The sequence below is a fragment of the Streptomyces sp. NPDC002520 genome (genome assembly GCF_053595235.1).
This window is the reverse complement of sequence record NZ_JBSFXG010000006.1, coordinates 57672-288357: the sequence shown is the minus strand read 5'-3', so window position 1 is coordinate 288357 and position 230686 is coordinate 57672. Positions and strand designations below refer to the sequence as shown.

The window sequence follows — 230686 nt, the reverse complement described above, 5'->3', positions numbered from 1 at the left end:
GGTGGTCCACAGTGGTTCGAGGCCGGCGTCCTTGGCCCACTGTTCGGCGGCCTCGAGGTCTCGGCGCCGGGCGCGCACGGTCAGGTGGGCGCGGTGGCCGGGACGGGCGAGGAGCAGAGTGTCGGTGCGGCCGGCTGGTGGGCGCACCCGCAGGCCGGCGACGCCGGCGATGCCCTCTTGGGTGCGTACCGGCAGGATGCGGGCCAGGAGTTGCGGAATGCGGTCGCGGTCGGGCCACAGGACGAGCCGGTCCACGTCCGGGGAGACCCCGCGCAGCCCGAAGTGCGCAGCGGTCTCGGTCTGTTCGGGCAGACGGGGGCGGGCGAGGCCGAGCATCACGGCGGCTTCGAGGAGTTGCTGCTGGGGGTCGGTGGCGTCGGGCACGAGTCCGAAGTACAGGCCCCTGGCCTGGTAGAAGGCGTGGGCGGCCTGGCGCGGCTCGCCTGTGTACTGCTGGCGCAGCAGGACGTTCTGTCCGTCCCTGGACATAAGGGGAATCCGTTCCGCGGCACGACTGCCCGGACCGGCGCGCCGACAGACGCAAGGTGGAAGTCTCACAACTGACGTGGCGCCTCGCCTCTTCCCGCCGCTGCTGCATCGGTGGGTCCGGGCCACGGGATGCGGACGGGGGCAGCAGTTCCTGCCCTGGGGACACCATAGCGGTTGCTTCCACAGCGCGAAGGGCGCCTTGGGCCACACAGCAATGTGTCGCCCGGGCCCGCCCGTCAGCGTCCCGAGCACCGGCTCGTCGCGCAAATGTCGGTGGCGTTGGCGCTTCTCACCTCGGCCGCGGGCCGTTCAGCGAGCGATCACAGCACCAGGGCGCTGCTCCCCACCCGTACGCCGACACAACACCCACGCAACGCGTATAACTTGACCTTTGGGTGGGTGTGGGGGCAGACTCGCTTGCGTTGCCGATGCCCTTGGGAGATTCCTTGCCCTGCCCGCTGCCCATCCCTTTCCCCCCGGTTTCACCGGCCTCTGTGAGGCGGAACCGGGTATGACGCCGGTCACGGGAGACCGCCGGAAGACCTCCGCGGCGCCGTCAGTGGAGAGCGCCGAGGCCTTCGACTACCTCACCGGCTCCGCGCTGGCGAGGCTCAACGACGGCGAGAAGGTGCGCCAGTGGATCGGGCGGGTGCTGGCCCACCAGTACGGCATCCACCCGGCCGACATGGAGAGCGATTTCGCGATCTCCGTGGTGGACGAGGCGACCGGCCGCACCTCCCGCCGTCGCGCGAGCATCGCGGTCTTCGAGGAGGGCAAGCCCCACGAGGCGGGCAACATCCGCCGGCTCGTTGTCACCAAGCCCCGCCCCAAGGCCGCCCGCGCCTCCTCCAGGAGCCGTACCGGCGCCGAGTCCAAGGACCAGGTCGAAGAGGTCGCCGCGCTGATGCGCGGGGCCGGCCCGCAGTGCACGTACGGGCTGTGGGCGGACGGCCAGGACATCCACTTCATCCACCGCGTCATGTCCTCGTCCCAGGTGACGTACGTGCCGATGCCGTCCTGGCCCCGCAGCGACGCCCCCGGAGCCGTTTCCTCACCGGACATCGCGCGGCCGAGCGAGGCGACCATGCTCGGGTTCGCCTTCCGCCGCTGCTTCGGCTACCTCCACGCCAACGAGGGTCTGTCCAGGGACGCCGCTTTCTGGCAGTTCCTGTACGTCCTGTTCGCCAAGGCCCATGACGAGCGCCTGGTGAGGGATCAGAGGCGAGCGGCCCGTTTCTCCCTCGGAGCCAACGGCCCCGCCGCAGAAGAGCCGGGTCGTTCCGGCGTCGCCGCCCGGATCGGCGAACTCTTCGAGGAGGCGAAGGCGTTCCACGCCGATCAGGGGCTGTTCGGGGATCAGGACCGGCTCACTCTCGGTGAGGGTGCTCTGGCCTTCATCGTCGGCGAGCTGGCAGCGTGCAGCATCCTCGGCTCGTCACCGGACGCGCTCGGCGCCGCCTACCAGGAACTGGCGGGCGATTGTCTGCGAGGTGACCACGGCCAGTTCTTCACGCCGTCCAGTGCCGTGCGGCTCATGGTCGAGATCCTCGACCCGGCGGAGAACGAGACCGTTCTCGACCCGTCTTGCGGCACGGGCGGGTTCCTGAGCGAGAGCCTGCTGTACGCGCTGCACAAGTGGGAGGCGTCCGAGGACACCGAGGTCCTCACCGCTCGGGAGCAGACCCGGCTCGAGATCTCCCGCCGGCTCCGGCTTCGCGAGTACGCACGCGACCGGGTCTTCGGAGCGGACATCGATCCCGCCCTGGCCCGCGCAGCGGCGTTCGGCGTGATGATGCTCAGCGACGTGGCGGGCAACACCTTCCAGATGGACTCCCTCGGCTTCCCCTGGGAGGGCAGCCTGCCTGGTGTGGAGCGGGCCCGGCAGCATCTCCGCCGCATCGGACCCGGCACGGTCGACGTGCTGTTGACCAACCCTCCCTACGGTGCCGACATTCCGGTGACGGGACCGGTCCTGGACCTGTTCCGCGAAGACCCTGCGGAGCTCACCAGGGAGAAGCCGAGCGTCGCCTACACCTGGACCCGCTCGAAGGACGGCAGGCTCCGGCGCGGGATGCCGGCGTCCTCGGTCGCCCCGGAGCGGCTGTTTGTGCAGAAGGCCATCGAGTGGGTGCGGCCCGGCGGCCGCATCGGCATGGTGCTGCCCAATGGCATGCTGTCCAACCCGGGCCCGGACGACGAGGCCGTACGCCAGTACATCCTCAGCGAGTGCTGGCTGATGGCCAGTATCGAACTCCCCGTAGAGGCCTTCGTCGTGGGAGCCGGCGTCAACGTCCTCACCACAATGCTCTTTCTGCGGAAGAAGACCGATGCGGAGAAGGCCGAGGACCTGGCGAACGGCCCGGTCGACTATCCGCTGTTCATGGCCGTCGCCGAGAAGGTCGGCCACGACCGGCGCGGCAACCCGCTGTTCGTACGGGACGCCCGAGGGGACGTCGTCGTGCGGGAGTACGAAGAGGCGGAGGACATCGTCGTCAGCAACGTCACGGTTCGGCGCGCCCGCACACTGCGCACCCGGATCCTGGACGACGACCTGATGTCCTTGCGGGAACGGCCCGGAGGCCACGACCGGCCGAGTGTCATCACCGAGTACCTCAAGTTCGTTCACCTGCACGCCGGTGAGCTGCCCTGGAACACGCCGCCGAGGCAGTGAAGGGCACAGGGCGGCGACCGGACCTGGGACCTCGTCCGGCGTTCCGTGACCGACCGCGTTCCAGCTCCTCATCACCGTCCTGCGGAACATGCCGCAGCTGGAACTGGCGTGGTCCGCAGGGACCCTGGCCGCCAGCATGCCGCGGCAGCGAGCGCCGCCGAGGATGCTCTGTCCGCTGATCCCCTCGCGCAGGACCGGCAACGCTCTCGCCCGCGGGTGCTCGCGTCACGACGTTCGGCTGCATGAGTGCGGGCCGGCCACGGGTGAGCGCGCATCGGCATCGGTGCCGGGCTGCGGCCGAAGCACCGCCGACTGACAGCAGCAGCGCGGCCGGCACGGCTCCCGGCGCCATCACGAGTGAGTTTGCGGTCGTGTGCCGCAGGTCTGAGCTGCGACAGAAGGCTTCGGCCGGACATGTGCAAGCGACCCTGCTCGGCGCGGTCTTGAGGCCCGAGAGGCGGGGTTCTGGCGGCTCTGGTGAGGCCTGGGCCGCCCACCCAACAATTTTTTTCTCTATTTCTTGACGTCATGCAGTTTTGTGTGCGATCATATTTCTTGACGGCGTTAAGTGTTAGGGGAGAACATGGCGAACAAGAAAGACCTGGAGAAGCTGCGCGAGCGGATCGCGAAGAGCGGCTACCGCGTCAAGCGGACAAAGAAGAACCACTGGATGGTGTTCCGGCCCGTCGAGAACGAGGAGGCCCCCAAGCCCGGCAAGGAGGCCGACGAGGAGACCGTCAAGTGGGTGTTCGTCACGACGCTGCCGAGCACGCCCAGCGAGTACCGGGGCCTGAAGAACGCCAAGGCTGATCTGAAGCGAGCCGGGTTCACTGACTTCTGAGCGGCCGGGTGGCGCCGGGGGTGACCCCGGCGCCCGGGCCGGTCGCAGCGCCGTCACCGCAGAAGGAGAGAAGAGGACCAATGACTCAGTTCAGCGTGTACGTGGAGTTCACCGACTCCGGCACCACGCCCGAGGCCTTCGTCGACATCGCCGAAGACCTGACCGCGTACGGAGGGACCGCCGGCACCGCGCCCAACGGCAACCTGTCCATCCGCCTGTTCGTCGAGAGCGACAGCGCCGTCGACGCCGGCAACCGGGGCGTGGAGTACGCCCAGGGCGCCGCGATGAAGCAGGGTATCCATCCCGCCGTCGTCGGGATCGAGGTGATGACCGAGGCGGAGTTCGACCGCCGGCTCGCCGAGCCGCTCGTCCCCGAACTCGCCGGCGTCGCCGAGGCCGCAGACATCATCCAGGTGTCGCGGACCCGGGTGAGCCAGCTGCTGGACGCCGGCGACCTCAAGCCGCATCACCTCCAGACCCTGGCCTCCGGCCCGGTTTTCAGCGCCGACGGCCTGCGCCGCTACGCCGTCACTGAGCACAACCGCACCCGCGGCGTACGCCTGACTCCCCTCGCGCTCTCCCCCGCGGAGCGGGCTCTGCTGGAGGTCCTGGCCGCGTCCGCGGCCAAGACGACCGTGCCGGCGACCACCGAGGAGCACCAGCTCGCCGCGGCCGCCATCGAGAGCGTGGCCGACGCGGGCCAGGTCCGCCTGCACTGGCAGCCGGCCAGCTCCGACCTCGCCGGCGCCCTCGACGTGCTGGCTGGCCACAAGCTGATCCGCACACGCGGCGTGTTCCGCAAGGAAGCGGATGCCGGCCACGAGGACGACCTGGTCGTCACGGTGCTCAACAAGGGCCACCGCCACGCCGGCACCGCCGCCCAGGCCGCCGACGCCGAGCAGGACGAGGTCCGCTGACCGCGGCCGCAGACGGCCTCGACACCCTCGGAAGGGGGAGCAGCATGCGCACGTACCGGTACGAGATCCATGTGCCCGGCCAGGACGGCACGGCCGTGGTCGAGCACGGCAAGCAGCAGCACGGCGACGCCCACAGCCTGGGCCGGCTCGTCCTTGCGATCTGGAAGGAGCACAACTCGCCACAGGATCCCGCCGGCAAGGCCCTGGTCAGGGTGTGGGGCGAGCAGGGCGTGTTCGTCGAGCTCGACGACACGGCTCAGCCGGCACCGATGACGGCCATCCTCGAGTACTACCTCGAGGAGAAGATGATCGCCGACTTCAAGCTGCGCCGGCAGATGCGTGTCGTCCACGGCGACGGACTCCTGGACACCGGGGAGATCGTCCACCGCACGCGCCACGCGCTGCAGGCCCATGACGTCGAGGCCGTCCTCGACCCGGCAGCGGCGCCGGATTCCTGGCCGTGGGCCACCGTGCCCTCACCCGCCGACACGGAGGTGACCGCATGACCACCGCTGCGTCAGAGCTGCACCTGGCCGTCCTCGACCATCGCAAGGTGGCCTTCTTCGAACAGGCCCACGCCCAGCACCTCGTCGACCAGTGGAACAAGGCCCACGCCGGTGTGATCGCCCGGGACCGCGCCGAGGGCCTGCACGACGCCGCCGACCGGTTCACCGGGAAGGTGGAGACCTGCGAGCGGGCCCACTGGGAGCGGTTCGGGCCCGGAGGGTTGTCCGCGGTGTGGGACCGGGTGCCGCAGCAGCAGCGCATCTACTCCCGCAGCGCGACGTTCGTCGGGTTCGCCTCCCGCCGCCAACTGAACGAGTTCGGGCCCGGCTGGATGCCCGTATGGGAGTTCATGAGCACCTTCACCGACCGGCCGGCAGTGACCCAGATCGACATGCGCGCCCGCGGCACGGTGACCCTCAGCGTGCACGGACTCGAGCAGCAGGCGGTCAACACAGCGTTCACGGCCGCGGTCGCCGGCATCCAGTCCAACCCGAACCGGGACGACCACCTGGACGCCGGCATGGTCCTTCTGGTGTTGCGCGGCATCGCCGAGGATGCGCCCTGGCGGTACATCACGTCCGAGCTGCACTTCCACACCGACGTACGGGCCGCGATCGCCTGCGGACTTGTGCAGGAGGAGGGCATCCGGCTCAGCCTGACCGACGCCGGCCGCGCCTTGCTCGACCGGGCACTGGCGAGGTTCCCGGACCCCTGGACCACGCAGGGAGACGTGCCGCCCGCCCTTGCGGACCTTGCGGCCGAGCTCACCGCCCGGTACCCGCTCGCTGCTGACGCAGCCACATGAGGACGACAGCCGATCCCGCGCGTCGATGCCAGGGCGCGCCGCCCGGGCATCCTGACAGGCAACTCGAACTCCGAAAGGAAGCGACGTGAGCGCAATCGCCGGCCCGCTCAGTGAGGTGGTCCTGCTGGCGGGAGCTCTGCTCGTACTGAACGGCATGATGCTCCGCAAGCCGGCGCAGCTGGTCTCCGGGACCGTGTGCGCCCTGATGGGCTTCGACGGCAGCCTCCTGCTGGGACCCGGCGGCGGCTGGTTCCCCGCGGTGACGGAGTGGACGTTCATGCTCTGGGTCATCGCCGCGGACGCCGTCGTCGCGATCATCATCGCAAGGAGCCGGGCGGGCCAGGCAGCGCGCGACGCCGGGACGAGCACGCGACGTCTGCCGGAGGGGGACTCCAAGCGTCCGCCCCGCTGACCAAGTACACCGCCAACGCCGACCGCAACCACCCGGCACTGCCTGGAATTTCACCCAGCAGCCTCGCATCCACCTGGTCCACTGGGTCGGCTCGCTTCTCTACGCCACATCCGTACCGGCCTGGCTCTTCGCGCTGCCCCTCAGGTCGCGCCGAAGCCGACGTGGCAGCCGGCCGTGCCCATCTCCGGCCTGTCGACCTGCCTGCGGCTGAGTGAACCCGCCGCCGTACGCCCCCTCAAGCAACCGATTCGATCTGAAGGGACCCCATGTCCAGCTCCGTCCTCGATCCGCACCTCACCTGGCGGTTCTCCGAGCCGCCCTCGGCCACGGTGAACCACCCCGAGAAGGAGACGCACGGCTGGGACTGCCAGGCCCCCGGCTGCCAGGCCGGACAGAGCCGGTACCACGATGCCCGCGATGCAGCGGAAGACGCCGACATCCATGAGCGCACCGAGGCCATGGCACTCTTCGAGCCGGGCGCCCTGGTGGTCTTCGTCGGGCCCGGAGCTGCAGGAAAGTCCCGCTTCGCCAGTGCCTTCCCCGCCGACTGGGTGGTCAGCCTGGACGAACTGCGCAGGCGCCTGACCGGCGACGCCGGCAACCAGACGGTGACACCGCAGGCTGTCCAGATCCAGGACCTGCTGGTGGAGACCCGGCTGAAGTACGCCGAGACCACCGTCCTGGACTCCACCAACGTGGAGGCCGCCGTCCGTGCCCGGCTGGTCGAGCGTGCCCGGCGATGGGGCAGGCCAGTGGTCGCTGTCGTGTTCGTCACCGCCTTTGATGTCTGCCTGCTGCGCAACTCCAAGCGGCCGGCCAACCGGCGGGTGCCGGACGAGGAGCTGAAGCGGCAGTTCGAGCTGACGACGTTGTCTCTGCCGCTTCTGGCCGGCGAGGGGTTCACCGACGTCCGTACGATCGGCGCCGGCTGGCGTACCGGCCTGGCTCTGGCCTGAGAGGAATTCGACCGTGCCGCCAGTAGCCAAGAACGAGTAGCGAACGGCTCCCCGCTGAGCATGGCCGTCGGCCGCGGCAGGCCCCTGTGCCGGACGCAGTGCACCGGGACTCCTCATGCGCCGCCCCGTATGACCCGCTGGGCGGACATGAGCGCCACACACCACCCCACAGTAACGCGTATAGCTTGACCATGCCCGGCTGTGCGGGTAAATTAGTGAAGACAAAGAGATGTGATGAGACATCCCGCGACAGTGAGGAGCTCCACAAGTGAGTGACGGTATGCAGCCGGCCGAGGCTCTGGTCGTCGTCGACCCGGACCTGGATGCGGATCTGGCACGGCTCATCCGCACGACCGCACCCGAGCACTTGCCCAGCCCTGCGCCTGAGTCGCTGGCCGCGCCGTGGACCGGAGCAATGGACGCCTTCGGCGAACCGATGGCGATGACCGGCACGATGCTGATCCCCTTTGGACTGTTGGCGGGGGGCGTATGGGTCGCGGTGGCGCCCCTCGCGACCGTGGCGGTGGTCGGCGCGGTCGCCGTGCCCAAGATCCGCAAGCTCGCTCAGCAGCGCACCGACGTGGAGCGCTTGGGAGCCGTTCGCCAGCGGTACATCCTGACGTCGGAACTGATCGACGAGGCCGCTCAGTTGCTCGTGCGCGCGGTCCGCGCCTCCGAGCAGATCATGGACTCTGCGGTGCATCTGCTCGACTTGGTCGACTCGGCGCGCAACGCGACCGGGCTGCCTGTCGAACAGTGGGAGATCGCTGTGACCCTGCGCTCCTACAGCCGTCTGTCTGCGAACGAACCGGCATACCCGGCCGGGAACGACGCCCGCGAAGTTCTCAGTGCACGGCGTCAGGCCATGGCCATCAGCCTCACCAGCATCCAGCAGCGCGTCGAGGCGCTGGAGGCCTACGCCGCCCGGACCCGGGAGGCCGATCGGCGGCTTCGCGAGCTGCAGCAGATCGAGCACCTGGCGCAGGACAACGAGGCTGTGCTCGACCTGGTCGCCCGGACGGCGCGGGACGAACACGCCATCGCCGACCTGCAGTCCAGGCAGGGCCTCCAGCACGTCGACGAGCACCTCGATACGGCACTGTCCGCCGCACGCGAGGCCGCGGTGATCGCCCTGCCGCCGTCGGCCGTCGGTGCGGACTGCGACCGCCATGCCCCGGACGTCACGGTGCACGGCGAGGTCGTCTGATGGAGCAGCCGCTGACGCGGGCCGACGTGCCCGGAATGCTGGTCGTCGCCCTGGAGCTGGCTACGGCCGGTTCAGGGCGGCTGGCCCCGGCGCACCTGCGCACCAGCGACGTCCAGATCGTCTCCGACTACATCGGGGCCGCCGACGTCGAGCGGCAGCCGTACGGCAGCGCCTGGAAGTGGAAGTGCCCGGCCTGCGACGCCTGGGAATTCGGGCCGACCATGCCGATCGAGGAGGCCGTGCAGACCTGGCTGCACGGCGGCCGGCTGCCACCCGGCGCTCTGCTTGCCGGAGCGTGCCTGGCCTGCGAGCACACCACGGATCCGACCGGCCTGGACATCGTCGACCCCAATGACGTCGCCGACTACCTCAAGACCAAGGGGAGCTGGCCCATGTACCCACTCCCCCACACGACCACGCCCTGACAGGGACCGAAGGGACCACGCCCGTGGATCTGTTGAAGGACAACGACATCAGCGACCTGCAGGGGTGCATGGTCGACGGCTACACGCCCGAGGACATCAACCGGGTGTTCGGGCGCCTTGAGGACACGTTCGGCGTTCGGCTCGTGTGCGTGTGGGACTACTTCGACGCCTTCGGCTACGGCGGCAACTCACAGTTCTACGTGGTCGGCGACGACGGCCGTCTCCACGAGTCGGCCGGCGACCTGTACACGTGGCTCAACTTCGATCCGGCGGCCGACGAGGCGCCGAGTTCTCCTGGGACTCCCGACAGCTGGCGTGGTGCACCGGCTGATCTGGCGGAGCCGGAGGGGGACGACGGTTTCTACAACATCGCGTTGGAGAACCGGGACTGACCACTTGGGTCGCTCGCGGTCGGCGGGATACTGAGAGCGGGGCGGAGCCACCACCATTGGCTCCGCCCCGCTCTTTCGCCCCGGGGAGCTCGGGGCAAGAGGTCAGGTCAGCTTCCAGTCGGCGTACTGGCGTCGCGCAGGCTCCGGGGAGTCGTAGATCTCTGAGGTCTCGTGGTAGTCGCCTTCACCGTTGGACATGCCGCCTTCGTCGCCCCAGACCTCCCACAGGGACTTCACGCCGCCCGGTGTGGTGAAGTCGTGCCGTCGCAGCGCCTTGGACGAACCCCACTGATATCCGCGGTGACTTGCCTGGTCGATTTCGTGCAGGTGGTGCTCCGTGGCGTCCAGCAGCGCCGACCACGCGGCGCGGGGAACGTCCGTGCGGCTGCCGGTGACCAGGTCCAGGGCGGCCACCGCACCAGCTGGCAGGGACTGGGGACGGTGCGCCGTCTTCCGCTCTGCTCCCCGGCTCGGATAGATGGCCATCCACGTACCCACGAGCAGGGCGCCGTCGTCCCACAGTGACCAGCTGTCCGTGACGTGCACGGGCTGGACGCCGGATACCACTTTCACCCCGCCCGGCTTCCACCGGGCGGGGAAGAGTGCCAGCCATGCCCGGGCGATCTCGGGGTCGGACGTCACGTCGGCGGTGTAGGGCCAGTGCGGCCGTTCGGCCTCAACGAAGATGCGGCCGGCGTCGTCGGGGATGTGCGGCGGCTGCGCCTGCACGATTTCCTCGATGTCCGTGAACCCGGCCGCGCGCCGCTGGTGGGCTGCGCTGTAGCTCAGGCCGGCGTCGGCAAGCCGCGCCGCGTCCGCCGGAGCAAACCCCGGCACGGCGTACTGCTGCCAGGCCTCCCACCCTGCGGCCTCCCACTCCTGCCACGGGCGGGCCGTCAGCACGGTGGCGTCCTCGGCAGTGCGAAGCGAGAAACCGCCGAGCTTGCTCTTGGCGTCGTCCACGCTCCAGCCGGCCTGGATCAGCACTCGGGCGGCGTCCTCGCCGAAGCCTTCGCTGGCCCAGGTCGGCGTCTCGAATTCGGCACGCAGCTCGGTCACGAGGGCAGCGCGTTCGTCAGTGAGCGGGTAGCGGACGGCGATGTAGGACCCGGCGTTGCTCGCCTCCCAGTTGTCGCCGTCCGCTCCGTTGTAGATCAGGAGCCAGGCTTCGTCCCGCGCCTCGTTGATACGGATCTCGTCGTCGGGCCAGAAGTGGTCGATCCCGCGCTGCAGTTCTGCTCCGTAGGGGATCTTCACCGTGTCCTGCAGCCGCACCTCGTCGGCAGGGGGGACGACTCCGTCGGGCAGGGGTGCGCGTGTACCGAAGAGGGCACGGCGGCGCCGGTGCAGTTCGGTGCGGCGGGCCTCTACGTCCTCCTGCGCCAGGATGTCCGCGGCTTCCTCAGCGGTGGCGGGCCTGACGTGGATCACGAAGAGCCAGCCGTCCTCACCGATGAGTTCGGTGGGCTGGTCTCCGTCCTCGTCGCGGCAGTAGACGGGCGGGTCCTCGGACGTCGTGGTGACGATCGCGGAGATCTGATGCTCGTCGATCCGGCGGTAGCCGGGCGTGTCTGTGGGGAATGGGCGTTGCTCGTCCTCCCACAGCTCTGCGCGCAATACGGTGCCCGGCGGTGCCCACTGTTTCGGTCGTGGCCTGACCGGGCTAACTTCGGCCCGCGTGATCGTCCAGCCCTGAGAATCCATGGAACGTCCTTTCCGGTGGCGGCTGTCATGATGGCGTCCCCCTCTGACAGCGCCCCGTGACCAGCAGGGCGGCGTCGTTCACAGACTCCGCCGCTTGGTGACAGGTGGGCGCTGTCGCAATGCCGGCATCGATGGGCGCCTCCTCAGGCTCACCGGGGTCCGGACGGCGCCGTGCACACCCCGGCCCCTGGAGTCGGCCTTGATCTGCGATGCTGCTCCGTTAGGTCTGGTGGTCTGGAGCGGTTGGTGACGGCCGTGGTTGAGGATCTGAATCGCTGAGGGGGGAGCCATGGACGCCAACGGTGGGGAGTTTCCGCCGGGGTTCGACCGGGAGTTCGTTACCCAGGGGGGACATCGCGGCTACTTCGGCAGGAATGTGCTGAGGGGGCTCGTGGACGGCATGGAAGCCTTCTTGGAGGAAAAGCGCCGTACTCCGGGATTCCGCAGCATGGGGCCGGCGGCGTTGTGCGGCTTCCTGTGGCTCGATGACCCCGAACTGGCCGACTGTCTCGCGCGGTTCTCCAGCGTGTGCGTCGTCGTCTCCAAACAAGGTCGCAGCGAACGGGACGTGGCGAAGCTGGCCAAGCTGAAGCCCCTCGCGGATGGCGACAACGGGATGCTGGCCCGCGCCTTCGCTGAGCTCACCGGCCTGGACTGGCGCGAGGAGGGCCACGCCAAGGTGGTGGGGCCGGGAGCTCCGATGCCCGACCTGGTGATCCCGCCGGTGCGGACGATCGGCTTCCGCCGCAAGGGCCCGATGGTGCCCATTCTCCATACGAAAATCGTGCTGCTCGGCGAGATGTGGTGGCACGACGAGGACGGTTTGGGTGGGGTCGCCGATGTCGTCGGCTTCCGGCCGGAGCGGCTGTGGGTGGGCAGCGCCAACGGTACGCACAGGTCCAGGAGCAGCCTGGAGTTCGGGATGTGGCTCGACGACCCGCAGGCTCTCCAGGCTGCAGAGGCATTCCTGGTCCAGCTGATGGCGCACTCCGAAGCACTTGATCCGGATAGTGACGTGTTCGAGCCCGAACTACTGCCCGTGGATTTCGACGACGAGGCGTTCGCCGCCTACGCGGCGGAGTTCTCGCCTGAGGGGGACGAATCCGACGCATGAACAGGCACGACGTGGTGTGACTCGGCGGTGTACGTAGCGCGGCGCACATCTCTGACGCGATGCGGTCGACCCGCGCCGGTGCCACCGGGCGGGTCGACCGGCCTCGGTTACCAGCCGAGGGGCGTCTTGCCTGCTGCCACACGCAAGACCGGCGCTGCCCCGGCACCACCGGGCGGCAGCTGGACGCCGCCCGCCCTTGGCAGTGAGCGGTCGGCGCTGCCGGCTCTATGTCGTGAGCCGACTGTGCCGAAATCGTATCTGTGTGCGAGGCCGGGCGGGGTTACTGCGGCCCGCGGTTCGTGCGGCGCGGTAGGCCTGGGCGGCGTCGGCGGAGGGGCCGGGGACGGGCTGCCATGTGCCGTACGGCGCGCGGTAGGGGTACCAGCGTGCGTCGGGCCCGTACCGGAGCTGGATGCCGGCGGCGGCGTCGGTGAGCCAGTTGTCCTCGCACTCGATGCTGGCCGTGGCGGCGGGGCGCAGGGGCTGGATCTGGGCCTGGGCGTGGGCGAGGACGTCGTGGTCGACGGCGAACCGCTCGAGGTAGGCGGCGGCGCCGCCCGGGCCGCCGTGGGTGCAGGCGAGTTGGAGGTGGCCCATGCCGACGATGTCCAGGTCGAGATGCTCCATGGCGACTTGCCGGAACGCTGCGCCGTGCGGCAGGGAGATGAACCGGGCGAGGTCGCTGCCGATGTCGGGGCAGAGGACCGCCTCGTGCCCGTCGAGGAGGGTCCCGGCACGATGTGCGGCGTCCGCGGCCAGCGCTTTCAGGGCACCGGCGTCGGGCAGCGGCGCGGGAGGCGCGGGGAGTTGCCGGTTCAGTACGGGGAGCGCGCTGGTGAGGTCGAGGTCGACCGGGTCGGGGATCGGTGCTGTCGGCAGGGCGGGCGGGGCCGGCTGGGGGGACGCAACGTGGGCGGCCACGGGGCCGGGCGTCGGCGCGGTGGCCGGCCGGGGCTCCGATCCGGCCTTCTTCGTACGCAGTCGTTTCTTCAGGTGCTGGTGGGGGCGGCCGCGGAGCGTGAACAGCGGGGCGGGCGCGGTGCGGAGCCGGTCGGCGAGGAGGAGTCCGAGCGCGACGGAGTGCGCGCATGCGGAGGTGGCGGCCTCGGGGGTGCAGGTGCAGGTGTGCGCGATGTCGTGCGGCGCGGGGACGAGCGGGATGCCGCCGGTGTGGGCGGGGTCGGCGAGCTGATCGCTGATGGCGGAGGTGGCGGCGACGTCGACGGCGTCCGGGCGCGCGGTAATCGTCTCCTCGATGCGGTCCCATTCCTGGGCCGAGAGGGTGGTGACGTTCAGGCGAGGCCGGGCGACGCGTCCGTCTCGCTGCGGGAACTTGGTGGTGGCGAAGCCCTGGTTGACGTTGAGCGGGCCGGCGCTGCCGGTGGCGATCAGACGCCGTGCGGCGTTCACGAGGGTGGTGTCGCCGGCGGCCTCGGTGAGGGCTGCGGTCAGGGCGTCGGACCATCCGGCGGTGGTGTGCTGGACGCTCATCGGCCCTCTCCCAGGCGTACGAGGTCGGCGAGTTCGCGGTCGGTGAGCTGGGTCAGGGCCTCATCGCCGCTGGTCAGGACGGCGGAGGCCAGGTCCCGTTTGCGGGTGAGGAGTTCGTCGATGCGGTCCTCGACCGTGTGCTCGGTCATCAGGCGGTGCACCGTGACGGTCTTGTGCTGGCCGATGCGATGAGCGCGGTCGGTGGCCTGGTCCTCGATGGCGGCATTCCAGCTGCGGTCGAAATGGATGACGTGGGCGGCGCGGGTGAGGGTCAGGCCGGTCCCGGCTGCCTTGAGGGACAGGATCATCACGGGGTGCTGGCCTGCCTGGAAGGCGTCGACCATGCGTTGCCGCTCGGGCAGGGAGGTGCCGCCGTGGAGGAAGAGCGGGTCGTGGCCGAGGTGGCCGAGGTGGGCGGTCAGCAGGCGGCCCATGGCGACGTAGCTGGTGAAGATGAGCGCGGCCTCCTCGCGCAGACGGATGGCCGCCAGCAGCTCGGTCAGGGCTGTGGTCTTGGCCGAGCGGGCGGTGAAGGCCGCCGCCTCGCCGTTACTGGGCGGCTGTTCGCGCAGGTAGTGGGCCGGGTGGTTGGTGATTTTCTTCAGCGCGGTCAGCAGCTTGAAGACCAGGCCGTTGCGCTCGATGCCGCGGGTGGTGGCGATCTGCTGGAGGGTTTCGCGTACGAGGGCTTCGTAGAGGCTGGCCTGTTCGGTCGTCAGCTGCACCAAGCGCGGTTGGTCGATCTTCGCGGGGAGTTCCGGGGCGATGCCGGGATCCGTCTTGCGGCGCCGGAGCAGGAACGGGGCGATGATCCGGCCGAGTTCGGCGGCTTCGGCGGATGCCGGGTCTTTCTCGGCGGCGTTCGCCCAGCGCGACCGGAAGGACTTCAGCGTCCCGAACAGGGAGGGGTTGGCCCAGTCCAGCAGCGCCCACAGCTCGGAGAGGTTGTTCTCCACGGGGGTGCCGGTCAGCGCCAGGCGGGTGGTGGAGGGCAGGGCGCGCAGCTGCCGGGCGGTGGCGGAGGTGTGGTTCTTCGCGTGCTGGGCTTCGTCGGCGATGACCAGCGCCCAGTGGCGGGAGGCGAGGCGGGCCTGGTCGCGGCGCAGCACGCCGTAGGTGGTGACGACGAGCGTGGTGTCGGTGACGGCGTCGAGGGTGCGGCCGGAGCCGTGGTAGGGGATGACGGGCAGGCCGGGGGTGAAGCGGGCGGCCTCGCGGCACCAGGTGGTGACCAGGGACGCCGGGCAGATCACCAGGGTCGGGCCGGGAGTGTGCTGCTGGTGGTGCAGGGTGAACGCGAGCGCGGTGAGGGTCTTGCCCAGGCCCATGTCGTCGGCGAGGACCGCGCCGAACCCGAGGCGTGTGGTGTGGGCGAGCCAGGTGAGTGCCCGCTGCTGGTAGCCGCGCAGCCTGGCGCGCAGCCCGGCGGGGGCGGGCACCGGGTCGTGGTGGTGCTCGCCCTGGCGCAGCACACCGATCATGTCGGCGAGCGCTCCAGCCGGCTGGCAGGGCACGACGTCGTCGGCGATGGTGAGGGTGCCGGACAAGGCGGCGGTCAGCGCTTGCGTTCCGGGCAGCTGTCCCAGCAGACGGTGGCGGGCCCGGCGGCGCAGGACCGGGTCGGCCAGCACCCACTGCCCGCGGATGCGGACAAGGGGCCGGGCGGCTTCGGCGAGGGCGTCCATCTCCTCTTCGGTGAGCGCCGCCCCGTCCAGAGCGAGTTGCCATCGGAAGTCGAGCAGCGCCGTCACGCTGAACCGCGGCCGCTCCCCCGCTCCCGTTGTCCGGCTGGTGCGCTGTTCGTCGTCCCCGGGTTCGGTTCCGATGATGGCGGCCGACGACAGGGCGGTGCGCAGCCGCTCGGGCCACACCACCCGTACGCCGGCTGGGGCGAGCTCGTCCTCCTGCTCGAGCAGGACTTCGACGGCGCCGGCGTACAGGGTGCAGCGCTGCGGGTTCTCCTCGGCGGCCAGCGCGGCCAGGACCGGGCACCGCCGGGCGGCGCGGCGCAGTGCCCTTTGAACGCGCGGCCGCAGTTCGGCGGCGTCCGCGCCGTCCAGTCGGGCGGCTCCCGACCACACCGTGGCTGCGGCCACCTCGTCGTCGGCGCCGGGAGCCGAGCCCGCGGGGGCAAGGTGCAGGTCGGCGGTGAGCCGTCCGGCGGCGGCCTGGTCGTCGCCGGGCGGCTGAACGCGCAGGACCAGCAGCGGGGCCGGGCCGCCGTCGACGATGTCCTCTACCCGGTCCAGCCATCCGCGGACCGAGCGCTGGGCCTCGGCGTCCACCGGCTCCGGGGCGGGTGCCGTCCACGGGCCGGCGCCGACCGCGGCGGCGGCCGGGGTGCGCATCAGCGCGTCGGCCAGGGCGTCGCACGCCGCGGCGAGGACCTGGCGGGGCGGCATGGCGGAGGGCCCGGCCCCGGGTGGCGCGGCGGCGGCAAGAGCTGTCAGCGCGTCCTCGGCGACCTGCGGGAGCGGGCCCGCCCGCCATACCGGACGGTCCTCGGTGTCGAGGGCGGGATAGATGAGCCGAGCGCGGACGAGCTGCAGGGCGATGTGCACGGCCCGCTGCCAGAACACCGCCGACGCACTCGCCTCGGACCGGGCCCGGTGCAAGGCGGGCAGGCCTGCCGCGAGCGGCACCCACCAGCCCGCGGCGCCTCCCTGGTGTCCGGCGGTCAGCGGGGCGGGCAGGTCGGCCATCGGCAGAGCATGCAGGCCGCTGTCCTGCACCCACCACGCCGCCCTCTCGCCTGCGCCGGGGGGCACGAACTGCACCGGACAGCCGGAGGTGACGGCTTTGGTCAGCAGGGTCTGCGCGGTGCGGTCCCCTACGTCCAGCGACGGGCGGGCCGCGGCGGGCGCTTGGGCCGGCGCGGGCACCACCGCGGCGGGCGCGGGTGCCGGGCCCGCAGCGCGCGGAGGGTTCCCGGCGGGCCGGGTCGCGGCGCCGGTGGGGGTGGTGTCGATGGCGCTGAGCTTGCGCAGGAGCTTCAGCGCCGCGGCGCGGCGTGCGGTGATCTTGTCCGGGCCGACCGCCGTGGCCTTGACCTCGGCGCCGGTCGCCTGGTGACGGCAGGAGTAGGTGCACTCCACGCGCGAACCCATCGTGCGCAGGCGCGCTTCGGGTTTGGTGATGGCATCCCGCTGGTGGTGTTTGTTGAGGTACTTGACCGGGTCCTGGCCCTGCGCGGGGATCGTGATCCGGATGGTGTCGGCCGGCTTGTCCTCGACCTGGACGGCGGGCTCCGGCAGACCGGCCAGCTCGGCGAGCAGGGCGCACGCGGCGAAGTGCCGGGCCATCTTGCGTGAGTTGGCGGATCGGACCGGGCCGGTCCGTGTCCCTGCCGTCTGCAGCTGCGCTCGCACCTGGTGGCGGCCGGCCGCGTCGACGGGCTCCTCCTCGAAGGACAGGCCGCCGTCCTCGCCGTGGTGTTCGGCGTACCAGTGCAGCAGCCGGGCCGGTGCCGGGGGCATCGCCGCCGCGCGCTGAAGTGCCGCTGTCCGTACGGACCTCCAGGCCTGTCCTCGGGCGACGAGGATCAGCAGATACATGTCGCGGTGGCGTAGGCGTCCCTCCCGCGCGCGGCGCATGGCCTCTTCTGTCAGCTCCTCGCTGGGCTCCTGTCCCGTCTCCAGGACCCGGAGCAGGTGCTGCTCGAAGACCTCCGACAGCATGCCCGGCAGGACCGGGCGCGGCGGGTCGCCGTCGTGGTCCGGCTCCTCGCCGGGCACCGCGACGCCGGCGAGGCGCGCGAGCAGGGCGAGTGCGGCACGGTCCCTGGCCTCGCGGCTGGTGCGAGCCCGTTGGGCGGGGCCGGTGACCTGAGCGCCGGCAGGGCCGATCACGGCGGCGACACAGACGTGCGCGCCCGTGCCGGCTCCGCCCGGTGCCTGCTCCGGCTCTGCGAAGTGCGGGGGCGGCCACACCTCGATCTGGGTGTGCATGATCAGCAGCTGCCGGGCCTGTTCCGGGTTGCCGGCGAGGACGTCGATCACGGCGCGCCGTGCCGGAGCCCAGCCGGCGGCATTCGACGTCGCCAGCAGCACGAGCCGCATGTCGCGAAGGGTGAGCAGGCCGGCGTGGCAGCGCCGTTCTGCCTCCTGTGCCATCGCGTCGTCGCACGCCGGTGATCCGGCGAGTTTCGTCAGCGCCTCGTGCCACTGGTCGGCGTCGAGCGCCGCTGGGTCCGGGCTCGTGTGCGTCGCCTCGGTTTCCAGACCGGCTGTAGCCGTAGAACCCACTCCCGCTCCCCTATGTGCCGGCCCTGCGCGGCTGCGCCGACCGGTCGTCACTGCCAGCGATGTCTCCGCCACAGTAAGGGAGGTCACCGACACAGCCCCGGTCCGTCGCGCTGTGCGCCGGCTGCTGTGGCGGGGGTCATGGGGTGGGTGCGGGGGCCGGGATCCATCCGGGTTCCGGGTCGGTGGGGTGGGTCAGGACGGTGGTGAGGTGGTCGGCGGTGGTGTAGGGGATGCGGGGGTCGGCGAGGAACGCGGCCGGCTCGATGGTGCGGGTGACCATCAACGGCAGCACCCGCCAGGGGCGTTCGGCATCGACCCCGCAGGCGGCCGCCGCGTGGGCCGCGTACTGGGTGACGGTGGCGGCCTTGGCGAGCAGTTTGTCCCGGTAGCGGGTGGTGAACTTCTTGATGTGCTGCTGCAGGGCGTGGACCGCGACGGCCCGGGTGGGGTTCTTCGCCTCGATCACCCAGAGGCGGCCGGTATCGGGGTCGGCGACCAGGAGGTCGATCTCGCCGGTCAGGCCGGGGACGCCGAGCTGAGCGGCGGTCTTCTCCAGGAGGCGGAAGCGGTGCGGCAGGCCTGCGGCGCGGGCGGCTTCGCGTACGTCGGACTCCAGGCGCTGGTCGAGTTGCTGGCGGTGGCGGGTGAGGGCTTTGTCGACGGGGTCGGGAAGTTCGGGGTGCGGGAGGCGTCCGTCGTCGAGACAGGCCGCGTAGGCCTCGCGGGCGGCGTGGGCGAGCCAGGGCAGGACGAGGAGGTCCTCGCCGTGGGCGATGAGGGGGTGGGTCAGGGGGCGGGTGCGGCGTTCGACCTCGGTGTAGGCGTGCTCGGTGGTGCTGGCCGCGTTGCCGGGGTGCAGGCGCAGTCGGTCGACGGCGGCGCGGAGGTGGTCGGCGGGCAGGCCGGCCCAGGCGGCGGCTTCGGCGACCAGCGCCTCGGTGGTGACGGTGGCGGTGCCGTCGGGACCGGCGAGCCAGTCGGAGGCGGTCAGGAGGATGGCGCCGAGCGCGTCCAGGCCGCATCCCCAGTGCTGGCGTAGGAGCCGGTCAGCCTGGGCGAGTTGGCTGCGGGCCGGGAGTTCGGGTGGAGTGAAGGGGATTTCGGTGCGTGCCGGTGAAGGGTTCAGGACGGCGGCCGCATCGAGGAGTTCCGGCTCGGCGGCCATGGCTGCCGTGATCATGCGCTGCTGGCGGGCGCGGTGGTAGGCGTCGGCGTCGAACCCGAGGTGCGCACCGCCCGGGGCCGCGTCCGTGTGCGCGGTGGTGAGGGTGAAGATGCCGGTGGAGTGGATCTCCAGGCTCACGTCGTACAGGCGGCGGGCGGCGGCGACCGCGGTGAAGCCGCTGTCGAGGACGAGTTCGGCGAGCGCGACGAGCTCGGCGACGGCGAGGACGTCGACGGGCCGGTGGCCGGCGGGTGCGGTAATGAGGGCCTGCTGCAGAAGCAACTGCAGGGCGGGGGTGGCGGAGTGGGCGTGCCGGCGCCGGGCCTCGGCGGTCCAGTTCGCGGCCCACGGGGCGGCGAGGTTGACCGCGGCCTCGGTGAGCGAGCGGGTGCGGTGCGACCAGGCGGCATTCAGCTGCCGGGCGAGTTCGCCGAGCAGAGCGGGCTGGTGGGTGCTGATCTGATCGGCGAGTTCACGCTCCAGCGCGTGCAGGAGCCGCTCGGCGGGCCCGCCGGGGCGGCAGGCGTCGGCACCGCTCCATCTGCCGGCCGGAACGTGGGCGCGGCGCAGGGCTGCGGCTGCGGTGCGCAGGGCGCGGACGTGCAGGTGAGGGGTGCGCGGCAGGGTATAGGCGGGGGCAGTGGCGGGCCAGGAGCTCGTGGCGCCCATGCGCAGGACGGGATGGGCGGTGTTCCAGGCGTTGGCGAAGGTGTCCGCGTCGGTGCCGGGCTGGGCGCCTCGGCCGGTACGGACCTGGGTGATGAGGTCGTGGACGAGCATGCCAAGGATGTCGTGTCCCCGCTCTCCGTCGCCGGTGAACGCGGCGAGCAGGTGCGGGTCGATGACAATGCCGATCCGCGCGGCGCTGGGGTCTGCTCCGGCGCGCACCAGTAGCCGCTCCCCCGCTTCTTCGTCGTCTGCCGAGGTCTTTGCGGTGGCGGGTGGCTGGTGGGGCTGGTCGGTGACGGTCACCTCGATGACGAGGGGCGTGCCGTCGGGGAGCGTGGCGTGCGCGGTGACGGGCGCGAGGGTGGTCAGGGTGATGCGCAGGGAGTCGGCGAAGGCGCCCATGCCGCTGCCATCGAGCAGGGCGCCGGGGTGGTGGGAGGGGACAGCGACGATCGCCACCGGGGGGACGGTGGAGGTGCGGATCAGCAGCGTGCCGCCGTCACCGTGGTGCTCGAGGTCGGTGTGCGTGCCGCTGGCTCCGGCCTCCGGCGGGGTGCGCCGGGCGTGCCTGAACTCCCGTACGCCGGGCAGGCCGGCGGCGGTCAGGACGCGGTCGGTGGCCGCGTGATCGGCGGCGCGCTCCCAGACCTCGTCGTGCGGGGCGGCGGGGATGTAGACGACGTCGTCGCTGTCGGGGCCGGGCAGCAGCAGGGTGGCGTGGTGGTGCCAGGCGGTCCAGGCGTCGAGGGCGTCGTCGTAGGCCACGCCGTGCACGCCGGGGTGCTCGGTGAGCTCCAGGAGGAACAGCGCCGCGAGCGTGGGATCGCCGTCGGCAGCGTGCAGGATCTCGGCGAGTTCCTCGACGTGGAGGAGGACGGTGTCGCGGATCAGCTCGCGTCCCAGGAAGCGGGGCCCGCCGTAGACAACGAGGCGGCCGCGGCCGGGCGGGGTGTCGGCGAGGGCGGCGCGGCCTTCCTCGACGCGGGCACCGAGCTGGCCGTCGGCCAGCGCGCTGACGACGGCGATGTCGTAACGGTGGGTGGGCGAGGTCAGCCGGCACACGGGGCCGGGGCGGGCGGGGATGTGGTCCAGGCCGAGGAGCTGGGCGAGCCGGGAGACGGTCAGCTCCTGCAACCTGGTCTCGGCCGCGGGCAGTTGGTCCGGCGGCAGGAGGCCGAGCAGGCGTCCGGCGGCCGGGGCGAGGGCGTCGGTGGCCGCGCCGGCGGGGACGGGCAGGCGGCGGCCGTGCGCGGTGAGGGCCAGGACCGGGCCGAGCAGGGGGGCGTCGGGGTGGTAGCGCAGCGGCAGGTCTTTGACCTTCCGGGTCAGCCACGCGAGGGCGCGGGCGGCGCGCTCGGGGTGCTGGCAGGCGGGGACCAGGTCGTTCGGGTCGGCCGTGGCGATCGCGGTGGCGGCCTCGACCTCGGCCGGGGTGAGGTGGCAGGCGACCTGCTCCTCGGTGTCCCCGGTGACGGGTTCGGGCCACACGGGGCTGAGGGCGCTCAGGGCCCGGTCGGTCAGACGCAGGGCCAGCTCGAGGACGTCGCCGATCCCGAACCCGGTGGCTGTGCCCAGGGGTTCGTCGATGGCCAGGGCCGTCAGCTGCAGGCTGCGCAGCACGAGGAGGGGGTGGGCGAGCTGGCCGGGGTGGACGAGCAGATGCTCGCCGGCGAGGTGATGGCGTACTCCTGGGCGCAGGTCGCTGGGGTGGCGGTCGGTGACGACGCCGCGGCCGGGTGCGGCACGCACGACGGCTTCGACCAGGTGGGGCAGGTCCTCGGCGCCGGCGGATGTACCGGTGCGGGGCGGGGTGCGCAGGACGCGGGTGAGCATCAGCAGCAGGTGGTCGGCGAGGCGTTGGCAGTCCGGCGAGGTGAGCGCGGCCTGGAGCAGCACGATCAGGGAGTAGGTGTCGTAGGAGGCCAGGGCGCGGTCGAGCACCTTCCACTCCACGCGGCGGTGGGCGGCTGAGGTGGCGGGCGTCTTCGAGGGCATGGTGCGCTTCCTGGTCTCATACCGGGCTGGTTTGACGGCACAGCTTCGCAGGCGGGCAAGGGACGTTGGGACGGGTTTGACCGATCGCCGTCCGCCGTGCTGGGTGAACGGGCGATGGTGGTGGCGCGTCAGGCACATGGGGCTGGGGCTCGGTCCGGTGGCGGTGGGGGCAGGGGAACGGCTCCGGGTTCCAGGAAGGCGGGGCGGTAGGGGTCGGTCAGGTCCCAGCCACGCCAGCGCTCGTCGAGGAGTTCGCCGGTGAGCGGGTCGACGACGCCTTCAGGGACGAGGACGGGCCGAGGCCGCACGCCGGGTTGGTGTCGGGTGCGTTCGGCCAGGTAGCGCTGGTAGGTGGCGCGTTCGCGGGCGTGGCGCTGGCGGCGCCGGTCTCCCAGGCCTTTGGTGCCGGCCTGTTCGGCGGCGTGGTCGAGGAGCTGGTCGTCGGGTTGCAGGCGTACGGGGCCGGACAGACGCGGGTGGAGGTAGTACAGGCCTTCGCGTTCGAGGGCGAGGCCGTCGTCGACGAGCTTGGCCAGGCGGCGGCCGACGGTGGTGCGGTGCAGGCCGGTGGCGTCCTTGAGCTGGGCGGGGCTGGTGCCGTCCGTGGGGTCGAGGCAGGCCAGCAGGCGGGCGCCGCTGGTGCCGTGGGCGTAGTGGTGGAAGGCGTCGTGTCCCATCACCTCCGCCAGCGCGCTGGTGTCGGTGGCGGTGTGCGCGTCCGGGACAGTTGCCAGCTCCGGTGGTGTGGGGGGCGGTGAGTGTCCCGGCGCTGCACACGCCAGGAGCTGGCGGACGGCCTCGGGGATCTGCAGGCGCCAGCGGGTGCCGTGGTTCTTGCCGGTGCCGGCTTCTTCCCGGATGAGCCAGCCCTTGGTGATCAGGCGCTGGTCGCTCGCCTCGGCGGTGGACTTCGCGCAGCCCATGAGCTCGGCGAGCGGCCGTACGGCGATGGTGTGGTCCAGGCCGCCCGCACGGTCGCACAGCCGCAGCCGGGCGGCGAGGTTCTTGTGGTCGACCGCTCCCCCGCCCCGCGTCGGCCAGCTCAAGGCCTCCACCGCCCGGCGGACCTCGGCGACGCGTTCCAGGGCGTCCGGCCGGCCGGTGACGGTACCGGCGCCGGCGACGAACGCGCGGGCCTTGTCCAGCATCGCGGTGAGCTTGTCCTCCGCGTACTGGCTGCCCTTGCGCTCGCGCAGCATCCGTGCCCACCAGCCGCCGCGCGAGGGGGTGTAGATCAGCGCCTGGTGGAAGTCGGCGGGCGCCCACTGCCGACCCGGCTGGGAACACGCCACCGCCAACGCCATGGTGAGCCGGTAGCCGGCATCCGAGGCGGTGTGCCCGGCGTAGCGGCCCTCGACGTCGCCCTCGACCAGGAGGCGGCGGGCCCGGGCGCTGAGCGGGCGCCGCTCCCACACCGGCCCCACAGCACGGGAGCGCCGTGACGAGGTTCGGACCGCGCTCACCGCATCCCCCCAGGTCGCGGCGGGGACACCACTGCGCGCACGCGCGGTGACGGCATCCGCGTTCGACACATCACGGCGTACCGAACGGCTTGTGCCACCGCGGTGGTGGGCCGGGGCCGGTTCACGCGGCGCTCACCGCCTCGACGGCAGCTGCCGGGCGGACGGTGTCCTCGGGCAGCGGCTGGCCGGCCAGCCGCGCGCGGGGGCCCCAGCCGGCCGGCACCGTCTCCTGAGCGCGGGCGGAGGCCAACTGGCGGCCCCGCTCGGCGAAGAGGAACTCCACCGCACGCAGCAGCGCCTCGTCCGCGGCCCGCTCGGCGGCCCGGCGGGCCTCTGCTTGGTTGGCAAGCCGGTGCCGCAAGCGCAGCTCGGCGTCGAAGGCCTTGTCCGCCTCCGCCTCCGCCTCGGGCGACCGCATCAGCCGGCCGCGCAGGCTCTCGCGCCGCTGGTCACGGATCTTCCCGGCGATCTTGGGTGCGTCCAGCATCAGGCCCAGTTCGTCGGCCCCCTCGGCACGCAGCCGCTCCAGGGTGTTCTCCAGCAGACGCCGGGTGTCGGCCGCGCAGCGGGCGGTGGCCTCGGCGACCGCGGACGGATCCGTCAGGTCGGCGCGCGCCATCACGGCGAGATCGACGGCCTCGGCCAACGTCCGCTCGGTGGACCGACGGTGAGTGCACGCCATGCACAGGCCGGCGGCCTCCGGGATGCCGCAGTCGGCACACGGCGCCGCCCGGCGGGCCTCCTCGGCCGCGGCGAACTCGGCCTTGCGCCGCGCGATGACCTGCTCGCGGGCCTCCCGCTCGGCGAGCGCCCGCTCATGCCGGGCGGCCCGCGCGGCCGCCTCGTGTGCCACCGCCGCCTGCAGCCGCTTCTCGGTCACGGCCCTCAGCTCCTGGAGCCCAAGGCCGGGCAACTCACGCGCGGTCTCGGCGGCAATGCGGCCGCGCAGACCGCGCCGGTCACCGATCACGACCTGGCAGCTGGGGCACGGCCCGCCGGTGTCCATCCGCGAGCCCTCGTCGCACAGCTGCGACCAGCACCACTGCCGCTGCACCAGCCCACGCCCGAGCAGCCAGGCCACCGGGTCCTTCACCGGCACGCCCCGCAACTCATCGAGGCGCCGCTCCAGCCGCTCGGCCAGCACCTGCTCGGCATCCTCGCCACCGACCACCCCGCACAGCGCACCGAGCTCGAGGCGGACCCGGGCAACAACGTGCGCACGAGCAGCGATCCGAGTGATGCGCTCCCACACGGTCCGTACCGGCGCAAGCACACCCTCCAGCCCCGCCGGCAACGGCGCCGGCCGGAACGCCACCACCGTGTCCCCACCGCATGCGCCACCCGACGGCTTCGACCCTTCGGCCAACCCACCCTGCCTGTTCGGGACTTGCGCCTGCTGTTCCCCGCGAAGCGGGCCACCGCAGCCCTGGCTGGGCGCGGCCGCGGTCCCGGCATCCGGGACCCGCCGGTCCTCGCGTGCGCCCGCGCGCTCCGGCAGATCACCCACGCCCCGATCGGCTTCGCCGGAAAACCCAGACGAGACAGCAAGAGAACCAACTACATCAACCACCGGAGCGTGGGGGGCGTGGTGCAGTGCACCATCAACCACCCCACCGTCTTCTCCAACCATTCCGGCCGGGTCCTGTTCTCCCTGGTCAGACGGCAGATCAGCGCCGTCGCCGGACGCCGGGAGTGCCGTCTGACCCCTGAGTGCACCAACCGCACCGGAAGAAAAGGCGTCATCGACGACGTCGAAGCCCTCCTGGACCCACCCGTCGCCCTCCAGCACCAACGCGTCGACACCGGGCGCCGAAACCTCCGCGCAGCCACACACCGCGCAGCCGAGCTCACCGTCGCGCACGTCCCCGCTGCCGCCGCCCTCGTCGTCGACCAGGGACAACTCCGAGTCCGCCGACCGCCCGTACGCGGCCGCGACCGCAGGAATGAACAGCCGCTCGCCAGCACCCGAACCCTGCGCGGCCTCGTGAACCTCGACCACGTCCTCGGCCAGCAGATCGTCCAGCACCTGCTCGCCGTCCTCGATCGAGCAGCGCAGCACATGTGCCACCGTGGCCGCCGAACGCCGGTGCCCCTTCTTGACGGCACCGCCCACCAGCCGAACCCGACCATCGGAACGGGCCCGCAGCACCAGCTGCAGCAACGCCAGACGAGCGGTCGCCGCTCCCCTCCCCCGCCGTTCAGCCAGCAGCCCGGCCGGCGTCTCCGGCTTGTCCACCGGCGCCCACCCCGGACCGAACAGCCGCTCGCACAGCCGCAACAGTGTCGACGCCTCCGGCTTGCCCAGCACCAAAGCACTCCCCCGGCCGGCGAGCGCCGCCGTCAGCGGCAGCAACTCCCACTCCAGGCCGTTGACGTACCCCTCGGAGTTCTGCGTCACGGCGGTGCCCACCGAGCCGGACTCACGCAGCCCCGGCAGCACCCGGTGGTCGACGTACGACTCCGAGAACCCCAGCCACCGAGCCATCTCACCGGCCCGCAGCATCAACTTCGACGACCCCACCGGGACCTTCGCCAGCAGCACGACACCCGTCAGCCGCTCGGCATCCGGCCGGCCACGCACCGCACGGTCACCCAGAAGGACATCCAGTGCGGCCTGCAACTTCGTGCGCATCCCAGGGCGCAGCACCAGCGGATCAACAGGCCCCGAATCCGGGACCGAACCTGCCTGCTCAATCACCTGCAGCGGCCGCCCAAGGCGACCGGGAGGTGTACCAGAACGCTTCGATCGAGCCGTCGCATCAGCCGTTTTCGGCACGACTGAGCCAGCCCTCGTACGGGTAGCGATGACTTGCTCCATAATCGAGGAGGGATGGGGGGACCCACACCGCGGCCCGATCCGGCAGGGCAAGCCACAGACTCGGACGCGGTTGGAACCGGCATTCAGTTAGGGATCTGGCTGAACGTCACCCCCTCCACGCAGCGCGAACGGCCCGGGATCGGTAGTCCCGGGCTCTTCGCTTTCTGGCCCACCCTGCGAGGTGGAAGCTGTGGACAGAGACCGGCGAGTGGTGGGCGTTACCCCGCTGAGCGCGCATTGACGAGGGCAGTGCCACCCGCAGAGCCAGGCCGAGGTTGCTGTGCCGACCCAACTGCTTGAGCAGATGGATGGACGAGCATGCCGTGAAGGTGCGGAGACTGGTTCGATGGGCCAGGTCTTCGGGTGGGGCGGACGCGCCGTTCGCGAGCAATAGAAGACCAGCCCCTTGGCTGGCAGCTATGATCTGCTCCTGTCGAGGGGAGATGGGTAACGACCATCGCCGTCTGGCGCGCTTGAAGTTGCGGCCAGACACGACCTATTCGGTTGGGGTAGGCATCGCCTCCCTCCGATTTGGATGGCGACTGCGTTGAGTAGGTGTCAGGCCAGCGTCGATGGTGCGGACACAGGAGTGCCGGGACGTTGGCTACAGGGCCGCAGCACCGAGTAGAGGCCCGAGGCCCTCACCGTTCTCGACTGGAGTAGCGGCTCGCTTGCCAGCAGTTGCAACAAGGCGAGGCAAGAGCTGGACGGTCCGCAGATAGATCAGACAGGTCATGGAAACGCCTGCCCGAGGAAGAGCTCTGGGGCCGTTCCTCGCCGGCGCGCTACACCTGGAAATGGACATGGGTTACCAGTTTCGATGGACATGACAAGGGAGACACGTCTAGCCGAGGCTCCTGTCTGTGGAGACGACTCGGCTAGAGGCTGGTAACCTCGAAGGTGGCGAGAGAGGCTACGTAGCCTTTCAGTTCGGCACCCACTCTGTTTGCGGCAGATCTGTGGGTGCCGTTCTCTTTTATGCGGCGTCCTTGGCGGCTCCTTCGTCGAACTCGTTGGTCAGCCGCTGCTGCAGCTTGGCGTGCCAGGCTCCGATAGGGAGCACGTGGTACGGGAGATCCCGCTCGAGGGCCTCTTCGCTCAGCTGGAGCAGCTGGTAGTCCTGGTGGGCGAGGGCGACGGATTCTGGGAAGGCCACGAGCCTCGTTCGGGGGTGGATCCTGTCCTCGCCCCCGGGTTCGGACGCCGCGACGAGCAGCTCCATCACTATCCGGACAGCATCCCAGTCACGTTGGAACGCTGCCGTGGTGCGCTCCCCCTGCTGGGTATCCCTGTTCGTTGATCGTGTGGCCCCGAGCGCTGCCGCGACTTGAGCCAGGACAACGTCGTGTGGCCGCAGCTGGTCGGCCTCAGGCAGGAGCCCGATCCGAGCCAGATTCTTGAGAGTTCCGGCCCCCACACCCGACCACTCGGACACGGTGCGCTGGGACACCGTTCCGTTTCGTCGCACGGCTGACCTGCGTGGCGGCACTGCGGAACTCCCTTCGGATAGAGCGGTGGTGAGCACGAGGCTATCGTGCCGTGCTGCGAATCATACGACCCTCGCGCATTTTTGATGCAAACCCTTAACGCTCCGCGTGTCGTGCAAGCGACGAAGCGCCCCTTGGGGCAGGAGGAGTGTCCACCCCCAGGCTATGCAACAGCGCAGGTAGACAGGCCTTTTGGGTGCGGAGAGGCGACGCTCAAGACGAGCGACCGCAGGCTTCTGGATTCACGTTCGGCGGGAAGGAGTGCACGACGGTCGTGCAGTTTGGCGGCTGACGTCAGACCTGACGACGTGTGAATCCTGCCCGTGCGGAGGCTCGCTTGGCTGGGCCGGCACCCCTCCTTCATCCGAGGTTGCCCCGTGTCCCTGTGTCCCGCGCCGTGTCCTGCTGCGTGTCCCCGTTTGTGTTTATGTGAACAGCGATCAGCAAAATGGGGGCGAGCCCGAACTGTTTCGGGCTCGCCCCCATCGCAGACTCAGTCAGTTGAGGTAGGAGCCTCAGCCTGCAGCTGTGCGAGGAATGACTGCACGATGACATTGATCATGTGACCGTGGAGACCCGTGGTCTTGGCCAACAGGAGCTCGTCCATCATGTCGTCGAGCCACTCATCGTTCGTCTTGCTGATGGTGTAGTGGTTCGCCGAGGCCGAACCGCCCTCCTCTCCCAGGTGCTGGTCACGGAAGTGGTCGGCGGCCGTGATGAGGTCGTTGACGGGTACCTCTCTCGCCAAGGTGAGCGCAGCGTCGACGTAGTGGCTCGGCTTGAGATTTCTGAGCTTGAGCATCTTCTTGTCGCTGACCATCTGACGATTCACCGCTGTGGCGACGTCATCATGGAGTCGCATGTTGCGCTTCGGATTCTTGTTGCCAGTTCGTGTGGCCTGCGCCTGACGGTAGCTCTTGGCCAACTCGTAGTAGGCCACCGGAAGCCCCTGAACCCGCTGCTCAAGCTGAGGCGGAAGGGCGTCGAGCATCCTGCTCTCTGCGTAGCCACTGGAGGCGGGGAAGGCAGGCCCAGTCGCACGGCGAACCGTCAGCTCCCCGGTGGGCGCTGAAGAGCCCTGCGCAGAGTCAGCGAGGCCTCGAGTCGGCGTGTTCGGCGCCTCAACGGGGGTGCCCATCGCGTGAGCCTCAGCTCGATGCACAGCAGCATCGGGGCCCTGCGGGGGGATAGGCACTGCCTCCGGTGCGAGCCTGCCGCCCGCTTCGTAGTGCTCGGCATTCGAGCTGAGGGCCGAAGCATCGGGCACGGCGTTGACCGGAGAGGCCAAGCGCGTGGCCGCCTCCGCAACGGGCTCGGGCGCGGCGGCCGGCTGCTCAGCACGCTGGGACGCAGAGGAAGCGGCCGGCTCGGCAGTGGCCGCGGGCGCCGACTCATGAACAGCCTCTGCCGTGATCTCAGCCGCAGACGTCTCGTCGTGCTTCTGAGCACCGTCGGAGTCCGGAGCAGCGGACGATGCCGCCGGTTGCGCGCCATCGCTGTTGATCTTTGAGAGTGCGCCTGACTGCGACAGCTGGTTGAGCCTTCCGAAGGCAGCGCTGGCCTTAGGAGACTTTCTGCGTGGGGCCGCGGCCGCCTTCTTACCCCTGGATTCGGCCATTACTGGGCCTCCACCGCGTCCTGGAGCCACGCTGCTTCACGCTCCGCGATGACGCCTGCAGGAACACCGAGGACCTCCGCCAGCACAGAGCCGAAGTAGCCGAAGTCGTCCGGAATGGACCCCCAAGTGTCCGCGATCCCCTCGAGGAGAGGGACGGTCCCCTCCAGAAGGTCAACCGAGGGTAGGCCATCCGGGTGATCGGCGCTTTCACCATCGATCAAGCCTTGGATGTACTCGCGGGCGTTGGTGTAGCTGCTGCGCTTGGGGAAGGACTTCGCGAGCATGACCGATAGGTCAATGCGCTCTCCCATTTCCTCCAGGAGATCGAACGTCGTGGTCAGCTGAACCACGTCGCCGACGTGCTGTTGCGTGGGAACGATCCCCCGCTTGGTCAGCATCCAGGCCGTCTTGAGCACGCCCTTGTCGGTGGGACCGACGTCGATGATGAGGTGCTTGAAGCCCCTCGCCATAAGGTCCGTTACCTGCTTGGCCATGGCCGGGCCCGTGTAGCCAACGACAGTCACGAGGGGCGGCCAGTCGTCGCCAGCAGCCGCTTGCCACTTGAGGCACGTCTTGTTGGTGTCATCGGCGTCGACGAGGAGAACTGGTTCTCCGGTGAGGGCCAGGATCAGCGCGATGTAGACCGACAGCGTCGTCTTCATCACGCCGCCCTTCGCATTGCCCATGGTGATCTTCACGCCGTCAGGCGTGTTAAGGGCAGCGAGGACAGCGGTCTTCAGAGGCTCTGGGAGCTCGTTGATCAGTTCCCTCACGTCCTCGCTGATGTGCGAGGGAATCGTGAGAGCTGGCGGAGTCGACGGCCTGGATTGGAAGGTGGCGGGGACGGAAGCCGCTTCGGTTGAAGGGGAGGGGACTAGCCCCTGTGACAGCTCTGGAGCGAGTTCGCGAGGCATGTGAATCGTGTACCTGCTTGCTTCTGGGCGAGATGCTACTTGGCCACCAAGCATCCGCTTGAGCTAGCGCCGAAGCGACCCTCAGATTGCGGTGAGTGCCGAGGGGAGCGACGGAGGGGGAGGGCTACTTGCCCCTCATCCCATGTCGCCGGACGGCTGGTCGTTTCGGTGCCGAACTTCCAAGGCGGCTGCTCGGCCGCCACCCAATCCGTTGGATGGCGAGGCCACGCTAGCAGAGACGTGGTGTCCCCCCGGGTTGGGCGCACGGAAGTGAGTGGAAGCGAGTCGTCTCCTCCCACTGGAGAGGGGTTGATGCGTTGCTGGGAGGCGAGGTTAAAGGAGCTGTAGGGGGCGCTCCGGTGGGGCGCTTGAGTGCCTACAGCTCAGGGTGCCAGCGCCGGTCATTGGACGCTTCGAGAGGGCGCGCGTGCCCCTGTGTCCCTGTGTTCCTTCGTGTGTCCCCCCTTGTGTCCTCGGTAGTGAGTTTGTGAATCCCCAGGTCAGGGGCGGTTTTTACTTTCTCATTACGCTTTGGATTGATGCCTTCAAGGGCTCAGGCTTGCTCCTGCGGCACCGCTGCGCGAGGGTCTGCAAGGGGCAAAACCGAGCATGTTGGGCAACCTAACTATTCATATAGGTAAGTTACTTAAACCCCTTTCTGCTCGCCGGTGGTGGTACCGAGTCGACGAGTCGTCAGGGCTGCAACGACGCTCTCTTCGGGGTTGCCGATCGGCGACCTGAGTGCCTGGATCGCTGTCAGCTACCGCAGGGGCAACCGAGGCCCGTGACTTGAGGGTGGAGGTGTAGCGCCCACAGTCGCGACCCCATCCCCAGCGAGCCTTGGACTCTGTCCACAGGCCGAAAGGCCAACGCTGCTCAGACGCCAAGAGCCGAAGGAGTGGGCAGCGTGGAGCGGGACGCATCGAGCATCCAACTAACCCGTACGCAGCGCGCGCTCGTGCTGGGAGTGGTTGCGGGGGCCGTGGTCATCGCCGCGATTGGATTCGTTGGCTCGTATGCTGCGGTACGTGACTTGGCCATCCGCAAGGGTTTCGGACAGTTCGCGAAGGTACTCCCGATCGGTGTGGATGCGGGCATTGCAGTCCTCTTGTCGCTGGATCTGCTGCTGACATGGATGCGGATGCCATTCCCGATGCTGCGCCAGTCGGCCTGGTTGCTGACCGTCGCCACCATCGCCTTCAACGCGGCAACGGCTTGGCCGGACCCAATCGGCGTCGGCATGCACGCGGTGATTCCTGTTCTGTTCGTCGTCACCGTGGAGGCTGCTCGGCATGCGATCGGCCGGCTCGCTGCGATCACAGCGGACCGGTACATCGAAGGCGTACGTGTCTGGCGCTGGCTACTTGCGCCGGTGCCCACGTTCCTGTTGTGGCGACGGATGCAGTTGTGGGAGCTGCGCTCGTACAGCCAAGTCATCAAGCTCGAGCAGGAGCGTCTGATCTATCAGGCGCGACTGCGAAGCCGTTTCGGGCGCCGGTGGAGACGGAAGGCGCCCGTTGAGGAGATATTGCCTCTGCGGTTCGCCCGGTATGGGGTGTCGCTGGAGGAAGCAACGCGTTCGCTTGGACTGGCGGCCCGGCCCGGTGTCGCCGAGGTTGAGCCCTCTCCCGCAACGTCGGGGTTTTCAGACGAAACAGCGACTGGTCCTGCTCCTGAAACACTGCGCGATGAGTCGAAGCGCATTGAGCTCCCTGGGACTGTGTACGCGCCGACGCCTCCCTCCGACGCGGCCGCGACGGGGGCAGACGAAGCGGAGGTCGTCACTGGGACGGGTGATGCCGTACCTCAGGCTGGCGAGATCGCCCCGCGCGGTTCCCATCAGCAGAAGGGAATGGAACTCAGCAGGCAGGAAGTGACCGGGTCTGCCCACGGTGATGCGCTCGACTCCTCACCAGCCCCCAGGTCTGCCCCGCAACCAGCCGCACGCAACGAAGCGCCAGCCCGGGACACCCCGGGTAGGCCGGCACCGTCGGAGGCGGGCCGGGCTGGACAGCAACAGAGGCAAGAGACCGACGACGAGGAGCAAGACGACGACAAGGGTCCGGTAGTCGAGCCCGATCCTGAGCACACAAAGGCGATCGCGGACATGAGGACCAACGCGGAAGCAGTGCGCTATGCAATGAAAATCCTCGGGTCGAACAGCACCCCCCAGGTCGTCGACTGGCTGCAGGTGCATGGGCGTACCGTCAACCGTGGCCAGGCCCACAAGATCATCCAGGCGGGTCAGCCCGGACAGCGGCAGCGACTCGAGGTAGTCAAGAAGATCTCGTGACGGGGCAACGTGCTACCGACACAGGGGGCGTCGCCGCAGTACAGAATGTAGGCCGCCGCGAACTGGAAGCGGCCCTGCGCGCCTGAGCCGCTGTCACCTCGCGGGATACCCCGCCCGAGTCCAACAGCCCAATCTTGGTGATCGAAAGCAATCCTGACCGTAGGAGCGCCTCGGGGGCTGGGCTCATGACCGGAGAAGCCGCTCATGATTGCCCTGATGGTGACGTGGGCGGTGCCCTCCTCATCGAGCCAACGGGCCGACTGTCGCGATGCATTCGGGCAGCCGTTGGCCATTCCAGTCGCTGGCGCGCCGCCCCGTCCTCCGGGCGGGCCCTCCTGCCTGAAGTCGTCCTCCATGGTTCTCACGGCACCTCGTCGGCCCAACCGCCCACACGGACCGCTGCTGCCGGCACAGCCGGAAAGCTCCCCGCCGCGTTTTGTGGCCTCTGTCCACAGGCCGATCTTCCTACCGTCCGCTTAACCGTCCTCCCGCGCGCGCGGAGGGGAGCTGAGGACAGAGGAATGTAGAAGGGGGCAGGGGCCGTGGCGCAGACGCAGTTCGACCGCCAGCTCGAAGAAGGCCTGGAGCAGGCGGCCATGGTCTTCGGCCGGTACGTCAGCGGGGCACCGATGAACGGAGAGCCCCGTCCGCCGGGAAGTGTGCCGCGGTGGGGAGTCGCCCTGATCAGGATCCTGCTTCTCGCATGGGCTGGCTGGGCGGCGTGGATGTGGTGGTGGGTGAAGGACCATGACCGTGTAATCCGTATCTCGGTGATCGCGGCCGGCGTGGCCGTGCCGGCCGCGATCGTGGCTGCGATCCGTGGCCGCGGGCGCCGGCACCACATGCGCAGCCTCGTGATCCCGATGTCAATGGCCCTGAAGGATCTCCTGCCCGGGTGGGACGACCACGAGCGGTTGCGCGCCGTGTCCATCCCGGTCGACCGGACTTTCGTCTCTATCCGCCTGCCGGACGGCTGGCACGACAACGGCGGATTGAAGGACCGGATGCGGGAGCTGGTCCAGGACAGGATGGGCGGGCTCTGGTCGGGGGAGTGGAACCTCAAAGACCATCCCTTCAACGTGACATTCACGCCGCAGAAGCCGAAGCCGAAGCTGGAGCCTCCGGAGCGGGTCGACTTCTTCAGCAAGGAGATCCAGGCGGCGATCGCCGCCTGCAAGCCGGGCCAGATCGTTATGGGCGTGGACGAGCGCCAACAGCCGGTGGTCAAGGAAATGACCGGCGAGACCGCCATGTGGGCCTTGTCCGTGGGTTCCGGTGGCGGTAAGTCCTCGTTCCTCCAGCAGGTGATCACTCAACTCGTGCGGCAGCGGGCGACCGTCATCGGCATCGACGTGAAGATGGCGTCCATCAACTGCTTCGAGGGCGTCGAAGGCATCCACCTGTACACCGACCCCGGGAACGTCGGGGACATGCGGTCGGCGATCTCGTGGGCCGCGAGCGAGGTTCAGGCCCGTAACTACGTCAAGAAGAACGACCCCAAGAAGGAGTTCGACCGGCTCACCCTGATCCTCGAGGAGGGCAACGAGTTCGGCGACGCCTCGAAGGAGTGGTGGAACGAGAACAAGGAGAAGGGCGACCCTGCCAGCGACCCGATCTGGGGCGACATCGCGTCCATCATGCGCATGGGCCGGCACGTGAACGTGACGATCATCGGTGTCTTCCAGGACCTGCGGGAGGCAGCCGTCGGCTCCCGCGGCCTGCGCAACATGTTCCGGATGATCTTGATGGGTAACTTCAACGCGAACCAGTGGAAGATGATCGTCAACACGACCCCGGTGCCGGAGTCCGTCGACCGCGCCGGCCGCATGATGATCATCGAGGGCAACCGGCGGGTGTGGATCCAGGTCCCGTACGCCGACCCGGAGGACTTCCGCACCCACAGCATGGAGTTGCGCGAGAAGTTCGGCTACAGCACCGACGACCTGTACGGCTCCCCGCCGGCCCGCAGCCCGCAGCGGCTGCCGTCGCTCCTGCAGGAGTCCACGCCCCTGTTCACCAAGGACCCGGCCCCTGATGGGCGTTCCCTCACCGCCGACGTCGACGAGCGGCCGGCCGTCAGCATGACCAAGGACGAGCCTGCCGAGCTGGAAGCCGCGGCCGAGGAAGAGCCCGACGACGAGGTCGAGCTGCTGCCGCTCGCGGAGATCTCCCGGCGCCTGGCCGCCGAAGGCCTCGAGGTGAGCGCGGACTTGATGCGCCAGCACAAGCGGCGCCGCAAGGACTTCCCGGCCGGCACACAGGTCAACGGGAAGGAACTGTTCGCCCTGGAGGACCTCGCCCGCTACTACCGGCCCGAGGAGCCTGCAGCCGAGGACGAAGCCGACGACCAGGAGCTGTCGGACGCACAGGACGACGCCGGCCTGAGCGACTGACCGGCCTTCCGAGCGGCACCGAGAGGGGGCCACGGGAATTCCCGTGGCCCCCTCTCTTTGTGTTCGCGCTCCCGTCCGGTGACTGCCGCCGATTTCGCCGGAACTTATCCACAGGGCAACGGTCCTAGGTTTCCAACGTGAGCTTTCCGCAAGGAGCGTGAGGCCGCATGACAGCAGGTCAGTCATGCCCTCGTGCGCGGAGGTCGGTTATCAGGAATTTGTGCCGAGGAGATCGGGATGAGTGCGCTGCGGAAGATGCTGAATCTTCCCCCCAAAGAAATACAGGGCGGTGAGGAAACAAGCACCGCATCGAAGGACTCGGCCTTTCCGACGCCGACGGACGCCGGGGCGGGGGAGGGGCCCCCGGCCAGGACGCAGCCTGCTCTGGGCTGGGCCGAGGAAGAGGAGTCCGCTGGACGCTCGGCGGCACGCAAGGCCGGTCGGGTGGTGATCTGGCTGGTCATCGGCCTGGCTGCGTTCACCGGCGTGAGGACGTGGATCTTCCCCGCCAAGCAGCCGGCGCCCGTCCAGCAGACCGATCCGCAGGCCGAGGCGCGCAAGGACGCTGTGCCCGAGGCCGAGGCGCAGCAGGTCGCAGCGCGGTTCGCCCGCTCCTACATGAACTGGAACTCCCAGGCCCCCGACCAGCGGGCGAGCGAGCTCGAGGCGGACCTGGCCAAGGGGCTGGATCCCAAGATGGGCTGGGACGGCTCCGGCGTGCAGCTCGTCGCGCAGACCATTCCCGGCACGGTCACCCAGGCCGGCGGCAAGCGGGCCCGGGTCCTCGTCGACGTGCGCGTCAGCACCGTCACCGGCAGCGGCAAGAACCAGCGCACCGTCTCCAGCTGGCGCGGCCTGGAGGTTCCCGTCGCGCAGGGCGACGGGCGGGTCGTGGTCACGGGCGAGCCGGCCATCGTGGGCATGCCGACGGCCGCCAAGTACAAGGCGCCTGACGGGCCTGAGGCCGACGCGCAGATGTCCGCGCAGACCCGGGACAGCGTGAAGGACTTCCTGTCGTCCTGGGCGTCGGGCACGGAGGACCAGGCGGCCGCCCCCGGAGCGGACATCGCGCCGCTCGGCGGCGGCGTGCAGTTCGACGCCCTGGACTCCTGGGCCGTCGACGCGGGCAGCGGCGACAAGCGCACCGGTACCGCGACCGTGCGCTGGAAGCTCGGCGGCGCCCAGCTGCAGCAGACCTACCAGATCACTCTCACCAAGGTTTCGGCCAGCAGCGCGAGCCGCTGGCAGGTCCAGGCGGTCACCGCGAAGACCGCGTAGCCGGCGCCGCCCATCCCACCCCGGCCGTCGCCGAGGGCCCGGCCCGAGCCGGCCCCGCACAACACCTTCCCCACCACAACCCAAGGAGTGGATACCCCATGGGCGGAAACGGTCTCGTCTCTTGGATTTTGGCCGTCGTCGGCTCCCTCTTCGTCGCTGTGCTCGCCGTCCGAGGCTTCGGGCACTGGATGAAAAAGGAGTGGGGCGCGCTGATCACGCACCTGGTCGGCGGCGCTGTCGTCGCGGTCATGATCTTCACGCCGAACCAGGCCGTCACGATCCTGAAGTTCGTCGGCGCCAAGATCGCCACCGTCTTCACCGGCTGAGGCGCGAACGACGATGCGAATCTCCCGAACCTATACGCAGCACTGGGACTTGGAGACGCGGCAGCACGAGCTCCTCGGCCTGGACCTCGGCGAAGGCCTGCCGCGCACGACCCTGAAATACGGCGCCGTCATCTTCCCCCTGTGGTGGGGGCTGTGGCTGCTGCTGCTCGGCTTCCCGCCCAAGCCCCTCGTCCCGCTGTTCCTCCTGCCACCGCTGGGCCTGACCTACTACGGGGCGAAACGATCCACCGCCTACTGGCGGCGCACCAACTTGCTCCTGTGGGGCGTGCGGCTGAACTTCCTCAACCACGGCGTGCGCCCGGTCATCGGACGCGGCCGCATTCCCCCGTCGAAGGCCGGCCTGCGCCTGCGCACCCAGCGCCTGGCCGAACGCTTCCCGCAGCTCGCCGAGATGCCGGCCTTCTCCTCCCTGTTCACCACCGACGACCACATCCCCGATGCCGCCGAGAGCAGCGGCAAGCCCGCGCACCTGCGGCCGCGGCTGCGGATGTACGGACCCGACGCCGTGGCCAAGGCCCGCTCCAAGACCAGCAGACGGCAGCGGCGCACCGGCAGGCAGACACCGAAGGGCACCTGACGATGACCACCCAGACCTCCATGCCGATCCAGGCCCTGCGCAACTCCGTCCGCCTGTCCGACCCGCACACCCTGGCCGCCCTGGGCGCGGCGGGCACCCCGCTGCTCGGCCTCGCCGACGGCGACCGGCCGATCACGCTGCCCGCCACGGCCGAGCATGCCCTGGTCGCCACCGGCGCCGGCGGCGGCACCACCACCCTGCTGCGCACGCTGACCGCGCAGGCCCTGGCCCTGGGCGCGAGCGTCGACCTCATCGACCCGGGCGGCACCGGCCACCACTGGGCCCGCGACCTGCCCGGCGTGCGCTACCTCTCCCGCATCGCCGCCATCCACGACCACCTGCTCGTCAGCGTCGCCTCCCTGCAGGACGGCACCAGCAGCTGGGACGGCGGCTGGCCCGGGCGCCGGGTCATGGTCATCGAGCACCTCGGCACCGTCGCGTACGGACTGCGCGAGTACTGGTCCCAGACCCGCCCGGAGACGCAGTTGGACGAGGCGCCCGGGGTGGAGGCCCTCGGCGTCCTGCTCGCCAGCGGACCGGCCTTCGGGATCCAGGTCTTCGCCGGCAACCCGCGCGTCGGCCTGCCCGGCCTGGGCGCCGTGCCGGTCGCCCAGGTGTTCCCCACCCGCATCCTGGCCCTGGGCGGCGCCGCCCTGTGGCAGCGCGTCGCCCCGGAGGCCTGGGCCGTCCCGCCCTCCTCCCTCGTCCCGGGCCGGATGCACCTGGTCGCCAGCCAGCAGGTCACCGCCTTCCAGGCCCTCTACCTCAGCGACGCCGAGGCCCGCGCCTTCGCCCGCGGAGTGATCGAGCCGGGAGCACCCCAGTGAGCGCCGCCCGACTGCCCCGCGCCCGTGTGCAGTTGACTCGGGGCCGGGGACGCCGAGCCGCCGCCCGCAGCCCCCACCCCCTGATCGGCCTGGCCGCCGGCGATCAGCCCGTCTACCTCACCCCGGCCGACGGACACCTCCTGGTCGCCGCCCCTGGCGGCATGGGCCACACCACCGTGCTGCGCGCCCTCGGCGCCCAGGCCCTGGCCGCCGGCGCGCACGTCGACATCATCGACGTCCACACCAGCGAGCACCCGTGGGCCGAGGGACTGGAGGACGTCACCTACGTCCATGAACCCGACGCCGTCCACCGCCACCTGATGGACCTGGCCCACCAGGCCCGCAGCCGTGCCGAGCTCGGCGCCCCCGGTCCTGCGCGGCTGCTGCTGGTCGAGAACCACGGCACCACCGACGTCCTGTGCAACCACTTCGCGGATCCCCGGCCCAACGGCGTGCCGCTGGACGCGCTGACGGCCGTCCTCGCGCACGGCCGGCTCGCCGGGATCCAGGTCGTCCTGGCCTGCTGCGAGCCGCCGCGCGCTCTCGGACACGTCGTCCGCAACCTGTTCACCACCCGCCTGCTGGCCGAACCGACCGACCGCACGTGGCGCATCGCCGGCGTCCGCGGCCAAGACCAGCCTCCGTCAGCCCCCTGGCGCCCGGGGCTGTGGCACCACCTCGACCGGACCGGCACGCGCCTGGTCCAGGCCGCCCACCTCAGCGACGAGGACGCCACCGCCCTCGCCCGCCCCGCACCCCCACGCCGCCGATCCGCCCCCCGCACCGTGAAGGAGTCCACCCGATGAGCAGCACCACCAAGGCGGCGAAGAAGTCCGCGTCCAAGTTCGGCCGCCTGCTGGGTCTGGGCGCCGAACGGCTCATGAAGGAACCGCAGTTGGTTGCCGTCGCCGACGGCCTGGTCGTCACGGACGTCGCCGCGGAGGCCTGGTACACCCTCTACTCCGCCAACACGGACCTGATGCCCGAGGACCGCCAGGACATCGAGCAGGACGCCGCCGCCCTCGCCCTGGCCAAGGTCCTGCCCGGCTACGACTGCCACCTCAAAATCATCTGGGCGCGGCTGGACGGCGAGATCTACCGCGAGGAGGCCCACCAGATCTTCAGCGCCGGGGACATCGAGATGGTCGCCGACATGTGGGCCCGCCGGCTGGACACCCTCGACCTGCCCCAGCGGCACATCCTGCTCGGCATCCGCATCGCCGAGCGGGACTCCGCCGCCAACGCAACCGTCAAGAACGGCGTCGCGAGCGCGCTCGGCGTCGGGCACACCGGCCTCGACGACACCGAACTCGCCCACCTCGACGGCCTGGCCCGCCGCCTGGAGCGCCGCCTGGAGGCCACCCCCTGGCGGGCCCGCATCGCCCCCGCCGAGCTGCTGGCCTGGGCGATCTCCAGGGAGTCCTACCGGCCGCAGCCCGCCCCGCCGAACCTGCCCACCGTCAGCGGCGCCGCCCTGGTGCGCCTGACCCAGTCCAAGGCCATCCCGCACAGCGACCACGTCCGCATGATCGACGCCCGCGGCGAGACCGCCGCCTGGGTCAGCGTGCTCGCCATGCCCGTCTTCCCGCAGGAACTGATCACGCCGGGGGAGCAGGAGTGGCTGCGCTGCCTCAGCGAGATCACCTACTCCCACCCAGACACCGGCGAGGAGGCCCTGGTGTGCCCGGAGGCGTCGGTCCGCTTCTCGGTGTGGCGCAAGGGAACCGCGATCAAGAACGTCGACAAGCAGCGCCAGTCCGCCAAGGAGCAGCGCAAGAGCGCGGCCGAAGGCAGTGCCGGAGAGACGTTCGCGGAGACGGAGGAGACCGAAGCGGTCATGGAGGACCTGCGCCGGCAGATGTCCCGCGACGGCATGACCCTCCTGGAGGACCACCCCCGCATCGTGGTCTCCAGCACCGAAAGCCTCGAGGACCTGCGTGCCCGCTGCGACGCGGTCGTCGCCCACTACGCCGGCCTGAGCATCGACGTCGTCGTCGCGTCCGAGGAGCAGCGGGAGCTGTGGCTGGAGACGCAGATCGGCGACATGCTCCGCGTCCTGGACCTTGGGCACATCCGCACCACGGACGCGCTCGCCGCCAGCATGTTCTGGGGCGGCTCCGAGGCCGGGGACGACGAAGGCCCGATCGCCGGCCTGCTCACCGGCACCACCCCAGGCGTGTGCCGCATCGACATCACCGCCGGCTCGGCCCGGGGAGATGCGACGACAACGGCCTTCGTCGGCCGGTCGGGCCGCGGCAAGACGACCTCGATGATGCTGGCGACGCTGATCGCCGGTCTCAAGGGTGCGTTCTCCCTGATGCTGGGCTTCAAGGGGGATGAGGGCGGCCTGGTAAAGGCCGGCGAGTACCTGGGCCTGGACTCCCACCACGTCACCTGCGGCGTGGACACGCCCGCGGTCGCCGACGTGTTCCGCATGCTGCCCAAGGGCGATGCCGCCCTGCAGGTCGTCAGCCAGCTGCTGATCATCCTGCCGGAGCGGATGCGGGACTCGGTGGAGACCCACCTGCTGCGCGCCGCCAACGCCGTCGCGCAGCACGAGGACCCGGCAACGTGGCGGGTCATTGAGATGCTCCAGGCCGACAGCGACCCGATCGCCGTCGGGGCCGGCAACGCCCTCGCCGAGCTCTCCCGTACCCAGCTCGGTGCGCCCCTGCTCGGCAAGCCCCGTTCCGGGGCCTCCCCGCTGCGGCCCGAGCCGGGTCTGTGGCTGGTGCAGGTCCCGGGGCTGACGATGCCGCAGGCCGGGACCAAGCCGTCCGACATGACGATGACCGAGCGCGTCAGCCTGGCCCTGATGCGCGGCCTGATCGCCTACGCCCTCAACACCTCCGCCCGCGCCGACCTGCGGGACCTCCCCAAGGTCGTGGCGATCCCGGAGGTGCACGTCCTCACCGGCACCGACGACGGCCGCCGCTTCATCGACTACATCGCCCGCACCGGGCGGGCGTTGGACACGTCGCTGGCGATCGACACCCAGGACCCCAAGTCGTTGCTGGGCATGGACGGTGTCCTCGAAGCGATCACCACGGTCTGCGCGTTCGAGCAGAGCACCCGCTCCCAGCAGGACGCGATGGCCGAACTGCTGCGCCTGCCGGTCTCCGACAGCACCCGCGCCCTCATCCACGGCGTCGGCAAGGACGCCCACGGCAACATCCGCCACGGCCACTGCATCATCCGGGACCGCCGCGACCGGGTGGCCACCATGCAGTGGGACGCCCCCAGTTACGAGCTGCTGCGCGCGCTGTCCACCAACCCCAAGGACCAGGCCGCGGACCACGCCGAAGCCGAGGAGGCGGCGCTGTACGAGGAGCCGGCCGGCGCGCAGGACGCGGACTCTGTCCACAGCCCGGCGGCGGAAGGGTCGGAAGCCGCATGACCCCCATCCGCAGCGGGCCGGCCGACGCCGCCTGCGTACCCGGGAGGCAGACCGCCGTGACTCGACGACAGCGCACCCTGACCGCCTCGGTCGCGATCGTCCAGGACGTCCCCGCCGCCGGCACCCGCCCGGCCGGCAAGGGAGTGCTGGCCACGGTCCGCACGGCCGGCGCCGAGGCCGACGCATCCCGCTACGCGCACACGGACCCGGTGGCCGATGTACTGGAGCGCACCGCATGAAGCAACTGCTGGAACGACTGCGCGGCGCGGCCTTGCGGATATGGATCGCCATGCCGCGCCTGCGCGCCCTGTTGACCCCGACCGCCGCCATCCTGGCCACCCTCGGCGTCTTCGCGCCGTCCGCCGCCGCCGACGGCACCGACGACTACAAGCCGGGCGGCATCGGCGACATGATGCCGTCCCCCTTCAAACCCCCGGGCCAGGGAACCCTGTTCGAGTCTTTCGACCCCGAGGTCTACCAGCTCGACAAGCAGCTGAGCGACGACCTCACGGGCGGGGACCTGGTCGACGGCTGGCTGCACGGTTTCGGCAACATGCTGATGCAGGTCCTGACGATCCTCGGCCGCGCCGCGGTCGTGGTGGTCGGCTGGTGCTTCAACGTCGTGAGCCTGCCCGAGATCGAGGAGCCGATCTCCCGGGCCATCGGCGCGGCAGCCGAACCGATGATGACGATGTTCCTGCCCACCGCGGTCGCGGTCGGCGGGTTCATCGCCTGGGCCAAGCGCTCGGAGTCCTCGCCACTGGGCCAGATCGCCTGGGTCGCGGCCAGCGCGGCGATCGCCACCACCTTCCTCGTCGCCCCCTCCACCTGGGTCAAGGGCGTCGACAACGGCCGGCAGTTGGGGGCCTCGGTCGCGATGACGACCATCGGGTCGGGACTGTCCGGCAGTGACGACGCCGCCATGCCCTTCAAGACCCCCGAACCGCAGTGGAGCGACAACGACAAGGACAACACCGTCCGCCGGGCCGCCGACGCCGTCTGGCGCACCTACGTGGCAACCCCCTGGTGCATAGCGGATCTTGGTTCGATCAAGGCCTGCCAGCGGTGGGGCTACGACGTCGTCAAGCGCGGCACCGACATGGACGACCGCGAAGACTTCCTCGCCTCCACCCTCAATACCGACACCGTGGGCAAGGAGGCGGTGCAGTGGCGCCAGGGCCACACCCCTGGCGGCCGGATCGGCGTGCTCATCGCCGGCATCATCAGCTGCGCGATCTTCTCCGCCCTGGTGATCATGCTGGCGTTCACCACCCTGGCCAGCCTTCTCGGCGCCTTGATGCTGCTGGTGTGCGGCGTCGCCTTCGCCACACTGTGGTGCATACCGGGCAAACCCCGCCAATGGGGCGTTCAGTGGTTCGAGATGCTGGTCGGGCTGGTCATGGTCAGCTTCACGGCCACCATGCTCCTCGGCTCGGTGATGATCGTCTCGGTGGCGACCATGGGTCTGCTGCAGACGTACGGCTGGCTCATGGTCAGCGCCCTCAACGTCGGCGCCACCGCCGTGGCGTTCCAGGTCCGCGGCCGGCTGGACGGCATCGTCTCCGCCGGCGGCGCCCAGATGGCCGGACGCGGCGTGTTCAACACGCTCGGCCGGATGGTCTCCGCGCGCCGTCTGCGCAGCGCCGTCCGCGGCCGGCGCGGCGGCCTCGGGGACATGGACCGCTACCCCAGCCCCAGGCGCAGTGATCCCGGGCCCAGCGGCGGCGGGCAGCCGCCGTCCTCCGGGACCAACGTGCCCAGCCGCCCCACGCGGAACATTCCGCCGCCGCCGAGCTACCCGCCCACGGTCCACCTGCCCCGGCGCGGACCTGGCTCCGGTCTTCCCGGCGGCACCGGCCCGGGCGGCCCGGGATCCGGCCGGCCCGGCGGACCCGGCGGTCCGACCGGTCCCGGGGGCACCCGGCCCGGCGGACACCGCAGGCCCGGCACCGGCCCCCGTCCGGGACCGCGACGCCCCGGAGCGCCCGGGCGCGGGGGATCAGGCGGAACCACCGCCGGCCCGTACGGAGTCCGGCCCGGTGCGCCGCCGCGTCACGGCCCCCCGCCGCCGTCGCCCGGAGGCAGCGGACGGGTCGTCACCGGCACCGTCATCAACCGGCCCGCCAACCCGACCGGAGCGCGCTTCCGCACCTACCCGGCGCCCGCGGCTCCGCCCCGGCCGTCGCGCCCGCCGCGGCCGGCCGGCGGTGGCGCCCTGCCGGCCAGCGGTACCCGCAACGGGCCGCCGCGCCCGCGACCGGGTTCCTGAGCCCGGCTGAGCCGGACTCTCCCCGCCCCGCCATCCCCGTCAAGTCCCCCGGCGGTCCGGCCGCATGAGCGGCCGGACCGCCCCGGGGCCATCCCGCCATGCCCGCATCCGCCTTCGCGCGCCGTCGTACGGAGCCCGCAGTGACGCACGAGCACGACACCGACCCGACCGACACCGCACCTCAGTCCGCCTCCTCCCGTCCCACCTCCCGTCGCCGGCAGGTCCCGCAGAGCGCCGCCGAGTGGCGCGAGGCCCTGCGCGCCGAGGAACTCCCGCCCGAACTGGCCCAATTGCCGCGCCGCAAGCGCCGCAAGGCCAGGCGCCGGTGGCGCGAGGCACGCCGCGACGACCTCGCCGACTGGATCCGCGAGGAGCGCCGGCGGACCCCCACCCCGGTGGTGATCCCGATCGTCGCGCTGGTCGTGTCCGCGGTCGTGGCCGCAGCGGCCTGGCTGTGGCCCGACCGCGGCGACAGCCACCAGGCCGCGCCCAAGGCGACCCCCACCGTGGAAGCCCCCCAGGCCCCGGACCCCACCACCCCCGCGCCGACCGCCAGCGCCCCGACCGTTGCCGACTCGCCGACCGCTGTGGCCAGGGCCTTCATCACCGCCTACACCGAGCGCCGCCCGGTCGAGGACGGCAGCCACAAGGCGTCCGTCGAGCGGGCTGCCCCGTACGCCTCCACCCCGCTCGTCGAGAACCTGGAAAAGCACGACGACGCCGACTTCAACCAACTCGTCGCGGCACAGGCCACCGAGGCCAAGCCCACGCACGTCGCCATCGGACAGCCCAGTGCCAAGCAGCGCCCCGCCCCGGACACCTCGATCCGGGTGTACCTGCAGGCCGACGTCACGCTCGCGGTGAAGGGCACCGACTCCTACACCTACACCCGGCACCTGACGCTCGAAGTGGCGCGCGCCGACCTGGCGTCCCCCTGGATGGTCACCCGCGTCCTCGGGCTGAAGGAGTAGCCGTGGACCAGCGGGATGTGATGCGCGGCGCCCTCAAGGCCACCGGCGCCGTCAAGAAGGGCGCCCAGCTGAAATTCGGCGCCATCGCCATGGTCGTCTTCCTGATCGGACTGATCGTCCTCGGCATGTTCTTCCCCGCAGGCAAGGCCGGCGCCTCCGCATGCGAGGACACCGGGCCCGGCACCTCCGACGCCTCCGCGGTGACGGACACCTCCACGGTGCAGGCCTCCGGAACGCTGCACCAGCAGCAGATCACCTACGCCAAAGCGATCGACGCCGCAGCGAAGAAGGCCGGTCTGCCCGGCCGGGCCACCCTCATCGCCCTCATGACCGCCATGCAGGAATCGACCCTGCAAAACCTCACCCATGGCGATGCCGACAGCGTCGGCCTCTTCCAGCAGCGGCCCAGCATGGGCTGGGGCACCAAGGCGCAGATCACCGACCCCAAGACCGGCCCGACGTTCGCCGCCACCTCCTTCTTCCTGGGGCGCGGCGGCAACAGCGGCCTGGTCGACATCAAGGGCTGGGAGAAACTGCCGCTCGGCGACGCTGCCCAGAAGGTCCAAAAGAGCGCGCACCCGGAGCTGTACGCCGGCCATGAGAGCTCCATGCGCAAGCTCGCCCAGGAAGCCGGCATCAACGTCGAACGCGGCGGCTCAACCACCGGCAACACCAGCAGCAGTGGCGGCGCTGGCAGCAGCGAGACGGTCACCAGCGAGAACTCGTGCGGCGTGGCCCAGCCGACCACACCGGGAGGCAGCGCCGGCGGGAAGTTCACCGACGGCAAGCAGACCTGGAAGCTGAACAATCCGCGCTCGGTTGCCGAGGCGATCGCCTGGGCCAAGGCCCACTCCGGAGCCGGCTCGTCGAGCGGCTGGTACCAGCGCTGCCTGGCCTTCACCGCGAACGTCTACGGCTGGAGCTTCTCCGGCGTCAACTACGCCATCGACCACTACAAAGTCGTCCCCGCATCCATGCGCCATGACGGGGACCGGCACCCGCCCGCCGGGGCGCTGATGTATTGGGACACGGGCCACAGAGCCGGCCACATCGCCGTCTACCTCGGCGGCGGCAAGGTGGCCAGCAACGACATCCTCAGGCCGGGCTACATCGACGTCGTCGACGCCGGGCTCTTCGAGACCAAGTGGAACGCCAAGTACATCGGCTGGACCCCGCCGGTCTTCCCCCGCGCCGGATAGGCGGCCGACGGCGTGACGAGGATGCGTAGTCGGCACCGACGAGGGCCAGTTGGCACCGCGATCAGGGGATTCGGTGCCCCTCCAGGCCAGAGTGCCGCACCCCGCGCGGGCGAGCACCCGCCTGTACTGACGTGCCAACAAGCCTGCGGAGTTGGCCGGGCACCACACGCCCGGCACAGCCCGCAGCGGTGCCCACCACGCCTGTTCGCCACAGCCGCCGGCCCGGCATCTCCCCTTTCTCCCACGCAGCGACGCGAACCGCCCGGCGTACGACACCCAAGGACTGCCCGCACATGACCACCAGCCCTCTCCTGCACCGGCCCCCGCTGCGCCCGGCGCCCCGGTACCGCGACGTCCTGGCCGTCCCGTTCGTCACCCGCCTGCTGGCCGGCGTGATCATCGGCCATCTCCCCGTCGCCATGGCCCCACTGGCCATCCTGATCGCCGTACGCGCCGACGGCGGCACCCTGGCACTGGCCGGTGCGCTCGCCGCCGTGTACGGACTGGCGGCCGCCCTCGGCCAGCCGGGATGGGGCAGGCTGCTCGACCGGCGCGGCCACGTCGTCGCCGTCGGCGTCACCGCCGCGGCCGCCACCGCGGCCTTCGCCGGACTGGCGCTGATCAGACCGGCCGACCACCCGCTGCCAGCCACCCTCCTCGCCACGGCCGCGGGAGCATGCACTCCGCCGCTCGAGGCCGCGGCACGTGTCGCATGGCCCCGCCTGGTGACCGACCCGCGCGAGCGTCGCGCCGTGCTCGCCCTCGACGCCTGCGCGCAGGAAGTGGTCTTCATCGCCGGCCCCCTCCTCGTCCTGGGCCTCGATGCGGCCGCCGGCACCGCCCTCGTGCTCGCCGCCACCGCGGCCGTCGGGGCAGCCGGAGCGGTCCTCTTCCTCTCCGCACCTCCCATACGCGTCTGGCTGCCGGTCACCACCCGCGCTCACTGGCTCGGACCGCTTCGCGTTCCCGGCCTGCGTGCCCTGGTCGCGGCCCTGTTCGGGATCGGCATCACCCTCGGCGCGCTCAACGTGGCGGGCGTCGCAGCAGGAGAACGTCACGACGCCGGATATCTCGCGACGACCATCCCCGCCGCCCTCGCCGCGGGCAGCCTGCTGGGCGGCCTGTACTACGGCCGACGCTCCTGGCCGGGTACCGTGGCCCGCCAACTCCTGGTCATCGGCGCCGGGTTCCTCCTCGGCACGGTGGCGATGCTGACCGACCCCGCTCCCCACCTCGCCGTCGGATCCGCTGCCCTGACCGGGCTCTTTCTCGCTCCGCTGCTGGTGACGAGCTTCCACGCGCTCGATGTCCTCGTCCCGTCCCGCACCCTCGCCGAGGCCTCCGCCTGGCTGGTCGCGTGCCTGGGGCTGGGACAGGCCGCCGGGACGGCTCTCGCCGGACTCGTCCCGGCGACCGTGCCGGCCGGCGCAGCCGCCGTAGCGGCTGGCGGTGCCGCAGCGGGCTGCCTCCTGCTGCTCGTCACCCGCCGTCGCCTCGCCGTGCACCTCCACAGCAGCGGCCCGGAACCAGCCGAACTGATGCCCGCGGCCCGATGAACCGAATATGTGCCCCTGTGCGGGCACCTGGTCGACTACGGTGGCCGAAGAGCCCGGCGTACATCCCCCCGTGTGTGCGCCGGGTCTCGTCATACCCGGCCGCAGCCGTCGGTGCTGGCAGGCCAGCAGGGCAGGCTCACGGCGCCCGCCGCTTGTCCAGCCACTCCGGATCAAGCCGAGGCGCGGCAAGGGGCGGTTCCACGCGCCAGGAACGGACGTTGCGCCGGCTGCGCCGGGGATGCCCGACAAACAGTGCCACCACCGCAACGGCCAGCACGGGCTGAGCCAGCCACCACGCTGCCGATCCGCGCTCCTGGCGCTGCGCCCAGGACACCGCTCGGCCAACGGGACTCCACCACCTGAGCAGGTATCCCAGTGCGATCCCCGCACCGAACAGCAGCGTCTGGGTCATCACCCCATGGTGGCAGCCGACTTGACCTCCACCGGCACACGAGATGCCCGACCGCCCGCGGCGGGAGCTCGGGCGTGGGATCAGCACCGGAACCAGTGCTTCCGGGTGAGCGTCGCTGAGGGCCGGGCGCGCTGGAAATCGGCGGACTCTATCCACAGGCCCGCGCTTCCAAGATCAGTTCACCAGCAGGTACTCCGCCTCGGCGCAGCACGCGTCGACCGGCCGGGCCTGCCGTGCACCTGTGGAGGCTGATCTCACTCATGCGTATGACCCGCTCGCGCGTGCTGCGGCGTGTCGTGACGACCGCCGCGCTCGTCGCCGCGTCGGGCGCGCTGGCCGCGCCGGCCGCGCTCGCCGCTACCGAATCCCCGGCGCCCCAGACGTCCGCGTCGGCTGCCGACGGGGCGTCGCTGGATCTGAAGGTGGAGGTCTCGGCGGACGCCTCGACGCCCAGCCCGGACCCCACGGGGGAGCCGGGCACGGACCCGACGACCGATCCGACCGATCCCGGTGAGCCGGGCACGGACCCCCCCGTCCCGCCCACCGATCCGGGCACCGACCCGACGGACCCGCCGTCGACCGACCCGACGGACCCGCCCACCACGGACCCGACCGACCCGCCGACGACCGATCCCACGGATCCGCCGACCACGGACCCGACGGATCCGCCCACCACGGACCCGACCGACCCGCCGACGACCGATCCGACGGACCCGCCGACCACCGATCCCACGGACCCGCCCACCACGGACCCGACGGACCCGGGCACGGACCCGGGTACCGATCCGACCTCGGAACCGTCGCCGAGCGCGACCTCGGACGGCACGTCGGACGGCACGAAGGCCTCGCCCAAGGGCGGCACCGCTCAGCAGATCAGCGCCGCTGACACCATCACGCCCGCCGGGAGCCTCGCGCACACCGGCTCCGACGGGAACACGGCGCTGGCCCTGACCGCCGCGGGACTGCTCGCCGCCGGTGTGACGTCGGTGGGCGTCGTCGGCTACGGCCGGCGTCGTGCCGGCCGCCGTGCGACGGACCAGTCCTGACGGCCCAAGGCCCTGCTGTCGGGGCTCCGCGTTGAGCCCCGGCTGCGCAGCCCGCTCCCGCCTACGCGTGGTGAGCGGGTGGCGCCGCACCCCCTATCAACCTGTCCTGAAGGGACACAGATCGCTGTGACTGCCATAAGCCGACGACTGGCCACCGTGGCCCTGTCCGTCTCTCTCCTCGGCGGAACCGCCGCGGCCCTGGCGCCTGCCGCCTCCGCCGCGGACTCGTCCGCCTGCACCTACAACATCGCCGACCACAACGCCATCGTGGGCTACAACGGCGTCAACTACCGCACGGGGCCCGGGACCAGCTACAGCAGCAAGGGATTCCTCTACAACGGCGATGACCTGCGGGTCTACTGCGGCAAGAGCGACTGGTACTACACGAAGCTGATCTACCGGTCGAAGTCCGGCCTGCCTGCGGGCACCTACGGGTGGATCCGCAAGGACATGCTCCTGCAGCTCGCCGGCTGACGGCAGAGCGTCCCCGGCCCGGCGCTTTCCCGACTGCCGTGCCGGAATCCCGCTTCCGATGACGGAGCGGTGTCGGATCCGACACCGCTCCCCGGAAAGCGCCCATCCCTGCTCCTCGTCAGGAATTCCCGCGCCGGACTGCCAGTTCTCCGCCGTCACACCGCCGCGGAGTTCTCCGCATCCCCGGTGCAGTACGTGCTCCATCTGCTTCGGCGTCGGTTCCTCGTCCCTCTTTGCGTAGGCCGGCAACGAACCGGCCGAGGACGGGCAGACGCGGCGGCACCCGACGTACGCCGCCGGCCACCAGGCGCGGAACCGCGGCCGCGGGCCGCCTTCCACTCACACCTATCTACCCCCCTCACCCCCGCCCGTGAAAGGCGCCCCGTCATGACCCCACGCACGCCTGCCGCAGAAGCACTGACTGCGCTGCTCAACCGCCGCCGACGCGCCGCACTCGGCGCATTCCTGCCTGCGGGCTTCCCCAACTGGACCGCCGGGATCGAGGCCTTGCGCGCTTTCGTCCGGCACGGCGCTGACTTCCTCGAAGTCGGCGTCCCGCACCGCACGCCGGCCTTCGACGGCCCCGACATTTCCGCGGCCTACACTCGGGCCCTCGCGCAGGGCACCCGCATGGCGCACGTCTTTTCCACGATCCGCCTTGTCACGTCCAGCACCGACGTCCCGGTGGTCGCCATGGCCTACTGGACATCGGTCTGCGACTTCGGGATCGAGCGGTTCGCCCAGGATCTCGCTCAGGCGGGCGCCGCCGGCGCGATGATCCCCGACTTGCCCCTCACAGAGGCCGGCCCGTGGCTCGACGCCGCGCGCGAAGCCGGCATCCACGCGCCGCAGTTCGCCCCGCGCAGCGCCGACGACAGCCAGCTGCGCGCTATCACCAAGGCCGCCTCGGGCTGGGTCTATGTCCCCGCCGCAGCAGCGCCCACCGGCTACCAGGGGCCGCTGGACCTGCCCGCCCTCCACGACTACACGACGCGGCTGCGGGCCACCACCTCCTACCCGCTGGTCGCCGGGATCGGCATCTCCACGCCTGAACGGGCCGCCGACGTGGCCCCGTTCGTCGACGCCGTGGTGATCGGCTCCCCGCTGGTCCGGCCTCTGCTGCACACCGCCGGACCGCGCGGCCTCGAGGGCGCCCTGGAGCAGGTCAGAGCGTTCGCGTACGCGCTGCGTACGCCTGCAGCTCCAGCCACGCTCCCGGCGTGATCATCAAATGGCGCCGCGGCCGCAGCAGCGTCCTCCAGCTCGTGCCGGACCGGCCGCCGCCCACCGGCACGAGCACGGCGTTGAAGGCCTGAGCGAGCAGTAGAACAAGGAGAAGAAGAGGACGTGCACCCTCAGCGTCGTATCCCGTCCGGCCGGAACGCCGACAGCGTGCGCCGGCCCCGGCCCGCGCCCCTGTCGCCACCGCCAGAATGGCGAGCCCACCTGCTGTTCGTGGAACCGCGCTACAGCAGCGCGGACCTCGGCGACGACGTCACACAGCAGGACCTGGACCTCCCCGAGCCCCAGGTTCCGCGCTCCCGACGACGCGCCTACCGGCCCTGACCGTCATCCCAACTCCCCGCCCGCGGGGCCATGCCGGCCCCCGCTCCTGGAGTCTGCCCGCGCCGCACTGACCGGGAGTCGCATGTCCAGCACCGCCACACCCCCCAGCCCCATCCCGTCCGCACCCCGCACCCCGCTCGCCGTGGCGCCGGAGCCGGTCGCCGACGCGGAAGGCCGCCGGCCGCCCCAGTCCGCAGGACGCGGCTTCCGCGTCCTGCGCGCGCTGCTACGCCTGGGCGCCCACGACGAACACCAGCTCGCGGACATCGCCCGTGAAGCCGACGTGCAGCCCTCCCACGCCTCCAAGCTCCTCAAGGCGGCCCACCTGGAGCAGCTCGTCGAATACGGAACCCGCCGCGGCACCTACCGGCTCACCCGCAACTTCGCGCAGTTCGCCTCACCCCGCGTCGGCCCGGACCCGGTCACCGGGCCCGTACGGCGCATCGTCGAGGACCTCCACCACGAGACCGGACGTGCCGTTGCCTGGCACGAGCCGCACTACCGGATCGGCATCGGACTTCGCCTCACGCTCGTCGACCTCCTGTGCCCCGACCCGCAGTTCAGTGTCGCGGCCTCCCAGCAGGGCCACGACCCGAGAGCGACTGCCGCGGGACGGGTGGCTCTGGCCTACCTCCCCGACGACCTCGCCGCCGACGCCGACGACCGGCCCCTGGCGCTGCCCCAGACCCTCCAGCGCTCCATCCGCTCCACCCGCATCGCCCTGTGCCGCCACCCCGGCGGGTGCACCCTCGCCACGCCGGTCCTTCGCGGACGGCATCTGGTCGGCGTACTCAGCCTCACCGCAGCAGACCACCACGTCCACGACCCCCTCGCGCTGCAGGAGTACGCCGTCCTGCTGCGCCGAGCAGCGAGCCGTGCCCTCAACCCCCCGGCTCGCACCGCACTGCCTCGCCGGACCGCCTGACCACCGCCCTGAAGGACACGCTGACCATGCCTCCCCGTCTTCTCGCGAACGGCGCCAGCACCGACCACCCCGCGCCCTCCCTGCCCTTCGTCGATGACGCCCACCTCGCCGCGGACCTCACCCGGTGCCCGGAGGCCGCCCGGCGCACCCTCATCCCGGATCCCGAACGCGAGGACCTGATATGGGTCGTCCACGACCACCCGCAGCTGGGCCGGTCGATCCTGCTCTACGCGGTCGACGAGCCGGGAGCTGCTCCGGCCGGGCAATGGCAGGCCGATGCGCCGCTCGTGACCCGGGCCGGCGGTTACTGGTGGGACGGCGCTGGCTGGTACCGGCCGCCTCAGCTGTGGGACGCGACCGCAGGCGCCTTCGAGCAGCACCCGGTACCCGCGGCCGCGACCGTCACCGCCGCTGACCTGCTCGGCGACCCGGCCGCCGATGCCTCCCGCGGACGGCTGCTCCGCGTGGCCGACCTTGCCGATCAGCTGGAGTGCGGCGACTGGCTGGACGACCTCGCGCTGTGGGCCAACCGCCGGTCACCTGCAGAACAACGCCCGCCGTTGGAGCACTGCGTGGTCACCTTCACCGCGCCGGAGCTCGCCGGCGACAACCTCATCGGCACCAGGGCGCTGGCGGCCCTGGCCTCCATCACCGCCTCCACCCTGCGCGCCTACATGAACCGGAACCAAGGCGCCGTGCCGCAGCCCCAAGTGATGATCGGACGCCGCGCGATGTGGTCGCGCCCCGTTGCCCAGGACTGGGTCGAGCAGCGCCGCCGCCCGACACCGGATCGGTGGGCGTCCCCGAACGGCGACGGCGCACTTCCGCCAGGCGCCGAGCAGATACGCAGCCGCCTCGACCCACTGTTCTACGCCGCGCTGTACGAGGACCCGGCCCGGCGCACACGGTGGGCGCTTCGGTTCCGCGGCCCTGATGCCGTCCGTGACGTCGCCGGCGAACTCGCCCGCCTCGCCGCCGCCGAACTGCACAGCCATCTGCCCGGCCAGGACCTCGCCCAGGTCCTCGTCCACGCCGCGTTCGCCGACGCTGGCGCCGGCGAGCGCCCCAAGGCGCTCGAGACAGTCCTGCGTTGGCTCGCGCTGCACGACTCCCAGGCAGCGGAGAGTGCCGTCACGGCCATCGCCGCGGGGGCCGGCACCCACCTCGGCGACGGCCAAGACTTCCTGCACCGGCTGCGCACGGCAGTCGGCACAGGATGCGACCACCACGGCGGCCGCCCGGCAGCGACGTGAACAACGCGCCGCGGCACAGGACAGTGCACCGGGGAAAAGATCCGTGCTTCAACTATGTCCGGGGTGAACCGACGCGGCCTCCGGCACCTGCAGGCCCGCCGTACGTTCGGCCCAGCCCCGTCTCCTCGGGGCGTTGGCACCAGTGAAGCAGGAGTGCGCCATGCGTCCCTTCCGCAAGAGCTCTGTCCGATCCGTACGCCGTCCGCGCCCCTAAGGCGCGAACACCCCCGAGTCGAAGGCGGCCGCACCCTCCGGGACGGCCGCCTTCGGCTTGCCCCCATCCGACACGACTGCAGGCCCGCGCCTGCCGGGAGACGCTGCATGGCCACACACGCCCCCGCCACCATCACCACCGCGCCCGCCGCGCGGACCACCCAGTCCATCGTGTGGATCCTGATCGCCAGCTCGCTCGCGGTGAAGGCCGGCGGCTTCGCCTGGGACTTCCTCAGCTACTACGTAGCCGACGGAACCGGACGCGGAACGACCGCGGTCGGCGCCGTACTGACCGTCTTCGGAATCGGCTGGTGCCTGGGCCAGGCCGGCGCCGGCGCCCTCACCGACAGGGTCGGCCAGCGCACCGCCCTCACCACACTCATGATCCTTTCCGCGCTGGCCTGCTTCGCGCTCGCTCTCGTCCAGTCCCTTCCCGCGCTGTTCGCGGTCTCCCTGTGCCTGGGCATGACCATGGAGGCCCACCGGCCGGCCGTCTCCGCCGCCATCAACGACGCCATCCCCACCCAAGCCGGCCGCACCCGCGCCCAGGCCTGGCTCTACTGGTCAGCCAACGTCGGCATTGCGATCTGCGGCGGTGCCGGGGGCTACCTAGCCCACCACCACGGCTACCGCACTCTGTTCCTCATCAACGGCCTCGTCTGCCTCGCCTTCGCCTACGTGGCCCGCCGCACCCTGTCCGCCCGCCCGCCGGCCGCCGCCCAGCAGGACCTCACCTACCGGCAGGTCCTCGCCGACCCGGCCCTGCGCTGGATGGCCCTCGCCGCCGTGTTCGCCATGGTCTGTGCCTGGGGCCTGGTCTCCGTCCTGCCGCTGCTGATGACCGCCGACCAGCTGCCACCGACCGCGTACGGAACAGCGATGATCGCCAACACGGTCGTCGTCCTGCTGCTCACTCCGCCCATGACGCGGCTCCTCGTCGGCCGCGGCGAACAGTTGAAGTACCCGCTCGTCCCGATCCTCGCCGCCGGCTCGGCAATCCTCGGTCTGGGCATCACGGTGGCCGCCGTGCAGCACACCACGCTTGGGTACTCGATCGCCGCGGCGATCCTGGTGCCGGGGGAGATCTGCTACAGCGTTGCTGTCGGGGCGTTCATCTCCACCGCCGCGCCCGCTGGCGCTGCGGGCCGCTACCAGGCGGTCCTCAGCGCGGCCCAGGCCGTCGCTTCCCTGTCGCCGCTCGGAATTGCCCTGGCGCTCGATGCCGGGGGCCGCATGCTGGTCGCTGTGCTGCTCAGCGTGTGTGCGCTCATCTCCGTCCTCGCCTGCCGACCCCTCGCCGGCGTGCTGCGCTCCGCCCACCACGCGTCGCAGGCCACGACCTCTGCCCAGAGCTCAATGGAGGCGTCGTGACGTCGGAGTCCGCCAACCCGCCACGGGCCGGACAGCCGTGGTCAGCGCGGCACGGTCGCCGGCAGGACGTCGCTGTAAGAACCGCCGGATGAGCAAATGCCGATGGGCCGGCTCCGCTCGCAGCGGGGCCGGCCCATCGGCCGTGATGACCTTCACCGGTCGGCGCACACGTTCCTGGTGCCGCGGCGACTGCCCAGGCGGGCGCCGATCATGCGTGGGCCAGCAGGTCGGCGACAGGGTCGGCGCTGTGGGCGTACTGATCGCCGTCCGCCTCGACCTTCTGCGCTATCCGCCAGGCGCCGCCCTCCTTGACCAGGCGCAGGGCGTAGCGGAAGGGTTCCCCGCCGGCCCGCTTGCAGGTGGCCAGGGCGCCCTTGCCGGCGGGCCGGCTGCTGGACGCCGGCACGTCCTGGACGTGGTCGACGGCGATCGTCAGCGCTGACTGGTCCGGCTTCTGGTCGCTGAAGTACGCGGTGTAGGTGGTGACGCAGCCGCCGAGGGAGCCGCCGTCCTTGGAGTAGTTCGGACGGGCCGCCTTTGTCTCGAGCTCGCACATCTGCTTGGGCTGGGACGGGCGCTGCAGCCACGCCGTCATGTACGCCTTGGCAGCGTTCGCGACTTGCTTCGTCTCCTGCTTCGCCGCGTCGTTCCCGGACTGCTTGCCGTCGTCGGAGCTGCCGCATGCGCTCAAGGCGAGCAGAGCGGCTGCAGATGCGGCGGCGGTCAGTACCTGTCGTGCGGTCACGGCGGACTTCCTCCTTGACGGTTGGGCGGCCCAGCTGGCCGGCCACGGAACGAGATCACGAGGTCTTCGACTGTTTCACGTGCACACTGAGGTGCGTGGTTCTCCTGGGACACCGGCTGGCCGGATCTGTCTCCTGCAGGTCCGCGAGCCGACACGGTGGCGCTGAGCTGGCGCCCCTAGGCCAGCGGTGAGCCCGGCCCGTCACCCACGGGCCGGGCTCATCAGGTAAGCGAGCGGCGGGACTTCACCTGCACGGCAGGCGGACGTCCATCGCGAAGAGGCGCGTGATCGAGGTGGCGCTCTCGTCGTCGTCAGTGACCATCAGCACCCGAAGCCGCTTGCCGTGCGCCTCGGTGATGGCCATGCCCTCGATGTTCCCGATCAGGGGATTGCGCTGGTGGGGGACCTTGGACACCGCGTCCCCGGCGGGGCAGTCGCTCAGGTCGGCGAGCAGTGTCCGGCCCATGAACCGCACATCCTGCTGCGCGCTGGTCAGCGAGTTGACCGAGGTCACGTCGCTCGCGCCCTCGGGGTCCGCGAGGTACAGCTTGGCCGTCCACCCGACGTCCGCAGCGAACGACCTCTCCATCACGAGGTAGCGGCCGTCATGGGTGGCGGCGATCTCGGAGATGCCGTATCCCTTCTCGGCCACGTACGCGTACTGGGGGCCGAGGGCGAACTCCCCGTCGCCCTGCCGCTGCCAGGTCTGGAAGCGGCGGGTGTCGATGCCGTCGCTGCGCAGCCACCCCTCCATGGACGCCGTCAGTGTCCGCCCGGCCCGGTCCATCGTCAGGCCTTCGAAGGTGCGGTTGCGGATGCCGCCGCCCGCTGCCTCGACGCCGAGGTTCGCCGGCACGGGAAGCCGCGCAAGCAGTGTGCCGTCGGCGGAGTAGCGGCGTACCGACGGCTCCGTTTCGGACGACACCAGCCGCGTACCGTCGCGGTCGATGACGATGCCCTCCGAGTCCAGCGGCTGGCCGGCCTCGTCGGCCAGGGACACCACGGACGCCGGCGTGAGCGAGCGGTCCAGGCCGAACAGCAGCGAGCGGTCCGACAGGGCCGAGATGCGGCCGTGGCCGTCCACGGCCAGCGCGGACAGGTTGCCAACGAAGGCACCCTGGAAGGACGTCTTGTCGAGGGCGTCGGAGTAACCGCGGATGCTGACGTGCTGTGAACAGGCGCCCTCATCGTCGGCGGCCGCGGCATGTCCTGCCGCGGCCGTGAGTGTGCTGGCTGTCACCGCTGCGGTGAGCGCGCCGATCAGCGCGGATCGTATGTGCATGGCCGCAACGTACGGCAGGCCTCCGACCCGCGGGGCGACGCAACACGCCGCTGCAGGCGATCACCTTCCCACCGGCCGGCAAGCGCGGCCGCCCTGGGAACTGCCCCATACCGAACGGGAACTGCCTGGGCCGATCGGGCCCTGCAGCGCGTCCGCGGCGTTGCACCTGCGCCGTGCCGCGCGGGCACGCTCAGAGGCCGCCACCCGCTGCGCAGCAGCACGGCCGGCGTGGGCCGCCCCAGCGGCGGCCCACCACGGTCGGTTCCACCAGACGTGCGTCAAGCAGCCGGAAGCTGGGGCACGTTGGTCACGCCGGAGGGACGGATGATCGGAATGACCTTCGCTCCGCGTCCGGGACGGCGGAACCGGCTCAGCGGGCGGATCGGCGACCACCGGGTACCGATGAGCCCGGTCACCTCGGTCCATCTGCGTTCGAACGAGTCCCGGTGCTTGTCGTCCGCGCCGGACGGCGCCGCCACGAGATAGGCAGCCGCCGTCGGGTAGCCCTCGCCCGGCTCCAGGTAGTGGACCCGCTTGATGTGGGAGGACTCGCCGGCACGAAGACGCACCCCGGCTTCCCTGGCCCGCAGCAGCAGCATGAGCTCTGCATCCCAGCGGGAGCCCTCCCACACGGTCCGCACCGACCTCCAGGCCTGGCCCTTGGCCTGCTCGCCGCGGCAGCCGGGATCCACGCCCGCGCACTGCGGCGGCAGTTCCGTCCGCTCGCCGTCGTCACCGATCGCGTATGCCGGATGCCGGCGGCGGCACGCCGCGGTCCGCTTCGTCCGGCACCACCACCTCGGGCGTGCGCAGCGGTCGCCGTGGTGGTTACGGCAGTCCTTCGTACGGCCGGGCAGATACACGCGGCGCACTTCGTACAGCGAGAACGGCAGGGCATCGAGCCGGGTTTCGAAAGCGGTCAGGACCTCGTCGTTGCGCGCGTCCTCGGTGAGCTGCTGGTAGAGCGAGCGCGTCCCGTACAGCGACATCGGCTCGTTCAGCGCCATCGACGCGTACTCCATGACCAGGGCGTCCGCGGCCAACTCCGGGTGCTCCCGGAGCCTCTCCTCGTGCCGGTCACGCGACGCACAAACCCCACTGAAGGGGCAAAACGTGCAATAGCTCTTTTTGATGGGCTCGCCGAGCCGGTCTCTCACGAACGCCTCGACGGCAGCGCGGTCCATCCCGGCGTCCACCAGCGGGTAGTACGGCACGCAGATCACCCGCCCGGCCTTCTCGTTGAGCCGGTCCTGGATCGTGGTGTCCTTCTCCATCCGGGAGCGCTCACCGGCGTGGTAGCCGATGACCCGGCGGAAGACGCTCTGGCCGAACTCCGCGGCCGCCCAGTGGTCAAGGCACCAGCCCTTGAACTTGATCGAGCAGGTCCTGCGTCCGGAGGCCATCTGGGGCACGGTCCCGCCCGTGATCAGCCAGTCCGACAGGCGCCAGGGCCCGGCCTGGTGGATCCTGCGCGGGTTGCGCGAGTCGTCGAGGACCAGGACCCCGTCGGCGTCGTGGCGGCCCATGCGGGCGATCTGGACCACGCGCACGCGACGCTCGGCGAGGAGCGGGAGCACGAGCCGGTCGACGTACGACAGGCTGTCGGCCCATTCGTTGCCCGTGACGGCATGCACGACGACCAGGTCGGACAGGTCCGCCTCCAGGCCATAGCGCAGGGGGTCCTCGAGGAACATCAGCAAGATCGCGGTCGAGTCGGCGCCCAGACCGTAGGAGAGCATGGTCATGGGCTTGCCGGGCTTCGTGCGGGCCGGTGCGCGCGAGTCGGGCAGGGTGAACAGGGCGGGCACAGCGGTGGACATGGACGGTTCCTTGACTTCTCGGGCGACGTGGGGAGAGGGAGGGCACCGCGGGGCGGCGGGCGGCTACAGGCCCAGCTCGTGCAGGGCCGTCAGCGCGTCAGCAGGTGCGGTGCCGGTGACCGGGTCAGCCGGTCGGCGAGGTTCTCGGCCCAGGCGGTGAACGCCTCCGGCGGCCGGTAGCCGGCGGCCTCCATCAGCGGCCACAGCCCGTGGGTAGCCACCAGCACGCGCGGGTGTGCGAAGCCCACGGTGAGCGGCGGCCGGAAACCGATCGCCGGGCCCAGGTCACGGACGAACCACAAGACCTCGCCGTCCTGGACGCGCACACGAAGGTGCGCGCAGCGGTAGCGGACGGTCCGGGTCCGCCGGCAGCGACCACCTGACGGAGCGCGGGGCGCGGGAGGGCGGGTCGGGGCGGCGGTCACTGGTACTCGAACTCGCCGGTGCGCAGCTGCACGACGATGCTGTCGGTGCCATCAGGGCGCAGGGCGCTGGACAGGTCGGCGAGCACGCCGCAGACGTCCTCGAAGTCCAGGTCGACGGTGCTCAGCGAGCCGTCCAGGTGGCGAGCCTCGACGCTGTACTCGTCCCAGAACACCCCGTTGTCGTAGGCGCCGGTCCCGAAAGTGAGGGTGACCACGGGCCAGCGGGAGGCGGTCTCGCCCTCGGCCACCACCTCACGGGCCCGGCGGCGCAGCGCCGTCAGCAGCTGCGTCTCGTACTTCGCGACCTGCCGCTGCATGCACATCGTCTCGACCGCGTACAGCTGCGCGACGTCGAGCGAGTCGAGGAACCGGGCGAGTTCGGCGTCGAACTCGGGCGCGTCGACGAGCGGCGGGAGTGCTGCGGGAGTGGACGGCGCAGTCGACGTCACGAGGGCGAGGGACAAGTGAGGAACCTTCCGGTCGGGGACGAGGAGCTTGCCGCGTTCGTGCGGCCGGGTCAGGTGCGCCCGGTGCGGGCGGCCCGGCGCCGGGCCATGCGTTCCCGGATCTGCTGCTGGGTGGGCGGGGTCCACTGGTGCCAGCCGGCGGCGGTGGTCCACCGCTGTGCGTGCTCGCGGTGGCCGATGCCGCAGTGCCGGCAGCTGGTCGGGGCGGGGGTCGGCATCGTGCTCTCCGTGGGTGGGCTGCTCTCATGCCGCCAGGGCGAGGCGGTGGAGGTAGGTGAAGGCGGCGTCCTCGCCGAGGTGGTGGCGGATCGCGTCGCCCCGCCGCCAGGTGATCGGGCCCTCCTCGCGCTCGAGGCGGGCGGCTTCCTCGACGACCTCGGCGATGCCGAACTGGTTCTTGAAGCGGTGACCGATCTTCGACTCCAGGCCGACGTACGTCTTCGGGGTCGGCAGCCCGAGCACCCAGCACAGCCGGACGGCGCGCACGAGAACGTCGAAGCTCGCCAACACACAGAAGATGCAGCTGAGGCGGGGAATGAGGGCGTCATACACCGGGTGGTAGTCGAGTCCCTCGTCCGCGATCTCCTGCCAGATGTCTGACTCGGACAGATGGAACACGGGATGCCACGTCAGTACGAGGCGGCGGCCGTTGCTGGCACGGTGGTCGATCGCCAGTTCGTCCTTGCGTCGTCGCGAAGCGGACTCGTCGGCGCGGATGCCCAGGCAGTTGATGATGAGCGCCTGCCCGGGCAGGCCGAGCTCGGTGACGATCTGCGTGAACAGCTTGGCGGCCTCGTCGCGCTTGAGGGTCGAGGTGCACAGGCGGTTCTGCGCATCGGGCCACAGGCCGCGCCGCTCGACCATCCCCAGGAAGCCGATGTCGGACTTCACCACGACGAACTTCAGCCCGTAGCGCTCGGCCTGCTGCTGGGCGAGGTTGCGGACCCCCGGCCACTCGGCGTCCTGGCCGATATCCGCATGGACGACCACGACCTTGTCCAGGCAGCCGGCCGCCTTCGCCCACTGCACGACTCGGTGCAATGCCACCACCGAGTCTTTCCCGGCACTGGACTGGACCAGGATGGCGTGCGCCGCCTGGATCAACTCCACCGGAGTGGCAGCCAGTTCACGCAGCAGGTCGGCTGCCAGCCTGGCGCGGCCGCCCTTCGGCCGGGGAGCATCAGCGCCGTGGCGGCCCGCCAGCCGGGCGACCTGGCGGCCGAGGGTCGCGTTGGCCCGCCGTGCGTGGTCGTAGGAGCGCTGCCACTTCGCCCGTGCCGCCGTCCGCCGCTCGGCGCACCGCGTGAACGATTCCTCGGCCTCCTGCAGCGCAAGGCGCGCCTGCTCCTGCTCGGCCTCGGGGGCGGCGGCCAACGCCGCCCGGCGGGCGCGGAGTTCGGCCAGGGCGGTCTGCCTCGTGGCAGAGGCCTTGGCCACCGCGCGTCCGGCCGTGCGGTAGCCGGAGTCGGCGGCGGTAGCGACGCGGATCAGGTCGAGGAGGTGCAGGCGGGTGCTGAGCTGCATGAAGGCAGGTCCTTGCAGGGATTGGGGCCGGGCGGCCGACGCTGGGGCGGGTCAGTCCTGGAAGGCGCTGTCGTCGCGGCTGTCGAGCCAGGCAGCGAAGGCGGCGGCCATGCGGGCGCTCTCCTCCTTCAGGCCGAGGCCGTTGGGGAGGCTCTTCTCCAGGTAGTGGCCGCCCTGGTTGATGACTCCCGTCCAGGGCTTGTCGTGCATCCAGGCGGGATGCGTGGCGCTGTGGTTGTAGTGGCCCGGGTTCCAGATGGTCCGGTAGAACAGCGCCTCGACGTTCTTGCGCCGGTAAGCGACCTGGGTGTTTCCGTATTCAGCGCGCTCGGCCCGGACGTGGGTCGTGATGCCGTGCTCGGCGAGCGCGGCGATCAGGTACTCGCTGGCGGGGGTCTCGTCGACCTCGGGCAGACCGATCAGGCGGCGGCCGAGGTTGGTGATGTACGGGTGCTGCTCCTGGTCCGGATCCTGCTCGCCGCGCCGGGTGAGCATCGTGACGAGACCTTCGCGTACGAGCGAGGCCAGCGTCCGCTCCTGCACGGCGGTCTCGATCCTGCCCGGCTCCTGGGAGACCAGCACACTCATCAAGGCGTTGGCCTTCGGGATGCTCAGCAGAGCGAAGGAGCCGTGGTCGGTGAGCCGGTGACGCAGGCCCGAGTTCTCGTCGGCGGCCGGCGCGGTGGTGATCCACTTACGCTCGCGCATGAGGTCCAGGGAGCGGGGAGCGATTCCCTCCGGGAGGAGCCGGTCCTCATCACGCAGCGCGGCGAGCAGCCACGTGCGCTGCTGGCGGGTCGGCGCCGGGGTGGCGGGATTGGCCGCCATGAAGGTGGGCACGGTCAGTCTCTCCAAGTGGTCAGCGGTACAGGGCGACGCGCAGCTCCTCGCCGAAGTCCCACGCCTGGCCGAGGTCGTCCAGGGCCATGCCGACGTCACTGTCGAAGTCGTGGGTCTCCGTGCGTCCGCCGAAGTGGAGGGTGGCGCCGTAACTGCGCCACTCCTTCTCGAAGTTCAGCTCGAACGTCACCGCGTCGGGCAACTCGGTGCCGGTGCGCGCGAAGTACGCCTTGAGCTCGGCGCGCAGGTTCTCGAAGTCGTCGGGGTGTGCGGAGACGGGGATGTCGTCGTCGACGCGATGTCCGTTGCGCTGACGTCCGCACTTCTCGCAAAGGCGCTGTGAGGCGGAGTTGTCGAAGAGACAGTCACGGCCCTTGCACTGCCAGAGGAAGCCGGCGGCGCGGAAGACTTCCCGCACGGTCTCCTCCTGCTGCTCGTTCGCCGCCTGGAGTGCCTTCTGGATCACAGAGTGAATGGGGTGTCCTCCCTGGGGTCACGTACGAGCTGCAGGAGGAGCCGTAACCCCTCCAGCGCGTATAAGTTTACCCGTGTCGACATCAAGAGGCAAGTTATACGCGTTGAATTCGGAATCGGGTGGGCGGACGAGATCAGGCGGCGGCGGTGTTGGCGTTGGGCTCCCAGGTCGCGCCCGGGCCATCGTGCCGGGCGCTGAAGGCCGCCGGATCAACGGAGGCCCGGTCGTCGTCGAACGACCGGGCCTCCGTGATGCGAGCCGCGGCGTCGGCTCAGGCCAGATGCCGGGAGTGCGGGCGGCGAATGTGAAGTTGCGCGCTGGTGCCCGTCGACCAAGAGGCCTACGGGAGCAGGTCAGGGACTACTCGCCAGCCTCTGCCCCGGCTTCCTTCCCGGTGCCGGCGTCGCCCTGCTGGGCGTAGTAGCTGTCCTGGGGTAGTAGCCGGTACGGCTGGCCCTCTGGGGTGTAGCCGTCCGGCTCCGGGCCGGCCTTGGCCCGCCGCTTGCGGTCCTCGATCTCCGTGAGGTGAGCCTCGAGGGTCTCCACCCACCAGAACGGGCGCTGGATCTCGTCGTATCCGTCGGCCGGCGGCACGCGCTTCTTGGCCAGGGACTGGTCGAAGACCGCTTTGGAGCTGTAGCCGAGCTTCTCGGCTGCGTGGACCGCGTAGTAGCGGTAGCGGCCGCGAGTCAGGGGGTCCAGCTGCAGGCGCTTGCCACCTTGTTCCTCTTCGGCTTCCGGTACCGGGCGGGGGTCAACCGTCGGCCGGACCGGCGACCAGCGTCCCGGCCCCTTGTTCTGGATCTCCTTGACTAGCCGGCCTCGGTCGTCCATGTAGCCGATGGCTTTGAGGAACGCGACCACGACCCTGCGCGGGTAGACGGCCTCCTCGAACTGCGGGACGGCGACCCCCATCGCGTCGGCGACGGACTTCATCGGGTAGGGCGTGTTTTTCTCGTACCCGCGCGCAGCCTTCCCGGTGGGTGAGCGGTGCCACTTCTGCGGGGTGGCCCCGTGCACGCCGGCTAGCTTGGCGATGAGGCCCAGGCTCAGCGGCATGGCCGCGTCGAGGCTTTCCGCGGACCAGTAGGGCCCCTTGTCGTCCTCGCCCTCGGGTGCGTGCAGCTCACCTCGCTTCACGGCCTGGTCGACCTCTCTCGCCGACTGGTAGCCGAGGAGCGCTCGGACTTGCTGCATGTAATACCGGTCGTCCGACATGCCGCCTTCTCTGTTGCCGATAACTGACTTCACGGACGAGGGTACGGCAAGTTATGCGCGTTGCGTAACCGGTCGTGTCCCGTGTGTCTGCGAGTCGGCCCGCTCCTGGCCGGATGACCCGGGTGCGCCGCGGCCCGGCGCCTGGGCGACGTAGGAATGCCCGCCCGGTCCCGTGACGGTCAGCCCCTGCGCCTTCAGGGCCCGCAGCGCGGACTGCGCGCAGCTCAGCGAGAACCCGTGCTGTTCGGCGACCTGCGGGGCGGACGGCATCCTGGAGCCGGGCGGATACGACTCGTCCCTGATCAAGGCCTGCAGGATCTCGGTCAGTTGCTGGTGCCGGGGCTTCGCGCGGTGCGTGGCCGGTGAGACCTCTTCCACTGTCACGGACACCGGGATGAGGTCGAGGCCCGGCAACGGCAGTGGCTCGACCAGCGGTACGGCAGACACGCGGACGCCTCCGTCGCTGCGGACCAGCAGCCCCTCCCTGACGAGCAGGTCCAGCGCCTCCTTCACCGTCCGCCAGCCCACGCGGTACTGCTCGACCAGCTCACGCCGCTGTGGCAGGAGCTCCCCGGGTCTGAGATGGCCGGCGCGGATCTGCGTGCGGAGCAGCTCGGCGAGGCCGGCATGCACCTTCAGGTCGAATGCCGACGGCGCGGCGGGCGACCGGCCCCCCTCGCTGCGCCAGGCATACCCGTGGTGCAGGACGACGGCGTACGGGCCGCGTCCGGGTCCACGCAGGGCCTGCTCGGCGAAGGCCGCGTTGTAGGAGCCGGCGGTGACCAGGGCGGCGTCGCGGTTGGTCTGCTCGAGGATCTCGTCTCCGGGGACGAGCCAGACCGCCCACGGCTGATCGGGATGGCCAGGACGGATGCGGTTGGGGCCGAAGAGGTTCACGTGGCGTTCCAGGGCGGCGAGCGGGCGGGCGGGGAAGAAGCGCAAGAGGCCGCGGCCGGCGAACCCGGGCGAGTCGGGCGGCCGCGGTGTCGGGTCAGGAGCGCAGGCGCGCGCCGCGCCGCCGGGTGCTCGCACCAGCACCGGCGAGCGCCCGCGGCAGGGCCGCGCACGTGGAGGACGGTGCAGGCCGGACAGGACAGAGCGCTGGGGTCGCTTTGAGCACGGGGCATCCGATCGTCGGGGGCCGGCAGGCCGGGGAGCTGTTGCCCGGCAGACTGCGGCGGATCTGTTGTGGACAGAGGCCGCCCACCTGCTGCCGCCGCCGCGACCAGCCGGAAGCCGCCGCTGCTCGCGCTACGCCCTCGTCGGGGTCGGCGCGGACGCCGACGGGGCAAAGCGTTCGCGTGTCCGCTCCGTTGACCGCGGGCTGCCCTCGGGCGCGGAGGCGTACAGGCCGGCGAAGAACGCCAAGTGGTCGCCGATGCCCCGGGCCCGGGACAGCGGGTGCGCAAGGTCCGGCCACACCTGACGTGCCAGTGCGGCGTAGGTCTTGCCCGCGAACACCGTCACCTCGGCCGCCCTGAGCGCCAGGTGGTGGGCCTGGCGCTCCATGACGGAGCCCGACACCGTGCCGCGCTGCCCGGCGCGCAGGTCGTAGCGCAGGATGTGGTCCTCGAGACGGAGAATCCCGAACTTCGCCGACAGGATCACCAGGCGGTCGCCGGGGCCGAGCTGGCTCAGCGCGGCTCGGCGGGCCGCGCGGTGGTAGCTCCCCACGTACATCTCACCGGCCGGAGCGATCGGGGCGGAGGACTTGGCGCTGGAACAGGGCACCACGTAGACGCGGGGGAGCGGCTCGCTCACGATCCTGCCCCTGCCGGCGCCGGTGATACGGAACCGCGCAGCCCGGCTCAGCATGCCCGCCGGCTGGGAGCGGGACGCCAGCGGGCTGGCCAGGCCGAGAGCGGCCAGGGCCCGCAGCTCGCTGTCGCCGAGCGACGCCGGCAGATGCCCCTCAGGGTGGACCGCGGCCGTGTGCAGCCCCGCCCGCTGCAGCGGGGTGAGTTCGCCGCCGGTCCGGCGGCCGGGCTGCCCCGTCATGCCAGCCCGCCGTCGTACGACAGGGTGATGGGCAGCTGCAGACCGTGGTGCTGTGCGAGAGCGTCGACGGCCCTCTGCCGGTCCTCGTAGCCGCGTCCGATCTCGTGGCCGGCGGCGTCGGTGACGATCAGGTCGGAGGTCGGTGACGGGCCGTGAGAGGCCAGGCGTACGTATCCGCCGGCCGCCGGATGGCCCTCGAACGTCACGGAGCGCCGGAAGTCCTCGATCGGACCGACGCGGCGGAGCCGGGCCGTCGTGCCGGGCCGGGCGGGCACGGGGCTGTCCGCCGAGCACCCGGCCGGGTGCGGAGCGTGCGGATCGACTGCGGGGGACGTGGTCCTTCGACGGGACAGGGGGTGCCTCCAGTTCGGGTTCGGCTCACCACGTCGGCTGGCTGCGGGAGCTCGGGCTTCAGGTGCGGGACGAGGGGAGATCGTCGGGGTTGATCACCCGGGTGAAGTCCCGGACGGTGACCTCGACGACCGGGAACACGAAGCGCTCGTCCGTCGGCAGCTCGGCCAGGAATTCACGGACGGCGTCGGCATCCGGCAGGACGAGGGTGACGGGGTCCAGGCCCACGACCTCGTAGTGCCGGGCGCAGGCCTGCGTGTCCCGCGGCGGCGCACCCGCGGGGACGGTGGCTCCGGAGGGAATCTCCCCGTGCTCCAGGGCGCGCCGGGTGACCTCGCGGACGTGCTCGGTCAGCGTGATGCGCGAGACCCAGGGCCGTGCCGACTCGAGCGCGTACTCCTCGCAGACGCGTGCCGCGGTGCTGAGCCGGTGGGTGGTGTACTCGTGTGCGTCCCCGGTGCCGCTCGCGCGGTAGACCGAGAGGGACCAGGTCGTCGAGATGTCGCCGACCGGCGTGCTCCAGCTCCGGGCGGCGGGACGGGGGGTGAGGAGGCCGGCCGTCACCGGGCGCCTACCAGGGCGGGCGGGGCCGGATCCAAGGAGGCCGCCGCGGCGTGATCGCGCACGGAGGTGTGCGACGGCGTGGGGGTGCACCAGGAGCAGACCGTTGCGGTGGGACCGGTGCTGGCCTGCTCGGGAAGGCGGATCAGCCGGGTGCACAGGCGGCAGCTGGCCCACCCCAGAGCATTCCAGCCGGACTCGGTGATCGTGTAGCGGCCGGTCGCGCTCGTCTTGGCGGCGTAGCCGCGCTCGATCAGGGAGTCGAGGACCTGCATGGTGCGGGCGACGGACTCGATCTCCCAGCCGCAGCCGGGCGTCCATGTACCGCTGTTGAGACGCGCGAGCGAGCCGAGGGCCGTGCGCTGGAGGCGGCCGAGCGGGCGAGCCAACAGACCTCCTGAACTTGACCGACTGACTGACCCGCCCCACTTTACGCGTAAAACTTGACGTCATCAATCCCAATGGTAAAGTTATACGCGTCAATCGGGGTTGTTCCAGGACTGGACCTGGCCGCCCGGCCTGTGGCCTCTGTCCACAGGCCGCGGGGCGGACAGTCGTACCGCCCGCCCCGCCGTGTCCCGAGAAGAGAGAGCCACCCCACGATGACCAGCAGCAACCGCCGGATTGCGATCGCCACGTCCACCACGGCCATGGCCCTCGCGCTCGCGGCGTGCGGCTTCGGCGGCACGGCGCCGCTTGAGCACGGCACCGTCAAGAAGAAGTCCTCCACGGCGGCGTACAGCACGCCGATCTACCGGGACGTCTACCGCAAGACCAACTGCCGCACCGTCACCACGAACGCGCTCACCCTCACGGGCATCAGCCGTCCCTCGACGGTTGGTGGCTCTCGCGGCCGGTCGACCACGGGCGGAGGCGGCATCACGAAGGTGAAGCCGGTGCAGCCCGGCAAGAACAAGCCCAACAAGCTGGGCAAGGACAACAACCCCGGCGGCAGCAAGGGCTCGCGCGGAAGCCGCAGGATCTGCGACCGCGAGTTCGTCCGCCGCGACTTCGTCCGCACGGACTATCACCTGGCCGTCTGGAAGGTCAAGATCACCGACGGCGACCGCTCCGCCTGGAAGCGCGTCTCCGAGGCGAAGTGGCGCAAGATCAAGGTCGGCGACAGGATCTGACAGCCCGGCTCCCGGCTCCCCGGTGCGGTACGGGCCGGTCGGCCTCTGTCCACAGGCGGTTCCGCAGATCGTGATGGTGTCCTGGCCGGTGCCAGGACACCGACGGGGCCGGTCCTCCTCCCCGGCGGTCCATCGTCCCGAAAGGCACCCGGGCCCCATGCAGTTGACCGAGGCGGTCCTCGCGTTCACCGCCACCCTGATGACGCTGTTCTGCGCTGTGCGCGCCTTCAAGGCGTTCGCCGTCCACGACATACCGGCGGCGTGCGTGGCCGCGGGCGGCGGTCTGCTGGTCTCGCCGGTCGCGCTACGCCCCGCCCTGTTTGTCGAGTTGACGGACCGGCTCCAGGAGAAGTTGTGGGACGAGGTCGCCTCCACTGCATCCCGGCCGGCGCGCGGGACTCCCCGCCCGGGCGCCGACGGCGAGACCATCACCCTGCCGTGGGCCACAATCGGGCACGCTCTGTGCATCCTCGTCGGCGCGGCCGTGCTTCTGCTGGCCTGGACGGCCCTCACCGCGCAAGCCCGCCGCCGCCGTGCACGCCAGCTCCGCCGCAAAGCCCTGGAACGGCGGCACGACACGGTCCTGGACGCCTACGGCGACTTCCAGGTGAACCTGCTCGACAACCTCGGCCGGCTCGCTCTCGCCGACGTCGCCGTCCCGCACACCGCCCGCCTGGTCGACGCCCTGGACGCGGCACGCGACGCCCGTATCCCCACCGGCCCCGAATCACTCGAGGCCTACCGCAAGGCGGTGACCGCGCTCGAGACGGCCTGGACGGCAGCCGACCATTACGCGCGTGTCCAGGGTGCCGACTACCTGCCCCACGACGACCGCCGCCGCATCAAGCAGGCCCAGGCCGCGCTGTCCGTCGCCGCGGACGAACACGGCTACCTGCCCCAGCGCCAGCTCGCCCTGCGCCGAGCACTGCAGCTGGTCGAGACCGTCCTGCCCGTGCCCCGGACAGCAGTCGCCTCCCTGGAGGCCACCACCCGCCTCTCGCTGGACAAGGCATGAACAACATCACCAGCCGGCCCTGTCAGACACGCCTGGTAAGAACTCCGAGACGCCCCGACGCGTCCGCCCCCACCCCCGACGGCAGACCCGCACCGACCAGCGCCACCGCCCCCGCACGGCCAGGAGCGCCGCAGAGCCCACCGGCGCACAGCACCGCCAAGGAGGTCACCACCGTGCCAGCACCGCAACAGCCGGCTCGACCGACCCGCACCAGCGATGTGGCCCGGGCCCAGCGCTCCGTCGCCAACCTGTCCATGACGGAGCCGGACTGGAACCAGGTCCAGCAGGCTCTGAGCGGATTCTCCTGGCGCAGCGTCCTCCTTCGGGCGGCCCTGCGTACGGCGACCGCCGGCGCCGAGCTCCACGCGGCTGTTCAGGGCCGGGGATGCACGGCGCGGGACCGCTGCGCCGCCCACTACCGGCAGTACTTCCGCACGGAGAGTCGTCTGCTGCACCTGCTCAAGGCCGCCGCACTCCTCGGCCGCCCGCGCGGCGTGCACGGGGAACACCGCACGCGCCGCCAACTCCTCCAGCAGGCAGGCGCCATTGAGGCCGCCCTGGACGCGCAGGGCTTCTACAAAGAGACCACCGACGAGGAAGCGGCCCGCGGATGCGTCCGCATCGGCCTTGGCCTCGTTCACCACCTCGCCAGCGGCGCCTCGCTGCCCGCCGCCTGCTCAGCCGGTCACGACTGGTGAAGTTCCCCCTCCCCGGCCCTGTCCAGCCCTCATGCCCCACTGACCGACGAGAGGTCTCGATGAGCTCCATCCGCTTCCAGGACCTGCACGGCTCCGCCATCCTTCCCGGCCACGAACGCCCCTATCTGTTCGGCCTGGTGCACGAGCAGGCCCGGCGAGTCCTGACCGAACCAGCAGGAGCCGAGATACGCGCACACACCCTGTACGACCTTCTCCCTGACAACCATGAGCTGCGTGACGCGCCGCTTGGCCGCGGGGTGAGCCCGACCCGCTGGCTCGCGGCGTACGCCCGCGCCCTCCAGGACATCTTCGACGACCCGATCGTCAACTACCGCGGCCACACCCTGCGCCCCCTCACCCTCGCCCTGAACACGGCGATGGAGACCGGCCCGGACCCGATACGGCTCGCGGCCCGTCTGATGGGACAGTGCGAGATCAACTGCTGGGTGGACGGCCCCCACCGCAGCTGGCTGGCCGACGTGGTCGGCAACGGCCTGGACGCCGGCGACTTCCAGGAAGCGTGTGGCTGGGAGGATCTGCAGCGCTTCCTGCGCGACCGGGACGACCACCCCGTCGTCGTCTCCTACAGCGAGGACTTCCCGAACTACTGGACCGTCCCGCTCACAGCACCCGACGGCGAACTCCTCGACCCCGACGACGCCGAGCCGGCCTGGGAGGCGATGAGCCCGGCCGAACAATGGGAGCACGCCCTTCGGGCCTTGCACGGCCGTACGACGGAGGGCCTTGAGATCACACCGGACTGGGCCGACTACCGGTTCGGCCCCACCGTGTCTCTCGGCGACCTGCTGGCCCAGGACCGCGTGCGCCGCCTGGACCAGGCCTTCCAGCTCACGAAGTGAACCACCCGCCGAGCCTGCAGCCTTCGGCAGGGGCCGGCCCTGGACAGGCCTGCGAAAGAGGAAACAGGCAACATCCGCCAAGGCCTGCCCTCCGCGCCCGGCAGCAGGCACGCTTTCGACCATGGCCACCACACCAGACGACCTCAGCACCCTCTACTTCTACGGACACGTCCAGAGCGTCATCACCTCCTACGGCAATGGCCACTGCGACGCCCCGCGGGGCTCAGCGATCCGCATCGACGCCACAGTCCTCCGCAACCCGCCCGCGGACCCCGCGGTCCGCGACCAGATGCTGCACTCCACGGGGCTGGACCCGGCGGTCCGCAGCTACGTCATGGCCACCCCCGGAGCAGCCGACTTAGTCAGGCCCCACGCGGAACGGGTGCGCGCTTTGCTTCACCACGAGCAGCTCCTGCACCGGCGGACCGGAGGCCAACGGCATCGCGTCGACGTCCACGTGGCCTGCGGTGGCGGCCGCCATCGCTCGGTGGCAATAGCGGAGGAGCTTGCCGTCCACCTCCGGTCCGTCGGCATCGGGTGCGAGGTCGAGCACCTTCACATCAACCGGCCGATTCTGCAGCAGTGACACGGCGGGGCGGCGCCTCTACGCGTCGGCCGACCAACGAGCGCGAACCGGCCCGGCCGTTTCCCGCGGTTCATCGGCCGCGCGCCAAACGAGAGGGCCCGACCAGTGGTGAAGCTGGTCGGGCCTCGTCATAGGGGTACGCCGAGTTCTCCGGCTACTTGATGCTCCTGGCCGGAACGAGCGCCTGCTGCAGTTTCTGCGCGAGTTGCTGGGCGAGAATCGCCGCCTCGCCCAGCAACTCGTCCGTCTTCTTGTTCTCGTCGCTCTCGGGGCGGCGGGAGGTCTCCCGGTAGGCCGCCGCTGATTGCAGCAGCGCCGTCGCCGTGTGGCCAGCCATCTTCTGGATGAACTCCACCGACTCCGTCACCTGACGCGGGTCCTCGTACGCCGCCTTCCCGTCGGTGACCTCCTTCTGGAGATCGCGCATGCCCTCGAAGGCGTAGCGGGCGCGGTAGGTCGGCACGGCTGGGGCCACGGCAGATGGTCCTTTCCTCGGATGAGCACCAGTGTCGGGCCTGCCCGCGGCAGCGCGGAGCGAATCCGGCCATGCAAAAACGCCGAAGGGGGCTGTTCTCCCAGATGCTCGGGAGAACAGCCCCCTTCGGGCTCCGGCTACGGCCGGTGCCGGCCGTACCACCGGCTGAACAGCGTCAGCAGGCGAAGGACCGATATGTGGAGCACGATGGCTGCGATCGTGCCGATCAGTCCGAGGCCCTGGTAGAGGAAGTACGCGTACAGCGCCAGGGGAACCAGGACCAAGGCCAGGGCACCGAGGACCGCCAGCGGCATCAGGACAACCAGCTGGAACAGCGACCAGAGGACGATCCATACGTCGCGGATCCGGCTGCTCTCTGCCTCCGTGTCCGGGAGGTCGTCATCGGACATGAGCCACGACCTCCTGACGCAGTGCCCCGCCAGCCTTCGCGGGCCGGCCGGCGCCTGATGCCCCGTTGCGGCGTCGTGCACCACGTTCGGGCAAGTCCCTGCAGCAGGCCGAGGCCCCTCCGGTGAGCACCTGCTTCTCCTTCCTGTCGGTAGTGCCTGGCCGCCCGCACGCGCGGGCAGCCAGGCAGTTCACGGGAGTTCCTTGATCGCGCGCTCTACGGCGTCGCGCTTGTAGACGGTGATCTTCCGCTGGGGATCGGACACGTCGCCGACCCGTTCGGTCGTGAGGGCGATGCCGTGCTCCTTGAGCCGGCGTGCGATCTCCTTGCCCTGCTCCCGGCGACGGGCGGTGTCATCCATGTGGTCCCAGCGAGACCATGCCTTCTCGTCCTCCTCGCGCAGCCGGGCCACCACTTCGTCCACCGGGACGTAGCCGAGGAAGGCGGAGTCGGATGCCTCCATCGCGTACTGGATCGAGGCCAGGATCGACGGGAGGGGCCGCTCGTCGGGGTCGGAGTTGCACAGGGCGAGCAGCGCGTCGAGGTCGAGCCCCGCCTCGGCGCAGTCGGCCGCGATGCTGGGCAGTCCGGCGGCCGCCCGCTCCTCGCCGAGCTGCGCGGCCTGGTCGACGGTGACCTCGCGGAACTTGTAGCGCACCGGACGGTCCGGCATCCCCGGCAGGCCCTTGGCGTAGATGACGCCGGCGTCGCGCAGGTCGGTCGGGGAGACCGCGGGGGTGAGCCGGTCGGCCCGGTATCCCTCGGCCAGAGCGCCGGCGCCCAGCAGCGCGGTGACGTCGTCGCCGCGGCAGGAGCCGAGCAGGCGCGCCGCCACCTTCGGGCCGATCGGCGCGCCGAGGTAGTCGGCGGTTCCGAACTGGCTACCACCGAAGACCCACACGGCCTCCTTGCGGCCGACCAGGAGGAGCTCGATCAGGAGTTCCTTGGCCTCGTCGGAGAGCTTGGGCCACTCGTCGACGAACAGGCACACGGCCGGGTGCTCGCGGCTGGGCTTCCAGGTGTTGCCCATCCGGTACTTGTGCCGCATCCGGGCGCGGGCCTTGGCGAGGTTCAGGAAGAACCGGAGCACGGCGATGATCTGCTCGTCGCTGTGGGCGCTCGCGGTGATCGCACCGCCGAGGTCGGCGATGCCCGATCCGTAGGGGTCGATATTGAAGGTCACCGCGTCGTAGCAGGCGGTGGTGACCTCCCCGAGTGACAGCATCACCCCGGACTTGCCGGCCCCGGAGTCGGCGACCATGAGCAGCATCAGCCCCGCCAACGAGAACGCGAGCGGGGAGGTGTCCATCACCAGGCCGAAGTCGGCGGCGTCGTTGATGGACCGCGACAGCGGCGGACGGTAGGGGAGTTCCCCCATGGTCGCGAACGGGTTGCGCTGCACCAGTCGGACGGTGCACGTGTCGCCCGGGTCTTCCCACGGCTCGACCTGGACACCGCTGCCACGCGGCAGCCGGAGCCGGGTGATCAGGCCCTTGTGGGTGCCGTTGGCGCTGATGTCGTCCGGGGAGCCGGACTTGACGCGCACGGTCAGCTGCCAGCCCCACGGGAACCGCTCGCCGTCGCCGACCCATCCGACGTCGACGCTCTCCGCCCGCAGCGCGCGCCACAGGCAGTCGGCTGCCTCCTGGGGCGTGGTGGCCTGAGCGATCGGGTACGGAGCCGCACCGGCCGGCGGCGCGATCCCCTCAGGGGGCCGCCCGCCAAAAACAGCAAGATCCGCAGGCGCATCCCCGCCGCCCGCCGACGCCGTCTCACTGCCGGCCGCTGCCGCGGCTGCCTCCGCACGGACCAAGCCGCCCTCCGCGACAGCCGGCACCGCGGCGCTGCCCGGGGCGGCCGGCGGCTCGCCACCGGAATCCCCGTCGTCCGGTGACGCGGGGTCCCACCCCCGTGCGACCAGAAGCTCGCTCTCCTCGCCTGCGGCTTCCTCTTCGTCCGCCTCGACCTCGGCTGCGGCCTCCAAGGCCTCCGTGACCTCGTCAGTCGGCTCGAAAGACAGCGCGGGGGTCCTCGACGTCCACGTCCAGGGCCAGCGCCCCATCGCCCACACCCAGGCCGTGCCCGCCAGCGTGACGAACACTGCGACACCCGCAGCTGCCGCCGGCTCCTGCCACGCCAGCACGCCCGCAATGCCTGCGGTGACAGCGAGGCTGGTACGGCGAGACCGGGCGTGTTCACGGCGGCCGGAGGCAACGCGGTGCGGCGAGGGAACGTTGGGGACGAACTCCTCGTTCTCGAGGTCCTCCAGCGTCTTGTAGAGCCTGTCCACGTTCCTCCAGGTCTGCGCCTGGCTTGCCTGCTGCGCCTGGTGCGCCTGCTGCTCGGCGGCACGGGCCGCCTTCAGCTGCTCGGTGACAGCCTCCTTGCGGTTCTTGATCCGCTCGTTGAACTGGGTGTGCTGCTTGTTGAGAAGGAGCGCCATGAGCCGCTCGTCGCTGAGATCCTCCGCGTTCCACCAACGGCCGATCTGGTGATGGGCGACGTGCGTGAAGCCGTCGCGCCATGCCTGCAGGGCGCCGGCCGTCTCCTCTTCGAAGTCCTCGGTGGCGTCCTCGTCTGCGCCGTCCTCGACAACCGTGTCAGCCGGCTCCGCGGGCCCGTCCGGGGTGGTTTCGGGAGCAGTCTCGGGCGGGCCGGCGTCGCCGCCGGAATCGGGGTGCTTGGTGAGATCAACAGCCACGGTGCGGCCTTTCGCAGAGCGGGAAGCGGGGGAGGCGAAGTGATGCGTCCGATCACGTTTTCGCAGGTCACAGATATGGCGGGGGATCCGCCGGTGATCCGCCGGGGATGATCGGCCGGGCCCTGGAAGACGGGTCACGGCCGATCAGAGGCGGATCACCGGCGGATCGGATCCGGATCACCGCAGGGGCTATCCGGCGAGGCCTCCCAGGACCTGGCCGACGCTGCTTCCGGTGGTGGAGATGGCGCCCGAGAGCGTGCCGAAGATGCCGCCGGCAGCGCCGAGGCAGACGCCGACCAGGGCCCCGAGGAAGAACCAGTTCTTGCCGTCCTTCTTGTCGGAGGCCCAGGCCGCGGCGTTCCACGCGACGATCACAGCGCCGGCGAGGAAGGACCCGACGCTGCTCTTCTCGCCCCCGCTGGCCTTCGGAGCCACGGGCGCGCCGCCACCGGGAACACCGCCGCCCGTTCCGGAGAGGATGCCGCCGCCGGTGCTGGCCGCCCAGCCGGCGGTCGCGCCGATGGTGCCGAGGATTCCACCCCCGAGACCAAGGAGAATTCCGGCGCAAATGCCCCAAAGGAACGAGCCGCGGCCGGACGTCTTGCCGCCCTTCCACAGACGGATCACATAGACCAGGATCAGGAGGCCGACCAGGGTTGCTCCGGCACCGAATCCGGCGGCCCCGGCCCCTGCAGCAAGGGTGTTCACGCGATATGTCCATTCATCAGGTAGAGGGCGTACGCGCCGACAGGCCCGTACATGACGGAGCCGCAGACCATCGCCGACGTGGCGACGCGCAGCGTGAATCCCGGCTTGCGCCGGGCCTTGAGATGGGCTGCGAAGCGCACCACCACCAAGCTCGTGGGGACGACGGCAGCGGCCGCCGCCCAGCCCAGTGACCAGCCCGAATCCGCCTGCAGCGACTGCGGGATCGACGCATACGTGCTGGCCAGGGAGTAGCCGCCGAGCGCCGGCCCGATACCCGGCAACATGGGCGGAATCGGGCAGAGCGCGACCCCCAGGGGGATGCCGTAGCGGCGGATCCGCATCCGGCGCAGCCGCTTGCCGTTCTCGACCGGGTCGTCGCTGGGCTCGTAGGGCCGCTCGAAGCGTCCGCGCAGGTCCCGCAGTTCGGCCACGACGGGCGCGAAGGCCTCCCGCATCTGCTGGGTGATCTGCCCGCGACCGTCGGCCTGGTCGTCTTCCTTCACGACCGGATCGGGATTCACCGGCAGCTCGACGTCCGCTTCACGCCGGTGTTCACGCGCCGGCTCCGTCTCCAAGGGTGCCGCTTCATGGTCCTGACCTGCGTCTTCGTCCTCGTCGGGAGGAGCGAGAGACGCAGGGGCGGGCCACGGGTTGCTCGGGTCCCTGCGCTGCGTCCACCAGTCGTCGCCACGCCCTTCACGCCTCGGACGACGCGACTCGGCGCTCGCGGCTGCCAGATCAGGCTGTGCGGGGATCGTCGGTGCCTGTGTGGGGAGAGGCGGCGCCCACTCGGGGATGCCGTTGTCGACCGGCACTTCGGGGGGCAGCGGGACGTGGAACGGGTCGGATGTCTCGTCAGCGGTGGTCACGTTTCCTCCCTCCTCGGAGGCTCCGGTGATCCGCTCACCCGCCAGGGCGAGCCGGATCAGCAGGCGGATGAATTCCTCGTTGTCATCGGTGTTTTCGCAGCTCAGGGCGCTTTTCGGATCGCTGTCAGCCAGGGACTCGGCGACGGGGCGGCGCGCAGAGGGCAGGTAGGTGACGGTGTGGGGGGTGTCTTCACCGGACCGGTCAGTCATCGCCGGCCTCCTGCGCTGCCGGAGTTCCGTCGTCGGCGGCCGCGGCCTCGCGGGCTTCGTCGAGTGCCTTGCTCAGCCAGCCCTCGGACTTGCCGAGGTCTTGTGCGAAGGCCTTCTGCGTCAGGGCCGGGTTCGCCTCCTTGGCGGCGAACCACTTGGCTGCGGCTTTGGCCCGCTCCGCCTTGAACTTGTTGGGTCCGCCGACGGCAGCGTGAACCGAGCGGGGCTTCTTCTCCCTCGCCGGGTGAGCGCGACGGCTGCGGCGTGAATTCACGGCACTGCCGTTCACACCCTTCTCACCGTGGTTCACGGTGTCCTCTTCACGCTCATCGGGGTGCTCGTTCACGCTCGCGTCCGGAACCGGATTCACGGTCCCGGACGGCCCGTTCACGCCCCCCGGTTCACGCCCGGTCGAGCCGTTCACGCGGAGCGCCACCGGCCGGTTCACGCTCCAGCTGACGGGATTCACGGCTCTGTCTTCACGCGTGAATTCACGGGGCTTCACGATCGGCGTGAACCGGTTCACGGATGCCGTGGCCAGCGGATTCACGCCGTTCACGCCGTTCACGCTGGCCCCGTTCACGGTGGGCGTGAACGCCAGCAGGCGTGAACCGGCAGCCTCGGCAGGACCGTTCACGGACGACCGTGAACCGCTCTTCCATGAACCGTTCACGGGGTCGGCCGCAAGAGCGTGAACCAGCGGATTCACGCCCGGGTTCACGATTGCCGGTTCACGCTCGACCGAGCCGTTCACGGTTTCCGGTGCCGGCCCCGGCTTGTCCTCGCCGCCGGCGTTCACGCCCGGCGCGGCGCCGGAATTCACGGGCGCCGAGGGAACGTTCATGCCCGCGCCGGCAGGAAGATCCAGCAGAGTTTCCGCGTCCGTGGAGGTGATCGCGAGCGCCTCAGCGACATGGGACTCCAGCGCGGTCCCCGCGGGCGCCTCCGGCCCGGCCGGCGCCGCGTGTTCACGTCCGGCGCTGAGCGGCACACCGTAGCGGACGAGCCGCAACGGCAGCTTCGCCTCGACCGGAGCCTTGCGCCGCCACGCCCAGCCGAACCGGGTACGCAGCCGTGCCTTGTAGACCAGCCGCTCCTGCTCGAGCTTGATGACTTGGTCGTACGAGCGCAGCTCCCACAACTTCATCCGCCGCCACAGCTTGAACGTGGGGACAGGCGACAGCAGCCACCGGATCAGGCGGACCGGTTCCATGTGACGGCCGGCGGTGATGCTCGCCAGCTGCCCGACCGTGTTCCGGGCGGCCTCGACCGCCACGACGAACAGAAGCGGAATCACGCCGTGCATGCTCACGCCCAGCGGATCGGGCCAGGCCACCGCTCCGTTGAACGCGATCGTCGCGCCCGTCAGCAGCCAGGCCGTGTGCCGGAGCAGCGGGAACGGCATCCGCAGCCAGGTCACCAGCAGATCCAGCGCAAGCAGAACGACGATGCCCGCGTCGACGCCGATCGGGAAGACATGGGCGAACGTCCCGAATCCCTTGCGGACGGCCAGGTCCCGCACGGCGGCGTACGAGCCGGCGAAGCCGATGCCCGCGATCACGACCACGCCGCTGACGACGACGCCGACGATGATGCGCTGCGGTCTGTTCAGTGACGGCCGTCCGGCCCCGGGAGCAGAGGACGACGAGTCTGTCGTCTCGGGAGGGCTAGGGGTGGTGGTCACTGGATCTCCTGTACGGGGCGGCTCCGGGGCCGGAGGCGCGGGGCCGAGCTGAGCTGCGCTCGGCCCCGCGCGGGGCGTCGTGTTGTGGTTCACCGAGTCGCACGATCTGCTGTGCTGGCCTCGGTGGGGGCAGGGCACTGATCGGCGGCCGGTGCGGAGGGGGTCTGCCTCTGGTGGGGCGTGGTCTTCCTGGGCTGCTGGTGGCTCATCGCGCACTCCCAGCAGTGAGGGCGGTGATGTGGACGGTGGAGGTGCCGCAGTGCCCGAGGGCCTCCACGTAGCCGCCGGCCGCGTGCGCCCCGGTGGCGTTGATGCCCTGGAGGAGCGCCTCCAGGAGCGGGTCGGGCAGGACGCGGCCGAGGTGGACGTCCACCTCGGCGCGGAGGGGAGCGGCATCACTGATCAGGTCGAAGACGTGGGCGACGAGGTCCTCGTCGCCCAGCTCGGCGGAGGGCGGGTTCTCGGCGGGGGTCGACACGCTGAGCAGCAGAGCCAGGGCCTGGCGCAACTCCATGATGGCCAGGACGAGTTCGTCCGGGCTCATGTGCTTCAGGTCGAGCGCGAGGTTGTACTGGAGCGTGTCCCGGCCGGCGACGGCCGCCTGGACGCGACGCTGGGCCGGGCTCAGGTTCCCGAGCCGGTCGCGGGCCATCGCGAGGTAGTCGACGAGGCTCGTGGGGACGGGCTGTGCGGGCTGATCGGCCATCACCGCACCGGTCCGATGGCGGAGATGGCGCTCGTCAGCTTGTCGAGGTAGGCGCCGGCGGCCTCGGAGGCGCTGGCGCGGGCCTGCGCGTCGACGCAGGCCGCGATGGTCGCGGAGTACGTGGTGGTGGAGCGGTCGGCCCGCGGCGCTACGCGCGAAGGCCGCTCATTACTGTGGGACACAGTTCGGACTCCTCGGCATGTGAGGTGTTCGGATCAGGCCCCAGGGGGAGTGGCGACTCCGCCCTCGGGCCGGGGCGGCCCTGGCCGGAGACAACTCCTGGTCAGGGCCGCTGTGTTGGCCAGACGGCCAAGGCCACGGCACACAGCTGGAGCCGTGCGCCGGGCCTTGGTTGCCTGGACTTCTCTCAATCGCACCCGGGCCGACGGCTGTTCAGCTGGCGTGATGCCGCCGAGCCGCGCCCGGGCGCGCAGTCCTCTGTCCGCTGTGGAGTTCTCAATGAACCGCGCCTGGTGGCGTTTTCTGGCGTTTTGATGCCATTCGCGCCGCCGTATCGCCTGCGGACGCGGGCGATACGGAGAGGCGAACGATGGATCTCAACTTCACTAGCCTCACTAGCTTCACAAGTGAAGTCGGGTGTGACCGTAAACCGGAACCTGTCGTGCCGTCAACCAGGCTTGTAATCAGGCGGGTTGAATCGGCATCGCGCGAAGGAGCCGCAGGTCAGTGAAGAGCCGTGTCAGGCCGCGTGTCGCGATTGCGACATGCTCACTTGCCTCACTAGATAAGTTGGCTACCCTGACGCCATGACAAGCCGACCCAGAGCGCAGAGGCGTTGGAGCGCCCAGCAGATCGCCGAAGACCTACGGCGCCGCATCCAAGAGGGCGAGTTCAATGAGAGTGGTCAGCTGCCGCCGACCCGCGAGCTGGTCGAGACGTACAGCACGTCCGGCGAGACCATGCGCCAGGCCGTCCTGAAGCTCAAGAGCTGGGGACTGGTGACCTCACAGCAGGGCAAAGGGGTCTATGTCCGCGTAATAGACCCCATTGAGTGGCACGTTCATTCGTTCGAGCGCGGAGAGCGCCGCGATGACCCTGCGCGCGGGGTCGACGACTGGAAGGCATCCATCGAGGAGCTCGGCCGTGTGCCGAGCCAGGACACCCCGAAGGTCACGGTCGAGCGGGCCCCGGACGACGTCGCCCAGTGGCTCGGGCTCAAGCCGGGCGACTTCGCCGTTGCACGCCGCCGGCTGCGTCGCGTCGACGGCGTTCCCTTCCAACTGGCCGACTCCTGGTTCCCCATGAACGTGGCGATGGACACCCCCCTCATGAAAGAGGAGGACGTCACCATGGCCGGCGGCATTCTCGCGAACATCGGACACCCTCAGGTGCGCCGGCGTCACATCCTGCGCTCCTGGCTGCCCACCGACGAGGAGACCGAGCGGCTGGAGCTCGACCCGGACGCCACCAACCCGATCACCCGGCACGTCGTCGTGGGCTACGGCGCCGACGGCAAACCCGTTCGCTGCATGGTCACGATCGCCCCCGGCGATCGCAACGTGCTGATCTACGACTTCGAGGAATGAGCGCCGTGCACCACAGGATCCGACCCGCCACCCAGGACGACGCCACGGCGCTGATGAAGCTGCGGCTGGAAGCCGAGGAGTGGCTCGAGGCCGAGGGGATCGACCAGTGGCGCAGCCCTGGCTTCCGCGACCGAGCGCTCGAGAAGTGGAAGACCGACATCTCGGCCGGACGGACCTACGTCGTCGAGGACGGGGACAAGGACGTCGTCGGAACGGTGACCTTGGCCCGACCGGACACGGACTTCTGGACCCCAGCGGACGACCTCGACTCCGCGGTGTACGTGGCCAAGCTCATCAGCGCACGCCATGCGGGAAGGAGCCGGCTCGGCGGGCGCATCATCGACTGGGCCGGCTCCATAGCCCGGCGGCAGGGCCGTCCCTGGGTGCGGCTGGACTGTGATCGCGCGAACACCCGCCTGCAGGACTACTACCTCCGCGAGGGCTTCACCCACGTACGCACAGAGAGCCCGGCGCACCGGCTGTCGGGATGGATGGCGCAGCGCCCTGCCGAGATCGTGAGGCACCCGGACCTGCCGATCACCGAAGGTTCAGCGGACTGAGCGTGCGCGTGACGCCCTCAACTGCCCAGCGCATCTGTTTCATTGACGCGCGGGATCAAGCCCACTGTGGACATCGGGCGGCGGCCGCCGGGCGGGGCGTCACATGAACCGAGAGACCGTCGGGACCGGTGAGCTGAGCCCCGGTCCGCGTCGGCTTCCGAGGCAGGCCTGAGTGGCCTGCTGCTCGGCGTGTGCAGGCGGCCCCCAAGATCGATGCGACAACGTGATCGGCTCGAATTGGCCGTTCGCCGGCAACATGAAGCCTGGGCATTGCGGACATACGCGACCTTCTGGCTTCGTGTCCGCGAGTGGACCGCACGGCCGTGAGGCTGTGGCGGCCCGGCATGAATCTCCGCGCTGAGGGGCGAGACCGCCACAGGCCGGCGCCTGAGAACGCGGAGCCACTTGGGTATACGGCGGCGAGCGAGCCCGGCGTCCGTGCACGGCAGCTCGGGTGCCGGCAGACAGATCTTCACTGAGAAGTCGATGCGCAGGACCCGGGCGGCGCGGATCCCTGCGTTCGAACTCGGCGGTGACGCCGGCGGCTGCGCAGGCCGCAGCCTGTGGACCGCCAGGGCTACGGTCGCGCCACAGCATGGGCCATCCGGACTGGGCGGCGCTCCGCGGGACCTCCGTCGACGCAAAGGCCCTGGGTGTGGGGAGGCCCCCACCACGGCGTGGTGAGGGCCGAACTACTCGGACGGATCTGGGGCCGGCTCTGCAGGGGGAGTCGACTCACTGAGTCTCGGCTTCTCCCCGGCCGCTGCGCATAGCCGTAGGTACTCATCCCACGGCAGCAGCATCGCCCGCGCCTCTCCGCCTCGCGTATCCACGCGGGTCGCGGAGCCTGCATGCCGGGCAGCGCCCAGCCGGTCACTGAGCTTGGCGCGTAGCGCGCTCGCGGTCATTCGCTCGTCGGCCATGCGCGAAGCGTACATCTGAGCCGTCATGACCAGTAACGCTAGACGTACATCACGTACAACTAGACATGATGTACGTGATCCTCTAAGGTCTTACCTGTCGGGCAGTTGATCGAACGCCTGCAACTTGCGGCGCTACGTCGGGAGTTGGCGGCATCGGTCGACGGCGCGAGTGCATGTGATCTCGAAAACCGAACCTGGGGCACGCCGAAAACCCGTAAGCCCGGACCCCGCGCCACAGCGAGGAGTGGGTGACGTCAGCCCAGAGCTGTCGGAGGCGAAGAACGGCGCCCAGAAAAGCCCACCCATCGGGACGCAACACCGGTTAGTGGGCGAAAACGACAAAGCCCCGCCTGGTGCGCAACCACCAAGGCGGGGCGCCGGGGACCCCTGACAACACCAGGAGATCGGCTATGCCGAAGATTACCCGCGATTGGGTGCGCCGCATCCAGCGATCAGAGGACGCCCGCGCCGGCGCGCAGGCTGCCAAGGAGACGGCGGACCGCACCCGCCTGCAGCGCACAGGCGGTGACCACTGATGGCCTGGACCAGCGAGCAGCAGCAGGGACAGAAGGCCCTCAACCAGCGCCTCAGCAACGCCCGCCAGGCCCCCGTACAGGGCAAGCCCGTTCCCGAGAAGGCAAAGCGCAACGGCCAGATGGACGGCTGACCGGCCGGTCCGTAGTCGCCTCGGTGCCGGCACCGGCACTGACACCGCACCACGCGGAAGCGCACCGACACCGGCACCGGAGCGGCCACGGCCGACCGGCCGGCCCGCCACCGGCGGGCAGTCCCATCACGGAACGGAACAAATCCACGTGAACAAGCGTCTTGCCGCCGCCCTCGCGGCAGCCACCGCCACGGCGGCCCTCGTCACGGTCGGTACCGCGACGAGCGCCTCCGCCAACACCAGCACCTATGCCGATGAGTACTTCGGCACCCCCAAGTCCGGGACGGGCGGCCTGATCCTCCGCACCGTCAACGGCGCCCCCACCAACAGCGGCATCAGCGAGGGAACGCGCTTCAAGTTCCTCGGCCGGTGCGTACGTACGGGCGGTGTCGACCTGATCAAGGTTCACCAGACCGAGCCCGGCGGTTGGGGCCCCTCCTACACCGGCTACGTCCGGCGCGCCTTCGCGAACGTCCCGCCGAACATGCCGTGCTGACCGGCTGACAGACCGGCGCGCAGAGCCCGACGAAGACGGTGCGGTCACAGACGAGACATCGCTGCCGACCGCTGATCCGTCCGCTTGCCGAGACCCCCGCCTGACCGGCGGGGGTCTCGTCGTCTGATCGTCCTCCGACTGGACACCGGCTCGTACGCGACGTGTGCTGCTGATTCAGACGTGCCGATGAGCTCGGAAGAGACGGACGGAGACGGGGTTGCCGTCATCGGGCGCGTCGAGCACATCGACTGCGTCGACGAGGAGGCCGTTGTCGACGAGAAGGTCCTCCCACAAGGTCGGTGACAGCACCCACATGTGGACCATCAGCGGATCGCCGCCGGCGAGCGGGAGGAGTTCGGGGCGGGGTGCGACGCTCGGTGAGGGACCGCGGCCGTCGGAGTTGGTGTGCAGGACGGAGAAGCACAGGAGCCCGCCGGCCTTCAGAGCGCAACGCAGGGTCGGGAGCAGAAGGTGCGGGTCGATGTAGCCGAAGCCGTGGATCGAGTAGATGACGTCGTACGGCTGAGCCTGTTGCAGATGCTCCACGGCGTCGGCGTGCAGCAGGTTGAGTCCCGGCACGGTGGCGTACCGGGCGAGGGCGCGTTCGTGCTGGGTGGGGGAGGCCTCGACGGCGTCGACCACGGCGCCGTACTCCCGCACCAGATGGGCGGCGTACTTGCCCAGCCCGGAACCGAGGTCGAGGACCCGCTTGCCGGACAGGTCGCCCAGGACCTCGGCACCGGGGCCGCTCGGCCAGAAACCCCAGGCGATTCGGTCGACTTCGGCAACGTCGGTGGCCCGTTCAATGTGATGCCGGCCGTACGCGGTCCAGGCCGCCAGATTGGCGTGATCGCTGCTCAATGGGGTCCTCTCCGATCGAGGGTGGAATGTCACGGGCGCAGGGCGAAGCACGCCAGCAGGTCGAGGTCGGCGGCGGTCACGCCGGACCAGCGGGCGGTGAGGAGTTCGACGTCGGGCGCGGTGATGCCCAGGCTCTTGAGGGGATCGTCGTCGGAGCGCCGGTCGGCGAGCTCGGTGACCACCCAGAAGGTCCCGCTGGGGACGAGGAGTTGACGGACGCGTTCCAGGAAGCCTGCCTTGTCGGTGATGAACCGGAAGACGAGTCGGCAGGCGATGACCGCGTACGCCTTGTCGGGCAGCTCGCCCAGGTCGTCGGCGGCGAAGTCCATGACCCGGAACTGAGGGTGATCGCCGGTGCCCGCTGCGCCATCCTTGGCGAGGGCGATGGCGCTGGGTGCACAGTCGATGCCGGTGGACCGGTAGCCGAGCTGGTGGTGCAGATGGCGGACAAGGGAACCGTCGCCGCACCCCACATCGAGCGCTGGCCGCCCGTGGCCGGGGCCGAGGTGTTCGGCCATGAGCTGGGCCTCGGTGCCGGTGATCTGCCGGTAGCGGCGGCCGGCGGCCCACCGAGGCTCCCAGTAGTCGGCAGCAGAGGCGCTCACGCGTTGTTCCCTTCGGTGCGGTAGGCGGCTCGGTCCTGCTGCAGGAGCCACAGTTCCTGCATGAGTCCGGGCTGACTGATCAGTTCGTGGAAGGTGCCTTCCTGCACCACGCGGCCTTTGTCCATGACGACGATGCGGTCGGCGACGGAGGTATTTGCGAGGTTGTGGGTCACCAGGACGACGGCCCGGTCACCGGCCATGTCGCGCAGCCCGGTGAAAATCCGGTGCTCGGCCCGCGGGTCGAGGTCCGAGGTGGGCTCGTCCATGACGAGCAGTCCAGCGTCCCGGTGCGCGGGTCGGGCCACCGCGATGCGCTGCCACTGTCCGGGAGACAGCGCCACACCGCCCCACCACTCCCGGGCTAGCAACGTGCCCAACCCGGAGCGGAGGGTCTTGATCACGTCGTCGGCTCCGCTGGACCGCGCGGCGCGATGGACGGCCGCGTCGCCGTCGGCGTGCGGCTGGCCCAGGGTGATGTTCTCGCGCGCGGTCATGGGCCAGCGGGCGAAGTCCTGCGGGACCACGGACGTTTGCTGCCACATCGCGTGCGGGTCGAGGTCGCAGACACTGACGCCGTCCCAGGTGACGACGCCCCTGGTTGGCAGGTTCAGCCCGGACAGCAGTTTCATCAGGGTCGACTTGCCCGAACCGTTCTCCCCGACAACGGCCACGATCTCGCCCTGGCGGACGTCGAAGTCGACGTCATGGAGGGTGTCTTCGTCCGCCCCCGGATACCGGAAGGAGACGTTCCGCAGGGCGATGTGGCGCGGCCGTGCCGGTGTGCGGGTGCCGCGGTCCAGACGCTGGCCGGCGGCCTCCGTGACGAACCGCTCCCAGTCGTCGAGGTAGAGGCCGGTGCGCAGCAGGTCGCGGCCGTAGCCGACGAGTCCCTGCAGACCGGTGGCAGCGGTGCGCAATGCGAAAACGGCGGTGCCGGCCGATGCGGCCGAGATCCGGCCGGTTGCGAGCAGCCCGAACACCGCACCCCACACCGCCGAGGAGGCCAGCCCGGAGGCGGCGGCACCGATGGCGGCGATCTTGGCTCGGTCCCAGGCGGCGGCGTCGCTGGTGGCTTCCACTCGCTCGGCGCTGGCCCTGTACTTGGCGAGCAGGTAGGGGGCCAGCGTGTCGGTGCGGACCTGGTCGGACTGGTCTTTGGCGATCAGGTGCCAGCGCAGCATGGTCTTCACCCGCCGGTCCTTGTGGGTGGCGACCACCGCGAGGTAGGTGATCCGTTCCCCGCGGATGCCGGCGATCGCCTGCGGCACGGCCGCCAGGAGCAGGAGAGGCAACAACAGCGGGTAGAGGCTGGCGAGGACGACCCCGGCCGCGATCAGCGTGGTGAGCGAGGAGATGTAGTTCTGGGACTGGCCGATCATGTCGCGGCTGACGTCGACGCCCCGCTCGGCGGCGTCGTAGCGGTCGTTGAAGCCGGGGTGGTCGTAGGCGGCCTGTTCGGCGTTGGTGGCCGCCTCCAGCATCTTGTACTCCGCCTCCCGGGAGATGCGGGGCGAGAGCCGGTTGGACAGCGCCTGGATGGCGATGCCGAGCAGCGCGCGCAAGCCGGCCGTCCCGGCGAGGACGGCCACGGCCGGGATCGCGGCGGGCAGTCGGCTGGGATCGTCGGCCGTCTCGATGAGCACGGAGAGCGCCGCGGTGGTGGCGAACAGACCGAGCGCCCCCGAGATCCCGGAGATGACCTGGCAGACCAGCAGGGCGACGACGGTGGTGCGGTCGACCTCCCAGGCCAGGGCGAAGGTCCTGCGGATCAGTGAGGGAAGCCGGCGGGCCATGGTCCGTCCGGTGAGCAGGTCGGCCAGCTCCAGGCTGTCCCCGCCGGGGTGGTTGAACGCCAGCTCCTCCTCGGCGGCAGGCGGCGCATTTACGTCGTCGGCCTCGCCGCTCTCGCCGTGCAGGCGGTCAGCGGTCTCCGTCATCGCCGGTTTCCTTCCTGCTGGTGAAGGCGTGGGTCGGCAGCGGCCGGGACCTCCGCCGCTGAAGGGGCATCACCACCGGGATCGGCGGCCGTCATCGGCAGGGCACGCAGCGAGCGCAGCGGGGAGGAGGCCAAGACGACGAGGGGGACGAGCAGCAGAACGGTGCCGGCGACCAGGGCGCTGCGTACCCCGTGCAGGGTGCCGATGGCTCCGGCGAGGGGTGCGGCGAAGGGGCGTGAGCCGCCTGTGAGCCAGGTGCTGACCGCCTGCATGCGTCCCTGCAGGCGGGGCGTGGTGATCATCTGCCTGATGGAGCGCTGGGTGGTGCCGACCGCCGCCGCGCACATCAGCTGGACGGTGAGCGCGGCGCCGATCGCAATCTGCCAGGAGCGCCCCGGCGACGCGATCAGCAGGGGAAGCTGGGTGATCGGGGTCAGGATGAGCCCGGTGAGCATCATCGGACCGGGTCCGATCAACTGGGTCAGGCGCGGGGCGGACAGCGCTCCGGCGCAGCTGCCGAGGGCAGCAGCACCCATCACGAGGCCGAACGCCGTCGCGGTGAAGCGGAGTTCGCGCAGTAGGTACAGCGCCCACACGGTGTTGAGCACGCCCAGGGCGAAGCTCATGGTCGAGTTGGTGAGGGTGAGGGTGCGCAGGGTCGTGTCGGCGAAGACGTAGCGCACGCCCTCGGCGATCTCCGAACGCAGCCTTTCTCTCCCGGTCTGAGGCGGCGGCGGGGGCTCGGGAATGCGGATGCGGGTCGTGCACCAGGCGCTGACGGCGTACGAGAGAGCATCCGCGAGGAGGGCGCGGGCCGCCCCCAGGAGGGAGACCAGGGCCGCGCCGAGGCTGTTGCCGGCCGTCGCGGAGAGGGAGAACAGGCCACCGATCCGGCTGTTGCCGCGCTGCAGCAAGGAGCGGTCCAGCAGGGTGGGCAGGTAGGCGATGGCGGCGGCGTCGTGGACGACCGCCGCCGTGGCCTGGAGGAAGGCCACCGCCATCAGCTGCTCCAAGGTGAGCCGGCCGAACGCGGCAGCGAGCGGCAGGGTTAGCAGCAGGACCAGGCAGGCCAGGTCCCCGCCGATCATGAGGGGCCGTTTGGGATGCCGGTCGGCCAGGGCCCCGGCGTGCAGGGCGAACAGCAGGCTGGGCAGCTGGGTCAGGAACGCGAGCAGGGACACCTCGAGCGTGGACGCGTTCAGCTCGACCACGGCCAGGTAGGGCACGGCCACGCTGCTCACCGACGATCCGGCGACGCTGGTCGCCTCGCCCGCCACGTAGAGCACGTACGAGCGGTGACGCCACAGAACCTGAGGGCCCACCCGTGGCGGTGCGGAGCCGAGAGCCGGGCGCGGGGCGGGCTCAGGAGAGGCCGTCATGCCCCACCCCCGCTGGCTGGGACGGTGATGTTTCCATAGAGCCGCCCGGCCATGAAGTTCGCCAGGACCTGCCGTGTGTAGGGGTGGCAGTCGGCCGGCGGATTTCCGGGATCGATCCACAAGATCGACTTGTGCTTGAGCGGCTCGGCGTTGCGCGGTTCGCCCTGCCACCGCTGCGCGGTGAACACCACACCGATCACACGCAGCCCGTCGGGACCCCGATAGTGCACCGTCTGGCAGAACTCCAAGTCGTCATGGGCGACTCGGACACCGGTCTCCTCGTGCAGTTCGCGGAGCGCGCCCTCGTCGAGGAACTCGTCTCTCTCCAACTTCCCGCCGATCACAGTGACCTGGTTCGGAGAGGTCTCGGACGTGCTGCTGTGCCGTACCGCCAGAATCCGCCCGTCGCCACGCTGGACCAGCACCATGACGTTCGCCGGGCTCAAGTGCCCCTTCTTCATGCGGCCTGCACCTCCAGCCGGGCCAGGGTGGCCCGCCCGCGTTCGACGATCTCCAGGTCGTGGTTGGGCACACCCCAGGCGATGGCGCTCACCGCATCCAGCACGCACAGGCAGCGCAATGCCCATCGCTCCTCGGCGGTGAGCGCGCGGCCGAAGCCATCCAAGAACGCTCGCTGAAGGTCGGGACGGCCGACCCAGGATCCGCAGGCGAGGGGGACGAGGTCAGCGACCGCAGCGTGCGGACGGGCACGTTCCAGGTCCACCGCGCCGAACACGGAGGCCGCGGGGCCGCGGTCGAGCAGCCAGTTGCGCTCCTGGAAGTCGCCGTGGATGTAGCCGGCGGCCAGCGGCCCGAGCCGGCCAAGCGCGGCCGCGTACCAGCGGACGGTCCGCCGGTCTCGCGGGCTGATCAGGTCCCCGGCCCGGTCCAGATGCCTCTCGCACCCGTCAGCGGTACGGGCGACTTCGGCGGCGGCGTCCGCGTGGTCCTGGGCCGACAGGTCTCCAAGACCGCCGTGAAAGCGCCGCAGCCAGACGCCGGCCCACCGGTGCAGCATGCGCTGCTCGGCGGGGCGGAGGCGGAGCGACGTCACCATGCGGCCGGGTACTACCGACAGCAGCAGGGCCAGCTGCTGCGGGTCGGCAGCCAGCAGCAGGGGTGCGGTGCCCGGCTCCATGCCTGGCGCCACTTCCCGCAGGGCGCGGGTGTCGCGGCCGAAGGACGTCGGATTCGGTGCCAGCTTCACGAAAACGATCGAGGTGGCACAGGTCAGCATCCACACACGGGAGTTGGCGCGGTCGCGGGAGACATCGCGCACCAGGTGCACCGGGCCGACGACAGTCTGGGCCCACTGCAGGAGGGCGGGTGGAATCGGCTTTGTGACGCTCATGCCCCCCACCTCGGTTCCGGGCGTGACGGATCCGCGGCGAAGGCACGGCCGGCGGCCACGGCGGGCGCGAGGTGGACCCGCTGTTCGAAGGCAGGAGGGACGGGGGTGTGGGCGGGGACGGGATTCATGACTACCTCCTGGGAAGAGCGGGTGGCATGTGCGACACAACAACTCGGCTGCTGGGAAGGCCGTTACGGGCAAGCGGAGGCGAAGTGTCGGTCAAAAGTTCGAGCATGTTGGGCGACCTATGCGGGGACTGGGTGATGAGGCCGTGACGTGCTGTTCGACCACTCGCACAGGGGGTCGTCACCTGATTGAGCGATTGCGGCAGGCGACCAAGCTCGCCTCCGGCACGCGCGCCGGATGGATCACGGGTGCGCGGCGTCGGCCGTGCCTGAGCCGCTGGCCCGGTCTGTCGGGCGGGGAGCGGCGGCGCTCGGCACGCTCTGCAGGCGCAGTGGCGGCCGTCCGGAGCACGGGGAGACAGCGGACGCTGCTCCGCTCTGCTGGCTGTCAACGCGCTCCTCCGGATCTGCGGTGTCGTGGCAGCGCCGCCACAACCGTGGCAGGCGACATCGAGCCCTGGATGTGGAGTGCGGGAGGAACCCTCGGGCACGGCACTGACAATCAGCGGGGCCCCAGGCTGCGATCCGGACAATCCGAGCGACCGTTCGACGACGGGCCGACTGCCGCGGCCCGGCCCGATGACCTGCGCAAACGAACGAAGAAAGGATTCATGAACCAGGCCGCCGAACCGCGAAGTTGAGCGGCTGCCAAGATGGCTGGATCTGCCCGAACCGTGGCGCCGGCCGGCGTCCTGACCGGGATGGCCGACCCCTGACACGGCAGGTCGGCGGCTAGCATCAGCACCTCGCAATCCACCGCTGGAGCCCGTGCTCTAGACGCGGTGCGTGCTCACGGAGGCGACGCGCCGACAGGTTCGGCGCTGCGGTCCGAAGCGCCTTCGCACTCCGCGCTACCAGGGCCGCGAGCAGGCCGCGATTTCCAAGGAGTTGACGAGCAGCATGGGCATTCCCGCGGCGCACATTCACGACGTCGTGACCGGCTACCTGCGCCGGTACCCCGACGAGCAGGCGCTGCTGCAGCCGCTGCTCGACCGCGTCGCCGCCGGCAATGACGTCACCCGGCGCACCAACTACGCGGGGCACGTGACCACGTCGGGCGTCGTGGTCGACGAGGCGGACGAAGTCCTGCTGATCCACCACCGCGCCTCGGGTCGGCGAATCCAGCCCGGCGGACACTGTGAGCCGAGCGACCGCACGGTGCTGGACGCCGTGCGGCGTGAGATCGGCGAGGAGACAGGCGTCACCGCACTAGAGCCGTACAGCGGCGGCGAACCGATCCACATCGACGTCCACACGATTGACGCCCGCCCCGACAAAGGGGAACCCGCGCACACGCACTTCGACATCCGCTACCTCTTCCGGACCCGGGGAATGGCGGAGGTGACCTTGCAGGCCGAAGAGGTGGCGGGCGCTGAATGGTGCGGTCCCTCGCAGCTGGGCGACCCGGTGCTGCGGGCCCGCGTCCTCGCCTCCCTGGGCCGGCCGCAGCCAGACCGGCCCGCCGAGGAGGACCCGTACGGCACCCTCGTGGTCATCACGAACCAGGCCGGCAAGGTGCTCATGCATCTACGCGACGACATCGAAGGAATCTGGGCGCCCGGCACCTGGACACCCATGGGCGGCGGAGCCGAGCCGCAAGACACCAAACCGCACGCCACCGGCGTCCGCGAGCTGCACGAGGAAGTCGGCCTCCGCGGCGTCGAGTTGACTCCCATGTTCACCGTCGACTCCGACGGCTATCCCGTCCACGTCTTCCACGGCCGGTGGGACGGTGACCCGGACACGCTGGTGCTGACCGAAGGCACCGCGCTCGCCTTCATCGGGCCGGAGGACTTCGACAGGCTCCCGATGAACGCCTCCGTGAAGGCCGACACCCGGCGCGTGCTGGACCTCATCACTCCCAAGCCGGCTCCGTACGGCTACGGAACCCTCGCACTGATCAGCAACACGGCCGGACACCTGCTCATGCACCTGCGGGACAACAGACCACAGACCTGCTGGCCCCGCACCTGGTCACCCAACGGCGGCAAGCCGGAAGCCGAAGACGTCGGACCCTTCGGCACGATTCGCCGAGAAATCCGTGAAGAGATCGGTCTGGACGTGCCGCTCGAGCACCTCCTGACCCACACCGCCGCCGACGGGCACCTCACCTACGTCTTCCGTGGCCGGTGGGACGGTGACCCGGAGACGCTGGTGCTGACCGAGGGCACCGCGCTCGCCTTCATCGACCCCAAAGACATGCGCGGACTGCCGATGAGCCCACTTGCCCGGTACGCGGCCCTCAGCGGACTAACCACCGACCTTGAAGCCCAGGCCCGCGCGGACGGAATCCGCGACCTGGGCGCCGCAGGCGTCATCGTCCACGACGGGCGATTCCTCATCGTGGGGCGTAACCCGAGCAACGACCCCGGAGGCGTGTGGGAGATCCCCAGCGGGCTGCGCGAGAGGAACGAGTCCATCCTGGACTGCCTCATCCGTAAGGTCGCCGAGGACACCGGCCTGGCCGTCCAGACTGTCGACCGGTACCTGGGCTACTTCGACTACACCAACGGCCGCGGCCGCATCAGCCGGAAGTTCCTGTTCACGGTCACCGTCGACAAGCCCGGGCCGATCGCCCTGAGCGAGCACAAGCGCCATCAGTGGGTTGGTGACACCAGCGAGCTACCGTCCACCAACCCCGAGCTAAAAGCCTTCCTGGACTCGCACGATCCGCTGTCATGAGGCACACGGCACCACCCCGCACGCGCGAGGACCGAAACCCCCCTGCCGGCCGCCACGACCCGTGCGGCCCTGACCGCGGTCCAACGACAACACGAGCACGCTGGTCGGGCGATGTCTCTCGCCGAAGACTGGGACCACCGTGGCATGGCGGGGCGTGCTCAGCCACAGCCGTGCCAGGGGTTGTCGGGGCGCTGCAGGAGCCGTGCGCGGGCGTGCTGAGTTTCGAACTCCGGGGCCCGGGCGTGGCGTTGCTTCCACAGCACGGCCAGCCAGCGCAGAGCGCAGGTGCGCTGGGCGGCGAGGAAAAGGTGCCGGTTGGCGGGCGTGATGCCGAGGTCGGGCACGAGCGCCATCCAGGTGGCGTCGGGGATATCACGGGCGCTGATGTGCTCGATCAGGTCGGCGGCGTCGAAGAAGGCCGTGCTGTACCCGCTGTACTCGAAATCGACGCAGGGACTCGTGGCGCCGTCGCGTAGCCAGTTGAGGAGGTTGGAGTCGCCGCGGGAGAACACGGGCGGGGCCGTGCACTTGTTCAGGAGTTCGGCGTCGCCGGCGTCGTGCCAGGCCGTGAGCAGGGCGCGCATCGCGGCGGTCAGGGGGTCGTCTTCGTGACCTGCGAGGAGCTGCGGCCAGCTGCCCGTGAGCCGCTTCATGTAGTGGGCGCCGGAGTCGATGCGCTCGAGCTCGGCGAGCAGACCAGTCAGGGGCACCCTCTGCAGACGGTGCGTGGTGTGAGCCAGGCCCGTGAGCGCGGCTTCGCGGTCGGCACTCTCCAGAAGCGGTGTGCCCTTCAGCAGTGTCATGCCGATGGCGGGGACGCTGTCGTTGGTGTCGAGCCACAGTGGGCGGGGGACGTCGGTGACGTCGTGCTTGGCGAGCAGGGTCAGGGCTGCCCACTCGCGGTCAACGCGGCGGCGGTGGTTGCCCTTGGCGTAGAGCTTGAGGCAGATCTGCCCGTGACGCGGGTCGTCCCAGGCGTAGACGTGGTTTTGGAAGCCGCCAGTCAGTGGGCGCAGGCCGTGGTGCTCCAGTGCTTCCCTGAGGCGGTCTTCGCTGCCGGTGCGGGCGTCGCGCAGCTCGGCGAGTAGAGCGATGGGCGGGGCGGGGCACGTGGTGTGCATGCGGGGTACTCCGTGAACCTGATGGTCGGCGTAGCTGGCTGGGGGCGCGGCAGGCTCGGTGACTGCCGCGCAGTTCTCGAAGTCACAGGGCCTTGCGCAGCGCACGGTTGATCTTCGGGTTGCGGCCGGCTCGGTACGGAGAGATCGTCACGTATCCGTGCGCTTCATACAGTGCGAGGGCCGCCCGATTGAGAGCGCCCGTCTCGAGCTGCATGTGGTCAAGGCCGTGGGCGCGTGCGTCGTCCTCCAGGGAGCGGAGGATCTGTCGGCCGAGAGCGCGGCCGCGGGCCTCCGGCTGGACGTACATCCGCTTGATCTCGCCGACGCCTGGGCCTAGGAGATGCCATCCTCCGCAGCCCAGCGGTCGACCAGGGGGATCACAGGCCAGGAGAAACAGTCCGCGGGGCGGCACGAATTCGTCAGGCGGCGTATCGGACGGGTCGTCGGCGTACCCGTAGAGGGCGACCTGTGATGCCCGGAAGTCCCTGAGCATTCGCTGCACGGCCGGGGAGCCATAGGACGACGGAGTGATGGACCACGGGAAGGGCGGCCGGGGAGGAGCTGTGGGCGCTGTCATGCCGCGAGGACCTGGAACTCCGTCTCACCGAACCCGCGGCCGTTGACCTGGAGCTTGAGGGTATAGCTGCCAGGCATGAGCGGCACGGTGGCCGTGGAGCGCAGGGAGTGCTGTTTGCTGAGAGTGGTGGTCTGCCCGGTCTCGACGGCCGTCGTCTTCAGCACGTAGACCTTCTCCCTGCGCTTGTTCGTCTTAGTGGGTGAGGAGATCACGTAGTTCACCCGGAGCTTCGCCGACGCCACTGCCGTCAGGTCTGCGGAGAACACCAGGCTGTCACCGATGGCCACTTGGGTGCGCTCAAGACGGATGGGGGAGACCTCCACCGGTGGGTTGCTCGGGTAGCCGAGGAACTCGCAGGCGGCGTCATCACCCGCCTTCAACCGGGTACGCAGCGCCTCACGCGCAACGAAGTCGAACTCCCTGTCCTGGAGGCGGCCGGCCGTCTTCCAGCGGCCGAGTGTGTCGAGGACCAGGCCGAGGTCCTCCTCGGCGATGTCGTGAAGGTGATTGGCCACCGACTGCCGCACGAACCGGCTGGTGTCATCGCAGAGCCGGTCGAGCAGCGGGAGGCCGGCGTCGACGGCGAGAGGGACCTTGATGGACCACGGCAGCCGCGGACGGGTGCATTCGCTCGCCAGGCGGCGCACCCGGTGGTCGGGATCCTCCGTCCACGACTCGATGACCTTGAGCGTCGCGTCGGGGAAATCACGGAGGAAGTACCGCATGGCGTCTTCGGCCGAAAAGTACGCGGTCATGCGCCTCAGCGCGTCGAGCGCGGGCTCAAGGTCTTCGCGCGTCCGGCAGTGACGGGCGACGTAGTCGGAGTGCGGCGCGTAGATGTAGAGGCCGAAGTCTGAGTCCGCTCCGGCTTCCTCCGGGCTGGCGGGCAGCGACCGCAGCAGGATCTCGACCGCCTGCAGGCCGGTGGCGGGAAGGTGGGTTTCCAGAGCCTGGCTCGTGCGGGCGATCCGTTCCTTGAGCTTGAGGCGGGGCAGGTCGGCCAGGACCTCGCTGGCGAAGGCCTCGGCGTCGAAGCTGGGGCAGACCGCGCGTACCTCCCTGCCGATCCGTCGGATTCGGGTCTCGCTGAGCGCATGCTCCCTCTCGGCCATGTCCGCACCATAGCGAGCGAGGCGAGGCGGTCCGGCAACTCGCCGCTGGGACCTCGTCTCAGCCAGTCGTGCGAGGACGACACACCGGGCGCTGTCCCTGGAAGGGCGGCTGCCGTCATGCGATGGGCGGCTGGGGGCGCACGAAGGTATCCGGTGTGCGCCTTTGTGCTTCAAAATGGGGCCGGTCTCTGGTTTGTGAAGCGGAAATGCATTTAGCGATCAATTGCTGACTGAAAATGGCGGAACTTCACCGGCGACAAAGGTAATTCGTCTCGCTATTCTTAGGGTCATGACGCGCCCACAGATATCCGAAGAGGCGGCAAGTCACCCACTCCAGAGCCATGCACTGGACGTACCGAACGTGCGCAACTTCCGGGACGCTGCAATACTCCCGCTCCGAACCGGACAGCTCTACCGGTCAGGATCTCTGAACCGGCTCACCGAAGAGGGTGCAGAGCGCATCAACCAGCTCGGCATTCGTACAGTCATCGACCTGCGCGGTAATACGGAGACGGCCGTGTGGCCGGTCAAGGGGCATAACGCGGGCGTTGAATGGGTCTCCCTTCCTGCGCTCCCCGACCGGGCGGGTCTGGTGGAGCTTGGCTTCACGGACTTCTCTGGTTTCGACGGCAAGGCCTGGCCGGTCGATCCCGCACAGCTGTACCCCTTCATGGCGGTGTACGCCGGGCCGGCGATCGGGCACCTGGTGCACCGGCTGATCCGGCCGGGTACCCTGCCCGCGATCATCCAGTGCGCCGTCGGCAAGGACAGGACGGGCCTCGCGGTCGCCGTGATCCAGTCCCTCCTCGGGGCCCCGTGGCCAGACATCGTCGACCACTTCGTCCAGTCGAACATCGAGCTGATGCTGACGGCTGGTCCCACCTCCTTCGTCGACGAAGAAGGGGTCACGCGCTACTCGCACCCCGTGACCGAAGAACTCCTCGGGTCGGCCATGGAAGCGATCAACCGCACACACGGCAGCCTGACCTCCTACATGGAGGATCACGGAGTCACCGCGGCGGACCTGGCTGCGCTTCGCTCGCTCCTGGTGCCCTGACCTGGTTCCTGCTGGCGTGCCCTCGGCGTAATCGCCGGGGGCACCTGTGTTGCGCCAGTTAGGACGGGGGCGAATCTGAGCCATCCTCCGCCGAGGCGTGCCGACGGAGGCAATGCGGGCGACCAGGAGACTCCTGCTTCATTCGCCCTGGACAGGCCAAGCGACGGTTCGATCCGGCGTCGTCATCTGCGGTCCGGGGATAGTCTGATTCGATCTTGAATGCGGCGCAGTTTCATCACTCTGCACTCACTTCTGCGATCCTTTCGTCGCCGCGGGCTCCGGCTCCGCTAGCATCGCTCGGGTTGCTGGACGGGCTCTCGTGCTCCGACGTAAAGGAGTGCTGTGTGGTGCCCGCGTGGGCTTTGATGATCAATGTGCAGGAGTGGCAGCCATGAGTGATGCGTTGGCCGGTGCCGTTGCCCTCGAAGGCGGTCGAATGGCGGCGGGCGTGGTACGAGTCGACGACACCGTGCGAAAGCCTGCTACGGAGTCATCAGACTTTATGGCTCGCCTCCTGAAATTGTTCGAGCAGCAGAGTTTCGATAATGCTCCGAGGTATCTCGGGCAGGTTGACGGGAATGACCTTCTCGGCTTTATCGAGGGGGAAGTTCCCGCACGCTTCCAGCCGTGGTCCGACGCCCAGGTGCGAGCCGCCGCGGTTTTGCTGCGGCAGGCGCATGACGCCACGCGCGGAAGTGAGCTCGCTGGCCGGTTCGATGTCGTGTGTCATCACGACCCCGGCCCGAACAACTTCGTTTTCCAGGACGAGGTGCCTGCGGCAATCATCGACTGGTCCGAAGCCGCGCCGGGCAGTCGGCTGGAGGACCTCGGCTACCTTTCCTGGACATGGTCCATTTCGTCGAAGCAGCGCATGCCGCTGGAGCGCCAGGCGGAACAGGTCCGGCTCATCGCCGACGCCTATGGCCTGAGTGAGGCCGAGCGGCATGCGCTGGTCGACTGCATCCTCGAGCGCCAGGTGCGCAACGTCCGGTTCTGGTCCGAGTTCCTGGCTCAGCCGGAGACGGCCCCTGCCGCTCCCGACGTGCTGAGCGACCGGATCGAGTGGAGTCGGCGGGAGCACGCCTTCACCTACGCCCACCGGGACGTGTTCGACGCGGCGCTCGTGTGAGGGCGAGCAGCCTGGTCAGTGGGGCGAGGCGGCCGCAGCGGGATTGCTGGGTGCCGTCGGCAGCCCGAACATGGCTCCCTTGGTGCGGGCGAGTTCGCTGATGTCCCTGGGAGTGTTCTCCCGGGCTACGTAGGGCGCCACGGGCTGATCCAGGGGCGGGTTCGCCAGGAACAGCACGGTCATGCGCTGGGGGAGCTGGTGGTTGCGGACCCGGTGGTAGAGCGGGGGAATGTCGTCCCCGGTCATGGCCGTGAGCAGACTGCCCGGCATCACGAGCAGCCGGTTGTCGTAGACCGGTACGGGCTCCATGGCGCCGCCGACCTCGATCTCCAGGCCGGGCCCGTCGGCGATCGCGAGGGTGAGCAGGTGGCCGTCCTCGTGCCGGTCCTGGAGCAGATCGCGGTCACTGGGGTGGTACCAGTTGACCTCCAGGTAGGAGTAGTCGCCGAACGGCAGGGCGTGCTGCGGGTGCCCGTAGTGGCCGGCCAGGTCGGCGAGGACGGTGGACGTGATTTCGGCAGCGACGGCCCAGTAGTCCCGCAGCGCGTTCAGGAACGGTGCGATGGTCTCGGCGTCGTGGTGCGGGATGGTGGCGGGGTTGTCCGCCCAGTAGGTGAAGCTCTCGTTCATGTCGGGCCGGTCGGGGCTGACGGAGTACTGGCGGCCGTAGGGGCGGAAGCCGTAGTTGAAGTCGGCGCTGCCGTGGGCGCGCTTGGCAGCCTCGTCCAGGGTGAAGAAGCGTGCGGCCTCGGCGCGCAGCGCGGTGAGCGCGGCGGCCGCGTCCGGGGCGAGGTCGACTGTCGCGCGGGCGTCGGCGAGGAGACTGGCAGCGAGGGTGGTGTGAGGCACGGTGCGCTCCTGTCGGATCAGGTGGGTCAGAGGAAGTAGAGGCGGCTGAGCGGGGTGGCATCGGCGGGCGGCGAGCTCAGCGGGGTGCCGTCGAGGCTGACGCGGCCGGTGGACGCCTCGACCCGGACGTCTGCGGTGCGGTCGTTGCGGAGCATGGTGGGCAGGCCGATGCTGCGTGTGTTCCGGACGGCCACGCGGCGCCGGCGGGTGGGCAGCTGATCGGTGGCGCTGTCGTGTGCTGCCTGGCTGACGAACGCGACGGAGAGGTCGGCGGCGGTCTCGCCGAAGGACCCGAACTGCGGTCCAAGGACGAGAGGCTGGCAACTCTCGGTGGAGGCGTTGGGGTCGCCGGTCACGCCGTACGCGGGGTAGCCGGCCTTGAGGACGAGGTGGGGCTTGGCGCCGAAGTAGGCGGGGTCCCACAGGACGATGTCGGCGAGGCGGCCGGTGGTCAGGGCGCCGATCTCGTGGGCCATGCCGTGGGCGAGGGCGGGGTTGATCGTGAGTTTGGCGAGGTAGCGCAGGATGCGCTCGTTGTCGTCCGGGGCCGGTTCGGGATCGAGCGCTTTCATCTTGGCGGCCACGGCGAAGGTGCGGCGTACGGTCTCGCCGATGCGGCCCATGGCCTGGGAGTCGGAGGAAGTGATGGGGATGACGCCGAGATCGTGCAGGACGTCTTCGGCGCCCAGGGTGCCGGGGCGGATGCGGTCGGCGGCCAGGCGAAGTGCCTCGGGGTTTGCGGGGTCGAGCCGGTGGACGGTGGCGATCATGTGGAGGTGCTCGTCGGCGGTGTCGCGGGTGTAGGGGAGGCCGGGGTTGGTGGAGGAGCCGATGATGTTGGCGACGCCGGCCAGCTGGAGCACGTTGGGGGCGTGGCCGCCGCCGCAGCCTTCGACGTGGAAGGCGTGCAGGGTGCGGCCCGCGATGACGGCGAGGGTGTCGTCGACGTAGAGGGCTTCGTTGAGGGTGTCGCTGTGGAGGGCGACCTGGACGTCGTGGTCGTCGGCGACGGTGAGGGCGGTGTCCAGTGCGCGGGCGTGGGCGCCCATGTCCTCGTGGACCTTGAAGCCGGAGGCTCCGCCTTCGGTGAGGGCCTGGAGGAGGGGGCCGGGGTGGGAGCTGGAGCCGCGGGCGAGCAGGGCGATGTTGACGGGCCAGGCGTCGAAGGCGCGCAGCGCGTGGTGGAGTTCGGTACGCGTGGTGACGCCACAGCCCCAGGTCGGGCCGAAGTTCTGGGAGACGACCGTGGTCACGCCGGCGGCCAGGGCGGCGTTGAGGACGCGCGGGGAGACGAGGTGGACGTGGGTGTCGACGATGCCGGGGGTGGCGATCAGTCCTTCGGCGGCGATGACGGTGGTGCCGGTGCCCACGACGACGTCGACCGCGTCGAGGGTGTCGGGGTTGCCAGCGCGCCCGATGGCGTGGATGCGGCCGTCCTTGATGCCGATCGAGGCCTTGCGCACGCCGAGGACGGGGTCGACCAGGACTGCATTGGAGACGACGAGGTCGCAGGTGGCGTCGGTGGGTTCGGCCTTCATGTGCATGCCGTCGCGGGCGGTGTTGGCGTAGCCGGTGATGAACTCGTCGCCGGGGCGCTGGGAGTCGGCCTCGATGCGCAGGAGCAGGCCGGTGTCGGCCAGCTGGAGGCGGTCGCCGGTGGTGGGGCCGTGCAGGCGGCTGCTCATGGGGTGCCTTCCTGGGCGGTCGTGGATCCGGTGTCGAGGTAGCCGGCGACGGTGAGGGCGGTGTCCAGTGCGCGGGCGTGGGCGCCCATGTCCTCGTGGACCTTGAAGCCGGAGGCTCCGCCTTCGGTGAGGGCCTGGAGGAGGGGGCCGGGGTGGGAGCTGGAGCCGCGGGCGAGCAGGGCGATGTTGACGGGCCAGGCGTCGAAGGCGCGCAGCGCGTGGTGGAGTTCGGTACGCGTGGTGACGCCACAGCCCCAGGTCGGGCCGAAGTTCTGGGAGACGACCGTGGTCACGCCGGCGGCCAGGGCGGCGTTGAGGACGCGCGGGGAGACGAGGTGGACGTGGGTGTCGACGATGCCGGGGGTGGCGATCAGTCCTTCGGCGGCGATGACGGTGGTGCCGGTGCCCACGACGACGTCGACCGCGTCGAGGGTGTCGGGGTTGCCAGCGCGCCCGATGGCGTGGATGCGGCCGTCCTTGATGCCGATCGAGGCCTTGCGCACGCCGAGGACGGGGTCGACCAGGACTGCATTGGAGACGACGAGGTCGCAGGTGGCGTCGGTGGGTTCGGCCTTCATGTGCATGCCGTCGCGGGCGGTGTTGGCGTAGCCGGTGATGAACTCGTCGCCGGGGCGCTGGGAGTCGGCCTCGATGCGCAGGAGCAGGCCGGTGTCGGCCAGCTGGAGGCGGTCGCCGGTGGTGGGGCCGTGCAGGCGGCTGCTCATGGGGTGCCTTCCTGGGCGGTCGTGGATCCGGTGTCGAGGTAGCCGGCGACGTGCGCGCGCTGGAGCGCGGCTTGGAGCTGGCCGGGGGCGTCCAGTGGGCCGTCGACCAGGCCGGCGAAGCCGATGACGATGCGGTCGCCGCCGATCGGGGTCAGGGTCACGGTGCGGGCGGACTGCGGGGGGAAGACAGCGACCTCACCGACCGCCAGGGCGAGGCGGCGTCCGTAGGCAGCGCTGCGGTCGAAGGCGAGAGCCCGGTTGGCCTCGAAGAAGTGGAAGTGGCTGGTGACGGTGATCGCCACCGGGCCGGTGTTGGTGACCTCGACCTGGATGAGATCGGGAAGGGTGACTGCTGCCGACTCGCCGGGCAAGACCGCTCCTGGGATGGCCTGTACGGCCGCCGCCGGGTCGGGGTCGGGGATTGGGTCGGTGATGACGATGAGCTTGGTGCCGTCGTCGAAGACGGCCTCGACCTGGATCTCCGTCAGGATCTGGGGTACGCCGGGCAGGACGTCGTCGGCAGTGAGGACCCGGCGGGCCGCTGCCACGGCGTCGGCGAGGCGGGCGCCGTCCCGTGCTGCCTCGCAGGCGGCATGGGCGATGAGCGCGGTCGCCTCCGGGACGTTGAGGCGCACGCCGCGGGCCCGGCGCTCCCGGGCGAGGAGGGTCGCCAGATACAGCTGCAGCCGGTCGTGTTCTGCCGGGGTCAGACGCATACCTGCTCCTTGAGGACAGCCGGGGTTATTCGCCGATGACGACGCCGCACGCCTTGGCGTGCTGGCGGATGGCCGTGCGGGCCTGGGCAAGTTCGTCGAAGTCCAGGTCGGGCATGAGGGCGCGGGCGTAGTCGCGCATGGCGTCCTCGGGCGGCACGATCGCCTGTCCGCTCCAGCGCTGGGCGACCTCATGGAGGACCGGGTCGTCGGCGATGGGCAGGCCCAGGTGTGCGGCTGCGGCTCGGGCTGCTTGGGGAGTGGTGAGGTAGGTGAAGTCGCGAGCGCCCGGCTGGGGGGAGAGGACCTCGACGTCGACGGCGGAGAAGACGCCGGTCGTGGCGCCCTCGCTGATCAGAGCCAGGATGCGTTCCACGTTCTCGTCGAGGAGTCGGCGGGTCATGCCGATGTGACCGACGACGAAGCCGGCACGGATGAGCAGCCCGTGCTCGCTGGCGACCGTGATGGCGGTGGAGTTGAGCTGGTATAGGGTCTCGGCTTCGGCGAGGACGTCGCGGCGGCGGCCGCCCAGGGGCTTGTTCATGGCGGCGAGCGACAGGGGCGCGCCCGCGTCCATGCCGATCATGATCTGGCGGACGCCGAGGCCGGTGAGCAGCGCGGTGCGGCGCGGGTCAGCGATCCCGTCGGCCCGTCCGTATCCGACGAGCACGGGCCGTTCCTCCTCTGCGAGGGCGGACCACCAGCCGGGCCGGGCGCCGTCCATCGCAGTGAGCAGCTTGGCGAACGTCATGGGCAGTTCGTCCGCGGTCAGGTACAGATAGTCGTAGCCGGCGGCGAACGCCGCCTCGAGGACGGCCCAGGCCTCGTGGGGGCCGACCTGGTTGCGCCACAGCTGTCCGGCGTGGATGGAGCAGAACGTGCACGCGTCGTCGCCGGCGAATTTCACACAGCCGCGGCCGATTTCCACGGGGACGCCGGCGGTCACCTTCCGGCCCAGGAGCTCGTGCACGCGCGGCGCGATCCGGCCCTGGAAGTTCCCGGTGTACAGGGCCGTGTGCTGGAAGGCGCCGTCGACGTGGCCGTAGTCGAAGCCGGTGAACACGGGCTCCCTCAACGGCGGGGTCAGCCGCGGGCCCTCGCTGGTGCGATACACCAGCCCGGGCAGCTTCTCGGGCTCGACGGTCTTCCCGGCGCGCAGGGCGGCGATCAGGCGGGTGAAGGGGCCAACGACTTCGTTGCCGACGAATCCAAAGTCCAGACAGGACGCGGCGGTCATGCACTCGGACCACAGGGAGCTGAAGTGGTCGTTGCCCGCGACGGTGGCGATACGCGGATCGGTGATCTTGGCGTGCTGAGCGATGAGGACCCCCGCCTCGAAGTTGGCGGTGAGCACGCCCACGCAGACCGCGAGGATGTGCTCAGCGTGGTCGGTGATGTAAGCGAGGACCTCGTCCAGGGAGATGACCGTGCCGTCGATGTAGACGGGCGCGATCTGTGGGTTCTGCGCTAACGCGCTCACCAGGGACAGCGCTCCCAGGCACAGGAAGTCCGACCAGTCGCTGTGTTCCTCGGGGCGGGTCACGGTAAGCAGCCGGCCGTCGATGACGGTGTTCGAGTTGGGCGGGACGATGACCAGAACTTCAGAGCGGGACATGCGAGTTCACCTTCCGCAGTCGGTCGAACGGGGTCGGGCGGGGTGGTACGTCGGGATCAGGGCCGGTTCATCTGCGACCACAGTTGCTGGAGTTCGGTGACGGGGCGCATCAGGGCGGTGTGCGTACGGGCAGGGTCGGCGGGCAGACGGCCGGCGCGCTGCCACCGGAAGCGGCGTAGCGACACGAGGACGGCTGCATACCGGGCGCAGTCCATGACGAGGCGCGGATCGAGGGCGTGGCCGCTGCCTGCTGTGTAGCCGCGCAGCAGACGTTGGGCGCGCGGCAGCGAGAATCCGTCGGGGCAGCACAGCCCCAGCAGCGCCATACCTACGTCGATCGCGGGGAAGTCCCGGGAGCCGTCCTCCCAGTCGATGAAGATCACACCCTGGCCGGGCTGCTCGGCCAGGACGATGACGTTGTCCGGGAACAGGTCGGCGTGGACCGCGACCATGGAAGCCGTCTGCCGGGTGACGTAGTCGGTCTCGCGCAGCGTCGTACGGGCCCACCGGGCGAAGATGTCGTCGGGCAATTCGGCCAGAAGAGCGGCCTCGTCGGCGTGCAGACGCAGGTGTTGGGGCAGCGCGCAGTCCACGTGGGCGGAGAGGCGGTGCACGCGGCCCAGGGCGGCTCCGGCCTCCTCGACCAGATGCGGCGGCATGACGGTGTAGTGGCGGCCGTCGATGAAGTCGGCGACGATCACGGGATGCCCGGCGTGCAGGTTTACCCAGCCGCCCGCAGTGAGCGGCCGCAGGCGCGGCACTGGGGCGCCCGCAGTGCGCAGGTCGTCGAGGAGCCGCGCGTAGTGCTCGGCCTCGTGCCGGGTCTTCTTGCACAGGATGGTCATCACGACCGGCCCGCCGGGGGTCTCGGCGCGGTAGTGGAGGTTCTCCATGCCGCCTGCGAGTGGGCGGACGGTCGATGCGGACAGACCGTAGCGCTCAAGGAGCGTGACCACGTCGACGGCGGCGGGTGCCGCGTCGCTGGCGGGCGCGGTCATGGGCGCACCTCCGGCCGCGGATCGGGCTGGAAGGAGGCGGTGATCTCGGCGAGGGTGCGGTGGGACACCGCGACGCCGCGCAGGGCCCGGTCGAGGTTGTCCAGACAGATGCGGACCCGGGGCGGGCCGAAGGCTGCACTCTGACAGGTGAGCGTGCCGACCAGGCCACGGTCTTGTTCCTCGAGGACCCAGCGCTGGTCGATGGTGGTGGGGGCGTCGCGGGGACCAGACTGGTCCAGGTCGAGATCGCGGCAGTCCGCGCCGTCCAGCGTGAGGGAGTTGGTGCGCATCGTGTTGAGCGCGACGGTGACCTGATAGAGGGGTGTGCCGTCGGCGGCTGCGTGGCGGCTCAGGGCGGCCGCGACGTCCTGGATGGGCAGGGCCTGGTGTTCGAGGGCCTCGCTCACGGCGGCGTTCGCGGCGCCCACCAGCTCCGCGGCCGTCTGGCCGGGGTGAAGACGGAGCCGGATCACGGCGGTGTTCACGAAGTACCCGATCAGATGCTCGGCCTCTGGCCGGGCCCGGTTGGAGATCATCATGCCGATGCGGATGTCGGTGGCCGCGCTCTGGTGGTGCAGGACCAAGGCGAGCGCGGCCAGGAAGGGACCGGCCACTGGACCGCGCTGATGGCCGGTGCGAGCGCTGGCACGCAGAGCGTCGACCACGGCGGGAGGGACACGGACGGGCGTGACGTCGACTCGACGCAGCCCGGTGTACGGGGCAGGGTGCTCGTCGGTGAAGGCGAGCCGCGGCCGGGGCAAGGACAGACGTCGGCGCCAGTAGGCCAGGCCTGCCTCCGCAAGGGGGCTGCGGCGTTCGCGGTGCATATCCCTGCTCAGGGCGGCGAAGCTGCGGGGCAAGGGCGGCAGTTGGGCGGGCCGACCGGCGCGGGCGGCGTTGTAGAGCGCGGACAGGTCGCGGTAGAGCACGCCGATGGACCAGCCGTCACTGACGAAGTGGTGGATCTGCAGCAGCAGGGCGTGCCGCTCGGCGCCGAGCCGGACCAGGTGGGCACGGAACAGCGGGTCGGTGCGCGGGTCGACGTGCGGAGCCGGGGACTGGGCCGTGAGGACGTCCGGTGTCACCACCGTGCCGGCGGGCAGGGAACTGCTGGTGACCGTGTCGGGCATGTGGGCGGCGACGAGTTGGACCGCAGTGCCGTCGGGTAGCCGGTGCAGGCGGGTGCGCAGGGCGTGCTGTCGTTGGATCAGCGCCGAGACAGCGCGCTGGAGGGCACCGTGGTCCAGCGGGCCGTCGATGCGGATGGCGGCGGTGTCGATCGGCCGGAGCCGGGTCTCCTCGCCGAGGGCGGGCCAGCCGCCGTCGGGACGGAGGAATTCGGCGTCGATGAGGCGTTCCTGGCCGGGGGAGAGCGGAGCCGTCTCCACGATCACGAACGCCGGACCAGACAGCTGTGGCGCAGGCGAGGACGCGGGATGGGTCATTCCTGCTCCTGGGACCGAGTGGCGGGGATGCCGCCGAGGAGGGTGTGCAGGAGGACGAGCCGGTCACCGTCGGGCAGTAGCCAGCGCACCGTGTCGAAGTCGATTCCGTGGACCGGGCAGAGGCCAAGTCCCGCGCCACGGGCTCGCTCGTACAGCAGCTGTCCCATGTAGCCGGCGTTCAGCAGCGCGAGGGGTTCGGCGTCGGCGCCGTACAGGGGCGCGGAGTCGGCGGGATCGGTGACCAGCCACAGGGTGAAGGCCGCGGTCTCAGCCAGGGGCCGGTTGACGGGGCCGAGATGGAGGGCGGCGGGATCGAGGTCGATGCCCGGTGCGTAGGGGACCAGGTCGTGTGCCTCGGGATGATAGGCGTACACCCCGCCTTCCAGGTCCTCCAGGCGCCCGGGCCGGATGTGGATGTAGAGGTGGACGCTGTACAGGCCGCCGGCGGAGGGGTACAGGAACCCGGCACGTCCGGGCGCTTCGACGCGGCGGAGGCTGTCCAGCAGGTGGCCCAGCGACTGAGCGTTGACCGGCTGGCCGGTGAACTCGCGTGGCGTGAAACGCTGTTCGCGCAGGTCTTGGGCGTGCGGGGGTGCGGCGGGAAGGATCCGTCGCGTGGGGGCGGCCGGGTAGGCGGGACGGGCGGCGCGGAAGGCTGCCCGCTCGTCGAGGCCGGTGAGCTGCGTGTACCCGCGCCACGGCGAGGCCGCGGGCGCGTTGGCCGCTGGTGCCGGGGCGTCGGTGTCCTGGAGGAGCGTGCGCAGTGTGGGTGTGCGGTAGAACGCCGCGAGGTCTGGGCGAGGCAGGCCTTGTTGTTCCACGGTGTTGGCCAGGCGGATGACGTCGATACTGGTCAGGCCCATGCTCAGCAGGTCCTCGTCGAGGCCTGCGGGCGCGGGGAGCAGAGCGGTGAGCGCCCCGTGCAGCAGACGCGTTCGGTCCGCGTCTCCGGCTTCGCGGGGGCCAGGAGTGCTCTGGGGAGGGACGAGGGGGAGGGCTTCGCTGGCCAGGGTGGCCCGGTCGGTCTTGCCGGTGGCGGTCATGGGCAGCTCTGCCCTCGGGGTGAGGGTGGCCGGGAGCATGTGGGCGGGCAGGCGCTCGGCGAGCTCGGTCCGCAGTGCGGCCGGGGGTCGGCTGGAGACGACGAAGGCATGCAGGCGCCGGTCGGCGCGTTCCCCGGTGACCACCACGGCGGCCTGCTCGACGCCGTCGAGCGCGCGCACCGCGGCCTCGACCTCGCGCACCTCGACGCGGAAGCCGCGGATTTTCACCTGGTCGTCGCGGCGGCCGAGGAACTCGATGGTGCCGTCGGGCCGCAGTCGTCCCCAGTCGCCCGTCCGGTACAAGCGCCGGCCGGTGCGGCCGTCGAAAACGAAGGCGGCGTCGGTCAGTTCGGGGGCGTTCCAGTAGCCGAGGGCGGTGCCGTGGCCGCTGATGTGGATCTGACCGGGTGTCCAGGCGGGGCAGGGCAGCAGGTCCTCGTCGAGGATTTCGACCCGCTGGCCGGTCATGGACTGGCCGTAGGGGATGCTGGCCCACTCGGGGTCGACGTCGCTGATCTCGTACAGGATGGACCAGATCGAGCCCTCGGTGGCGCCGCCGAGGCTGACCACCTGGCAGCCGCCGCTGTGGTCGCGGAGCCGGTCGGGCAGGTCGAGCGGGATCCAGTCGCCGCTGAGCAGCCACAGCCGCACCGAGTGCAGGGTCTCGTCGCGTGCGGGCACGCTCTCCAGCAGAACGCTGGCGAGGGTGGGGACGGAGTTCCACACGGTGACCTGCTCGCGGCGGACCAGATCGGCCCAGGCGGCCGGGTCGGAGCGCTGCTCGCGGGTGGGCACGACGAGCGTGCCGCCGGCGGCGAGTGCGCCGAACAGGTCGTAGACGGCCAGGTCGAAGGTGAACGGTGAAACGGCCAGCAGGACATCGTCACTGGTCACGGTGAAGCGGGAGTTGATGTCGAGGACGGTGTTCAGGGCACCGCGGTGGGAGATCATCACCCCCTTGGGGCGGCCGGTCGAGCCAGAGGTGTAGATCACGTAGGCCAGATCGTCGGCCCGCCGCACCCGCGAGACGGCGTCATCCGGCGGTGTGTCCTCGGTGTGGGCGGGCGGGGAGTCGATGACGAGCACATTCGCGTGGTCGGGCCAGGGGTGGCGCTCGGCCGCGGTGCGGTGGGTGAGCAGGAGACTGGCGCCGGTCGCGGTGAGCAGCTCCGCGATCCGCTGTTCGGGCCAGGAGGCGTCCAGCGGGACGTACGCGTAGCCGGCCAGGAGCACGCCGAGGGCCGCGACGGCCTGCTGCCAGCCCGGGTCGCAGACCAGCGCGATCAGTTCGCCTTGCGGCCGGGCGGCCGTGATCCGGTCGGCGACGGCGCGGGCCCGGGAGTGGAGGTCGGCGTAGGTGTAGTGCTGGCCCTCGCAGATGAGGGCGGTCTGCCCGGGCTGGGTACGGACGCGGTCCAGGAACGGCTCGTGCAGCAGCTGATCGCCGCCCAGGGCGATGGGCTCCGGGGCCGGAGCCTCGGGGAGGAGGAGGCGGGGGCGCTGCGGCGCGGTGGGGTCCTCCAGCAGGCAGCGCAGCACGGCGGCGTGGTCGTCGAGCATGTCGCGGACGAAGCCGTCCGGCAGGGCTCCCTGGACGGAGTCGAGGTTGATGACCAGGCGGCCGGCGGCCTCGTAGGTCTGGTAGTCGAGCAGGACCTGCGGGGTCTGGCCGATGCCGTAGATGATCTGGCCGGGCAGCGGCGCCGGAGGCGTGCCGGGCAGGTGGAGGTCGAGGGTGCTGGTGAACACGACCGGGGCGCCCGTCGCCGTCCCCGTCATGTCGCGCAGATCGCGCAGGACCTCCACTCCGCTGTAGGTGGCGTGGTCGAGGTCGCTCCACAGTTGCCGTTGCAGGGCGCGCAGCCGGTCGGCGAACGTTGCGCCGGACAGGTCCACGCTGGCCAGGACGGTGGAGGTGAAGTCCCCGACGATGTGGTTGATCTGCGGATGGATGGGGGGCCGGTTGTAGACGGTGACGTTGATCAGGAACTGGCGGCTGTTGGTGAAGCGGCGGAGCGTCTCGTTGAAGGCGGCCAGTAGCAGCGCGGACAGCGTGATGCCGTGGGCGGCGGCGACCGCGCGCAGCTGGACGAGCTCGGAGGGGGAGTAGGTGATCTGTTCGCGCGTGAACCGGGCCGGGGCCTGGGCGTTCCGGGTGAGGACGGGCAGCGGGGGCGGGGCGGGCAGTGCGGCGAGTCGGCCGCGCCAGTAGTCCCGGTCACGGATGTAGCGGCTGCTGGTGGTGATGGCCTGCTGGTGGGCTACGTAGGCGGCGAACGTCGTGTGCAGTTCGGGCAGTTCGGCGGTGGGCTGCTCGTAGAGGGTGCGGGCTTCGCGGTAGAGGATCTGCCAGCTCAGGGCGTCGCCGATGAGCAGGTCGAAGCTGAGGAACAGGCGGGTGGTCCGCTGGTCGGGCAGCAGGGCGGCCTCGATGGTGAACAGCGGCCACACGGTGGTGTCCCGGCGTGGGTGGGACAGCCGCTCACGCATGCGCTGCAGCTCACCGTCGGCGTTGGGTGACTGCCGTAGGTCCCGGGTGCGGATGGCGTACGGCGGAACCTCGGCCAGGGTGCGTTGCCGCCCGTCGGAGGTGATCACGGCACGCAGCATGGGATGCCGCGCGATCAGTAGCCGCCAGACGTCGGTCAGCCGCTCTACGTCCAGGTCGGGGACGTCGGCTTCGGTGTAGAGGTGGGAGTCGACGCCGCCGAGGTCGAAGTCGTCGCGGCGCCCGGCCCAGTACGCCTGCTGGATCCTGGTCAGGGCGAACGGCTGGTCGTCTTCCGCACTGAGGGCGGGCAGGGCGGGCAGCGGCTGCGGTGGTCCGTCCGGGTCCTGCGCGATGAGCTGGAGGACGTGCCGGGCCAGGGTGGCCGGGGTGGGGGCCTCGAACAGGGCGGTGAGGGTGAGGTCGACGGCGAGGGCGCTGCGCAGGCTGGTGACCAGGCGCAGGGCGAGCAGGGAGTGGCCGCCGGCCTGGAGGAAGTCGGTGTCGGGGCCTACCGGTTGGCCCAGCAGCTCGGTGAAGTGCCCGGTGATGACGTCCACGAGGGGTTCACGTGCGCGTTCGTCGTCGCCGTGGCCGCGACCGGCGGCAATCTGTGGCGGGCGCTCGGTGAAGACGACGAGCGTGGTCAGCGTGTCGGTGAGGGTGGCGACGGTGGCGTCGCTGTCCGGCGCGAGGTGGGCCAGCAGCGAACACAGGGCCTCGAGCGCGGCGTCCGCCTGGTCGTCGGGCACCTGGGTGCGGTCGTTGACCAGGCGCAGCCGCAGCCCGTCGGTCGGTTCGACGACCAGGGTCAGGGCTTGGCGGGTGCGGCCGCCCTGCGCGCGGATTGCGGCCGTCTCCAGGGTGAGTCGGCCTTCCTCGGCGCCGTTCGGCACGTCGGCGGACGGCTCGTAGGGGTAGTTGGCGATGGCGATGACGCTGTCGTACAGCGCCTGCCCCTCGGGCACCTTGGCCCAGGTATACAGCTCGGCCGTGGAGCAGGCGCTGTGCTGATCGGCGTGGGCCAGGTCGGCGTGCACGCGGCTCATCCACGCGCCGACCTGCTCGTTCCGGTCGGGCAGCGAGCGCAAGGGGACGGTCGTCGCCAGCGGGCCCGCGACACGTTCGGCGTCGGGGTAGGGGTGGGTGCGTCCGGACACGGTCACGCCGACGGCGATGTCGTCCCGGTCGCGGTGGCGGGCGGCGATCAGGCTCCAGCACGCGATCAGGGCGGCAGCCTCGGTGATGCCGTGTGCCTGCGTGAACAAGGTGAGGGCCGCGGCGCTTGGCCGGGTCAGGACGCGCGTGTGCTGGCCGAAGCGGTCCTGCTCCCTCCCGGCCGCCGGTAACTGGGGGACTAGGGGCGCGAGTGGCGCGTAGCCGTCCAGCTCCTTGGTCCAGTGGGTCTGGGCGCTCTCGCGAGGTTGTTCCGCGAGCCACTCGGCGTACGCGCCGAAGGGCCGCAGACCGGGGGAGGGCGCCGCGCCGGTGTTGTAGCGGTGGAGGAGTTCGGTGACGAGCAGCAGGTGCGCCCAGCCGTCCAGGACAGCGTGGTGGTGGGTCCACACCAGCTGGTGTCGGGTGGGGTCGAGCGTGTGGACGGCCAGCCGGAGCAGCGGAGGCCGGTTGAAGTCAAAGGGCGTGACGAGATGGGCGCGGGCCAGCGCGGTCAGGGCTTCCCGTTGCTGGGGTGCGGTCCTGGTGCTGCTGTCGAGGACCTCCACGGTCACCGACGCGTCCTCCAGCACCACTTGGCAGGGGTCGGTGGCAAGGTCCCAGGCGAAGCCGGTGCGGAGGATCTCGTGGTCGGTGACCAGCGCGTCCACCGCGTCCTGCAGCCGGGCGGGATCGAGTCGGCCCGTCAGCTCGAAGACCGTCTGTTCGGTGAAGACGGCGGTGCCCGGGCTGGTCAAGGTGCCCAGGACGAAGCCCTGTTGCGCGGGAGTGGCGGGGTAGAGCGCGGCGATGGGAGCCCTCATGATCCCTCATTTCCGAAGGCAGCGGTGATCCGGTCGAGGTCGCTTTGCGGGAGAGTGCTGGGGCCAGGCGGCCCGGGGGCGATCGCGGCATGGCGGGCGAAGGCATCGGTGAGGCGGGCGAGGGTGGCATCCGGCATCCAGCCGGGACACGCCCGCCACCGAACCTCGAACGCATCAGCACGGATGAAGCAGACGACCTCCAGCCCGAACAGCGACACGCCAGCCTCGGTGGGCCGCAGGTCCACCTCACTGCCCGGCGCCAGGTCGCCGAGGTAGTTCAAGGCGACCGGCGGCAGCGGTCCGGCCGGCGGGGCGGACGAATGCAGCTGGCCGTGCAGGGTGGCCGTCAGCGCAGGCGGGTTGGCAAGGAGCGTCCGCTGCGCGTGAAGGGGACGGAAGGCGGTGAGCCAGCCCACGGTCGAGGCCAGGTCATGTCCGGGCAGGTCGCGGCCGTGCAGTTCCACGCACACGCTGGCTGGCAGGTCGGGGCGGACCTCGGCCAGCGCGCCGAGCAGAGCACCCGCCAGGAGGGCGACCGGCCACCGGGGCCCCCTCTGCCGGGCCTCGACGAGTGCCTCCAACGCGGGCGGGCCGAGACGGCTGGCTGTCGTGCGCCGCGGCTCGGATGCCCAGGCCCCCGAGGCGAAGACGGGACCAGAGCGTGCACCCGCCGCAGCCAGCCAGGCCAGGTAGCCGTCGTCGCGCAGGAGCCTGGGCGGTCCGGGATGGGCGTAGGCGTGCCACAGCTCCTCGGTGAGGATCTGCAGAGACACCAGATCGGCGACGAGGTGATGGACGACCCACGCGATGCGCGCGCGGTGCACTCCGTCCTGGATCAGGAGCAGACTGACGAGCGCTCCCGCCAGGTGGAGGTGCTGTTCTTCCTGGTCGAGGCGGGCGCGTAGCAACCTCTCCCGCTCAGCCGGCGTGCGGACGTCGTCGAGCCGAAGCACGCCGAGCGGGACGGGCGAGGGCGCCCGCAGGCTCGCGGACCAGCCTGACTCGGTGCGGGTGAAGGCGGAACGCAGCGCCGGGTGTGCCCGTACGACGACAGCGAGCGCGGCCTCCAGCCGGACGGGATCGACCACGGTGTCCGGCGCGTCGTCCAGGTAGCGCAGCGTCCAGTGATCGGCGCCTGCGCGGGCAGTGAGGACGGCGGCCTGGACGCCGGAGAGCGGAATCGGACCGGGAGCGGCGGCTGCGCTGGCATCCGTCGAGCCGGTCGCGGACGCGGCGTGGCAGGCGGCCGTGATGCGAGCGAGGGTCCGCTGCTGCAGGACGTCGTGCACGGTGAGCGGCAGGCCTTCGCGCTGGGCCCGGCGCGCGAAGAGCACCGCCTTGAGGGAGTTGCCGCCGTCCGCGAAGAAGTTCGCCGACGCGCTCGCGGGCGGACGGCCCAGGACGTCCTTCCATAGCCGGGCCAGCAGATCCGCCACCGGGTCGCCGCGGTCAATGAGCTGGCCGTCCTCTGCGGCGGGGGACAAGGCCGCAAGGGCCCGGCGGTCGATCTTCCCGCCGGGCTGCATCGGAAGCTCGGGCAGGACCAGGTAGCGGTCGGGGCGCCCGTAGAACGGCAGCTCGTCGGCCGCCAAGGCCTGCGCCCGCTCGACGACGGACGCGGCCTCCGCGGACGGTGCGGCGACGAGAAAGGCGGCAAGGAGCGGCGAGGCGTCGTCCTGCGGGCGGGTGGCGAGGACGACGGCCTGCGAGATGTGCGGGTCGCGGGTGAGGACGGCCTCGATCTCACCGGGCTCAACGCGGTACCCGTGAATCTTCACCTGCTGGTCGATCCGTCCGAGCATCTCCAGCTCACCGTCCGAACGTCGGCGCGCCAGATCACCCGTGCGGTAGGCGCGGGCGCCGCCGGCCGTGATGAAACGGGCGGCCGTCTCTTCCGGCCGCTGGTGATAGCCGTCGCTCACCTGAGGGCCGAGCACCACCAGCTCCCCCACGCAACCGGGCAGCACCAGGTCATCGCCGTGCGGCGTGCGCAGCTCGATCGCGGTGTTCCACACGGGGTGTCCGATCGGCACGGGATCGGACACCGCCTCGCCGAGGCGGACGGTGTAGGCGGTGCAGCCGACGGTTGCCTCGGTCGGCCCGTACTCGTTGGTCACCAGGAGGCCCGGGACGTCCAACTCCTTCAACACCGGACCGGTCAACTGCTCGCCGCCGACGACGAGATGCCGCACGGAGCGTGCCAGCTGCTCGCCGGTCAGCAGCTGCGGCAGCAGACGTAGCAGACCAGGGGTCACCTTCAGCGGACTGACGTCCCGTAGGCCGGCGAGGACCTGGGCCAGGGCGTGCAGATCGTTGGACGGTACGAGCGTGACGCACTGCCCGGTCAGCAGCGGCAGGAACAGGCTGGTCACGGTCATGTCGGCGGCGATGGATGAGTGGACCACCGTGCCGGTGCCGCCCGGTGTGTCGTAGCGCTCGCGGGACCAGCACAGGTAGTTCATCAGTGCGGCGTGTGTGATGGGCACGCCCTTCGGGCGGCCGGTCGACCCCGAGGTGTAGATCAAGTAGGCGGTCCCCGCGGTGCGGGAGCCGGAAAGAGCCGTGGCGGACCTCAACGGGGCGGACGAATCCCGCAGGGTGCTGTCGACGTTCAGCACGGTCAGCCCCTCGACGTTCGCGGGGGCGCCCAGAGCGGCGGTGTCTGCGTCCGTCAGCAGCAGCCGGGGCGCGGCATCGCGCAGCAAGGCGCGGATACGACTTGGAGGCAGTGCCGGGTCGAGCGGGACGTAGTGGGCCCCGCACCGCCACACCGCCAGCAGCGCGGTCAGCAGCCCCACCCGACGGCTCATCAGGACACCAACCAGGTCGCCGCTGCCGACGCCGGCCGCCGCCAACTGGCCGGCCAGGGTGGTACTGGTGACCTGCAGTTGCCGGTAGCTCGCGGTGGTGCGGTCGTCGCAGGCCGCCCGCGCCTCGGGAGTGCGGGCGGCCTGAGCGTCGAACGCGTCCAGCGCCGTCACAGCAGGCACCGGGCGTTCGGGCCCGGTGAGGCGGCTGTCGGACACCGGCAGGCAGGTGAGATCGGAGGTGACCGGGGTCGAGGCCGAGGGCTGGGCCATCCGGGCGAGGAACTGGCCGAGCCAGTCCGCGAGCCGAACGGCGACGTCTGGGTCTGCCACCGCGGTGTCCACGTTTACGCACAGATCGAGATCGCGTCCGCGCTGCAGGGACTGCACTTCGACGGCGATACGGTCGATCGGGGCGTCCACGGCCTCGATCACCGCGTATCCGTCCGGACCGAGGGCCAGGACTTCCGGGGTGGTGAGGTTGCGGAAGCCGACCGTGAACGGCTCGTCCGCTCCCGAAGCGGCGAAGAAGTCCCCGAAGTCCGTGGCTTGGGCCACCAGTTCGGCGGTCTCACGTACCAGGTCGGGAAGTAACTGGGTCGGCGTCTCAGGTACGGCGCGGACCGGCACATAGCGGCCCAGCACCCCGATCGTGTGCGGGAGTTGGCTGGTTGGGCCGGCGACGAACAGGGCGAGTGCCCCGTTTTCCTCGGGGGCTACGCGGGCGAGCAGCAGGCGCCATGCGGTCAGCACGACCCCCTCCAGACTGCCGCCTGCAGCGTCGGCCAGGGCCCGCAAGTCGTTGAGGGTCGTCCCGTCCAGACGAAGCGGCACGCTCGCCCGGTGCTGCCCTGGCGACGTCGGGCGCAGTGCCAGGGCCCGGGCGATGTCGCCGGCGACGAGCGGGTGGTGCTCCTGCCAGTAGATGCGGCCGGGCTGTCCCCCGGGGGCGGTGAGCAGGTCGGCGAAGAAGGCCTCGACCGTCTCTGGGGCCGGATGCGACGGGATCGCTTCGCCCGGGCTGCGGTACGCGGCGGCGATGGCCTGCGCGGTGCGCAGCAGCCCCGTGCCATCCACCACGCCCGCAGCCGGCCGAAGTTCAAGGAACAGGCCGTCGGAACTGGCCGACAGGCGGGCGAGCGGCACGGCATCGGGCCGGCCGGCCGTGGCGGTGGTGTGCTGGGCGGTGTACACCTCCGGGCCGGGCCGGGAGGACTGAAGGCGTTGACGCAGTGAGGTGTGCGCGCCCAGGACCTGTTCGGTGGCCGAGCGCAGGCGTGTGGTGTCGACGTCACCGCAGATGCGTAGACGCAGTAGCGCGGTGTCAGCCGCGGCGGCGCGCAGATGCTGGGGAGCGGTGGCCGGGCGGCGCATGCCCTGAATCGACGGATGGATCTCCCATGCGGGCGCCGTGGCCCTGGGGGTATCAGACATCGGAAGCGGCCTCTCGTCCGGTCAGCGCTCGCAAGCGTGCTTGAACGAGCTGCTGGACATCCGGGTCCGGCGGTCGCAGCACGGCGCGCAGGTGTTCCAGGTGCAGGCCCGGCAAGGTGCACAGCGCGGTGACGACCAGGGGGTACGCCTCCGCGATCCATGCGGCGCTCGCCGGCATCACCGCGTGGGCGTCGCTGCGGAGCAGGCCGCTTGCGCCGCCGGGATGTTCCTGGAGGTCGAGCATCAGAGGGAACGGCAGCGGCCACAGGTCAGGTTCGACCCGGGTGCTCGTGCAGCCTGGCAGGTCAAGAGTGTGTTCCGGGGGCGGTTGGAGGGTGAAGAGGTTGTCGAAGAGCCCTCCCACAGACGGCTGGCCTTGAGTGAGCAGCCCGTAGGGCACCTCGGCGCGGTGCAGTGCCTCGCCGCTGGCCGCCAGGGCGGCGTCGAGGTGGCTGCCGATGGTGGCGGACCAGTCGACCCGCAGCGGCACCGGCACCAGGTTGGCGAAAAATCCGACGGTTTCCGCGTACGCCGGATCGGTGCGGTTGGCCACCGGGACACCGCTGACCACCGTTTCGCTGCCGGCCGCGGCAGCCAGCAGTAGCTGGAAGGCGGCGAGATAGAGGTGGAAGGGGGACGTGGAGCGTGCCTGTGCCGTCGCACGGACCTGCCGCACCACGTCCAGCCCCAGAGTGAACCGAAGGTGGCGCGGGCAGACGCCCTGGCCGCTCGCGGTGGACCACGGCCGGGCATGGACAGCGCCCACCGTGGCCAGGACGTGGGCGATCCTGCGGTCGAACTCGCCCCGTTGGTGGCAGTCGGCCACCGTGCGGCTGTAGTCGGCAACCGGTGCCGACGGCAGGCCGACGAGCGTGGACGGATCAGCGTAGGCGGCGCTCAGGTCGCGGTAGATCAGATCCATCGACCAGCCGTCGCAGGCACTGTGGTGCACCACAACGAGCAGCAGGTGATCATCCGCGTCCAGACGGACCGCGGTCGCCCGGATCAGGGTGTCCTGCTCCAGGTCGAAGGGAGCGGCGAAGAACTGCCGTGCCATCCGGCCGGCTTCCTCCTCGCGGCGCCCCTGCGACAGCCCGGCCAGGTCGACGAGGGCGAGGTCGAAGCCGGCGGGCTGCAGAAGGCGCTGACGGAGAAGTCCGTCGTCTTCGGTCAACGCCGTGCGTAGTGCCTCGTGGCGCTGGACGACGATCGTGAAGGCCTCGTGCAGCCGAGCCGTGTCCAGGGCACCGGTGATGCGGTGCGCGGACGGGATGACCTGGGCATTGCCGCCATGACCAATCGCTTCGGCGGTCCAGATCCGCAGCTGTCCCGGAGACGCCGGGGCCGGAGAGCCGTCGTCGGCCGCTCGGTGGAGGTCTTCGGCGGCGGACCCGGTTGGTGAGACCGGGTGCGCCAGACGGGAAGCCTCCCGAACAGTGGGCTGACGCAGCAGGTCCGGGAGCGCCACATCAAGTCCGTCGTTGCGGAGGCGGGCACAGATGACCGCCGCGGTGAGTGAGTCGCAACCCAGCGCGAACAGATCGTCTACCACGCCGATCGGTCGTACGCCCAGAACGTCCTCCCACACGGCGGCGATGTGCTGTTCGATCGCCGTCTCTGGGGCGATGTAGACCGTGGACAGCTCACGTTGCGTGGACGGGAGATGGGTCGTAGCAGCGGCCTGCCGCGGCGCGGCCGAGACGGGCCAGCGCACCGGCGAAGCCCACGACTGCACGGGTGCCGGCCCGTCGGCCCGAGGCTGCGTCGTGGCCTGCGGAGTGTCGATCAGCTGCCAGTCGAGTTGCGCGAGGCCGCCCGCGTCCAGCGGCGCTTCCTCATTCGGCGTATTCCCTGCGAAATGCTCGCTGGCAGCATGGACGAAGGCACGCGCGGGCACGTTTCGCGCTCCGGTGACCGCCTCCAGCCGGACGCCGGCAAGTCCGGCAGCGACGGCCCGCTGTCCCAGCGCGCGCAGCAGGCACCACTCGACGTTGCGGCCCATGGCGCGGCAGCTGAGGAAGAAGTCACCGACCAGCAGCACACCGTCCACGGCGGCGGCCGACGCGAAGCCGACCAGGCCGTAGTCCCCGAACCGGTCCCGGACCCGGACGGTCAAGGTCACCGCGGGTCCGGTGATGAGGTCACGCATGCTGGCGTGAGTGTGGCGGCGCAGGCCCACGTTGAACTGGGTCGTTCGGGCAGCTAGTTGCGTGATCCGGTCAGTGTCGCTGGCTGTGGCATCGGCGACGTCGATCACGAGGCCGAGCTCGCGCAGATACCCGCTGCGGCTGGTGGACCGGGCCGCCACCGCTTTACGCTCGGCCTCCTGGGCGAACCCGCGGACACGGGCGCTGTCCTCCGCAGTGGTGGGAGTGTCCAGCGCCAGTTGCCAGGTGGCCCGTAAGGCCTCCACAAAACTCTGCGGGTCGTCCGGTAACTCCACGACCGTTAGACCGGGGTGGTGATGGGCCACCTCCGCCCGCTCGGCCGGGCTGTCGTCGATGAACACCAGGCTCTCCACGGCAAAGCCGAGTTCGTCGGCGATCGTCGCGACCGCGTCGGATTTCGCTCCCCACGAGGCGTGGACGTACGCGAAGTCGTCCAGCGTCAACGGCATGTCCGGGTGTGCTGCAAACACGGCCTCCACGTCGGCGCGGTTGTTACGCGAGCACAGCGCGAGCATCCGCCCTGCCCGGGCCTGCTCGGACACGAACTCCTGCATCAGACGGAACGGGCCGGCGACGTCGACGTGCTCCGGTCCGATCTCGCCGCACACCCCGCCCCACAGCGTGTTGTCCGCGTCCACGACCACGGCCTTGGCCACCGGGCGGTCCGCGGCCGTCATCCGCCGGAGCACCGCCTCCGCCCACACCAGAACCGAGCCGTCGGCCGGCGGCGCCGCCCATGCCAGACCGCGCGCCTCCGCTTCCCGCCGCACCTGCTCGACGTCCGCCTCCGGCAGGCCCGGTGCCACCGTGACAACCACGGGAAGCGAGGACAGCTCCGCCCACCGCTCCGCCGCCCCGACCTGTCGGACGGCCCATGGTGCAGACCCGTGGAACCCTCGCCGCGGTCGCCACGCGTAAAGCATCACGATCTCCGAGTCGAGGAACAGCTCGTCCTGCTCGACGAGCGTGTCGAAGCCGTGCCCGGCAAGCAGGGCGCGCAGCCTCCCCAACCGCCCGGTGATGTCATGGACCTCGACGACGACCTGGTCGATCAGCGGCCAGTGCTCCAGGTCAATGCCCGCAAGGACATCCTCTTCGGCTCGCTCCGCATCTACTTTCAGCAGATGGATCCGTTCGATCGCCCGGTCGCGGATCCAGTCCGACAGGCGCAGCACCGGAACGGTCATCCGCTGCCGATCCGAGAGCCGGCCATGCAGCTCCGGCGCCAGGGCATCCGCGACATCCTGGGACGGCAGCGACGTCGCGGGAAGGCCGTCCGCCCGGTGGCGGGCATACCTGCGGACGATCGCCTCGTCGACTACCGGATCCGGGTAGAGCCCGGACTGGAGAGACGACTGCGGGTAGAAGGTGAACGAGCTCTCACCCGCGGTGCGCCCGAGCGCCGCCCGCTCAACGTCCGCTCGAATGCCGTAGGCGCGCACGTTGGTCTCCAGCGCCTCGGCCGCGGCGGGAACAGGTTCGAACGCATGGATGCGAACATCCGCAGCTTGCGCAGCGGCGTACAGGGTGAACAGGCCGAAGTTCGCACCGACATCCACCACCAGGTCCCCATCACGGATCTCGATGCCACCCCGCAGGTAGCGGGAGCGCACGACGATCTCGTCGAACAGTTCCCGGGTCTCGTTCGGATGGAGATCGGCGATCGGGGTCCCGTCGGGGAGCTGTCCGGTCAGGCTGGTGCCGTCGGCAGTATCCCCCGCACCCACCATGAGTTCCAGGCCCGTCAGGTCGCGCGCGACGACCATGAGGTTGGCGCCCCACGGCTGCAGCAGGCTCGTCGACGGTCCACGGACCTGGATGTCCTCCCGTTCTGCGCGCCGCACGGCGAGAGGCAGGCCGATCCCGCTGGCCCAGACACGTAACGAGTTCTCGAGCTCTGCAAACCGGGCCGGGGCGACCACCTGGATCTCGAACGTCGCCTGTCGAATGCCCGACACCAGGTCCCCGAGCGTCGCGTCCGGGTTCTCGCACGCCGCGTGTATCAGCCTGCTCGCTTGGCCGGCGAGGGTCTCCAGGAGCGCCTCGTCGGCAATGTCCCGACGCGCGTCAAGCCACCACATCACTCCCTCGTCTGTGATCCGAGCCACACAGCGCAGTGGGAGGTCGACTAGGAACTCTGACGCGGTCGCAGCTTCGGGGGCGGCCAGAACGAAACCTGGAGCGACACTGGTCTCGATCAAATGGCGCAGTTCATCGAGCGCGCCGCCAGCCGTCTCTGCGGTGGCCCGTCCTTCCCAGCGTCGTAGCAGATGGCTGAGAGTGTCTTGGGGGGTTATCCGGATTCTGGCGAGTTGCAGTGACCTTTGTCCGGAGGCAGCGAAGGCCACGGACAGGGGCTGCAGCGAGTTGAAGTTGAGGGACAGTACGGTTGCGAACACGGTCCTCAGGAGCAGGGCCACGTCCGTGGGCGGTGGTGTGCGGTTGCCCGCGCCAGTGCGGAACGGCCGCGTCTCTGTGACGTTCGCGTGCTCGAGAATGCGCCGTACCGAATCCGGCGAGCCGACTACGTGCGGTCCGGACCGGGCTCGCGCGGGTGGCCTGCCCTGATGAAGTACTTCTGCCGAGTTGGCCGGAACCGGCATAGCGGGCGGCGCGGCGGTGGCGACATGGGGGTGATGCGTCAAACCGGTCACGAGGATTTCTCCCGTCGAGACGAGGGATGGCGAACCGTTGCGGGACCTGGTGCTGACAGAGCCGTGCTAGCGGAAGGTTGTCGTTCCTTTGCCGGGCGCTGTTTCGGCTGAGGTCCTGACCGCCGTCGGGCACTCACTAGATCGCTGGGGTGATCGAGTGTCGGTCAACTGTGCGTGCTGGGAAAGAAGTTGGCGGTAGTCCCGCGGTAGTCCCGGCTGGTTCGTGGCTACGCTCACCGCAGGCACGGTTGATTGGATGGCGACGTGGCCGAGAAGACGCACCCGCTGACGCAGGCTCGGATCGCGCGCGGGATGACAGGAGTTGATTTCGCCCGGGAGATCCGCAGCGCTGCCGGTCGCCGCGGTCTGAGATCGGGTGTCGACAAACAGCGCGTCCACAAGTGGGAGACGCAAGGTGTCACACCCGACGCCGACTCCCAGAGCTACATCGCTGAGGTACTCGAGGTCCCTGCCGGAGCGGTGGATCCTCGAGCGTGGCCGAACTGGCTGCCAGGAGTCGGCGGCATGGTGATCCCCCTCGGTCAAAACAGCCCGGTTCCGGCCCTCCGAGAGGCATTGCGAACGACCATGGAACGCTCTTCCCGCCGTACCTTCCTGACCGCCATCTCCGGTAGTGCCCTGGTCACGCTGGCCAGCACCTGGGCGTTGGCCGACACCTGGGCCCTGACGGCTGAGTCGGCGCAGGACTCCAAAGCGGTCGGGGAGGAACTGGTCGTCCTGCTCGAGGAGACCAGCGCGCGCCTGACCGTCCAGGCAACCGAACAGCGTCAGCACACCGCACCCCTGGTTGACGCGCTCCTGACCACGGTCACGGACATCATTGAAGGCAGCCGGTACAACCGGCGGGTCAAACTGCGCCTTCACGCACTCGCCGCGAGCTTGAGCCAGACGGTGGGGTGGCATCGGTTCGACTACGGGTTGCACGCAGAGGCGAGCCAGTACTGGATCGCCGGACTGCACAGCGCCCACACAGGAGGTGACCGCGACATGGGCGCGGCTCTGCTCGGCGACCTCGCCTACCAGGCCTCCTGGCGGGACGATCCGCGCACGGCCGCTGGCATTCTCGAACGGGCCCTCTCCGGGACCCGGCACCCGGCTGCCCAGTCCCTGCTCCAGCTCCGGCTCGCACGGGCCCTCGCGGCCCAAGGCGAGCGGCGAGCTACCCTGCGCGCCCTCACGGCAGCCGAGCGCCTTCTCGACGCCTCGTCCGGGGAGCCCGTGCCGACATGGTGCGCGTGGATGTCCGACGCCGATCTGGCCGTCGACTCGGGGCAAGCCCTGCTCGACCTGGGCGACACCCGCCGGGCCCACCAGCTCATCCGCGAGGGCCGAAAGTTGCTGCCGCCCAGCCGGGACAAGACCCGTGGCGTCTTCCGCGCCTATGAGGCCCGCAGCCACCTGGACCTGGGAGAGCCCGAACGCGCGGCCGCGGCTGCCCTGGAAGCACTGCAGGTTGCCCAACGCATCGGCGCACCCCGGTGCGTCGAGCTGGTGCAAGGACTCCTTCCTCGGTTCGAGACCCACTCCAACGTCGAAGGAGTGCCTGAGCTGCTGGCATTCGCCGCTGCGTGACACACCAATTGTCCTCGCGATGGGCGCCGGCTGGACCTCGCGCCTGGCCAAGTCGGGCCCGATGACGGCATGGGTCCTGTGCGCGCGGCGTGCGGCGCGGGTGTGCTTGGCCTGGGGTCCCCAGCTGATCACGAGAGCTCCTGGAGGTGCCGGCGGACGCGGTCCTCGTCCCGGCGACTTACGGCCGCGTAGATGCCGATGGCTTCGTGGTAGAGATTGCGCGCCTCGACGGCGCGGCCCGCGTCACGAAGGGTGTGGCCGAGCAGCTCCCGGCTGTGGGCACGCCAGCGCGCCGAACCGGCAGCCTCGCATTCGGCGATGGCCCGCCGGCCTTCCTCCTCGCCCGTGTCCGGGTTGCCGCCGATGGCGTGTGCACGGGCCAGCCACGCGAGTGCCCGGGCGGCATCGAAGTGGTCCTGAATGTCGAGCAGTGTCGTACGGGCGTTGCGCAGGGTCTCGATCGCCTCGGCAGGGCGGCGGAGTTCGAGTTGGGCCTGGCCGAGGCAGACGTTGGTGATGGCCACTGCCCGGGTGTACGTGAGACGGTCGGATTCGGACTCGCTCGTGCAGCCCAACTCGACGCGCTGCTGACGCGCTTGGAGCAGGAAGTCCGCCGCCTCCGCCGGGTGGCCCCCATGCAGCCTCACGGATCCGAGTTCGTGCAGGGCCTGGGCCTCGGCACGACGGTCCTCTTCCTCGCGGGCGAGCCGCAGCACGGCCGCGAACGTCTCGGTGGCGGCCTCGAAGTTCCCGGCGCCGCGCAGCCCGACCCCCCACGTGCTGAGCATCTCGACTTCGGCCTCACGGTCCCCGCAGCGGCGTGCGGCCTGGAGGCCGAGTTCGTGGCTCTCGGACCACAGTGCGTAGTCGTGGGACGAGCGGAGCAGCGGCCAGATGGCGTGGGCCAACTGCCAGGCGGACCGGTCCATGCCGGCGGCGACCGCGGCGCGCACCGCGTACAGCAGGTTGTCCCGTTGGCTATAGAGCCAGTCCAGGGCGGCGGCATCCCCCGCAAACACGATCAGTTCAGCGGGCGGGTAGACGTAGTCCCGGCGCAAGGGGCGGTGTGTGGGCGTCAGAATCTTCTCGGCCGCGCTCGCGGTCGTCAGATAGAAGTCCAGGGCCCGCCGCAGGATCTCCTCCGGTTCCCCGAAGGTGGCCTCCCGCCTGGCCCGGTCCCGGGCGTGGGCGCGGGCGGTGTCGTGGAAGCGGTAGACGCGGCCGCGGGCAGCGGACTCCTGGTGGAGTTCGATGAGGTTCCGTTCGTGCAGCAGTTCCAGGACGGCTTCGGCTTCCGCGCCCGTCAGATTGCAGACGGCGGCCGTGAGGGGCAAGTCGAAGTCGCTCGTGAACACGCTCGCCATGCGCCGGTAGACGGCCGGGGCGGGGGTGCTGCGCGGAAGTGACCAGTACGACTGGTCGAGGGCCTGGTTCACGGCCGCCTCCTGAAGGGCGATCTGGGGATGCGATGGATCTGGTGGGGCACTGCTAGGAGCGCCGGAGATCAGCTCGGCGAAGGGCCGGTCCGGGGCCGTGGCGAGGTGCGTCACGGTCAGGGCGAGAGCCATGGGTGAACCGGCGGCGCGGCGAGTGATCTGCGCGGTGGCACCGGCTTCACGGGCTACACGGTGCTCGCCGAGACAGCGGGTGAGGTATTGCCGCGCGGCCGCCTCGTCGAAGGGGTTCAGCCGGTGCAGTACGGCGCCGTCGGGGGCCAGTTCGGCCATGCGGTCTCGGCTGGTCACGACGACCAGGTGTCCCCTCCCACCCGGCAGGAGGGCCCGGACCTGTGCAGCGCTGCGGGCGTTGTCGAGCAAGACGATCGCGGGCCGGTCGGGCTGCGAGGCGGTCACCGACCGCCACCAGGCAGCCAGCTCTTCCACGGACGCTGGCTGGGCGCCGGGGCGCAGGGAACGCAGAAACCGGGCGAGGACCTCGCTGGTACGGGCCGGGCCCTCGGGAGCGTAGCCGTGCAGATCCGCGTAAAGCTGACCACCGCCGTACTCGGTGGACACCTGGTGGAGCAGCCGGTTCGCCAACGTCGTCTTGCCGACGCCGCCGGGGCCGGTGATCACCACCATGCGCACGCTGTAGTCGGGCAGCTCCCCGATCTGGTTGATCAGAGCGGCGAGGTCGGACTCCCGGTCAGTGAACGTTGCGGGCACTGGCAGCAGTTGCCGGGGGACCGGCGGGGCGAGCGGTGTTGCCTCGTGGAAATGGACTCCACCGTTGATCCGGCCGGCCTGGACGCTGGGTCCGTAGAGCGTGCTGTCCGACAGTCTGTTGTCGGTGCCCGGGCCCGAGGCGGGAAACAGATGGGACGGTGGAATGCCATCGCTTCCTGCGGGGTGTGCTGCGCTCACCGGCCACCCGCCAGGTCTCGCACCCGCTCGGCGTCAGCCGGGCTCATGCCGGGGTACAGATCGGCGACCTGTTCGAGGCGCACCGTCAGCTGTGCCGCTCCACCAATCTGATTGTTCACGCTCATGAGGGGCTCTCCGTCGCCTCACTCGGGGTGACGGGGTGTTGGTAGCCGCGTTTCCTGAACGTCACTTCGGCACGGCGGAGGATGCGGTAGATCGCTCCGTACGAGCGGCCGGTCTCCTCGCAGATCGCGCGAATCGAGAGCGTCGCGTACGCAGCGACGACCTGCTGGCCGAACTCGGCGGCTCGGGTGCCCTTGAGGCGAGTTCCGGGCTTGATCTTCGGCAGGCTCGTCCGCTGGTCGACGGACGGCGGCGTTTGGGAGGTCATCACAGCTCCGGGGAGGTCCATCAGATGCGGAATTCGTCGTGAGCGAGGTGCAGGAAGCCGCCAGCGCCGCGAAGCCGGTGCAGCTCCTGTTCGTACGGGCCGTCGTCGGACGAGATGTCGACGCGGGAGGCGGCGACTAGACCATGGATCCGCCCCTGGTGCAGGGCCGCGTGCGCCCTGGCCAGGCGTGGGCGAAGGGCGGGGTCGGTCCGCCATGTGTCGTCCACGAGGACGTCGGCGACCGTGTAGTCGCAGCGGGCTGCGGTAGCTCGCGCCACGTCCAGCCGCGCGGCCGGATCCTGTCCCGGCCGTACAAGAACGTAGAGCGCTGTCACTACAGGTCCGGCGATTCGTTCGATGACCGACCGCCGGTGAGCCTCCCGCAGACTGCACAGCTGCCGGGCGCCCTCGCTGCAGGCCGGCGACTGCGGGACGTGGCTGGCGTGGATGGGCCGGTCGATGGTCTTAGTCATGCCGCGTCCCTCGATTCGCCATCCTCGCGTTGTGCCAGCGCCGAGGGCTTCGGCACCGCGGTGTTCACGTCGGCTCGGAAGAGGGTTGCCGGCAGGGTGTAGGACGCCAGTGCAGACGGGACACCGCGAAGCCAGATCAGCAGAAGGCAGCCGGATTCCAAGACGTGAGTCTTCACCGCAGGGCTCCCTCGGGCTGCGCGCGTTCAAGCTGGTGTGTTCGAGCGACGGCGTCGCGGCCTGCGGGGTCTCGCCGCACAGGCTTCTGCGGATACAAGCTCAGGGTCAGGGCCGCATCGGACAGACCGATGTGGGAGAGAGCCTGCGGGAAGTTGCCGACCTGACGTCGGAGGCCGGAGTCCCATTCCTCGGCCAGGAGACCGACGTCGTTGCGCAGTGCGAGGAGCTTCTCGAACAACTTGAACGCCTCGTCGACGCGGCCGATCTTCGCCAGCGCGTCGGCGAGCCAGAAGGAGCAGGCAAGGAATTCGCCTTCGTCCCCAGGCAGGCCGTCCACGCCGGTACGTGCTCCGGAGGTGGGGTACCGCAGAAGGAAGCCGTCCTCGGTCGACAGCTCGCGCTGGATCGCCTCAACCGTCCCGATGACGCGCTTGTCGTCCGGTGGCAGAAACCCGGTCTGCAAGATCATCAGGAGTGCGGCGTCCAGCTCGGCCGAGCCATAGGACTGGGTGAACGTGTTGCGTGTGTGGTCGAATCCCTTCGCGCACACGTCCTCGTGGATCGCGGTGCGCAGTCTCCTCCACCGGTCGACGGGGCCGTGTGCGTGTCCGGCCTCGATGAGGCGGACGGCGCGGTCGACGGCGGCCCAGGCCATCACTTTGGAATGCACGAAGTGCCGTCGCGGTCCGCGGATCTCCCAAATGCCCTCGTCGGGTTCACTCCAGTGTGTCTCGACGTGGTGCATGAGGTGACCGAGGAGCCGACTGCTGTCCTTGTCGGGTGCCATGCCGTACTGGGCGGACAGAAAGAGGACTTCGGCTACCTCGCCGTAGACGTCGAGCTGGAGCTGCTGGGCCGCGCCGTTTCCGATACGCACGGGCAGGGATGTCTCATAGCCGGGCAGCCAGTAGAGTTCGGCTTCCTTCAAGTCGCGCTCGCCCGCGACGCCGTACATGATCTGTAGGTTCTCCGGGTCTCCGGCGATGGCGCGCAGGAGCCACTCACGCCAGGCGCGGGCCTCCTCGTGGAAGCCCGTGCGCAGAAGCGAGGACATGCCGAGCGCGGCATCGCGCAGCCACACGTACCGGTAGTCCCAGTTGCGTACGCCGCCGATGTCCTCCGGCAGGGAGGTTGTCGGCGCCGCCACGATGCCGCCGGTCGGGGCATACGTCAGGGCCTTGAGGGTGATCAGCGACCGTACGACAGCGTCGCGGAACGGGCCCCGGTACGTGCACTGCGCTACCCAGTCGGTCCAGAAACGCGCGGTGGCTTCCAGGGACTCGTCGGCCGCCACGGTGTGCGGAGCCGGGGCGTGACTAGGCTGCCACGTGAGTGTGAAGAAGACCTGCTCGCCGGCGGCGAGGGTGAACTCGCTGTGTGCCTCCTCTGTGCCGTGAGCGGGTAGCGGGGAGTCCAGCCAGAGCGCTTCGGGGCCGGCGATGCAGACGGTGCGATGGTTCGTGTGGCGGGTCCACGGCACGGTCTGGCCGTAGTTGAACCGTGGTCGGAGGGTCGAGGTCACGGGCACTGTGCCGTGAACGGCCTCAACGATGCGCACCAGGCGCGGGGGGCCGTCCGTGCGAGGGGGCATGTGGTCGGTGATCCGCAAGGTTCCGGTCGGGGTGTCCCACTCGGTCTCGAGGATGAGCGACTCGCCCCGGTAGCGGCGCCTGTTCGCGGCCGGCGGGGAGGCCGTCGTGGTGGCCGGGCCGATGTGCCAGAAGCCGTGGTCTTCGGTGCCGAGGAGCTCGGCGAAGGGTGCGCCCGAGTCGAACCGGGGCAGACACATCCAGGCCACCGTCCCGTCCCGCGAGACGAGCGCAGCGGTCTGTAAATCGCCGATGAGTGCGTAGTCCTCGATTCGGCCAGCCATGTGAGTCCGTTCTGTGGAGGTGCCATGCCCGTCTGCGGAGGGATTGGCACCGTGATGGGTGTCGTCGTAGCGACCCGCACCCGCCCTTTTGGGCCGGGCCAGGGCGGTGTCAACTGGTAGGCGGAGCTGGGCAAGTGCGCGCCTGCACGGAGGCGGCGAGCGAGTCGGCGAGGTGCTGCGCGTGGTCGGCGTACAGCGAGCCGAGCGTGATCCGGTGTGGGCGGGCCGCGATGCAGGTGGCGCAGGCGGGCTTGGCCCGTGCGGTGACGTCGGCGTCGGCTGCGGCGGAGACGGTCTTCTGCAGAAGTTCGGTGAGAAGGTCGAGCGTGCGCCAGTCGTCCAGATCGAGGTCCTTGATCGGATCCTCTTCGCCGCCAAGTGCCTTGTAGAGCAGGAGGGCGTCCTCGGCGCTGACGTCACCGAGCCGCACCACGCCGGCTTCAGCACGGATCTCGTTCTTGCTGATCTCTGCGGCGGCGAAGGTGTACCTCAGCCGTAACGCCGCCCGATGCTCTGGCGAGAGGTTGTCCATGACGAGCTGGGACAGCAGATGCGCGTCGTGAGGCGACGCCACGGCCACCTTCAGGGCAATGCCGGGCCCCCACTCGACCACCTTCACCAGGGCGTCGATGCCGCTGTCGTTCATCAACCGCTGCAGACGGGCTGCCGCGTCAGGGACGAGCGCTGCGTCACCGCCGCTCTGCTGAAGGAGACTGTTGTGGTCGGGGATGGTGAGCGTTACGGCCGGCCTCTCGGGCGCGGTGCCGACGTTGTCGACGACGTCCACGCCGCTGTTGCGGAAGGCTGTGACGAGCTCCCGGCCCGCGGCGCGCCGTTCCTCCAGGACTTCGGCGTCAAGGGGGATGTCCACCTCGTTCATGTCGCGGGTCCTTCTCCAGAGCAGTGGTCAGAGCGGGGTACGGAGTGAGGCGGCGGTGATCACTACAGCCATGGCGGTGGCGAAGGTGATCAGTCGCCACATGTTCTTGCGCGACATGAGTGCCTCCCGTCAGCCGGCAAATACGAGCTCGCGCCCGTCGGACCGAGCGGAGGAAAGCAGCCATTGAGCGGCGTCGGTGACGGTGGCGACGGTGTGCGTGGGTATCGGGTCTCTGGGACGGCGCCTGCGGCTCGAGGACACCCAGATGGTGTTCAGGCCTGCCTGCTGGCCACCGGCGATGTCGGTGGCAAGGCAGTCACCGACCATCGCTGACCAGGTGCGCGGCCCGGCAGTAAGCTCGTCCAAGGCGAGCTCGAACAGGGCCCTGTCCGGCTTGCGGACGCCGAACTCGCCGGAGATGATCACCGACGTGAAGTGGCCGGCGAGACCGCTGACTTCGAGCTTCAGTCTCTGGGAGTCGGGCGCACCATTGGTGACCACGCCCAAGGCCCAGCCGTCCTCGGCCAGGGCCTGGACGGCGGTGCACACATCGGGACGGTACGGAACCAGCTCGGCGGAGCGGCGCCGGTAGTCGGCGTGCATACGCGCGATGGACTGGGGGATGTCCCACGTGGTTTTGACGTCGGCGAAGAAGGCGTGGCGCACGCCCGCGTGACGTACCTCGGCCTCCACCAGCCACGGCACCGGAATCCCGGTCACCGCGGAGAACTCCTCAGCCCAGAACCGAAAAGCGGCTGCATGGTCGGTGAGGGTGGAGTCCAGATCGAACAGGGCGACCTTCCGAACGGCCATCACTGCCACCCCCACACCGGAGCAGGCACGGCCACAGGCGCACGTCCGCTGTGGCTTGGCATCGAAAGGGTGTCCTCGTCGAGCACCGCGTCCCGCAACGCCACCATCAGCTGTCGTGCCAACACACGGTGGATCGCGTCGTCGTCGAAACGAACGAACCGGTCGGGCTGCGGAGCCGAGGTGCGGGAATAGAGGATTCCGCGCACGCCGACGAGCTCGGTCTCGCGGACCCGGAGCGCGACGAATCCGGCCTGAAGGACCTGGCAGGCAGCCAGGGCGCGGTTGGCGTCCCGGCGGCAGATGGCTGGCGTCGCGGTGAGGATGTCGCGTGGGAACGTCAGCCTCGCCTGGGTCTGTTCGTCTGCGTTCAGCAGCCACAACACCCCGCGCTCGTCGCGGTCGGCTTCCCCCGCGCACCCCCCGCAGCGATGGGGGCGCTCCATCACGGCTCGCTGGCGGGCCGGGTAGTGCTCGGACCACTGGAGCGGTCCTGCCTGCTGCCCGCACCAGCGCTGCCACAGGATGCCCTCGACGTCCCGGTCCTCTGGGCGCTCGTCGGCATACCGGATACGGCCGTCCTCGTCGAAGACGACAGCCGCCTCGGCGGGGGCCTCGCTCTCGTACGGGGCGATGTAAAGCCTGCTGGCGGCCTCCCTCGTCTCGACAAGGAGTGGATCCGGCACGCCGGTATCCCGGCGGTCATGGCGTTGCACGTCTATCTCCTCGGGGAAACTTCGAGAGTCCGGGCGCTGAGCGCGTCCAGAGCGAGTTGAAGGAGCAGGGGGGCGGTGAAGAGCTGTCCGTCGGGCCGCCACCGGATCCAGGTGGACTGGTCGCTGACGACGTAGACGTCCGGGCCCGGGGGACGCGGGGGGAGGACGACCTGGCCTCCGGCGCGGATGTACTCGGCGTCGGCCGGCCAACCGGGATTACCCGGCTCAGACCCCTCGGGGAGCAGGAAGACCCACCAGCCGTCGATGGCTGCCACGGCCCCGACCGCGTCGCCGAACATTCCGTCGAGGACTTTGACGGCATCTTGGGCAAGGCGTTCCGGCAACCGCACGGCCTCGTAGCCGGGTCCCACCGGACACGGCCCCGCCGCCCACCTCTGGCAAAGACGAGCGGACAACTGGCCCTCAAGGCCAGCAGATGCTGATCCTGGGCCCTTCATTCCAGCCCTCCGGTGCTCGACGCCGACGGCGCCGCCCTCGCCCACGGGGACAGCTCCACCGTGACGGGCACATACCTGTGGCCGCGCAGCAGGTTGTTGAGGACGCGCTCCGGCTCACCGGACAATGCGAGGTGGGCGCAGCGCTCGGCGAGCGCGCCCAGGAGCGCGCGGGCCTGCATCACCGCCAGATGAGACCCCGCGCAGCCGTGGAGTCCCGCTCCGAACGCCAAGTGGCGATAGGAAAGTTGGCGGCGCAACCTATAGGCGTCAGCCGTGGGCCCCCACTTGCGCTCGTCTCGGCCTGTCGAGCCGTATAGCAGCCACAGCTGCTCCCCGGCCTCGATCTTGAGCCCTCCCAGATCGGTGTCCTTCGTAACGATGCGCCCGAAGCCCTGTATCGGCGCTTCCAGCCGAAGCGCCTCGTGGAAGGCGTTCACGGCGCGCTCCGGCTTCTTGCGCAACACCTCCCACTGCGCGGGGTGGCGGGCCAACTGCACGATGGTTTCGGCGAGGCCCAGGATCGTGGTGTCCATGCCGGCCACGGTGTACGCGGACGCAAGCGGGACCGCCTCCTCCTCCTGGAGCTCGCCGGCGTCGACGGCCCGGAAGATGTCCCCCATCCAGGACTCCTGCTTGACTGCATTCCGGGTGACGGCCTCGCGCAGGAAGGCGACCATGGCCGATGCCGTCGGGAGGGCATGCTGGTAGCGGTCGTTGTCGGGGCCGAAGGCCTCGAACGTCGCGCTTGCCCCCATCAGAAGGGCATCGCGCGTGGATTCCGGCAGCCCCATCAAACTCATCACGGTGTCGGCCACCATCTGCCGGGCCAGGGCGACGCCGTCGAACGCGCCGTGCTGGACGTGCTGCCCAACGAGACTTCGTGCACGGTCGGTGATCTGGTCCTGCAGCTTGTCGATCGCCCGAGGCGCGAGTTGCCGTGACAAGACGCGGCGCAGCCGGCGGTGCTGAGCGCCGTCGGAGGAGAGCACGGTTCCGGCGAAGATCTGCGCATTGGCCAGCTCGGTCAGGCCCACGCCGCCCTCGGAGCGGAATGCCGATCCGTCCCGCAGGATTGCGTGCACCTCCGCGTACCCGGGCACGGCCCAGACCCCGTGCCGTTCCAGGCGGACGGCCGGGCCGATGGCGCGCAGAGCGGCGTACGTCGGATAGGGGTCGCTGAGGTGGGCGTCATCGAACAGGTCGACGGCCGACGAAGCGGCGGCGGACATGGGTCTCCTTCAGCAGTGATCAGGTAAGGGCGCGCAGACGGTGGGCGATGACGCGGTCCAGGAGGGTGAAGGTCCGACGACTGGCGGGCGGATTGGAAGTCATCGATCCTCATGCGTTGGGCAGAGCCGAGCGGATGGGCTGGACCGGCTGCCGAGCACGATCCCTGGAGGCACGGCAGCCGGGAGGAGACGGCACGGGGACCGTCGCTTCTCACTCGTCATCCAGAGCCTGCCGGTGGCTCCCAGGGCAGGAAGACGAGCCCAGGTCGGGCACCGTGAGCGACGCTCGGGGGAGGGCGGCGCACGCACGGAGCCCGGGTCTACTGAGGCGGGGGCGGAAGCCAGGCGAGCAACCGAGTGCCGGGCCTCGGCAAGAACGGTGGAGTGGATAGCACGGCTTCTCCGGAATCCTGAGGATGGATACGTGGCACGGCAGGGCCACGAGCTCCGCATCGCCGGCTGCCGGTGTTTTCGCAGCGGATGCAACGGAGTTGAGGAATATCGCTACGCTGAGCGAACCGCGGATGACCGCCTGTCGGTATCCCCGTCGGCTGGCGGACTCCGCTAACGCTGCTAACACGGACACAGATCGTTTGCGGGAACGAGGCGCAACATGGCGCGCAGGCTGCGCAGGCGCAACACCCAGCTGGAAGCCGTTCTCCGCGAGGCCGGCTGGTCTCAGGAGAAGCTGGCCACGCACTTTCGCATCGTCGCCGCCGAGATCGGCGCCCTCGAGTGCCGGACGGTGACGCGCTCGCACGTCTCCCAATGGATCGCTGGGTCGCGTCCCAAAGACCCTGCGCCCCGTATCTTGTGCGAGACGCTTTCCCGACGCCTCCGGCGCATCGTCACGCTGGACGAGGTCGGTCTGCTCACCGATGGAGCGGAGCAGACGGCACCAGCTTGGGAAGCCGACACGCTCACAGCACTCGCGCGACTCGGGGACGGGGACATGGACATGAACCGCCGGCAGGCTCTCTACTCGATGGCCGGCGCAGCTCTTCCGTCCGCCACCTGGTGGGCAGAGAAGCTCGATCGGGCCCAGCAGCGCCCGGCCCTCTCCAAGCGCCTCGTGACAGCCGACGACGTGGAGAGCGTGCGCGAGATGATGACCTTCTTCTCGCGGCGTGACCAGCGCTACGGCGGAAGGGCAGGCCGCCCCACGCTGGTGACCTACCTGCGTACCGACGTCGCCGATCTGCTTCTGCGACGGTTTCCAGCGGAGGACGTCCGGCGCAGCCTCTTCGCGGCGGCCTCCGAACTGGTCTACCTGGCTGGATGGATGGCGTTCGACGCCTCCCAACACGCCACCGCACAATCGAATTTCTCGCTGGCCGTCACGCTGGCCGCAGAGGCAGGTGACGCCCCTCTGGCTGGCCACATCCTGCGGGCCATGGCCCACCAGGCGCTCGACCTGGGACACGGCGACCTGGCCCTTTCGTACGCCTCCGCATCCTTGAGCGACCGCCGGTACGGGCAGGCCTCGCCACGAGAGAAGGCCCTGCTCGGCGTCATTCACGCGCGCAGCCTCGCCACGACAGGCCAGAAAGCTGACGCACGCACCGCGCTGATGCGCGCCGAGAACGACCTGCGCCGAGCGGAGCCCGGTGACGATGAACCGGGAAGGGTCTGGTTCTTCACCGAAGCTGCCCTGGCCCACGAGACAGCACGGACCCTGACCGTTCTCGGAGACCTCAAAGCGGCGGAAGCCGAATTCCAGCGCAGCGTTCGGACCCGCAAGGCGCAGCCCTTCGCCCGCACCCACTCGGTGACCTTGGGCTACCTCGGGAACGTACAGATCCGCCAGGGACAAGTCGACGCCGCGTGCGCATCCTGGACGGATGCTTTGGACGCGATGCAGGGAGTCCAATCCGGCCGGGCGCGCGACACAGTCATCCAGATGCGCAGGGCTCTGTCCCCAGTGATCCGCCGCGGCGGCCGCACTGCGGCAGAGCTTGACCAGCAAGCCCGAGCCGTCCTGAGCCGCGTAGGGTAACTGCGCCAAACCGTAGGGAGCACGGAGGGCGGCCGCGTCCCCCGCGCTTCCTCCCAAGGACCGGAAGGGGCACCTGTGCTCGAGTCCATTGAGGTACCCGTCGTGGCCGACGTCGTCGGCGGTCACACCGGACGCCTCGACGACTACAAGGGGGGCGTGGAGTCGATCATCCGTCTTCGCCCGGCCTACTACAGCGCCGAAGCTCTGAACGGGATCGAGGAGTTCTCGCACCTGCAGGTGACCTGGTACTTCCATGAGGGATCCCCCCAGGACGTCGCCCTTCACGCTCGTAGTCCCCGCGACAATCCGTCCTGGCCAAAAACCGGAACCTACGTCCACCACAACCACCGGCGCCCTGCACGCATCGCAACGTCGTTCCCGCGTCTGCTCCGCGTTGACGGCCCTGATCTCTACGTTGCCGAGCTGGACGCTGACGCCGGCACACCGGTCATCGACTTGGTCGCCGTGTTCAAGGAGATGCTTCCGCAGGGCAAGCTCACGCAGCCGTCCTGGCCGGGCGAGATGCTTGCCAAGTACTGGCTCGACGCCAGCGCGCGTCCCCGTCACAGCTGACCGCCACAGCGGATCGTGCGCCCTGGGCACAACCCACGGACCTCAAGTTCCGGGTGCACGAGCGCGACAAAGCCCCGTCCTTCGGCCACCTCGATCAGCTCACGCTCGTACGCTTCGTCCTGCCTGCTGATCAACGACCTCGTGAGGACAACGACCCCATCAGCGAACCCTGATCGGATGCGGCTCTTCACCAAGGTCCAAGTAGGACGATCCGAGGGTCCCGCTAGCTCAGCCTCGTCCACGTAGGTCCGCGAACCGCTCAGAAGCCATCCCATGCCCGCGGCGTACGCTTCTGCCGCGGCGAGCGACCGATGTGGGATCTGCCCGTTGACAGCCAGCCCGTAGACACAGACCCGCGGCATCCGGCCCACACTCATCAGGCACGCCAGCGCCTGCCGCAGGTGCTCCTGACGTATCCGCATCAAGCGCGCGTTGGGGTCCGTCCCCACCCAGACTCCGGGCCGAAGGGATTGCTCCAGCGCGTTGTCACGGTCCATCCAGTCGGGGGCAACTCGTGAGGTCCTGATGGTGCTCTGGCTCGCCTTCATGACTGGCCTCGGCTCTGGTCTCTCTGTCAGTGAGGGGGAGACGGTCTTCGCCCCAGCGGGGGATAAGGGGCGAAGACCGCCGGCCCGGAGGGGCCGCTCCGAAAGACGGCAGGCATAACACAGCGTCACGACTGATGCCGATGTGACTCACGGTCAGCTGCCGCCGGGCTCTAAGGGTGCGCCTTTTGCTGTCGAGTTCGCAACATGGTCGCTCGAATTCGCAAAAGGCGCATGACTGGAGTCGGCCGCATCGTCAGGTGCGCCTCCGGCGTGCCAAACTGCGTCCATGACGCAGAAGCGACCGACACCGCCGGTGTGGAGACGTCGAGTTGGCGCCCAGCTGGTCCGCTACCGCGGAGACATGCCCGCCGGGGACGCGGCTCGGATGATGAACTGGCCTGGCCCGCGACTCAGCCGCATCGAGAGGGGCGTCTATCGCGTCACGGCCGACGAGGTCCGCACACTCTGCGCAAAGTACGGAATCGACGACCCCGACGGTGTTGACGAGGTCGCACGAGTGGCGGAAGAGCGCGCAGGCGACGGCTGGTGGGCTGCCTACGCCGACCGCATCGGCAAGGAGTACTACGACTTCATCCAGCTGGAAGCCAAGGCCAAGACGATGCGTATCCAGCATCCCGTTGTGATCCCGGGTCCGCTCCAATCACCCGGCTTCGTCCGGGAGATGATCACACGCGCGCCTACCACGGTCAGCGCCGAACGCGCCGAGATGCTGGTGCACGTCCGTCTGGCCCGGCAGGAGATCTTGACCCGGGACGAGGAGCCGGTCGCCGTGCACGCCCTCGTACCCGAGTCCGCGTTCCATGCTCGCTTCGAGTCAGGACCGAGCATCATGCGCGACCAGCTGCAGCGACTACTCGACTTGTCCGAGCGGCCGCATGTGACGCTCCAGATCGTTCCCCTGACGGCGCACCCCACGTTCGGCGCCAACGGCGCCATGACCATCCTGACCTTCCGGCACCCCTGGACACCCGTGGCAAGTGTCGACAACCCGATGGGCGGATCACACACAGAAGATCCCGACAAGGTCGCAGTCCTGACCGCCGAGTTCGACGCCATCGCGGCCATTGCGCTTCCCGTGCAGGAGTCACGGGATCTGCTAACCACGTACCTGGAAGGACTGCATCAGAAGTGACGATAGAGAAGAGGCGTCCGCAGAGGGCGACCGATCTCGGGGGGGTCAACTGGTTCAAATCGTCGTACAGCGGCGGAAGCGAGTCGCAGTGTGTTGAGACCGCCGACCTGACCGGAACCCCGTTCAACGCCGTGGCCATCCGTGACAGCAAAATGCGAAACGGCTCAGTACTGATGGTCACTCCGAAGGCGTTCGCCGCGTTCGCCGCGTTCGTCTCTGAAGCGAGCCACCGGCCGTTCAACAGCTGAGAGCCCAACAGAGAGCCCGGCTCCCCCAGGCCCATTCCGGGGGAGTCGGGCTTTCGTGTACGGCCGTACCTGTCGTGCCAGAAGGATATCCTCCGCCATCCTCGAGTGGGCGATGAAGCAGCGACGCTCGACGCAGTGGCGTTTGCGATCGCTGAATGGCTGCCATCCGCGGGCGCCAGGGAGGCGGTCACCTCTCGGCCCGTAGATCCGTGCGGTGCCCGTGGGCTCGGAGACCGGGCGGCGGCAGAACGCTGGAGGGTTACGCCCGGACCGCGGGCGGTTGCCTGCGCCTGCGTTCAGCGGCCCCCGCCGAAGACGGGGGCCGCTGAACGCACTCACCGAAGCGGCGCCCCGGTACCGTTCTGTTGTCGACGCAGAAACGGAGCTTCAGTATGCCCGACCAAATGGACACCCACATCGGTGCTCGCGTAAAGGTCGCCCGCAACGCGAAAGGCCTCACCCAAGAGGAGCTGGCCGGACTCCTCGGACGCTCGGAATCCTGGCTGGGTAACGTCGAGAGCGGCCGAGTTCCCCTCGACCGGTACTCGCTGATCACGGCCATCGCGGACCACTGCGATGTCGACGTGGTCTGGCTGCTCGGCCAGCCCTACCGGCTGCAGCACAACGGTGGCGGGAACCTGGCCCACTCCTACATCTACGCCCTGCGCACCGGCATGCGCCGATCCGGCCTCATCCTCTCCGGCCACCCAGGACTGAGCCCGCAGGGGACCCCGGTTCCTCTGGAGCAACTGAAGACGAGGTCCCGCAAAGCGAACGCTGCTCGTCAGAACGCGGACCTGCCCAAGGTTGCGATGCTCCTGCCCAGCATGGTCGAGGATCTCAACACCGCCCTGCTCGTCAGCGAAGGTCAGGACAAGGAGGAAGCGCTGCGGCTTTTGGTGGACGCTGCCCGCACGTCCAGGATGCTGCTGAACCAACTGGGATACCCGGACTTCGCCTGGTTCAGCGCCGAGGTCGCCGCCAACGCCGCGACCCAGCTCGACGACCCGATGGTGAAGGCCGAAGTCGCCTGGGACCGTTGCGGCGCTCTGCTGCACCAGGCAAGCCTCCCCGAGACCGTCGCCGTGGCTGAGGCGGCGCTACGCGACCTGGAACCGCTCGCCACGGCTCCCCGGCCGGCGAGCGAGGTCTTGTCGCTGCGGGGCGCGCTCCACCTGCGCTGCGCGATTGCTCATGCCCGCGGGTCCAGGGGAGCGGACGCCTGGAGCCGTGTCGAAGCGGCTCTTGAGGACGCTGACCGCCTCGGCCCGGAGTGGTACGACCTGGACGCCCACACCGTTTTCGGAAGGGGAACCGTCGCCGTTCACGCCGCAGAAGTCGGCGTCGAGATCAACGAACCCGACGCAGGCCTGTCCAAGGTGCCTGACGTGTCCGTGGACGAAGTCCCCAGCAAGGAACGGCAGGTCCACTACCAGATCGACAAGGCGCGAGCCCTGCGCCGCATGAACCGGCTGCCGTCGGCAGTGACAACGCTGAAGCAGGCGGCTACCCAGGCCCCCTATTACACGCACTCCGACCCGATGGCCCGCGCCCTGGTCACAGACCTGGCCCAAGTCGGTGTTCCCTCGCAGCAGGGGGCACTGTCCTCCCTCGTACGCAGCATGGAACTGGTGCGCTAACGCCAAACTCCCGCTCTGTGGCAGGAGTTGAAAAACGACCCCTCAAATTTTGAGGGGTCGCAGGCGCTCTCGTGGCCCATCGTGATGTGCGTCGCTGACGACTCATCACAGCGAGGGACTGCCATGCAGCGCATCGACACACGAAACCCGGCCGCCTGCGGTGCCGCGTACACCAGGATTCTCGGGTGGCCGATCGCCCCTGGGCACAGGCACAGGCCCAAGGGCGGCTGCACGTGCGGCAACCCCGACACCTGCCCTGGATCCGGAGCACACCCGCTGCCCGGACCGCTGACCCCCAGCCCCGCGGACGGTGTGGCCGCCGAGCTGGATGCGTCGCCGGGGGCCGCGCTGATCGCCCCCACGATCCCCTTCGATGCCCTCGTGCTGCCCAAGTGGACCGGTCTTTCCGTAGTGATGTGGATCGGCCGCCGTACGACCGTGCCGTGCCTTCTGCAGGGCGAGGACCACGCTGTGCTGCTCGTCTTGCCGGCCACCGGCCGGTACGCGGTACCCGAGGGGACAAGCCCGTCGAAGGTTCAGGTCCGGTCCGGCCCTGAGCAGTGGATCGCGCTGCCGCCCTCCCACGGTGCCCGATGGGACACCCCACCGTGGCACGAGCAGACGCACGACCCGCTGCCGCTGATCCCGGGCGGCGATCTACTGGAGGCCCTGGCGACCGCTCTGCGCGCCACGGCCGAGCCGAGCGGCGCACAGCTGTGACCCGTCACGGGCACGGGGTCCTGCGCGCAACTCCCCTTGCTACTCGGGGACTTCCGCAGGGCTCACCTGAAACGACTCACCTACGAGGAGACACCACCGTGGTCCGGCTGTTGACGCCGCCGCCCTGCGTCCGCGCCGTCCGGCCGCCCCTGTAGCCGGGTCGCTGGGGCTGAGGTCCGTCGTTCCCCCGTGGCGGATCATCGAGCCCCGGCGGCCCTTCCACGCTCCTGCCGGACCCCATCCCCCCGCGCATCCTCGCCGATCCCCGAGGTTCTTGATGTCTTTAACTGTCATGCCTTCGCCACCGGCTGGCCACCGCCGCAGCCGAAGACGACGCCGCTCGCCGGGCGCAGAGGCACTGTGCACGCAGGCGGGCCTCAGGGTGCGACTGCGGTTACTGCCCTTGGCCTCCGGGGCGTCCACGGCCCTCGTCGCGGCAGCGGCGTCGGCGGCCTACGCCACCGGCGTGATGCCCGGCTGGTGGGCCGTGCCGGCCGCTGGAGCGGCGTGCGCGGCAGTCGCTGCCGTCGTGGACCGCTGGGCGAAGCAGACGGCGCAGGCCCTGGAGCAGCAGCGCGCCGAGGTTGAGGAGCGGACTCAGCAATGGCTCACGTACTACACGGCGATGGCCGCGGAGAGCGGCAAGAACCTCAGCCTTGCCCTTGAGCAGCTGGCCCGAGGGGAAACCCCGGTCATGCCCGCGGTGCCGACAGACGACGAGGCGGTCAAGCACGATCCGTGGCGGGAGCTGGAAGCCACGCTCCACCGCTCCTACGCCATCGCCTGGCACTCCGTGGTCGGCCGTCGGCAGGCCAATTCCGACCTGTCTGAGATCTTCCTCAACCTCGCAGGCGGCCTTTTCGGGCTGGTCGTACGGGCGTTGGGGATCGTGACGCAGCGCGAGGCCACGGTCGAGGACCCCGAGACCATGTACGACCTGCTGGACGTCGACAGCCTGCTGCGTCGCATCCGGCGGCATGCAGCCCGCTTCGCTGTCCTGGGCGGCCAACTGGCCCGGGTGGTTGATGAGCCGATCCGGCTGCTCGACCTGATACGCGGCGCGGTCGCCGAGGTCGAGCGGTACGACCAGGCGAAGATCCCCACACCCAAGTTCGATGTGCAGATCGCAGCGGGAGGTGTCGGACCGGACCTGATACATCTGCTCGCCGAGCTGATCGAGAACGCGACGAAGTACTCGCCACCCCAGAACAAGGTGACCGTCACAGCCAGTGAGGTTCAGGCTGGTCTGCTCGTCGAGATCGAGGACCGCGGGCTGGGCCTGGACAGCACACAACTCCGCTACTTCAACCGGCTCCTGACCTCTCCTCGGGAGGGCGATCTGGCCGAGCGGCTGGCCGAGCATCAGACCGGCCTGCTGGTGGTCTCCCGGCTCGCCGCCCGCTACCAGGTGAAGGTCGAGCTCAAGCGGAACATGTTCGACGGCACCACCGCGTACGTCGTGATCCCCAAGGCCCTGCTGCAAAAGCCCGGCCCACGGCAGCCGTCCCGCGCGGCGAACACACCTGCGGCCCCCCGGCCCAGCTCGCCGGGCCCGCGTCCGTCCGGCGGCCCGCGCCCTAATCCGGTGGCGGCCGCCGGCACGGGATCCCTTCCTCGCCGCAGCCCGCAGCGCAGGCCACCGGCCGAGGGTGGGCAACCGCAGCACGGCGTGAACAGGCCAGATCTACCCCGGCGGCCACAGCAAGCCGTCGACCAGCAGCAGCCCGCACCCGCAGCGCGCACCGGACCCGAGCCGGCCCCCGAGGTCGCAGCCGATTTCATGGCGAACTTCACCGCCGGCTTCGAGCGGGAAGTAGCCCCCGCCCCGCAACCGCCTGCAGGACCCCGGCCGTCCGGCACTGACCACTGACCCCCCACCGGTGCCCGGCCCCGCGCCGTGGCACGACCCGTACGAAGAGACGGAGCTTGTGATGACGCAGAACACGACCACACCCCAGCAGGGTGGGGTCCAGAGCCTGGAATGGCTGCTGAACGACCTGCTCGGCGTGCCGGGAGTGATCGGAGCGCTGCTCGCCGCCCAGGACGGTCTCAAGCTGGCCTACACCCGCCAGGAGAGCCAGTACGCGGAGCAGGGTTTCGACCTGGACACCGCTGACCGCGTCGCGTCGGTGATCAGCGGCATGTACGCCCTGACCAACGGCATGGCCGATATGAGGGGAGGCACGGCGCGGGATCTCCAGCTGGGCGTGCTCAAGCACAAGGACTGGACGCTGTACGTGGTGAGCGCCGGCAGGGGCGTGCCCGAGGGAACACCGCTGGGCCCGGGCCGCCGTCCAGTCGACATCGAATGCACCCTGGGCGTCCTGACCAGCCCGGGAGCGGACGAAGGAGCCATCGGGTTCGAGATGCGGAAGCTGGTCAAGAGCATGGACCGTCACCTGCGGACGCCAGCTCGACGACCCGAATCCGGCCTCACCGACGGCCAGTGACATGGCAGGCTTCGCCGGTCGGTCATGGACGCGGCAGGCCTCCGAGGGCCCGGCTCACTTCATCCTGACCGGCGGCCAGACCCGGCCGAGCCGGGATCTGAGGGTCGAGACCCTGCTGACGGCTCATGACCCGGCGCCGCCGACGGGATCGCAGATCCCCGAGGCGGAACAGGCCATCCGCCTGTGCCGGGGACAGCCGTCGTCGGTGGCCGAGATCGCCGCCCTGGTGGACCTTCCCGTCCAGATCACCAAGGTTCTGCTGTCCCGCCTCATGGATGCCGGCGCGCTGGCCGTCGCCGACAAACCCACCACCCATACCCCCGATGATTTCGTCACTCTCCTGGAGGCTGTCCGTGACGGGCTTCAAAGGACCCTCTGATACGGACGCCGGTCTCGTCGCGATGAAGATCGTCGTAGCGGGGGGCTTCGGCGTCGGCAAGACCACCTTCGTCGGCTCCGTCTCGGAGATCACCCCCCTGCGCACAGATGCTCTGATGACCTCCGCGTCCGAAGGCATCGACGACCTCAGCCTGCTGCCCGAGAAGTCCCACACCACGGCCGCTATGGACTTCGGCAGGCGGACCTTCCCTCAAGCCGTGCTGATGATCTTCGGTACTCCCGGGCAGGACCGCTTCTGGTTCATGTGGGACGAGCTGGCCGAAGGGGCCATCGCCGCGGTGGTCCTCGCCGACACCCGCCGCCTGGACGACAGCTTCCCCGCCATCGACTACTTCGAGCGGCGCGGCACACCGTTCCTGGTCGCGGTCAACCAGTTCCCCGACGCCTACGACTACAGCCCCGACGAGGTCCATGTGGCCCTGGGCCTCTCCGACCGCGTGCCGGTCATGATCTGCGACGCCCGTACGGGCAGTTCGGCGACCGCTGTCCTCGTCCGGGCCATGGACCTCGCCATCGAGCACGCACGCACTCTCCGCTCGACACTCCAAGGAGCCTCGACATGATTCACGGAACCGGCAACGAACCTCTGCTGGAGCAGCCCAAGCCAGGTGACTGGGAATCCCTCCTGCCTGACGTCATCGACCTCGCCAACCCGCCCGTGGGAGCGTTCGACGCCTTCGCGGCCTTACTCGGCGCCGAGTCGGGCCTGCCCTACGCGATGGTCAACTGGTTCGGCGTCGTGCCGGGTCAGCAGCTCTTCGTCGGCCTGTACAACCCCGTCGGAACGGACCTGCCGCAGGCGGACCGCACCATGCCGGAGCTCACCCACGGCTGGTGCCCCGACGTCGTCAAGAACCGCAGGACGCTGATCCTCAACGACACCTTGGCCTACGCCCAGTTCGCGACCAACCCGGTCATCGACGAGTTCGGCATCCGCACCTACCAGGGCTCACCACTCATCGACCCGCGCACCGGCAAGGTGTGGGGGACCATCTGCGGCATCGGGCCCATTCCCCGTCCTCGCAGCGTGGGACGGCCCTCGCGCGCCTTCATGGAGCACCACCGCGACCTGCTCGTCAACGCCGTCGAAGAACGCACCCGGACCCCCTAACCGCCCGCTCCTCGGCGGCACTTCACCAACATCGCGCGGCACGAGAAGCACGCCGCTGGAAGACAGATTGTCTTCCCGGATCGACGACATCCCGGACCGCCCTGCCCCGCCGATTCAGCCCAGCACCGGAGCGGACGCACCTCCGCCCCCTGCCCAGAAAGAGGGGATCCGACCATGCCCGCCCTCCTCTCCACCCCGTTCCTGACCGAGGACCATCTCCGTCTCCAGCAGCAGGTCACCACCTTCACGGACACCCGGATCGCTCCTCTCGCTGCGGAGGTGGAGACGCGCGGCCCGCACACGGACGACGAGATGCGCCGGGTCCTGGCCGAGACGGGTTGGCTCGGCGTGCTGATCGGCACCGAATGGGGCGGCCTCGGCCTGGGCCACGTCGCCAAGACGCTGATCCTGCAGGCGATATCCCGCGTCAGCCCCGCGTCCGGAGCGATACTGCAGGCGTCCATCCTGGGCGCCTCCCCCATCGCCGAGTACGGCAGCGCGGAGATGCGGCGCACCTGGCTGCCGGAGATCGCCGCAGGCCGCTGCTGGCCGACGATCGCCGTGACCGACCCCGAACAGGGCAGCCACGTCCTCGGGATGAAGGCCACCGCCCGCCGGCGCGGCAAGCACTACGTCCTCACCGGCGAGAAGGTCCTCGTCGGGAACGCGGGCATTGGAGACGTCCACTGCGTCATCGCCCGCACCGGCAGGCCCGGCAAGCGCCGCAGCCTGACCGCCTTCCTCGTCGAGAAGAACACCCCGGGACTCGACATCATCCCGGCCCCCGTCAACGGGCTGCACGGCTTCAGCGTCGACACGCTGCGGCTGGGCAAGGTCCGCGTTCCCAGGTCCCACGTCATCGGCAGGATCGGTGACGGGCTCGCCGTCGCCCAGAAGGCATCCGTCGTCTACGGCCGCCTCAACCTGGCCGCCGTCGCCCTCGGTGTCCATCAGCGGATGCTGGAGGAGACGGCCCTGCGGGTCTCCACCCGCAAGCGCTACAAGGGCCATCTGTCCGACCTGGACACCGTCGGCCACCGCATCGCCGAGATGAAGACCGGCCTGATGAGCGCCGAGCTGGCCGCCTACTTCTCTGCCTATCTCCTCGACCAGGGCACGTCGTGCGACCCGTGGCTGCACTACGCCAAGCTCACCGCCCACCGGGCAGGAGCGGCCTCCTCCGAGCAGGCCAAGCAGCTGCACGGCGGGCACGCCGCCCACACCGGCAGCCTCATCGAACAGCTCCGCCGCGACATCGACCTCATCCACGCCCCCGCCGGACCCGACGACCTTCAGCTCAAGCGGCTCGCGGAATCCGTCCTCGGTCCGCACCGCTCGCAGTGGTCCGCACAGCACGCGGCCCGCCCGCAAACCGCCTGACCCTTACGTCTCTCATCCCACCTCAGCCGGAAGACCCGTCATGATCAACGTGTACGTCCAGCACGAAACGGCCCGCAGCGAGGAACTGGCCGAGCAAGTCCAAGACATCCTCACGCAGGCGATACCGGCGGTGGAGAAGGTGACCGGCCTGCCCGCGCCGGACACCGTCACCGTCGAGCTCGTGGACGTCGAAGGCCTCGCCACAGCGTGGAGCGCCTTCATACGCCGCCAGGTCGAACGCGACACTGCCGGACTCGACCTCACCGAGTGGCAGCGGAAGAGCGTCATCGCGCTACCGAGGGCCGAGCGGTGGACGGCGCTCAAATTCGGGATGGGCACGGAACACACCCTCATCGCGAACAGCGTCGGGCGGCCGTCGACACTCCTCATACCGGAGGCCCTGGAGCAGCAGGGCCTGACCGACCCCGACCAGCTGTGTGAACTGCTGGTCCGGGCGCTCGCCGAACAGGCGCAGGTCGCGGCCTGCGACGGGACCCTCGTCCCGAGCCCGGTCTGGCCGAAGACCCGGGCCGCCCGGAACGTCAACACGCTCTTCAGCCACGGCCACGCACAGTGGACGAGCAACCAGGCGACCCCGCTCATACTCGGTCACCCTGTCGACCGCGACGACCGTCGCAGCCAACAGAACTTCTTCCAGAAGGTGCTCTACCTCCCCGAGTTCGGAGTGGCCGGACAGGAGGCCCGCGCCACCGCTCTCGTCGACCAGGCCATCGCCGCCGTCGGCACGGATCGCTTCAACCACGTGTGGACCGTGGACGGCTTACTCCCGACCCTCGACGAACTCCGCCAACCCGTCAGCTGGATCCGACGCCTGCCCGCTTGACCGGCTCCTGTACTGAACGGCGCTTCCGTGACTGCCCTCTTCCGCACCCTCGTACGGCCGCCCGCCGCCTCCAGCCCGGAACCGGCCTGGGAGATCCCCACCCTGCCCGGCGGAGAGCCGGGCCGAGAGGCGTACGCACTGCTGGGCCCGGCCTGGCGTAGCTCGTCAGCCCGGCTCGTTGACACCGGGCACGGCTTCGACGTCGTACGGGCACCCCAGCTGTACGCCTCTGCGGCCTTGGACCAGCTGCGCGAGCTCGGCGCCCGGCGCGGTGCTGTGGCCGCCGAAGGCGACTGCTGGACCTTCTTCGTCCCGCCGGGCTCCTACCTTCGCCCCTGGCCGTCGTACGCCGCTTACCTGAGCGGCCCCGCCGTGTGGGTGCCGCCTCGCAGCGCACGCAGCAACGACCTCCACATGCGGTGGATCACCCGAGAGCCGACCGGACATCTGCTGACCGATCCGCTCTCGCTGTCGGCCCTGCTCTCCGAGGAGTCGTGACCGTGGACGACGCTGCTGAACTCCTGGACGAGGAGACCCACTTCCTCAGCCCGAAGCGAGCCGGGCAAGCCAACCGCGTATACCGAGGCCTGCGAGAAGCGATCACCAGTGGCACCATCCCGCTCGGAACGATCCTCGACTCCTCCAGAGACCTGGAGGGCGGCTACAGGGTGGACCGGCACGTCGTGGCCGCCGCCCTGCGCGGTCTCGCCCGGGAAGGCCTGGTCCACCTTCACCACCTGGGCGCACGTGTCGTCGACATTCCGATACAGGCGGCCATCAAGCAGACGCCCGAATTCGTCGAACGCGCGATGCGCCAGCGCCTCGCGGACGGCCTCTACCAGCCCGGGACGTTCCTTCCCCGCACCTCGACGATCGCGAGAGAGTTCGGCCTTGCCGCACCCGCGTTTCGCAGCGCCATCCAGCCGCTGGTCTACGGGGGATACCTCGTCGGCTCAGTGAATCCGAGGGGCACGCTGGTCACCTTCGACGTCGCCGAGGTCCAGCCAGAGGAACTGCTCACGCCGGCGGCCAGCAGGCCGCGCCAGATCCCGCACACCCAGCAGTACGCCGCGTTCGGGGAGAGCAAGACCCTCAGCGACTGGACCGGGGACCACCGCTGCGCCGTCGCCTACAGCGTGCTGTACAGAAGGCTCGTCGCGAGTGGATGGGATTTCCAGAGAGCTCTCACAAGGCCCTTGCTGCTGTGAGGCGGAGGGCGCGGTCGGGAGGCCGCAGAAACTGCCGCGGAGCACCCCACGAGCCGACCGGATGGCTCCTCTTGAGGCAGTGGCTTTGTTCACGTCCTTCGACAGCGTTTGCGAACATCCGGCGCGGGAGGTGCCTCCCGAACTGCTGTCGAATCGCTGCCCTGCGACGTGAACAGAGCCGAGGGAGTCCAGACGGAACCGCAGAACTGGGCAGGCGGCACCTCTCAGGCCTCCCTGCGTGGCCGTTGGCCACCAGATGGGCTTGGCGTCCATCGGGTAAGGGAGGCAGATGCGCAGAATCCAGGGCCGACACCGAAGAGGATTCCCAGGCTGCCGACTGAGGGAGGGTCGTCGTGCACACGCTCCAGGATCCGAAGGACGGTGGGGCCGCCCGTGTTCCCGTCCACCTCGAGCACGGTGCGCGAGTGCCGGATCGCCTTCTCTGAGCACACGTCTGCTTGGACGACGAGGTCGAGGATTTTGGAGCTGCCTGGGTGGATCAAGGCGTGTTCGGGCGCCCAGTCCTCGTGGTGGATCCAGGGGATCTCGGGTGCGACCTGGGCGACGGCGTTGACCGCGGCGGGTGTGGAGTCGAAGTGGTAGCCGGTGCAGTCCGCTCGGAGTTTGTAGTAGTGCGTGCTGTCGCCGGCCTGGTCGCGGTGCAGGTAGGTCCAGGTGTCCTCGATGTACAGGCCCGGTTCCTTGAGAGGTTCGGCTGAGACGACAGCGGCGGCCCCGCCATCACCGAAGAGGAGCTTGTAGATCATGTCGGCGAGTTCAGCGTCGGAGTGTTGGTACACCGTGCTGAGTGCCTCAGCCCCGGCGACCAGGACGGGCTGGCCCGGGCGGGCGAGCTGGGCTGCAAGGCCGAGGGCCTGTGCTCCGCCGGCGCAGGCCAGTTGGGTCATAGGGACGCGCCGGACGGTCTGCGGCATTTCGAGGGCGTTGACCAGGTGGACGTCGAGGCCGGGGATGGCAAGTCCGGTCGCGTGGAAGGTGATGATGGTGGAGATGTCGGCCGGCGTGAGGCCGGCTGCAGTGAGCGCGCGGCGGGCGGCGGTCTCGGCCAGGCGGCAGACGTCGGCGTAGGCGCGTGCGTTACGCGGCCCGAAGCTCTCGGTCCGGGTGACTTCCTCTAACGGACGGGTGAAGCGGCGGCTCTCGACGCCGATGTTGTTGGCGATGCGCTGGATGGCCGCCATCCGAGGATGCCCGGGATACGCCTTTCGTATGGCTTCGACTATTTCGTGTGTCGTCACTTTGTAGTCGGCATCGGCGATCCCGGGCCTGTTCACGAAAGCCACAGATACTCTCCCCCGAACGTTCACGTGTCATATGCGAAATGCGCATACTGAGGGGAGATTACCTTCCCTTTTCCTGAGGAGCAGTGGCGCGCGACACTCGCTATTCGGCCTGTGTATGCAGCTGCGCTCCTCGAGGCCGCGGCAGGCTGACGGTGTCGCGGCGCGTGAATGCCCACTCCGCGGCGCCCCGGGCCAGCCTGACGAGGTCGGGACTGCTGGTGTCGCCGGAGAGGTGGCGGTACTCCACCGCGGCGAGAATGACGATGCGCTCGGACAGGCCGAGGTGCGTGTGGAAGCCGCTGTCGAGGATGTCGGCTGCGGCTTCGGGGGCGGTCAGGCCGCGGGCGTGCCGCTCGTGGATGAGGCCTTCGAGCTCGCGCAGGTAGTCCAGGTGGGTGCGGAGACCCGTCCGGTCCATGACCGGGCCGTGGCCGGGGACGATGGTGGGGCAGTCCAGGCTGAGGATCTTCTCGCACGCCTTGGCCACGTGGTCGAGGGGCCCGTTCCAGTGGACCGGGTGGTCTTCGCTGAAGACGATGTCACCGGCGCATACGACGCCGTCCTCGGGCAGGTGGACGATGAGGTCGCCGGCGGTGTGCGCCGGCCCCACTTCGATGAGCTCGACCTTGGTGTCCCCGGCTTCCAGTTGAAGCGTGCCGGTGAAGGTCTTGGTCGGCGGCGTGGTCTCGGTGTCGGCGTACTGGAAGCGGGAGAAGTGCAGCGCCATGTACCAGCCGAGCGGGTCGTCAGCGGGGAGGTTCTGGCTGAGGTGGTGCATCTGCTGGGGGGTGGGTTCGGCGCACAGGTGCTCGAGGCTTGCGTGGGTGCTGATGATCTCCGAGCCCTGGAAGAAGGCGTTTCCGTATGAATGGTCCCCGTTCGTGTGGGTGTTCACCACGGTGTCGATGCGGGAGCCGTGAGGGAGAACCTGTTCGGCGGCGGCGCGGAGGGCCCGGCTCATGGGGCGGTCGTACGGCGTGTCCACGAGGATGGCGCTGGGCCCGGAGATGAGCAGGCAGTTGGCCAGGCCCCAAGTGTCACAGAGCGGCGGGGACCAGAGGAAGAGGTTGTCGGAGAGCCGCGCGAGTGCGGTGGGCAGGTGAGTAGGCACGGGCGGCATTCTCACGGACGTTGTGCCCTTGGCGCTCGGTGGCGAACGCCACAGAGCGCCAAGGGTTTGCGTCGGGGCCGGTTCGCGCGGCACCGCCGGCTTGTCATGCAGCGATCGGGTCGGCCGGGTCGAAGAGGACGGTCATGTATCTGCCGCCGGGAAGCGTGACCGGCTGCGCCACGATCATGGTGGCGAATCCGAGGCCCCGCTTGGCGTGGTGAAGGGGCCGGCGGTCGCCGTCCGGGTGGATGTAGGTGCGCTCGGGCTGTTCGAACAGGCGTCGGGCCCGCTCGTCCTCAAGCACCCGCGCCTGGATGGACTGCAGGTCGGCGTCTTCCGGATACGCCGCGAGCGCTGCCCGGAATTGGGGCACGACGAGCGGTCCCCAGGCGGTGTCCCAGTCGACGAGGCAGAAGTCCCGCGCTTCCTCGCTGAGGAGCATCCACTCCATGGTGTTCCGGGGCGGGGTGCCGCTCGGGAACATGCTGGCGAACTCCTGGTTGAAGGCGATCAGGCGGTAGCAGCCGTCATTGACGTAGGCCATGCTCTGCTGGCCGTCGAGCACGCGCTGCCATGCGGGCGGCAGGCTGCCCGGGCCCGGATTCCGCGGGAGCGGAGGTTCGTGGAACCACTCCAAGTGCAAGTGGATGTAGGTGGCCTCGTCCAGGCGCAGCACTTTCGCGAGGTCGGCCACGTACTCCCGCGAAGGAGTCAGGCGGCCGGATTCGACCCGGCTGTAAGTGCCGGCTCCTCGCCGCATCAGTACGTCGATGTCGAACTGGGTGAGTCCCTTCACTTGCGGCCCGCGGCGCTTCTTCGGACGTGGCTCCAGGCCGACGTCCTCCGGGTTCAAGCGTGCCCTGCGGGCCTTGAGTATTCGGCGTATGTCTTCTTGCCCCATGCTGTCTCCGGCAACGGTGCTCATCGAGAGAAATATGGGGAGTGGAATCACCTGTATTTCCACTCCCGTTGATAACCCGCAAGCCGTCGGTCAGGATGAGCGCCGGAACTCGAAGGCGATCATCCGAATGACGGGTGCAAACGCGGTAGGGGGTGCGAGGCGTGCGGAGCCGGCGCCGAGGTGTCGCGAGCACGTCGGCTTGCGGGCGTGGGAGAGAGTCCCGAAGGCTCTGCCGCATCGCCACTCCTTGTCGTGTACATTCATCGCTCGCGTTGGGCGATGGTGCGCAACCTGTCAATTCGCTGTGAATGCCGCAGACCTGACCAGCGGTATCACTGTGTTACGCCTCGGACACACTACAGCGGGTTCGCTTTTGTACATGGACGCATGTGCAGGGGGTCATATGACCGAGGTCGTTCGGCGCCCGGCGCATGCCACAACGAACTAGAGCAAACGGGGAGCAAGTGGCCAGCATGCAGGGACGTTCCGTACTGGTGACCGGGGCCAGCAGGGGCATCGGTCTCGAGATCGCCAGGAAGTTCCAGACCGAGGGCGACCGGGTCGTCGGCACGTACCGCACGAAGGCTCCGGACGAGAAGTTCCTCGCGGTGCCGTGCGACGTGACCAGTACGGAAGACGTGGACCGGGTCTTCGCTGAGGCAGAGGAAGCCCACGGCCAGGTCGAGGTCCTGGTCGCCAACGCCGGCATCACCGACGACCAACTCCTGCTGCGCATGACGCGCGAGAGCTTCACGACCGTCCTGGAGACCAATCTCACAGGCTCGTTCAACGTGGCGAAGCGGGCCATCAAGGGCATGATGCGGGCCCGCTCCGGGCGCATCATCTTCATCTCCAGCGCGGTCGCGCTGCGGGGGGAGAGCGGGCAGGCGAACTACGCCGCATCCAAGGCCGGTCTCATCGGCTTCGCCCGGTCCCTCGCGCGCGAGGTCGGGCCGCGGGGCATCACCGTCAACGTCGTCGCGCCGGGCCTCACGGAGACGGACATGAGCGGGGCGCTGACGGACGAGCAGCGTGAGCGCCTCCTGCAGCAGATTCCCGTTGGCCGGCTTGCGCAGCCGCAGGAGATCGCTGACGTCGTCCACTTCGTGGCCGGCCAGGGCTACATCAACGGTGAGGTCATCCATGTCGACGGCGGTGCCGCCATGGGCCACTGACCCGGCCCTGGTCTCGGGCGCCGCAGACCGGCGGGGCCCTCGCGGGTGAGTGAACATCGGGGCGCCACACGCTCATCGAACGTTTGTTTGATATGAATTTCTAAGCCGAGCGAAACAAGCCGTGATCCCAGCAGCGCCGGAGCCCCGTCGCTCAGGGGCCGGCTGCGTGCAGCGCTCGGCCGGAGCCGCCCTCACGGGAGCGGGCGAACCCGGCCGAGCCTGGGGGCACGCGGGGAAGGGGGAGGTAGCAGTGTTCTGGCACCGAGGTCCCGAGGCCAGGCTGCGGAAGTACTGCGAGGAGCAGCTCGCTGATCTTCCACTGCCGGCTCCGTTCACCGTGGAGGGACTCGCCAAGAACATGGAAGACGCGCGCGGCCGCTCGATCGTTCTCGTGCCGGTCGAGGAAGAGGGCGCCGACCTGAGCACCGCCTGCGGCCTGAGGGTGAAAGGCGACGGGTTCACCCTGATTCTGTACCGGCCCCGCCCGACCCCGCACCAGACCGACCACAACAAGCTCCACGAGCTCATGCACGAGTGGTTCGATCACGGCACCACGCTGAACGCGGACGAGATGGAGCGCTACGTACCTCCGGTCCTGCGTCGAAACCTGGTCGAGCGCTTTGGAACCGATGTCCTCATCCAGGCCCGCGCCCGCTACGCCACTCCCGAAGAACGAGAAGCCGAGCTGTCCGCCTCGCTGCTCAAGCGCATCGTCCGCAACCAGCTGGTGACCGGCGACGACATGGTCAGCCTCATCGAAGCCTCCCTGTCACACCCGGTCGCGCCGAAACTCGGCCGCCGCAACAAGTAGACGTCCAGGAGTCCGCCTGTGATCGTGTCCTTCCTCTCCTACGCCATCGCCGTCGTGATGACCGGGGTTGCCCTGTGGCGCCTGCCCGCCGTCATCTACGGCGACGCCCACAGACGCAGCCTGTGGGCCTGCTACGCCGGGTTCGCGGCGGCCCTCTGGCTCAAGAGCCCGGCCGTGAAGACGTGGCTGAACAACTCCGCCGTCACCGATCTGTCGATCCTGGCGAAGCACTACGTCAGCATTCTCGCCATCCTGGCCATCTGCACGTTCGTCATGACGAACTACGGAAAGGCGGAGGGAGACGAGGTGCCTCGGCACGTCGTCGTCTCCCGCTGGGTCACCCGCGTAGGCCTCCAGACCGCCGCTGGCGCCCTGGTGGTGATGACCGTCTTGTTCTTCACCGCCGTGCACCGCGACCACCCCAGCATCGACTTCATGGTCGACCACCGCGGCCAGTGGGGCGCCTCCGCCTACATGTCCGTTTTCTACATCTACCTCGGTGCCTCCTCCGCCATCTGCGGCTACCAGTGGGCCAGCGCCTACCGCCGCGCCGACACGCGGCTGCTGCGGGCCGGGCTGCTGATGATGACGATCGCCATGGGCATCGGCGTCGCCTACGTCATCAGCCGGGAGTTCTTCATCTGGTCGGCCTTCTTCGTGGACTACGACTACGAGTTCGCCTCGAAGTACGCCGAGACCACGGACCTGATGCAGATCGTCCTGTTCTTCCTGTTCGCGATCGGCGCGAGCGTGCCCACCACCAACACCGCGGCCTCCCGCTGGAGCGCGCGGCGTGCCCTTTACCAGCTGTACCCGCTGTGGCGGGACCTGATGGTCGCGCTGCCCGGCAAGACCTTCAACCCGCCCGCCGCGCGGTGGCGTGAGGTCACCCGCCTGTCCACCCCCGGTGACGTCCGCGTCGACCGCTGGGTGGCCGACATCGGTGACGCCGTCGAGTCGCTGCGGCACTACGCTCCGCCGATGCTGCTGCCCGTCGCCGAGCAGGTGGCGGCCGAGTCGGAGGACCCGCAGCCGATGACGGAGGCCCTGTGGATCAAGGCCTCGCTGCAGGCGGTGACGGCTGGAGAGCGCAGCCCCCAGGCGTCGGCCGGCCTCCCGAGCAAGCCGATCGCCGATACTGACGCTGAGTCCTCCTGGCTGCTGCGCGTGCAGAACGCGTACGCCCAGATCTCCGACGAGCAGGCCCGCCGCCTGTTCGACACCGCGAAGGAACTGACCCCCGCATGACCGCCCCTGTGTCCGTCGAACCGCAGCCGTCCCGCACGAAGACCGCCAAGACCGTCACCGACATCCTGCAGCCGCGCAACATGCTGCTCGCCGGCCTGACCGGATTCGGCGCCGTCACCCAGGCCAGCCTTGCCGGCGCCGCCTGGGGCCTGTTCGCCTCTCTGTGCGCGGGCGTTGTGCCCGCCGAGTACATCCAGTGGGAACGGCGGCGGGGCACGTGGGGCGATCGGCACGTTGTGGACCGGCGCCAGCGGCCGCGGATCTTCGCTGTCATCCTGGCGTCCATCGGCATCGGCATCACGGTGATGGAGATAGCCAACGGGCCTGGCGACATCGAGCACGCCATGATCGCCCTGTGGGGCATGACTGTCGTGCTCCTGGCGGTCAACACCGTCTGGAAGATCAGCGTCGACGCGGCGGTCGCTTCGTCGGTGGTGGCGCTCCTGGCCGTCTTCCACTCGCCGTGGTGGTTGCTCGGCTACGTCATCGTCGTCGCGGTGTGCTGGACCCGCGTCGCTCTCACGTACCACACGGTCGCCCAGACGGTGGCGGGCGCCTCGCTCGGTGCGGCGGCCGCCGGCGTCTGGCTGCTGGGGTGAGCCGCTCCAGCGTCAGCGGCCCTCGCCCCCGGACGGCCTGGACGCTCATGGACAAGACGACGGTTCGGACACGCCGTGCCGAACGATCGGAGAGAAGAGAGCCGTGATCCGCTGGACCGCGGCCCTCACCGAAGCCGGAATCACCGATCCGGGTCTGCGCCGGACCTACGATGCCCAACGCAAGATCGTGCGAAGGTTTGCGCGGCCCGAGTACGTTGCGGTCCGGCTGCTGCTGCCGGCCCGCCTCCAGCCGCCCGTCATCGCTGCGGTGGCCTACATGCACGCCACCGACGAGCTGATCGACACAGGTGCCGTGGACGCACGCCATGCGGCCCTCCGTTCCTGGGATGCCGAGACCACAGCAGCCCTGAAGGGCGGCGAACCGCCTGCCCACGGCACCCTTCAGGTCCTCTGGGACACAACACGCCGTCACCCGCACATGGCCGCCCGTGTGCGCACCTTCCTCGACGGCTGCCCGCTCGAGGCCAGTTGGACTGGCTTCGACACCGAGGGCGACTTCCAGGCGTACGTGGACCGTTACTCGCTGCCTGGTCTGATGCTTTTCCTGTCATACATGGCCCCTGATCCCGACGCCGGAGCGGACGATCCGTTCGTCAGGGCGTGCCGTGCCCTGCATACGGGGTGGCAGCGCTGCGATGCTCTGGCCGATCTGGCCGAGGATGTCGACAACGGCCGCATCGGCATTCCGCAGGAGGAGCTGGCCCGGCACGACCTGACGTTCGAGGACCTGCGGAGCAAGTCAGAGGCGTGCGTGCCCGCGTTGGAGCGGCTGGTGCGGGCGCGGACGGACCGCGCCGAGGCCGAGCTCGCGAAATGCCGGGTGCTTCCCTCTCTCGTCGCGGCCGAACAACGGCCGTTCCTCGATGCCCTGATCGCTGTCCAGGAACTTCGGCTCGCCGCAGTGAGGCGCGCGGGAGGAGGACTCCTGCACCGAGAAGCGGGACCGGCCGGTTTAGCCACAGTGCGTGTCCTGGCCCGTCAGTACCGTCGCGCACGCATTCAGCGGCAGGCGCGGTAGCTCACTGGCGGGGAGGCAGCTGAGTCGCGCCGTCTCGAGCGTCTCGAGACCGCAGTTCAGCTGCAGGCCTGTATCCGCTATGCCCTCCGGGAGCACGGAGGAGCCGTTCAGGAGTCCGCCTGTGGTTGTGTCCTTCCTCTCCTACGCCATCGCCGTGGTGATGACCGGGGTTGCCGTATGGCGCCTGCCCGCCGTCATCTACGGTGACGCCCACAGACGCAGCCTGTGGGCCTGCTACGCAGGATTCGCGACGGCGCTCTGGCTGAAGACTCCGGCGGTGAAGTCGTACCTGAACAACTCTGAGATCACCGATCTGTCGATCCTGGCAAAGCACTACGTGGCCGCTCTTGCCCTCCTCGCCGTTTGCAGATTCGTGGTGACGAACTACGGAGACACGGACGGGGACCAGGCGCCGCGGCACGTCATCGTCTCCCGCTGGGTGACCCGCGTGAGTGTGCAGACCGCCGGTGGCGCGCTGGTGTTGATCACGGTCCTGTTCTTCACCGTCGTCGACCGCGAACACCCCAGCATCGACTTCATGGTTGACCACCGCGGCCAGTGGGGCGCCTCGGTCTACATGGCCGTCGTCTACGTCTACCTCGCCGCCGGCATGGCCATCTGCGGCTATCAGTGGGCCAGCGCCTACCGGCGTGCCGACACCCGGTTGCTGAGGGCCGGCCTGCTGATGATGACGATCGCCATGGGAATGGCCGTCGTCTATGCCTTCACCCGGGAGTTCTTCATCTGGTCGGCCTTCTTCGTGGACTACGACTACGAGTTCGCCACGAAGTATGCCGAAAGCACCGACCTGCTGCAGATCGTTCTGTTCTTCCTGTTCGCGATCGGTGCGAGCGTGCCCACAACCACGGCCGCGGCGTCGCGTTGGGCCTTGCGGCGCGCCTTGTATCGGTTGTACCCGCTGTGGCGTGATCTGATGGCCGCCTTTCCGGACACGAACTTCAGCCCGCCGGGGTCGAGGTGGCGCGAGGCGACCCGGCTGTCCACGCCGGGCTACGTCCGCCTTGACCGCTGGGTGGCAGACGTGGGCGACGCCGTCGAGTCGCTGCGGCACTACGCTCCGCCGATGCTGCTGCCCGTCGCCGAGCAGGTGGCCGCCGAGTCGGAGGACCCGCAGCCGATGGCGGAGGCGCTGTGGATCAAGGCTGCGTTGTGCGGGGTGGCGGACGGCGACCGCAGCCCCCAGGCGTCCGCGGGCCTTCCGAGCAAGCCGATCGCCGATACGGACGCCGAGTCCTCCTGGCTGCTGCGCGTGCAGGACGCGTACGCCCGGATCTCCGTCGAGCAGGCCCGACGCGTGTTCGACACTGCGAGAGACCTGGCCCGCGCATGACCGCGTTTGGGCGCACCGAAAACAGCCGTCCGCGCAATGGCCGGCCGACGCCATCCGCCAGATCCGCGTCGACCGACGTGGCGCTCATCGCCGTCTTCCCGTCGCCCTGGCGGGTGCCCGGCTGCGCACTGCGGAGGGCGCTTACAGGGGGAGGCTGCCCTGATCGCAGCTCTCAGGTCAACGGCCTTCGCCGCCGGCGCGGGAGCCCTTCCCCAGGCCGAGCTCGGCGATCAGATCGTTGATCTTCGCGAGCGCTGCCCCGGACAGGCCGCTGTCGTTGCCTCGGGCGGCGAGTCCGAGGATGTCACCGCGCTCTCTGGCCGCCAGGAAGCTGATGCCCTCGACCACCTGGAGGGCGACCTCGTCGTTGTCCTGGAAGAACATCGGGGAGACGCCGTAGGCCTCGCCCAGTCCCTCACGGATGACCGGCGTCGTCTCCGTGACCTTCCCGGCACGCAGCGCAGCGATGTCGGCCGGCGCAACGACGGGGGCGCCGGCCCGCCGGTTGATGACCGCCGCGAGGTCTGCGTCCGTCGGAGCGGACTGGCCGGAGAACGTCTCCTTGTCCAGGTAGGACAGCTTCTCCGCCAGCGTCTCGGGCCGCGGCCTGGTCGTCTCCTGCCCGCGCGCGCCGGCCGCGGGGACGAACACTCCGAAAGAGCGGTCCTGCGCGTCGAGCAGCTGCTGCTCGGTCACCCCGTACGCCTCGGCCAGCCGAGGAACGTACTCGTCATCGAGGCGCTTCATGCCGCGTTCGGCGTTGCTGACCGGAATGTGACTGGTGACCCCGATGAGCTGGCCTGTCTTGTTCTGGGGGTAGCCGGCGTCCTCTCGCAGGTCTCTGAGGGTGGGCGCACCGTCCCGCGGGAACAGCTCGTCGAGATCTTTGCCCAGCGCCTCGGCGATCCCGGGCAGTTTCTCACCATCGGGGAAGGACTTGCCGGACTCCCAGGAGGCAACCGGTGCGTGGGTCTTCAGGCCGATGGCCTGGGCCAGCTGCTTCTGTGTCAGGTTTTTCGCCCGCCGCTCCGCGCGAACACGCTGTCCGTCGAAGTGGCGTGCTGGCATGGCGAACTCCTGGGCTCCGGGGCGGGGTGTCGAGCAAAACCTTAACTACCAACTTGATAGCAGAAACAACACCGCGTAGATTGCGCTATCGGGATCTTGCTCGGTGGCTCACACATTGTGCGTCATCGGCGCGGGTTCCCCATACCCATCCGCACCATGCGGCTTTCTGCTGGTCAGAAGCACTTGGTGGGCCGGGCCCGTCACTCATGGCCTCGCAAACCTGCTGACTGGGCCCGGCATATCCCCTACCGGAGACGTGCATGAGTGTTGCATCTTCCCCACCGCCATCGCACCCCGTTGGCCGGTTTCGGTATCCGATCGTGCTTGCTACGGCGGCTGCGCTGGGTGCGGGCATCCTGCTGGCGCCGCATGCGGCGGCTGCGGACCGGTGGGGGCCGGGATACCTGATCCCGGACAGCACCGGAACGGCGGACGCCTCCCACATCGGCGCCTACAACGTTCCCGCCGCTGACGCCCTCGCCTACTGCGCGGACCCGGAACTCGCCGGCCCCGATGCGGCCGGCGGCTACAGCTCCGCGCAGACCTTCGCGACCTGGACGTCGAAGGCGACCGGCAAGACCGCCTCCGCCCAGGACGTCGCCCGCGCCGCCTACGTGCTGTCCAAGTACGGGCAGACCACGTACGACGAGCAGGCTGCCGCGGTCGACGCGGTCGTCTACACCTACCTCGAGGCCGGCTCGACCTACGCCTTGCCGAACGGCAAGCGCGCGCTCGAGCGCCTGAGCTACCCCAATGTCGATCCGTCGGCGAAGAAGTGGGCAAGCGGCTACATCAACGAGGCGGCCATGTTCGCCGGCCCCTACACGATCAACATCACACCGGCGGACGGTCCTCTCAAGGCCGGCGAGAAGACGTCCGTCACGCTGGACGTCACCGCCGCCTCCGGCCACAAGGTCCCCGGCGTCAAGCTCGACCTCGACGTCTCCGGCGCTGCCGCGGGCGCGGCGAGCGTCACCACCAACGCCGACGGCGTGGCCACCGCGACCATCACCCCCGCCAAGGACGGCACCGTCGACTTCAAGGCCCTGGCCAAGTCGCTGCCCGCCACCAAGCTGCGCGCGATGACCCCGAACAACGCCAAGGCACAGCGTCTGGTCCTGGCCGGCGGCTCCTCCTCCGCCGAGGCCGAGGTGCACCTCCAGACCAAGCGCGACAAGGGCGCCCTGACGGTGACCAAGACCGCGGCCGGCACCGGCACGCCGCTCAGCGGCGTGGCGTTCGAGATCAAGGACGCCTCCGGCACGACGGTCGCCACGGGCAAGACCGACAGCAAGGGCGTCTGGCAGGCCGCCGACCTCGAGGCCGGCACCTACACCGTGCACGAGGTGAAGGCCGTCGAGGGCTACCAGCTCGCCGCGGACCAGAAGGTGACCGTCACCGACGGCAAGACGACCAGCGTCACCGTCAAGGACGTCAAGGTCCCCGAGCAGCCGACGCCGAAGCCCAGGCGCGTCACCCTCAAGGTCCTGCCGCAGACCGGCGTCTGACCCCCACCGCTTCCGATCGCGGTCTTCGAAGAGCTGACACGGCGCGGTGGTGACCAGCCACCAGCACGGCACCACCGCGCCGCCCGGCCCCGGCCGCTCTTACCCGCAGGACTCAACTCATGCACCGCACGACACGTACCTCCGAGAACGACGCCCCCTCCTTCTCTCGTGAGTCCCCCTCGCGCCGCCGGCGGCACCTCGCCGTCGCGGCCACCGTGGCCGCCACCCTCGGCCTGACCGCCGTGCTGTGGACGCAGACCAGCCACAACCAGGGCGGCCGCGCCTCCGCGTCCGCTCAGCCCTCGGCACCCGCTTCCGATCCGCTCACCTCGTCCTCGTCCATGACGCCCGGCGCCACGAAGGCCGAGGATTCCACGGGCAAGGCGCGCGATGCCGCCACCCGGACCCTCGCCGACTGGCGCGCCACCAACCCGGCCGCGTCCGGCGACCACGCCGTAGGCGGCACCGACGCCCGCGGCCCCGGCGGCAGCATCAGCGAGGTCCTGCGCATCCCCGCCCTGGGCAGGAACTGGGCCCAGCCGGTGTACGAGGGCGTCGGCGCCCAGCAGCTGCGCGCGGGCATTGGTCACTTCCCGGGAACCGAACAGCCGGGCCAGGTCGGCAACTTCGCGCTCGCCGGGCACCGCTCCGGCGTCACCGCCCCGGCATTCCGGGACATCGACCGCGTCGCGACCGGCTCCGCGATCCAGGTGACCACCGCCCACCGCATCACCTACACCTACACCGTCACCCGCGTACGCACCGTCGCGCCGACCGACGTGAACGTGATCGCCCAAGTCCCCGGCCGGCCGAACACCCTTCCCACCAAGGCGAAGCTGACCCTCGTGACCTGCTGGCCCGCCGACGGCCACACCAAGCGGGTCGTCGTCGAGGCGGACCTCGTCTCCTCCAAGGGAGGTGCCTAGTGGCCGAACCCGAAGAGCTGGTTGCCGAGTTCGCCGAGGAGCCGCCCGCCGAGCTGGCCGGCGAGCTGGAGAAGGAATTCGGCGACGACCTTGACAGCGAGGACGAGGCGCAGGAGACGCGCAGGGCCACGGTGAGGCCCGCGGACCCGTGGCCCCAGTTCAACGTCAGCCGCGCGCACGCCGAGCTCCTCGCGATGGAGATGCTCACCCGCGGGGCCTCCTACCTGCGGGTCCGCCACGCCACCGGCCTGTCCCCGAAGAACGTGCGGCGTCTGGCCAAGATCGTCGCCGAAGAGGCCGTGCGCCCCGCCGCCCCGCGCATCGTCTGCCGAACACCCGCACGCGCTCAGGCCGCCCGCATCCGGGTGCGCCAGCCGTCCGACCCCGAATCGTCCCAGACCACCGCACCGGCCGAGCCCGAACCCGAGCCCGTCCAGATGGCGCTCGCGCTCGACTGCTGACACCGGCGGCGGCCCTCAACCCGCCGCACCCTCCGCAAGGCCCGCCCTCGCCGCGGGTCTGCTTCGCGCACCCCGAAACCAGGACCTTCCTTGCTCACGACCGTTGCACCACCGGCTCCGCGGCCCCCGACGACCGCCGCGGCCGCCGACGATGCCCGCTTCCGTGTCCCGGACGGCGGCCAGTGGATGACCACCACCGACAGCCGGATCGCGCCGAACGCCGAGGCGTGGTTCGAGGCCGTCTACTGGTTCTACAAGTACGGCGGCTCCTACGCCCCGAGCCGCTCCCACGGCCCGAAGAAGGTCGGACGCACCACGCTGCGCCTGGCCCAGGTCCTCGCACGCCTCGCCGAGTGCCGCCCCAGCGTCGACGTGCTGGTGAGCTGGCTGAAGGTGAGCGAGCGGACCGTGCAGTACCACCTCGGCATCCTGCGGGAGACCGGGCTGCTCGCCTACCTGTCCAAGGGCACCCGCATCAGCGGAGTGGGCGGACGGGCCACGGAGTTCCAGCGCACCATCCCCCCGGTGTTCGACACGGCCGTAGGCCTGCGCACCGGCCCCTCGGACACCCTCATCCGTGCCGTCCGCGGCTACTGCAAGGACCGGATCCCGCTGCTGAAGGAGCTCCACACCGAAGCCCGGCGCCTCCTGAACCCGAAGCGGACAAAAAGCACCAATCGCCGCTCGGGGAAGGGCACTTCGAGGACCCGGCCTTGCACCCCAAGGGTGGTTAGTACTTCTAGCTCTTCTCCTGCAGGTGACACTTACTCTCCCTCTGAGAGCAAGCTCGAAAACGGGCAGAGCACGTCACCCACCCCGAAGAAGTCCACCCCCACCCGCCGCGGCGGCAACCGCGTCGCCCGCCGCTACCGGCTTGCCGCCGAGCTCTGCCAGCAGGTCGCCTGGCTCAACCGCGCCGCCGTCCCCCGGATCGCCTGGATCGTCCGCCATCTGGCCGACGCCGGCTGGAGCGCCACCGAGGTCATCGCCGTACTCGGCCAGGAACCCCCGGCCCGGCACGTCCGCCGCCCCTCCGGCTTCCTCGCCGGCCGTCTGGCCGGCGCCCACCTCAGCCCCCTGTACGACACCCCCGCCAAGCGCGCCGTGGTCGTGGACTGGTGGCGCGACTCCCGCCGCGCCGAACAGGACCGGCACGCCGAGTGGGAGGGCGACTGGCAGCGTCCCACCAGCCACGCCGTCACCCGGCAGGTCGAATCCGTCTTCGCCCAGCTGCAGCAGCCCGCTCCCGAAGCGGACGACGATCACCGTGAACTCGCCGTCGGCGACGACGGCCTGGTCGACCTCGAGCAGCTGTCCCGCGAGGAGGTCATCGAGCTGCGCGCCGCCGCGCTGAAGGACCCCGCCCTCGTCCGGGCCACCATCGCCACCTGCGGCGAAGCGTTCACCCGGCGGCTGTTCACAAACCACCTCGTCGACCAGGTCCACCGACTGGCCGGACTCGGCCGTACGGTCGTCCACCCGTGGAGGCCCGCGTGAGCAACGACCAGCCCTCCGGCGTGGATCTCGCCCGCCAGGCCCTCGCCGCCGCCAGGATGGCAGCCAAGAACCGCGGAGAGCAGGACAATCGGCGCGCGCCCAAGCGCGCCACCACCGCCCGCCGCACCGGCGGCCGCGACCCGCTCGATCTCGGCGGCGCGCTCAAGCAGCTCGTCGTCGAGCGCGGCTGGGAGACCCCCGCGGCCGGCGGCAGCGTCCTCAACCAGTGGCCGGCCATCGCCACCCCCGAAGTCGCCCAGCACCTGCGCGCCGTGCACTTCGACGAGAACACCGGCCGGCTCGACATCGTCCCCGACTCCACCAACTGGGCCTTCCAGGCCCGCCTGACGACCCCGCAGCTCATCCAGCGTGCGAACGCCGTGATCGGATCACAGACGGTCCGCCAGATCCGCGTTCTGCCCTTCGGATCCCGCATACCCTCCGCCCCCGCGCCGGCTGAACTCGAGCCCGAACCCACGCCCGTGGTACGGGGCGAGATCCGCACACCCGAGATCGCATCCGCCGGATACCACCGAGCGCGCCGCGCCCTCGCCCAGACGCCCGACCCGCCCGACCCCGTTCCGGTCCGTACCCGTGAGGACGCCAGCCCCGGCTACCACCACGTCCTCGCCCTGGTCCGCACCGCGAAGGACCAGACCCCCCAAGCCTCGGCGCCCGCACGGACCCGCCAGGACGCGAGCCCCGGCTACCACGAGGCCCTCGCCCAGATCCGCGCCGACCCTCCGCCGGCTCGGCCACAGCCGCCCATCCGCAGCCGCGACACCGCCTCGACCGGATACCAGCTCACGCGACAAGCCCTGCTGCAGAACAGGCACCGCCCCCGGCCAGGCCCCGCGACAGAGCCCGACACCTCGCCCATCCCCGACACACCGGAACAGGAAGCCCAACCGTGAACCCGACCGGCACCACCAACCCCCACACGCCGGACACCGACGGCCCCGAGCAGCGCAGGCGGGCCACCGCCTCCACCATCACCGACCCCGATCTCGACGCCCTGTACGACGAACGCGACGGGCTGCTGCGCCTCGTGCTCCTCCTGGCGATCGCCGGAGCGGCCGCATGACGCACCACTCCCACCTGGAGGCCGGCTTCGCCCCCTGCGCCACCACCGATCCCGAGGTGTTCCACGACGACGCCCACGCCGACGTGGCCAAGAGGCTGTGCGCCGAGTGCCCTCTCACCGCGTACTGCCGCGCGCAGGCCCGCACCAACCGCGAATGGGGGACCTGGGGCGGCGAGACCAGCGAGGAACGCGCGAAGGCCGGTCACCCGCCCCGCGGCTGGCGAAACCGCACACCCTCCGCCGAACGCCGTGGAACGGACCTGCAGCAGGTACCAGCCGCCGCATGACCGGCTCCCCACACCGACCAGGACACCGTCGAACGTCGCTGGTACTGAACCTGCTGCGCTGTTCAAGTCGCCCCAGCAGAACGGGAGTTCGCCGGGAAACAGCTCGGACTCTGTCCACAGGGGCAGCCCTCGACGCTGGGCCTGCGCCTGGTCCCATCTCGGACCCGGCGGGCCCCCAACGCGAGGAAGGAGTCACCGCAATGCCGACCGCAGGAGCCGTCCCCCGGGCCCTGACCGAGAAGGCCTCGACGGCGACACCGCTGCTCATCACCCGCAGAGCACGACTGGGCGACCTGGACACCGTCAACGCCCTCCACCGCCGCTGCTCACTTGACACCCGGTTCGCCCGGTACGCCACCGCCCGCCGGGAACTGAAGATCAGCGAGTGGAGCCACCTCGTCCACCCGGCTGCCGGAAGCACCTGGCTGACTGTCCTTCCCCACGCTCCTGACACCGCCGTCGCGCTCACCCACCTGCTGAAGACCCGCACAGCGCACACCTACGAGCTCGCGGTACTGATCGAGGACGGCTGGCAAAACCAGGGCCTGGGGTCCCGGCTCACCGCACAGGCCCTCGCCGAAGCAACCGCCCAGGGCTGCCGCACCCTCACCGCCAGCTTCGGCGCCTCCAACAGGCGCGCGACGGCCATCATGCGGCGCCTCGGCATCCCGATCCCCGCTCCCGCCGACGGCGTCATCGACATCTCCGTCTGTCTCCCCGAGAGGAGTTGACCGTGCCCCGGCAGCCCATCCGCACCGAACTCCAGCGCCCCGACGGCGCCCGCCTGTCCCTCTACACCGACGGCCCGGACCACCCCGACCTCGTCCTCGTGATGGCCCACGGCTGGCAGGCCGCCGCCTCCGTCTGGGACGAACTCGTCCGCCAGTTCCCCCGATCCCGCACACGCATCGTCCGCTACGACCAGCGAGGCCACGGCAACTCCACCGCCGGCCGTGCCCAGCCGTCCATCCCGCTGCTCGCCGACGACCTGAAGGCAGTCATCACCGCCACAGCCCCCGGCCGTGTGCCGGTGGTCCTCGTCGGCCACTCCATGGGCGGCATGGCCTGCCTTGCCCTGGCCGCCCAGCACCCCCACCTCATCGGCGACAAGGTCACCGCAGCCGTGCTGGCCGCCACCACCAGCGGCGGACTCGACCGGTCCGCACGCCACCACCCGCCGATCACCCGCCTCGTCGGCGCCGCCCACCGCGCCATGGCGAGCCTGTGCATCCAGGCCCCCCGCACCGCGCACCGCATCCGCGAACTCGTCCGCCCTCGCCCCTATCCCCAACCACCCATGGACATCACCGCCTTCTGGTTCCGGGCGCTCCTGGACCACGACGTCACCGAACAACTCGGCGCGCTCAGCCGCATCCCCGTCCACGTCCTGGTCGGCGACAGCGACCACAACATCCCGCCCATCCACTCCCTCCGGCTCGCCGCGCAGATCCCCACCGCGCGCCTGCACGTGGTCGCCGGCGGCGGCCACCGGCTGCCCACCCGGCACCCCGAGGCCTTCCTCGCCGCCCTCGAACACGCCTGCGCCGACGCACTGCTGGCCACGCCCCGCTGGAGAGCGCGGCTCGGAAACAGACAACGACGGACACCCGCACCGCCACCCCGACTGCGTACGGCAGACTTCCCCCGTACCTGAGACGCCCCGCCGGCGTCCGCGATGATCCAGCCACAGGACGGAGCCGAGTGAACGACGAGTCCGGCTCGACACGGCGCGCATGCCTGCCGGCGCTCCTGCGCAGGATCGAACCGCCGCGCACCGCCGACGGCCGGCCGGACTACCGCCTGCCCGCCATGGCCCTCGCGTCCTGCACGGGCATCGCCGCCCTGTTCCTCGGCTTCTACCTGGCCCTGTACTCCCGCCTCTGGCACGACCATCGGTACCTGGCCGCGGCCGCAGTCACGGGCGCCGCCGGGCTGCTGGCATTCCTGGCGTATGTCCTCAGCCGGCGCCTGCTCGCCCGTGCCGGCCTCTACCTGTGGCAGAGCCTCCTTGCCAGTGCCGTGCTGCTGTTGGTGATGGGGTCGACGCCCACCTGGGCCCGGACGATTTTTCCTGCGGCGTACGACCGCTACGAAGCCGAGCTCGGGGGACCAGGGCGGTGCCTGCACAACACCCCCTACAACCTGGACCGCGCGCAGACCACGTTCGCCGAGCACCACCCCGACCGGATGATCGTCCGTCCCATCGAGCAGGGCTTGCCCGTCCTCGCGCTCGACAACGCGGTCGACGGCGGTCTCCGGCACCTGGCACCCGCTGACGCCACATCGCGAAGGATTTTCACCACCTACCGGTGCTGACGCGTATAACCTGACGATCGCGACCGGTGGTCACGCCGGACGCCGCGGGCGAGAGCTGCCTCGCCAGCAGGACGCGGCTGCTGGCCACCCGCGCCGACCTTATCGACGCGTGGTTCATCACGGCCTTCCCTCGCGGCGCGCCTCGCGGATGCTCGCTTCCAGGACCGCCATCAGGTCTTCGGGAGGCTCGCGCGGCTCTGCCGGCGCCTCCAGTTGCCTGCCCTCCGACACTGCGGCGACGAGCTGGTCCAGGGCTTCGGCGTACTCGTCGCGCACGGCGGCGGGATCGATGCCCTGCAGGTGGGTCAGTAGCATCTCGGCGAGCTCCATCTCCCGGTCGGTGACCGGCCGCGTGGGCGCGGGCCCCGGATCGCGGATCTCGTCCGGCCAGAACACGGTCTGAACGGTCAAGACCCCGTACCGGGGGCGGAGCACGGCCAGCCGCTCGCGCGAGCTGATGGCGATCTTGGCGATCCCCACCAGGTTGGTGCGGGCCAGGGCCGCGACGAGGACCTCGTACGGCCGCTCGGCGCCAGCGCCAGCGGGCCGGGCGTAGTAGGCACGCTGGTAGGAGATCGGATCGACCGTGTCGGCCGGGACGAAGCCCAGGACCTCGATGACGTGCTTCGTCGGCAGCGGCAGCCGCTCCAAGGCAGCGTCGTCGAGAACTGCCGTCGTACCGTCCGGCAGTTCGACCCCGCAGGCTACGTCCTGATAGGCGACCTCCTGGCCGTCCACCGCGCACACGCGGCGATGACGTATCCGTCCGGCATCCGCCCGATGAACCTCATGCAGGCGCACGCGGTGATCTTCCGTGGCAGGGCTGACCAGGACGGGCACCGAGACCAGGCCGAAACTCACGGACATCGTGGTCGCCATGCCTCCATGGGACCCCCCGCCTGCAGCCAGCGCACGTCAGGAGACGGAAACACCCGAAGGCGCCTACGGGGCCGTGCTCAGCGCAGCACGCCGGGCGCATGTTTCACCAGCGACCCGCTCGCGGCGTCCCAGACCCACACCTGCGACTCGCGCCACAGACGGGGCAGCTCCAGCACCGGCTGTGCGAACGGATTCCCCTCCGGGCCGGGCAGCGGCTGACCCGTCGACCCGTCCTCCCACCCCGTCACGACCGGCGACGGCCTCCACGCGACGTCGCCCACGAGGATCGCGGCCAGACCGCCTATCCCGCGCGCTCCCCCCGACGACGGCAGGCGCCACTCCCGCTCGTGCATCCACACCGAACCGCTCCCCGTACGCACGGCCCAGTGCTCCAGCCCGGCCGCCTGGAACGAGGCGTGCACGTTATCGGGCACGTAGGCCACGGCCCCGCCCCCGATGCTGAGCAAGGAGGTCCGGCTGGTGACCACGCCCCAGGGCGAGAAGCGGCCCGTACGGATGAGGTGACCGAGGTGATCGGGGGGACTCTCCGAGAAACACACACATGCCGTCGACGAGCCGAACGGGGCGAACGCCAGGAAACGCTCCTCGCGCAGGATCCCCTCCAGCCGCTGCTGCGGGGTCATCTGCTGAATCTCGGCCGGCACCCACGCGGGCCGCGCACCATTGCGGCCGGTGAAGTGATACAGATGATCACTCTGCGCAGGTCCGACGAGCCCCAAGTCCAACTGCGTCAACGCCGTCCCCTCCGTCGAACCTGTCCCTGGCGTACGTCCGCCCTACGCATATACCGCAGCGCGTTCCCCCCGTTATCTTCTTCGCGGTCCTGCAAGAGGACCGCTGGCCTCCGGGCCCGGCATGACTGTTCCCCCCTGTCGAACCGATGACCTGGGGGGTGGTGTCACCGGGCTCGGGAGGCGCCGTTGGAGACGCTGATGAGAGGTCCGGCTATCGCCTGGCCTGGCGCAATGCCAGGCCGCTTGCGGGCGGCAGGTCTGCATAACGTGGATGCGCGCAAACGACGCCAACGCCCTGGCCAGCACCGCACGAACCCCGCTCGGGAGGATGAGTTGGACGACATCGACGACGTGGGCGTCTTCCTCGGCCTGGACGTCGGCAAGAGCGCCCACCACGGGCACGGCCTCACCCCGGCCGGCAAGAAGGTCTTCGACAAGCAGCTGCCCAACAGCGAGGCGAAACTGCGGGCCCTCTTCGACAAGCTGGCCGCGAAGTTCGGCACCGTCCTGGTGATCGTGGACCAGCCCGCCTCCATCGGAGCCCTGCCTCTGACGGTCGCCCGGGCGGCCGGCTGCAAGGTCGCCTACCTGCCCGGCCTGTCCATGCGGCGGATCGCCGATCTTTACCCGGGCGAGGCGAAGACCGACGCGAAGGACGCCGCGGTGATCGCGGACGCAGCCCGGACCATGCCGCACACCCTGCGCTCCCTCCAGCTGACCGACGAGATCACCGCCGAGCTGACCGTGCTGGTCGGCTTCGACCAGGACCTCGCGGCCGAGGCGACCCGCACCTCCAACCGGATACGCGGCCTGCTCACCCAGTTCCACCCCAGCCTGGAACGCGTCCTCGGCCCCCGTCTGGACCACCCCGCGGTGACCTGGCTGCTGGAACGCTACGGATCCCCGGCCGCCCTGCGAAAGGCCGGTCGCCGCAGGCTCGTCGAGGTGATCCGGCCCAAGGCCCCACGCATGGCCGCCCGACTGATCGACGAGGTCTTCGACGCGCTCGACGAGCAGACGGTCGTGGTCCCGGGCACCGGCACCCTCGACGTCGTGATCCCGTCCCTGGCCCGCTCGCTCGCCGCCGTCCACGAACAACGACGAGCTCTGGAAACGCAGATCGGGCAGCTGCTGGAGGCTCACCCTCTTTCCGCGGTCCTGACCTCGCTCCCGGGGGTCGCGGTCAGGACCGCCGCCACTTTGCTGATCACTGTCGGCGACGCAACCAGCTTCCCCACCGCCGCTCACCTGGCCTCCTACGCCGGCCTGGCACCCACGACCAAGTCGTCGGGGACCTCGATCCATGGCGAACATGCGCCCAGAGGCGGCAACCGGCAGCTCAAGCGGGCGATGTTCCTGTCCGCGTTCGCCGCCCTGCACGATCCCGCCTCCCGCACCTACTACGACCGATGCCGGGCCCGGGGGAAGACCCACACCCAGGCACTTCTCCGCCTGGCCCGACAACGGATCAACGTGCTGTTCGCGATGCTCCGCGACGGCACCTTCTACGAACCCAGAACCCCACGCCTCGCTTGACGAAAGACATAGAGGCACCCCCCCCCGCGGGAGAACCACCTTCATGGATGCCTTCAGCGGTACTGGCCGTCGATCTGCGGCGCACCAGGAGACGGCCGCACCGAAGCCCCGTGCCGGACACGCACGAGGGGATGGCACCGCGGCCCGAGCCGCCAGGACGCTGACCGCATCCCGTCCCGCCGTCGGTAGCAGGGGCATCGGGCGGATCCGAAAAGCGTGCCTGGCTGACATCCGCTCGCGCCCGATGGGATGATGAGGACGGCCCAAGAAGTACCGCTCTCCTTCGAACAGCACCGGGCCACGAGTAGAAGGAACCTCACCATGGTCATCTCACCCGAGCAGGAGAACCTGCTCACCCTGTGCGCCGTACGGCACGGGAAGGCGCTGCTGGACTGGTACCTGCTCGCCCGTACCTGCCAGACCCCCGCCGGACTCGAAGCTCTCCTCAACGGAGAGATCCCCGAGGACTCCGCCGCAGCCCGCCGCTGCCTGCCGACGCTGCGCGCATCCCTCGCCGGGGGCGGCATAGAGGATGCCCGCGCCCGCGCCCGCCACGAGGTAGAGGCAGCTGAGCAGGCCGGCGCCGACCTCGTCACCGTCCTCGACCAGCACTACCCGGCCAACCTCAGGCTCGTTCCGAACCTGCCGCCCTTCCTCTTCCACCGCGGCCCCCTCCAGCCGCAGGACGCACGTTCGGTCGCCGTTGTCGGGACCCGCAACGCCACCGAGGACGGCCTCAAGCGCGCCGCTCGCATGGCCCGCGGCCTCGTCGAGCACGACGTCGTCGTCTTCTCCGGCCTTGCCAAAGGCATCGACGCCTCCGCGCATCGCGCCACTCTTGAGGCTGGCGGCCGCACCGTCGCTGTGATGGGCACCGGAATCGCGGCCCCCGTCTACCCGGCCGTGAACCGTCCCCTGGCACAGAGCATCCTCGACGGGGGCGGCGCTCTCATCTCACAGTTCTGGCCGAGCAGCCCTCCGGCCCAGTGGACCTTCCCGCGTCGCAACGTGGTCACCAGCGGGGCGACGCTCGGATCGATCGTCATCGAGGCCTCCAGCACGTCCGGAGCCAAGATGCAGGCGCGTATTGCCTCGGAGCACGGCAAACAGGTCTTCCTCCTGCGCTCCCTGGCCGCTGCCCAGCCCTGGGCGAGGAAGATGATCGCCGACGGGCGCGCGGTCGAGGTCGCGGAGCTCGACGACGTCCTGCAGCGCCTGGCCACCCCCGAGCGCATCCAGCAGGCCAGCCAGCAGCGCATCCAGCTCGCGCTGGCGGTGCAGTGAGCCAGTACTCCCTTCCGGAGCCCCTCGGGTTTCCGAACTGCCGTCGCTGCGCCTACCTGATCAACGGCACGCCACGCATCTGCGGGACGTGCGCCGGCCAGACGCTCCAGCCCATTCCCGACGATCACTGCCTGATCTGCAGCCAGGCCCTCACCCCGGGCCGGCCCTGCGTGAACACGCTGTGCGGCTGGCGCCAGGGTGACGGCCGGCGCACCCGCAGCATCACCCGCATCGACGCGGTCGCCCAGTTCAGCGGCACCTTCGCCGCCTACCTGCGGATCTTCAAGGAGACACCCGGGCACGAGTACCTCGCCGCGATCTTCGGGCGCCTCCTGGTGGGCTGGATGGAGACCCACCCCCATCTCGTCGACGACGTCGACCTGATCATCGGCAACCCCACCCACCCCGACCGCAAACCGCTCCAGCACATCGAGGCGATCATGGCGGCGGCCCACGCCGAGGACACCGCCAACCGCTGGCCGCTCGCACCACCTGACAACCCCGTCCTCACCAAGGCCTCGACCACCGAGGCCTCCAAGGACCGAGGATTCGCCGGCAAGGAACAGGCGGCCTGGGACCACGTCAGCGCCATACGCATGAACTCCGCCTACCGCGACACGATCCAGGGCAAGTGCGTCTTACTGGTCGACGACGTCTGCACCACCGGCCTCCAGCTCAACTACCTCGCCGGCGGCCTACTGCGCTCTGGCGTACGAGAAGTCCGCGGACTCGTCCTCGCCCGCGTCCCCTGGAGGTATTGACCCATGCCCTCCGTCGCCCTTGCCGGTGAGCTCCACGCCGCACTACAGACATGCTTCTCCGACCACCTGCCCGCCTGGATCACTGATGCCTCACCCCGTTGCGGCACCAGCCCCGGCACCGCGTCCGACCTCAGCGACGACCAGGTGCAACAGCTCGCCGACCTCATCGCCCTCGTCTGGTGGGAATGCGAGCAGGCCGCGGACGAGCAGGCCGACCCGTTCACGGCCGCCTTCGCTGCCGCCTGCGCCCGTCACTTGAACACCACGCCGCCTCCGGCCTGACAGGCCGCGGCTGCGCGGCGCCGCCGGGGTGAGTACGAGCGCTCACGACCTGCCGCCCCGGCCTTCAAGGCGTGCGTCGGGCTCTCGCCCCCCGGGGCTTGCCTGCCGGACGTGATCGGGGCTCTCGCTTTCGGCTGGCCCGCAGCGCGGGCAGTGAAGCTCCACCGCGCCTGGCCGAGCGGGTCAGTAGCCGTAGCGGTACCGGTTCGTCTCCGGAGCGGTGTACGACTGCCACAGCGGATCCGCGGGGCGGGAGAACGCCCCGCCGGGTTCCCACCGGGGTGCGCCCGTCGCCGCGACCACCCGATGCATAGGCACAGGAAGGGGCGCGTGGCAGCCCGCCGCGCGGAAGTCGAGGCGATGCTCGCCCGCCGGGTGCACGGAGCCGAACAGGCTCGCCAGGAACGGGTCGGCGTCCCGGCGCCCGCACTCCACATCGAGCCTCACGTATTCGGAGCGGTAGGGGAGCAGCTCCTCCAGCAGGTCCGGCCCGCCGTCGCGCCCCGGAGTCCACACGTACTCGCCGCCGCGGAACAGTTCCCGTCTCTCGTAGCGCTTCTCCGGCAGGGGCGCGCTGGCCGCCGCCTGAGCCTCGCGCGCCTCCTTGACCTGCTGAGAGACGTTTCCGGATTCCTGCTCCGCGTCCCCGGGCAGGAACGGGAACGCCTTGCGCAGCAGGTCCTCGACTGCGCCCGGCTCCGGCTCGGTGCCGGAGAGAACCTCGCCCGCCTGGAACCGCGGCGGATCGAACCGGCTGATCCGCTCGTCCTGATCGGCCACCAGCTTGTCGACGATGTTCGCCGGCGCGGTGATGACCACCGCGTACGACGGGCCGGTAGCCGTCGTCTTCAGCACGCCCCCGTACCCGCCCTGCGGCCGGTATCCGTAGGGAACGGCCGGGCCGAAGCGCGGGCTCGCCGCCAGATAGGCCACGCCCGCATCACTGTTGTGGGTCAGCGGCCAATCGTTGATCAGCAGCAGCCGGGACGCGGACGCGCTGGCCTCTGCATCGAACTCCTCCTCCAGCCGCCGGCACGCCTTGGCGACGACCTTCGGCCACCAGACGCCCAGTTCGGCATCCGCCCACTGCGCCGGGGAGGTGAACTGCCCGCCGGGCAGGGTCGACTCGGGCAGAGCGGCCACGTCCCGCACCCGGCACTTCTCCATCAACTGACTGACCGCGGCATGGGCCACCCCGGCCGCCCGAGCCGCGCCGGCACCCCGCGATCGCGCCTGGAGCCACGCGGAACACACCACCGCCCGCACGTCGGCCGCCTCCCGGCTCCAAGGAAGACCACGGGAGACGGACGCGGGCCCCACTGCCGCACTGACCTCGGCGCAGGCCTCCAACTCCGGGGTGTCAGCGGCGCGGGTCACCGCCTCCTGAGCCCCGTTGAAGGACTCGATCCGGGGGCAGGCGTCGGCGCAACTGTCCAAGAACGACGCCCGGTCCGCCAGCAGCCGCCGCCAGGCGGCACGGAGCTCCGCCACATCGCCCGCCAATGACGCGTCCGCGGCCGCCCGGTCCAGCTCCCCTTCGACCAGGGCGTCTTCGACAGGGGCGAGCCGGGCGGCATACCGGGCGTACCCCAGCCACGTCCTCATCTCCTCCGCCCCGCGAACGCGCTCCAGTTCAGCGGCATGAGCCGCGACGAGTGCAGTCGTCCTCCACAGCACATCGGCGGCGTCGGGGAGCGTGACGTAGCAGCGCTTGCAGATCTCGCCGATCACCCCCATCAGCGGGAAGGGCTGAGCGAACTCCGGCAGTCCCTGGTGCCGGCAGCCGCCGCCGAGGCGGAAGCGCTTCTCGTCTCGTGGAAGGTGATACTTCGACCCGCCTCGGGTCAGCGTCACCTTCAGCTCGCGCAGTGCGGGCATGGCCACGCCCAGCAAGTCCAGGTCGTTCGCGCCGACGTGTGGAAGCCGCGCCATCGCCACCCCTCCGCGTCCTGATCGAGGAACGGCGAACCGCCCAGCCCTGCAGCCCCACGTACGTCCTCAAGCCTATCGGCCCCACTCCACCCTGAGACGCGTCGGCCAGCTCATGGCCGACCTTGGCATCGGCGACCGCTGGTGCGCCCTGGCCTCGGCGCCCGGCAGCAAGAACGCCTGCTCGAACTGTTCCAGCCAGGATCCCGACCAGCACCAACAACGACGCGCAGGACCCGGCGATCAACCCTCTCGCCGGGTCCTGCGCAGTGCGGCGTCAGCAGCTGCGGGCAGGCCCTAGGCTGCGTCTGTGAGGAACACCAAAGCCTTCAAGGATGCGGTCGCGCAGACCCTGACCGAGCTTGCCCGCCTCGGGGTAACGATGAGGTCCGGGGCCGTTGAGGACATCATCGAGGCCAACATCAGCGAGGTCGCCGCCCGGCTGCGCATCCAGGAACGGTCCGCATGGCGGTACTTCAACGCGGCGGGGCTGGCCGAGTCCATCGCCCAGCAGCACAGGGAGTTCGAAGCCTCCAGCGAGAGCGCCGGCGTGGGCGTGCCCCCCATGCCGCCGGTCGACAATCCCGAACTGGCCCTGATTCTGGCAGGCGTCCCGGATTCGCTCGTGCAGACCGGGGGTGACCTCTACGCGGTCATCATCAACGTCGCCGTGAACGCGTGGATGGCCGGCCACATCCACGGTGAGGACGGCTGCGCGGGCTGCGAGGGCAGTCGCGGCCCATCCGGCCATGACTGGAACGAGCGGATGAAGGCGATCACCGAGATGTCCCCGGACATCAGCAAGTGGTTCGACCGGGACCAATGGACTGCCGCCTTGCACGACAGCGGCTTCAGCATCGAACGTCGTTGACCTGAGGTTCGGTGACCTCATGGCCCAGCCCCGCCGTGCACGGCGGGGCCAAAGGTGAGGCACTCCGGTGACCGTGACGGGGGAAGGCGCGATGGCGACGAGGTTTGAGCAGGCCGGCCTGGTGCTGGGGCCGGTCGACGGCCGGTCGGCTGCGCTGTGCCGGTTCGCCGGTCGCCCTGGCGCCGAGCAGAACACGACTACCCTCGCCGTGGTCGACGCGGCCCTGGACTTCACCGAGAGACTCGAAGGCGTGGACGACGTCCGAGAGCTGATGGGGCTGTGGAAGCTGGCCCACGTGTGGGGCTACCCGCCGGTCTCCAACGTCGAGCGGCCTGACTTGGGTGCGGCAAACGCAGCGGTGGCAGGACACCTGCAGGAACTACTGGAGCAACTGGCGCCGGAGGAACTGCGGGAGTTGGGCATCGCGCTGTCAGTGGACCACGACATGGTCGCTCTGGCACTGGAACTTGTGGAGGAGGCCGCGGCCGGAAGTCGAGAGTTCCAGGCGAGGTCCATAGCGGAGTTCGAGGCCGAGAACCGGCTGAACGACGACCGCATCGGCGACGCCGTGGACGTGCTGCTACTCGAAGCCCCCGGCGCTTGGCCACCGCTGCAACGCGCAGCCCTGACGCTGTCCCTGGTGTGGGACGTCGCTGACCTGATTGCGTGCGCGGCGGAGCTGTCGACGGTGGACGTGCTACCCGTCCCTCTGCTGTGGCAGGCCTCCGGAGTCGACCACCTCTGTGCCAGCGCGCGCGTTCCCGTGCCGGGGGCTGACCTGACCCTATGAGGGCTGGGGCTTCCCCTTCCGGTGCGTTGGGAGCACCCTTCCCGTGGGGGAGCCGAGTCCGGGTCAGGAGGCCCGCGATGCAGGCTTACGTGGGTATCGATGTGCACCGCCGGCGGTCGCAGATCGCCGTCATGGACCAGGGCGGCCGGACGGCGGTGAACCGGAACGTGTCCAACGGCCGGGAGGGCGTGCTGGCCGTGATCGGAGACCTGCCGGTGGGCACGCCGGTGGCGTTCGAGGCCGCGTTCGGCTGGGGCTGGCTGATCGAACTGCTCCAGGACTACGGCTTCGAGCCGCATATGGCGCATCCCTTGCAGTGCAAGGCGATTGCCTCGGCCCGGCTGAAGAACGACAAGGTTGACGCCGCGACCCTCGCGCATCTGCTGCGCTCGGATCTGCTGCCGGAGGCGTGGATCGCTCCGCAGGCGGTGCGCGAGCAGCGGGCCCTGCTGCGCCACCGTGCCCAACTGGTGCGGCTGCGCACACTGCTGCGCAACCGAATCCACGCGGTGCTGGCGCACCACGGCTGTGACCGCCCGTCCGGCTGCTGGAGCGGCCCGGGCCGGGACTGGCTGGACGGGCTCCCGCTGCCGGCCGCCTCCCGACAGGTGGTGACTGACCTGCTGGAGAGCATCGACGCACTCCAGGTGGTCATCGACCGGGCGGACACCGCCCTGGCCCGGACCGCGAAGGCGGATCCACGGGTGAAGGCCCTCACCAAGCTGCCCGGCATCGGCCTGCTCACTGCAATGATCATCGTGGCGGAGGTCGGAGACGTCTCCCGGTTCCCCTCGGCCCGCAAGCTCGCATCCTGGGCCGGACTCACCCCGACCGTCCGGGGCTCGGACCGCACCGTGCGCTACGGCCACATCTCCAAGCAGGGCGACCCGTGGCTGCGCTGGATCATGAACGAGGCAGCCCAGACCGCCAAGCGTTCCCCGCAGTTCGCGGCCCACTACGAGCAGATCGCACACCGCCGCGGCAAGAAGATCGCCACCATCGCGATCGCCCGCAAACTCCTCACCCACGCCTACTACCTGCTGCGCGAGGCCGAGGCCGCGCAGCAGCCCAAGGAGCCGTGCACGGCAGGATGACAACCACCCCCGATGGACGGGACACCAAACCCCGGGCGAGCTCGGAAATCAGCATGAGCAGGCTATGCCGCGCTCGACGACCTGAATGAGCAGCCCGGCCCCCGAAGGAAGGTCATGATCCTGCCCGGCCCGGTCGGGATCGAATGGGTGCGTGCGAGTCCTCTCCGCATGACCACACACCGGGGGACCATGGCCCGGATGCCCCGTCCACCAGCATCAACAGCCCGGTGTGCACGGCTATCGCCCACCGGGACGGGCTGGCACACGCCTTGACAGCCCCAGCCCTCATGGGTGCTGGTGTGGGCCAAGGTCGACCGACGGCCGTTCGACGGACGCCCGCTGTGGAGCCAGGCCGCGGCTGTCGAACTGTGGGGATGGTCGCTTGACTGGCAACGCGCGGACGGCTCACCCGTGTTCTACAAGGCCGGCAGCGCCCCGAGTACGGCCGCCGCACGCTGGCGAGCCCAATGGGCAACGCAGAACCTGCTCGCAGACCCATATCGGGCCAAGAGCCCCATGACGGATGATCCGCTGATCATTCCACGCTGAGCATGAGGCGGGCGAACGTTCCTCATCGAGACGGACGCCATCCCGCCTGTCTCAACCGCGGAAATGATCCCGAGGACGGGACGGTCCCCGAGGGCAGCTCCAAGGTGCCACAGGGAGAGATGGCCGGCCCGCAGGGCGCGCTACCTCGTTGCCTCCAGGGAGGCGACCCGCGGCGAGACGGGTCGCGCCGTACATCCGGGCCAATCGCAGCGCAGCGCCCTGACTATGCCCGTGTGCTGCTGAAGGCGTTGCCGTCGCCGGTGCGGCGCAGCTCGCCGGTTTCCTCCAGGCGGAGAACGCATACGGCCAGGCGCATCGCCTCACGGACCGTGGTGATCATGAGCAGCTCGCCGAGTTCCTGGAGCCGGGCCGGGGCGCCGGAGACCGTGTGGAGCATCCGGCGAACGTCGTCGTTGTAGCGGTGGGAGGCGTCGATGTCCTGCTCGGTCAGCATGTCCCGCCATTCGAAGCCGTCGCTGGCCGGTGTGTAGCTGCTCAGCTCGGACCAGTCGTGTTCGGTGGGCGGGGTGTCCAGGCGGAGCGCGTGGAGGCTCATGGGGCATTCCTTCCGTGGCGGATGTGAGGCAGCGCTGGGATCCGGTGCGCTGAGCGCAGCCGGTTGAGTGCGTTGCGATCCTCGGCCCGTGAAGGGCCGCCACGGCAGGGGCAGCCTGCCGCGGCGATTGTAGCGGCGCTGTCCGGCCCCTGTGGGGGCTTCCACCACGACGAGAGTCCCGCGGCGGCAGCCCTGCTGGGGCTGCCCGGTCTCTCCGCTCGCGGTCCTGGGTGAGAACCCGCGGCCTTCGCCGGTGACGGACAGGCGCTGACCACCTCGTGTGACCGAGGGTGGTAGTTGGCAATACACGCGTATATCTGTGCAGGTCACGGGCGTGCAGAGAACGATGGTTGGCAGACGCAGGCGGGCGCGTTGGCCGTCGGCGACGCAGCAAGATTCGCCAACTACCGCGCCCCATGTGCCACCTATGAATCTCGGTCACACCTCGATCGAGTGACGGCGAGCTGGCTGACTTGAATTAATCGCACGCCTATTCGAATATCTAGGTATGGGGCGACCGGCGGCGATCGAGGAGACGGAGAGCGGTGCCGGTTCACCGGCGAGTTCTCTGCTGGCGACGCTGCTGCCAGGCGGCCGAGTCCGGGCGGGCACCGCGGTCAGTGCGGGCGGGGACATGCCGCTGCTGCTCGCCCTCGCCGCCGAGGCCTCCCGCAGCACGCCCGGCTGGGCCGCGGTGGGACTGCCCCAGCTGGGTGTCCTGGCAGCTCAAGCGGCTGGGCTGGACCTTGCGCACGGCATGCGAATCGACAGCCCGGGCCGGCAGTGGGCGCAGGTCCTGGCCACCGTCCTCGAAGCCGTCCCCGTCGTGATGACCGGCTCGCTGGATTCGGTACCCGACCGGGTTGCCCGCCGCCTGGCGGCCGTGATGCGCCGCAGCGGCTCGGTCCTGCTGTCGGCCGGCGACTGGCCGGGTGCGGACACGCGGCTGCAGGTGGTGGCCTCCTCATGGGAGGGCATCGGCCAGGGACATGGGCTGCTGCACGGGCGGCGGGTGACGGTGGCCGCCGCCGGGCGCGGGGCCGCGGCCGCGGCCCGGCACGCCGAGATGTGGCTGCCCGGCCCGAAAGGCGCCATCGCCCCGCTGCTCACCGAGGACGGGCACGCACCTGCGGCTTCCGCGGCCCCCGCGATGCGGGCGGTCGGGGGACGCGCGGGCCTGCGCGTGGTCGGGTGAGCAGCTGTGGCAGGCAGAGTGGTCGTGGCCTGGGTGCCCGATTTTCCCGTGATCGCCTGCGGCGGCCAGGACGGCGAACCGGTAGCCGTCGTCCACCGTGACGCGGTGGTGGCCTGCTCCCAGGCTGCGCGTACAGCCGGGGTGCGGCGACGGATGAGGCTGCGGGTGGCGCAGTCCCGCTGCCCCGGTTTGCGGGTGGTCGAGCGGGACCTGGCCGCCGAAATACGCGTGTTCGAGCGGGCAGCTGTTCACCTGGAGGGCACGGTGATGCCGCGCCTGGAGGTCATCAGGCCTGGCCTGCTCGCCGCGCCGGCCCGCGGCCCGTCCCGCTACTGGGGCGGCGAACAGGCACTGGCCGACCGACTGGTGGACGCCGTCGCCGAGCTCGGCTGGCCGGCCCGCGCGGGCATCGCCGGCACCGTGTTCACCGCGGCGCTCGCCGCCCGCAGAGGCGAGATCGTCCAGGTCGGCGGCGATGCCGCATGGCTCGCCCCGTACCCGGTGGGCGTGCTGGGTCTGCCGCGGCTGGCCGAGCTCCTGCACCGCCTGGGCATCCGAACGGTCGGCGCGTACGCCGGTCTGCCCGAGGACAAGGTCCAGGCCCGGTTTGGCGCCGAGGGAATGAACGCCCACCGCACGGCGCGCGGCCTGGAGCTGAGGCCGCTGACCGTACGGACCGGCACCGGCGAGCACAGCGTGGCCCACACCTTCGAGCCCGCCGAGCAGCGCCTCGAGCCGGTGGCGTTCGTGGCCAAGGCCCTCGCCGAACAGCTCCACGAGCGGCTCGAGGCCGCCGGCGTCGTCTGCGCCCGGCTGGAGGCGGCCGTCGACCTCGCCGACGGCCGTACGCGGTCGCGGCTGTTTCGGCACGAAGGCCGGCTGTCCGCGCTCGCGGTCGCCGAGCGCGTCCGCGGCGTGCTGCAGGCCTGGACACAGGACGGCACCCTGGACGCGGGCGGCGAGGGCGGCATCACCCGTCTCGTGCTACGGCCCGAAGAACTGACTGTCGCCACAGGCCGGCAGAGCGCGCTGTTCGGTGACCGGCACACCCCGGAGGAGATGGAACGGGCCGCCGCCCGGGTACAAGCACTGCTCGGCCACCACGCCGTCGTCCGCATGGAGACTGGTGGCGGCCGCGGACCCGCCGACCAGATCACACTCGTCCCGTTCGGGGACCTCGCCCCTCGCCGTCCGGCCGACGGACCATGGCCCGGACGCCTGCCCGCTCCACACCCCGCCGCCACCTTCCCCCGATGGCTGCCCGCCGAGCTCGCCGACGGCGCCGGCCAGCCCGTGACCGTCTCCGGCCGCATCGACATATCGGCCGCACCCGCCCACCTCACCGTCGAGGGACGCCGGACAGCCGAGGTGACCGGCTGGGCCGGGCCCTGGCCGGCGCTGGAGCAGTGGTGGGACCGCGAGTACGCCCGCCGGATCGCCCGCCTGCAGATCACCACCGCCGACGGCCACGCCTGGCTGCTCGTCATCGAACACGGCCGCTGGTGGGCGGAGGCCCACTATGGGTGACGCCCACATCCTCCGCTTCCCCACCGCCGACAGCAGCGGCGACGGGCCGGGATGGGCCGAACTCCACGTCCACAGCAGCTTTTCCTTCCTCACCGGCTGCTCCCAGCCGGACCAACTCGTCGCCGAGGCGGCCCACCTGGGCATCTCCGTCCTGGCCGTGACGGACCGGGACGGCCTGTACGGCGCGCGGCGGCTTGCCACGGCTGCGGCACCGGCCGGGATCGGCACCGTCTACGGCGCCGAGCTCACCCTCAGCGACCCGGATCTGGGCACCCCGGTGGTCATCGCCCGCACCGTGGAGGGCTTCCGGCTGCTGTCCGCGGCGATCACCGCCGGGCAGATGGCCGGCGCCAAGAACGCCCCCGCCTACGACCTGAACATGCTGGCCACGGCCGCGGGCAGCGGCCAGTGGACGGTCCTGCCCGGCTGCCCGGCCCCCGACGCCGACCGGCGGGACGTCACCACGGTCGCCCACCGCCTCGGACGCCTGACCGACGTCTTCGGCGCCAACAGCGTCGTCGCCGAACTCACCGACCACCACCTGCCCGGCGACTCCGTAGCCAACGACGTCACCGTCGTCGCCGCCCGACGCCTGGGACTGCCGGTCGTGGCGACCGGCGCCGTCACCTACGCCACGCCCCGTCAGGCCCGGCTCGCCCAGGCGCTCGCCGCACTGCGCCGCCGGGAAACCCTCGACCAGGCGGCCGGCCACCTGATGCCGGCCCCGACCGCCCACCTGCGCTCCTACGAGGAGATGCGGCACCGGATGGCCCGCTACCCCGGCGTCGTCGAGGCCACCCTTGAGCTCGGCCGCGCCTGCGTGATCGACCTCGGCGAGCTGCAGCCCCAGCTGCCCGGCGCCCCGACACCGGCCGGGTTCACGGAGGACTCCTGGCTCAGGTACCTCGCCGAGCGGGCATGCGCCGCCCGGTACGGAGACCGCGACGACCCCGACCCCGAGACGCGTGCGGCGTGGAAGCAACTCGACCACGAGCTCGGCGTGATCAAGACGTTGGGCATGTCCGGCTACGTGCTCATCGTCCACGACATCGTCCAGTTCGCCGTCGGCCGCGGCATCTGGTGCCAAGGCCGCGGCTCCGCGGCCAGCAGCGTGGTCTGCTACGTCCTGGGGATCACCGCCGTCGACGCCCTCAAGCATGGCCTGCTCTTCGAACGGTTTCTCAGCGCCGAGAAAGCCGGTCCGCCCGACATCGACATCGACTTCGAGGCCGGCCGCCGAGAGGAGGTCATCCAGTACGTCTACCAGCGCTACGGGCGCGACCACGCCGCGATGGTGGCCAACGTGATCTCCTACCAGCCCCGACTCGCCGTCCACGACGCCGCCAGGGTCTACGGCTACCCGGCCGCCCAGATCCGGGAGATGACCCGGCACATCCACCACACGCCACCCGGCCCCGACGTCGACCTGCCCGCGGAGGTGCGCGACCTCGCATCCCAACTCCACACCCTGCCGCGCCACCTCGGCATCCACGTCGGCGGCATGGTCCTGACCCGGCAGCCTCTGGGAGAGGTGATGCCCCTGGAATGGGCCACCGCCGAAGGCCGCTCAGTGCTGCAGGGGGACAAGGATGATGTGGCCGAAGCCGGACTTATCAAGATCGACTTGCTCGGATTGGGGACCTTGGCAGCCCTGCACACTGCTTGCGATCTGATCGCCGAGCACTACGGCGTACGCCTGGACCTCACCTCGATCCCGCCCGACGACCCGGACGTCTACCGCATGATCGCCCGGGCGGACACCATCGGCGTCTTCACCGTCGAGTCCCGAGCGATGATCAGCACCCTGCCCCAGCTGCGCCCGGAAAACTTCAACGACCTGGCCATCGCCGCCTCGATCATTCGGCCGGGCCCGATCATGGCCGGCTCCAAGCACCCGTTTTTGCGTCGCCGGCGCGGCGAGGAGCCGGTGACCTACCCCCACCCGCTCGCCCGTCGCGCCCTGGAGAAGACCCTCGGCGTCGCGCTCTACCAGGAACAGGCCATGCAACTGGCCATCGACTGCGCGGGTTTCACGCCCGGCGAGGCGGACCGGCTGCGCAAGGCGATGGCCGCCAAACACGCCCCGGAGAAGATCGCCGAGCTGCGCGGCCGCCTGCAGGAGGGCATGGCCGCCAAGGGCATCCCCGCCGAGGCCGCCGAGAAGATCACCGGCATGATCGAGGCCTTCAGCGACTACGGCTTCCCCGAGAGCCACTCGCAGTCCATGGCCCACATCATCTACGCCAGCGCCTGGATCAAGCTCCAATACCCGGCCGCCCACACCGCCGGAATCATGGCGAACCTGCCCATGGGCTTCTACGACGTGCAGACCCTCATCGAGGACGCCCGCCGCCACGGAATCACGGTCCGCTCCGTCGACGTGACCGCCTCCGGCGCGCACGCCACCCTTGAACCCGACACGGAAAACGGGCAGATGGCCATCCGCCGGGGCCTGACCAGCGTCACCGGGCTCAGCACCGACGCCGCCACCGCGGTGGTCGAGGCCCGGGCGGAGCAGCCCTTCGACGGCCTGGAGGACTTCGCCCGCCGCACCCGGCTGCCCGCCCGCGTGATGGAACAACTCGCGAGCGCCGGAGCCTTCGACGCCTTCGGTGACCACCGCCGCACCGCACTGTGGGCGGCCGGAGCCTTCCCCCGCACGACCCAGCCCTACCTCCCGGGCCTGGGCACGCTGGCCCCCGCACCCGAGCTGACACCGATGACGAGCACCGAACGCACGTCCGCGGACCTGGCCACTACCGGGGCCAGCGCCACCAGCCACCCGGTGAGCCACGTCCGGCCCCACCTCGAGCGCCGCGGCGCCGTGGCAGTCGCCGACGTGCGCGCCCTGGCCGACCAGACCCGCGTCCGGATCGGCGGCCTCGCCAAGTACCTTCAGCGCCCGCCGACCGCGAACGGGATGGCCTTCGGAGCACTCGAAGACGAGACCGGAATGGTCAACCTCGTCTTCTCCCCACCCGTATGGGAGCGCACCGGGCGCACCGTACGCGAAGCCCCGGCCGTCGTCCTCGACGGACACGTTGAGCGGGCGCACGACGCAGTCAACGTCATCGTTCACAGCGCGGAAGGCCTCATCATGCCCACGCCGACCGCACGGCGCCGGCAGTTCGGGAGGTGACCCCCGTGCTCCCTCCCGAAAACCGGCACGCGGCAGCGGCAGGGGCAAGGAGCTGCGCAGCCGCCCGCGCCGTACGGCACATGCGCGGGTCCGGTGACTGCGCAGGCGCGCTCCGCAGCGATGTCAGACCTACCGCATAGATTTGTCACACACATGTACGAAGCGGAAAGGCGGTCGCGAGGTGAGCCCGCACGAGGTACAGGACCTGTGCATCGAGATCCTGACCAAAGGCCCTGATATCGCCGAGGCGGACAGCTGGAGCACCAGCACCCGCCCCAGCGGACTCGTGATCACCTACAGCAGCGGCGCGCGACTGTGGACCGCTCTCACCACGGCCGGCGCCCTCGCTTCCGACCGCGTGCGAACAGACTCCGTCCCCGCCGCACCGCCCGTTCCGGCCCTCTACGACAGCGCCGGCAAGATCAGTCCACGGCGAGCCGAACTCCACCTGGCCGCCGTCCTCATGGGCGGACACACCCCGGAGATCACCAGCGCCTACGCCTACGCCAACCCCGCACGGCACCCCGGAGTCGGGCTCTACCTGGCCGACGGATCTCGCGCGTTCCTCCCCTTCGTCTTCACCGCCGCTGCCGGGAAGAACCCAGCCCGCACCCCCTTCACGATCGACACCACCTTCTGAGCCCGCGCACAATCCGAAGACCCGGCGCCGTACCCCCCACGTCAGCGGCGGACCCGCACACCCATCGCCGGAGACGGCCAGCGAGGACCCACCGCACCGCTGTCAGCACCGGCAGATACGGTCATTCCGTGTAGATCATGAAGGGGGACTGTAGGTGAACACGGGCAGAACGCTCGATGCCGACGACCCGGCGGGCGCGTGTACCGGAGACGACGGCCTGACCGACCGGCAGCGGAGCATCTGTGATTGCATCGCATCGTCGATCGAGATCAGGGGCTATCCGCCGACGATGCGCGAGATCGGCCAGTACGTGGGGCTGTCCAGCACCTCCTCCGTCGCGCACCAGCTGCGGGCGCTTGAGAGCAAGGGCCATCTGCGACGCGACCCGCACCGTCCGCGCTCCTACGTTCCCACCGGATCCACCCACCCCCGCACCGAGCAGGCCCCGCCCCAGACCGCGCCGGAAGCCGTGGACGTTCCCCTGCTCGGCCGGATCGCCGCCGGCACACCGATCCTGGCTGAGCAGGAAGTCCTCGACGTGCTCATGCTCCCGCGGCAGCTCGTCGGGGGAGGGGAACTCTTCGTCCTCAAGGTGACGGGCGACTCGATGGTCGACGCGCACATCGCGGACGGCGACCAGGTCGTCGTCCGCGTCCAGCCCGATGCGGAAACTGGCGACATCGTCGCCGCGATGATCGACGGATCGGCCACCGTCAAGAGGCTCAGGAAAGACGGCGCAGACCTCTGGCTGATGCCCGAGAATAGGGCCTACCAGCCGATCTGCGGCCGAGAAGCCGTGATTCTCGGCAAGGTCACCGCAGTGATGCGGCGCCTGTAAGGCCCGGGCGGAACGGGCCCAAAGCTCCGGGGCGGGAGGACAAGGCCGTGACGGTCCCGCCCCGGCCCGCCGTTCAAGGGTGACAGCAGCTCGCCGTTCGGCGTTCACTGAATCCATGGGTTACAGCGCTAGCCCCATAAAACGTCCGCGGCGCACGAAAGCGCAGGTGGAAGGGCTCCGCGCCGAGCTGCGCGCCGTCGCGGAAGCGGCTCAGCCCTGCAGCGCCCGGCACATCTACTACCTCGGCATCGGACGCCTGTGGGACAAGGATGCCGGCCGCTCCCGGCGGAACTACGCCGTGGTCGTCCGCGAACTGGGATACATGCGCGAGCGCGGGCAGCTTCCGTGGGAATGGATCACTGATGGCACGCGCCTCGTCCGCCAGGACGAGCAGTACGACTCCGTCGAGGACGCCCTGGCGCACGCCACCCAGACCTACCGGCGCAACCTGTGGACCTCTCAGCGCCGACGCGTCGAGGTCTGGTGTGAAAGCGACTCCGTCGCCGGCGTCCTCCTGCCGGTCACCTCGGCCTGGGGCGTGGGCCTCTACTCCTGCCGCGGTCAGTCCTCCAAGACGTTCGTCCACGAAGCGGTCGTCGACTACCTTCGCCAGTCCAAGGCGTTGAGCATCTGCTTCATCGGCGACTGGGACCCAAGTGGCCGCTCCGTCCCCCGCTCCGTGGCCGAGCGGATGGAGCGCTACGGCAACGGCGACCTCGACCTCGACTTCCGGCAGATCGCCGTCACCGCCGCAGACGTCCGCTCGGGCCAGTTCACCAGCCACTACGTGAACACCGCCGACGTCAACTTCAAGCGCTACCACCAGGAGTGCCGCAGCGAAGGCATCGACCCGCACACCGCCGTCGAAGTCGAAGCACTCAGCCCGGGCCTGCTGCGCAGCAGGCTCAGCGACGCCATCGAGACCCTGGTCGACGACGTCGCCGCGTGGAACCTCCTCGCCAGGACCGAGGCGGCCGAACAAGAACTCCTGCAGAACCTGCACACCCGCGTTCGCGCCGCCCTGCGCCCCGACCCCGCCGACGACGCACCACCGTCGTGATCAAGGACCCCTCTCCCATAAGGCGGCAACGATAAGGGCGGCAGAAACCGGCGGCCGGGGCTCGACCCGGTCCTCGCCGAGTCCGGAAAATGCGACCCGCGCAAGCACCTCTCCACCCGCAGTTCTCAATGCGCCTTCCTGTACACCCGGCCCGATCCTGGCGCAGCCACCCCACATACCTGACCCGGCATTTCCCTGCGCGTAAATCCACGTGCGCAGCACAGTGCCGCCGGTCTGTCCGCCCCGACCGGCGCGAAATGCAGCGAGTCCGAGGCACTCCACAGCGGGTGCCGGAAATGAGCCGATTCATTCCAGTCGCTCGGCAGTTGTCCAGGAGGATCAGCGCTTCCTGCGGCCGGTCTGCGGTCTCGGAAATCCGCGGAACTTATCCACAGGCCGATTCTTCTAGCTTTTCGGGCGTGTGCTTTCCGTCGCCTCGACGAGGTCAATTCCTTTGTCCTGCCGCGGCATTCGGAAAGCCACTGGGAAAACTGTTCCACGCCCAGGAGGAGAAGAATGCAGAGCAGGTTCATAGGCCGCGCCGGCGTCGCAGTCGCCACGATCGCGATGGGCGCCGCGGCGTCCCTGGCGGCCGCCCCGTCCGCCCTCGCCGCTCCCGCCAGCGCACCCACTCAGACGCTCGCCGCCAAGAACACGTGCCCCACCTGGACGGTGACCGGAAACGGCGTCAACTTCCGCACCGGGGCGGGCACCAAGTACCGGGCCATCGGCCAGCTCTACCGCGGTGATTCCGGGACGAAGATCTCCAGCAGCGGCTCCTGGATCAAGATCAAGCTCGACCACAGGTCCAAGACCGGCCTGAAGAAGGGCACGACCGGCTGGGTCACCAAGTCGTACCTCGAGCAGTGCGTCTACATGCAGCTGGACTGATCAACTCCAGCCAGTCGCTGCACACCTGAACTCCCGGCCGGGTTCCACCCCCGGCCCGGCCGGGGCTGGCAGACGACGCCCATCGCCCTGGCCTCGTCGCCCTCATGACCATCTTTCGCCGGCGGCCCCGCCGCGGCCCGCCTCCCGCCCGCCGTGCTCCTCAACCGGCATCCCGCGGCAGGCACCGCTTCCCCCCACCCGCGATGAAAGGAATCACGCACCTCATGCGCACGATGCCCCGATCCATCCGGCGTTCCCTCCCCATCGCCCTCGGCGGCGCACTCACCGTCGCCGCGCTCGCCACCACTCCCGCCTCCGCAAGCTCCGGCTGGTGGACCTCCCAGGAGGCCCGCGCCGAGGGCTTCTACAACAGCGTGAACGGCCACGTCTACGCGAACGACCTTCGCAGGGACGGCTACAGCGCGCTCACCCAGGTCCGTACCGCGAGGAACGGCTACTTCGTCGTCGACGTCACGGACAAGCTGGCCAACAACCAGGGCAGCTGGAAGACGCCGACGCTCTACCGGGGCGTGGTCTTCAAGATGAGGGTCTGCGTGGTGAAGAGCGGCCAGAAGCCCACCAAGTGCGGCGCCTGGCACCAGTTCGAGAGGTAGGAGCCGTTCCTGCCCCTGGTCCCGGGATGGCCGCGTGCCCCCGGGGCCCCGGCCGGGCTCCGCCTGGTCCTTCCGCAAGCGTCAGGCCACCCGCAGCGCACTGGAGTGCCACCGTGCACCGCTCCGTCACGACCGCGGCCCCCGAACCCACCGCGCCGCACACCCTGCCGACCGTCGTCCGCTATCGCGATGTCCTGCGTGTCCCCCACGCAGCCCGGCTGCTGATCAGCACGCTCATGGGCCGGCTTCCCTCCGGGATGGCGCCGCTGGCGATCGTCCTGACGGGCCCGGGCGACGGCGGATACGGCACCGCAGGGATGCTGGCCGCCGTCTACCTGCTGGCCAACGCGGCGGGAGGTCCTCCACTCGGACGGCTGATCGACCGGCTGGGGCAGACCCGTGTGCTGACGGTGAGCGCACTGGTGGCCGGCGCGGGATTCGCCCTGATCCTCGTCGACGACGCTCAGATGCTGGGCGCGGTGGTTGCAGGACTTTCCCGGCCGCCGCTCGACGCGACGCTTCGCTGTCTGTGGAAGCCGCTGATGCCGAGCCGCGAGCATGAGCGCGTCGCGCTCTCCCTGGACGCCGCGACCCAGGAACTCATCTACATCGCCGGACCGCTCCTGGCGGCAGCAGTGGCCTGGGCGACATCCGCACAGTGGGCGCTCCTCGCGACGGCCGCGGTGGGGCTGGCGGGGACGCTCCTGGTGGTCACCTCGCCCCCGTCGCGCGCGTGGAGGCCGACGCCGCGCACCGCGGACTGGCTCGGGCCTTTGCGCTCGGTCGGCCTGCGTCGGCTGTACGCGGCGATGGTGTGCGCCGGAGTACCGATGGGCGCGATCGTCCCGGTCGCGGTACAGACCGCTGACCGCTGGCAGGCTCCGGAGCTCGCCGGTGCGCTGCCCGCCGTCGTGTCCGTCGGCGCCGCGATCGGCGGCCTCGTCTACGGCACCCGCTCGTGGCCGGGTTCGGCCTCCAGGCACCTGACGGTGCTGTGCGCCGTGTGGGCGGCGGGCTGGCTCCCGCTGCTGGCCGCCACAGGCCCCGCGACGGCGGTCGCCGCCGGCCTTCTCCCGGGGGCCGCCATGGCTCCCCTGCTGAGCGCCGCCTACCTGATCACCGGCCACCTTGCACCAGACGGGACCACCACCGAGGCCGGAGCACTCCTGGTGGCCGCGCTGGACATCGGCTGCGCCGTGGGCACGGCGGTCGCTGGCACCGACCTCGGCCTCCTGCTCCTGCCGGCCGGCGGCACGGCCGCCTTGATCCTGCTCGCCGCCCGCCCCATCGCGTACCGACCGCTCCTCCCACCGACCGCCTCGGCGGAAGCCCGGAAGACCTCATGACCGCCCAACCGCGCTCCATGTCCCCCGTACGGAGGGCCGACTCGATGACAGCACCCACCCGCACCACCGAACCCGCTCACCTCGCCGCCCTGCGCGCGGACGCCGTCCGGGGCCTGACCTCTGTGCCCAAGACCCTCCCGCCGAAATGGCTCTACGACGAGGCCGGAAGCAACCTGTTCGAACAGATCACCCGGCTGCCCGAATACTTCCAAACACGAATAGAACGGGCCCTCCTGTACAAGGTTGGCGCGGACATCGCGGCGATCACCGGCGCCCGGAGCCTGGTTGAGCTGGGGGCAGGCGGATCGAGCAAGAGCCGGGCGATCCTGGACGCCTTGGCCGCGACCGTGACCACGTACGTGCCCGTCGACGTGAGCCGCAGCGCTCTTGCGCAGGCCGCGCCCTCCCTCGCGGCCGCCTATCCCGGCGTTTCGATACGGCCGCAAGTCGCAGACTTCACGGCCCCTTTGAACCTGGAGGAGGTGGGCGGCCCGCGGCTGACCATGTTCCTCGGCGGCACGCTGGGCAACCTGCTGCCCGCCGAGCGCGCGGAGTTCTTCGCCTCCTTCGCCGCCCAGCTCGCCCCACACGACCACCTGCTGCTCGGCGTCCACCTCGTCACGGACCCACAGGTGATCCGTCCGGCCTACGACGACGCGGCCGGCATCACAGCTCGGTTCAACTTCGGGATCCTGCGCCGCCTCAACAGAGAGCTGGGCGCCGACTTCGACGTCGACGCCTTCGAGCACGTCGTGCACTGGGACACGGCCAACGAGTGGATCGAGATGCGATTGCGCTCCCGGCACACACAGACCGTGACCCTGCGCGATCCGGGTCTGACCATCCACTTCGCCGCCGGTGAGGACCTGCGCACGGAGGTGTCCGCCAAGTTCCGTCCCGAGACGCTCGCCCGAGAACTCCGGGCCGCCGGGCTGGAGCTGAGCGAATTCTGGACCGACCGCGACCGCCTCATCGGCCTCGCGCTCATCGCCCCCGCCCCGGTTTCTCCCCCGGCCGCGTGAGAGACGTCCGCGTCCGCTCTTCGCCTTTGGCCCGTGCCGCCTTGCCGGCGCCTCACCCAACTGGAGCCCGCGTGACCATCATTGCTGCGCCCGCCGGCCAGGCAGGTCAAGGCGCGAAGGCCGGCCGCCGCCGGTGGCCGGCGGACATCCGCACGCTGATGGCCGGCACCTTCCTTGTGCGGGCTTTCGGCTTCACGTACCCGTTCCTGCCGTACCACCTCGACCACCTGCACCTGAACACCCGGACCGTCAGCTGCGTCCTGGCCGCGTTCGGCGCCGGCTGGTTCCTCGGATCCATCCTGTGCGGCTGGCTCGCCGACCGCATCGGCCCCCGCACCACCCTGATCGCGGCGATGGCGCTCGCCTCGTCAGCCCTGCCGCTTCTCGCCCAGGCCAAGACCGTCCCCGGCCTGCTGGCCGCGGCCTTCGCCGCCGGCACCATCTACGACGCGCCCCGGCCGGTGTTCACCGCCGCCATCGCCGCCGCCTTCCCCGAGGACCGGGACCGCGCATCCCTCAACGCGTGGCGGAACTTCGCCGTCAACGTGGCCGCGGCGGTGGCGGGAACGGCCGGCGGCCTGCTCGCCGGCCCCCTCGGCATCCCGGCTCTGATCTGGGCCAACGCCGCAGCATGCGCACTCTTCGCCCTGCTCGTGTGGCACTTCATGCCCACCGCGCAGCGCGAGAGTCCCGATACGAACGACCCGCGGTCGGCCGGATACCAGGCGGCGTTCCGCGATCCACGCCTGTGGCTGCTGCTCGTGACCAGCCTCTGCGCCCTGACCTGCGCCGCCAGCCTGTTCTCCTCCATGCCCATGCTCATGGCCGAAGACGGACTCACCGCCTCGGACTACGGCTGGACGCAGACCGCGAACGCCGGTGCAGTCCTGCTGCTCTCCCCGATCCTCAATCGCTGGCTCGTCGCGCGCTCCGACCGCCCCGTCCCGATGACAGCACTGCTCGCCGCCAGCTCAGCCGCCCTCGGCGCGACCATGGGCGCAGCCGGATTCGCCTCCACAGCCGCCGGCTACTCCGCAGCCGCCGCCCTCGCAGTACCAGGGGAGATCGTGGTCTTCGGCGCGGCCGCCGACGTCCTCAACCGCATCTCACCCGCCAGCTCCCGAGGCCTGTACGCAGGAATCTGGGGAACCACGCTGGCCATGGCGGTCCTCCTCGCACCTACCCTCGCCGGATGGGCCCTCACCCACGGCGGCGACCGGCTTGCCGCGGTCACCACGTTCACAGTCGGCCTGCTCGGTGCCGCACTGGCCTGGCCGCTCGACCATCTCGTCCGCCGGCCGCGCCACGAGTCTTCTGGCTGACCGAGCCTGCGCCGGCCAGCCGAACCAAGACCCGCTGATCAACTGCGTGGGAGCGGCTACCGGATTGGTCAGCCCCGCGTCTGATCCTGCGCGTCGTAGTCCAGCACTTGGACGCGGAAGCCACTGACGGCGAGGCGCTGGCCAGCATCTGGGTGAGGAGCGGGGAGGGCCGCGTGGGCCCGCCGCCCTTGGCGAGACCGTACGAGACGGGCGGCAGCCGACGGACTGCCGCGGCCGGGAACGCGGAGCTGTCCGCACCGGTGGCCGGGCTGTGCGAACCGTTCTCGTCGGGCATGCGCTGTCTCCAGCTACAGGTCCGGGCAGGCACGGGTTGGTGCCCACCGTCCCACGGGCGAGGCCTCTGGTGGCGGTGGATCAGGACAACGGAACTGGCGATCGGCCGGGATCTACCACTGCTGTGGCCGAGACCCGCGGTTGAGCGCAACGCGGAGTGTGACGCCGAAGTGCGTGCGCAGACGACGCACTTCCCACCAGGACAGGGCCGTGACGGATAGGGGAGGCCCGAGGAGGAACAGCAGCCGTATGGCCGCCGGCGCCGCGACTGGGGAACTGTCGAAGAGCTGGAAGCCGAACAAGGCCCAGACCAGCAGGGGCGATATGAGAGGTGGCAGCACTTCGTGCACGTCTGCAGTCCGGAAGACGTAGTGGACGCACAGGACGGCAGCGGCAAGACCGAAGGGCACGGCGAAGAGCACCGCGGCCAGGGCGAGCAGCAGGAAGACGATCTGGAAAGGCCCGAAAGACGGCGCCAGCCGTGCGCCTCCACTGTTTTGCAGTAGGACGAAGAGGACGAGCACCGAGGCGAACAGCGCCGCGAAGCCGGCCATCGGCCCGGAGAGACGGCGTAGGTACTCTCCCCGCACCGGCGGCCGCGTCGCGGCGACGAACACGGCGAGGGCCAGCGGCACAGCCACGATCAGCACCCCTGCGCTGATCAGCGTCTCGGCGAACTTGTCCTTGGCGAATGACGAGAAGGACTCCTGCATCGGGTACGCGTAGATCATCCAGGCGGTGGCCCCGATCCCGATGACCGTACGCGCGACCTGCGCAGCCTCGATAGCGGAATCGGTGATGCGTCCGGGCCGGGACGGACGGAACACCCGCGCTGCCAGGACGAACGGCGCGGCGAGAAAGCCGGGCCGGCCGCGGCGCGGCGCGTAGCGGACTGTGGAACTCATGGCATCCCCGTTGTCGGTGGGGCCGGCGGCGCCGGCGCTTCGGTGTGCGTGATCTGCGATCCGGTCGAACCGGTATTGCACCAGGCAGCTGCGCCTGCTGTCGGGCAGTCCACCAGAAGAGGGCGGTGAAGCTGATCACCAATCGAGACGCGTAAAACTTGCCTAACGTGGCATCGTAGCGTAAGCTATACGCGTTACGCGAAGCGGGGGCCTCCCCGCTGTCGCTCCTCGAGCCACTGGAGTTCCATGAACCTGCCGCAGCTTCCGCTCGCCCAGGAGATCGACAAGAACCCCTACAGCCCGCACGAGTTCCACAACCGCGTGCGCAAGGCGCTCCTCATCGCGGCCGAACTGCGCCGCCACGACTTCAGCGGCGTCCTCCTCGCCCACAAGATCAACACCCTCAGCCGCGAGCAGATGGCGGCCGCCGCCCGCCGCCTCGGCGAGCGTCCCCCGGGCGTCACCACCGAGGGCAGCCCGACCGAGGACCTGATCACCAAGCTCCTGCACGCGATCCGCCAGGTCCAGCCCTCCGGCCGGACCCGCAACGTGCACAACACCCCGTGGGTGGCGGAGTTCACCGACTCCCTCCACCAGGCGATCGCGATCGCCTTCGAGGCGTTCTGGAACGACTTCGACGGCTACCCCACCCCGGACCGGATCGACCGCCTCACCCGCGCGAACCTTCAGGTGATCGCCCGCCGCGCTCGGCCCGGAGGCCGGATGACCACTCAGGTCAGCCAGCGCACGGAGTACCTGACCAAGCACCTCCTGCGCGCGATCCACGAGGCTCAGCCCGGCACCGCGGCCTCCGCCGCGCCCGAGCCCGAGCCGGTCCACGTCCAGGCCCCCGAGCCGTCGGCCGAGACCAGCCTGGCCGAGACCCTGGCCGCCGTCGTGGCCGCGGCGAAGAACTCGCCCACCGCGACCATCGTGGTCCTGCACCTGCCCCAGTAACCGCGCCCCTCGGCGCAATGGGTGTTCCGGCCGCACCCCTTCGGCCGGAACACCCTGCCCCCCGCTCCCGATGAAAGAGGCCCGTCCATCCGCACCATCCCCCGCAACCACACCCGTGTCCTGGCCGCGCTGCGCCAGGAACTGACGGGCGCAACCCGGCACAACGGCGCTCGGGACACCACCGGCACGCCGGTCCCGCCCCAGGAGGCCTGGAGCCACTACGACAATCCGCCCCCGCGCGGCGGCTGGCCCCTCCTGCGCGAACTCGACCCGCGCACCGGCACGTACGAGATCCGCGTGAGCGGCAAGCTCCGCTACGAGCTGCGCCGTGAGCAGACCCAGCGGATCGACATCGTCGTCGACCGCGATCCCGACGGCGAGACCGGGATCACCGTCTACATCGACGGCGTCAAGACCACCGGAATCCACGTCCACCAGATCGACCCCGGGGCATCCGGCGCCGACCACGCATGGCTCGACGACGTCACCGCACACGACGACGCCGTGCCTGCCGCCGTCCGCGACGAAATCGACGTCGTCGCCGCCGATTACCACAGGCGCTTGCACTACTGCAGCCGCGCCACCTGCGACGGCTGACCCCCCGGGCCCGCAGCGGCGTTCCCGTACCTCTGGCTGTGCCTCACCCACACCGACAGCGAGTACCACCGCGTCGGCGAGTGCGTCCTGCCTTGGCCCGAGCGGCTGGGAGAGCTGCTCGGCCGACGCCGTGCCCGACCTCAACCGGCTCTACCCCGAGTGCCGCTGGGACGAGCGCGCCCACCGCCCCGTGCCCTCCTGCACATTCGATCTCTGGAGCATCGACAGCATGACCCCCGATCACCCGCACACCACCCAACTGGCGCTCTTCGACACGGCCCGTCCGCGGCCGGACCGTGCCAGCGACGAGGAGACGGCTCCCGTCGCCGAGGCCGGGCACGGCTTCCCTGATGGGGCGCTGCAGCCCGGCGAGACCCTGTCGCCTGCCGGGTTCGCGGGGGGCGCGGGATGGCGCCTGGTGACGGTCGAGGGCTACGTGTACCGGGTGCGGCGCTGTGGCTGGTCGGGCAGCAATGACCTGTGGGAGGCCGGGCACGAGGAGGACGCCCACTGGTGGAACGGTGACCTTGAGGACCGCGCGCTTTCCGCCCTGCTCGGCCGTATCCGGTGCGACGCACAGACCCGGGCGCGGTTCGCCGACGTGTGGGCCCGGTACGGCGACCGTACGGGCGAGGTCGACTGGTCGGCCGACGAGAAGCGCACCGAGGTGGAGGCGGGCGTCATGCTCGTCTCGCGGTTCGGAGTGGCCGGTCTGCTGGTCGAGGCACGATGGGGTTGGGACCACGCGCGCGGCGGCGACATGGACGGCTCGACGCCAGAGACGTGGGAGCGGCGGCAGGTGGACCATGCGCTCTACACGCGGTCGTGGTGTGAGTGGTCGTCCGGTCTCACGTCGCTCTCGTCGCGGCCGTTCGAGGTGCTCGCGGTCGTCACCGAGGCCGAGGACGAGAAGCCCACCTGTGCGACGTCCGCGCCGTTCGTCGGCAAGTGCAGCCGTAAGCGGTCCGGGGAGTTCTTCCGGGTGGCCGTGTCGGGCCCGAACAGGGAGCGCGGCGAGATCGTCACGTGTGGCCGGTGCCTGGCCGGCTGGATGCTGGACGGCGAGCGTCGCCACGGGCGCACGGCGCTGGACGTCGTGGGCCGGCTGGCCGGTGGTGACCCGTCGCCGAAGCTGTGCAAGCTCAATTGGCAGCAGTGGTGCGACCGCGCATCAGAGCTTGCCGGGCAGCTGCTCGCGGACGCTCTGAGCGCCGGTCAGGTGGCCCCCTGGCCGGCCGCGGACATGGTGGAGCAGCTGCTCGCCGAGGCGTGCGAGGTGGGCGACGAGCGGGCCAAGCGTGCCGCCCGCGCCAGCGTGCGCGAGGAGCAGCCCGGGGCGGGCAAGAAGGTCCAGGACGCGGCGGCGGCCGCTGCGGTCGAGGAGCGCGCCGACCGTGCCGCGCTGGTCGCCGGGGCGTTCGCGCTGGACGCTGCGAGCTACGCCGAGATATGCGCGCACACCGACGCTGAGACGGCCGTAGAGGCGGCCGAGGCTGGGGAGTGGAGCAAGGCCGAGGAGGCGGCCAGGCAGGCGTCCGAGCACGCCGTAGAGGCCCTGGACGCGGCCGAGGCCGCCGACCACGCGGGCGTGTTCGTGGCCGAGGCCCGCGAGCGGGCCGACAAGGCGAACGAGCACGCGCGGGCCGCGTGTGAGGCGATCGTGACCGCGCGGGAGGCCGCCGACGCAGGGCCCGTCACTACCCTCCAGGTCCCGGCCGACTCGGGGGTGGCGGATAGCGACCGGACCGAGGAGGCGCCCAAGTACCCCCGCACGGTGGACGGTTGGGAGGTTCGTGCCGGGGGCTACGACGTAAACGAGCGGCCGCAGGAGTACGGCGGGAAGCTGCGCCCGGAAGTCGTGCCGGGGGCGTGGGTGATTCAGGACTTCCACGAGCAGCAGACCGCGCGCCGTGTCGTCGACCTGTTCAAGAACGGGAATTGGATGGTGCGCGCCGTCGCCCACGAGGGCACCGAGCGTGAGTCGTGGCTGTGCGAGTCCATCGACCGCGTGAAGGTGGTCACGGACGCAGAGCTGGCCGACGCCAAACGGTCCGCGTTCCGACTGCAGTGGGGCCAGTGGCGGGGGCGCACGTACAAGGGGATCGCGACGCAGCACCGCGGCAAATACGCGGCGTGCTGCGCGTGCGAGGACTGCATGGGTCTGGAGATCTACCGGGGCGGCCGCCGTATCGGCTGGTGCACGACGCTGGACGCGGCACTTGCGCTGTGGGTGTGGCACATCACGGGCGAGGAGGGCCCGGCGCCAGCGGCCGACGCGCCGCGCCCGGAGTTCATCCCCGGCAGCGTGGTCCCGCTTGACCGTGTCCCGGTCGCGTCGTGGGAGGGTCTGCAGGCGGCCGCCCAGGCCGGCGATGAAACGCCGATCGCGGCGAACACCGTTGCGACGGGCGTGATCGAGCGGGGCGGCAAGTGCGACCTGTGCGGCAAGGCGTACGGATTCCTGATCACGGGTGAGCACGACGGGACCCCCTGGCAGGCCGACCGGTGGTGCCTCGGCCGGTACACCGACGCTCACGACGTGGCCCGCCAGCTGACCGGCGGCGAACAGGACGCCGAGGATCTCGCGCTCGCCATGGGCGGGTACAGCGGGATCTCGGACGCGATGGACGCGGCCACCGAGGTACGGCGCGCCCAGGCCGCTCACGAGCGGGCGCAGCGCCTGTCCTACTGCGCGTGGTGGTGCGCGGCCGTACCGGAGGCCGAGGCGGGCCCAGAGGGCCCGGGGTGCGGTGAGTCGACGTACCGGCACGGGGAGGCCGACGGGTACGCCATCGACGTCACCACGGCGTACGGGTATCGGTACCGCGTCGACCGCGACGAGCGCCGGAAGTCGCCGTTCGTGGTCCGTGTGCTTAACGGCCGTGAGCCGGGCGCGAAGGTGGGCGGGGCCGCTCACGCTCGCGCCGCGTGGGCCCTGATCCGCACGCACGCCGAGGCCGAGCTACTCGCCGAGTTCCCCGCTGCCGCTGCCGCCGCTGACGTCGAGAACCAGGACCAGGGCGACGAGCAGCCCGCCGAGAAGGAGCTGCAGCAGTGCGGCAGCGGGGCCGCGCGCCTGCGGGCCGAGCTCGCCGCCCAGCCGGAGCCGGGCCGCATGGCCGTGCTGCTGCAGGAGCACCACGGGACCGACTGGCGGCCGTTGCGCCCCGGGCACGCCGGAACCGAGGGGCAGAAGGGCGAGCCAGACGAGGCCGCCGTGGTGCTTCCCCTTAGCTGCGCGCAGCGGCGGGCCGGGCGTAGCTGACCACGGCCCAGAGCCGCACGGCGCCCCGGGCCGCCGACACCCGCCCCGGACTCCCAACACCCCACATCAGAAAGGCGCGTGTGCGATGACCACGACGGCAGAGCGGTACCGGTTCGGGCAGACAGACGAGGACGGGCGCACGCCGGTCTATGTCGACGGCAGCGACACCCCGTCGGGGATCATCGCTCGCGACGGGCGCGGGCAGCGTCGGTGGACGGCCCGCCCGATCCTGGACGCCACCGGGCACGGCGGCGGGGCATACCGCGTGAAGGACGAGGCGGCCACCGAAGTCGTCGCTGCCGTCGACCGCGCGGCCTCGGTCCGCGCCGCAATGGCGCAGCTTCCTACGGTCGTGGGATGGCGCTACGCGTCGTGGGAGGAGATCGAGCAGGGCCGCATACGAGTGGTCCGGCCCGTGGAGTGTGAACAGGTGTACCGCCGTCACCGCGCCGCGGTGGGCGAGCCGGTCACCATGGACCGCCTGACCGTCACCGAGTCATGGGTGTTTGTGGCCGGCGAGCAGGACGGCAACGCGCTGCGGTACCTGCAGCTGTTCGCCCACGACTGGCGGACCGTCGGTGCCCTGGTCCCCGACGACACCCCGGCCCGCGCGGGTGAGCCCGAGGGATGGCTGACGGTCGGCGACGTCATCGAGCGCCCCGACGACGCCGACGCCCGGCAGGCCCCCAAGGCGGCCGGGCCGGTCGTACGGACGCGACTCGACTACGAGACCGGCACGCGCACGCTGGCCGTCGACCTCGGATTCGTCGTCACCTATGACGTGCCCGCCGACACTGCCCGGCGCGCCGAGTCGGCCCGCGGTGCGGTTGAGTTCGGCGGGTGCCTCTTCACCCCTTCGGAGATCGGGGCCGTGGACGATCAGGTGCCCGTCCCTGCGGGCCTGGCCAACTCCGGGCGGGAGGGCGGCCGGTGACGAATGCCGTGCAGGAGGCGCTGCCCCTGGAAGACCTGTCCGAGGTGCCCACGGCCTCAGACTGGTGTCGGCGGTGGTCCCAGGGTCGTCCTTCGTGGCGGCACACCAGCGAGGGCGGGTTTGACCCCCGGCACTACGAGGTGGAACCGCTCGACGAGATGCAGGCGAAGCGCTTCGTGATCGAGAACCACTACGCCGGGTCCTACCCGTCGGCAACTCAGCGCTTTGGCCTGTACCGTGTCCGTGCCGGCGAGCCGCGGCAGCTGTGTGGAGTGGCCGTCTACGGCACCCCGGCTGGTGCCCGTGTCCTGACCAGCACCCTGCCGGACCTGGAACCCAACCGCCAGTCCCTCGTTTGTTCGAGGTTCGTTCTCCTCGAGGAGTGCCCCGGAAACAGCGAGAGTTGGTTCCTGGCGAGATGTCACGAGGCTCTGCTGGCAGACGGCGTACTGGGAGTTCTTTCGTTCGCCGACCCGGTACCGCGCCGCGACACCCACGGCAAACTAGTCGCAATCGGGCATGTAGGTACAATTTACAAGGCCACGAACAGCGTCTACACGGGAAGGGCCGCCGCCCGGACGCTCAAGCTCCTCCCGGACGGAACGATCCTCCACGACCGGGCTGCCCAGAAGGTCCGTCGGCAGGAAGTGGGCCATCGGTATGTTGAGGAAAAGCTGATCTCTTTGGGCGCTCCCGTCCCCCGGGCGGGAAGCGATCCGGCCGTCTGGCTGCAGGAAGCCCTGGAGGCCGTCGGGGCACGCCTGTTGAGACACCGCGGAGCCCACCGCTATGTCTTCAGACTAGGCAAGAACCGCACCGAACGTGAGCGGATCCGGCTGGGCCGACCTGAAATCCGCCCCACCCCCCAGCAGCCGGACCCGGAGTGTGACCGAGGGTGGTAGTTGGCAATACACGCGTATATCTGTGCAGGTCACGGGCGTGCAGAGAACGATGGTTGGCAGATCTTGAGGGCCGTAGTTGGCAGATCATGCCTCCTCCGGCCCAGAGCTCGACCCCATCTCCGCAGGCGGGCGCGTTGGCCGTCGGCGACGCAGCAAGATTCGCCAACTACCGCGCCCCATGTGCCACCTATGAATCTCGGTCACACGGAGTAGAGCGGCACCAGCAGCCCTGGACCGGCCGGACTCTGTCCACAGCCCGCACCTTGCAGCATCACGATCTCCACCGCGCCAACCCCAAGGAGAACGGGATGCCCACCACGCGGGCCCGACGCCGAACCGGCGCCGGAGCGAGCGCACAGGCCATGGCCGACACGATCCGCGCCGCCGAGCGACGCAAGCAGCACCTCACCGCCCTGTGGGCACTGCCGCTCCTCGTCATACCGACCGCGGTCACGGCCGGCTACCTCGCGGCCATCACGACCAACCGGCAGGCCGGCATCGCTGTCACCATCGTCGTCACCGTGCTGGCCCTGCGCCGCATCTACCGCACCAAGGGCAGCACCTGGGCCACCGGCGCAGCCGGCGAACGCCGCACCCGACGGATCCTCGCCCCCCTGGTGTGGTGCGGCCTCGGCCGCTGGGCCGTCCTCCACGACCGCCAGATCCCGCGCTCCCGCGCCAACCTCGATCACCTGGTCATCGGCCGCTGCGGGCCGGTCTACATCGACACCAAGACCTGGAAGGCGAAGAACGCCAAGGTCCACCTGCGGCGCGGACAGCTCTGGTACGGCAAGCACCCCCAGCAGAAGACCCTCGACACCGTCCTGTGGGAGGCCAGCCGGGCCGCCGAGGTCCTCGGGCATCCCGTCCTGCCGGTCGTGGCGGTCCACTACGCCGCCGTACCAGCCGGCGGCCTCATCAGCTCGGGCGTCACCATCATCCCCGCCGGCGAACTGCGCGGCTTCCTGCGCGCCCTGCCCAAAGCGCCCGGCTGGAACCGCGCCCGCATCGCCTCCGCCCGCCGCCTCGCCGACCAGCACCTGCGCCCCGCGTAAGGCGGAGCACCCCGAACCGCCCAGCCACCCCGATCAGCACACCCGTGAGGAATGCCCCATGACCATCGCCATCGTGGACGGATACTCCACCGGCGCAGCGCTCGCCCACCGACTTCACAGCCTCGGCGTCGACTGCCTCCACATCCAGAGCCAGCAACACGTCAACGCCTTCCTCCAGCACTCCTTCGACCCCAGCCACTACACACGCGACCTCGGCTACACCACCAACCAGGACGCGCTGACGAGACGACTGGAGCAGGACCGCGTCACCCGCGTGATCGCCGGCACCGAGTCCGGCGTCACCCTGGCCGAGACCCTCGCCCTTCGCCTGAACCTCCCCACGAACACGCCCGACCGTAGGGCAGCGCGACGCGACAAGAACCTCATGGCCCAGGCCGTCGCCGCCGCGGGCCTGGCCACCCCCTTGGCCACCGTGGCCAGCACCCCAGACGACGCCGCGCGCTGGTTCGGCGAATCCCTCCTGGCCGAGGTCGTCGTCAAGCCGCTGACATCCGCCGGCACCGACAACGTCCGCTTCTGCCGCACCGAGAACGAGGTGCGCGCCGCCACGGCCGCCATCCTCGGCGCCCGCACCATCTTCGGCGAGCCGAACCAAGCCGCCCTCGTCCAGGAGCGGCTCATCGGAGACGAGTACTACATCAACACCGTCTCCCACGAGGGACACCACCGGGTCGCCGAGATGTGGCGCTACACCAAACAGATCGGACCGGCAGGCGGCCCCATCTACGACTACGAGGAACCCGTCGCCGCCGACTCGCCACAAGCCCGCAACCTGCGGGACTTCACCTTCGCCGTGCTCGACGCCCTCGGCATTCAGGCCACCCCCGCCCACACCGAGGTGATGCTCACCCAGCGAGGCCCCGTCCTGATCGAGACCGGCGCCCGACTCGGCGGAGCCACCTCTCCCCACATCGTGGAGCGCTACTGCGGGGTGTCCCAGACCGGACTGACGGCGAGCGCCCTGATCGCTCCCGACACCCTGCTGTCCTTCGACGACCGGCATACCACATGGACCTCCGCCGTCCGCAACGTCGAGTTCGTCAACCACCACCCCGGATCCGCCGATCCGCACGCCCCCTCCCGCATCGCCGAACTGCCCAGCGTCGTCGCCGTGTTCACGGCCGTCGACCCCGGCGCTCCTCTGCCGCCGACCGCCGACCTGCTCAGCTCACCCGGCTACGCCTACCTCGCGGCCTCCACCCGGGACGAGGTTGAACGCGACTACGCCCAACTGCGCGCCTGGGAACGCGCCGGCCTGCACACCAGCGGGCAGAACCCGGCACACCTCCGCGCAGCCTGACCGCACGGATCCCAGAGCGGACCGGTGACCCGACTGGCGCCCCGGCGATGAACGCCGCCGTACGGTCGCCGGCCGCTCCGCGTCGCCGGCCGCACTGCTGGCCGCGCGCGGGGCGCTAGGCGGGCGGACCGCAAAGGGCCGCCATCGACCCGACGACCCTCGCCCGATGATTCCCCACTCCCGTCGGCCCCGGGTGAATTCAGGCGGATCGGCCACACTCCACGGGCATCACCGGGATCATGGCCGCCGTACGGGCGCGCAGGCATCGGGCGAGAGGGGCGTACCCATGACCGACTGGGGCAAGGACGAGGAGCGGCTGGTGGTGCGGGCCGTCGACGTGCTGTGCGGCGTGCTCAGCGGAGCCCCGGTGGAACCGGCCCGACAGGTCATCGCGTCCCGGGTGTTGGCGCAGATTGAGCTGCAGCTCTTCCCGATGCACGAAGAGAGCGAGCTGGAGGAGAACACCGAAGCCGCTGCCTCCGAGGCAACCGACGAGCAGTGGACGGACGACGCCGCAGTCCGCCGCTGGCTGGCCGGAGTACTGCACGATCATGCGGCCGAGTACAACGACTATCACGAGGTGGCGGAAGGCGACTGGGGCTTCGTCCACGACGTCGGCCACCCGGCGTGGCCGCTGCTGGAGCTGTCACCGTTCTCCCGCAGGCTGCGCCTGCTGCAGGACGCGACAGCGAAGACCGGGGCCGGACTTGGCCGCGATATCGGCGTCGGCGCACACCAGCTCGGGCACTGGGCTGCCGGCCGCTCCCGTCCAGGCCCTGCCGAACGGAAGGCGCTGGCCGGCGCATTCGGCATCCACCCGGCCTGGCTGGACCCGTCCCGCGACGATCAGCCCGACATCGAGCTCTACAGGTTCCGGTCGTGTCAATGCGAGACCGCCGGGACCATGACGCGCGAGGGCCTGGGCCGGGAGGAGCCAGACTGGTACGAGAGTGCGGCTGAGCAGGCCGGAGCGGTCCGCTGGTGCGACGGATGCGGACAGCCCTGGCTGAAGGACTCCGCCGACTGGCTACTGCCGCTGCCGCCCGGTGAAGAGACGATCCCGTACTACGGCTCCCTGGCGGACGGCCAGCATCCCGCCATCTACGTTCGCCACCGCTCCCTCGACGAGGCATGGCCGCCGGTCCTGTGGCGCCCTCCCCACCACCCCCTCAAGAGGACACGGAACCGGACCGCCTACCTCGTACCCTCCCTGCTCACGGACGCACCCCTGCCGCCGGCTCCCGCGCCAAGCCCGCCGAAACCTCGCGGTCACGTACCGTCGGAAGAACCGGCTCGCGCCAACGCCTCCTGGTGCCTTACCTGCCAGAGCCTCGTCAACGCACCACCAGCAGAACCTGGAGGCCCGTGGGTCTTGCTGCACCGAAGCGAGCGGCGCCGCGGAGTCAGCACCTGGTCCTACCCCAGCAGGCGCGACGCCTTCCACGCCGCCGCCCACATGGCCATTCTTGGCCTCATGGACGACAAGATCGCGCAGGACCTGTTCGCCGACCAGGCGCACGAACAGGTCGTCGCCCGGTATCTGGAACTGAACCCGGACACCGATCTGTTCGCGGTCGTCGAGCTCGTCCCGATGAGCCCCACCCAGTTCTGAGCGTCATCACCGACCCGGCCGTGGCGATCACCGAGTCACTCCTCGGCGCTTCCCAGCCAGGCGATCCACCCTCCGTCGGGCGCCCGGCCAAGGTGAAGTTCCGGGCTGTGCCCCTGACTGTGGGCGCAGATTCGGCCGTAGGCACCGTGGCGCGCGGGGCACAGCCGGGCCAAGTTGTGCGGGCTGAGGGCGTTCAGATCGTCCGGGAGACTGCGGCCCGCCGGCGTGGCCCGCGCCCGGGCACCGTGCCGCCGCTCCACCTCGTCCTGGCGCGCGAGGAGCAGCCGAGCCCAGCGAAGATCCGCGTCGTCCTCACCGCCGTCGGGGGTGTAGAGGCACTGCTGTTCGCCGAACTCCTCGAGCTCGTCGACCAGCACCATGCCCAGTGACTCCAGCAGACGGCGTGAGGCGGTGTTCGCCGCCTGCGTGACCGCGACCACCGGGCCGCCGAACGGGACCGCCCTGGTCCACCAGCCGACCGCCGCACCGACCGCTTCCCGGCCCAGGCCCTGGCCCCAGGCCGAGGGCAGCAGCTGGTAGGAGACTGCGGCCCGGCCCGCGCAGCGGTGATCCGCGCTGATCGATACGAGGCCGATCGCGGCTCCGCCGTCGGCAAGGGCAACGGTCCACGTGCCCGGGGCCGACGGATAGGCGCGTTGCTGGGCGGCGACGCGCTCCTCCGACGCGTGGCCACCCAGAAACGCCCGGACCCGCGCATCGGTCAGCAATTCCCGTATGAGGGACGAGTCCTCAGGGGTGACCGGGCGCAAATGGAGGCGGTCGGTGCGCAGTTCGGAAGGCCATACCCGCAGCAGGTCGGCATCGACGGAGTCCATGGGGCTCAGGATGGCAGTTCAGGACGCGGACCACGGACCGTACGGCAGCGCCGCCCACTCGTTGGCGCGGTCGGCCGGATTCCTCTGCCGTCGTCGTGAGCGGAGGAACGGCGCCTGCGGAGTGCGACAGGGCCCGCCATGGTCACCGGGAGGCTGGTTCGGCGGCTGCCAGGCGCCGGCCGGTCCCGGTGCGAAAGTCCTGTGGATCGGACCGCGCAGGCCCGTGGACCCGTCGGTCGGCTGGATACGGCCGGTGCCGTCGCGGTACTCCACGAGGCCGAGGTCGTGCAGAGCCTGCTTCGTGACCCGGCTGACGCTGGGCAGCAGGGCGTCGACCTGCTCGGGCAGGGGGCATGCAGGAGCCTCTTCAGGGGATCGATTTGTTGCTACGACTGGATCGGCACCGCGCTCCCTCGGCGAGGGTGTGGATTCGGCACGGAGGACGACGGGGCGTCGTCCAGCTCGGCGAGGGCGATCCGGCCGGCGTCGGTGATCTGGAGGCGTGACCCCCGAGACGACGGGGCGATCCAGCCCAGGCAGAGTGCGCTGAACACCCACTCGGAGCAGGGATAGGAGGGGCGCTCACCGCGCAGGTCGACGAATCCAGCCGCGGAGCCGTGCACGGTGAGGCAGTACAGATGGCCTTCGGCCGCGGATCGCAGGACGCCCGCCTCCAGGGGGCAGGGCCGTGCCTGCCCTGCTGACGGAAGCGCTGTACCGGGCGTACGGACGGCGGGTTGAGACATGGGCAATTCCATTCAGATAGTGGCAAATGATCAAAGGAGGGCCAGAAGATCAGCCGATTAGGGCCCGGTACTGCGCTTCACGGTCACGGTGCCGGGCGGCCGCGGCCTTGAGCGTGCGGTAGTTCTCACGCAGTTCGCGGAGCGCTTGTCGGCACTCCCGCAACCGCTCCGGTGCCTCGCCCTGGGCGGCGGCCAGCTGGAGGGCGGCGACGTCCCGGCGCGCCAGGTACCGAAGTGCCAGAGCGCGCAGCACGGCGGATGCGCGGCGCTCGGTCGCCGAGGAAGGGGACATGCCCTCCCGGACTCCGCTGTGCGCAAAAGCGGGCAGGCGGGCGGGCGCCGTGGACGTGATGTCGTCCGTGCGGGCATCCCAGTTCCAGTAGCCGCCGAGGAGGACACCGTTGACCGTCGGCTCCCGGTCCTGCCTGACCTCGTAGGGGCTGCGCGTGCTCACATGGCCGTAGGTGACGCGTACACCAGAGGGAATGGGCCGGGGCCGCGAACGGTCACGGCCGACGGTGAACCGGCCTTCGACGCGGGCGCCCGACACCTCGTACACCACGGTCCCGGGCACCACATCGCTGATTGCGACTTCGCGGACCGTCAGGACACCCATGGACCGGCCCGTGTTGTCGACGATGGGGACCTTCACCGGGGCTGGATCGGCCGGCCGCACAGGAAGAGGACGACGGCGGACGACACCGAGCACGGCGTTGAGCCGGTCACGGATCCGCTTCCGGTCGGCCTGCACACGCGCCATTTCCGCCTCGAGTTCTGCGGCCTTGCCGGCCTCGTGCTCAGCGAGCTTGACGGCCCGGTGGCGTACGGCAGCCAGGACGAGGTCCTGGCGGTGGGGGAGCGCGGCCCAGTGCACTACAACTGCCCGGACCAGGGCCTCCGCGCGACGCCGGATGGCCGAGCTCAGCTCACGGCGCATGCCGTTGTCACGCAGGTTGTGGGCATGAGGGCCGAGGAAGTAACTCGAAGGCGGGTCGTCCGGGTTGATGCTCTCCGTCCATCCGTGCAGCCGGACGTTGAACACGACCGGCTCGTCGGGTCGATGGGTACTCCAGAACGACAGGTCATCACCTACGGGGTCGGCGTCGTCGCCGAACTGGACCTTCACCGTGCTCGGCAGCACCGTGCCGTTGTAGAGGGCCTCGGGAATGACGACGAAGGTCCCGCGTACATGCGGGCCACGCACCACGTACCGGACGTGCCCGTGCTCCAAGGTGGTGACGAGCAGGGACAACCGGCCGAAGCCGGGAATCTCCGTGTCATGACGAGTCGTGGCGGGTTGGGGTGTCAACGTCACCTCCTGAGGGGGAGTCGGGGGCGGCGGCCCCTCTTTTCGGGGAGCCCGCAGTCGATCGGCGGGCAGGGCTCGGCAGATTTGAGGCGATCAGGCTGTGCAGGGGCGTCAACTCCGGCCAGCCAAGGGCCGACGGGCCCGCCGGGGGTTGGGCGGGCCCGTCGGAGGATGCCGTCCGGCGGGTGAGGGGGACCGGACGGCGGGCTGCGGTCGCCGGGGAGTACGTCGCGCATAGGCGGTTCGAAGCCCACCGGATGACGCGTTTAAGTTACCCTGAATGAGTGATCAAGGCAAGTTATACGCGGCCAGGGTGGGGGTGGGCATCCTGTCGGCGTTCGCCGGCGGCTAGGGTCCGGAGGTAAGAGCGCGATCGAGGCCGAGGGGTTCGCCGGTGCGCGCCTTCACGACCTCGCCGGTGATGACCTGCGTGGCGGCCGGGAGTTCCACCGGTTCCCGGCTGGCCACGCGGGGAGCGATCCTTCCTTCCATCACGCGACGTGGGTCCAGAAGGCTCAAGATCTGCAACCCCAGTTCGGCCGGTACATCGGTCAGCTTGATCTCCATGACCTGGCCGTCGTTGCTCAGTTTCACCTGACCGGGTGCGATGGCCGGACAGGGGGAGAGACTGTCAACTCCCCCCGACCAGTAGGAGACCTTCCGGTCGGTGGCCTCGTGGACGGGGGTCGGGCCAATGGAGATGTTCGGCAGCACCCGGGCAAGGCGCCGGTTCGTGGCGATCCGGCCCTGCCTGTCCCGCTCGGCTTCCCGGGCGGCATCAAGAGCCGCTCCGATCTTCGCGAGGTATCCGGGCAGGACCCGGCGGATGATGTCCTTCGCCATCGGCCCGGGCGGACGGTGCAGACCGACCGTGATCGCTGGCGGCCGGTCTCCGTAGTACGCGCTCGGGAAGATCCCTTCCACCGTCAGCCGCTCGTGGCTGTTGCGCTGGTACACGGCGATGCCCAGTCCGGAAGGGTGGACCAGCCGGAGAGAGCCGTGGACTGCTCGCCTCGACCCCAGGGAGTAACTCCAGCCTCCCCCTTCGATCTCCTCGGCGTTGAAGACGTCGGCCAGGGCCTTGCCCAGGCGGTCGAAGAGATCATGCAGGGCTTCCAGTTCCGAAATGGCGATTCCTCCAGCAAGTTGAGCGGGTTGGGACGGATCGGGGCCCGAGTCGCGGGCCGGCGGCCGCGGCTACGGCGACTCCTCGGAATCGGGGTGTGGCGTAGACGTCGCGATGCGCAGCGCCTCGGCGGCCTGCCAGACGCTCTCGTCGACGAGGGCCAGCGTGACCGGGCCTGCCCCGAAGGGCGCGCGGTTCACGGTGCCGCGGACATCACCGCGGAGGTCGAGGATCTCCACATCGACGTCCCGCGGAAGCTCCGTCAGCGCGGGCCAGGGATCGTCCTCGCAGTCGCACTCCTCGTCGTGAGGGCACTCCTCCAGCAGGTGCTCGCGGATGCGCTCGTACGCCGTCGGATTCACGTACAGCTGGAGCTCGGCGCGCTCGCCGATGGAGTCCGGCACGATCTTCGCCCTGCCGACCTTGGAGGTGACCACGCTGTATGCGGCGCCACGAAGCCCGTTGTACTGGTGGATGCTCCCTCCGGAGGCATCCGCCAGCACGGCGAGTGCGACGGTCCAGGCGGCGTCCGTGGCGGCGCGGACGCCGGCGAGCGCGGCACGCAGCGCGGCGGCCGAAGCCGCGGGCACGGCGTACGGGTCAGAAGCGTTCATGTCCCACCTTCCCGGGTGTGCTGGGCGGTCAGCTGATGTCCGACAGGACCTGGCGGTCCTGTCGGAAGCGCTGGATCAGCGGGAGATCGGCGCCCGGCTGGAGAAGCGCCGGCGGCCTGCCCGATGCCGGATGGCCTTCGGCGACCGCGCGGGCGTAGTCGATCGCCTTGCGGAACGCCTTCAGATACGGGCGCAGATCCGCGACCTCGCGCCGCCGCCGGTAGCGCTCCCGGCGGGTCTGGGCCTCGTCGATGTAGCGCTCGTTGCGGGCGTGGACGCGGCCGAGCAGGAACTGGCCGCCGACCAGCGACGCGAGCGCACGGTGGCCGGCGACGATGTCGCAGGCGCCGACCGTGCTGAGCGGAAGGACGTCGGCGGCCGCGCGGTCGACAGCGAAGGCGATGGCCTTCCAGGCGTCGTCCTGCAGCAGGGGCCGCTCGGCCGGTGCCGGGGCGGTCGTGCGGATGAACGTGAACCGGGGCCGCCGGAGAAACGCTATGGCGGGCGAGGTCATGGTGGTGGTCCTTCCGGAGACGGGGATGGTCCGGCCCGCCCAGAGGGCAAGGGCTGAGCGGGCCGGACCCGGAAGCCGCCGCTGCGGGCGGCTGGCTGTGGGAAGCGGGAGGACACAATCACCCCGCTGACGCGTAAAACTAGATCCATGGAAAATATAATGTCAAGTTTTACGCATGCTAGGGTGGCGTGCAGCGCCGCTCCCGCCTGAATGTCAGAGGGGGCTGGCAGCATGACCGACGCAACAGCCGCACAGGCAAGAACGAACAACGGAGCCACCCACATGAACCGCACGGAACTCGTCGCAGCGCTGGCCGACCGCGCCGAGGTGACCCGCAAGGACGCCGACGCCGTCCTGGCTGCGTTCGCCGACATCGTCGGCGACACCGTCGCCAAGGGCGACGAGAAGGTCACCATCCCCGGCTTCCTGACCTTCGAGCGCACCCACCGCGCCGCCCGCACCGCCCGCAACCCGCAGACCGGTAACCCGATCGAGATCCCGGCCGGCTACGCCGTGAAGGTCTCCGCGGGTTCCAAGCTGAAGGAGGCGGCGAAGGGCAAGTAGCCCGCCTGCACCCCCGGGGCGGCCGTTGCGGCAAGGCTGCACGCCTGCACCCGTTCCGGGGGTGACGGATCCTTGTGGATGACGGCGCCCAAATCTGGGAAACTCTGGTAGAAGTCAGGGACTTTTCAGGTAGGGTACGGGTGTGAACGAAGCCCTGGACGCACTCGAGCAGCGGATGGAACAACTGCGCCGGGACATGCGCGACGCCGCACAGGCGCGGGACTTCACCACCCTCGGAGACCTCCGCCCGCACCTGCACAGCGCCGAACAAGCGTGGGACACGCTCCTGTTCACCTCGCAGCCCGACCCGGTGCCCCCGGCAACGGGCCGGCCCTTGAAAGCGGCTCGTGATCAGGTCCTGGAGACACTCGCCCTCACCGGCGCCCCCACCGCCCAGAAGACGATCCGAGTGGTGTGCGAAGCCTTCTTCCGCACCCCGCTGGAGGCCACACGCCTCTCCAGCCTCCGGCGCGACGAAGTGCGCAACTACCACAGCAGCGCCCCCCGGAACGCGTACGTATGTTCCGCCCTCACCGCCGGCACCTTCCGCGCCGCCCGTTCGGTACTGGCCCGGTCGGACTGGCCCCTGAGTCAGCGGATCCTCGTGCCCGGCTCGGAACGCGTGAACTTCCTGACCATGGCCGCCAACCTTGCCCGCGCGGCCGACCACCCCACTGGAAACAAGCCCGCGATCGACGCTGTGCTCCGCCGTCTGGCCCAGGACATCCCTGGCCTGGCCAGCAGCCCACTGCTCACACCGGCCCGGATACAGGAGGCGGCCGAGAACGAGCTCGAACGCCTCCGCGTGGCCGACCACACCGCCCGCACCACCGAGGCTGAAGCGGCTTCCCAACTCGACCACGTGCACCAGCTGTTCGGCGTTGCCACGGAACGGCAGGACCGTTGATCACCTCGACCACGACGACCGGAGAGGCGGAAACACACGATGGCTGAGGTACGCCTGGCCGGCTGCGCCGGTTGCATCGGCAGCACCCGCCCCGGCTACGTCTCCGTATGGGTCGAGGAGGGCGGGGAGATGAAGCACCGCTGGAAGCGGTGCCCCAAGGAATGCACCGCCCAGTCCCGCGCCGAGGCGATCGAGCGCCAGAAGCTGCGCGCCGAACAGCAGAAGGCCGACGAAACCGCGGTCAATAGTGCACCGGCCGAGACCGCCCCGCCGGTCCAGCCAGCCGCTCCCGCACCCGAGGCGCAGCCCGTGAGGTACCCCGCCAGCCACCCGCCGGCCCCCGCCTACCGAGGGCAGCCGCGCCGCGGGGCCCGGCCCGCACCACGCACCGCCAACCGCCCGGCCGCTCCGGCATCGACGAAACCGCGGCGGTGGCCTGCCGTCGTCCTCGACTCCACCGCCGAGGGATGGACGCTCGACATCCCCCAAGTTCCACCGCCCGCCGGCACGAAGCTCACCGACTGGTTCAACTGGCTCGGCACCGGCCTCCCTCTGCGTATCGACCGCATCCACGACGCGGGCCGCACAGGCGACGGCATCGTGTGCCTGACCCCCGACGCGCTGAAGGCCCTCGGCCTGCCCGCGGCCCTGCCGACCACCGACAAGGCCCTGGCCGCCCTCAAGAAGAAGCTGGACACTGCGGCCGCCAGCGTCGGCATGGAGGTGTCCGAGGAAATCGGGCCAGTCTTCCACGCCTTCCGCCGGGCGGGCGCGGCCGGCGGATCGAAGACGTCGTTGCGGATCGTCGTCACCCCCTGGCTCGGCCAGGGCAACGACAAGCAGAAGACCACCACCGGGATGCTCGCCACCCTCGCCGCCCTCCCGGGCGGCCAACTCGACGCCGTGGCGCTCGCCCGCCGGATCCGTACCTTCGTCTCCGACATCGGTATCGGCCCCGGCGTCACCCCCGCCACCTCGAGCATGCTGCTCCTGGAGGCCGTCCGCCCCCGCTTCGAGCCGTACGAGGACGACGACGGGGAGTGGAAAAGCCGGCTGCGCCCCGGCGCGCTCCCCTCCGGAGACACCACCGTTCCTCAGGCCGCCGGGGCCCGTCATCCGTTCACTCGTGAACTGCTCGACCGCGGCGAAGCCGTCTGCGAGGAAGAGGACTTCAAGTGGTGGGCCCGGCCGCTCACCGACGACGAAGCCGTACTCGAATGGGCCGTGGCCGTCGACGTCTGCGCCTCCTACCTCTCCGTCACCCAGACCCTGCCGCTGCCCGTCGGCCCCCTGGAGCACATCAGCCGCCCGGCCTGGTCGGCGAAGACCGCGGGCTTGTGGTGGTGCGACTTCACCGGCATCGAGACCGACCCCCTGCTGCCCCATCCCGCGACCTTCCACGGCATGGCGCCCACCGGCCCCGGCTGGTACGCGACCCCCACCGTCGCCTACATGGCCAGCGAATACGGTTTCGACCCCGCCACCATTACCGACGCCCTCCTGCCCGCGCTGAAGGACGACGAGGGACGCCCGCAGGGCACCGCTCCGGTCCTGAAGGAATGGACCATCCGGCTGCGTGAGGCCTACAAGCGCGTCTACGCCGAGCTCGGCCTCACCGACGGCCAGGACCCCGAGACGTTCCTTGCCGCGTACGCCACGCACAAGGACATCGACCCCGGCGACACCGCCCGCGCCGACGCCCTGGTCCTCGCCACGCTCTACAAGCAGATCTACAAGGGTGGCATCGGCAAGTGGGCTGACTCCGCCCGCAAGTCCCACCCTGACGACGACACCTGGCTCGAAAAGGTCGTCGCCCACTGGTCCTACAACCCCGCGCTGCGCTTCCAGATCATCTCCGCCGCCCGGATCGCCGGCCACCGGCGCATGCGCAAGACCTTCAAGAAGACCGGCCGGGCGCCCTTCGCTGTCAACGTCGACTCCTACCTCTACGCCACCGCGAAGCCGTCGCCGCTGGAACTGCTCACCCCGCCCGAGAAGGACAAGCCGGTCGCCGGCGTACTGCGCCTCGGTATCGCCCCCGGCTCCTCCAAGCACGAGGCGAGCATCCCCATGAGCGCAGTCCGGGAGGTCATGGAGTCTGCTCTGCACCCCTCCCGCCTCGTCCACGCCTACACCACCGACGGCACGCTCATTCCCGACGCCGACACCGATGAGAACGGAGACACGCAGCCGTGAGCGGGAACAACCAGGGACAGGGAGAGGAGATCGAGGGGCTGGGCATGAACGCCCGGGTCAAGGAGTTCCTCTTCCCCTCACGGACCGCGCCCGTGCGCTCCACGACCCAGGCCGCCCACGTGCGCGACCGTAAGTTCAACGGCAGCACGAAGGCCATGGCCGCCGCCTACGGTGTCACCCCCCGAACGGTGGAGCGCTGGATCGACGGCACCCGCAAGCCCGTCAAGTTCGCCGACCGGCTTCACCGGGACGCCACCGAGGTCCAGACCACCCCCCGGGGCCGGGAACGCAGGGCCCGGGAAATGGAAGCCCGCGGCGACCGCTCGGGCATCGGCGCCCGGGTTGGCCGGGCGAACACCTTCGACATCCGGGGCTCCGACGCAGTCCGGGCGAAAGATGCCCACATCGATCTCACCGGATCTCAGGTCGCCGCCCTGGCGCGGGCCACGGAGGAGAGCGAGGTCGAGCAGATCATCAAGGAGGCCCTGGCCAAGCACTTCAACGGAGGCCTCTACGGCGGATTCGTCCCGGACGACTTCAACTTCGACATCAACGACGTCGACTTCTCGGGCAGCTGATCAGTGTGCCGGAGCGTCGCCGTTGGCCATCTGAGCGCGTCGCGCAGTGCTGACCGAGCCGAAACATGACCGTGCCTTCGTTCCGGGGCGCGTGGGGGCATTCACGGCCCGGTGCGAGGGGCTCCAGAGTGAGGGCGGCGCTGGTAACGAGATGCGGCCACGGCTAGTTTCCCGTCTATGACTGACCAGTTCGACGCCCAGTTCGGCGGCATCCTGCACTCCGCACGCGAAGTCCTGCCGGAGAACTCTGTGCTCCGCCTGGAGGCCAAACTCCGCCAGATCCACGCCGAGCGACCCGACCTGGATGTGCCGGAGGTCGTGAGCATGGCCTTCGCTGTCTTTGAGGGTGAGGCGATCGATGCCCGCATTGCCATGGAGGAGGCAGGTGCGCGGGCCGATGAAGCGGCTGCGGCCGAAGCTGCGCACCTCGCGTCCATCGAGCGCATCAGGGCCCGCACGTACGAGCTGGATTGTCTTGAAGCCCAGTACCCCGGGAGGGCCACCATGGCCGAGGTGCTCGCCGAGGCCGGTATCTCGTGGGAATACCTCGGCCTGAGCGAAGAGGACGGCGTCCTCGTCGAAGAGATTCGCCGCAGCATGAGGCAAGACGAGAGTTGAGCGGGCTGGACGCCGGGGCGCAGCGCCTGCCAGAGGCCCGCTTCTCACATCTCGTGGTCGAGCATCAGGGTCATGATGGGATCACCCGTATCACCAGGCTCGGTGATGGCGATGAGCTGGTCGGCACCCGTGGGTGACTCGCCGGAGGGCAACTCCTCTGCCCGCACGACGAAGCACACCTCGTTGGGATCCTGCTCCTGCTGGACGGCACGCGCCACCGCGGACAGCACCGCCTGCAGCCGCCTGTCTTCGCCACCGTCCGTGCCGGCCACGAACTCCCGTCGCGCGTCGGCGGTGATGATCAGCGGCATCCCGATGCCAGCGGCCGAGGCAGCTGCAGGCGGGACCGGGATGAACAGGCCTTCCGCGAAGGCCTGTTCCCGCGAGTAGCAGGCGACCTGGGGCCCGTAGACAGCTTCATCGTCCATGGCGCATGTCCCGATCTGTCAGCGTCCGCTTGTTCCTGCCTCCTGCTGAGCCTGCCCCTTCGGCCCCGCGATCGCTGTCCCTCGTTCGGGTGAATGCCGCACCGGGACGCCGGCGGGAGCGGCTTGCCGCATCCCTCCATTTCGTTCGAGGAGCATCATGCCCACCGCACAGCACACCCGGCCCTGCCCGGTCACCCACTACGCGCTGACCGCCCAGTGCACCTTGTCGGCGGGCCACCCTGACATCTGGCATCGCGCCGTCCACCCCGACACCGGTCAGACCATCCGGTTCCACACCGTGGCCGGCACCCGGCACACCCAGGAGTGGAGCTCCGACGACGACCCCGGAGCGCCGGACGAGGGCGAGTGGGTCACCTGGCACTACACGACCCAGGACGTCGCGCCGACCCCCGTCGTCCCGGCCGACCTGGACCAGCGCGTCGCCGTCCTCGTCGCAGGGCACCACCCCACCAGCCGAGTCCGGTCCGGACAGACGGGAGTTGAGAGCGAGTGCGTGTGCGGCGCCTGGTACCCCATAGGCCGCCACGACGCTCACCTCGGCCGAGAAATGTCCCTGCTCGTCCGCGGCTACTTCGACCTGGGGCTCCGCCATGGCCGGGGACTCACGCACCCGGTCGCCTGACGCGCATCGTCCGGGGCGGGGGAGGGACCCGCGGGCATCGTCGGTGTCAGTGCCGCCACCCACACTGAGGGGATGGACATACCCCAGGACCTCGCACTGGCCGAGCGGAGAATCCTGCCGGCGCTGCCCGGAACCGATCCGGAACTGGGCGAGATCCGCTGGAAGCGGTGGGAACCGGCGCTGCTCATGACGCACTTCGACCCGAGTTGCCCCACGTGCGCCTATCCCGGGCCGCTGTCGACCGCCATCGGGACGACGTTCTACACGCCGCCGCCCTCACGGGTGAGAGCCGAGCGGGCAGCCCGCGGAAGGCCTTCGAAGTGGGTGACCGTCCAGCACCGCCCCTACTGGTGCAAAACACACTGGGCCGTGCGGTGCCCGAGCTGCGACGAGATGACGGTCTACCGCCGCGCCGGCTGGACCGAGATCCACTATCGCCCGCCCACTACAGAACGCGCGGTTCCGCCGACCAGCGACAACGTCCTCTTCTGACTGCTTCCCCGAGAATGCTCCAGGCCGTGTCAGGGCCCGACGAGCCGGCGGCGCGCGGTCAGGACACGGTCGAACAGCGCCACCTGACCAGGATCGATACAGACGGGGGTCTCCGCGCGTGGCGCCGGGTTGAGGAGGATGGAGCCTTCCGCCATGCCCTCGGTCAAAGTGGTGACCTCCTCGGGGAGAAGCTCGCGGCGGGTGAGGACGGCAACACCGCTCAGCGAGACCTGGAAGACGAAGACGTCGCCGAAGAACACGTCCACGGTGTTGCCGCTGGCCAGGACTTCCGCCAGCTCCTCCGTGGTGAGCTCGGCGTCCTCGAGGCCGCTGATATCCCTCATGACTGTCCTCCTGTTCGGTCGGGGCCGGGTGAGCGGCCGGTGTGGTGTGCGGGGGAACGTCCGGGCCGAAGACCCAGCAGCCCCGGGCCGGGACTGTGGAGCGCAGCCGGACCGGGGCGAAGGAGGCACGGCGCGGCGCTCACACCGCGCGGTCCCGCCGGCGCCTGGCCGCGATGAACCGCGCGAGCGTGCCGAGCAGCATGCCGATGCCCAGCACGCACACCACGCCGAACAGCCGCTCGACCAGGAGCTGCGTTCCCACCATCGGCTGCCAGACCAGCGGGGCCGCGACCAGAGCCACGCGCAGCCGGCTGATGCGCCCACGGACCAGACTCGGATCCTGCGGCGGGCGCCGAAGAAGACCCGCCGGCGACTTCGCGAAAGCGAGATAGGCGCCCGTCAGCACCGGTAGGAAGAGGGTCAAGACCACGTCGAGCACGGCGACGACGCCCAGCACGGCATTCTCCTTGCGATCAGCACGAGTTGAGGACAACGAACGACTTGCGTGCCAGGACGGCGACTGCCGTACCCGGACGATGGATCAGCCCTTGAACGCGAACTTCCAGATGTACGGGTCGCTCCGGTCGCCCGCTGACCAGTGCACCTCCACCGACTTCGAGTTCGCCGGGATCAGGTACGACTCGCACAGCGTGTGGCTCTCGCCCTGCTTCCAGCCCTCGATGTCGTAGGGGTCCTCGCAGCCGGGACCGTCGTTGGAGGCGCCGATCAGCAAAGCGGTGCGCTTGCCGTCGGCCCACATGGTCGTGCCGTCGTTCACGTCGGGCGTGTCGGAGAGCGGCTGGCCGGCGTTGTGCGTGAACTTCACGTGGGCGACGGCCAGGACCAGGCCCTTCGCGGCGCTCTTGTCCGCCACCAGGCGCTGCGCCTCCGCCTCCGTCCCCACGTCGACCTTCTCGGCGACCACTTCGTACGTCACGTTCTGGTCGCCTTCCTTGACGGTGCCGGTCGCGCTCTGGCCCGCCGCGCGCTCGCCTCCGGAGGGCTCGTGGGTGGAGACGGTCGCCTCCTTCGCCTTGGCAGAGGGCTTGGCGCCGGACGAGGACTGCTCGTCCCCGCCGCCGCACGCGGTCAAGGCGAACGCGAGAACCGTGACGGGCACGGCGACGCGCAGGGCGGTGCTTCCGATGGACACAGGGCCTCCCGGCTCAGGTGGTCGCCCGCCGACGCGAACGGTCGGCGGAACGACTGGTCGATGGCATGACGAGCCTGAAGTCGGCGCCCTGTGGACAGAGTCCGCCTCCTGGACGTGCTCCAGTCGTCAGAGCTCGTCGTCGACGGCGCGGAGCCGGATGTCCGCCGAGCGCAGAGCCGCGCGGACCGCGTCGGCGCAGGCCTGGGTGTCGGCGCGGTAATCGGAGACCGCGGTGTCCGGGTAGCCGGGGGATTCGTACACGAGCTGGGTGTCCGCCGCGGCCTGTTCGTCGTTCCGGGTGACAAGGCGGGCGCGCCAGCCACGGTGGACCCGGACGGCGTGGGCGATGCTGTTGCGGTGGTCGATGACCGCGTAGACCACGCTGCCGTCGTCCCGGGGCTCGGGGTAGCCGGCCAGGACGCAGACGGGACGGCGGGACGTGGGCAAGTAGCCGGTCTGCTCGGGGAGGCGGGCCTCGGTGAGCCGGCGCCGCAGCAGCCGGTCGGCGCGGCACTCGCACGCCTCGGGGGCGCACGGCTGCTCGCTGGCCCATGCGTGCAGGCCGGCGAGCTCACGGGTGATCGTGGCCATCTCCTCCTTGCCGCGGTCCATCAGGACGTCGTCGGGACCGTCGACCATGCCGAGGGCGGCCTCCGTGCCCTGACTCTCGGCCAGCAGTTCGCCCAGCCGAAGACGCAGACGGGCGAAACAGGACGGCGGCCCCTGCACGGCGAGTTCACCGACGGGCCCGGCCTCCCGGAAGTTACGGGCCAACGCGACGGCCTGGTCCTGCGTGAGCACGGATGGGACTCCTTGGGCATGACGTGCGCCGGCCGCGAGGCGGGCGCGGGGAGGGAACAGGGCGGGGCACTCGCTGCCCCGCCCCGGTGATCAGGTCAGGCGTTGCGCAGGGCCGCGACGAGCGCGCTGCTCAGGGCCGACGGGATGTCGGCGACGTCACGGACCGGCACCCGGTGCGCGCCGGGCAGGACCTTCGAGCGCGGGTCGAGGCAGAACCACAGCACGTGCACGCCCGCCCGCCTGAGCCGCTGTACCAGCCGCTGGCCGCCGCGCAGTTCCACCGGCTCCCAGTGGCCGTCGGACACGATGGCCAGCACACGAGCACCGACGGGACGCGCCAGATGCAGCGCGCCGTCCAGGGCGTTGACCGCCTCGGTGAAGCGGTGGGTGCCGTCGTTCGCGGTGAACTCGGTCACCTGGGTAGGCCGCTGGCCGGGCGAGACGATCGGAGTGACTGCCGACCCGAAGGCCACCGTGGCGGCCGTTCCGGAAACCTCGTGCGTGCCGTGAGCGAAGATCCACGATGCCGAGGCCAGGATCGAGGTGTACTGGCCCATCGAGCCGGACACATCGACGGCCACGCCGACGGCGACCGCAGGCTCCTCGGTGTGCTGGCGCACCTTCGTACGGAACGGGCGTGCCGTGACCGGCATCTTCCGTGAGCGCTGCGCGACGGCGAGCATCGCGTCCCGGCCCGACAGACGCCCCGGCGGTACGGCCGAGGCGACCCGGATGCGGTCCGGCTCACGGAACTGGGCTGCCAGCAGGGCAGCGCCGAGACGGCGAGCGGCGACCCGCTCCTCCGCACTGGGCGCGCGGCGGCCGCAGACCGGACTGGACGGAGGGGCCTGTACGGACGACGGCGCGGGCGCGAACACCCGGCGGGCAGCATCCTGCGCCGTGCGCTGTGCGGACTCCTCAGCCTGCTTGCGCTGCTGGGCGCGGGCTGCCGCCTCTTCGTTGCGGCGCGTCTCCTCCGGGTCGACCAGCGCGCCCGTCTGGATCTGGGCGGCGACGGACACCGGCTTCACCACGGCGGCCACCGCCGCGCCGAGCGCGTCCTCGTGTCCATCGGAGGCGCCAGCGTCGTCGCCAGGAGCGCCGGGAGACGCCGGGCCGGGATCGCCGCCAGCGCATCCGGCACCGGGCAGCTCGTCGTCCTCGTCGACCCCCACGACCTCGACCCACCGGCGCGCTACGCGCAGGAGACCGGCCTGGTCGCCGTCGGCCAGCTTCAGGGCCCGCCGCCACAGCGTCCGCAGCGAGGCGAGGTCCTTCGGGCCGAGGATCTTCTCGGCAGCGGCCCGCACGGGCTCGGCCTCGCGCCTGCTCAGCACGCCCGCGTCGACCCGGCCGAGGATGAGGGCGGCGCTGGCCGCGGCCCGCCACCGGTCGGCATGGGCCGGGCCGGTGGCGGGCGGCAGCACGATGTGCTGCGCGCACGCCCGCAGGAACACCAGGTCCTCGGGACGTTCGTGGAGGTGACGTGCCTCGATGCGCGGCTCCTCCAGGAGCTCGGCGGCGCGTACCGCAGCGCGGCCTGCCGCCGCCTCCCAGCCACTCCAGCGGGTACTGCGGGCGTGGCCCGCCTCGTGGCAGGTCATGCCCAGCAGGACCGGGTGACGCAGACGCCCGGAGACGGTGAGCGGGTCGACGTCGTCGGGGTGGGTGTCCGCGTCGAGGGCGACGGAGCCGTTGACGGTCACCTGGACCAGCTGAGGGTCGAACCACGCGGGAGCGGGGGTGTCATCGCGGCCCCACACCATGTCGAGCAGCACGTCATCGCGCTCGGCCAGGGTGTTGACGACGGAGCCGAGACGGCGGGCCAGGGCCTCGCGGGCCTCGACCAGGCTGTCATCCTCCGGCTGCGCGGCGACGGCGGCTTCCTGCGGTACGGAGATCACGGGCGCCCCGCACGGGCGCGGGCGCCCAGGCCGAGCGGGGCGCCGACGGAGAAGGACTTCTTCATCGCGGCGGTGAACTCGGCGCGGTCCTGCGCCGGGCACTTGCGCAGCAGGCTCGCGACCGCGAAGTCCTCGCCGTAGCGGCTGGATGCCTCGGTGAAGGCGAGCACGTCGCGCAGCTGCGGGATCCAGCCGTCGTACGTCGGCGTCTCCAGCTTCGTGCGGGTCTCGAGGTTCCTGGCCACCGTGATGAGGCTTGCGGGCACACCCAGATCGGCTGCGAGGTCCCAGTCGGTGGTCACCTCGATGTGGTGCTGGAACCGGCTCAGCAGGGCGTCGCTCATGTGGGCCCCGGGTACGTCGGGGTTGCACGCACCGATGACGGCCCAGCCCGTGCCGACCTTGATCGGAGGAAGCGACGGGTTCATGGGGACCAGGAGCTCGCCGCGGCCGTCCATGAGTGCGTACAGCACGGCCAGGACCCGCGGGTTGATCAGGGCGATCTCGTCGACCAGGAGCGGCACGTCGTTCTCGACGCTGCGCGTCAGGGGGCCGGATACCCACTCGAAGACGCCGCTGTCCGGGTTCTGGACGAAGGTGCCGAGGAAGTCGGCCTCGGTGGTGTCCTCCGTGCCCACGATGGTCTCGAGCCCGGTGTGCGTTGCGGTGGCGTCCATGGCGAACGCGGCTTCTGCGAGGGCCGTCTTGCCGGTGCCGGGCGGTCCCGTCAGCAGGACGTGCTCGCCGTGGTCACGGGCATCGCGGAGGAACGCGAGGTCCTCGAGGTCGCCGATCAGGCGCGGGTGGTAGACCCGGCCGTTCGGGCGGGTCTGCGGGCCGAGTGGCGGCAACAGGGAGGAGGCCGGTGCGGGGGCGGGGCGCTTGGGCGCGGTGGTCTGCTGCCCGCTGGTGCGGGGCTTGTTCAGCTCCTCGTTGAGGCGCTGGCGCATCTGCTGGGCGATCGAGCTCAAGGGGCTCCTGACTTCTGGGGTGGGCGGATCAGAGGGGGCGGGTGGGGATCGAGGCGGGGTCGCCTTCCTCGGTGCCCTGCTCGACGGCGGCGAGGCCGAAGCGGCTGGCGAGGGTGGGGGCGTTCTCCCGCAGCGAGGCGGGGTCGGACAGGGAAGCGGGTGCCGTGAAGGTCGTGAATCCGCGGGTGAGTGTGTAGCCCTTGTTCTCCTTGTCCCGCGTCCTGTCGATGACCTTGCGGATGACGGCCTGGGCGTCCGCCCCGGTCTCGATCAGCCCGATGGCACCGCTGCTGCCGCGTCCGCCGTGCAGGCCGACAGCCGCAGGCGTGGGGAGGAAGGTGACCATGAAGCGGTAGAACTTGTCGCTGTTCCCGCCCTCGTAGTGGAGTTCCCAGCCGAACCACTGGACGTCATCGGGGTTGTTGGCGGGCAAACAGAACCTCCTGTAGGTCAAGTTTCACGCGTCACTCTTGGCGAGGGGTCGGCCGTGAGGGGGCGTGAAAATCTGGCGGGCACTCTTGGTGGTAGCCCTGACGGTGCGACGCGGAGTGCCTTCCGACAGGCGCTAATTTACCCGAGCGGCCCTCTTCTGGTCAAGTTATACGCGCCGACTTGGCGGGGTTCGGCGGGGACCGGGGAGCGCGGCGGAAACGCTTGCACCGTAGACTCCCCGCTCGTTGCTACCGACGGGGGAGTGAACGGCGAAGTGACCCATCAGAAAACCACATCCACCGAGCAGCACACGGACGCTCCGATCTACGCCGAGCTCGTGAAAGAACGGGGTGACGTCCTCGAGGACACCCGGCAGGTGGCGGCGAAGGTGCTACGCCAAGCCGAACAGGCCGTCAGGCTCAGCTCCATGCGGAGCGGCCCGGCATGACCGGGACTGCTCGGTCGGCGGCTCAGGACGCGGGGCGGTGCCCGGGCTCCGATTTGCTGCACTGCGGTGAGTTCCCGGACAGGCATATGCGTTCGATGAGGCGCATCTGCTCTGAGGCCTTCTCGTCCCATTCACACCGCCGCTCCTCGCGTACCCGGGCCAGGTCGCGGCCGATCGGGTTGAAGGGGGAGCCGGCGCCGCCTGGCCACCGGTTGCCCGAGACCGGGTCGAAGTCCATGTTGCGGTACCCGAGCCAGTGCTCACGATGGGTTGCGCACATCCCCGCTGGCATGCGGACTGTGTACCGCTCGTCGGGTGGGAAGGGGTTGTTCGTGCCCAGGTACCGCATGCGGCGCCAGGAGGCGCCTTCCCAGCGGAACCAGTTCTTCTTGATCTCCTCCGGCACTTCGACACCGAGGTAAGTGTCGGGGGCGGCAGGCGAACTGGCGGCGTGCGTGGTCAAGTTGCTCCTGTAACTCGGGGGAAGGGGGCTGGGAGGCTGTCGATGTCCTCCCGGCGCAGGAGTGCAGCTGGTCAGACGGAGACCAGTTGGCCCTCAGGGCTGTGCTTCAGGGACGGGCGCATGCACTCGGCCGGCGAAGCAGCCTGGCGCGGCCGCGGCTGCGGCGAACTGTGCAAGTTATCGGCGGAGTTCAGTGCCGCAGCCCGGGAAGCGCTCACGCAGGAGGGTGATGCCCGCCGCACGCTGCTGCTCCATGTAGCGGCTCTCGTAGGTGAGTTCGGCGGCAGGAGGGTCAAGCCACAGAGGGCCGACGACGGCTGCGATCTCGTGCGCCGCCCGGCGCCAGGTCGCGTGGGCGTTGTCCGGAAGTTCGAAGATGGGCAGTCGCGGCGACGGCGGATAGGGGGCCCGGTCGAGGGGCCCCGGGGTGAGGGCGAGCTGAGAGGCGTTGGCACGCAGGTCCTCGGCCGCGCAGATGCCGGTGCGGCTGGTTTCCGAAAGCTCGAGCCCCGCCTGCGCGTACAGCTCGATCTCCTCCGGGGTGGCGCGGCGCCCCATGTGGCTCTCGCGGCAGCTCCGGGATTCAGGAACGCGGTTGACGAGGAGTCCGTCCCGCCACTCCAGGCCGTTGCCGGCTACGACCAGGGCGTCGTGGAGCGCCTGCGTGCGGTTGGCCACGAGGCAGGGGTACCGGCGGATCATGTCCGCCAGCAGATCGTCCACAGGGTTCACGAGTCCTCGATTCACTCCGGCCGTCCGGCGAAGCACCGAACACATGCACTAAATTACCCATCGATCCGAGCGTGGTCAAGTTTTACGCGTCAACAACGATGAAGCGTAAAACTTGACCGCATGTCTTGAGTCGGGTAAATTAGTGAACGAAGACGAGCCAGAGAGAGTGAGGACCATGAAGCCCCGTCTGAGCGACTACACCAGCAATCGTGCCCGCGCGGTGGCCGTGCAGGGCCTGCGCCGCTCCGGCGCAAGCGGCACCCACGCCTCGGGACCCAGGCGGCAGCGGGGCCGTCGGGCGTCCAAGAAGGCTGCCATCCGCTACTCCACCGCCACCGACTGAACCGGATCTGTCCGGCCTCCGCCCACCGCTACGAAAGGGAGCAGCAGTGACCGAGAGATCCGAACTCGCCGTCCATGTGGTCCGGCCGGGAGGCGGCACCACGAGAATCGGCCCGATCCCGGACCGGGGCGCCGCCGAGGACATCGTCGCATCGCTCACCTCGTTCAGCACCCGCCCGGAGCGCCAGGGCGTCAGCTGCGCCATCGCGGTGTACGACCCGGGGCAGGAACATCTCCCCCTGGTGCCGGCCGAACCGGCGTGCATCGCGGCCCTCCTCGACCACCCGGACCAGGGCTTCGACGCCCCGTTCCCGAGCTTGTGGGATCGTCTGGTGGCCCAGCACGGCCTGCGAACGGCCCACCGCGTCTGGAAGGCGGCCATGGACCTCGGGCATACCGGTGACGGGGTGACGACACATTCGGCGCCACAGGACTCCGCCGACGCCCGCTTCGACAGCGGTCTTCGCCTGGCCCTGTCCACCCTCGTACGCGGTGACCAGGACATCGACACGGCCGTGCGCGACATCCGCCGCATGGCCGCAGACTGGGCGGCCGGCCGCACGTGAGCCGAGCGGTGGACGAGGGCGTCGACGTCGCCCATGTTCAGCCGCTCACCGGCCTCGGTGCGCTCCTGCTGGAGACGGTGAGGCGTCTCGTGCGCGCCGGTACCGGCTGATGAGCTCCGACAGGTCCTCGTCGAACCCCTCCGCCTCCTGCAGCGCCGCCTCCGGCAACGTGTCCGCCGCGTCATAACCGAGCGCGGGCCTGCCCACCAGGTGGCCCGCAAGGGCGCTCAGATGGTCCAGGAGCATTGCCCGACGGGCCTGTTCGCTGTCCAGAGACCGCCACCACTGAAGGCGACACTCGGCGTCCGCCGGCCGCTCGGGCAGCAGCACGCGCAGGGCATCCGCGCGCTCGCGCAACTTCGTGCTGACCAGCACGACCAGCACCTCCCGCAGGCGATCGACCGTGTCGATCGCCTGGTCCGACGCACTCGCGGCAATCGTGACGGCCATGTTCCCCACTGTGCCAGCGGGCACTGACAGGGCCTCGCGGACGAAGCGTAAAACCTGACCACCGAAGGGTGGTCGGTGAGGCCGGCGCCGGAATCCCAGCAGAGCTGTACAGGTACAGAAAGGCCGCCCAACTTCCCGATGCACCTCACCGTCTTGAAGCTGGGACTGCCCGGAAATCCGGACGCCGCCGTTACGCATCAGGTCCTCGAGCACGGACGCGTCCGCTACCGGGTCCGCGGGCGCCGGCTGCGCGGCACGCTGGTCGTGGCCCCCTACAGTCCCCAGGACGGCCCGATCGGCCGGCATCTCGTCCACGTCAATCTCGGCGAAGGCACCGATCCGGTCCGGCCATACACGCCCCGCCCCGACGAGCCGGTCGTCAACGGCGTCCGCATCCACGGCGCCAGCGAACTCCTGGACCCGGACCGGATTCCGCCCGTTGTCCTGGCGTCCCGAGTATCGGTACTCCTGGGCAACTTCGACACGCGCCGTGTTCCAGACAGGGCCCGCGAGACCCTGGAAGCGGTGGTCAAGGCCGTCGTCCGGCACTGGCGCGGGCGAGCCGACCGAGCTGACCTCGTACGGGCCGCAGAGCTGCGCGACGCAGCGAGCCAGGTCGCCCATGAGCAGCGCACGCTGGACCAGCTGGCAGCCAGCCTCGCCGAGACCCGCGCCGCGCGGGCGGCGGCAGGAGCGCGTAGCCGGCAGATCAGCGGCCTCAGCAGACGCCGCCAGCCACCTGCCCGCCACGCACGTGCCACACCGGAGCACCTGTCACTGGTCGCCGGCGACGGCACCCCGATGGGCACCCTGAGCGTGCGTGAACTGGAAGTCGACGCCTCCCACGGCCGTGTCGTGTACGCCGTCACCGGACCGCGGACCCGGGGACTCTTCACCGTCGGCCCCGACCCCTATGACGACGAGGTGATCCCCCAGGGCCTGAGCATCTCCTATGGCCGAACCCTCGCCAACGGGACCGACGGCCGGCCGGATGAGGGCATGCCGCAGATCAACGGCATAACCGTTGAGGGGACGTGGAGGCACGGCGGCCGCGATCCGATCACACCTACCTATCCGCCCCGCCTCCCGGCGAGGGTGGCGATCGGCGACGGGCGCTACACCACCGCCCCGGCGGCAACGAGCGCCCGCGCGTCGGCCGTCCTGCGCGCCCTCGCTCTGCACTACCTGGCGCGGCCCGACCGCGAGGCGCTCCAGATCGCCGCCGGCAAGCAGCGTGTCGCCAGTCGGCGGCACAGCGTCCGGGGCGAGTTGGAGAAGCTGCGGCGCACCGAGATCCGCCAGCGCCGGGAGATGCGTCGGCACCAGGCCGGGCGGGACCACTTTGCCGCGCTGGCCGCCTCCCTCGATGGCACCGGATGAGAGCACTGGAGGGCGCGCCAGCAGCACCGCAATCCACGCGTAAAACTTGACGTCATCCAGTAATGCGCGTAAAATTATACGCGTCAAAGGGGTTCGGCCCTTAGCGCCGAACCGCAAGGACAGCGGGCCGAGCTTCTCGCTTGCCCTGCCCTTTCAGCGCACGGCGCTGCCCCATGCCCGACAGCGTCGGACGCCCGGCCCTTCATTGCCGCGGCCCTCAGCGCGGGCGCCCACCGGAACGAGGAGAACTCCTGAACATCGACGCGATCAGCACCACCACGCAGTCCGGTTCGACGGTCCACCCCCCGCTCAGCCGCCAGGCCGTCATCGACGTTCTCGACGACGCGGACCCCATGACGATCAGGGACGTGATCGTCATGATGTACCGCAACGCCGGGCACGAGGACGATGTGTGGAGCTACGAGGACGCCCAGCGCCTCGGCGAAGCCGACCGGTACCGCAAGCTGATCCTGTCGATGCTCCGGACCGGAGACCTTGTCCGGACCGAATACGGCTCCCACTACGTCACCACCGCGGCGCAGATGCTCCGCTGGAAGTCCCAGACTCCCTTCACCGTCGTGGCGCTGAGGTCCGACTCGTGCCCCGACGTGTGGATCATCGTGGCCTGCCTCCGTGGCGTGGTGTTCCACGACGACCAGTGGACGATGCTGCCCACCGAGGAGGATTGGTCGCGATACTGCGGCACCTTCCGCGGGGTCAACGGCGAGGAGGCCGTCGAGGCGGCACTGAGCGCGTGGGAGAAGGACGAGGACAGCTCGGAAGAGCTCGAAGTGGACATCGAAGCAGACGTCTCCCTCGACGCCGAGGATAGTGCCAACTCGGCCCGCCTTCTCCAGCTTGCCGAGTCCTTGCAGGTCGACCCGGCCGACCTCGACGAGGCCGTGCATGATGCCGCCGCGCGCTACGCGAGCGACGCGTGCAACGCCTCCGGTGCGGCCGACGACGCGGACGCCGCCGACGAGATGTGATGTACGACGAGGCGGGCCGCCAGGCGGCCGACGAGGTCAACAACAGCGGTCTGCACCGGCAGGTGCCCTACCTGGTCGCCCAGTACGGTGCCGAGAAGACGGAGGAGATCATCCGCGGCGCAGCGGCGCCGGATGCATCCAGTACCGCACACACCGGATGACCCTGCCGGGCCCGCGGCCGTCGGTCGCTGCGGGCCCGGTCGTTAGGTGACGGGCCGCTCAACTACAGGCGCGCTGGCACCAGATACTGCAGGACAGCCATGTAGGGATCGCTGTCGAGAGGCTGCCGCTGCACGCCGGCAGACCAGCTGTCTCCCTCAACGGTCGCAGGTTCCAGAAGCGCCTGAGCCACCGCGTCGGGAGCTGGAACGCAGTGGGCCGGCAGCAGCCGTCGGACTTCTCCGAACCCGGTGATCGCCCATCCGCGGTCGCTGGACCACATCATGAGAATGGAATCTGTCCCGAAACGCTGGCGCACCAGTTCGCCGCCGGCCGCGAAGTGTCCGCCGAGCACACCCTGTTCGTCGAAATCGAGCTCGTACCCTTCCAGACCGTGGTCCCCGCCGACCCCGAAGCCGACCGCGGCGACCGCGGCGGCGGCCTGCTGTACGTAGGCTCCCTGGAGACCTTCCGCACACCTGGCGTCAGGCGCCGGCGGGACGGGAGCATGCGCCGCGGCCCACTCCAGGATCTCGCTACGGGAGACGGCCGGACCGCGCGGTGCCTGCAACCGCCGCATGAACGCCGCGGCGAAGGCGCCTGCGGGAAGGGGGCGCAGGCCCGTCCCGTGGCAGTTTGCGCAGATGCACACCGGCCCGACGTCCGGTCGGTAGGCGGGAACGTGCTGGCCGTGCCCCGGATCCTGCGCCGTCAGCCAGCCGTTGCCGTGGCAGGAGCCGCAGGAGGCAAGGCTGGTCGGTGCCGCTCCACCGAGCGCGTGCGCGAGAACCGCGCGGGCCAGCTCCTCGCGGCCGCGGGTGGTGGCCGTGCTGTAGTACCCGTGGGCGCTCGGTGCGCCCCAAGGACGGGGGTAGGCAACGTCCTCCAGGTAGAGCCCATCGACGGTGTGGACGTTCACCTGCCGTCGTGCCGTGCCGGTCGTCGGCGCCTTCCGCACTCGGTAGACCACATCGTCCTGACGTGGGCGCTGGAGGTGCGGGTGACGCAGGAAGTGACGCAGTGGGCCGGCGAGCGCCGCGACTGACGCACACGCGAAGTCGGACGTGCTTCCCTGCTCCCACGCGCTGTGGAGACGGGCGAGCGGAAAGAACTTCAGTGCCAGCGGGATGCCCAGGAGGCCGTCCTCGGGGGCCGGCAGGCCGGTCAGCCGGAACAGGTCGTCACTCAGCTCAACGGCATGGTCCATGTTGGGCCAGTCCGCCTCCTGTGTGGCGGCCAGATGACCCCGGAGCCGGTCACGCCAGGAGACGGAGACGTCCTGATGTTCATCCTCGGCGAGGGCACGCAGTACCTCCCGGGCCTGATCCGGGTCGAGGGGGCGACGGGCGGTTTCCAGGGCCTGGCCGTAGGTAAGGCGGGAGCCGGGCGCGTGCTGGATCTCTCGGGCCCGCTGCTGCGCAGTGGTGCGCTTCTTCGTCATGTGGGTCGTCCTCGGCCGCAGCGCGCTCGGCGCCCACATCGTGCCGCGGCGGGGAGTACGGAGTACGGGCACCATGACGCGGCACGGGGTCCGAAAACCCTCGCCATCGGTGAGACCGCACGGATGTGGACGCGCGGCAGACGGCTTACGGCGGTACGTGTCTGGCCAGATCACATCGTAGAGATCTCTCCGACCTGCTGGTGACGAGTACGCGGAATTCGCTCCTATGCGCCCCACAGGGGGACCGGACCGGCGGTCGCCGTGCCCGTGCGGCGGGCCGAGCGTCCCGGAGCAGTTGTCAGGCGGCGGTGACTTCGTCGGTCCAGCGGGCGAGAGCCTCGAAGTCGTCCAAGCCGAGGCCGACGGCGGGGTCCACGTAGTGGAGCAGGGCGTGCTTGCCGTGGTGCCTGGCGACGTATTCGCGGTCCGGGCGGCCGAGTTCGTCGTCGATCCAGGCGAATGGCCGCCCTGCGGCGTAGGAGACGATGTCGGCGGTCTTGAAGTACCGGCCGTCCAACGGATAGTCGGTCGGGTCGCTCCAGGTGATGACCGGCAGCTCGGGCAGGCCGATCTGCGGGGCGACGAAGCGGTTCGCGTCGTGCTCCCAGGTAGTTGCCCAGACCAGGTCGAAAGGGAGGTCCAGGAGCTCGGCCCCGTGGTCGGGGTGCAGCCACACGGGGCAGTCGGGGACGTCGTCCTCCAGGAGATGCGGATGCTGAGCGAGCCACGCCTTCGGCCGCATGTGGTGCAGGACGTATCCCGGAGGCGTATCGCGCGCCATCCAAGGGTTGAGGGGCCCGTCGACGTCGATGAGCAGCAAAGGCTTGGGGATGGGGGTCTCCTGTTTGTTGGAGGCAGAAGGGGCGCTGATCAATAGCCGTCAGGACGCCGGGGGAACAGGGGGCGCCTGCGTCTGTCCCGGGTCCGCCGGCGACCAGACGAAGCCCCTGAAGGCGTGAGCCGGATAGCCGGCGTCCGCTGCGGCCAGGTGCTGTTCGTAGGTCCTGGCTCCGCACTTGCAGTTCATGCGCGTCCTCGTCTCGATCGGGGTGGGCGGGACTGATCTCCGCACGGTGAGCCCGAGTTGCCGCGACTGGAGGCATCCCGAACCTGTTCACTAATTTACCCACCCATGCAACTAGGGTCAAGTTTTACGCGCTCGCATCGTGGGTGGTCGTCCACCACACCGCGAGCCGCTCAGCCCTGCGACGGACGGACTCTGTCCACAGGGCGACGGCCAGACGATCGGCGGCACCGGCGAGGCATTGCGTACGCGCAGCCCCGTCTCTCCCCCTGTCCGCTGTCTCTGCGAGGTCGCCATGCCGTACGACAAGCCGCCGTCGCCTCCATGCCTACGGTCGGCGCACCCCACCTGCAAGCTCACCCCGACCCGCTTCCACGTCCCCAGCCCGGACAAGCGCCCGACAGCCGGTCGGGGGGCCAGATGAGCGGCGTCACGAAGACTCCGGCACCCGTCGCTACGCCGCCGCGCGAGGCGCGGCGCCTCCTCACCGGGGCGTTCGTCGTACTCGGCCTGGTCATGGCCGCCTGGGGCGCGCGGATGCCCGCAGTCAAGACCGCCGCCGATCTCGGCCCCGGCCGGCTGTCGATCGTCCTGCTGGCCGCTGCCGCCGGCATGGTGGCCGGGCTGCAGATCGGCGGGCGCCTGGCGGACCGACACGGCCCAGCCCGGCTCCTCATCGGCCCGACCATCGCGTTCGGCTGTTCCCTGGCGCTCCTTGGCCAGTGCCAGACGCTGCTCACCCTGGCCGCGGCCGCGCTCGTGTTCGGCGTGGCCCACGGAGTACTCGACGTGGCGGTCAACACGTCCGCGGTGGCGGTCCAACTCGCCTACGGGCGGCCCATCATGTCCGGGCTGCACGCCGCCTACAGCCTCGGCGCCCTCGCCGGAGCCGGTCTTGCCGCGATCACCACCTGGCTGCCCCACGACCAGGTCTTCGCAGCCGTCGGACTCACCACCGCGCTCGCCGCAGCAGCTGCCGCACCGCATGTGCACGTCGTCGCCCGTGTCACCTCCACGCCCCGCGAGCACGAACCCCAGGACGGCGCGCGGAGGTCCACCTCCCGCACGATCTGGCTCCTCGCGGGACTCGCAGCTGCTTGCCTGCTCGCCGAGGGCGCCGCCGCGGACTGGGCCGCCGTGCACCTGCGCGAGCTCGGGGCCGCTGAGTCCACCGCAGCCGCGGCCTACGCGCTCTACAGCGCCGCCATGGCCACCGGCAGGCTCGCCGGCGACCGCCTCACCGCACGCTTCGGCCCGGCCACCGTCGTACGGACCAGCGCGCTCCTGGCCGCCGCCGGGCTGGGCGCAGGACTCGTTGCCGGCTCGGCACCCGCCGCACTGCTCGGCTGGATGGCTCTCGGCCTGGGCCTGTCCACCACCGTCCCCTCCCTCATCAGCGCCGCAGGCCGAGGCGGGCCCCGAGCCGTCGGCACCGTGGCCGCCACCGGATACGTCGGCCTCCTCGCAGGGCCAGCCCTCATCGGCGCACTCGCATCCGTCACCAACCTCACCGCCGCCCTCGCACTGCCAGCCGTCCTGGCAGCAGTCGTAGCCGTCGCCGCCCACCGAGCCCTGGAGACACGATGACCCGCACCCCCGTACGCATCCTGATCACCGACTACAACGGCGTGATCGGCTACCAGCCACAGGCGGACGACTGGGAACGCCTGGCCGCACTCGCCGGCTGGCACCCCGACCAGACCGCCGCCTTCGAGAGAGCGTTCTGGGCGGCCCGTGAGCCGTACGACGCCGGCGCGATCACCGCGCAGATGTTCTGGAGCCGGCTCCTACGAGGAGGCAAGACCGCGCCGTCCGGCAGCACCGAGCTCGACGTCCTGCGCCGGACCGACGTGGCGATGTGGGTCCGCACCGACCCCGCCGTCCTCGAAGTGCTCCGCGCCGTACACAGAGCCGGGGTGCCCAACGTCCTCCTCTCCAACGCCCCCCGCGACCTGGGCAACGCCCTCGACGACGCCTCCTGGTGCGCGCAGCTGATGTGGAAGACGGTCTACTCAGCCCACATCGGCACCAATAAGCCCGCGCCGCGGGCCTATCAGGCCGCCCTCGCCGCCGCAGGCTCGCCGCGCCCCGAGGAAACCCTGTTCATCGACAACCTGGCCGAGAACTGCGCCGCCGCCCGCCGGCTCGGCATGAACGCCTTCCACTATCAAGACGACGTCCATGCCCTGGCCGACCACCTCCAGCAGATGGTCCCCGGCATGACGATCGACGGACGGCACCTGCAGGACATCGCGGCCGGCCGGTCCGTGGCGAGCACGGCCGGCACCATGTGACACCTTCGGCGAAGGCCCCGCGGCGAGCCGCCGTCCGCCGGTCCCCCGGCTCTTCACGCCGGGGGACCCCGCTCCTTCCGGAGAGAAGCGAGAAGGGCGACCGCGCACGAGCTTCGCCTCGTCGGCCACCAGCCGACGTCACACGGGCTGGGGAAGCGGCACACCCGGCACGAACTCGACGGGCGACTCCGCCCCGCCGCCTTCGTGCGGCTCCAGGAGGAGCTCGCCGCGGGCACTGGGCATCAGGCGCTGATTCGACAGCTCCCAGACCTGCACCCGACCCTCGGCACCCACCATAAGAGTCAGCACACCGCTCGCCGCGACGAGGAGAGCCGCGCCCAGCAGGTTGTTGAAGCGCTCCCGATCACGAGGGAGAACCGCCTGACGATCGCCACCCAGATCGACAGAAACGGTGTATGCCCCGAGCGTCACATCACCCATGCGGGCAACGAGCGTGAGCCACCCCTCGTCCGTGCTGCTCGTCGTGACAACGCTCGCCGCTTCCTCGACGAGCGCCTCGAGGACGCGGTCCGAGCAATCACCCGCCCACATCTCCGCCTCCGGCCCGAACCGGGAGCGTGCCTCACCGAACACCTTGCGGCAACGGCTCATCGTGGCCCACGCATCTTGTTCCCGGCGCATCTTCACGAGCATTTCCTCGGCGGACTCACCGCCGAACCGCCACAACTCGCTCACCGGAAATGCCCGCGCCGCGTACGCCTCGAACCCGGCCTGGGACCGCGGGTCGAGTCCCGCCTCGGCGCACGCGCGGATGTAGACGAAGTCGACGATCGGCGCCAGCAGCACCTGCTCGCCGGCGGTCAGGGCGCGGATCGCGCGGTCGTGGACGCTCTGCCAGTAGGCCGCGAACGACCGGCGCTGGGCCGGGCCGTGAGAGACGAAAGCGAGATCACGTTCGTCGACGGCGACCAGCATGCTGGCGCGGGTCTCCGCGGGCTCACGGCTGTTCATCGCAGGAAATCCCCTCTATCGAGCCGGGGTTGTATCCCGGCAGCGACGACCACTGTGCTCCATCAACGTGGAATGTCCGCAGCCGAACGACGGCATCCGGTCTCGGCGGGCGGCTTCAGGCTAGAGCGATCACGGCTGGAGGGTCAGGCGCACTCAACGGAAGAGGTACGCGTATAACTTGACTTAGCGTCGACTGTGTGGGTAATTTAGTGAGCAGTCCCAGCAGTAAATCAGCGCCACCTTGAGGAGTCCGACGTGACCCGCCAGACGAGTCGACCGCTTGAGCACCACAACCTGCGCACCTCGGACCGCTCGCCCCGCGAGATCGCCACCAGCTTCCGCAGCACCTTCGGCCTCGACCTCGCCCCCGACTACCAGCGCGGCGACGTATGGACCGAGGACCAGCGCGTCGCGCTCATCCTGTCCTGGCTGACGGGGACACCGACCGGCGTCGTGATCCTCAACGACCGCACGACTCCCGAGTGGAAGCAGGCCAACGGCTACGACCCGACGGACCGTGGTGAACCGATGTACGCGTGCATCGACCAAGCAGCGCATCACCACCACGTACTTGTGGTACGACGACGAACTCGCCGTTCCCGCAAGTTGGTTCCCGGCTGCGACTTCTCATTTCGGTGTCACCGGTAGTTGTCATCTGGGTGTCATGCATCTTTGCTGTTCAGGACGGAGAAGTGGTGACATCGAGTGAGAAGGTTTGGTGACATTACGTGAGAATCTCCGGCGCACTGAAATGAGAAGGCCATAGAGACTGGTCACCTGACCTGCTGCTTTTTGTTCTTGCAGGGCGAGAGCTGGGGGCGATCCTGAGACTCTGCTCGACATGAGTGAGGGGCTGAGATACCCGCCTCATTGCTTGACCGCCACGCGCGTGGCGAAAGGCGCGGCTGGACGACCGGGGAGGCGTCACCGTGGAGAGACCCCCGCGGGCGCGAGGAAGACCAACACAGAGCGAGGTCTGGGTGGGTTCACGGCGGACAGAACCCCGCGGACGCGGGGAAGACACCGCTGCGGAGGTCGGCGACCCCAACCGCATGGACAGACCCCCACGGGCACGGGGAAGTCTCGCGGGCGAATGGTGCCGCGTAGGCTGGGCGGAAAGACCCCCACGTGCGTGGGGAAGACCCTCAACTACCTGGGCGTTTGAAGGCCAGTAGGCCCTATTTTCGCTCACTTTACACGCGGCGTGCTCCGTGAGGTCTAGTGTCCGCCCAACTGCGGGCGGGCGGGCTTCTATCCCGGTTGATGCCGGCGGCTCGGTGCGGCGTCCAAACGGGCCAAAACGCGCTCCGGGGCGTGCAGCAGGGTGGCGTGAGCTGCAAACGGGCGGGCCTTTCCGAGGGGCGCGACCACCATCGCGGCGGAGAGACCCCCCACGCACGTGGGATACCGGCCGCCACCCCGAAGATGCTCGTCAGCGAGGAGAGACCCCCACATGTGTGGGGAGCGCACGTTCCCCTCCGTCGGCCATCCGCTGCCATGGGGGCCAGCGAGTCGGCATACGAGGCAGGATGAAGCCCCAGAGGTTGAGGGCAGATCGCCCACGTGCGTGGGGAAGACGGGCGGGGGAGGTGTCGGCATGTCGGGAACGCCCCGCGTATGCGGGGAGCACACGCCCTCGTTCCAAGGGACGTATTCGGCCGGAGGCAGACCCCCATGCGCGTGGGGAATACCGCTGGCCCAGGAAGATCTGTTCGACGACGGGAGACCGACCCCCACATGCGTGGGGAGGATTCCCTTGGGCGGTCAGGCGCGCCTAGCCCCGGAACGATGGACCCCCACGCGTGTGGGGAAGACGAAGGCGCCGCGGTCGGCGTGCATCGGCCAGTGGGCAGACCCCCACGCGTGTGGGGAAGACTCTTCGTGACCTGGGGCTCTGAAGAACGGAGAGGGCTGTTTTGGGCAGTCAGGCGGACCCAGCCCGGAAGGACTCCCCCCGCGCACGCGTGGGGAGCGCAATCCTCAAGCACTGGCACGCTACCTGCTGCACGATGGACCCTCATACATATGGGAAGACCCCCAGCTGGGCTACCTGGGTGCATGAGAGGGAACGACCCCCATGCGTGTGGGGAATGCGGCGACGGACAGCTGTGCCCGGTTGGCGAACGGCAGACCCCCGCAGACGTGAGGGAAGACGGCGACTACTCCCTCGGCAGCCGCGAGGAGCTGGGAAGACCCCCACCTGCGTGGAGAGGATTCCCTTGGGCGGTCAGGCGCGCCCAGGCCCGGAACGATGAACCCCCACGTGTATGGGGAAGAATGTGGCCTCATCGATCTTCCGGCACTGGAGTCGGATAGACGCCCGCGTGCGCGGGGAGGACCCCGTGGGGAAGATGCTCGACTGCGGGCCGTGATCGCGGAGCACGGGGAACGACCCCCACGTGCGTGAGGAAGACCGCCCTCGCCAGGCACCGTACGCAGTCGCAGA

Annotated in this window: 210 protein-coding genes and 1 pseudogene (1 of these 211 running past the window's edge); 118 read left to right on the top strand and 93 right to left on the bottom strand. The window is 70.2% G+C overall.

What is annotated here, in order from left to right; translation table 11 throughout:
- Positions 1–489, bottom strand: partial view of a hypothetical protein gene (locus ACWD5D_RS12525; protein WP_451372632.1) — the beginning only. The gene continues 1392 nt to the left of window position 1, outside the view; only the first 489 of its 1881 coding nucleotides appear in the window; the start codon lies at positions 487–489; its stop codon lies beyond the left edge, outside the window.
- Between the two features lie 511 nt (positions 490–1000).
- On the opposite strand from ACWD5D_RS12525, the gene mads2 reads away from it, so the two are divergent.
- The 10 genes from mads2 to ACWD5D_RS12475 all read left to right on the top strand — a co-directional run bounded on the left by mads2 (position 1001) and on the right by ACWD5D_RS12475 (position 9622).
- On the top strand, positions 1001–3160 hold the full coding sequence (gene mads2, locus ACWD5D_RS12520) for a methylation-associated defense system DNA methyltransferase MAD2 (protein ID WP_451372631.1): 2160 nt from the start codon (positions 1001–1003) through the stop codon (positions 3158–3160).
- Between the two features lie 583 nt (positions 3161–3743).
- Positions 3744–4001 (top strand): hypothetical protein, encoded by a 258-nt coding sequence (locus ACWD5D_RS12515; RefSeq protein ID WP_351224595.1) that lies wholly within the window; start codon positions 3744–3746, stop codon positions 3999–4001.
- Between the two features lie 80 nt (positions 4002–4081).
- Positions 4082–4918: a hypothetical protein gene (locus ACWD5D_RS12510; RefSeq protein ID WP_450707292.1), complete on the top strand. Its 837-nt coding sequence runs from the start codon at positions 4082–4084 to the stop codon at positions 4916–4918.
- Between the two features lie 44 nt (positions 4919–4962).
- Positions 4963–5424, top strand: coding sequence for a hypothetical protein (locus tag ACWD5D_RS12505; RefSeq protein ID WP_450707293.1), 462 nt, complete (start codon positions 4963–4965; stop codon positions 5422–5424).
- Positions 5421–6230, top strand: a complete 810-nt coding sequence (locus ACWD5D_RS12500; RefSeq protein WP_450707294.1) for a hypothetical protein — start codon at positions 5421–5423, stop codon at positions 6228–6230. Before ACWD5D_RS12505 ends, ACWD5D_RS12500 begins: the two co-directional genes overlap by 4 nt.
- Before the next feature lie 85 nt (positions 6231–6315).
- Positions 6316–6642 (top strand): hypothetical protein, encoded by a 327-nt coding sequence (locus ACWD5D_RS12495; RefSeq protein WP_450707295.1) that lies wholly within the window; start codon positions 6316–6318, stop codon positions 6640–6642.
- A 266-nt stretch (positions 6643–6908) separates the two neighbouring features.
- Positions 6909–7598 (top strand): AAA family ATPase, encoded by a 690-nt coding sequence (locus tag ACWD5D_RS12490; RefSeq protein ID WP_451372630.1) that lies wholly within the window; start codon positions 6909–6911, stop codon positions 7596–7598.
- Between the two features lie 268 nt (positions 7599–7866).
- Positions 7867–8805: a hypothetical protein gene (locus ACWD5D_RS12485; protein ID WP_451372629.1), complete on the top strand. Its 939-nt coding sequence runs from the start codon at positions 7867–7869 to the stop codon at positions 8803–8805.
- Positions 8805–9230 carry a hypothetical protein gene (locus ACWD5D_RS12480; protein WP_450707298.1) on the top strand — a complete coding sequence of 142 codons (426 nt, stop codon included), beginning with the start codon at positions 8805–8807 and terminating at the stop codon, positions 9228–9230. The genes ACWD5D_RS12485 and ACWD5D_RS12480 overlap by 1 nt, the downstream gene beginning before the upstream one ends.
- A 23-nt stretch (positions 9231–9253) precedes the next feature.
- Positions 9254–9622 (top strand): hypothetical protein, encoded by a 369-nt coding sequence (locus ACWD5D_RS12475; RefSeq protein ID WP_450707299.1) that lies wholly within the window; start codon positions 9254–9256, stop codon positions 9620–9622.
- A 102-nt stretch (positions 9623–9724) separates the two neighbouring features.
- Here ACWD5D_RS12475 and ACWD5D_RS12470 read toward each other — a convergent pair whose 3' ends face one another.
- A complete protein-coding gene (locus ACWD5D_RS12470; protein ID WP_450707300.1) occupies positions 9725–11239 on the bottom strand; it encodes a hypothetical protein in 1515 nt (504 codons plus the stop codon).
- 376 nt (positions 11240–11615) lie between these two features.
- Here ACWD5D_RS12470 and ACWD5D_RS12465 point away from each other — a divergent pair, with 376 nt between their 5' ends.
- The gene (locus ACWD5D_RS12465; RefSeq protein WP_450707301.1) at positions 11616–12440 is read left to right on the top strand and encodes a hypothetical protein; all 825 of its coding nucleotides are present in this window, start codon (positions 11616–11618) and stop codon (positions 12438–12440) included.
- Positions 12441–12665: 225 nt separating this feature from the next.
- Here ACWD5D_RS12465 and ACWD5D_RS12460 read toward each other — a convergent pair whose 3' ends face one another.
- The 8 genes from ACWD5D_RS12460 to ACWD5D_RS12425 form a co-directional block, all read right to left on the bottom strand.
- Positions 12666–13931: a hypothetical protein gene (locus ACWD5D_RS12460; protein ID WP_451372628.1), complete on the bottom strand. Its 1266-nt coding sequence runs from the start codon at positions 13929–13931 to the stop codon at positions 12666–12668.
- On the bottom strand, positions 13928–18175 hold the full coding sequence (locus tag ACWD5D_RS12455; protein WP_451372627.1) for an SNF2-related protein: 4248 nt from the start codon (positions 18173–18175) through the stop codon (positions 13928–13930). The genes ACWD5D_RS12460 and ACWD5D_RS12455 overlap by 4 nt, the downstream gene beginning before the upstream one ends.
- A 136-nt stretch (positions 18176–18311) precedes the next feature.
- Positions 18312–22004: a hypothetical protein gene (locus ACWD5D_RS12450; protein ID WP_451372626.1), complete on the bottom strand. Its 3693-nt coding sequence runs from the start codon at positions 22002–22004 to the stop codon at positions 18312–18314.
- Positions 22005–22132: 128 nt separating this feature from the next.
- The gene (locus tag ACWD5D_RS12445; RefSeq protein WP_451372625.1) at positions 22133–23467 is read right to left on the bottom strand and encodes a helix-turn-helix domain-containing protein; all 1335 of its coding nucleotides are present in this window, start codon (positions 23465–23467) and stop codon (positions 22133–22135) included.
- A 121-nt stretch (positions 23468–23588) separates the two neighbouring features.
- Entirely contained in the window at positions 23589–26285 is a 2697-nt protein-coding gene (locus ACWD5D_RS12440; RefSeq protein WP_451372624.1) for a hypothetical protein, read from the bottom strand.
- 976 nt (positions 26286–27261) lie between these two features.
- Entirely contained in the window at positions 27262–27441 is a 180-nt protein-coding gene (locus ACWD5D_RS12435) for a hypothetical protein (protein ID WP_351224625.1), read from the bottom strand.
- A gap of 824 nt (positions 27442–28265) precedes the next feature.
- The gene (locus ACWD5D_RS12430; protein WP_450707307.1) at positions 28266–29390 is read right to left on the bottom strand and encodes a hypothetical protein; all 1125 of its coding nucleotides are present in this window, start codon (positions 29388–29390) and stop codon (positions 28266–28268) included.
- Positions 29390–30163 carry an AAA family ATPase gene (locus tag ACWD5D_RS12425; RefSeq protein WP_351224629.1) on the bottom strand — a complete coding sequence of 258 codons (774 nt, stop codon included), beginning with the start codon at positions 30161–30163 and terminating at the stop codon, positions 29390–29392. The genes ACWD5D_RS12430 and ACWD5D_RS12425 overlap by 1 nt, the downstream gene beginning before the upstream one ends.
- 1048 nt (positions 30164–31211) lie before the next feature.
- Between ACWD5D_RS12425 and ACWD5D_RS12420 the strand changes: the two genes are divergently transcribed.
- The 13 genes from ACWD5D_RS12420 (at position 31212) to ACWD5D_RS12360 (ending at position 47411) form a co-directional block, all read left to right on the top strand.
- The gene (locus ACWD5D_RS12420) at positions 31212–32597 is read left to right on the top strand and encodes a DUF2637 domain-containing protein (RefSeq protein ID WP_450707308.1); all 1386 of its coding nucleotides are present in this window, start codon (positions 31212–31214) and stop codon (positions 32595–32597) included.
- Positions 32598–33139: 542 nt separating this feature from the next.
- Positions 33140–34990: a hypothetical protein gene (locus ACWD5D_RS12415; RefSeq protein WP_450707309.1), complete on the top strand. Its 1851-nt coding sequence runs from the start codon at positions 33140–33142 to the stop codon at positions 34988–34990.
- Positions 34991–35227: 237 nt separating this feature from the next.
- Entirely contained in the window at positions 35228–36268 is a 1041-nt protein-coding gene (locus ACWD5D_RS12410; RefSeq protein ID WP_450707310.1) for a conjugal transfer protein, read from the top strand.
- 98 nt (positions 36269–36366) lie between these two features.
- Positions 36367–36594, top strand: a complete 228-nt coding sequence (locus ACWD5D_RS12405; RefSeq protein WP_351224637.1) for a hypothetical protein — start codon at positions 36367–36369, stop codon at positions 36592–36594.
- Between the two features lie 13 nt (positions 36595–36607).
- Positions 36608–37192, top strand: coding sequence for a hypothetical protein (locus ACWD5D_RS12400; protein WP_450707311.1), 585 nt, complete (start codon positions 36608–36610; stop codon positions 37190–37192).
- A gap of 2 nt (positions 37193–37194) precedes the next feature.
- A complete protein-coding gene (locus ACWD5D_RS12395; protein ID WP_450707312.1) occupies positions 37195–38019 on the top strand; it encodes a cell division protein FtsK in 825 nt (274 codons plus the stop codon).
- Positions 38016–38825 carry a hypothetical protein gene (locus ACWD5D_RS12390; RefSeq protein WP_450707313.1) on the top strand — a complete coding sequence of 270 codons (810 nt, stop codon included), beginning with the start codon at positions 38016–38018 and terminating at the stop codon, positions 38823–38825. The genes ACWD5D_RS12395 and ACWD5D_RS12390 overlap by 4 nt, the downstream gene beginning before the upstream one ends.
- The gene (locus tag ACWD5D_RS12385) at positions 38822–41416 is read left to right on the top strand and encodes an ATP-binding protein (RefSeq protein ID WP_450707314.1); all 2595 of its coding nucleotides are present in this window, start codon (positions 38822–38824) and stop codon (positions 41414–41416) included. Before ACWD5D_RS12390 ends, ACWD5D_RS12385 begins: the two co-directional genes overlap by 4 nt.
- A gap of 56 nt (positions 41417–41472) precedes the next feature.
- Positions 41473–41655, top strand: a complete 183-nt coding sequence (locus ACWD5D_RS12380; protein ID WP_451372623.1) for a hypothetical protein — start codon at positions 41473–41475, stop codon at positions 41653–41655.
- Positions 41652–43685, top strand: a complete 2034-nt coding sequence (locus tag ACWD5D_RS12375; protein ID WP_450707316.1) for a hypothetical protein — start codon at positions 41652–41654, stop codon at positions 43683–43685. The genes ACWD5D_RS12380 and ACWD5D_RS12375 overlap by 4 nt, the downstream gene beginning before the upstream one ends.
- Positions 43686–43783: 98 nt before the next feature.
- On the top strand, positions 43784–44656 hold the full coding sequence (locus tag ACWD5D_RS12370) for a hypothetical protein (RefSeq protein ID WP_451372622.1): 873 nt from the start codon (positions 43784–43786) through the stop codon (positions 44654–44656).
- Positions 44657–44658: 2 nt separating this feature from the next.
- Complete coding sequence (locus ACWD5D_RS12365; RefSeq protein WP_451372621.1) at positions 44659–45855, top strand: peptidase M23; 1197 nt, start codon at positions 44659–44661, stop codon at positions 45853–45855.
- Positions 45856–46148: 293 nt separating this feature from the next.
- Positions 46149–47411, top strand: coding sequence for an MFS transporter (locus ACWD5D_RS12360; protein WP_450704991.1), 1263 nt, complete (start codon positions 46149–46151; stop codon positions 47409–47411).
- Positions 47412–47547: 136 nt separating this feature from the next.
- On the opposite strand, the gene ACWD5D_RS12355 is transcribed toward ACWD5D_RS12360, so the two are convergent.
- Entirely contained in the window at positions 47548–47823 is a 276-nt protein-coding gene (locus tag ACWD5D_RS12355) for a hypothetical protein (protein WP_450704990.1), read from the bottom strand.
- 266 nt (positions 47824–48089) lie between these two features.
- On the opposite strand from ACWD5D_RS12355, the gene ACWD5D_RS12350 reads away from it, so the two are divergent.
- The 7 genes from ACWD5D_RS12350 to ACWD5D_RS12320 all read left to right on the top strand — a co-directional run bounded on the left by ACWD5D_RS12350 (position 48090) and on the right by ACWD5D_RS12320 (position 54671).
- The gene (locus tag ACWD5D_RS12350) at positions 48090–48869 is read left to right on the top strand and encodes a hypothetical protein (protein WP_450704989.1); all 780 of its coding nucleotides are present in this window, start codon (positions 48090–48092) and stop codon (positions 48867–48869) included.
- 126 nt (positions 48870–48995) lie between these two features.
- The gene (locus ACWD5D_RS12345; protein ID WP_351230954.1) at positions 48996–49343 is read left to right on the top strand and encodes an SH3 domain-containing protein; all 348 of its coding nucleotides are present in this window, start codon (positions 48996–48998) and stop codon (positions 49341–49343) included.
- Positions 49344–49730: 387 nt separating this feature from the next.
- Positions 49731–50567 (top strand): tryptophan synthase subunit alpha, encoded by an 837-nt coding sequence (gene trpA / locus ACWD5D_RS12340; RefSeq protein WP_450704988.1) that lies wholly within the window; start codon positions 49731–49733, stop codon positions 50565–50567.
- Between the two features lie 123 nt (positions 50568–50690).
- Positions 50691–50909, top strand: a complete 219-nt coding sequence (locus ACWD5D_RS12335) for a hypothetical protein (protein ID WP_351230950.1) — start codon at positions 50691–50693, stop codon at positions 50907–50909.
- 82 nt (positions 50910–50991) lie between these two features.
- Positions 50992–51834, top strand: coding sequence for a hypothetical protein (locus ACWD5D_RS12330; protein ID WP_450704987.1), 843 nt, complete (start codon positions 50992–50994; stop codon positions 51832–51834).
- Between the two features lie 26 nt (positions 51835–51860).
- Positions 51861–53087 carry a hypothetical protein gene (locus ACWD5D_RS12325; protein ID WP_450704986.1) on the top strand — a complete coding sequence of 409 codons (1227 nt, stop codon included), beginning with the start codon at positions 51861–51863 and terminating at the stop codon, positions 53085–53087.
- A 321-nt stretch (positions 53088–53408) separates the two neighbouring features.
- Complete coding sequence (locus ACWD5D_RS12320) at positions 53409–54671, top strand: MFS transporter (RefSeq protein WP_451372620.1); 1263 nt, start codon at positions 53409–53411, stop codon at positions 54669–54671.
- Positions 54672–54879: 208 nt separating this feature from the next.
- Here ACWD5D_RS12320 and ACWD5D_RS12315 read toward each other — a convergent pair whose 3' ends face one another.
- The 15 genes from ACWD5D_RS12315 to ACWD5D_RS12245 all read right to left on the bottom strand — a co-directional run bounded on the left by ACWD5D_RS12315 (position 54880) and on the right by ACWD5D_RS12245 (position 66766).
- Positions 54880–55416, bottom strand: coding sequence for a hypothetical protein (locus tag ACWD5D_RS12315; RefSeq protein WP_450704984.1), 537 nt, complete (start codon positions 55414–55416; stop codon positions 54880–54882).
- A gap of 244 nt (positions 55417–55660) precedes the next feature.
- The gene (locus ACWD5D_RS12310; RefSeq protein WP_450704983.1) at positions 55661–56698 is read right to left on the bottom strand and encodes an esterase-like activity of phytase family protein; all 1038 of its coding nucleotides are present in this window, start codon (positions 56696–56698) and stop codon (positions 55661–55663) included.
- 278 nt (positions 56699–56976) lie between these two features.
- Positions 56977–58518, bottom strand: a complete 1542-nt coding sequence (locus tag ACWD5D_RS12305; protein WP_450704982.1) for a hypothetical protein — start codon at positions 58516–58518, stop codon at positions 56977–56979.
- 89 nt (positions 58519–58607) lie between these two features.
- Positions 58608–58844: a hypothetical protein gene (locus ACWD5D_RS12300; protein ID WP_432137304.1), complete on the bottom strand. Its 237-nt coding sequence runs from the start codon at positions 58842–58844 to the stop codon at positions 58608–58610.
- A 95-nt stretch (positions 58845–58939) separates the two neighbouring features.
- The gene (locus tag ACWD5D_RS12295; RefSeq protein ID WP_450704981.1) at positions 58940–59407 is read right to left on the bottom strand and encodes a hypothetical protein; all 468 of its coding nucleotides are present in this window, start codon (positions 59405–59407) and stop codon (positions 58940–58942) included.
- A 53-nt stretch (positions 59408–59460) separates the two neighbouring features.
- Positions 59461–59628, bottom strand: coding sequence for a hypothetical protein (locus tag ACWD5D_RS12290; RefSeq protein ID WP_432137302.1), 168 nt, complete (start codon positions 59626–59628; stop codon positions 59461–59463).
- A 25-nt stretch (positions 59629–59653) separates the two neighbouring features.
- Complete coding sequence (locus tag ACWD5D_RS12285) at positions 59654–60934, bottom strand: phosphoadenosine phosphosulfate reductase domain-containing protein (protein ID WP_450704980.1); 1281 nt, start codon at positions 60932–60934, stop codon at positions 59654–59656.
- Positions 60935–60985: 51 nt separating this feature from the next.
- Positions 60986–61789, bottom strand: a complete 804-nt coding sequence (locus tag ACWD5D_RS12280; protein ID WP_450704979.1) for a hypothetical protein — start codon at positions 61787–61789, stop codon at positions 60986–60988.
- Between the two features lie 4 nt (positions 61790–61793).
- Entirely contained in the window at positions 61794–62240 is a 447-nt protein-coding gene (locus tag ACWD5D_RS12275) for a hypothetical protein (protein WP_450704978.1), read from the bottom strand.
- 369 nt (positions 62241–62609) lie between these two features.
- Positions 62610–63467: a hypothetical protein gene (locus ACWD5D_RS12270; RefSeq protein WP_450704977.1), complete on the bottom strand. Its 858-nt coding sequence runs from the start codon at positions 63465–63467 to the stop codon at positions 62610–62612.
- A gap of 51 nt (positions 63468–63518) precedes the next feature.
- A complete protein-coding gene (locus ACWD5D_RS12265) occupies positions 63519–64409 on the bottom strand; it encodes a GntR family transcriptional regulator (protein ID WP_451372619.1) in 891 nt (296 codons plus the stop codon).
- A 309-nt stretch (positions 64410–64718) separates the two neighbouring features.
- Positions 64719–65465 (bottom strand): DUF6884 domain-containing protein, encoded by a 747-nt coding sequence (locus tag ACWD5D_RS12260; protein WP_450704975.1) that lies wholly within the window; start codon positions 65463–65465, stop codon positions 64719–64721.
- Positions 65462–65740: a hypothetical protein gene (locus ACWD5D_RS12255; protein ID WP_451372618.1), complete on the bottom strand. Its 279-nt coding sequence runs from the start codon at positions 65738–65740 to the stop codon at positions 65462–65464. The genes ACWD5D_RS12260 and ACWD5D_RS12255 overlap by 4 nt, the downstream gene beginning before the upstream one ends.
- A gap of 136 nt (positions 65741–65876) precedes the next feature.
- Positions 65877–66380: a hypothetical protein gene (locus tag ACWD5D_RS12250; protein ID WP_450704973.1), complete on the bottom strand. Its 504-nt coding sequence runs from the start codon at positions 66378–66380 to the stop codon at positions 65877–65879.
- Positions 66377–66766, bottom strand: a complete 390-nt coding sequence (locus ACWD5D_RS12245) for a hypothetical protein (RefSeq protein ID WP_450704972.1) — start codon at positions 66764–66766, stop codon at positions 66377–66379. Before ACWD5D_RS12245 ends, ACWD5D_RS12250 begins: the two co-directional genes overlap by 4 nt.
- A gap of 213 nt (positions 66767–66979) precedes the next feature.
- Here ACWD5D_RS12245 and ACWD5D_RS12240 point away from each other — a divergent pair, with 213 nt between their 5' ends.
- The 5 genes from ACWD5D_RS12240 (at position 66980) to ACWD5D_RS12220 (ending at position 70669) form a co-directional block, all read left to right on the top strand.
- Positions 66980–67510 carry a hypothetical protein gene (locus ACWD5D_RS12240; RefSeq protein WP_451372617.1) on the top strand — a complete coding sequence of 177 codons (531 nt, stop codon included), beginning with the start codon at positions 66980–66982 and terminating at the stop codon, positions 67508–67510.
- Between the two features lie 157 nt (positions 67511–67667).
- The gene (locus ACWD5D_RS12235) at positions 67668–68525 is read left to right on the top strand and encodes a hypothetical protein (RefSeq protein WP_451372616.1); all 858 of its coding nucleotides are present in this window, start codon (positions 67668–67670) and stop codon (positions 68523–68525) included.
- Positions 68526–68698: 173 nt separating this feature from the next.
- A complete protein-coding gene (locus ACWD5D_RS12230) occupies positions 68699–69223 on the top strand; it encodes a hypothetical protein (protein WP_451372615.1) in 525 nt (174 codons plus the stop codon).
- 59 nt (positions 69224–69282) lie between these two features.
- On the top strand, positions 69283–70083 hold the full coding sequence (locus ACWD5D_RS12225) for a hypothetical protein (RefSeq protein ID WP_451372614.1): 801 nt from the start codon (positions 69283–69285) through the stop codon (positions 70081–70083).
- Between the two features lie 121 nt (positions 70084–70204).
- Positions 70205–70669, top strand: a complete 465-nt coding sequence (locus ACWD5D_RS12220) for a RapZ C-terminal domain-containing protein (RefSeq protein WP_450704967.1) — start codon at positions 70205–70207, stop codon at positions 70667–70669.
- A gap of 154 nt (positions 70670–70823) precedes the next feature.
- Here the strand turns inward: ACWD5D_RS12220 and ACWD5D_RS12215 are convergent, their stop codons facing one another.
- The 8 genes from ACWD5D_RS12215 to ACWD5D_RS12180 form a co-directional block, all read right to left on the bottom strand.
- Positions 70824–71144 (bottom strand): hypothetical protein, encoded by a 321-nt coding sequence (locus ACWD5D_RS12215; RefSeq protein ID WP_351230899.1) that lies wholly within the window; start codon positions 71142–71144, stop codon positions 70824–70826.
- Positions 71145–71281: 137 nt separating this feature from the next.
- A complete protein-coding gene (locus tag ACWD5D_RS12210; protein ID WP_450704966.1) occupies positions 71282–71554 on the bottom strand; it encodes a hypothetical protein in 273 nt (90 codons plus the stop codon).
- A gap of 189 nt (positions 71555–71743) precedes the next feature.
- Positions 71744–74254, bottom strand: a complete 2511-nt coding sequence (locus ACWD5D_RS12205) for a hypothetical protein (RefSeq protein WP_451372613.1) — start codon at positions 74252–74254, stop codon at positions 71744–71746.
- Positions 74255–74443: 189 nt separating this feature from the next.
- Positions 74444–74962, bottom strand: a complete 519-nt coding sequence (locus ACWD5D_RS12200; protein ID WP_351232651.1) for a hypothetical protein — start codon at positions 74960–74962, stop codon at positions 74444–74446.
- A complete protein-coding gene (locus ACWD5D_RS12195; protein ID WP_450704964.1) occupies positions 74959–76041 on the bottom strand; it encodes a hypothetical protein in 1083 nt (360 codons plus the stop codon). The genes ACWD5D_RS12200 and ACWD5D_RS12195 overlap by 4 nt, the downstream gene beginning before the upstream one ends.
- Positions 76034–77653, bottom strand: coding sequence for a DUF2637 domain-containing protein (locus tag ACWD5D_RS12190; protein WP_451372634.1), 1620 nt, complete (start codon positions 77651–77653; stop codon positions 76034–76036). Before ACWD5D_RS12190 ends, ACWD5D_RS12195 begins: the two co-directional genes overlap by 8 nt.
- A 277-nt stretch (positions 77654–77930) precedes the next feature.
- On the bottom strand, positions 77931–78431 hold the full coding sequence (locus ACWD5D_RS12185; protein WP_450704963.1) for a hypothetical protein: 501 nt from the start codon (positions 78429–78431) through the stop codon (positions 77931–77933).
- Positions 78431–78613 carry a hypothetical protein gene (locus ACWD5D_RS12180; protein ID WP_450704962.1) on the bottom strand — a complete coding sequence of 61 codons (183 nt, stop codon included), beginning with the start codon at positions 78611–78613 and terminating at the stop codon, positions 78431–78433. Before ACWD5D_RS12180 ends, ACWD5D_RS12185 begins: the two co-directional genes overlap by 1 nt.
- Positions 78614–79198: 585 nt before the next feature.
- Here ACWD5D_RS12180 and ACWD5D_RS12175 point away from each other — a divergent pair.
- The 5 genes from ACWD5D_RS12175 to ACWD5D_RS12155 all read left to right on the top strand — a co-directional run bounded on the left by ACWD5D_RS12175 (position 79199) and on the right by ACWD5D_RS12155 (position 82624).
- On the top strand, positions 79199–79978 hold the full coding sequence (locus ACWD5D_RS12175; RefSeq protein WP_351232658.1) for a GntR family transcriptional regulator: 780 nt from the start codon (positions 79199–79201) through the stop codon (positions 79976–79978).
- 5 nt (positions 79979–79983) lie between these two features.
- Positions 79984–80538, top strand: a complete 555-nt coding sequence (locus tag ACWD5D_RS12170) for a GNAT family N-acetyltransferase (RefSeq protein ID WP_450704961.1) — start codon at positions 79984–79986, stop codon at positions 80536–80538.
- A gap of 1333 nt (positions 80539–81871) precedes the next feature.
- Entirely contained in the window at positions 81872–81997 is a 126-nt protein-coding gene (locus ACWD5D_RS12165) for a hypothetical protein (protein WP_450704960.1), read from the top strand.
- Positions 81997–82128 (top strand): hypothetical protein, encoded by a 132-nt coding sequence (locus tag ACWD5D_RS12160; RefSeq protein WP_450704959.1) that lies wholly within the window; start codon positions 81997–81999, stop codon positions 82126–82128. Before ACWD5D_RS12165 ends, ACWD5D_RS12160 begins: the two co-directional genes overlap by 1 nt.
- Positions 82129–82276: 148 nt before the next feature.
- Positions 82277–82624, top strand: a complete 348-nt coding sequence (locus ACWD5D_RS12155; RefSeq protein WP_450704958.1) for a hypothetical protein — start codon at positions 82277–82279, stop codon at positions 82622–82624.
- 174 nt (positions 82625–82798) lie between these two features.
- Here ACWD5D_RS12155 and ACWD5D_RS12150 read toward each other — a convergent pair whose 3' ends face one another.
- Genes ACWD5D_RS12150 through ACWD5D_RS12125 form a run of 6 tightly spaced genes read right to left on the bottom strand, consistent with a single transcriptional unit; the run spans position 82799 to position 88757 of the window.
- Positions 82799–83485, bottom strand: coding sequence for a class I SAM-dependent methyltransferase (locus ACWD5D_RS12150; RefSeq protein WP_450704957.1), 687 nt, complete (start codon positions 83483–83485; stop codon positions 82799–82801).
- 29 nt (positions 83486–83514) lie between these two features.
- The gene (locus ACWD5D_RS12145) at positions 83515–84090 is read right to left on the bottom strand and encodes a class I SAM-dependent methyltransferase (protein WP_450704956.1); all 576 of its coding nucleotides are present in this window, start codon (positions 84088–84090) and stop codon (positions 83515–83517) included.
- Entirely contained in the window at positions 84087–86027 is a 1941-nt protein-coding gene (locus ACWD5D_RS12140) for an ABC transporter ATP-binding protein (RefSeq protein ID WP_450704955.1), read from the bottom strand. Before ACWD5D_RS12140 ends, ACWD5D_RS12145 begins: the two co-directional genes overlap by 4 nt.
- Entirely contained in the window at positions 86024–87406 is a 1383-nt protein-coding gene (locus tag ACWD5D_RS12135) for an MFS transporter (protein WP_450704954.1), read from the bottom strand. Before ACWD5D_RS12135 ends, ACWD5D_RS12140 begins: the two co-directional genes overlap by 4 nt.
- Positions 87403–87867 (bottom strand): NUDIX domain-containing protein, encoded by a 465-nt coding sequence (locus ACWD5D_RS12130; RefSeq protein WP_450704953.1) that lies wholly within the window; start codon positions 87865–87867, stop codon positions 87403–87405. The genes ACWD5D_RS12135 and ACWD5D_RS12130 overlap by 4 nt, the downstream gene beginning before the upstream one ends.
- Positions 87864–88757, bottom strand: coding sequence for a phosphotransferase (locus ACWD5D_RS12125; protein ID WP_450704952.1), 894 nt, complete (start codon positions 88755–88757; stop codon positions 87864–87866). The genes ACWD5D_RS12130 and ACWD5D_RS12125 overlap by 4 nt, the downstream gene beginning before the upstream one ends.
- A 1025-nt stretch (positions 88758–89782) precedes the next feature.
- On the opposite strand from ACWD5D_RS12125, the gene ACWD5D_RS12120 reads away from it, so the two are divergent.
- Positions 89783–91564, top strand: coding sequence for an NUDIX domain-containing protein (locus tag ACWD5D_RS12120; protein WP_450704951.1), 1782 nt, complete (start codon positions 89783–89785; stop codon positions 91562–91564).
- A gap of 158 nt (positions 91565–91722) precedes the next feature.
- Here ACWD5D_RS12120 and ACWD5D_RS12115 read toward each other — a convergent pair whose 3' ends face one another.
- From ACWD5D_RS12115 to ACWD5D_RS12105, 3 genes are all read right to left on the bottom strand, one after another.
- Positions 91723–92685, bottom strand: coding sequence for a phosphotransferase (locus tag ACWD5D_RS12115; RefSeq protein ID WP_450704950.1), 963 nt, complete (start codon positions 92683–92685; stop codon positions 91723–91725).
- 82 nt (positions 92686–92767) lie between these two features.
- On the bottom strand, positions 92768–93178 hold the full coding sequence (locus ACWD5D_RS12110) for a GNAT family N-acetyltransferase (protein ID WP_451372612.1): 411 nt from the start codon (positions 93176–93178) through the stop codon (positions 92768–92770).
- Between the two features lie 80 nt (positions 93179–93258).
- Positions 93259–94374 (bottom strand): hypothetical protein, encoded by a 1116-nt coding sequence (locus ACWD5D_RS12105; protein WP_450704947.1) that lies wholly within the window; start codon positions 94372–94374, stop codon positions 93259–93261.
- 223 nt (positions 94375–94597) lie between these two features.
- On the opposite strand from ACWD5D_RS12105, the gene ACWD5D_RS12100 reads away from it, so the two are divergent.
- Positions 94598–95431, top strand: a complete 834-nt coding sequence (locus ACWD5D_RS12100; RefSeq protein WP_450704946.1) for a tyrosine-protein phosphatase — start codon at positions 94598–94600, stop codon at positions 95429–95431.
- Positions 95432–95822: 391 nt separating this feature from the next.
- A complete protein-coding gene (locus tag ACWD5D_RS12095; RefSeq protein WP_450704945.1) occupies positions 95823–96560 on the top strand; it encodes a phosphotransferase family protein in 738 nt (245 codons plus the stop codon).
- A gap of 15 nt (positions 96561–96575) precedes the next feature.
- Here the strand turns inward: ACWD5D_RS12095 and ACWD5D_RS12090 are convergent, their stop codons facing one another.
- From ACWD5D_RS12090 to ACWD5D_RS12045, 10 genes and pseudogenes are all read right to left on the bottom strand, one after another.
- Positions 96576–97409, bottom strand: a complete 834-nt coding sequence (locus tag ACWD5D_RS12090; protein ID WP_450704944.1) for a hypothetical protein — start codon at positions 97407–97409, stop codon at positions 96576–96578.
- 26 nt (positions 97410–97435) lie between these two features.
- The gene (locus ACWD5D_RS12085) at positions 97436–99094 is read right to left on the bottom strand and encodes an urease subunit alpha (protein WP_450704943.1); all 1659 of its coding nucleotides are present in this window, start codon (positions 99092–99094) and stop codon (positions 97436–97438) included.
- A gap of 44 nt (positions 99095–99138) precedes the next feature.
- A pseudogene (locus ACWD5D_RS12080) lies at positions 99139–99819 on the bottom strand (amidohydrolase family protein); the annotation flags it as partial.
- Complete coding sequence (ureA, locus tag ACWD5D_RS12075) at positions 99816–100535, bottom strand: urease subunit gamma (protein WP_450704942.1); 720 nt, start codon at positions 100533–100535, stop codon at positions 99816–99818. The gene ureA and the pseudogene ACWD5D_RS12080, both read right to left, overlap by 4 nt.
- Positions 100536–100560: 25 nt before the next feature.
- Complete coding sequence (locus tag ACWD5D_RS12070; protein ID WP_450704941.1) at positions 100561–102147, bottom strand: hypothetical protein; 1587 nt, start codon at positions 102145–102147, stop codon at positions 100561–100563.
- A 56-nt stretch (positions 102148–102203) separates the two neighbouring features.
- Positions 102204–103145 carry a phosphotransferase gene (locus ACWD5D_RS12065; protein ID WP_451372611.1) on the bottom strand — a complete coding sequence of 314 codons (942 nt, stop codon included), beginning with the start codon at positions 103143–103145 and terminating at the stop codon, positions 102204–102206.
- The gene (locus tag ACWD5D_RS12060; protein ID WP_450704939.1) at positions 103142–104590 is read right to left on the bottom strand and encodes a condensation domain-containing protein; all 1449 of its coding nucleotides are present in this window, start codon (positions 104588–104590) and stop codon (positions 103142–103144) included. The genes ACWD5D_RS12065 and ACWD5D_RS12060 overlap by 4 nt, the downstream gene beginning before the upstream one ends.
- Positions 104587–110100, bottom strand: coding sequence for an amino acid adenylation domain-containing protein (locus ACWD5D_RS12055; protein ID WP_451372610.1), 5514 nt, complete (start codon positions 110098–110100; stop codon positions 104587–104589). The genes ACWD5D_RS12060 and ACWD5D_RS12055 overlap by 4 nt, the downstream gene beginning before the upstream one ends.
- A complete protein-coding gene (locus tag ACWD5D_RS12050) occupies positions 110097–114341 on the bottom strand; it encodes an amino acid adenylation domain-containing protein (protein ID WP_450704937.1) in 4245 nt (1414 codons plus the stop codon). The genes ACWD5D_RS12055 and ACWD5D_RS12050 overlap by 4 nt, the downstream gene beginning before the upstream one ends.
- Positions 114334–118929, bottom strand: a complete 4596-nt coding sequence (locus ACWD5D_RS12045; RefSeq protein WP_451372609.1) for an FkbM family methyltransferase — start codon at positions 118927–118929, stop codon at positions 114334–114336. The genes ACWD5D_RS12050 and ACWD5D_RS12045 overlap by 8 nt, the downstream gene beginning before the upstream one ends.
- Positions 118930–119751: 822 nt before the next feature.
- Here ACWD5D_RS12045 and ACWD5D_RS12040 point away from each other — a divergent pair.
- Positions 119752–120756: an XRE family transcriptional regulator gene (locus ACWD5D_RS12040; RefSeq protein ID WP_450704935.1), complete on the top strand. Its 1005-nt coding sequence runs from the start codon at positions 119752–119754 to the stop codon at positions 120754–120756.
- A 128-nt stretch (positions 120757–120884) separates the two neighbouring features.
- On the opposite strand, the gene ACWD5D_RS12035 is transcribed toward ACWD5D_RS12040, so the two are convergent.
- From ACWD5D_RS12035 to ACWD5D_RS11985, 11 genes are all read right to left on the bottom strand, one after another.
- Complete coding sequence (locus ACWD5D_RS12035) at positions 120885–122921, bottom strand: AAA family ATPase (RefSeq protein ID WP_450704934.1); 2037 nt, start codon at positions 122919–122921, stop codon at positions 120885–120887.
- 194 nt (positions 122922–123115) lie between these two features.
- Positions 123116–123244, bottom strand: coding sequence for a hypothetical protein (locus ACWD5D_RS12030; RefSeq protein WP_450704933.1), 129 nt, complete (start codon positions 123242–123244; stop codon positions 123116–123118).
- Positions 123241–123510, bottom strand: a complete 270-nt coding sequence (locus tag ACWD5D_RS12025) for a helix-turn-helix domain-containing protein (RefSeq protein WP_450704932.1) — start codon at positions 123508–123510, stop codon at positions 123241–123243. The genes ACWD5D_RS12030 and ACWD5D_RS12025 overlap by 4 nt, the downstream gene beginning before the upstream one ends.
- 20 nt (positions 123511–123530) lie before the next feature.
- Positions 123531–123983 (bottom strand): hypothetical protein, encoded by a 453-nt coding sequence (locus ACWD5D_RS12020; RefSeq protein ID WP_450704931.1) that lies wholly within the window; start codon positions 123981–123983, stop codon positions 123531–123533.
- Positions 123980–124159, bottom strand: coding sequence for a hypothetical protein (locus tag ACWD5D_RS12015; RefSeq protein WP_450704930.1), 180 nt, complete (start codon positions 124157–124159; stop codon positions 123980–123982). The genes ACWD5D_RS12020 and ACWD5D_RS12015 overlap by 4 nt, the downstream gene beginning before the upstream one ends.
- The gene (locus ACWD5D_RS12010; RefSeq protein ID WP_450704929.1) at positions 124156–126033 is read right to left on the bottom strand and encodes a glycoside hydrolase family 15 protein; all 1878 of its coding nucleotides are present in this window, start codon (positions 126031–126033) and stop codon (positions 124156–124158) included. The genes ACWD5D_RS12015 and ACWD5D_RS12010 overlap by 4 nt, the downstream gene beginning before the upstream one ends.
- A gap of 109 nt (positions 126034–126142) precedes the next feature.
- Complete coding sequence (locus ACWD5D_RS12005; RefSeq protein WP_450704928.1) at positions 126143–126913, bottom strand: hypothetical protein; 771 nt, start codon at positions 126911–126913, stop codon at positions 126143–126145.
- Positions 126914–127042: 129 nt separating this feature from the next.
- On the bottom strand, positions 127043–127726 hold the full coding sequence (locus tag ACWD5D_RS12000) for an HAD family hydrolase (protein WP_450704927.1): 684 nt from the start codon (positions 127724–127726) through the stop codon (positions 127043–127045).
- Positions 127726–128439 carry a hypothetical protein gene (locus ACWD5D_RS11995; RefSeq protein ID WP_450704926.1) on the bottom strand — a complete coding sequence of 238 codons (714 nt, stop codon included), beginning with the start codon at positions 128437–128439 and terminating at the stop codon, positions 127726–127728. Before ACWD5D_RS11995 ends, ACWD5D_RS12000 begins: the two co-directional genes overlap by 1 nt.
- Positions 128440–128441: 2 nt before the next feature.
- Positions 128442–128714, bottom strand: coding sequence for a hypothetical protein (locus ACWD5D_RS11990; RefSeq protein WP_450704925.1), 273 nt, complete (start codon positions 128712–128714; stop codon positions 128442–128444).
- A 179-nt stretch (positions 128715–128893) separates the two neighbouring features.
- Positions 128894–130126, bottom strand: a complete 1233-nt coding sequence (locus tag ACWD5D_RS11985; RefSeq protein WP_450704924.1) for a cytochrome P450 — start codon at positions 130124–130126, stop codon at positions 128894–128896.
- Positions 130127–130739: 613 nt separating this feature from the next.
- Between ACWD5D_RS11985 and ACWD5D_RS11980 the strand changes: the two genes are divergently transcribed.
- The 15 genes from ACWD5D_RS11980 to ACWD5D_RS11910 all read left to right on the top strand — a co-directional run bounded on the left by ACWD5D_RS11980 (position 130740) and on the right by ACWD5D_RS11910 (position 144396).
- Positions 130740–132122: a Tat pathway signal protein gene (locus tag ACWD5D_RS11980; RefSeq protein ID WP_450704923.1), complete on the top strand. Its 1383-nt coding sequence runs from the start codon at positions 130740–130742 to the stop codon at positions 132120–132122.
- Between the two features lie 102 nt (positions 132123–132224).
- Positions 132225–132695: a TrmO family methyltransferase domain-containing protein gene (locus ACWD5D_RS11975; protein WP_432137251.1), complete on the top strand. Its 471-nt coding sequence runs from the start codon at positions 132225–132227 to the stop codon at positions 132693–132695.
- A 909-nt stretch (positions 132696–133604) separates the two neighbouring features.
- Entirely contained in the window at positions 133605–134396 is a 792-nt protein-coding gene (locus ACWD5D_RS11970; RefSeq protein WP_451372608.1) for a helix-turn-helix domain-containing protein, read from the top strand.
- Complete coding sequence (locus ACWD5D_RS11965) at positions 134393–134644, top strand: DUF397 domain-containing protein (RefSeq protein ID WP_432137249.1); 252 nt, start codon at positions 134393–134395, stop codon at positions 134642–134644. The genes ACWD5D_RS11970 and ACWD5D_RS11965 overlap by 4 nt, the downstream gene beginning before the upstream one ends.
- A 392-nt stretch (positions 134645–135036) precedes the next feature.
- On the top strand, positions 135037–136284 hold the full coding sequence (locus tag ACWD5D_RS11960; RefSeq protein ID WP_450704922.1) for a helix-turn-helix domain-containing protein: 1248 nt from the start codon (positions 135037–135039) through the stop codon (positions 136282–136284).
- A 123-nt stretch (positions 136285–136407) separates the two neighbouring features.
- The gene (locus ACWD5D_RS11955) at positions 136408–137004 is read left to right on the top strand and encodes a hypothetical protein (RefSeq protein WP_432137247.1); all 597 of its coding nucleotides are present in this window, start codon (positions 136408–136410) and stop codon (positions 137002–137004) included.
- 382 nt (positions 137005–137386) lie between these two features.
- Complete coding sequence (locus ACWD5D_RS11950; protein ID WP_450704921.1) at positions 137387–138874, top strand: ATP-binding protein; 1488 nt, start codon at positions 137387–137389, stop codon at positions 138872–138874.
- Positions 138875–138935: 61 nt separating this feature from the next.
- The gene (locus tag ACWD5D_RS11945; protein ID WP_432137245.1) at positions 138936–139454 is read left to right on the top strand and encodes a roadblock/LC7 domain-containing protein; all 519 of its coding nucleotides are present in this window, start codon (positions 138936–138938) and stop codon (positions 139452–139454) included.
- A 1-nt stretch (position 139455) separates the two neighbouring features.
- Positions 139456–139833 (top strand): DUF742 domain-containing protein, encoded by a 378-nt coding sequence (locus tag ACWD5D_RS11940; protein ID WP_351221590.1) that lies wholly within the window; start codon positions 139456–139458, stop codon positions 139831–139833.
- A 22-nt stretch (positions 139834–139855) separates the two neighbouring features.
- Positions 139856–140416, top strand: a complete 561-nt coding sequence (locus tag ACWD5D_RS11935) for a GTP-binding protein (RefSeq protein WP_432137243.1) — start codon at positions 139856–139858, stop codon at positions 140414–140416.
- Positions 140413–140964 (top strand): GAF domain-containing protein, encoded by a 552-nt coding sequence (locus ACWD5D_RS11930; RefSeq protein ID WP_432137242.1) that lies wholly within the window; start codon positions 140413–140415, stop codon positions 140962–140964. Before ACWD5D_RS11935 ends, ACWD5D_RS11930 begins: the two co-directional genes overlap by 4 nt.
- A 174-nt stretch (positions 140965–141138) precedes the next feature.
- Positions 141139–142344, top strand: coding sequence for an acyl-CoA dehydrogenase family protein (locus ACWD5D_RS11925; protein ID WP_450704920.1), 1206 nt, complete (start codon positions 141139–141141; stop codon positions 142342–142344).
- A 40-nt stretch (positions 142345–142384) separates the two neighbouring features.
- On the top strand, positions 142385–143188 hold the full coding sequence (locus ACWD5D_RS11920; RefSeq protein WP_450704919.1) for a zinc-dependent metalloprotease: 804 nt from the start codon (positions 142385–142387) through the stop codon (positions 143186–143188).
- Between the two features lie 27 nt (positions 143189–143215).
- Positions 143216–143686 carry a hypothetical protein gene (locus ACWD5D_RS11915; RefSeq protein ID WP_450704918.1) on the top strand — a complete coding sequence of 157 codons (471 nt, stop codon included), beginning with the start codon at positions 143216–143218 and terminating at the stop codon, positions 143684–143686.
- A gap of 2 nt (positions 143687–143688) precedes the next feature.
- Positions 143689–144396, top strand: a complete 708-nt coding sequence (locus tag ACWD5D_RS11910) for a GntR family transcriptional regulator (RefSeq protein WP_450704917.1) — start codon at positions 143689–143691, stop codon at positions 144394–144396.
- Positions 144397–144620: 224 nt separating this feature from the next.
- Here the strand turns inward: ACWD5D_RS11910 and ACWD5D_RS11905 are convergent, their stop codons facing one another.
- The 3 genes from ACWD5D_RS11905 to ACWD5D_RS11895 all read right to left on the bottom strand — a co-directional run bounded on the left by ACWD5D_RS11905 (position 144621) and on the right by ACWD5D_RS11895 (position 147736).
- Complete coding sequence (locus tag ACWD5D_RS11905) at positions 144621–145655, bottom strand: PhlD (RefSeq protein ID WP_450704996.1); 1035 nt, start codon at positions 145653–145655, stop codon at positions 144621–144623.
- A gap of 145 nt (positions 145656–145800) precedes the next feature.
- Complete coding sequence (locus ACWD5D_RS11900) at positions 145801–146811, bottom strand: MBL fold metallo-hydrolase (RefSeq protein ID WP_450704916.1); 1011 nt, start codon at positions 146809–146811, stop codon at positions 145801–145803.
- 103 nt (positions 146812–146914) lie between these two features.
- Entirely contained in the window at positions 146915–147736 is an 822-nt protein-coding gene (locus ACWD5D_RS11895) for an MmyB family transcriptional regulator (RefSeq protein WP_450704915.1), read from the bottom strand.
- Between the two features lie 449 nt (positions 147737–148185).
- Here ACWD5D_RS11895 and fabG point away from each other — a divergent pair, with 449 nt between their 5' ends.
- The 6 genes from fabG (at position 148186) to ACWD5D_RS11865 (ending at position 153935) form a co-directional block, all read left to right on the top strand.
- Positions 148186–148887: a 3-oxoacyl-ACP reductase FabG gene (gene fabG / locus ACWD5D_RS11890; protein ID WP_432137234.1), complete on the top strand. Its 702-nt coding sequence runs from the start codon at positions 148186–148188 to the stop codon at positions 148885–148887.
- A 250-nt stretch (positions 148888–149137) separates the two neighbouring features.
- Entirely contained in the window at positions 149138–149698 is a 561-nt protein-coding gene (locus ACWD5D_RS11885) for a hypothetical protein (RefSeq protein WP_432137233.1), read from the top strand.
- 18 nt (positions 149699–149716) lie between these two features.
- The gene (locus ACWD5D_RS11880; RefSeq protein WP_450704914.1) at positions 149717–150946 is read left to right on the top strand and encodes an MAB_1171c family putative transporter; all 1230 of its coding nucleotides are present in this window, start codon (positions 149717–149719) and stop codon (positions 150944–150946) included.
- Complete coding sequence (locus ACWD5D_RS11875) at positions 150943–151545, top strand: hypothetical protein (RefSeq protein WP_432137231.1); 603 nt, start codon at positions 150943–150945, stop codon at positions 151543–151545. The genes ACWD5D_RS11880 and ACWD5D_RS11875 overlap by 4 nt, the downstream gene beginning before the upstream one ends.
- 103 nt (positions 151546–151648) lie before the next feature.
- Positions 151649–152584 (top strand): squalene/phytoene synthase family protein, encoded by a 936-nt coding sequence (locus ACWD5D_RS11870; protein ID WP_450704913.1) that lies wholly within the window; start codon positions 151649–151651, stop codon positions 152582–152584.
- A 121-nt stretch (positions 152585–152705) separates the two neighbouring features.
- Entirely contained in the window at positions 152706–153935 is a 1230-nt protein-coding gene (locus tag ACWD5D_RS11865; protein ID WP_450704912.1) for an MAB_1171c family putative transporter, read from the top strand.
- Between the two features lie 177 nt (positions 153936–154112).
- On the opposite strand, the gene ACWD5D_RS11860 is transcribed toward ACWD5D_RS11865, so the two are convergent.
- A complete protein-coding gene (locus ACWD5D_RS11860; RefSeq protein ID WP_451372607.1) occupies positions 154113–155003 on the bottom strand; it encodes a helix-turn-helix domain-containing protein in 891 nt (296 codons plus the stop codon).
- Positions 155004–155323: 320 nt separating this feature from the next.
- Here ACWD5D_RS11860 and ACWD5D_RS11855 point away from each other — a divergent pair, with 320 nt between their 5' ends.
- The 10 genes from ACWD5D_RS11855 (at position 155324) to ACWD5D_RS11810 (ending at position 163082) form a co-directional block, all read left to right on the top strand.
- Positions 155324–156511, top strand: coding sequence for a SpaA isopeptide-forming pilin-related protein (locus tag ACWD5D_RS11855; RefSeq protein WP_450704910.1), 1188 nt, complete (start codon positions 155324–155326; stop codon positions 156509–156511).
- 119 nt (positions 156512–156630) lie between these two features.
- Positions 156631–157437, top strand: a complete 807-nt coding sequence (locus ACWD5D_RS11850; protein ID WP_450704909.1) for a sortase — start codon at positions 156631–156633, stop codon at positions 157435–157437.
- Positions 157437–157898, top strand: coding sequence for a hypothetical protein (locus ACWD5D_RS11845; RefSeq protein ID WP_450704908.1), 462 nt, complete (start codon positions 157437–157439; stop codon positions 157896–157898). The genes ACWD5D_RS11850 and ACWD5D_RS11845 overlap by 1 nt, the downstream gene beginning before the upstream one ends.
- A 90-nt stretch (positions 157899–157988) precedes the next feature.
- Entirely contained in the window at positions 157989–159395 is a 1407-nt protein-coding gene (locus ACWD5D_RS11840; protein WP_450704907.1) for a hypothetical protein, read from the top strand.
- Complete coding sequence (locus tag ACWD5D_RS11835) at positions 159392–160309, top strand: DciA family protein (RefSeq protein ID WP_450704906.1); 918 nt, start codon at positions 159392–159394, stop codon at positions 160307–160309. Before ACWD5D_RS11840 ends, ACWD5D_RS11835 begins: the two co-directional genes overlap by 4 nt.
- Positions 160306–160479 (top strand): hypothetical protein, encoded by a 174-nt coding sequence (locus ACWD5D_RS11830; protein WP_351221572.1) that lies wholly within the window; start codon positions 160306–160308, stop codon positions 160477–160479. Before ACWD5D_RS11835 ends, ACWD5D_RS11830 begins: the two co-directional genes overlap by 4 nt.
- The gene (locus ACWD5D_RS11825) at positions 160476–160766 is read left to right on the top strand and encodes a WhiB family transcriptional regulator (RefSeq protein ID WP_450704905.1); all 291 of its coding nucleotides are present in this window, start codon (positions 160476–160478) and stop codon (positions 160764–160766) included. The genes ACWD5D_RS11830 and ACWD5D_RS11825 overlap by 4 nt, the downstream gene beginning before the upstream one ends.
- A 200-nt stretch (positions 160767–160966) precedes the next feature.
- Positions 160967–161497, top strand: coding sequence for an N-acetyltransferase family protein (locus ACWD5D_RS11820; protein ID WP_450704904.1), 531 nt, complete (start codon positions 160967–160969; stop codon positions 161495–161497).
- A 2-nt stretch (positions 161498–161499) separates the two neighbouring features.
- Positions 161500–162420 carry an alpha/beta fold hydrolase gene (locus tag ACWD5D_RS11815; protein WP_450704903.1) on the top strand — a complete coding sequence of 307 codons (921 nt, stop codon included), beginning with the start codon at positions 161500–161502 and terminating at the stop codon, positions 162418–162420.
- Between the two features lie 47 nt (positions 162421–162467).
- The gene (locus tag ACWD5D_RS11810; RefSeq protein ID WP_451372606.1) at positions 162468–163082 is read left to right on the top strand and encodes a hypothetical protein; all 615 of its coding nucleotides are present in this window, start codon (positions 162468–162470) and stop codon (positions 163080–163082) included.
- Between the two features lie 117 nt (positions 163083–163199).
- On the opposite strand, the gene ku is transcribed toward ACWD5D_RS11810, so the two are convergent.
- Both ku and ACWD5D_RS11800 read right to left on the bottom strand, forming a co-directional pair.
- Complete coding sequence (ku, locus tag ACWD5D_RS11805; RefSeq protein ID WP_450704901.1) at positions 163200–163961, bottom strand: non-homologous end joining protein Ku; 762 nt, start codon at positions 163959–163961, stop codon at positions 163200–163202.
- 77 nt (positions 163962–164038) lie between these two features.
- A complete protein-coding gene (locus ACWD5D_RS11800) occupies positions 164039–164605 on the bottom strand; it encodes a hypothetical protein (protein ID WP_451372605.1) in 567 nt (188 codons plus the stop codon).
- 444 nt (positions 164606–165049) lie between these two features.
- On the opposite strand from ACWD5D_RS11800, the gene ACWD5D_RS11795 reads away from it, so the two are divergent.
- The 4 genes from ACWD5D_RS11795 (at position 165050) to ACWD5D_RS11780 (ending at position 168579) form a co-directional block, all read left to right on the top strand.
- A complete protein-coding gene (locus tag ACWD5D_RS11795; RefSeq protein ID WP_451372604.1) occupies positions 165050–166252 on the top strand; it encodes an IS110 family transposase in 1203 nt (400 codons plus the stop codon).
- 321 nt (positions 166253–166573) lie between these two features.
- On the top strand, positions 166574–167536 hold the full coding sequence (locus ACWD5D_RS11790) for a DNA-processing protein DprA (protein WP_450704899.1): 963 nt from the start codon (positions 166574–166576) through the stop codon (positions 167534–167536).
- Entirely contained in the window at positions 167533–168297 is a 765-nt protein-coding gene (locus ACWD5D_RS11785) for a ComF family protein (RefSeq protein ID WP_450704898.1), read from the top strand. The genes ACWD5D_RS11790 and ACWD5D_RS11785 overlap by 4 nt, the downstream gene beginning before the upstream one ends.
- A gap of 3 nt (positions 168298–168300) precedes the next feature.
- The gene (locus tag ACWD5D_RS11780; protein ID WP_450704897.1) at positions 168301–168579 is read left to right on the top strand and encodes a hypothetical protein; all 279 of its coding nucleotides are present in this window, start codon (positions 168301–168303) and stop codon (positions 168577–168579) included.
- Positions 168580–168762: 183 nt separating this feature from the next.
- Here the strand turns inward: ACWD5D_RS11780 and ACWD5D_RS11775 are convergent, their stop codons facing one another.
- Positions 168763–170511 carry a hypothetical protein gene (locus tag ACWD5D_RS11775; protein WP_450704896.1) on the bottom strand — a complete coding sequence of 583 codons (1749 nt, stop codon included), beginning with the start codon at positions 170509–170511 and terminating at the stop codon, positions 168763–168765.
- Between the two features lie 307 nt (positions 170512–170818).
- Between ACWD5D_RS11775 and ACWD5D_RS11770 the strand changes: the two genes are divergently transcribed.
- The 3 genes from ACWD5D_RS11770 (at position 170819) to ACWD5D_RS11760 (ending at position 173263) form a co-directional block, all read left to right on the top strand.
- On the top strand, positions 170819–171379 hold the full coding sequence (locus tag ACWD5D_RS11770; protein ID WP_432137211.1) for a hypothetical protein: 561 nt from the start codon (positions 170819–170821) through the stop codon (positions 171377–171379).
- 67 nt (positions 171380–171446) lie between these two features.
- Positions 171447–172169: a hypothetical protein gene (locus ACWD5D_RS11765; protein ID WP_450704895.1), complete on the top strand. Its 723-nt coding sequence runs from the start codon at positions 171447–171449 to the stop codon at positions 172167–172169.
- A 77-nt stretch (positions 172170–172246) separates the two neighbouring features.
- Complete coding sequence (locus ACWD5D_RS11760; RefSeq protein ID WP_450704894.1) at positions 172247–173263, top strand: IS110 family transposase; 1017 nt, start codon at positions 172247–172249, stop codon at positions 173261–173263.
- Positions 173264–174035: 772 nt separating this feature from the next.
- On the opposite strand, the gene ACWD5D_RS11755 is transcribed toward ACWD5D_RS11760, so the two are convergent.
- Positions 174036–174368 (bottom strand): hypothetical protein, encoded by a 333-nt coding sequence (locus ACWD5D_RS11755; protein WP_432137209.1) that lies wholly within the window; start codon positions 174366–174368, stop codon positions 174036–174038.
- Between the two features lie 508 nt (positions 174369–174876).
- Here ACWD5D_RS11755 and ACWD5D_RS11750 point away from each other — a divergent pair.
- The 11 genes from ACWD5D_RS11750 (at position 174877) to ACWD5D_RS11700 (ending at position 187962) form a co-directional block, all read left to right on the top strand.
- Complete coding sequence (locus ACWD5D_RS11750) at positions 174877–175563, top strand: hypothetical protein (protein ID WP_450704890.1); 687 nt, start codon at positions 174877–174879, stop codon at positions 175561–175563.
- A 6-nt stretch (positions 175564–175569) separates the two neighbouring features.
- Complete coding sequence (locus tag ACWD5D_RS11745; protein WP_450704889.1) at positions 175570–177090, top strand: Y-family DNA polymerase; 1521 nt, start codon at positions 175570–175572, stop codon at positions 177088–177090.
- Positions 177083–180229 carry an error-prone DNA polymerase gene (locus ACWD5D_RS11740; RefSeq protein WP_450704888.1) on the top strand — a complete coding sequence of 1049 codons (3147 nt, stop codon included), beginning with the start codon at positions 177083–177085 and terminating at the stop codon, positions 180227–180229. Before ACWD5D_RS11745 ends, ACWD5D_RS11740 begins: the two co-directional genes overlap by 8 nt.
- A 181-nt stretch (positions 180230–180410) precedes the next feature.
- Positions 180411–180869, top strand: a complete 459-nt coding sequence (locus tag ACWD5D_RS11735) for a hypothetical protein (protein WP_450704887.1) — start codon at positions 180411–180413, stop codon at positions 180867–180869.
- 154 nt (positions 180870–181023) lie between these two features.
- Positions 181024–181707: a transcriptional repressor LexA gene (lexA, locus tag ACWD5D_RS11730; RefSeq protein WP_450704886.1), complete on the top strand. Its 684-nt coding sequence runs from the start codon at positions 181024–181026 to the stop codon at positions 181705–181707.
- A gap of 166 nt (positions 181708–181873) precedes the next feature.
- Positions 181874–182767, top strand: a complete 894-nt coding sequence (locus ACWD5D_RS11725) for a hypothetical protein (protein ID WP_450704885.1) — start codon at positions 181874–181876, stop codon at positions 182765–182767.
- A gap of 516 nt (positions 182768–183283) precedes the next feature.
- Positions 183284–183658, top strand: a complete 375-nt coding sequence (locus tag ACWD5D_RS11720) for an SH3 domain-containing protein (protein WP_432137202.1) — start codon at positions 183284–183286, stop codon at positions 183656–183658.
- Positions 183659–183882: 224 nt separating this feature from the next.
- Positions 183883–184272, top strand: a complete 390-nt coding sequence (locus ACWD5D_RS11715; RefSeq protein ID WP_432137201.1) for a hypothetical protein — start codon at positions 183883–183885, stop codon at positions 184270–184272.
- A 113-nt stretch (positions 184273–184385) separates the two neighbouring features.
- Positions 184386–185618 carry an MFS transporter gene (locus ACWD5D_RS11710; RefSeq protein WP_451372603.1) on the top strand — a complete coding sequence of 411 codons (1233 nt, stop codon included), beginning with the start codon at positions 184386–184388 and terminating at the stop codon, positions 185616–185618.
- A 44-nt stretch (positions 185619–185662) separates the two neighbouring features.
- Positions 185663–186640, top strand: a complete 978-nt coding sequence (egtD, locus tag ACWD5D_RS11705; RefSeq protein ID WP_450704883.1) for an L-histidine N(alpha)-methyltransferase — start codon at positions 185663–185665, stop codon at positions 186638–186640.
- 71 nt (positions 186641–186711) lie between these two features.
- The gene (locus ACWD5D_RS11700) at positions 186712–187962 is read left to right on the top strand and encodes an MFS transporter (RefSeq protein ID WP_450704882.1); all 1251 of its coding nucleotides are present in this window, start codon (positions 186712–186714) and stop codon (positions 187960–187962) included.
- 407 nt (positions 187963–188369) lie between these two features.
- Here the strand turns inward: ACWD5D_RS11700 and ACWD5D_RS11695 are convergent, their stop codons facing one another.
- Positions 188370–189242, bottom strand: coding sequence for a hypothetical protein (locus ACWD5D_RS11695; RefSeq protein WP_451372602.1), 873 nt, complete (start codon positions 189240–189242; stop codon positions 188370–188372).
- Positions 189243–189407: 165 nt separating this feature from the next.
- Between ACWD5D_RS11695 and ACWD5D_RS11690 the strand changes: the two genes are divergently transcribed.
- From ACWD5D_RS11690 to ACWD5D_RS11655, 8 genes are all read left to right on the top strand, one after another.
- The gene (locus ACWD5D_RS11690) at positions 189408–190118 is read left to right on the top strand and encodes a hypothetical protein (RefSeq protein WP_351221536.1); all 711 of its coding nucleotides are present in this window, start codon (positions 189408–189410) and stop codon (positions 190116–190118) included.
- A 21-nt stretch (positions 190119–190139) separates the two neighbouring features.
- Positions 190140–190715 (top strand): hypothetical protein, encoded by a 576-nt coding sequence (locus ACWD5D_RS11685; RefSeq protein WP_450704881.1) that lies wholly within the window; start codon positions 190140–190142, stop codon positions 190713–190715.
- Between the two features lie 130 nt (positions 190716–190845).
- Positions 190846–193980 (top strand): hypothetical protein, encoded by a 3135-nt coding sequence (locus ACWD5D_RS11680; RefSeq protein ID WP_450704880.1) that lies wholly within the window; start codon positions 190846–190848, stop codon positions 193978–193980.
- An 85-nt stretch (positions 193981–194065) separates the two neighbouring features.
- Positions 194066–194914 carry a hypothetical protein gene (locus tag ACWD5D_RS11675; RefSeq protein ID WP_450704879.1) on the top strand — a complete coding sequence of 283 codons (849 nt, stop codon included), beginning with the start codon at positions 194066–194068 and terminating at the stop codon, positions 194912–194914.
- The gene (locus ACWD5D_RS11670; protein ID WP_450704878.1) at positions 194911–195816 is read left to right on the top strand and encodes a Mom family adenine methylcarbamoylation protein; all 906 of its coding nucleotides are present in this window, start codon (positions 194911–194913) and stop codon (positions 195814–195816) included. The genes ACWD5D_RS11675 and ACWD5D_RS11670 overlap by 4 nt, the downstream gene beginning before the upstream one ends.
- A gap of 308 nt (positions 195817–196124) precedes the next feature.
- On the top strand, positions 196125–196871 hold the full coding sequence (locus ACWD5D_RS11665; protein ID WP_450704877.1) for a nuclease-related domain-containing protein: 747 nt from the start codon (positions 196125–196127) through the stop codon (positions 196869–196871).
- A gap of 58 nt (positions 196872–196929) precedes the next feature.
- Positions 196930–198192 (top strand): ATP-grasp domain-containing protein, encoded by a 1263-nt coding sequence (locus ACWD5D_RS11660; RefSeq protein WP_450704876.1) that lies wholly within the window; start codon positions 196930–196932, stop codon positions 198190–198192.
- A 286-nt stretch (positions 198193–198478) separates the two neighbouring features.
- Complete coding sequence (locus tag ACWD5D_RS11655) at positions 198479–199804, top strand: helix-turn-helix domain-containing protein (RefSeq protein WP_450704875.1); 1326 nt, start codon at positions 198479–198481, stop codon at positions 199802–199804.
- A gap of 35 nt (positions 199805–199839) precedes the next feature.
- On the opposite strand, the gene ACWD5D_RS11650 is transcribed toward ACWD5D_RS11655, so the two are convergent.
- The 6 genes from ACWD5D_RS11650 to ACWD5D_RS11625 form a co-directional block, all read right to left on the bottom strand.
- On the bottom strand, positions 199840–200640 hold the full coding sequence (locus ACWD5D_RS11650) for a GNAT family N-acetyltransferase (protein ID WP_450704874.1): 801 nt from the start codon (positions 200638–200640) through the stop codon (positions 199840–199842).
- A gap of 386 nt (positions 200641–201026) precedes the next feature.
- Positions 201027–201386, bottom strand: a complete 360-nt coding sequence (locus ACWD5D_RS11645) for a hypothetical protein (protein WP_450704873.1) — start codon at positions 201384–201386, stop codon at positions 201027–201029.
- A gap of 49 nt (positions 201387–201435) precedes the next feature.
- The gene (locus ACWD5D_RS11640; RefSeq protein WP_450704872.1) at positions 201436–202695 is read right to left on the bottom strand and encodes a hypothetical protein; all 1260 of its coding nucleotides are present in this window, start codon (positions 202693–202695) and stop codon (positions 201436–201438) included.
- Between the two features lie 348 nt (positions 202696–203043).
- On the bottom strand, positions 203044–203652 hold the full coding sequence (locus ACWD5D_RS11635) for a hypothetical protein (RefSeq protein ID WP_450704871.1): 609 nt from the start codon (positions 203650–203652) through the stop codon (positions 203044–203046).
- A 240-nt stretch (positions 203653–203892) separates the two neighbouring features.
- Positions 203893–204435, bottom strand: a complete 543-nt coding sequence (locus tag ACWD5D_RS11630) for a hypothetical protein (protein ID WP_450704870.1) — start codon at positions 204433–204435, stop codon at positions 203893–203895.
- 28 nt (positions 204436–204463) lie between these two features.
- Complete coding sequence (locus ACWD5D_RS11625; protein ID WP_450704869.1) at positions 204464–204949, bottom strand: hypothetical protein; 486 nt, start codon at positions 204947–204949, stop codon at positions 204464–204466.
- 282 nt (positions 204950–205231) lie between these two features.
- Here ACWD5D_RS11625 and ACWD5D_RS11620 point away from each other — a divergent pair, with 282 nt between their 5' ends.
- The 5 genes from ACWD5D_RS11620 (at position 205232) to ACWD5D_RS11600 (ending at position 209812) form a co-directional block, all read left to right on the top strand.
- Positions 205232–205513 (top strand): HU family DNA-binding protein, encoded by a 282-nt coding sequence (locus tag ACWD5D_RS11620; RefSeq protein ID WP_351221522.1) that lies wholly within the window; start codon positions 205232–205234, stop codon positions 205511–205513.
- A gap of 142 nt (positions 205514–205655) precedes the next feature.
- Positions 205656–206420 (top strand): hypothetical protein, encoded by a 765-nt coding sequence (locus ACWD5D_RS11615; protein ID WP_450704868.1) that lies wholly within the window; start codon positions 205656–205658, stop codon positions 206418–206420.
- A gap of 39 nt (positions 206421–206459) precedes the next feature.
- Complete coding sequence (locus ACWD5D_RS11610) at positions 206460–208616, top strand: hypothetical protein (protein WP_450704867.1); 2157 nt, start codon at positions 206460–206462, stop codon at positions 208614–208616.
- A complete protein-coding gene (locus tag ACWD5D_RS11605; protein ID WP_351221519.1) occupies positions 208613–209194 on the top strand; it encodes a hypothetical protein in 582 nt (193 codons plus the stop codon). The genes ACWD5D_RS11610 and ACWD5D_RS11605 overlap by 4 nt, the downstream gene beginning before the upstream one ends.
- 177 nt (positions 209195–209371) lie before the next feature.
- The gene (locus ACWD5D_RS11600; protein ID WP_351221518.1) at positions 209372–209812 is read left to right on the top strand and encodes a hypothetical protein; all 441 of its coding nucleotides are present in this window, start codon (positions 209372–209374) and stop codon (positions 209810–209812) included.
- 44 nt (positions 209813–209856) lie between these two features.
- Here ACWD5D_RS11600 and ACWD5D_RS11595 read toward each other — a convergent pair whose 3' ends face one another.
- Positions 209857–210240, bottom strand: a complete 384-nt coding sequence (locus tag ACWD5D_RS11595; RefSeq protein ID WP_351221517.1) for a DUF6573 family protein — start codon at positions 210238–210240, stop codon at positions 209857–209859.
- Positions 210241–210397: 157 nt separating this feature from the next.
- Between ACWD5D_RS11595 and ACWD5D_RS11590 the strand changes: the two genes are divergently transcribed.
- A complete protein-coding gene (locus ACWD5D_RS11590) occupies positions 210398–210883 on the top strand; it encodes a hypothetical protein (RefSeq protein WP_451372601.1) in 486 nt (161 codons plus the stop codon).
- A gap of 72 nt (positions 210884–210955) precedes the next feature.
- The gene (locus ACWD5D_RS11585; RefSeq protein WP_351221515.1) at positions 210956–211375 is read left to right on the top strand and encodes a hypothetical protein; all 420 of its coding nucleotides are present in this window, start codon (positions 210956–210958) and stop codon (positions 211373–211375) included.
- Positions 211376–211404: 29 nt separating this feature from the next.
- Here ACWD5D_RS11585 and ACWD5D_RS11580 read toward each other — a convergent pair whose 3' ends face one another.
- The 7 genes from ACWD5D_RS11580 to ACWD5D_RS11550 all read right to left on the bottom strand — a co-directional run bounded on the left by ACWD5D_RS11580 (position 211405) and on the right by ACWD5D_RS11550 (position 216981).
- Positions 211405–211719, bottom strand: coding sequence for a hypothetical protein (locus ACWD5D_RS11580; protein WP_351221514.1), 315 nt, complete (start codon positions 211717–211719; stop codon positions 211405–211407).
- 139 nt (positions 211720–211858) lie between these two features.
- Positions 211859–212176: a hypothetical protein gene (locus tag ACWD5D_RS11575; RefSeq protein WP_450704864.1), complete on the bottom strand. Its 318-nt coding sequence runs from the start codon at positions 212174–212176 to the stop codon at positions 211859–211861.
- A gap of 84 nt (positions 212177–212260) precedes the next feature.
- A complete protein-coding gene (locus ACWD5D_RS11570; RefSeq protein ID WP_450704863.1) occupies positions 212261–212872 on the bottom strand; it encodes a hypothetical protein in 612 nt (203 codons plus the stop codon).
- A 126-nt stretch (positions 212873–212998) separates the two neighbouring features.
- Complete coding sequence (locus tag ACWD5D_RS11565) at positions 212999–213673, bottom strand: hypothetical protein (RefSeq protein WP_450704862.1); 675 nt, start codon at positions 213671–213673, stop codon at positions 212999–213001.
- A gap of 95 nt (positions 213674–213768) precedes the next feature.
- Positions 213769–215577 (bottom strand): VWA domain-containing protein, encoded by a 1809-nt coding sequence (locus tag ACWD5D_RS11560; protein WP_451372600.1) that lies wholly within the window; start codon positions 215575–215577, stop codon positions 213769–213771.
- Entirely contained in the window at positions 215574–216548 is a 975-nt protein-coding gene (locus ACWD5D_RS11555; RefSeq protein ID WP_450704860.1) for an AAA family ATPase, read from the bottom strand. The genes ACWD5D_RS11560 and ACWD5D_RS11555 overlap by 4 nt, the downstream gene beginning before the upstream one ends.
- A gap of 28 nt (positions 216549–216576) precedes the next feature.
- On the bottom strand, positions 216577–216981 hold the full coding sequence (locus ACWD5D_RS11550) for a hypothetical protein (protein WP_450704859.1): 405 nt from the start codon (positions 216979–216981) through the stop codon (positions 216577–216579).
- A 273-nt stretch (positions 216982–217254) separates the two neighbouring features.
- Here ACWD5D_RS11550 and ACWD5D_RS11545 point away from each other — a divergent pair, with 273 nt between their 5' ends.
- Positions 217255–217428, top strand: coding sequence for a hypothetical protein (locus ACWD5D_RS11545; RefSeq protein ID WP_451372599.1), 174 nt, complete (start codon positions 217255–217257; stop codon positions 217426–217428).
- A 22-nt stretch (positions 217429–217450) separates the two neighbouring features.
- On the opposite strand, the gene ACWD5D_RS11540 is transcribed toward ACWD5D_RS11545, so the two are convergent.
- Positions 217451–217891, bottom strand: coding sequence for a hypothetical protein (locus ACWD5D_RS11540; RefSeq protein ID WP_451372598.1), 441 nt, complete (start codon positions 217889–217891; stop codon positions 217451–217453).
- A gap of 177 nt (positions 217892–218068) precedes the next feature.
- The gene (locus ACWD5D_RS11535) at positions 218069–218623 is read right to left on the bottom strand and encodes a hypothetical protein (RefSeq protein ID WP_351221505.1); all 555 of its coding nucleotides are present in this window, start codon (positions 218621–218623) and stop codon (positions 218069–218071) included.
- A 175-nt stretch (positions 218624–218798) separates the two neighbouring features.
- On the opposite strand from ACWD5D_RS11535, the gene ACWD5D_RS11530 reads away from it, so the two are divergent.
- Positions 218799–218966 carry a hypothetical protein gene (locus ACWD5D_RS11530; RefSeq protein ID WP_351221504.1) on the top strand — a complete coding sequence of 56 codons (168 nt, stop codon included), beginning with the start codon at positions 218799–218801 and terminating at the stop codon, positions 218964–218966.
- Positions 218967–219012: 46 nt separating this feature from the next.
- Positions 219013–219531, top strand: coding sequence for a hypothetical protein (locus tag ACWD5D_RS11525; RefSeq protein ID WP_450704856.1), 519 nt, complete (start codon positions 219013–219015; stop codon positions 219529–219531).
- Between the two features lie 45 nt (positions 219532–219576).
- Here ACWD5D_RS11525 and ACWD5D_RS11520 read toward each other — a convergent pair whose 3' ends face one another.
- Positions 219577–219981, bottom strand: coding sequence for a hypothetical protein (locus tag ACWD5D_RS11520; RefSeq protein ID WP_450704855.1), 405 nt, complete (start codon positions 219979–219981; stop codon positions 219577–219579).
- A 138-nt stretch (positions 219982–220119) separates the two neighbouring features.
- Between ACWD5D_RS11520 and ACWD5D_RS11515 the strand changes: the two genes are divergently transcribed.
- From ACWD5D_RS11515 to ACWD5D_RS11505, 3 genes are all read left to right on the top strand, one after another.
- Positions 220120–221361, top strand: a complete 1242-nt coding sequence (locus ACWD5D_RS11515) for a hypothetical protein (RefSeq protein WP_450704854.1) — start codon at positions 220120–220122, stop codon at positions 221359–221361.
- Between the two features lie 173 nt (positions 221362–221534).
- On the top strand, positions 221535–222350 hold the full coding sequence (locus tag ACWD5D_RS11510; protein ID WP_451372597.1) for a hypothetical protein: 816 nt from the start codon (positions 221535–221537) through the stop codon (positions 222348–222350).
- Positions 222350–222511, top strand: coding sequence for a hypothetical protein (locus ACWD5D_RS11505; protein WP_450704852.1), 162 nt, complete (start codon positions 222350–222352; stop codon positions 222509–222511). The genes ACWD5D_RS11510 and ACWD5D_RS11505 overlap by 1 nt, the downstream gene beginning before the upstream one ends.
- A 62-nt stretch (positions 222512–222573) precedes the next feature.
- Here ACWD5D_RS11505 and ACWD5D_RS11500 read toward each other — a convergent pair whose 3' ends face one another.
- Together ACWD5D_RS11500 and ACWD5D_RS11495 are read right to left on the bottom strand one after the other, a co-directional pair.
- On the bottom strand, positions 222574–223950 hold the full coding sequence (locus ACWD5D_RS11500; RefSeq protein WP_450704851.1) for a hypothetical protein: 1377 nt from the start codon (positions 223948–223950) through the stop codon (positions 222574–222576).
- 298 nt (positions 223951–224248) lie between these two features.
- Positions 224249–224731: a hypothetical protein gene (locus tag ACWD5D_RS11495; protein WP_450704995.1), complete on the bottom strand. Its 483-nt coding sequence runs from the start codon at positions 224729–224731 to the stop codon at positions 224249–224251.
- 663 nt (positions 224732–225394) lie between these two features.
- Here ACWD5D_RS11495 and ACWD5D_RS11490 point away from each other — a divergent pair.
- Together ACWD5D_RS11490 and ACWD5D_RS11485 are read left to right on the top strand one after the other, a co-directional pair.
- On the top strand, positions 225395–226561 hold the full coding sequence (locus ACWD5D_RS11490; protein ID WP_450704850.1) for an MFS transporter: 1167 nt from the start codon (positions 225395–225397) through the stop codon (positions 226559–226561).
- Positions 226558–227268 carry an HAD-IA family hydrolase gene (locus ACWD5D_RS11485; RefSeq protein ID WP_450704849.1) on the top strand — a complete coding sequence of 237 codons (711 nt, stop codon included), beginning with the start codon at positions 226558–226560 and terminating at the stop codon, positions 227266–227268. Before ACWD5D_RS11490 ends, ACWD5D_RS11485 begins: the two co-directional genes overlap by 4 nt.
- Positions 227269–227406: 138 nt before the next feature.
- Here the strand turns inward: ACWD5D_RS11485 and ACWD5D_RS11480 are convergent, their stop codons facing one another.
- Positions 227407–228204, bottom strand: coding sequence for a hypothetical protein (locus ACWD5D_RS11480; RefSeq protein WP_451372596.1), 798 nt, complete (start codon positions 228202–228204; stop codon positions 227407–227409).
- Positions 228205–228495: 291 nt separating this feature from the next.
- Between ACWD5D_RS11480 and ACWD5D_RS11475 the strand changes: the two genes are divergently transcribed.
- Positions 228496–228888 (top strand): DUF262 domain-containing protein, encoded by a 393-nt coding sequence (locus ACWD5D_RS11475; RefSeq protein ID WP_451372595.1) that lies wholly within the window; start codon positions 228496–228498, stop codon positions 228886–228888.
- The last annotated feature ends 1798 nt before the right edge of the window (positions 228889–230686 follow it).

Bases quoted from the DNA above. Each gene is read 5' to 3' on its own strand.
- mads2 (WP_451372631.1), top strand. From the start codon at position 1,001: ATGACGCCGGTCACGGGAGACCGCCGGAAGACCTCCGCGGCGCCGTCA.
- ACWD5D_RS12515 (WP_351224595.1), top strand. From the start codon at position 3,744: ATGGCGAACAAGAAAGACCTGGAGAAGCTGCGCGAGCGGATCGCGAAG.
- ACWD5D_RS12510 (WP_450707292.1), top strand. From the start codon at position 4,082: ATGACTCAGTTCAGCGTGTACGTGGAGTTCACCGACTCCGGCACCACG.
- ACWD5D_RS12505 (WP_450707293.1), top strand. From the start codon at position 4,963: ATGCGCACGTACCGGTACGAGATCCATGTGCCCGGCCAGGACGGCACG.
- ACWD5D_RS12500 (WP_450707294.1), top strand. From the start codon at position 5,421: ATGACCACCGCTGCGTCAGAGCTGCACCTGGCCGTCCTCGACCATCGC.
- ACWD5D_RS12490 (WP_451372630.1), top strand. From the start codon at position 6,909: ATGTCCAGCTCCGTCCTCGATCCGCACCTCACCTGGCGGTTCTCCGAG.
- ACWD5D_RS12480 (WP_450707298.1), top strand. From the start codon at position 8,805: ATGGAGCAGCCGCTGACGCGGGCCGACGTGCCCGGAATGCTGGTCGTC.
- ACWD5D_RS12465 (WP_450707301.1), top strand. From the start codon at position 11,616: ATGGACGCCAACGGTGGGGAGTTTCCGCCGGGGTTCGACCGGGAGTTC.
- ACWD5D_RS12460 (WP_451372628.1), bottom strand. From the start codon at position 13,931: ATGAGCGTCCAGCACACCACCGCCGGATGGTCCGACGCCCTGACCGCA.
- ACWD5D_RS12450 (WP_451372626.1), bottom strand. From the start codon at position 22,004: ATGCCCTCGAAGACGCCCGCCACCTCAGCCGCCCACCGCCGCGTGGAG.
- ACWD5D_RS12440 (WP_451372624.1), bottom strand. From the start codon at position 26,285: ATGGAGCAAGTCATCGCTACCCGTACGAGGGCTGGCTCAGTCGTGCCG.
- ACWD5D_RS12430 (WP_450707307.1), bottom strand. From the start codon at position 29,390: ATGGCCGAATCCAGGGGTAAGAAGGCGGCCGCGGCCCCACGCAGAAAG.
- ACWD5D_RS12410 (WP_450707310.1), top strand. From the start codon at position 35,228: ATGAGTGCGCTGCGGAAGATGCTGAATCTTCCCCCCAAAGAAATACAG.
- ACWD5D_RS12405 (WP_351224637.1), top strand. From the start codon at position 36,367: ATGGGCGGAAACGGTCTCGTCTCTTGGATTTTGGCCGTCGTCGGCTCC.
- ACWD5D_RS12400 (WP_450707311.1), top strand. From the start codon at position 36,608: ATGCGAATCTCCCGAACCTATACGCAGCACTGGGACTTGGAGACGCGG.
- ACWD5D_RS12395 (WP_450707312.1), top strand. From the start codon at position 37,195: ATGACCACCCAGACCTCCATGCCGATCCAGGCCCTGCGCAACTCCGTC.
- ACWD5D_RS12385 (WP_450707314.1), top strand. From the start codon at position 38,822: ATGAGCAGCACCACCAAGGCGGCGAAGAAGTCCGCGTCCAAGTTCGGC.
- ACWD5D_RS12375 (WP_450707316.1), top strand. From the start codon at position 41,652: ATGAAGCAACTGCTGGAACGACTGCGCGGCGCGGCCTTGCGGATATGG.
- ACWD5D_RS12370 (WP_451372622.1), top strand. From the start codon at position 43,784: ATGCCCGCATCCGCCTTCGCGCGCCGTCGTACGGAGCCCGCAGTGACG.
- ACWD5D_RS12360 (WP_450704991.1), top strand. From the start codon at position 46,149: ATGACCACCAGCCCTCTCCTGCACCGGCCCCCGCTGCGCCCGGCGCCC.
- ACWD5D_RS12355 (WP_450704990.1), bottom strand. From the start codon at position 47,823: ATGACCCAGACGCTGCTGTTCGGTGCGGGGATCGCACTGGGATACCTG.
- ACWD5D_RS12350 (WP_450704989.1), top strand. From the start codon at position 48,090: ATGACCCGCTCGCGCGTGCTGCGGCGTGTCGTGACGACCGCCGCGCTC.
- trpA (WP_450704988.1), top strand. From the start codon at position 49,731: ATGACCCCACGCACGCCTGCCGCAGAAGCACTGACTGCGCTGCTCAAC.
- ACWD5D_RS12330 (WP_450704987.1), top strand. From the start codon at position 50,992: ATGTCCAGCACCGCCACACCCCCCAGCCCCATCCCGTCCGCACCCCGC.
- ACWD5D_RS12325 (WP_450704986.1), top strand. From the start codon at position 51,861: ATGCCTCCCCGTCTTCTCGCGAACGGCGCCAGCACCGACCACCCCGCG.
- ACWD5D_RS12320 (WP_451372620.1), top strand. From the start codon at position 53,409: ATGGCCACACACGCCCCCGCCACCATCACCACCGCGCCCGCCGCGCGG.
- ACWD5D_RS12310 (WP_450704983.1), bottom strand. From the start codon at position 56,698: ATGCACATACGATCCGCGCTGATCGGCGCGCTCACCGCAGCGGTGACA.
- ACWD5D_RS12305 (WP_450704982.1), bottom strand. From the start codon at position 58,518: ATGTCCACCGCTGTGCCCGCCCTGTTCACCCTGCCCGACTCGCGCGCA.
- ACWD5D_RS12290 (WP_432137302.1), bottom strand. From the start codon at position 59,628: ATGCCGACCCCCGCCCCGACCAGCTGCCGGCACTGCGGCATCGGCCAC.
- ACWD5D_RS12285 (WP_450704980.1), bottom strand. From the start codon at position 60,934: ATGCAGCTCAGCACCCGCCTGCACCTCCTCGACCTGATCCGCGTCGCT.
- ACWD5D_RS12270 (WP_450704977.1), bottom strand. From the start codon at position 63,467: ATGTCGGACGACCGGTATTACATGCAGCAAGTCCGAGCGCTCCTCGGC.
- ACWD5D_RS12260 (WP_450704975.1), bottom strand. From the start codon at position 65,465: ATGACGGGGCAGCCCGGCCGCCGGACCGGCGGCGAACTCACCCCGCTG.
- ACWD5D_RS12240 (WP_451372617.1), top strand. From the start codon at position 66,980: ATGACCAGCAGCAACCGCCGGATTGCGATCGCCACGTCCACCACGGCC.
- ACWD5D_RS12235 (WP_451372616.1), top strand. From the start codon at position 67,668: ATGCAGTTGACCGAGGCGGTCCTCGCGTTCACCGCCACCCTGATGACG.
- ACWD5D_RS12225 (WP_451372614.1), top strand. From the start codon at position 69,283: ATGAGCTCCATCCGCTTCCAGGACCTGCACGGCTCCGCCATCCTTCCC.
- ACWD5D_RS12220 (WP_450704967.1), top strand. From the start codon at position 70,205: ATGGCCACCACACCAGACGACCTCAGCACCCTCTACTTCTACGGACAC.
- ACWD5D_RS12210 (WP_450704966.1), bottom strand. From the start codon at position 71,554: ATGTCCGATGACGACCTCCCGGACACGGAGGCAGAGAGCAGCCGGATC.
- ACWD5D_RS12195 (WP_450704964.1), bottom strand. From the start codon at position 76,041: ATGACTGACCGGTCCGGTGAAGACACCCCCCACACCGTCACCTACCTG.
- ACWD5D_RS12185 (WP_450704963.1), bottom strand. From the start codon at position 78,431: ATGGCCGATCAGCCCGCACAGCCCGTCCCCACGAGCCTCGTCGACTAC.
- ACWD5D_RS12175 (WP_351232658.1), top strand. From the start codon at position 79,199: ATGACAAGCCGACCCAGAGCGCAGAGGCGTTGGAGCGCCCAGCAGATC.
- ACWD5D_RS12165 (WP_450704960.1), top strand. From the start codon at position 81,872: ATGCCGAAGATTACCCGCGATTGGGTGCGCCGCATCCAGCGATCAGAG.
- ACWD5D_RS12160 (WP_450704959.1), top strand. From the start codon at position 81,997: ATGGCCTGGACCAGCGAGCAGCAGCAGGGACAGAAGGCCCTCAACCAG.
- ACWD5D_RS12140 (WP_450704955.1), bottom strand. From the start codon at position 86,027: ATGACGGAGACCGCTGACCGCCTGCACGGCGAGAGCGGCGAGGCCGAC.
- ACWD5D_RS12135 (WP_450704954.1), bottom strand. From the start codon at position 87,406: ATGACGGCCTCTCCTGAGCCCGCCCCGCGCCCGGCTCTCGGCTCCGCA.
- ACWD5D_RS12130 (WP_450704953.1), bottom strand. From the start codon at position 87,867: ATGAAGAAGGGGCACTTGAGCCCGGCGAACGTCATGGTGCTGGTCCAG.
- ACWD5D_RS12125 (WP_450704952.1), bottom strand. From the start codon at position 88,757: ATGAGCGTCACAAAGCCGATTCCACCCGCCCTCCTGCAGTGGGCCCAG.
- ACWD5D_RS12120 (WP_450704951.1), top strand. From the start codon at position 89,783: ATGGGCATTCCCGCGGCGCACATTCACGACGTCGTGACCGGCTACCTG.
- ACWD5D_RS12115 (WP_450704950.1), bottom strand. From the start codon at position 92,685: ATGCACACCACGTGCCCCGCCCCGCCCATCGCTCTACTCGCCGAGCTG.
- ACWD5D_RS12110 (WP_451372612.1), bottom strand. From the start codon at position 93,178: ATGCTCAGGGACTTCCGGGCATCACAGGTCGCCCTCTACGGGTACGCC.
- ACWD5D_RS12105 (WP_450704947.1), bottom strand. From the start codon at position 94,374: ATGGCCGAGAGGGAGCATGCGCTCAGCGAGACCCGAATCCGACGGATC.
- ACWD5D_RS12095 (WP_450704945.1), top strand. From the start codon at position 95,823: ATGAGTGATGCGTTGGCCGGTGCCGTTGCCCTCGAAGGCGGTCGAATG.
- ACWD5D_RS12085 (WP_450704943.1), bottom strand. From the start codon at position 99,094: ATGAGCAGCCGCCTGCACGGCCCCACCACCGGCGACCGCCTCCAGCTG.
- ureA (WP_450704942.1), bottom strand. From the start codon at position 100,535: ATGCGTCTGACCCCGGCAGAACACGACCGGCTGCAGCTGTATCTGGCG.
- ACWD5D_RS12070 (WP_450704941.1), bottom strand. From the start codon at position 102,147: ATGTCCCGCTCTGAAGTTCTGGTCATCGTCCCGCCCAACTCGAACACC.
- ACWD5D_RS12065 (WP_451372611.1), bottom strand. From the start codon at position 103,145: ATGACCGCGCCCGCCAGCGACGCGGCACCCGCCGCCGTCGACGTGGTC.
- ACWD5D_RS12060 (WP_450704939.1), bottom strand. From the start codon at position 104,590: ATGACCCATCCCGCGTCCTCGCCTGCGCCACAGCTGTCTGGTCCGGCG.
- ACWD5D_RS12055 (WP_451372610.1), bottom strand. From the start codon at position 110,100: ATGAGGGCTCCCATCGCCGCGCTCTACCCCGCCACTCCCGCGCAACAG.
- ACWD5D_RS12050 (WP_450704937.1), bottom strand. From the start codon at position 114,341: ATGTCTGATACCCCCAGGGCCACGGCGCCCGCATGGGAGATCCATCCG.
- ACWD5D_RS12040 (WP_450704935.1), top strand. From the start codon at position 119,752: ATGGAACGCTCTTCCCGCCGTACCTTCCTGACCGCCATCTCCGGTAGT.
- ACWD5D_RS12030 (WP_450704933.1), bottom strand. From the start codon at position 123,244: ATGAGCGTGAACAATCAGATTGGTGGAGCGGCACAGCTGACGGTGCGC.
- ACWD5D_RS12025 (WP_450704932.1), bottom strand. From the start codon at position 123,510: ATGACCTCCCAAACGCCGCCGTCCGTCGACCAGCGGACGAGCCTGCCG.
- ACWD5D_RS12020 (WP_450704931.1), bottom strand. From the start codon at position 123,983: ATGACTAAGACCATCGACCGGCCCATCCACGCCAGCCACGTCCCGCAG.
- ACWD5D_RS12010 (WP_450704929.1), bottom strand. From the start codon at position 126,033: ATGGCTGGCCGAATCGAGGACTACGCACTCATCGGCGATTTACAGACC.
- ACWD5D_RS12005 (WP_450704928.1), bottom strand. From the start codon at position 126,913: ATGAACGAGGTGGACATCCCCCTTGACGCCGAAGTCCTGGAGGAACGG.
- ACWD5D_RS12000 (WP_450704927.1), bottom strand. From the start codon at position 127,726: ATGGCCGTTCGGAAGGTCGCCCTGTTCGATCTGGACTCCACCCTCACC.
- ACWD5D_RS11985 (WP_450704924.1), bottom strand. From the start codon at position 130,126: ATGTCCGCCGCCGCTTCGTCGGCCGTCGACCTGTTCGATGACGCCCAC.
- ACWD5D_RS11980 (WP_450704923.1), top strand. From the start codon at position 130,740: ATGGCGCGCAGGCTGCGCAGGCGCAACACCCAGCTGGAAGCCGTTCTC.
- ACWD5D_RS11970 (WP_451372608.1), top strand. From the start codon at position 133,605: ATGCCCGCCGGGGACGCGGCTCGGATGATGAACTGGCCTGGCCCGCGA.
- ACWD5D_RS11960 (WP_450704922.1), top strand. From the start codon at position 135,037: ATGCCCGACCAAATGGACACCCACATCGGTGCTCGCGTAAAGGTCGCC.
- ACWD5D_RS11955 (WP_432137247.1), top strand. From the start codon at position 136,408: ATGCAGCGCATCGACACACGAAACCCGGCCGCCTGCGGTGCCGCGTAC.
- ACWD5D_RS11945 (WP_432137245.1), top strand. From the start codon at position 138,936: ATGACGCAGAACACGACCACACCCCAGCAGGGTGGGGTCCAGAGCCTG.
- ACWD5D_RS11940 (WP_351221590.1), top strand. From the start codon at position 139,456: ATGGCAGGCTTCGCCGGTCGGTCATGGACGCGGCAGGCCTCCGAGGGC.
- ACWD5D_RS11935 (WP_432137243.1), top strand. From the start codon at position 139,856: ATGAAGATCGTCGTAGCGGGGGGCTTCGGCGTCGGCAAGACCACCTTC.
- ACWD5D_RS11930 (WP_432137242.1), top strand. From the start codon at position 140,413: ATGATTCACGGAACCGGCAACGAACCTCTGCTGGAGCAGCCCAAGCCA.
- ACWD5D_RS11925 (WP_450704920.1), top strand. From the start codon at position 141,139: ATGCCCGCCCTCCTCTCCACCCCGTTCCTGACCGAGGACCATCTCCGT.
- ACWD5D_RS11920 (WP_450704919.1), top strand. From the start codon at position 142,385: ATGATCAACGTGTACGTCCAGCACGAAACGGCCCGCAGCGAGGAACTG.
- ACWD5D_RS11895 (WP_450704915.1), bottom strand. From the start codon at position 147,736: ATGAGCACCGTTGCCGGAGACAGCATGGGGCAAGAAGACATACGCCGA.
- fabG (WP_432137234.1), top strand. From the start codon at position 148,186: ATGCAGGGACGTTCCGTACTGGTGACCGGGGCCAGCAGGGGCATCGGT.
- ACWD5D_RS11875 (WP_432137231.1), top strand. From the start codon at position 150,943: ATGACCGCCCCTGTGTCCGTCGAACCGCAGCCGTCCCGCACGAAGACC.
- ACWD5D_RS11860 (WP_451372607.1), bottom strand. From the start codon at position 155,003: ATGCCAGCACGCCACTTCGACGGACAGCGTGTTCGCGCGGAGCGGCGG.
- ACWD5D_RS11850 (WP_450704909.1), top strand. From the start codon at position 156,631: ATGCACCGCACGACACGTACCTCCGAGAACGACGCCCCCTCCTTCTCT.
- ACWD5D_RS11825 (WP_450704905.1), top strand. From the start codon at position 160,476: ATGACGCACCACTCCCACCTGGAGGCCGGCTTCGCCCCCTGCGCCACC.
- ACWD5D_RS11820 (WP_450704904.1), top strand. From the start codon at position 160,967: ATGCCGACCGCAGGAGCCGTCCCCCGGGCCCTGACCGAGAAGGCCTCG.
- ku (WP_450704901.1), bottom strand. From the start codon at position 163,961: ATGGCGACCACGATGTCCGTGAGTTTCGGCCTGGTCTCGGTGCCCGTC.
- ACWD5D_RS11800 (WP_451372605.1), bottom strand. From the start codon at position 164,605: ATGACCCCGCAGCAGCGGCTGGAGGGGATCCTGCGCGAGGAGCGTTTC.
- ACWD5D_RS11790 (WP_450704899.1), top strand. From the start codon at position 166,574: ATGGTCATCTCACCCGAGCAGGAGAACCTGCTCACCCTGTGCGCCGTA.
- ACWD5D_RS11780 (WP_450704897.1), top strand. From the start codon at position 168,301: ATGCCCTCCGTCGCCCTTGCCGGTGAGCTCCACGCCGCACTACAGACA.
- ACWD5D_RS11775 (WP_450704896.1), bottom strand. From the start codon at position 170,511: ATGGCGCGGCTTCCACACGTCGGCGCGAACGACCTGGACTTGCTGGGC.
- ACWD5D_RS11760 (WP_450704894.1), top strand. From the start codon at position 172,247: ATGCAGGCTTACGTGGGTATCGATGTGCACCGCCGGCGGTCGCAGATC.
- ACWD5D_RS11755 (WP_432137209.1), bottom strand. From the start codon at position 174,368: ATGAGCCTCCACGCGCTCCGCCTGGACACCCCGCCCACCGAACACGAC.
- ACWD5D_RS11750 (WP_450704890.1), top strand. From the start codon at position 174,877: ATGGGGCGACCGGCGGCGATCGAGGAGACGGAGAGCGGTGCCGGTTCA.
- ACWD5D_RS11740 (WP_450704888.1), top strand. From the start codon at position 177,083: ATGGGTGACGCCCACATCCTCCGCTTCCCCACCGCCGACAGCAGCGGC.
- ACWD5D_RS11720 (WP_432137202.1), top strand. From the start codon at position 183,284: ATGCAGAGCAGGTTCATAGGCCGCGCCGGCGTCGCAGTCGCCACGATC.
- ACWD5D_RS11715 (WP_432137201.1), top strand. From the start codon at position 183,883: ATGCGCACGATGCCCCGATCCATCCGGCGTTCCCTCCCCATCGCCCTC.
- egtD (WP_450704883.1), top strand. From the start codon at position 185,663: ATGACAGCACCCACCCGCACCACCGAACCCGCTCACCTCGCCGCCCTG.
- ACWD5D_RS11690 (WP_351221536.1), top strand. From the start codon at position 189,408: ATGAACCTGCCGCAGCTTCCGCTCGCCCAGGAGATCGACAAGAACCCC.
- ACWD5D_RS11675 (WP_450704879.1), top strand. From the start codon at position 194,066: ATGACCACGACGGCAGAGCGGTACCGGTTCGGGCAGACAGACGAGGAC.
- ACWD5D_RS11665 (WP_450704877.1), top strand. From the start codon at position 196,125: ATGCCCACCACGCGGGCCCGACGCCGAACCGGCGCCGGAGCGAGCGCA.
- ACWD5D_RS11660 (WP_450704876.1), top strand. From the start codon at position 196,930: ATGACCATCGCCATCGTGGACGGATACTCCACCGGCGCAGCGCTCGCC.
- ACWD5D_RS11655 (WP_450704875.1), top strand. From the start codon at position 198,479: ATGACCGACTGGGGCAAGGACGAGGAGCGGCTGGTGGTGCGGGCCGTC.
- ACWD5D_RS11650 (WP_450704874.1), bottom strand. From the start codon at position 200,640: ATGGACTCCGTCGATGCCGACCTGCTGCGGGTATGGCCTTCCGAACTG.
- ACWD5D_RS11645 (WP_450704873.1), bottom strand. From the start codon at position 201,386: ATGTCTCAACCCGCCGTCCGTACGCCCGGTACAGCGCTTCCGTCAGCA.
- ACWD5D_RS11630 (WP_450704870.1), bottom strand. From the start codon at position 204,435: ATGAACGCTTCTGACCCGTACGCCGTGCCCGCGGCTTCGGCCGCCGCG.
- ACWD5D_RS11625 (WP_450704869.1), bottom strand. From the start codon at position 204,949: ATGACCTCGCCCGCCATAGCGTTTCTCCGGCGGCCCCGGTTCACGTTC.
- ACWD5D_RS11620 (WP_351221522.1), top strand. From the start codon at position 205,232: ATGAACCGCACGGAACTCGTCGCAGCGCTGGCCGACCGCGCCGAGGTG.
- ACWD5D_RS11610 (WP_450704867.1), top strand. From the start codon at position 206,460: ATGGCTGAGGTACGCCTGGCCGGCTGCGCCGGTTGCATCGGCAGCACC.
- ACWD5D_RS11600 (WP_351221518.1), top strand. From the start codon at position 209,372: ATGACTGACCAGTTCGACGCCCAGTTCGGCGGCATCCTGCACTCCGCA.
- ACWD5D_RS11595 (WP_351221517.1), bottom strand. From the start codon at position 210,240: ATGGACGATGAAGCTGTCTACGGGCCCCAGGTCGCCTGCTACTCGCGG.
- ACWD5D_RS11590 (WP_451372601.1), top strand. From the start codon at position 210,398: ATGCCCACCGCACAGCACACCCGGCCCTGCCCGGTCACCCACTACGCG.
- ACWD5D_RS11585 (WP_351221515.1), top strand. From the start codon at position 210,956: ATGGACATACCCCAGGACCTCGCACTGGCCGAGCGGAGAATCCTGCCG.
- ACWD5D_RS11580 (WP_351221514.1), bottom strand. From the start codon at position 211,719: ATGAGGGATATCAGCGGCCTCGAGGACGCCGAGCTCACCACGGAGGAG.
- ACWD5D_RS11530 (WP_351221504.1), top strand. From the start codon at position 218,799: ATGAAGCCCCGTCTGAGCGACTACACCAGCAATCGTGCCCGCGCGGTG.
- ACWD5D_RS11520 (WP_450704855.1), bottom strand. From the start codon at position 219,981: ATGGCCGTCACGATTGCCGCGAGTGCGTCGGACCAGGCGATCGACACG.
- ACWD5D_RS11515 (WP_450704854.1), top strand. From the start codon at position 220,120: ATGCACCTCACCGTCTTGAAGCTGGGACTGCCCGGAAATCCGGACGCC.
- ACWD5D_RS11510 (WP_451372597.1), top strand. From the start codon at position 221,535: ATGCCCGACAGCGTCGGACGCCCGGCCCTTCATTGCCGCGGCCCTCAG.
- ACWD5D_RS11505 (WP_450704852.1), top strand. From the start codon at position 222,350: ATGTACGACGAGGCGGGCCGCCAGGCGGCCGACGAGGTCAACAACAGC.
- ACWD5D_RS11500 (WP_450704851.1), bottom strand. From the start codon at position 223,950: ATGACGAAGAAGCGCACCACTGCGCAGCAGCGGGCCCGAGAGATCCAG.
- ACWD5D_RS11495 (WP_450704995.1), bottom strand. From the start codon at position 224,731: ATGGCGCGCGATACGCCTCCGGGATACGTCCTGCACCACATGCGGCCG.
- ACWD5D_RS11490 (WP_450704850.1), top strand. From the start codon at position 225,395: ATGAGCGGCGTCACGAAGACTCCGGCACCCGTCGCTACGCCGCCGCGC.
- ACWD5D_RS11485 (WP_450704849.1), top strand. From the start codon at position 226,558: ATGACCCGCACCCCCGTACGCATCCTGATCACCGACTACAACGGCGTG.
- ACWD5D_RS11480 (WP_451372596.1), bottom strand. From the start codon at position 228,204: ATGCTGGTCGCCGTCGACGAACGTGATCTCGCTTTCGTCTCTCACGGC.